The following is a 230686-nucleotide window of genomic DNA, read 5'->3' as shown; positions in this document are numbered from 1 at the left end:
CTGCGGCTTTACATGTCCATGTCGGTCGACGGGTACATCACCGGGCCGGACGACCGGCCGGGCCAGGAACTCGGCCGTAACGGAGGGCGGCTGTTCAACTGGCTCGACGACCGGATGTCCGAGGGGATCAACGGACAGGTGTACGCCGAGGCCGCGTCGACCGGCGCAGTGATATCCGGACGCCGCATGTTCGAGCTGGCCAAGCGATGGCACGGCGACCACCACGACGGCGTGCCGATCCACGTGCTCACCCACACCATCGACCCGGCCGACGAGCCACCGGGCAGCGCCAAGTTCTACACCGACGTCAACGCGTGTGCCGCCGAGGCCCGAGAAGCAGCGGGACATCGAGCCGTGCTGGTCCATGGCGCGGGTGCGGCGCAGGCGTTGCTGGCAGCAGGCCAGCTCGACGAACTCGAACTGCATCTCGTCCCTGTGCTGCTGGGTGACGGACGGCGGCTGTTCGAGCCGATCGGACTCGGCCACGTCGAACTGGAGCTCGTCCGCCGGCTCGAAGGCCGCGACGCCACCCATCTGCGTTACCGCATAGTCCATCGAGAAGGGAAGCAGCCATGACTGCCGCATCGCTGACGATCGACGCTCTCGACGCCCACGTTCCCGTGGGCACATGGACCATCGATCCGGCGCATAGTTCCATCGGGTTTTTTGTTCGCCACCTGATGGGCAAGGTCCGCGGAACCTTCGAGGAATTCACCGGTCACATGGGGATCGCCGAACAGCCAACCGACTGCTCCACCACCGCGACGATCTCCATGAGCTCGGTGAACACCGCGAACCGCATGCGCGACGACGACCTCCGGTCGGCCAACTTCTTCGACGTCGACCAGCATCCAGACATGACCTTCGAGAGCACCGGCTTCACCGTGCACGACGGGGGGCTCGAACTGCCGGGAAGGCTGACGATCCGCGGCATCACGCGCGACGTCGCCATGGAAGTCGAGTTCCTCGGCCTCGACGAGACCGGATTGCAGGGCGAGCAACGGATCGGGATCTCGGCAACCACGACGATCCGGCGATCGGACTACGGCGTTGGCGCAGCGGCCGGCTAAGGCCAGAAGATCGTCGTCGGCGACAAGATCACCATCCAGCTGGACATCCAGGCCACGCTCGAATCCTGACCCTGACAGCGCGGTCGCTCGCCACCGCGACTGCTCTCCCAGTCATGGACGGGTACTCGGCCGTTCTCTCACGCGCTATCGGCAGAAGAGGGCGTTCGAGCTGCGGCGCGGACGCCGATGCCATCGTGTGGTCGGTCCGGCCGACCGGGAGTGCGCAACGGTCGGCGAACCATTGATAGGCGCCGTGCCGTCGGGTGTCCATCGAGGCCCCCATCTGCTCGGCCAGGCCAGACGTTCCCGTGGATGCTTGGGAATCGCATGCCCAGCAAGAAAGCACGAGATGTGTGTCTTGTTTGGCATCTAGCTGCGGTTATACGTGCCGCTGGACGTAGGACCCCTCGGAGACAGCTGGCGGCTGGACGCCTTTACCGGATCCGGGACCGGTGTTCACCTGGTTCGGTCAGGCTGTGCGCGCTCATCACGACAGCCGACATTGAAGCCCGGCGCGCGGGTGGCCGGCACCTTCTCAGGTGGGGTGGACGGCCTTGCGCAAGCAGGTCAACGATTCCTGCATCAGGGCATCGAATTCTGCGGTGGTGTCTTCGGTCCAGTCGTCGTAAGCGGCTGTGAACACCGTGACCGCTGCCTGTGCGGCGAACGCCGCCGTCCTGCTCGACTCGCGATGGGTGTCCAGGGCTTGGTCGCCTTACCTACCGGTCACCCCGCCCGAAATCAGCTGCGCGAACTGCGGCGGTAGGCACACGGGCGCCTGGTCGAGAAGTTCCCTGTCGGTGTCCGGCGACTTGTGGTGCGTCGCTGAGCTCGAACCGTGCTGGAGCTGTTCGGGAACGGCCCGTCCAGCGCCGCCCGGCTGCTGGGTGACATCGGTGATGTCGGCCGGTTCGCCGACAAGGGGCGGTTCACGTCCTGGAACGGAACCGCACCGTTGGAGGCGTCGTCTGGTGATCGTCGTCGGCACCGGCTGTCGCGGGCGGGAAACCGCAGGATCAATCGGGTGTTGCACGTGATGGCCATCGTCCAGCTCCGTCATGACACACCCGGCCGTGCCTACTACCGGCGGAGATTGGCGGAGGGCAAGACGAGCAGGGAAGCGATGCGGTGTCTGAAACGCCGTCTGTCCGATGTCGTCTACCGCCGGATGGTCCGCGACGCGGAGCGCTTGGCGGCGGGCTCGGGAGGACATTCGGGGGCGGCTCCTGACTCCAGCGCGGCTGACCTGAACCCCGTGGTCAGCACTTCGGAACAGTCACTTCCCGAGCCTGCCCATTACAAGGATAGGGCAGCGGCTTCCTCGTCTGCTTGACACAGAGGGGAGCCATGAGCGGATGTTCGCGGACCATCGAATCGGCCAGCTCATCGCAGGTGGCGTGCTAGCCGGTAGTGACTCCGACCGTACCAAGGTCCAGTCCTGGACGACGGGAAGTGGCGCCCTGAGTGTCACCATCTGAGCACGGCCATCGGAGCGAACACGAACCCGGCCACTACAGCTGCCAGCCAACCGAACGCGAACACCGGCCACGGATCTACGCTCTTCGAGAACAGCACGATGAAAGTGATTCGCTGGAACAAGATCACGTACACCTGCGCCACCAACGCCAGCACGACACCACCGACAAGGGTCACGCTCATGTCGACCCTGGTAGCGAACGCGCCTGTCACGAACCAGGCGGCAAAAGGCACTACGAGGACCAGCAGACCCGTCAGCCAGGTGATGGGACCCGGTGCTGCCCAGGTGGACCGGCCGATCGAGGACGGGGTCGACCAGCTCTGCACCGACCGGAGATCAGCGACATAGCGAGCCCGGAACGGCAGGCCGGACTGATCCCGGATGGACAAGGACCATATTCTGCGGACGAGGTAGAAGGAGGGACCGATCTGCTGGGCGAGTTTGAGGTTGATCAGGAGCAGATCGTGTCGTGCCGTGCGCGTCGCGCCGGAGTCGGACTCATCGTCTCCGAGGCTGCGCAGACCTTCTCCGGCCGACCAGGACCGGTCCCGAATGACGGTCATCGCTGGGTTGGTCTCCAGGGCTGCCAGCAGACTTGTGCCTCGGGGATCACCTAATGCGACCAGCGTTCTGGCTGCTCGCCAGCACGCGTCTGCAGCTGCTCTGTCCGGCTGGTCACTTCCGACTCCGGTGGCCTGGTCCACCAGCGCCTCGAAACCCCTGGCATCGCCAAGTTCGGCCAGGACTCCGGCTGCCCGCCGTCGATCTTCGATATCCACGGTGGCATCAACGGTCAGGGTGTGCAGGGCCTGAACGCCGCGCGGATCGTTCAGGCCAACGAGCGTTCTGGCTGCCGCGAGCCGATCGGCGGCCGGTACGTTCTCGGTCTGCGTGACAAGCGCGTCAGCGCCACGGGTGTCTCCTAATTTGGCCAAAGTTTTGGCCGCCGCGAGCCGGTCACGGTGGGTCACGCCCGGATCGGACGTGTGCGCCAGCAACGCCTCAGTGCCACGAGAATCACCACGACGGGCCAGCGTCGCCGCGGCTGCCACGCGGTCCGCCCAGCACAAGGTCAGGTCGTGAGTGCCGGCCAGCAACACCTCGGCGCCCTGGGTGCTGTCCACCTGGACCAGCAAGCTCATCGCTTCGCTGCGGAAGACGTCCTCTGTCGCCGGATCGGTAGCTTGAGCCGTGAGTAATTCAGCGAACCGAGGAACTGGATGCTCACGTAGCCGCATGCCGATCCGTATCGCCCACACCACATCCCTACGGTCGATGCGACCGGCGATCGCGTCGTCCACCACCGCAGACAGCATCTTCTCGCCGCTCGGTTCGCCCAGCCGGGTGAGCGTCAGCATGGCAAGGACACGGTCGATGAGATCAGCTGTGCGCCCACCCGCCAGCGCCGTGAGCTTCCGCGTTGCCGCTGCGACGACCGTCTGGTCCACCGCAGTGCGATCGTCTCTGAGGTCGGCGACGAACACGCAGCCGAACAGGTCTCGTGCCGCCAAGCCGCGCAACGTGGCCGGCAAGTCGTCCCGGTCGTGCCAGGCGGCCACCAGAAACCGGGCGTACGAATCGCCTTGGGGTTTGTCCCATGACTTGCGCATGCTCCACCGGTGTTCCCTGGTCTGCCGGGTGAAGTCGTGAAACGCGTCGGCGCTGCGCTGCGAATCGGCAACGGTGTACCGGGCAGCGAGGAACTCGGTGACAGTGTGGTGCAAGAAGACGAAGTCGTCGGCCCGTTCGATGAACACACCGCTACGGCGCAACAGATCCCGGAGAAACGACTGCCACACCGCCTCGGGCACGTTGCCCGGTCTGCTGCCCGCGGTCCGCTCGGCAAGTAGCTCCGGTGCCGTCCGGATGGCACCTTCCAGCAGGACCGCCGCAAGCCACCCGATGTCGTCGAGCGAACGTGCCAGGATCGCGTCAGCGGCGGCGACAGCGACGCCACCGTAGCGATCCAGCGCGATGTTCGTTTGGACGGCGAGACCTCCGGGATTCCGGTCACCGTCGCGGAATTCATACGGCTGGTTGGTGAGCAGATCCACGTAGTCGGCGAATGCCTCCGACCTGCCCGGCGGCAGGGGGCGCCGGGGATCCCTGGCATAGAGCTGGCACAGGATCGTCGCCATCAGTGGATTGCGGGCTTGCACGGACAGGCTCGCCCGCTGGACCTCGGCCACGAAGTGTCCGGCGGCCGCGGCCGGGTCGGTGAGGCTCAGCGCCGCGAACCACGCCTGCGCGAAACCGGGCAGCTGGGCAGCGGTGAACGGCAGCAACTCGTAGGTGTGGGGGCGCCAGTCGGCGTGCTGGTTCAGTTCGTCGTCTGGCAGGTCACGGGTGGCGACCACGAATCGGTAGATCGGTCCCGCTGCACCCGCTACCTTGTCGATGACCGCGCGTCGTCGTGCCGGGTCGATCACTTCGTCCAGCCCGTCGACCAGCACCAGCCATCGCACCCCTGGCAGTGGTTCCCGCGCGAAGAAGCCGGCTTCCAGGGGATCCTTCCGTCCGATCACCCCACCGAGATCGACATTCGCCGATGCTGCGATCGCCTCTGCAATCCTTGGCGTGGCCGCGATGTCGGCGGCCAGCACCCGGACCGGCAGTTCGCGGCCGGTCCGGCCATCGTCCCATTGCCGAGCAGCGCTGATCAGGGCGCTTCGCAGCAAGCAGGACTTGCCGCTACCCGGGCCACCGGTCACTAGGCAGTCCTGGTCGCCGTCCAGGACCACGTCTGCAGGCAACCTTCCCTCGCCGGCGGCCCGTCGTTCGGTCTGCTGGTGGACGTACACCGTGGTCAGGGGTGGCGCCGGCACGTGAGGCACGGCACCGGGGTAGGGATGCGACTGCGCTGCCCGCACCGCGTCGTCCAGGTAGGCCCGCAACGGTGCCGCCGAGGAGCCGCCGTGGTCGAGAGGGTCCAGGACAGTGCCGGTCAAGTCAGCCAGCAGCGGAGTCAGGTTTTCCACTCTGGCAACCCACACCGAGTCTCTGGCCCATCCGTCGGCGCTGTTGTAGCGACCCGACACGATGCCGACGACTGCGTCATCGCCCTGCCTGCGTACCGGGGCACCGCTCATGCCCAGCAGCAACGCCGGCGCCTCCACCCTGGCCAGCGGCACGCTGTCGCGGAGAGTGGCGCCTGCCCAGCGGCCTGCCGTTTCCATGAAACGGTAGTTGTAGTCGTAGTGCGGGTCATCCAACTGGCCCGTTCCGGTGATCACGATGCGCAGGCCCAGCGGCCTGCCGTCGGTCGCCACCAGTGACACGCTGCCGTCCAGTGGCTCGGCAACGGTCAGGACAGCCAGGTCGTGCAACGGGTCCACGTTGGCGACCCGCGCCGAGCGGGCTGTGCCGCCGCCCAGCGGGTCCACCAGGACGTCGTCCCCCGGTGCGCCGCTGCCCATGCTGCGCAGAACGTGCCACGCCGTGCCCAGCACGCCGGGCGAAACCTGAAAGCACGTCCCGACTGGCGCTCCTTCGGCTGTCAGCACTCGGCCAAGATAGGCGGGAATACGCGGATCCGGCGGCATGAGGTTACTTCGCCTGGCTGGGTTCGTAGGTCAGTTTCACTTTCAGTGTGGCGTCGACCGACCCGCCCGCAACGATTACGTTGCCTTTGGCCGAGAAACCGAGGCCGAACTCGATTTCCAGCTTGGCGGGCTGCGCTGCCTCGGCTGCCAGTTTCCCCAGGACCTCGACCGCCGAGGCGGCCGCGCCGACGATCACCTCGTGCGCCCGGCCGAAGGCGTCCACCGCCTTGGCGCCCGCATCGCCCAACCTCGATGTCGGCTCGGTTCCGGCCACCGGGACAGTCGCTACCAGCACCTCGACGCCACCGAACCGCATCGGCAGTACCTGACCAGCCACTAGAACTCCCTCCTCCGGTCCATCTCACACCGTCGTACCTTGTGCCATCGCTGTTACCCAACGAGTCCAACGAGACCAGACCGCAACAGACAGATGGCATCCGCTATTCGGCATGAGCGCGCGCTGGGCCTGCGGTGCGCTTTTGTCGTGACCGTTGGCTACAGTGCAGGTCATGGCCGACGGTCTGCATCGTGTCCTGGTCGGGATGGCTGCGAACCCGGCTGCCCCGCTTGATGTTCTGGTGCGGCTGACGGCTGTTCGAGCCGCGGCGGTGGAGATCGCGTGGCGGCAGCGGGATCTGCCGGACACCGTGGTGGAACGGCTGCTGGACATCGGTGACCCGACCATCGCGCTGGCCTTGGATTCGCCAAGCCAATCCGAGACGACCCGGCAGCGGATCGCGGCGTACCCGGATGTCGAGGTCCGGTGTGCGCGCAGCAGGTTCGTCGAACGCTCCATCCGGGCCGGCACTCGGGTCATGCCCGATGACCTCGCCGGATACGCGGGTCCGTCCGGACTGGCCGGGCTTGCGCATCACGAGGACCCCGTGCTGCGCGCGGCGGTCGCCGGGACGTGGGACGCCATGCCGGTCGCGTTGCGGCGGGAACTGCTCGCCGATCCTGATCCGCGTGTCCGCAAGGCCGCGGCGGGCTTTCCGCACCCGCCTGCCCCCGCCGATATGCACGCCGGGCTGCTGGCCGACGACGCCACCCGTGGCGAGGTGGCGTCCTACGCCACGTTGACGGCACAGGCGGTGCGGGAGTGTTCGGCGGGCGACGAGGAGTTGCGCGCCGAAGTGGCGATCAACCCGACCCTTCCGGCCGAGGCCCGCGACCGGCTGGCGGAAGACCCGAGCCCGTATGTGCGCTCACATGTCCTCCTCCGCGAAGACCTGCCGGAGGACCGCCGCAGACGGCTGCACGCGGGATTGCTCGCCGAACGGGAGGACGCGTTCGGCGAGGTCACGATCGCCTTGACGGTGCTCGACCACGTCGAGCCCTCCTGGCTGCCCGCCTGGCCGCTCGCCGAGCGCATCACTTACCTCGACTCGCCGATCCCGTGCTTCCGGCGGTGCGCCGCGAGGTCTGCGGACCTGCCCGCGGACGTGGTGCGACGGCTCCACACTCACGAGGACGTCGAGGTGCGACGGATCGTGGCACGCCGCGCCGACACACCGGGAGATGTGCTCGAACGCCTGGTCAGCGAACACGGCGAGAGTCCCAAGGAGCGGCCGGGTCACACGGAGCACCCGAACTTCCCGGCGGAGGCTTTCGCCGGACTGGCGAAAGCCGATGACCCTCGTCAACGCGTACTCGCCACGGAAGATCCCGAATTGCCGGCTGACGTGATCGCGGCCTTGGCGCGGGACACCGAGGCGTTCGTGCGCGCTGCCGCCGCCCGTCATCGGCGCATCCCCGTGCCATTGCTGGAGATCCTGCTGACCGACGACTCTCTCGATGTCGTCAAGGCAGCTGGTGGGAACCCGGCGCTTCCGGCCGACCGCATGCGCGCACTGCTCGACCGAGCCGGCCTGTAGCGCCGGGATCCCCGCCTGGCTCGATGGATCGTCGTCTGCGCCGTACATGCCCGCTATTCGGCACGTGCGCGCGTCGCGGGTTTCGCTGTCCTGGTCCGCAGCAGCTGGTGTCGAACGTGGGATGGTCGGCACTTTGGCTGTCCGGGGAATACAGCGGAGGGTCGAAGGCGTGCATTCGGCGCCGAAGCTGGTTGTTCGCCTGCCTGGGCTGTGCTGGATCGCTCGGCGTGACGCGCGAGGGGCGGCACGGTCATGGCCGTCACCGCAATCGAGACCGCCGCCACCGGAGTCGGACTCCGGGTGCGGTGACCAGTGCAGCGGCCGCATACCCTCCGGCCGTCAGGGCCAGCAGCGACACGGCGTTGAGCCGTCCGTCGCGCACGTCGAGGTCAAGCCAGAGCAGATCCAGCAGATGCCACATCGCCACCACGGGAACGGGAGCGAGCAGGGCGACCAGCCACGCCCGTTCCATCCTTGCCGCCCACAGCAGCGGCCAGGCCGCCAACGCCCCGGCCGGCAACCCCAAGACCACGATGCTCAAGGCCCCCAGTTCGGCGCGTGACAGGGCCGCATCCAAGGAGGCCGTCTTCATCACCGTCAGCCAGACCAGCCCCAACCCTCCGCCCACCACCGCGGCCGACCCACACCGCCGGGCTCGCCGTTGCCTGCTTGGCCGGGGCCCCGCCGGCACGCCATGGTGATCATCCACGCCGAGCACGGTAGGCCGTTCCCGGCCTGCTGCACTATGAGTAGGACTACCCGATCTCTCCCGGACCGGTCTCCGGACGCGACCGTCCGCCACCGGAAATGCTCGATCAGCGGCATGATCGAATGTCGACGGCGTTGGTGTCGCCCCCCTGTCAGCGTCAGGCAGCCGCGCGTGATGATCGGCGCCGAGAACCCGGATGCCCCTGTCGCCCAGTGGACCGAGCGCCCGGTTGATCCGGCCGCGCGGTTCAGGGACATTCGCTTGCAGCGGTCGACTCAGTGCGGATCCGGCAAGCAAGATCGCGAAGCCGACGGCGGCCGGTTTCTTGTCGGCGCGTAGGCCGCGCCATGCGCTGCCCGGGTGCTGGTAAGCCGACATGTCAGAAGCAGCTGAATGCCCAGCCGCTTACGTCGGATTCGTCGAGTTCAATGCGCAGGCGACAGCGAGACTATGTGGGCGGTGAGGGCGACGAAGGCGACAGATGCTATCGGGCTTCTCGACCTGGTTCACGATCAGTCCACGCCTGGCTCGCCGTCTCCCGGTCCCTTGTCACAAAAGGGGAACCGGCGCCGGCGAGCCGGAAATGGTCGGATTCACGCTACCGGAGATCCGACGCCTGCTCACCAAACTGGTCCTGCGTGTCACCGACGCTGCCGACCACGTCTGGGCCTGGTCGCGCCTCCGGCTCCGACGACAACACCAAGCCCGGCTTGGCCACTACAAACGTCGGGGCCAATCCCTCATCTGACTGCCGTTGCAGTACTGACCCCTTATCGGATGTTGCCGGCACGCAGCCAGGTGATGTAATCGGCAGCTGCGCGTTCGGTGTCGTACTTGGGCTGGTAGCCGGTGTCGGCCCGAATACGGCTGATGTCGAGATAGTTCCGCGGATGAACGCTTCCACTGGGCAGGCCCAACTCGGCATCGGGAACGACGGTCTTGATCGCCGCGATGACCTCGGCGTTGGTCGTCGCTTGCCCGGAGGCGACGTTGTACGTGCGGTGGTTGAGGTGCTCCGCCAGTTGCAGAAGAGCGATGGCACGCCCGGTGTCCTTGACGTAACACAGATCCAACGCGTCTTCGGCATGGACCGGCCTGACGATTCCGGACAGGTCCGGTGTGGTTCCCCTGGCGGCGGCATGAATGAGCGCGGGTGCGGGGAAGAAGGGATCGTCGTGGCCGAGAGGACCCCATGTGGCTGAGATCCGGCAATTGATGATCTCGATCCCGCTCGCCTCGGACAGTTGCTCGCCCAGGAGTTCATTGATCTTCTTGTAGCGTGGAATCGGGTGCGGAGCCGACAGCGGCATGGGCATGTCTTCGCGCAGCGCCCCGTCGGCGGCGACTCCGCTGTAGACGCCGATCGTGCTGGCGAGCCCCACGCGCTTCACGCCCCAATCCTGGGCGACCTGAACCACGTTGAGCAGGCCATCGAGCGCCTTTCGGGCGGCGTCGACGGCGGCTTCGGGCGAGGCGAAACGGTCGTAGCCGGCCAGATGCACGATGCCGGAGATCTTGTGGCGGGTACCGATGTCACGCAGCGATGCAAGATCGGCGACGTCGCCGCGTTCTGCCTGTACTGGCAAGTCGCCCAGGTGAGCGGGAACGTCCCCGGAGCGACGCTGCACGAGGAGGCTCTCCTCGCCCAGGTCGTGGAGTGCGCGAACGGTGTGCGAACCGATGAAGCCGGAGCCGCCAGTCACGAGGATCATGTGAACCTATCCGTTGTAGGACTGATTATCAGTTAAGCTGACGATCAGTGTAGCGACACTTTTTGGGGCGCGTCGAGCAGGAAGGGTCCAGTACTGCAACGGCACTCGGGTGGCGTGTGGTGGATCATCCTGGTGGTGGTCGATGTGGTGATGGATCAGCTGGACCGGGTGCATGAGCGGATCGCGGGTCGGTTCACGCGTTCGGAACCGAGGGCCGGGCGCGGGGCTGGAGTGCAAGAACGGCTGGACGCTGGCCGAGCGGGCCGGTGAGGTGTCCCCGGATGGCATGCAGCGGTTGCTGTGCTGGGCGGATTGGGACATCGACGGGGTCCGCGATGATGTGCGGGACTACGTGGTCGAGCATCTCGGTGAGCCGGGCGGGGTGCTGATCGTGGACGACATCGGGTTCTTGAAGAAAGGTGTGCGGTCGGCGGGGGTGTAGCGGCAGTACTGGGGCTACATCCGAGCGCGCGCACACCTGGGCCCGACGGCAGCGACGCGGTGAAGGAGATCCTGGGCTCGGTCACGGGCGTCGCGATCGGCGTGGCTGAGCTGCGCAACCGCTATGGGACAGGGCACGGTGTGGCTGGACCCCGTACGGGGCTGAGCACCCGGCACGCGTACCTCGCGGTGAACGCCGCCTTCACCTGGTGCCGGCTGATGCTCGACACCCCCGCAGACGAGAACGAAGGTGCTCGCACCGCAGGGGACGAGCACACGTCGATTTCGACCGGGCCGACCTCACTGTCGACCACGAACCCACCGTCGCGTCCTCGACCTCTGCTACGGGTTGGCGTGCCGGCCGGCCGCCGCAGCCGATCGCCAGGGTGAGATGGGCGCCGGTCGGACAGTCCCCGGTGGCTTCGGTGGCCGCGGCCCTGGGCGGCGAGACCGACGGGTGCCAGGCTCATCGGGTTCGGTGGTTTCGTACTACGGGAGCTGCCACGACCGTGCGAGTCGGCAGCCGCCCGAGCTGGTCCACCTCACCCGCGGCCACACCTGTCGCACTTCGATCAGGCGGCCGCCGCCGGGCTCGAAAACCCGCGGCGATCCGAGCCTCGGCTTCGGGCAGGCCGCGACGGTGTGATCGTCCGTGGTCCCGGCTGTCAGTTGCCCCGACCTCGTGGGTCTGGCGAAGCGGGTTCGCTCGGCTGCAGTCAACGAAAGCTGGGGGACGTCGGGGCCCGCGCCTGTCAATGTCCGGGGCCGCGCGGGGTCGGCGTGGCGCTGAACTGGCCCTGCCAGCTGGCCTGCGCGCCGGAATCGCCGATGCGGTAGACGTCGTAGAACGCCGCTCCCGCGGCCACGACCGCCAGGACCGAGAGCGCCACGGTTACCGCGGTCGACGCCGGAGCCAGGAACGTGCGGCGACGTGTGGCGACCGCGGTCGAGCCGGTGCCGGACGCAGTCGAACTCGTGTCGGCCGCCTGCGACGCGAGGCTTTCGCGGCGTCGCCACCACACCAGCAGGGCGAGGACGGCGACGGGGATCGCGACCCAGAGGGCGGTGTCGCCGAGTTCGGTGTGGGTGCGCACGGCCGGGGTCGAGGTGACTCGACGTTCGAGCCATTCGCCGGCGTCGGTGGTGATCGGCACGAGAACCACGACGAGGGCGGCCAGGATCGCGTTCGGGCCGGCCAGTTTGGCGCGTGCGGCGGGCCAGAGGGCGCTGAGCACCAGCAGCAGCGCGGCCAGCGGGAGCAGGACGACGATGGCGTGCACGAGCAGGACGTGGGCGGGCAGGCCGTTGACGGTGGTCATGGTGTCCTTTGTGGAGTGCGAGTGGCGGAAGCTCGGGCGGGTCGGGCTCACGGGGCGCGGGCGAGGGCCGCGACTTCGTAGCCGGGCGCGAGCGCGGTGACCCAGCGGACGACGTTGCCGCCGCGGGCGAACGCCGCGGTGGCGAAGACGTCAGCCCACAGCAGGGTCGGGCCGGTGACCGTCACCGACAACAGGTTGCTGGTGTGACGGCCGGTGTGCGGGTCGACGATGTGGTCGCCGCGGGCGGCCGTACCGGACGTCGCGAGGCCGCCGGTGCGCAGGTCGAGGACGGCGAGGAAGGCGGCCGGGTCGCCGGGATCTTCGACGCCGACCCGCCAGGCCGGGGCGCGGGTGGTGTGGACGCGGGCGGTGATGTCGCCGCCGGCGTTGAGGTAGTGGTCGTAGCCGCGCAGCCGGTCCAGGTGGGCGGCGGCGTTCCCGACGGCCCAGCCTTTCACGAGCCCGGAGGGGTCGAAGCCGCCGGGCAGCCGCCACGGGTCGAAGTAGCCGTCGGTGCGTTCGCGAGCTTCTTCGCACAGCGCAAAGACTTCGGTGACCCACGGGTGCCACTGGTCGCGGGGCAGTTCGTCGCGGCGGATCGCGGTGACCTGGCTGTCGGGCCGGTAGGTGCTGAACAGTTCGTCGGCCGTGCGCAGGTGCCCGAATACCGCGGCGACGGCCGGTTCGATCGCGGGGTCGGTGTCGACGCGGTGGCCGCGCAGGTGGAGGCTGACCTGGGTGCCCATGACGGCCCGGGTCCAGGACCGGCGTGGCCGGGGCGCGGTGCTCACCCGTGGGCCGCGTCGATCGCGGACTGCAGGGACTGCTGGTAGCCCTCGGAGGTGTAGGTGGCGCCGCTGACGGTGTCGATCTGCGCGCTCTGGGCCTGGAGTGTCTCCTGGTTCAGTTCCGGGACGGCGGCGGAGTTGATCCGGACGTCGCGGCCGCTTTCCTGGGGGTATTCGACGGCCTGGGCGTCGGTGATCTTGCCGCCGGCCACGGTGATCTGCACCTGGACCGGCCCGTAGCGGGTGTCCGCGGCGCCGCCGGTGAACGTGCCGCCGCCGGTCGAACCTGGTGTGGCGGGGCTCGTGGTGCGGGCCGGCTGGGTGCCGAGGGGGCGGCCGACGGCGACCGGGGTCGAATCGGTGCTGGTGCGGTAGCTGAACAGCAGCACCACGACCGAGACGGTCGCGGCGAAGGTGATGGCGATCCTGCGCATCGGAAGTCCTTTCCTACCAGCCGAATCGTTCGGAGTGGACGCGGTCGGCGGGGACGCCGGCGCGGCGTGCCGTGTCGATCACTGCTTCGGTCCAGGCGTCCGGGCCGCAGACGTAGACGTCGTGCTCGGCGATGTCGGGGACCAGGTGCCGCAGCACCTGCTCGTCGGGGACGGGGGCGTAGTTCGCCGGGAGCCACGACGCGCGGTCGCGGGAGCGGCGGCCGAGCAGGTAATGGATCCGGAGCCCGCGGCGCGCGGTGAGCTCGTCCAGTTCGCGCCGGAACAGCAGGTCGGCGTGCCGCCCGGCGCGGTGGAACAGCACGGCTTCCCCGGGTAGGTAAGGCAGGTCCGCGAGCAGCGCGCGCAGTGGTGCGATCCCGATACCGGACGCGAACATCGCCACCTTGCGTCCTTTTCGGACGGTCCCGGTGAGCCGGCCGTAAGGCCCTTCGAACAGGGCGCGGGTGCCCGGCCGCAGCCGGGCCAGTCGGCGGCTGCCCGGGCCGAGGTCCTTGGCCGTGATCCGGAGCCGGTTGCCGTGGGTGTCCGGGACGGCCGAGAGGGAGAACGGCTTGCCGCGCGTCCAGCCCGGGCCGGAACGGAACCGCCAGACGAAGAACTGCCCCGCTTCGACGGGAAGCCGGTCGAGCCGGCGGCCGTGCAGGTACACCGAGACGACGCCGGGAGCCTCCCGCACGACCTGCTCGACGACGAGGTGGTGGCGCGCGTTGAGCCACACCGGCAGCCCGAGCCGGAACACCAGCACCGCGCCCGCGGCGGCCGCGTAGGCGGTCCACCAGAACGCCGTCGCGACGGGGGAGGCGGTGAAGTCGGCGCCGGTCCACAGCTGGTGCGGCAGCGCGAGGCCGGCGCCGAGGTAGGCGTAGAGGTGCAGCAGGTGCCAGGACTCGTACCGCAGCCGCCGCCGGGCCGCGCGCACCGACGTCACCGCGACCATGACCAGCGCGAGTGTCCCCGCGGTGGCCAGGAGCATGCCGGCGTAGGTGGTCACGAGCGTCCAAACCTCGCCGAGCAGGCCGGAGCGGTCGGTGGCGGCGTAGCCGAGGCTGATCAGCACGATGTGCGCGGCCAGCAGCGTGATCGAGGTGAACCCGGTCAGCCGGTGGCGGCGGGCCAGCTCGTCCTGGCCGTAGCTGCGTTCCACCCAGGGGATCCGCGCCATCAGCAGCAGTTGCAGCAGCAGGAGATCCGCCGACACCAACCCGGTCAGGCGCCCGGCCGAGGTGAAGAAGTCCGAGCCGAGGTCCTGCAGCCCGCGGCCGGACACCCAGAGTGCGACCACGAACAGGACGCTCGACCAGGTGGCCAGGCCCGCGGCGTCCCGCCACCACGCGCGGACCGGACGCCGGAGCGTGCTGCCGGGTGGTGCGAGGGTGGTCATCGGGCGCTCCTGGATGTGGTGATCCTCGGGGACCACCTTTCCGGCGCGCGGTTAACCGTCGACGTGACGAGGGTGAGAATCCGGTAAGAGAAGCTCGGCGCCGACGGTGAACCCGACCACGGCCCCGCCGCCGGGCCGCGGCTCGGCGAACACGCCGCCGTCGTGGGCCAGCGCGATTTCGCGGACGATCGCCAGCCCCAGACCGGAGCCGGGCAGGCCGCGGGCGCCGTCGGCGCGGTGGAACCGGTCGAAAACCCGCGCCGCGTCCTCGTCACCGATGCCCGGGCCGCGGTCGAGGACCTGCACCCGGCCGTCGCGCACCACGACGTCGATCGCGCCTTCGGGCGCGAACTTCACGGCGTTCTCCAGCAAGTTCGACACCGCGCGTTCCAGCGCCTTGGCCTGGCCGGTGAGCGCGGTGGCGTCGGTCTCGACGGTGATGGCGCGGCCCGAGCGGTGCCGGACACGCCCGGCGGCGCGCTCGACGACCTCGCCCAGCTCGACCGGCGCGGGCTCCTCGGTCTCGTAGCGCCGGGTCGCCAGTTCGACCAGCTCGTCGATCAGGTGGGTCAGTTCACGGGCTTCGCCGTCGACGTCGTCGAGCAGCCGGGCCCGGTCGCCGGGGGCGAGCTCGGCGAAGCGCCGCAGGACGCTGGCGTTGGTGCGCAGGCTGGTCAGCGGCGTGCGTAGCTCGTGCGCGGCGTCTTGGACGAGGCGTTCCTGGTCGGCGCGGGCGTCGGCGAGACGGCCGAGCATCCGGTCGAACGACGTCGCGAGCCGCCCGACCTCGTCGCGTCCGCCGGCCGGGACGGCGACGTCGGCGAGGCGGCCGTCGCTGACCTGCTCGGTGGCCTGGGTGAGCCGGACCAGGCGGCGGGTGATCTGGCGGGCGAGCAGCCAGCCGGCCAGTGCCGCCGCGGCGAGGACGAGGGCGCTGACGGCGGTGATGCGCGCGGCCAGGCCGTGGAGCACGTTGCGGGATTCGTCGACGTCGATGCCGAGCTGGAGCGCCCCGCGGCCGCCGCCGAGGGCCACGGTGATGACCCGGTAGTCGTCCGGCGGGACGGTGAAGTCCTGGTAGCGGCGGTCACCGAAGGAGCCGGTCGCGGCGAGGGCCCGGTCTTCGTCGCCAACCGCGAGGCGGACGGGGCGGCCGCCGACGGGCCGGATTGTGCCGTCCGGGGCGATCGCCTGGGCGACCATGGGCTGGGCTTCGTCGTGGTCGTCGTCATCGGGCCCGCGGGTGACCGGGCTGGGCGCGAGCACCTGCGTCGCTCCGGCGGCGACTTCGGCCGACGTCGTCAGCAGGGAGCGGTCGAGTTCGGCGCTGATCCGCTGCGACGCGGCCTGGTAGCTGAAGACGCCGACCAGGATCGCCGCCGCGGCCCCGACGCCGGCGAAGGCGATCGCGAGCTTGCTGCGCAGGTTCATGCCGGGCGCACCGAATAGCCGACGCCGCGGACGGTGTGGATCAGTTCGGTCGCGCCGGCCTGGTCGAGCTTGCGGCGCAGGTAGCCGATGTAGACGGCGAGGTTCTTGGATTCCGAGCCGAATTCGTAGCCCCAGATCCGCTGGTAGATCGTGGTGCGGTCGAGCACGATCCCGGCGTTGCGCACCAGCAGCTCGAGGAGGTCGAACTCGGTTTTGGACAGGGTGATCTCGGTGCTGCGCCACCAGACGCGCCGGGCGGCGGGGTCGACGGCGAGTTCGCCGAGGCGCAGGGTCCGCAGGGGTGCGGTCCCGGCGTCGGCGGTGGTGCGGCGCAGCAGCGCGCGGAGGCGGGCGAGGAGTTCGTCGAGTTCGAAGGGTTTGGGCAGGTAGTCGTCGGCGCCGGCGTCGAGTCCGGCGACCCGGTCGGCGGTTTCGACGCGGGCGGTGAGCATGAGGATCGGTGTCCGGTCGCTTTCGGCGCGCAGGACGCGGCAGACGCCGAGGCCGTCGACGCCGGGCATCATGACGTCGAGGATCAGCACGTCGAAGTCGTCTTTCCGCGCGGTGGCCAGCGCGCTGACGCCGTCGGTGACCTCGGTGACGTGGTAGCCCTCGAGGTCGAGGGCGCGCACGAGGGACTCCCGGATGGCGCGGTCGTCGTCGGCGAGCAGGACACGGTGCGGCATGGCGCCATCATGCCTGCGTCCGCCGATCGCGTCCTGTTGCGGCGTCCAGGCTGATGTCGTCCCACCGCAATTCTCCTGGCATGTTTCGCCTATACCCGAGTTGTGGTTGACCGTGACATCGATGGTGATCCGACCTTCGAAGTCAGCGGCTCTCAGATGTACCACTACTTCCCCGACAAGAACGACCTCCTCCAGGCGGTCATCGTCTACCAGGCCGACTCCATCGTCAGTCGCAACAGGCGCGCGCTCAGCGGCTCGCACGGAGTCGAAGCCTGGCGGAACATGGTGATCAGCGCCGCGAGGATCCCTTCGTGCCGATGGGGAGCTGCAGTCCGACATCGACCCGGACGACCTCGCCATCACTCTGCTCGCCACGCTCGAAGGCGGATTTCTGCTCGCCCAGGTACTCGGGAACAGTCGCCCCTTCGAAACTGCGATCGATACCCTCCTCGCCCTTGCCATCCAGACTTGAGCCCGTACCCGGCCGGCGCCCAGCTTCGAGCCCGACGAGTACTACCCGTGACCTACGCACCTTGCGAGATCCATGCCAGTACGACTCGCGACCGAACAGACCCGTCCTTCGGCGCCGGGCAGGGATGCTTCGCGATTGTGTGAAGCTCAGCGAGGTGTGGCTGTCGTCCGGCACCTCGCGGCATAGCCGGACGAACTCAAGTTTTCGTGCACTGGCGACGTCCTTTGGATCAGCAGCGTGCGCCACTCGTGACGGTTGCGAAACCCACCGCCCGTGTGGTGGGCGTGAAGGCGCTGCCAGGCTGGGGAAGCGATGCCTGCGAACGGCGTTCTGACCGTGCGGCCGACCGGCGGGCGTGCTCGCGCGGGTTGCCCGTCAGTCTCGTCTTCACTGCCCTCTTTTCGCGATTCCCTGTGAGAAGATGATCCACAGGGGAGTCGAAGTCTCGGGTTTTGCGCAGAACCGGCGTGCGAGAATCCGGGTACGTTCGGCCGGGTACGAGGAGTGCGGGCTGAGGGGAGCGACCTCTTCCTCACACCGGAGCCGGTGTCGCGGCGATGGGATTCGCGAGCGGGCGCACCACATGCCCGTCCGCGGTCGCTCGGGTGACCGGATGGGAGAAGGTGGCTGCGTGGCGACAGGTGTCGACTTCTGATGGGCGGCTCGCCTTCGCGCCAGGAGCCGGATCTGCGCATCAACGTCCTGGGCTCGCTGGAGTGCTGGTCCGGCACGCGCCGGATCCACCTCGGCGGGGCCGTCCAGGAGCGCGTGATGGTCGCCCTGCTGCTCGAGTCCGGGCAGGTCCTCAGCATCTCCCAGCTGGTCGACTCCGTCTGGGACGACGACCCGCCCGCCACCGCGACGCACCAGGTGCGCAAGGCCGTCGCCCGGCTGCGCCAGGTCATCCCGGCCGGCGGCGAGGTCATCGTGACCGAGGGCCCGGGCTACCGCGCCGTCCTGCCCGCGGAGCAGGTCGACCTGAACGTCTTCCTGAACCTGCTGGAGAAGGCCCGGCGGGCGTCGTCGGACCGCAATTGGGACGAAGCCGCCACGCACCTGCAGGGCGCGCTCGCGCTGCGGCGCGGGTCCGTGCTCGCCGGCAGCGGCGGGCCCGCGATCAAGGCCGCGGACGTCGCGCTGCAGGAACGGTACCTGGACGCCGTCGAGCAGCTGACCGACCTGCGCCTCTCGCGCGGTGAGTCCCGGGAGCTGGTCAGCGAGCTGCGGGAGCACGTCGCGGCCCACCCGCTGCGGGAGAAGCTGCGGGCTCAGCTGATGCTCGCTCTGTACCGCTCGGGCCGGCAGGCGGACGCGCTGGAGGAGTACCGGAAGGTCGGCGCGCTGCTGTCGGAGGAGCTGGGGATCTACCCGGGCAGCGACCTGTCGGACCTGTACGAACGCCTGCTGCGCAACGATCCCGCCCTCGTACCACCCCGGGAAGCGCCCGAGCCCGCGCGGGCCGCGGAGCCGCCGGCCGCCACCGTCGCCCGGACACTGCCGTACGACCTCGCGGACTTCACCGGCCGCAAGCCCGAGCTGGACGGCCTGCTGAGCCGGCTCGACGCGCCCGCCGACCGCGGGCCTCGGATCCTCGCGATCGACGGGATGGGCGGCGTCGGGAAGACGTCACTGGCCGTGCGCGCCGCGCACCTGCTCGCCGAGCGTTATCCGGACGGGCAGCTGTACGTCAACCTCCGCGGGTACACCTCCGGCGGGCAGCCGCTGTCGCCCCGCGCCGCCGCGGAGGCGCTGCTGGGCATGCTCGGCGTGGAGGCCGACCAGCTGCCCGAGGACGCCGACGCCCGGGCCATGCTCTGGCGCACGATGACCGCCGAGAGCCGGCTGATCGTCCTGCTGGACAACGCTTTCGACGTCGCCCAGGTCTGGCCGCTGCTGCCGCTCGGCCCCGACTCGCTGGTGCTCGTCACGAGCCGGACGCGGCTGATCGACCTGGACGGCGCGCACTGGCTCTCGCTCGGGACGATGACCACCGAGGACGGCGTCGCGATGGCCGCCCGGGTGCTGGGCACCCGGCGTGTGGAGGCCGAGGCCGAAGCGGCGGCCGAGCTCGTCGCCCTGTGCGGGCACCTGCCGCTGGCGATGCGGATCGCGCTGAGCCGCCTCGGCAACCGCCCGCGGTGGCCGATCGGCTACCTCGTGGACCGGATGAGCGACGAGTCGCGCCGCCTGGACGAGCTCAAGTCCGGTGAACGCGGGGTCGACCTGACACTGCGGATCTCCTACGAAGGGCTCGGGCCGCGCCACCGCACCGCGTTCCGCATGCTGGGGGTGCACCCTGGGCGTGACATCGATGTCTTTTCCTCGGCGGCGCTGCTGGGCCTGTCCCCGCACACGGCGGAGGCCGTGCTGGAGGTGCTGCTGGACGCGCACATGCTGCAGCAGCACGAGATCGGCTACTACACGTTCCACGACCTGGTGCGCAGCTTCGTCAACCAGCTCAACCAGACCGAGTGCGCGGGAGACGACGCCGGTCAAGTCGCGGCCGGCTACGAGCGGCTGCTCGACTACTTCGTCGACGTCACCGATCACGTCTGCGACCTGCTGTTCCCCGGCCGCGCGCGGTTGCCGGCCGGGCCAGGGGAAAGCGATCCCGCGCTGCCCCACCTGCCGACCCGCGAGGCGGCGCGCAAGTGGCTCGACCGGGAGCAGTCGACCCTGCAGGAGGCCGTCGCGCTCGCGCACGCCCACGGGTTCGACCGGCACGTCGCCCGGCTCGCCCGCAACGTCGTCTTCCAGCTGGACGCGGACGGGCTGTTCGCGGAGTTCGTCGAGATGGCGCAGGTGTCGGTGGTCTCGTCGCGCCGGCTCGGCGACGCCGAACTGCTGCGCCTGAGCCTGTCGAACTCCGCGGTGGCGAACTGGAAGCTCGGCAAGTTCGCCGAAGGGATCGACGCGGCGTCGGAGGCGCTGGCCATCGCGTCGGACCTGGGCGACCGGCGTGGCGTCGCGAAGGACACCGGCATGCTCGGCCTGCTGCTGTGCACCTGCGGCCGGTACGACGAGGCGCTCCCGCTATTGCAGGAGTCCATCCGGATCAAGCGGGAGCTCGGCGCCGGCCGGGCCGAGGCGGAGTCGCTGGTCAACCTCAGTTCCCTCTACGAACAATGGGGCCGTTACGCCGAAGCGGTCGACACGGCGAAGCGGGCCCTGGCGCTGAACCGGGAGCTCGGCGCCCGGGAGAACGAGCTCGTCGCGCTCATCGACCTGTCACTGGCCCACCTCGGGACGGGCGCGGTCGAGGAGGCCGACGAGCAGCTGCGGGTCGCTCGCGAGCTGGGGGAGGACTTCGGCGCGCCCGGCGACGTCGCGCTGGTGTACGCGCTGTCGGCGCTGACCGGGCACCGGCTCGGCCGGATCGAGGAGGCCCGGCGGTTCGTCGGCCTCGGGCTGGCGCACCACAAAGCGCACTGGACGCCGATCCGGCGGGTCGTCATCGACAACCTGATCGGCCGCCTGCGCCGGCTCGAAGGCGACTACGCCGAGGCGCTCGTGCTGCACGAGCGTGCCCACGCGCTGGCCGCCGGCATCGGCTACCGGATCGAAGAGGCCCGCGCGCTGGTCGGCCTGTCCGACGTCCACGCCGCGCGAGGCGCCGCGGACCAGGCCCGGGACTGCCTCGAGCGGGCCGCCGAGATCTTCCGGACCGCCGGGGTCCCGCCCAGAGCCCGCTCCTGAGGCCGGCGCGCGCCGGCGGGAACGAATCGGTAACCGGCGCGGGCAGTGTGGCAGGAGCTACATCCATGTCACGAGGTGTCGTGGCCGCGGGACGACGTCGGCGGACCGCAGGTCACCGAAGTGCGGGGAGTCGCGATGAGACGGCGGTGGGTGGACGGCCGGGCCGGTGCTGCGGGCCCTGACGAGGACGTGGGCCCATGAGCCCGGCCGCGCGGTTGCTGCTGTGCTTCCCGTCGCTCGCGTTCGCACGGAAGGCCGTGCGCAGCGGTCTCGACCTCCGGCTCGTCGTCGACGCCGGTCAGCGCGCCCTGTTCGCTCCCTTCGCCGCCGACCGGCTGACGCTGGTGGACGCGCGGGACGAGACCGCCGTGGCCGGCGCCGTCGCCCAGGTCGTCCTGCGGTGCGGCATCACCCACGTGCTGGACGGCGAGGGGTTCCCGGCCACCCGCGTGTGCCCCGAGTTCGCCGAGGCCCCGCACGTCTTGGCCGACGACCGGCGGCTGGAAGAGGTGCTCGCGCCCAGCCGGCACCCGATGGTGCGGACCCGGGTGGTCGCCACCGCGGGCGCCGTGCCCGGGGTGGTCGCGGAGATCGGCCTGCCCGCGGTGCTCCGCTCGGGCGACGACGAGACCGTCGTGCGGTCCGGGGCGGCGCTGGCCGAGTGGGCGCGTCGCCACGAGCACCGCCCCGGGCCGTTCGCCGCGGGGGAGTTCGTGCCCGGCCCCGAGGTCGTGGTGACGACGTTGACGCACGACGGGATGCACCGCGTCGTGGGCGTCACCGCTCAGCGGGCCGTGGCGCACGGCGTGCGGTACCTCTTCCCGGCGACGGTCGGCGAAGCCGAGGCGAGGGAGGTCCGGGCCACCGTCACGGCGATGCTGGACCTGGTGGGCTACGAGTTCGGGCCCGCCGAGACATCGGTCGTGCTGTCCGGGCGCGGCCCGCGGATCGTGCGCGCGCGCCCGGGCTTCGGGTCCCGCGGGATCGCCCGGCTGATCGAGGTGACGACCGGGTTCGACGTGCAGACCGAGCTGTGCCGCGCGCTGGCCGGGGTGCCGGTCCGCCCACCGGCGCCGAGGTGGTTCGCGGGCGCGGAGTTCCCCCGCCCGCCGAGCACCGGAGTGCGCGTGCTCGCCGAGGGGGCGACGCCCGAGATCGTCGAAGAGCGTCTCGACGCTGCCCGCCGCCGGACACTGACCTGCGGCGATACCACGGTTCCCGCCTGCTATGTCCGGAATACCGGGGCGGGGGAGGTGAGCGGTATCGAGGACGGACGGAATCGGGAACCGGAGCTGTGATCGTCATTCTTGTCGATGGCTCGTGAACGGCTTGTGGATGACAAGAGGGAGTGGTGACCATGCGGAACGGATCGGATGACGCGACGTCGGGGGACATCAAGGCGCGGGGGGCGCGGACGGCTTTCGCGGTGCTCGCCGTCGTCGCGGCGGGTTTCGGCGTGAGCCAGGCGGTTCCGGGAGGTGCGTCCGTCGCGGCCGGTGCACACCCTGGTGTGCACTCCGGGGCCCACGCGCCAGCCGGTAGCGGTTCCGGCGAGGGCCCGAACCACTAAATCCCGGTGGCCGCGCGCACGGCGGAGAACCGGTCGAGCGCGAAACAATTCCGAATTTCCCAATTTCCTAATTACCGGTGCAGGTGAGCTGTGTCCGGTGCGGGTGTTTCTTCCGGCCGAGGAGAACGACGGTGGACGACCAAGTGACCGCGATTCGGTGCTCGCGAACGGGTGCAGTCCCGAGGGGTCGGGAAAGCGTTTTCCCGGGGGCCCGCCGATGACGACGATCGACGAACCCACGACACCCCCGGCCGCCGTTCGCGACCTGCGCGCCCTCGTCGGCGACCTGAACACCGCTCGGCGGCGCGCCGAGGACGGCCCGTCCCCGGACGCGACCCGCATCCAGCGCGCCAAGGGCAAGCTGACCGTGCGGGACCGGCTGGCGCTGCTGTTCGACGCCGGTTCGTTCCACGAGATCGAGCGCTTCCGGCACCACCGCTCGTCCGGGTTCGGGCTCGAGCACCGCCGTCCCGCGACCGACGGCGTCGTCACCGGCTGGGGGACGGTCTTCGGCCGCACGGTCTTCGCCTACGCCCACGACTTCCGGATCTTCGGCGGCTCGCTGGGGGAGGCGCACGCGGCGAAGATCCAGAAGCTGATGGACATGGCCGGTGCGGCGGGCGCCCCGCTGGTCTCGTTGTCCGACGGCGCCGGCGCCCGCATCCAGGAAGGCGTCACGGCGCTGGCCGGGTACGGCGGGATCTTCGAGCGCAACGTCCGGTTCTCCGGGGTGATCCCGCAGATCAGCGTGATGCTCGGCCCGTGCGCCGGCGGCGCGACCTACTCGCCGGCGTTGACGGACTTCGTGTTCATGGTGCGCGGCATCGCGCAGATGTACATCACCGGCCCGGACGTCGTCCGCTCGGTGACCGGCGAGGAGATCACCCACGAGCAGCTCGGCGGGGCCGCGGTGCACGCGACCGTGTCCGGCGCGAGCGGGTTCGTCCACGACACCGAGGAAGAGTGCCTCGAAGACGTCCGGTACCTGATCTCGCTGCTGCCGGCCAACAACCGCGAGCTGGCTCCGTCGGTCGAGCCGTCCGACGCGCCGGACCGGCGCTGTGAGCGGCTGCTGGACCTCGTGCCCGCCGACGTCGCGCAGGCCTACGACATGCGCGCGGTCGTCGAAGAGGTCGTGGACGACGGCGAGCTGTTCGAGGTGCACGCGTCCTGGGCGCGCAACGTCATCTGCGGGCTGGCCCGGCTGGACGGGCACGTGGTCGGCGTCGTCGCCAACCAGCCCGCCGTGCTGGCCGGCGTGCTGGACATCCCGGCGTCGGAGAAGGCCGCGCGGTTCGTGCAGATGTGCGACGCCTTCAGCATCCCGCTCGTCACCCTGGTCGACGTCCCGGGGTTCCTGCCCGGCAGTGACCAGGAGCACGGCGGCATCATCCGGCACGGCGCGAAGCTGCTCTACGCCTACTGCAACGCCTCGGTGCCCCGCGTCCAGGTCGTCCTGCGCAAGGCGTACGGCGGGGCCTACATCGTGATGGACTCCCGCTCGATCGGCTGTGACCTGTCCTTCGCCTGGCCCACCAACGAAATCGCGGTGATGGGCGCCGAGGGCGCGGCGAACGTGGTGTTCCGCAAGGAGATCAACGCGGCGCTGGACCCGGACGCGGTGCGGGCGAAGCTGATCGAGGAGTACCGGACGAACCTGATGCACGGCTACTACGCGGCCGAGCGCGGGCTCGTCGACGACGTGATCGACCCGGCCGACACCCGGCGGATCCTGATCGACGCGCTGGGGACGCTGCGCTCGAAACACGCGCAGCTGCCGCAGCGCAAGCACGGGAACCCGCCGACGTGACCCCGCCGGTGGTGATCACGCGGGGCGCGCCCGACGACGCGGAGCTGGCGGCGCTGCTCGCGGTGATCACGTCGCTGCGCCGGGAACCGCCCCCGTTCCCGGCACGGGCCGCCGCGGCCTGGGGACCCGACGACCGCGTCTACCGGCCGCCGGGCATGTGGAGCTCGGGACGAGCACCCCGCCGCCCCGTTCAGCGCCGGTAGCCCGGCCGAGGAGACCGAGGAGATTCCCATGCTGGAACTCAGCTTGCTCGGACCCCTGCGCGTGGAAAGCCCGCGCGGGGAGGTCCGCACGACGTCCACCAAGATCAGGCAGGTCCTCGCCCTGCTGGCGCTCGAGAGCCCGAGCGCCGTCGGCATCGACCGCATCATCCACGAGCTCTGGCCGCAGCGGCCGCCGAAGTCGGCCGTGGGGACCATCCAGACCTACGTCTACCACCTGCGCAAGCAGCTGGCCGAGCACGTCGGCTGCGGCACCAAGGTCCTCGCCACGGTCACCAACGGCTACCTGCTGTCGGTCGACCCGGACGCCATCGACGCCCGCCGTTTCGAGCAGGTCGTGCGGGAGGGCCGCGTGGTGCTGGACGCCGGCCACGCCGCCGAAGCCTCCCGCAAGATGGAGGAGGCCCTCGCCATGTGGCACGGCGCCGCGCTCGCCGACGTGCGGCAGGGTCCGTCGCTGGACGCCGAGGCCGTCCGGCTGGAGGGCCTGCGCGAAGCCGCGCTGGAGCTGCGCGTCCAGGCCGACCTCGAGCAGGAGCACCTGCCCGAGGTGATCCCGGAGCTGCAGGCCCTGATCCGCCGCTACCCGCTGCGCGAGCGCTTCCACCACCAGCTCGTCTCCGCGCTCAACCGGGCCGGCCGCCGCGCCGACGCGCTCAGCGCGTACCGGCACACCTGCCGCGTGCTGAACGAGGAGCTCGGCCTCGACCCGTCGGACGAGCTGCGCCGGCTGCACCAGATCGTGCTGACCGGCCAGACCCGCACCCCCGCGCTGGAGGGCCGATGACCACCGCGACCGTCGACACCGCGAGCGTCGACCACGTCCTGAGCACCACCCGCGCGGTCCGCCGCAAGCTCGACCTCGACCGCCCGGTCGAGCCGCACGTGCTGGCGACCTGCCTGCGGCTGAGCACCTACGCGCCGTCGCCGGGCAACCAGCAGTCCTGGCGCTGGCTGGTCGTCCGGGACGCCGGCCGGCGCGCGCGGCTGGGCGGGCTGTTCCGCGACGTCGGCCGCGAGTACCTGGCCGGGGTCCGCGCCCAGCTCGGCGCGGCGGCCGCGGTGCCGGCCGTGCGCCGGATGGTCGGCTCGGTGCAGCACCTGATCGACGTGATCGACCGCGTCCCGGTGTTCGTCGTGCCGTGCGTGCAGGGGCCGCGGCCGTCGGGGCACGTCGAGGCGACGTCGTTCTACGGCGGCATCTACCCCGCGGTGTGGAGCTTCCAGCTCGCGCTGCGATCACGCGGCCTCGGCACCGTGCTGACGACGTTGCACCTGCGGCGCGAAGCCGAAGCCGCGGAGATCCTCGGCCTGCCGGCGGACGTCGCCCAGGTCGGCCTGCTGCCCGTCGCGTACACGACCACGACGGACTTCCGGCGCCCGGCCCGTCAGCCCTTGGAGTCGGTCGCGTTCCTCGACACCTGGGGAAACCCGCTGTCCTGAAGAGATCCGGAGGAGTCATGCCGGTCGCCCACCGCACGAGCGTCGCGCTCTTCCCCGGCCAGGGAACCCAGGCCAAGGGGATGGGAGCGGGCCTGTTCGACCGCTACCCCGAGCACGTCGCCCTCGCCGGCGACGTCCTCGGTTACGACATCACCCGGCTGTGCCTCGAAGACCCCGACGGCCGCCTCGACGACACCCGCTACACCCAGCCCGCGCTCTACGTCGTCAACGCTCTGTCCTATTGGGACGGTCTCGACCGCGGCGAACCGGCGGCCGACGTCCTGCTCGGGCACAGCCTCGGCGAGTACAACGCGCTGCTCGCCGCGGGCGCGTTCGACTTCGAGACGGGCCTGAAGCTCGTCGCCCAGCGGGCGGCGCTGATGGCCACCGAACGCGACGGCGCGATGCTGGCCGTCGTCGGGCCGTCCGAAGCGGAACTCGCCGCGCTCCTCGCCGAGCAAAAACTGTCCACTTTGGACGTGGCGAATCGCAACACCCCGGCGCAGAACGTTCTGTCCGGACCGGCGGCGGACATCGACCGGGCGCGCGAAACGCTTTCGGGGAGGGGCATCAGGGTCGCCGCGCTGCGCGTCTCGGCCGCCTTCCACTCGCGGTACATGCGCGCCGCGCGGGACGAGTTCGCCGCCTTCCTGCGCGGGTTCCGGTTCGCGCCGCTGACCGGGACCGTGATCGCCAACGTGACCGCGCGCCCGTACCGCGACGGCGACATCGCCCGGACGCTCGGCGACCAGATCGCCGGGACCGTGCGCTGGGCCGACAGCGTCCGCGCGGTGCTGCGCCGGCGCCCGGCGGAGAACTTCCGCGAAATCGGCGGGGAAGGAGTGCTGACCCGGATGGTCCGGCAGATCGACACACCCGTGGCAGCGCCGGAGAAACCGCGCCGCGTGTTCACCGTGGCCTACGCCGGGGGCGACGAAAACGCCTACCGCGCCCTGGCCGAGCACACCCGCGACCTGGACGTCGTGGCGCTCGAACGGCCGGGCCGCGGCCGGCGGGTGGCGCAGCCTCTGCTGGCCGACGCCGGCGCCGTCGTCGCCGACCTGATGGACCAGCTGCGGGACCACGTCGGCGAGCCGTACGCGATCTACGGCCACAGCCTCGGCGCGCGGCTGGCGTTCCGGCTCTGCCGCCGGCTGCGGGCCGAAGGCCTGCCCGCGCCGGTGCGCCTCGTCGTCTCCGGCGAATGCGGGCCGGCCGTGCCGAGCCGCGAGCGGGACACCTGGCGCCTCACCGGCGACGCGTTCTGGGCGCACCTCGACCAGCTGGGCGGCGTCCCGGCGCAGCTGCGGCAGTTCGAGGACCTGATGGCGCACTACGAGCGCGTGCTGCGCGCGGACTTCACCGTCCTCGGCCGGTACGTCCACGACGACGAGCCGCCGCTGGACGTGCCGATCACCGTGGTCACCGGCGACCGCGAGCCGTTCAGCGACGCCGAGATCAGCGCGTGGCAGCGCGAAACCACCGAGCCGCTGGAGCGCCACCGGCTGCCCGGCGACCACTTCTTCATCCGCGAGCACTGGGCCGGACTGGCCGGACTGATCGAGGGAGCACCCCATGCCTGACGCGACGTTGACCGCCGAGCTGCAGAGCTACCTGGAGGACGAGGCGCTGTTCCGGTTCGGCGACGAGATCACCGGGGACACCGATCTCTTCAAGGCCGGGGTGCTCGACTCGTTCGGCTACATCTCGCTGATGAACCACGTCCACGAGCGCTACGGCGTCGAACTGGGCGAGGACATGCTCGACTCGGTGCTCGTGTCGCTGCGCGCGATCGTCGAGTTCGTCGAGGCGAGCGCCGTCCCGAGCGCGGACGGCCGGTAACCGGCATGTGCGGAATCGCCGGCGTCTACGGCAGTGGGCGTCCGCCCGGGGACGACCGGGACCTGATCGCGGGCCTGCTGCGTCAGATCGAGCACCGCGGCCCGGACGAGGCCGGCTGCTACCTCGACGACAAGCTCGTGATGGGCACGGTCCGGCTCAGCATCATCGACCTCGCGAGCGGCTCCCAGCCCGTCGGCAGCGCCGACGGCCGCTGGTGGCTCTGCTACAACGGCGAGCTCTACAACTACCGCGAACTCCGCCGCGAGCTGCAGCGGCTCGGCGCGCGGTTCCGCACCGACTCCGACACCGAGGTCGTGCTGCAGGCCTGGCTCACGTGGGGTCGCGACTGCCTGTCGCGCTTCAACGGCGCCTTCGCGTTCGCCGTCTACGACTCCCTGGCCGACGAGCTCACGCTGGTCCGCGACCGGTACGGCAAGCGCCCGCTGTTCGTGGCGCGTCACGACGGCGCGTGGCTGTTCGCCTCCGAGATGAAGGCCTTCCTGGCCTACCCCGGCTTCCGGTTCTCCTTCGACCCCGAGCACCTGGCGTCGATCTTCGCCACCTGGACGCCGCTGCCCGCGCAGAGCGGCTACCGCGACATCGAGCAGGTGCCGATGGGGGAGTACCTGTGCCTGCGCGGCGACGACGTCGAACGCGGCCGCTGGGCCACCCTCGATCTGGAGCCCGGCCCGGCGCCGGAGTCGGAAGACGACGCGATCGAGCGGGTCCGCGCCGAGCTGGCGGCCGCCGTCGACGTCCGGCTGCGCAGCGACGTCGAGGTCGGCGTCTACGTCTCGGGCGGGCTCGACTCCTCGATCATCGCGCACCTCGCCGCGGGCCGGCAGGCCGCGCCGCTGCGCACGTTCTCCCTGGAGTTCGAGGACGCCGTCGTCGACGAGTCCGCCGAGCAGGCCGCCGTCACCGGCGAGCTGGGCACCCGCCACCACGCCGTGCGCGTCCGCGACCAGGACGTCGTCCAGGCGTTCCCGGCCGCGGTGAAGCACGCCGAGGTGCCCGCGTTCCGCACCGCGTTCGTCCCGATGTACCTGCTCGCCGAGCAGGTGAAGGCGGCCGGGATCAAGGTGGTGCTCAGCGGCGAGGGCGCGGACGAGGCGTTCCTCGGCTACGGCATCTTCAAGGACGCGCTGCTGCTGGACGCGTGGCACGACCTCGACGAGCGGACCCGGCTCGACCGGATCGCGCGGATCTACCCGTACCTGCCGCACTTTTCCGGCGAGGGCGCGCCGAAGCGGATGCTGGGCCTGTACCGGCAGTTCACCGAGGAGCACCTGCCCGGGCTGTTCTCCCACCAGATGCGCTTCCAGAACGGCCGCTTCGCCGCCCGTCTGCTGCGTGACGCGGGCGCGCCGTTCGACGCGGCCCAGCGGCTGGTCGCCGACGAGCCGGGCTACGCGGATCTCGGCGCGGTGCAGAAGGCGCAGTGGCTGGAGTTCCGCACACTGCTGGCCGGTTACCTGCTCTCCACCCAGGGCGACCGGATGACGCTCGGGCACGGCGTCGAGAACCGCTGCCCGTTCCTCGACCCGGCGGTCGTGCGGCTGGCCGCGTCGGTCAACCACCGCTTCGGCGACCCGTTCGACGAGAAGTACCTCCTCAAGCGGGCCTACGCCGACGTGCTGCCGGAACGGGTCGTCGCCAAGGGCAAGTTCCCCTACCGCGCCACGGACAGCGCCGCCTTCGTGCGCGCGTGGCCGGACTACCGCGACACCCTGACCGACCAGGCCACGCTCGACGCGATCGGCGTCCTCGACACGCGGTTCGCCCGCGCGCTCGTCGACCGGGTCTTCGACGGCCCCGCCGAACGCATCGGCACCAAGGAGAACCAGGCGTTCACCCTGCTGGCGTCGCTGTTCTGGCTGCACCACTGGTTCGTCCGCGGGCAGGCCCTGGATCGCGGGCCGCTGCGCGCCGGACTGCGCGTGGTCGACCGCCGTACCAGCGTTCTGCCGGCCTGACCGGCACGGAAGACGAGGATTCCCATGGCACACAGTTCCGTTGGTTCCCACGACATCGCCGTCGTCGGCCAGGCGTTGCGGCTGCCGGGCGCCCGCACGAGCGACGAGTTCTGGGCGAACCTCGCGGAAGGGCGCTCGCTGATCAGCGAGGTGCCCGAGCAGCGCTGGCGCGCCGCCGACCACGCGGGCGACCCGCGCCGCGACGGCGACAAGACCAGCAGCGTCTGGGGCGGGTTCATCACCGACGCCGAGTGCTTCGACGCCGACTTCTTCCAGGTGTCCCCGCGCGAGGCCCGGCTGATGGACCCCCAGCAGCGGATGGCGCTGGAGCTGAGCTGGCACGCCGTCGAGGACGCCGGCTACCGCGCCGACCGGCTCGCCGGCTCGCGCACCGGTGTCTTCATGGGCGTGTGCCACTGGGACTACGCCGAGCTGATCGAGCAGGAGCTCGACACGATCGACGCGTACTACCCGACCGGCGCGGCGTACGCGGTGATCGCCAACCGCGTCTCGCACCACTTCGACTTCCGCGGCCCGAGCGTCGTCAACGACACCGCCTGCGCGAGCTCCCTGGTGTCGGTGCAGCAGGCGGTGCAGGCGCTGACGTCGGGCGACTGCGACCAGGCGCTCGCCGGCGGCGTCAACCTGATCTGGTCGCCGCGGCACTTCATCGCGTTCAGCAAGGCGGGCATGCTCTCCCCGGCCGGCCGCGCCAAGGCGTTCGACGCCGGCGCGAACGGCTACGTGCGCGGCGAGGGCGGCGGCGTCCTGCTGCTGAAGCGCGCCGAGGACGCGCTTCGCGACGGCGACGCCGTGCACGCGATCATCAAGGGCGTCGGGACCAACCACGGCGGCCGGACCAGCTCGCTGACGGTGACCAACCCGGACGCGCAGGCGCGGCTGATCGCCGACACCTACCGCCGTGCCGGGATCGAGCCGGCGTCGGTGAGCTACGTCGAGGCGCACGGCACGGGCACGCCCGTCGGTGACCCGATCGAGGTACGCGGCCTGAAGAAAGCGTTTGCGGAACTGGGCGACACGAGTTCCGGCCAGCACTGCGGCATCGGCTCGGTCAAGACGAACATCGGGCACCTCGAAGGCGCCGCGGGCGTCGCCGGGATCCTCAAGGTGATCGCCGCGATGCGGCACCGGGCCCTGCCCGCGACGGTCGGCTTCGAACGGCTGAACCCGCTGATCACGCTGACGGGCAGCCCGTTCCGCGTCGTCGACGAGCTGTCGGAGTGGACAGCGCCCGACGGCTCGCCGTTGCGGGCCGGGGTCAGTTCGTTCGGCTTCGCCGGGACGAACGCCCACGCGCTGCTGGAGTCGCCGTCCCCGGTCGAGCCGTCCGGACCGTCCGAAGAGGACGAATGGCTGCCGGTGTCGGCGATGGACGACGAGCGGCTGCGCGAGACGTGCGCCGGACTCGCGGTGTGGGCCCGGACCCGGCTGGCGTCGGGTGACGTCATAGCGGTCGCCGACATCGCCCACACCCTCCGGCACGGCCGGGTGCCGATGCCCGCGCGTGTGGTGTTCCGCGCCCGCGACCTCGAAACCTGGGCGGGGCAGCTGGAGAGCGTCGCGGCGGGTTCGTCGCCGGACGACTGCGTGGCCGGTGGTTCCGCCGCCGAGCTGACCGGCGGCCTCGACGAGGCCGACGTGACCGAGCTGGCGGCCGCCTGGCTCGCGCAGGGCCGGCTGGAGAAGTTCGCCCGCGCCTGGGCGCACGGCCTGCCGGTCGACTGGTCGGCGTGGCCCGCGACCGGCCGCCGGGTGCACCTGCCGGGCTACGCCTTCGCGCGCACGCCGTTCTGGTTCCGCCCGCTGGAAGCGGGCCACCCGTCGCTGGGCGAAGGCGTCGAGGAGGACGGCGGGTGGACGTACCCGCTGACGTTCCACGCCGGGCAGGACGTCATCCGCGACCACGTGGTCAACGGGGTTCCGGTGGTGCCGGGCGTGGCCGTCCTCGGGCTGGTCCTGGCCGCTTCGCCGGTCGAGGTCCCCAGCGTGCGCAACGTGGGCTGGATCCGTCCGCTGACGGTGCCGGGTCCTCGCCTGGACGTCCGGCTGCGGCTGGTGCCCGCCGGCGACGGCTTCGACTTCGCGGTGCTCGACGAGGCGGGGGAGCGGTACGTCTCCGGCCGCCTCGTCCCGGGGACCCCCGGCGGCTCTGCTGCCGGTGACCTGGCCGCCCGGTTCCCCGCGGACCTGGCCGTCGACGGCGGTTACTCGGCGTTGCGCGCGAGCGGCGTCGAGCACGGCCCGGCACTGCGCGGCCTCGAGTCGGTGTCCCGTGGTGCCGATGGCGTTCTGGCCCGGATCCGGGTACCGGCCCAGGCGGCGCCGGGCTGGCTGCTGCACCCCGTGGTGCTGGACAGCGCCCTGCAGGCGGTCCTGGCGCTGGGGTCTTCGGACTGGCGCACCCCGGTGGCGGCCAGCGTGCCGTTCGCGCTGACGGAGCTGACGCTGCTCGGTCCGGTCGGCCGCGTCACGCAAGCGGTCCTGCGCGGCACGGAGTCCAAAGTGGACGTCGACCTGTACGGCGAGGACGGCGTGTTGTGCGCCCGCCTCCGCGGCTACACGCCCCGCTCCCTGGCCGCCTCGACGGCCCCCGCCACTCCGGCTCATTCGGTCGCTCCGGCCGCCGAAGGCGACCTCATCGAGGTGCGCCAGGCGTGGCACCCCGCGCAGGCGGTCGAGACCGGCCGGACTGGGCCGCTCGTGGTGCTCAACGCACTGCTCACCGACAGCCCCGAAACGGCGCAGCGCCTGGACGCGGAGATCCTCCCGCTGACCGGTGCCACGTCGTCCCGCACTGGCGCGCAAACCGCCGCCGAGGCCGCGCAAGCCGCGTTCGACTCCTGCTACCAGCACCTCCGCGACCTCTTGGACCGGCCCGGCAGCGCCACCCGGACCGTGCTCGTCGTCGCGCCCGGCTCGCCCGATGATCCCGTGTACGCCCCGCTCGGTGCGGTCTTGAAGTCACTGCACAAGGAGAACCCCGCCGTCCGCGGCAAGCTCGTGCTCGTCGACGGGCCCGCCGACGCCGCGCGGTTCGAAACGATCGTCCGCACCGAGGCCGCGACTCCCGACATCGAGGTCGCTTACGACCGCGCCGGCCGGCGGCTGGTGCGGGAAACCGTCGAACTGGCCGCCACCGACGGCGAATCGCTGCTGCGCGAGCAAGGCGTCTACTGGATCACCGGCGGCGCGGGCGGCGTCGGGACACTGCTCGCCGATCACCTGCGCGAACGCTACAACGCGACCGTCGTGCTCAGCGGCCGCCGCGCGCGGCCCGAACTGCGCGGCTACCACCAGGTCGACGTCACCGACGCCGCCGACGTGCGCCGGGCCGCCGCGGCGATCAACGACCGGCACGGCCGGATCGACGGCGTCTTCCACGCCGCCGGCGTCCTCGCCGACGGCTACCTCGTCGCCACGCCACTCGAAGCCACCGCGCCGGTGCTCGCGCCCAAGCTCGCCGGGACCGCGCACCTCGACGCCGTCTGCCGCGAGCACGGTGTCGGCTTCCTGACTCTCTTCGGCTCGGTCGCCGGCGCCTTCGGCAGCGCGGCCCAGACGGCCTACGGCGCGGCGAACGCCTTCCTCGACGCCTTCGCCGCCCGAGCCGACGGCTACGCGGTCCGCGTCGTCGACTGGCCGTTGTGGGCCGAGGGCGGCATGAGCGTCGACAAAGCGACCGAGGCGTACCTGCGGAAGACGACCGGCACCGTCCCGCTGCCGACCGCCGCCGGGCTGGCCGCGCTGGAGCGCGCACTGCAGGTCGACGCCCCGCCGCAGCGCGCCGTCCTCCACGGCGAAGCCGGCAAGCTCCGCCGGTACGCGGGCCTGACCCGCGACATGCCCGTCACCAAGCCGGCGACGACGTCGAAGGTGGACGACCGCACCCTGACCGCGAAGACCGAGGACCACCTCCGCCGGCTCTTCGCCGAGCTGACCGGCCGAGAACCGGACCACATCCGGGCCGACCAGAAGCTGGAGCGCTACGGCATCGACTCGCTCATCGTCGTCGACGTCACCAGCCGCCTCGAAGACGACTTCGGCTCGCTGCCCAAGACGCTCTTCTTCGAGTACGTCGACCTCCGCGGCGTCGCCGGCTACCTGATCGACGAGCACCGCGACCGCCTCCAGGAAATGTTCGGCAGCCCGGAGCCGGAGACCCCGGAGCCGGAGACCCCGGCGGTCGTCGAGAAGTCCGAGGCACCGGCGCTCGCGCGCGTCGTCGAACGACCCCGCGAAGACACCCACGACATCGCGGTGATCGGCATGGCCGGTCGCTACCCGGGCGCCGACACCCTGGCCGAGTTCTGGGACCTGCTCAGCGAAGGACGGCACAGCTTCGAACCCGTCCCGGCCGACCGCTGGCGCCACAGTGACCTCTACTTCGACGAGCGCGACGTCCCCGGCAAGACCGTCGTGAAGGCCGGGACGTTCCTGCGGGACATCGACGCCTTCGACCCCCGTTACTTCTCGATCTCCCAGCGGCAAGCCGAACTGCTGTCCCCGGAAGTCCGGCTGCTGCTGCAGTCGGGCGTCACCGCGCTGGAGGACGCCGGCTACTCCCGCGAGACGATCCAGCGCCGCTACGAGGGTGACGTCGGCGTGCTCGTCGGCTCGATGAACAACAGCTACTCGCTCTACGGCTTCGAAAACCTGCTCACCCGGGGCACCACCACCAGCGGCAGCGAGCTCGGCGTCTTCGCCAACATGCTGTCCTACTTCTACGGCTTCACCGGCCCGTCGATGTTCCTCGACACGATGTGCGCGTCGTCGTCGACCTGCGTGCACCAGGCCGTGCGGATGCTGCGCGCGGGCGACTGCCGGATGGCCGTCGTCGGCGGCGTCAACCTGATGCTGCATCCCTACGACCTGATCGCGACGTCGCAGGCGCACTTCACCAGCAAGTCCGCCGACCTCCTGCGCAGCTACGGCATCGGCACCGACGGCACCGTCCTCGGCGAAGGCGTCGGGATGGTCGTCCTCAAGCCGCTCTCGGCCGCGGTCACCGACGGCGACCACGTCTACGGCGTCATCCGCGGCAGCGGCATGACCAACGCGGGCGTGCGCAACGGCTTCACCGTGCCCAGCCCGGCCCAGCAGGGTCGCGCCATCGAGAAGGCCCTGGACGACGCGGGTGTCGACGCCCGCACGATCAGCTACCTCGAAGGCCACGGCTCGGCGACGTCGCTGGGCGATCCGATCGAGATCCGCGGCGCGACGAGCGCGTTCCGCCGCGACACCGCCGACCGCGGGTTCTGCGCGCTGGGCTCGGTCAAGTCGAACGTCGCGCACCTGCTGTCCGGCTCGGGGATCGCCGGTCTGACGAAGGTGCTGCTGCAGCTGAAGCACCGCACGATCGTCGAGTCGCTGCACTCGGAGACGCTCAGCCCGGCGATCGACTTCGCCGACACGCCGTTCGTCGTCCAGCGTGAGCGCGCGGAGTGGCCGCGCCCGGTCCTGAACGGACAGCCGGTGCCGCGCCGCGCGGGCGTCACGTCGATCGGCGCCGGCGGCGCGAACGTGCACCTCGTCGTCGAGGAGCACGACGGCGTGGCCACGGTGCCGGACACGGGCCGGCCGCGGCTGCTGGTGTTCTCCGCGACCACTCCGCAGGCCTTGGGGCGGGTGCTCCGCGACGCGCACGCCTACGTCCGCGCCGAGCGCCCCGGCCTGGACGCGCTCGCGTTCACCCTGCAGACGGGCAAGAACGAGCTGCCGTGCCGCCTCGCGTTCGTCGCCGAGGACGCGGAGACGCGCCTCGCCGAACTGTCCGAAGTGGACTGGAGCGGCACCGCGCCGGCGGGCGTCCGGTTCACCCCCAGCACGATGGGCGTGTCCGAGACCCCGGACCCGGACGTCGTGACGCGCGCGCTCGCCGACGCCGACCTGCCGGTGCTGGCCGAAGCCTGGGCCGCCGGCGCGGACGTCGACTGGGACGTCCTCTGGCTCGCGCGTCCGGCCAAGCTGTCGCTGCCCGCGTACCCGTTCGACAAGGTGCGCTGCTGGTACCCGGCCTTCGACGACGCGCCGAGCGTCCTGAACCCGCTCGCCTTCGCGCGGCGGGAGCACCCGTGGGTCGGGGTGAACCGGTCCGACCTGAGCGGCATCCGCTACCGGCTCGCGCTGCGCGGCGACGAACTCCTCGACTACACGTACTCGGTCCGGCGCGACCGCCGGTACGCCACCGTCGCGCTGCTGGACGGCGTGCTCGCCTTCGCCGAGGTGGCCGGTCTCGACGGCGAGTGGGCCGTCCGTGACGCACGCTGGGGCGAGCTGCCCGCGCCGTCGGCCGAGGAGCAGCTCGACTGGCGGCTGGGCACCGGACACCGCGTGGAACTGCGCACTTCGGCCGGGGTGTCGGTGTTCGGCGCCGACCTCGTCCCCGCCCCGGAACCCGAGGACGAGGCCCCGGTGACCGCGCCTCTTTCGCTTGACCAGGACGCCTTCTACGCGCGGCTCGCCGAACTCGGTGTCGATCCCCGGCCGTACGCGAAGGCGGTCGAGGGGGTCGCCGAGATCGACGGCCGGCTGCTGGTGCGCGTCGCCGAGCCCGCGACCTGCCAGGACCCGGGGAAGCGGCGGGTCCGCGTCCCGGCCTGGGTGTTCGCCGGGCTCGTCCAGGGCGTGCAGCACCTGTCCGCCGACGCCGACGTCACCATCCGGCGCCTCGGCTCGCTGACCGGCCGGAACCTCGACCGCACCCGCGCGGTGCTGCTGGAGCGCACCGGGGACGCCGTCTTCGACGTCCGCCTGCTCGACGAGGACGGCCGCGTACTGGGCCGCCTCAGCGGCGCCGACTTCGGCACCGGCGCGGACGCCCCGGTCGCCGGCCGGACGGGCCTGACCGGCACGGTCCGCCAGACCGTCGCCGAGCTGCTCAAGGCGGACCCGGCCGAGATCGACCTCGACACGCACTTCCCGGCGTTCGGCTTCGAGTCGATCACGCTCGCCGCGCTGGCCACCGAGCTGGGCGGCCGGCTCGGGATCGACCTGCGCCCGTCGGTGTTCTTCGAGTTCCCCAACATCCGCGGTCTCGTCGAGGCGCTGGCCGAGCAGGTCGAGGAACCGGCGGTGTTCACGGCCGCCGCCCCCGCCACGACAGCGGCACCCGCGCCGGCCGCCTCGCCGATCGCACCCGAGCCCGGCGACGGCGTGGCGATCATCGGGGTCGCCGGCCGTTTCCCCGGCGCCGACGACCCCGACACCTTCTGGGAGCGGCTGCGTGCCGGCACCGACCTGGTCTCGCACTACCCGGGCGACCGCTTCGACGACCGCTACGCCGAAGTCGTCGCCAACGCGGACTTCCCGAAGTTCGCCGGCCTCCTCGACGGCGTCGACCGGTTCGACGCGGACTTCTTCGCCGTCTCACGGCTGGAAGCCGAGCTGATGGACCCGCAGCAGCGCCTCGCACTGGAAACCGTCTGGACCGCTCTCGAAGACGGCGGCTACCCGCCGGTCCGGCTGCCCGGCGACACCGGCGTCTTCCTCGGCGTCTCCGGCCACGACTACCACCACCTGCTCAACGCCGGCGGCGTCGCGCCCGAGGGTTACACCGCCACCGGCAACTCGCACGCCGTGCTCGCCAACCGCGTCTCGTTCCTGCTCGACGTCCACGGCCCGAGCGAGCCGATCGACACCGCCTGCTCCAGCTCGCTCGTCGCCGTGCACCGCGCGGTGGAGAGCCTGCGGTCCGGACGCTGCGAGATGGCCATCGCGGGTGGCGTGAACCTCCTGCTGAGCGTGGACACGTTCGCCGCGACGCAGACCGCCGGGATGCTCAGCCCCGACGGCCGCTGCAAGACCTTCTCGGCCGGCGCCGACGGTTACGTCCGTTCGGAAGCCGCCGCGGCGGTCCTGCTGAAGCCGCTGTCCGCCGCGCTGCGCGACGGCGACGTCGTCCACGGCGTGCTCCTCGGCAGCGCGGAGAACCACGGCGGCCGTGCCGCGTCGCTCACGGCGCCGAACGCCGCCGCGCAGGCCGCGGTCGTCCAGGCGGCGATGCGGGGCGTCGACCCCGACAGCGTCGGTTACGTCGAGGCGCACGGCACCGGCACCGCGCTGGGCGACCCCGTCGAGGTCGACGCCCTCACCCGGGCCTACCGGAACCTCGGGGCCTCGCCCGGCCGGACCCGCGCCCTGGGCTCGGTGAAGGCGAACATGGGCCACGCGGAAGCGGCGGCCGGCCTGGCGGGCCTGCTGAAGGTGCTTCAGCAGATGCGGCACCGCGAGCTGCTGCCCGTGCTGCACTGCGCCGAGCTGAACCCGCACCTCGCGCCCGACGGCTTCGAGGTGGTGCGCGAGCTGCGCCGCTGGGAACCGGTGACCGACGGCGCCGGCCACGAGCTGCCGCTGCGCGCCGGGGTCAGCAGCTTCGGCTTCGGCGGCGTCAACGCGCACGTCGTCGTGGAGGAACCGCCTTCGCGCCCGCAGCCGGCTCCGGAGTCCGGTCCCCAGGCGATCGTGGTGTCCGCCCGGGACGCCGACCGGTTGCGGGAGCGCGTGAGTGCCCTGCGCGACTTCGTGGTCAGCCACGACCTCTCCCTGGCGGACCTGGCCTTCACGCTGCAGGTGGGCCGGGAGGAGATGGAACACCGGCTGGGCTTCGCCGCCTCGAGCGTCGAAGAGGTCGTCGCCGGGTTCGACGCGTTCCTCGCCGGACGGCCCGGGCCGCACACCGGCACCCTGCGCCGGGCGCGTGGGGCCGCGGTGCGCCGGGACCGCACGGCGGACCCGGAGGTCACGGGCGCCGGCCTCGACCGCGTCACCGCGTTGTGGTGCGAAGGCCGGACGGTCGTCTGGGAGGACCTGCACCCGGCCGGACGCCGGATCCTGCGGCTGCCGACCTACCCGTTCGCGCGTGAGCGCTATTGGGTGCCCGAGGCGGCCGCGCCGCCCGCCGCTTTCGACGTCGACGCGCGCGCCGCGTTGCTGGAAGCCGTGCTGGCCGACCAGGAGAGCCCCGATGTGCTCGATACCCCGCGTCTCGTGACGGGAGCGACCTCATGACCCTGCGCGTGCCCACCTGGCGCCGCGAACCGGCCGGCCCGACCACGCTGCCCGCCGGCGCGCGACGGCTCGTCATGACGTGCGACCTGCCCGGTCGGCTGCCGGGCGTGTCGATCGCCGCGGTGGAGACCGGCGGTGACGACGCCGCGACCGCGTACGAGCGGGCGTCGATCCGGCTGTTCGGCGAGCTGAAACGGCTGCTGTCCACAGGGGACGGACGACCGTGCGTCGTCCAGGTCGCCTGCCGCGCGGGGTCGGTGTTCCCGGGCCTGATCGGGCTGCTGCGCACCGCCGCCCAGGAGGAGCCGGCGCTGCGGGTGCAGCTGGTCGAGTTCACCGGCGAGCCGGCGGACCTCGATGCCGCGCTTTCCGGCCCGGGGGAGCACGTGCGGTTCACCGCCGAGGGCCGCTTCGTCGCGGACTGGGAGTCCGCCGCGCCGGGTACCGGACGCGCCTGGAAGCCCGGTGGGGTCTACCTGATGACCGGCGGCGCGGGCGGCATCGGCCGGCTGCTCGCCGCGGACCTCCCGCCGGACGCCACGCTGGTCCGATGTGGACGGTCGCCGGCCGGGCCGGGGGAGTACCGCGAGGTGGACGTCACGGACGCGGCCGCGGTGCGCGCGCTGGTCGAGGAGGTCGTGCGGACGTACGGGCGGCTCGACGGCGTCCTCCACGCGGCGGGCGTGCTGCGTGACGGCTACCTGATCCAGGGCTCCTACCAGGACTTCCAGGCGGTGCTGGCGCCGAAGGTCGCGGGCCTGGTCTCCCTGGACGAGGCCACACACGACCTGCCGCTGGACTTCTTCGCGGCGTTCTCCGCGGCGGCCGGGACGCTCGGCAACGCCGGCCAGGCCGGCTACGCGGCCGCCAACGGCTTCCTCGACGCCTACCTCGCGCAGCGCAGCGGGCCCGGCGTCGGCGTCTCGCTGGGCTGGCCGCTGTGGCGCGACGGCGGAATGCGCGTGCCGCAGGAGGAACTGCCCGAGCTGGCCGAACGCTTCGGCCCACCGCTGGAGACCGGGGCCGCGCTCACCGCCCTGCACGGAGCGCTCGCGCTCGGTGCCGCCCACGTCGTGATCACCGGGGAAGGGAACCACATGACCGGCCAGGACGACCTCCGAGCCCGCGTCCTCACGCGGCTGAAGGACCTGATCGCCGAGACGATGCGCCTCGACGCGACCCGCCTGGACGCCGAAGCGCCACTGGACGGCTACGGCATCGACTCCCTCACGGTGACCCGGTTGAACCGCCGCTTCACCGAGTGGTTCGGCGCGCTGCCGAAGACGCTGCTGTACCAGTACCCGACCCTCGCGGCGCTGGCCGGCCACCTGGCGGAGCGCCACCCGGAGGGCTGCACCCGCTGGCTCGACGACGCCCCCGCCCCCGCCCCCGCGCCCACCGCCCCCGCGCCCACCGCCGCCGCGCCCACCGCCCCGGCGAGCGAGACCGGCGAGCGGGTTCCGGCGGGTGCTCTGCCGCGGCTTGTCGTGAGTGGTAATGCGGGTTCTAACCCTCATCACCACTCACGACCGGCCGCCGGCGAACCCATCGCCGTCATCGGGATCAGCGGCCGCTATCCGGACGCCCCCACGCTCGACGCCTTCTGGCAGAACCTCCGCGCGGGCCGCGACAGCGTGCGCGAGATCGAGCGCTGGCCCCTCGACGGCTTCTTCCAGCCCGACCAGCAGCGCGCCGTCGAAGAGGGCGCCAGCTACAGCAAGTGGGGCGGCTTCCTCGACGGCTTCGCCCGCTTCGACGCGGCCTTCTTCGGCATCGCCCCGCGCGACGCCGCCGACATCGACCCCCAGGAACGGCTCTTCCTCGAAACCGTCTGGTCCGCGCTCGAAGACGCCGCCTACACCCGGGAACGGCTCGCCGACCAGCACCAGGGCCGCGTCGGCGTCTTCGCCGGCGTCACCAAGACCGGCTTCGACCGCAACCACCCGCCCGCGGTGAGCGGGCCCCGCCGCGCGCCGCGGACGTCGTTCGCCTCCCTCGCCAACCGCGTCTCCTACCTGCTGGACCTGCGCGGCCCGAGCCTGCCCGTCGACACGATGTGCTCGGCCTCGCTCACCGCGATCCACCAGGCCTGCGAGCAGCTGCGCCACGGCGCGTGCGAGCTCGCCATCGCCGGCGGCGTGAACCTGTACCTGCACCCGTCGACCTACGTCGAGCTGTCCCGCGCGCGGATGCTCGCCGCCGACGGCCGCTGCCGCAGCTTCGGCGACGGCGGCGAGGGCTTCGTCCCCGGCGAAGGTGTCGGCGCGGTCCTGCTCAAGCCCCTGGCCGCGGCCGAAGCCGACGGCGACCCGATCCACGCCGTCATCGTCGGCTCGGCCGTCAACCACGGCGGCCGTACCAACGGCTACACCGTCCCGAACCCGCGTGCGCAGGCCGCCGTCGTCCGCGAGGCCCTCGACAACGCCGGGCTGACGTCGGCCGACGTCGGCTACGTCGAGGCCCACGGCACCGGCACCCGCCTCGGCGACCCCGTCGAGGTCGACGGCCTGACCCAGGCCTTCGCGGACACGCCGGCGGACTGCGCGCTCGGCTCGGTCAAGTCCAACATCGGCCACCTGGAGGCGGCGGCCGGCATCGCCGGGCTGACGAAGGTGGTGCTGCAGCTGGAACACGGCGAGCTGGCGCCCACCCTGCACGCCGAGCGGACCAACCCGGACATCGACTTCGCCGCGACGCCGTTCACGCTGACCCGCGAAGGCGGCGCCTGGCCCTCGACCGGCCGCCGCGTCGCCGGGATCTCCTCGTTCGGCGCGGGTGGCGCGAACGCGCACGTGCTCGTCGCCGAGTACCAGCGCGCCGCGACGCCGACGCCGCCGCGCCACCCGGTGCTGCTCCCGCTGTCCGCGCGGACCGACGCCGACCTGCGCGCCCGCGCCGCCGCCCTGGCCGCCTGGCTCGACACGCGGGAGACGCCGGATCTCGCCGCCATCGCGGCGACCCTCCAGACCGGCCGCGAGGCCATGGACGAGCGTCTCTGCTTCGTGGCGCGCAGCGCGGCGGAGTGGCGCGAGCAGCTGGGCGCGTACCTGTCCGAGGTCGCCGACGGACCGTGGTGGCGCGGAAAGGTCCAGGCGAGCAAGGAAACCCTGGCCGCGCTGACCCGCAAGCCCGAGGTGCGCGCGCTCGTCGGGAAGTGGGTCGCCGACGGCGCCTGGGGCGAGCTGGCCGCGTTCTGGACCAAGGGCACGCCCCTCGACTGGTCCGAAGTGGACAGTGCGTCGACCCGGGTGCACCTGCCCGGCTACCCCTTCGCCGGGCCGGAGTTCTGGTTCGAGCCCACCGGGATCGAGCCTCCGCGCGAGGAGCACGCCGACGCGCAAGACGTCCTGCTGGCCGAACTCGCGGACATCCTGCAGATGCCGGCCGCCGACATCGAGCGGCACCGGCCCTTCGCCGACTACGGCCTCGACTCGATCCTCGGCGTCAGCCTCGTGCACCGGCTCAACGAGACCCTCGGCACCGAGCTCGACACCACGGACCTGTTCGACCACGGCACGGCCGACCGTCTCGGCGCGTTCCTGGCCGGCGCCCGGCCCGTGTCCAAGCCCGCTGCCTCCGCGAAGGCCGACGACGCGATCGCCATCGTCGGCCTGGCCGCGCGCTACGGCGACGCGGAAACGCCCGAGGCGCTGTGGGCGCACCTCACCGCGGGCACCGACCTCGTCGAGCCCGTCACGCGCTGGCCCCTCGCCGGCGACGTCACCTGCCGCACCGGCAGCTTCCTGCGCGACATCGACCACTTCGACCCGGCCTTCTTCGGCATCTCCGGCGTCGAGGCGACGGCGATGGACCCGCAGCAGCGGATCTTCCTCGAACAGTGCTGGAACGCCCTCGAAGACGCCGGCTACACGGGGGAGCGGCGGCTCGGCGGCCGCACCGGCGTGTACGTCGGGTGCTACGCCGGGGACTACGGCGAGCACCTCGACCGGACGGCCCCGGCGCAGGCGCTGTGGGGCACGATGGGCTCGGTCGTCGCGTCGCGGATCGCGTACCTGCTCGACTTCACCGGCCCGGCGCTCACCGTCGACACGTCGTGCTCCAGCTCGCTCGTCGCACTGGACCTGGCGTGCCGCGACCTGAAGGCGGGCACGGCCGACGTCGCGATCGCCGGCGGCGTGTTCGTGCAGACGACACCGCGGCTGTACGCGTCGGCGACGCGCGCCGGCATGCTCTCGCCGTCGGGCCGCTGCCGCAGCTTCGACGCCGGCGCCGACGGGTTCGTCCCGGGCGAAGGCGCGGGCGCGCTCGTGCTCAAGCGGCTGGCCGACGCCGAACGCGACGGCGACCACATCCACGCGATCGTCCGCGCGTCGGGCGTCAACCAGGACGGCACGACCAACGGCATCACCGCTCCGAGCGCGGCCTCCCAGGAACGGCTGCTGCGTGAAGTCCACGCGGGTCTCGACGGTGTCCAGCTCGTCGAGGCGCACGGCACCGGCACCCAGCTGGGCGACCCGATCGAGTTCCGCGCGCTGTCCCGCGTGTTCGCCGACGCGTCGCCGGGCAGCATCGCGCTCGGCTCGATCAAGACGAACATCGGGCACACCCAGTTCGCCGCGGGCGTCGCCGGTGTGGTGAAAGCGGTGCTGTCCCTGCGCCACCGGACGATCCCGGCGTCCCTGCACTTCGACGCGGCCAACGCGCGGATTCCCTTGACGGGCAGCGCTTTCACGATCCCGACCGCTACGGCGTCGTGGCCTGCGCCTGCGCACGGCCCGCGACGGGCGGCGGTCAGTTCCTTCGGCGCGAGCGGCACCAACGCCCACGTCGTGCTCGAGGAGTACCCGCGGACGCCGTCCGCCGACGTGCCGGGGGAGCAGGCGTTCCTGCTGTCCGCGCGCTCGCCGGAGGCTCTCCGATCGGTGGCCGAACGGCTCGTCGCGCACCTGGAGCGTGAGACGTGCCTGGCCGCGGCGGAGCTGGCGTACAGCCTCGCCGCCGGGCGCGCCGCCCTGCCGCACCGGCTCGCGGTCGTCGCCGACGGGACCGCGGCGCTCGCGGACCGCCTGCGCGCCTGGCTGTCCGGCACGGCCACCGACGTGCTCACCGGCGAGGTCCCCGCCGACGCCCAGCCGGGCGCGGTGAGCCCGTCGACGGCCCGCGACCTGGCGGGAGCCTTCGTCCGCGGGGCGATCGCCCAGGTCGCCGAGGCCTTCCCGGCAGCCGCGCGCCGCGTGGTCCCGGCGCCGACGTACCCGTACGAGCGTCAGAGCTACTGGCCGGCGGCCGTTCCGTCCGAGGGTCTGCCGCGGCTTGTCGTGAGTGGTAATGCGGGTTCTAACCCTCATTACCACTCACGACCCTCAGCGGACCTCACGCCTTCCGCGTACCGGGTCCGGCTCACCGGGGAGGAGTTCTTCCTCGCCGACCACCACGTCAACGGCCAGGCCGTCCTGCCCGCCGTCCTCTCCCTGGAGTTCGCGCGGCGCGCCGTGACGCCGGGCACCGCGTTCACCCCGGCCGGCCTGCGTGATCTCGTCTGGAGCGCGCCCTTCCCGGTGGACGCCACCGGCGCCGACCTGACCGTCGAGCGCGAAGGTGCCGCCTTCCGCATCCGGCGTGACGCGACCGACGTTCACGCCCAGGGCCGGTACGCCGAGCCGGAAACCGCTGACACGGTGCCGCTCGACGCGGTGCGCGAGCGGTGCACCGCCCGGTCGCTCACCGCGGCGCAGTGCCGCGCGGCGCTCGACGCCGTCGGCATCCGCCACGGCGCCCGGCTGCGGGCCCTGGACCGGCTCGCCATCGGCGACGGCGAGGTACTGGCCAAGCTCGTCGTGCCCGCCGCCGCCCGCGGCGCGGACCTCGCCGTGCACCCGGCGCTGCTCGACAGCGCCGTGCAGGCGGTCGTCGGCCTGTTCGGCGACCCGGCCGGCACACTCGCCGAACGCGACGGCCGGCCCGCGCTGCCGTTCGCGGTCGACGCCGTCGACATCCTGACGCCCACCGCCGAGACGATGTGGGCGCACGTCCGCCGCGCCACCGACAGCACCGAAGTGACCACAGTGGACATCGACGTCTGCGACGACGCCGGCCGCGTCGCGGTCCGCCTGCGCGGGCTGGCCTTCCGCCGCGTCGCGGAGACGTCGTCGCTGCGCACGGCGCTGCTCGCCCCGGTGTGGGACGCGGTGTCCGGTGCCGGAGAGCCCGCGGTCGGCTCCCGCCCGGTCCTCGCCGGCGGCGACGCGGCCGAGCGGGCGGCGTTCCTGGCCGCGTTCCCCGGGGCCACCCTGCTCGACGGAGACCTCCCCGCCGACGTCGACCACGTCTTCTGGCTGCCGTCCGGCGACGGCGTCCTGAGCGTCTTCCGGCTGGTCAAGGCCCTCCTGAACGACGGCGCGGACGGTCGTGAGATCGGCTTCACCGCCGTCACCCGGCAGGCGTGCCGGGTGCCCGGCGACCGGACCCTCGACGCCACGCACGCCGGCGTGCACGGCCTGCTCGGCTCCGTCGCGAAGGAGTACCCGCACTGGCAGGTGCGGATCGTCGACGTCGCCGCGGACGAGCCGGTGCCGTGGGACGCGGTGGCGAACCCGCCAGCCGGCCCGCACGGCGTCGTCGCCGCCCGGCGGCACGGCGAGTGGTTCCGGCCGCGGCTCCTGGAGGTCGCCGACACGCCGTCCGACACGCCGTCGGCGCCCGGTGGGGTCGTCGTCGCGATCGGCGGCGCGGGCGGCATCGGCACCGTGTGGACCGAGCACCTGCTGCGCCGCCACGGCACCCAGGTCGTCTGGATCGGCCGCCGTCCGCTCGACGCGGAGATCGCCGCGAACCAGGAGCGGCTCGCCGCGTTCGGGCCGAAGCCGGACTACGTCCGCGCCGACGCGTCCGATGTGGACGATCTGCGCCGGGCCTGCGCGACGATCGTCGAGCGGCACGGGCCGGTGCACGCGGTGCTGCACACCGCGATCGTGCTGGGCGACCAGAGCGTGGCGCGGATGACCGAGGAGCGCTTCCGCACGACCTACGCGGCCAAGGCGGACATCGCCGTCAACCTGGCCGAGGTCTTCGCGGACCAGCCCCTGGAGTTCGTCGCCTTCTTCTCGTCGATGCAGGCGTTCTTCACCGCGCCCGGCCAGGCCAACTACGCGGCGGGCTGCACGTTCGCCGACGCGTACGCCGACCAGCTCGGCGAGCGGCTCGGCTGCCCGGTGAAGGTGATGAACTGGGGTTACTGGGGTGGCGTCGGCATCGTCGCCGAAGACGGCTACCGGCAGCGGATGGCGCGCCTTGGCCTCGGCTCGATCGAGCCGGCGGAGGGCATGGCCGCGTTCGACCGCCTGCTGACCTCGCCGTTCGACCGGCTGGCGCTGCTGAAGGCCGCCGACGCCCGCAGCATCGCCGCGTTCTACGAGGACAGCGCCCTGAGGGCGTTGCCCGCCGGGTCTTCCGCCCCGGTCGCCGACCTGCTCGCGGCGCGACCCGACCGGAGTGCCGACATCGAGCGCGTGCGTGTCGCCGCCGACGGGCACGGGCGGTCGATGGAGGCCGCGCTCGTCCGGCTCACCTGGGCGCTCCTGCGCGAGCTGGGCCTGTTCGCCCGCCCGGGCACGGCCGCCGAGCTGCTCGCGGCCGGCGGGATCGAGCCGCGGTACGAACGCTGGCTGTCGCACACCCTCGACGTCTTCGTCCGCACCGGCCTGCTGCGCTCGGCCGACTGCCGCTACGAAGCCGTTTCCCCGTCGCCGGTGGACCTCGCCGAGGCGTGGCGCCGCTGGGACGCCGACCGGGCGCCGTGGCTGGCGAGCGAGGGCAAGCGTCCGCAGGCGGTGCTGGTCGACACGACCGTGCGCGCCCTGCCCGACATCCTGACCGGCCGCCGTCCCGCGACCGACGTCATGTTCCCGAAGTCCTCCCTCGAACTGGTCGAGGCCGTCTACCGGAACAACCCGGTGGCGGACTACTTCAACGACGTCCTCGCGGACACGCTGGTCGAGCACGTCCGCGCCCGGGTGGCGGCGGATCCCGCGGCGCGGCTGCGGATCCTGGAGATCGGCGCGGGTACCGGCGGCACGAGCGCGGTCCTGTTCCGGCGGCTGGCGCCGTGGCGGGACAACATCGAAACGTATTGCTACACCGACCTTTCCAAGGCGTTCCTGCTGCACGCGCGCCGGGCTTACGGCGACATCGCGCCGTACCTGGACCCGCGGATCGTCGACATCGAGAAGCCCTTGGACGAGGGGTTCGGCGGCTTCGACGTCGCGGTCGCGACGAACGTGCTGCACGCGACGCGCAACATCCGCGCCACGCTGACCAACACGAAGGCCGCCTTGCGCGCGAACGGCGTCCTGCTGCTGAACGAGCTGAGCGACAACGTGTTCTTCAGCCACCTCACGTTCGGCCTGCTGGACGGCTGGTGGCGCTACGACGACCCGGCGCTGCGCATCTCCGGCTCGCCCGGCCTGACCCCGCGCGACTGGGTGCGGGCCCTGACGGAGACGGGCTTCCGGCCGGCGTTCATCGCCGCGGAAGGTGCCGACGACCTGGGCCAGCAGGTGTTCGTGGCCGAGAGCGATGGTGTGGTCCGGCAGCCGGTCCCGGCTGGTGGGCCTGCCTTCTCGCAGGTCGCCGACGAACCCGTCCCGGTCGCCGTCACGCCTGCTCCTGCTCCCGCTCCTGTCCCGGCGAGCCCGGATCGGGAGACCGAGCTGCTGGAGCGGGCGCGTGACCACTTCCGCGCGCTCGTCGCGGACGTGCTGCAACTGCCGGTCGCTTCGGTGCGCGCCGACGTGACGTTCGACCGGTACGGCATCGACTCGATCCTCGTGGTCCAGCTGACCGAAGCGGTGCGCAAGGACCTCGACAACGTCGGCAGCACGCTGTTCTTCGAGGTCCGCACGATCGACGGGCTCGCTCGGCACTTCGCCGAGACCCAGCCGGACGCGCTCGCCGCGCTGGTCGGCTTCGCCGCGACGCAGGAGCCCGAGGTGCCGGAAGCCGCCGTCACGCGGGTCGTGGAACCCGTGCCGGACCCGGTCGTCGAATCCGTGCCCCCGGCCCGTGCGGACGAAGAGATCCCCATCGCCATCATCGGGATGGCCGGGCGCTACCCGGGCGCACGGGACCTCGCCGAGTTCTGGACCAACCTCCTGGCCGGCACCGACTCCGTCACCGAGATCCCCGGCGACCGCTGGGACCACGACCGCTACTACGACCCGCGCCGCGGCGCCCCCGGCAAGACCTACGCCAAGTGGGGCGGCTTCCTCGACGGCGTCGACGAGTTCGACCCCCTGTTCTTCGGCATCTCGCCGGGTGCCGCGTCCACAATGGACCCTCAGGAACGGCTGTTCCTGGAGTCCGCCTGCGAAACGCTGCAGGACGCCGGGCACACGCGTGACTCGCTGCGGGCCGCCGCTCGGGCGCGTGTCGGCGAAGACGCCGGTGACGTCGGGGTGTTCGCCGGGGCGATGTACACCGAGTACCAGCTCTACGGCGCCGAACAAGCGGTGCGCGGGGAACCGGTCGTGGTGCCGGGGAGTCTCGCGTCGATCGCGAACCGCGTCTCGTACTTCTTCGACGCGAGCGGCCCGAGCATTGCCGTCGACACCATGTGCGCGTCCGCGCTGTCCGCGATCCACCTCGCCTGCGCCGCGCTGCGGCGCGGGGAGTGCGGTGCGGCGCTGGCCGGCGGCGTCAACCTGTCGCTGCACCCGAGCAAGTACCTGATGATCGGGCAGACCCAGTTCGCCGCGAGCGACGGCCGGTGCCGCAGCTTCGGCGAAGGCGGCGACGGCTATGTGCCCGGCGAGGGCGTCGGCACCGTGCTGCTGCGCCCGCTCGCCGACGCGGAGGCCGACGGCGACCGCATCCTCGGCGTCATCCGGGGCAGCGCCGTCAACCACGGCGGCCACACCCACGGCTTCACGGTGCCGAACCCGCGGGCGCAGGGCGCGGTGATCCGGCAGGTCTACCGGAAGTCCGGGGTGGACCCGCGGCGCGTCGGCTACGTCGAGGCGCACGGCACCGGCACCCCGCTCGGCGACCCGATCGAGATCGCCGGCCTGACGTCGGCGTTCGGCGAGTTCACCGACGCCCGGCAGTTCTGCGCGCTCGGCTCGGTCAAGTCGAACATCGGCCACCTGGAAGCGGCGGCCGGGATCGCCGGGCTGAGCAAGGTGCTGCTGCAGATGCGGCACGGCACGTTCGCGCCGTCGCTGCACGCCGGGCAGGTCAACCCGGAGATCGACTTCAGCGCCACGCCGTTCGTGCTGCAGCGCGACGCCGCGCCGTGGCCCCGCGACGGCGGTGTGCCGCGCGCCGGGGTGGTCTCGGCGTTCGGCGCCGGCGGCGCGAACGCCCACCTGCTCGTGGAGGAGTACATCGTGCCCGAACGCGCGCAACAACCGGCCGCGGCGCAGGCCGTGGTGCTGTCGGCGCTGGACGAGGACCGGCTGCGCGAGTCCGCGGCCCGCCTGCGCGACGACCTGAGCACGCGGACCGACGCCGACCTGGCCGGCATCGCCTACACCCTCCAGGTCGGCCGCGAGCCGATGCCGGCCCGCTTCGCCACGGTGGCCGGCTCGACCGAGGCCCTTGCGGCCGCACTGGACGCCTACGTCCGCGGTGCGGAGCTGCCCCCGGACACGTTCGCGGGCACCGGGCTCTCGGGCACGCTGGCGGCACTGGCCGCGGACGACGACTTCCAGGAGACCCTGGTCCGCTGGGGCGCGCGCGGCAAGCTGGCCCCGCTCGCCGAGGCCTGGGCAAGCGGCGTCGAGGTGGACTGGTCCCGCCTGCACACCGGCGGCCCGCGCCCGCGCCGGGTGGGCTTGCCGGCGTACCCGTTCGCCCGGGAGCGGTACTGGTACACGGATGTGGTGCCGGGGAGCCAGAAGCGCGCCGGCGCCGCGCCCGGTAGCTCGACGACGGTTGCGGCATCGGCCGGGCCCGCGAGTTCCGCGAAGCAGACTGAGCCCGGTGGCCCCGCGGCGGTTGCGACCCAAGCCGCGTTTCCCTCGCCTGCCGCAGCGGAGGTGCCGGTTCTGCCTGCGGCCACGGCGCCGGCAAGGCCGACCGCGCCTGCGGTGACCTCGGTTCCCGCGGTGCGCGAAGCTACCGCACCCGTGCCTGCCGCTCCGGCACCGCCCGCCACGGCGCAGGTCTCCGGTGCCGCCGCGGTTGCCGACCTTCCCGCCGGGGACCTCACCGTCTGCCCGGTCTGGGAGCCGCACCGGCCCGCCGAGGTCTCCTCCGGCGGCGCCGTGCTCGCGATCGGGCTGTCCGCCGCCGACGTCGAGGCGATCCGGGCCGCCGGGACCGAAGTGCTCACCGAGGACGACGGCGTGATCGGCCGGGTCGTCGTGGAGGTCCCGACCCGGACCCGCACCACCGTGGCCGAGCGCGTCGACGAACACCGTACGGCGACCCGGCAGCTGTTCCGCGTCCTCAACCAGTTGCAAGCCCGCCACGGTGACCGCGACTTCGAGCTGACCCTCGTCACCCACGACGCCTTCACCCGGGACCCGGCCCAGGCCGGCCTGCACGGGCTCGTCGGCGGGCTCGCCAAGGAGCAGCCGCGGTGGCGCGTCAGGGCCGTCGACCTCGCGGCGGACGAGCCGTTCCCGGCGGCGGAGGTGTTCGGGCTGCCCGCCGACCGCCGCGCCCATCCCTTCCGGCGCACCGGTGGCCAGTGGCTGCGTCGCCGGCTGGTGCCGGTCGAGCAGGCCGCCACGACCGCCGCGTTCCGCCGCGGCGGGGTGTACGTCCTCACCGGTGGCGCCGGGGACCTCGGCGTCGTGCTCAGCGAGTACCTGGCCCGCACCTACGACGCCCGGCTCGTCTGGGTCGGCCGTCGTCCCGAGGACGACGGGATCCGCGCTCGGCGCCAGGGGAGCAACGCGGAGTACCTGCGGGCCGACGTCGCCGATCCGGCCGCGCTGCGCGACGTCCGTGCCGAAGTCCTCCGTCGCCACGGCCGGATCGACGGCGTCGTCCACCTGGCCATGACGTTCAGCCACACCCCGCTGGCGCAGCTGAGCGAGCCGGCTCTCGAAGCGACGCTCAAGTCCAAAGTGGACCCGTGCGTGCACTTCGCCGACGTCTTCGCCGGGGACGACCTCGATTTCGTGCTGCTGGTGTCGTCGCTGGTCAGCTTCATCCGCAACGCCGAGCAGGCGCACTACGCCGCGGCCTGCGCCTACGTGGACGCGGCCGCCGACGGCCTGCGCGACGCCCTCGGCTGCCGCGTGAAGACCGTCAACTGGGGCTACTGGGGCAACGTCACCGACGACCTCCTCGACGGCATGGCCGCCCTCGGCCTCGCCCCGATCGAGCCCGCCGCCGCGATGGCCGCCGTCGAGGGGCTGCTCGCCGGGCCGCTCGACCAGATCGGGTTCCTGCGGCTCGGCCGGCCGCTGCCGGTCGAAGGGGTGCTCACCGGCGAGACCGCCGTGGTGCGGCTCCCGGCGGCGGCGACACCGGCCGAACCGGTCACGCCGGAGCTGCCCGCCGCGCTCGCCACCTACCAGGCCGGCCCGGTGCCCGCCGAGATCGACGCCGCCCTGGCCCGCTGGGTCGCCGCCGAACTGCGGGAGGCCGGGCTCACCGGCGCCGGCGAGCGGTTCGCCGCCTGGCTGCCGCCGATGCTGCGGGTGCTGACCGGCCACGGCCTGATCGACGCCGGCCAGTGGATCCCGGGACCGGACGCCGCGACCTGCCGCGCCGGGTGGCGGCGTGACGCGGAACGCTGGGCCGCGGCCAACCCCGACCTGCGCACGCCCCTCGACCTGCTCGGCCGGACCGTCCCCGCCCTGCCCGCCGTGCTGCGCGGTGACGTCCTCGCCACCGACGTCCTCTTCCCCAACGGCTCCTTCGCGCTGGTCGAGGGCGTCTACCGGGACAACCGCGTCGCCGATCACTTCAACGCCGTGCTGGCCGAACACGTCGCCGGCTTCCTGCGGGCGCGCCTCGCCGCCGAGCCCGGTGCGCGGCTGCGCGTCCTCGAGGTCGGCGCGGGCACCGGCGGCACCACGCGGGTGGTCCTCGACCGGCTCACCCGCGCCGGGCTGCCGCTCGCCGAGTACTGCTTCACCGACGTCTCGCGCGCGTTCCTGCACCGCGCCGAAGACGCCTTCGACCACGACTTCCTGACCTACCAGGTCTTCGACGTCGCCGAGCCGCCGCACGGGCAGGGCCTCGACACCGGCGCGTTCGACGTCGTCATCGCGGCCAACGTCCTGCACACCACCGCCGACGTCCGCGCGACGCTGCGCAGCGTGAAGGCCCTGCTGCGCGGCAACGGGCTGCTGGCGCTCAACGAGATCAGCGGCTTCTACCTCGTCAACCACCTGACGTTCGGCCTGCTCGACGGCTGGTGGACGCACACCGACGCCGAGCTGCGCGTGCCCGGCAGCCCGGCGTTGTCCCCGGCGGGCTGGGCCGCGGTGCTGGCGCAGGAGGGCTTCACCGGCGTCACGAACCCGGCGTCCGACGCCGAGCCGCTCGGGCAGCAGATCGTCGTCGCCCACAGCGACGGCGTCGCCCGCGGGCCGCGCGTGGTCGAGGCACCTGCGCCGACGGAAGAACCGGCGCCCGTAGGGGAAACCACGTCGATCGCCGCCGTGGTCCTCGAGAAGCTCGCCGACGCGCTGCGGATGGCCGAGAGCGCGATCGACCCGGCGCGGGCGTTCGCCGACTACGGCCTCGACTCGATCGTCGGCGCGGGGTTCGTCCAGCAGCTCAACGAGTCCCTCGGCCTCGACCTGCTCACCACGGTGATCTTCGACCACCGCAGCGTCGAGCTGCTCGCCGCGCACATCGCCGAAACCCACCAACCGACCGTGCCCGCCGCGGCACCGGAACCGGAAGCGCCGGAGACAGACCCGATCGCCATCGTCGGCATCAGCGGCCGGTTCGCGCAGTCACCCGACCTCGACGCGCTCTGGCAGCACCTCGCCGACGGCGACGACCTGGTCGGCCCGATCGAGCGCTGGGACGTCTCCGGTCCCGAGTGGACGGACGTCGCCTGCCGGGAAGGCAGCTTCCTCGACGGCATCGACGAGTTCGACGCGCGCTTCTTCAAGATGTCCGGGCGTGAGGCCGCCTACACCGATCCCCAGCAGCGGCTGTTCCTCGAAGAGGCGTGGACAGCGCTGGAGAACGCCGGGTACGTCGGCACCGCGCTCGACGACAAGCGCGCGGGCGTCTACGTCGGCTGCACCGGTGGCGACTACACCGCCTGGTTCGACGAGCGCCCGCCCGCACAGGCGGCCTGGGGCAACGCGCCCTCGATCGTGCCCGCCCGGGTCGCCTACCACCTGAACCTGCGCGGGCCCGCGATCGCCGTCGACACGGCCTGCTCCAGCTCGATGGTCGCCATCCACCTCGCCTGCCAGGGGCTGTGGAGCGGCGAGACGGACCTCGCGGTCGCCGGCGGTGTCGCCGTGCAGACCACGCCGAAGACCTACCTGACGGCCGGCCGCGCGGGGATGCTGTCCCCGACGGGCCGCTGCCACACCTTCGACGCGGCCGCCGACGGGTTCGTCCCCGGTGAGGGCGTCGGCGTCGTCGTGCTCCGGCGGCTCTCCGACGCGCTCGCCGACGGCGACCACGTCCACGCCGTCATCCGCGGCTCCGGCATCAACCAGGACGGTGCGACCAACGGGATCACCGCCCCCAGCGCGGCGTCGCAGGAACGGCTCATCCGCGAGGTCCACGAGCGCTTCGGCGTCGACCCGGCCGAGATCGGCCTGGTCGAGGCACACGGCACCGGCACCAAACTGGGTGACCCGATCGAGACCGCGGCGCTGGTCCGCGCGTTCGGCACCGCCGAAGGTTCGCGTGGCTGCGCTCTCGGCACGGTGAAGACGAACATCGGCCACACCATGTCCGCGGCGGGCGTCGCGGGGCTGCTCAAGATCGTCCTCGCCATGCGGCACCGGACGCTCCCGCCGTCGTTGCACCACGCCGAGACCAACCCGGCGATCCGCCTCGGCGGCAGCCCGTTCCACGTCACCACCGAGCTGACGCCGTGGGAGCCGAACGGCCGGGGCAAGCTGGTCGCCGCGACGAGTTCGTTCGGCTTCAGCGGCACCAACGCGCACCTCGTCGTCGAAGAGCCGCCCGCGATCGCGCCGCGCGACGACGACGGCCGCGAGCGGCTGTTCCTGCTGTCCGCGCCCCGCCCCGAAGCGCTTCGGCAACTGGTCGAGGGCCTGGCCGGGCACCTGACCGCGCACCCGGACGCGGTGCTCGCCGACGTCGGCTACACCCTCGCGCACGGCCGGGCCCACTTCGCCCAGCGCGTCGCCTTCGCGGCCGCCGATCGTGAGACTTTGCTGCGGCAGCTGGAAAACTGGCTGGCCGACGGGACCGTCCCCGCGGCCGCCGAGCTGGAGCAGATCCGGGCGCGGTGGAGCGAAGGCGGGAAGCTCGACGCCGAGTTCACGGGCCGCCGGACGCCGTTGCCGACCTACCCGTTCCAGCGCCGCGCGGCCTGGGCCGGCGGCGGGACGCCGGAGAGCGCCCTGCCCGCCGGACCGACGGCCCACGAGCCGATCGCGGTCGTCGGGCTGGCCGCGCGGTTCGCGGACAGCCCGGATGCCGAAAGCCTGTGGGCCCACCTCGCCGCCGGCGACGACCTGGTCGGCGACGTCGCCCGCTGGGACCTCGCCGGGAAGCTGGGCCCGAAGGCCGGGCGCCAGTACGGCAGCTTCCTCGACGACCCGGCCCGGTTCGACGCGCTGTTCTTCAGCGTCTCCGGCACCGAGGCGGTGCACACCGACCCGCAGCAGCGCGTCTTCCTCGAAGAGTGCTGGCACGCCCTGGAAGACGCCGGGTACGCGGGGGAACGGCTCACCGACCGCGCGTGCGGCGTCTACGTCGGCGCCTACCCGGGCGACTACCACCAGCTGATCAGCGGCGAGAAGCCCCCGCAGACCATGTGGGGCAACATGGCCTCGGTCATCGCGTCGCGGATCTCCTACCTGCTCGACCTGTCCGGGCCCGCGATCGCCGTCGACTCGGCGTGCTCCAGCTCGCTCGTCGCCATCCACCTGGCGTGCGACAGCCTGCGGCTCGGCACGGTGTCGATGGCCCTGGCCGGCGGCGTGTTCGTCCAGGCGACGCCGCGGCTCTACGAGTACTCGTCCACGGCGAAGATGCTGTCGCCGACCGGGCGGTGCCGCACCTTCGACGCGTCGGCCGACGGCATGGTGCCCGGCGAGGGCGCCGGGGTCCTGGTGCTCAAGCGGCTGTCCGACGCGGTCCGCGACGGCGACCACGTCTACGGCGTCATCAGCGCCTCCGGCGTCAACCAGGACGGCGCCACCAACGGCATCACCGCGCCGAGTGCCCAGGCCCAGGAGGACCTGGTCCGCCAGGTCCACCGCGACGCGGGCGTGCGCCCGGGCGGCGTCCAGCTGATCGAGGCCCACGGCACCGGCACCCCGCTCGGCGACCCGATCGAGTTCGGCGCCCTCGCCGAGGCGTTCACCGGCGCGCCCACGGGTGGGTGCGCGCTCGGGTCGATCAAGACGAACGTCGGGCACACGCAGTTCACCGCGGGCGTCGCCGGCACGATCAAGGCGCTGCTCGCGCTGCACCACCGGCAGGTGCCGCCGTCACTGCACTTCGACCGGGCCAACCCGGCGATTCCCCTGGCGAACAGCGCTTTCTACGTGCCTACCGCGGTGCGCGAGTGGCCGTCGCCGGAGTCCGGGCCGCGTCGTGCGGGCGTGAGCTCGTTCGGCGCCAGCGGGACCAACGCGCACCTCGTCGTCGAGGAGGCGTCGGGGGCCGATGTGACGCACGCGGCGCGGGACGAGTGGCTGGTCGTGTTGTCCGCTCAGGACGAGACGGCGTTGCGCAGTCACGTCGAGCGCGTGCTCGCCCACGCCGAATCGCACGACGTCGACCTCGGCGACGCCGCTTACACCCTCGCCGTCGGCCGCCGGCCGGAGAACCTGCGGTGGGCCTGCGTCGCGCCGGACCGGGCCGCGTGGCTCGACGCCATGCGGGCCTGGCTGCGCGACGGGCGGGCGGACTCGGTCGTCACCGGCTCGGTGCCCGACGACCTGCCCGATATGTCCTCAGTGGACGGTCTGGCGCTGACCGAGGTGGCCGCGCGGTACGTACGGGGCGAGATCCCGTCGTTGGGCGGGTTGTTCGGTGACGGGTTCCGGGTGGTGCCGCTGCCCGGCTACCCGTTCGGCGGGGAGCGGTACTGGATCGACGCGCCGCCGGCCACGACTGTCCACAAGGGATACGACGGCTACGTCGTCGAGCTGACCGGGCGCGAGTTCTTCCTGGACCACCACCGGGTGTCCGGGACGCCGGTGCTGCCGGGGGTCGCGTACCTGGAGCTGGCGCGGGCCGCCGCGGAGGCCGAAGGGTTCGGCCGGACCGGGGTGACGGTGCGCAACGTCGTCTGGACGCGCCCGGCGCGGATCACGGGCCCGACGACCGCCGGGGTCGCGCTGGACGAGCAGGACGGCGGTTTCGCCTACCGGATCACGACGACCACCGGCGGCGAGACGCAGACGCATGGTCAGGGGCGCGTCGAGCCGACCGTCGCGGCGCCGCCGCCGAAGGTGGACATCGCCGCGCTGCGGGCGAAGTGCACCCGCCGCACGCTCGATCGCGCTGCCTGCTACGCCCTGTACGAGGGCACGGAGATGGGCCTCGGCCCGGCGATGCGCGGCATCGAGCAGCTGGAGATCGGCGACGGCCTGATCGTCGCCCGCCTCCGCCGTCCCGCCGCGGCCGGGGACGGCTTCACCGTCAACCCGGCGATGCTCGACTCCGCGTTGCAGTCGACGCTCGGCCTCGCCCTGGCGGAGGGCGCGGACGAGGTGTCGGCCGCGCTGCCGTTCGCGCTGACGGAGGTCCGCGTGCACGCCGCGACGCCGATGGCGGGATGGGCGGTGATCCGCCCGTCGGCCAACGACCGCCCGGGCACCGTCCGGCGGCTGGACATCGACCTGTGCGACGAGACGGGCGAGGTCTGCGTGCGGCTGCTCGGCTTCACGTTCCGCGAGCTGCCCGCGCCGGAGAAGCAGGAGCCCGCACCCGTCGATGACCAGGTGACCCCGGCCGGACCCACCGCCGAGGCGGGCGAGCTGGTGCTGGCCCGCCCCACCTGGCACCCGGCCGCGCCCGTCGCCGGCGCGCCGCGGTTCGTCCGGCACGAGGTGCTGCTCGCCGGGCTCGACCCGGTCGACCTCACCGACCTCGACGCCACCTGCACGGTCCTGCCCGACGGCCCCGACCTCGCCACCGCGTTCACCCGGCGGGCCGAGCAACTGCTCACGCACCTCCAGGACGCCGTCGTGGCGAGCCGGGAGGGACGGGTGCTGCTGCAGGTCGTCGTGCCGGCGGGGTCACCCGATCTCGCGCTGGCCGGGCTGCTGCGGACCGCCCGCTACGAGCACCCGAAGCTGGTCACCCAGCTCGTGGTCGCCGGGCCGACAGGGCTCGCCGACCGTCTTCGCCGGGAAGCCGGGGCCGACGACGTCGTCGTCCGCGAGGTGGCCGGACGGCGTGAGGTCCCGCAGTGGACACCGCTCGCCGACGCCCCTGCGGTGCGGCCCTGGCGCGACGGCGGCGTCTACATGATCACGGGCGGCGCCGGTGGGCTCGGGCGAGTGTTCGCCCAGGAGATCGCCGCCGGTGTGGCCGACCCCACGATCATCCTTTGTGGACGTTCGGCGCACGGGCCCGGGAACTACCGGCAGCTGGACGTCACGGACCGGGCCGCCGTCGAGCGGTGTGTCCAGGACGTCGTCGCCGAACACGGGCGCCTCGACGGTGTCCTGCACAGCGCCGGCGTGCTGCGGGACGGCTACCTCGTGAAGAAGGACGTCGCCGACCTGCGGGCCGTCCTCGCCGCGAAGGTCGCGGGGTTCGTCAACCTCGACGAGGCCACCGCCGGGCTGGACCTCGACTTCTTCATCGGCTTCTCGTCACTGTCGGCGTCGGGGAACCCGGGCCAGGCCGACTACGCCGCGGCCAACGCCTTCCTCGACGAATACGCGGCGCTTCGCGAGAAGCGCGTCGCCGCGGGGGAGCGGCACGGGCGGACGCTCAGCGTCGGCTGGCCGCTGTGGGCCGACGGCGGGATGCGCGTCGACGCCGCGACCGAGCGGTCCATGCGGGACACCGTCGGCATCCTGCCGATGCCCGCTGCGGCCGGCGTCGAAGCCCTGCACCGGGCCTACGGCAGCGGCGAACCCCACGTCCTCGTGACGTACGGCGACCGGGCGCGGATCGGGGAAACCCTGCTGCGCCCCGAAACGGAGGTGACCACCATGCCCGACAGCCTGGTGACGCTGCTGGCCGACCGCGTGTCGCGCCTGCTCGACGTCCCCGCCGACGAGATCGAGGGCGGGGTCGACCTGAGCGAGTACGGCTTCGACTCGATCTCCCTCGTCGACTACGTCGGTCTGCTCAACGACGAGTTCGGCCTGACCCTCGTCCCGACCCTGCTCATCGAGTACCCGACCCTCGACGGCCTGGCCGGGTACCTGACGGAGAACCACGGCGACGTCTTCAGCACGACCCCGGCGCCGGAACCGACGCCCGAACCTGCGCCCGAACCGGAGCCCGTGCCCGCGCCGGAAGAGCGGCCGGACCTGCTCGCCGAGCTGACGGAACTGACGGCGAACGTCCTGCGCCTGCCGGTGGGGCGGATCGAGGGCGGCCGCGAGCTGAGCAAGTACGGCGTCGACTCCCTGTCGCTCACCGAGCTGATCTCGGAGATCAACGCGCGGTACGGCCTGGCGCTCGACCCGACGCTGCTGTTCGAGTACCCGACGCTCAACGGCCTGGCCGGTTACCTCCGGGAGCATCACGCCGACCGGGTCGCGCCCAGGTCCGAACCGAAGCCCGAGCCGGTCGCCGAGGCACCCGCGGCCCCGAAGACCGAGCCGCGGGAAGGCCCCGAACCGATCGCCGTGATCGGCATGAGCGGCCGGTTCCCGAAGGCCGGCGACATCGCCGAGTTCTGGCGCAACCTCGCCGAAGGCCGGGACTGCATCGGCGAAATCCCCGCCGACCGCTGGGACTGGCGGGAGTGCTTCGGCGACCCGATCACCGAACCCAACACCAGCAACGTGAAGTTCGGCGGGTTCATGGACGGCGTCGGTGACTTCGACCCGCTGTTCTTCGACATCTCGCCGCGCGAGGCCGAGCTGATGGACCCGCAGCAGCGGCTGATGCTGCTCTACGCCTGGAAGGCCCTCGAAGACGCCGGGTACGCGGCCGAATCCGTCGAAGGCAGTGACATGGCCATCGTCGTCGGCACCGCCAGCACCGGTTACCCGACGATGGTCGCGAAGTACTCGCCGGTCGTCGAACCGTACGACGCCACCGGCGCCGCGCCCTGCCTCGGGCCGAACCGGATGAGCTACTTCCTCGGCGTCCACGGCCCGAGCGAGCCCGTCGACACCGCCTGCTCCAGCGCGCTCATCGCCACCCACCGCGCGGTCGGCGCGCTGCAGGACGGCACGTCCGACATGGCCATCGTCGGCGGCGTCAACACCGTCCTCAGCAAGGACCTGCACATCAGCATGAGCAAGGCCGGCATGCTCGCCGAGGACGGCCGGAGCAAGACGTTCTCCGCCGACGCCAACGGGTACGCCCGCGGCGAGGGCGTCGGGATGCTGGTCCTGAAGCGGCTTTCGGCGGCCGAGCGGGACGGCGACCACGTCTACGGCCTGATCCGCGGCACCGCCGAAAACCACGGCGGCCGCGCGAACTCGCTGACCGCGCCGAACCCGAAGGCGCAGGCGGCGGTCATCCGCACGGCCCACCGCAAGGCCGGCGTCGACCCGCGCACCGTCGGCTACATCGAGGCGCACGGCACCGGCACGAAGCTCGGCGATCCCGTCGAGATCAACGGCCTGAAAGAGGCCTTCCGCGACCTCTACGACGGCGCGGACGTCGCGGGCGCGCACTGCGGCATCGGCTCGGTGAAGACCAACATCGGGCACCTCGAGGTCGCCGCCGGTGTCGCGGGCATGATCAAGGTGCTGCTGCAGATGAAGCACCGCACCCTGGTGCGGAGCCTGCACTGCGACACCGTGAACCCGTACGTCAAGCTCGACGGGACGCCGTTCTACCTGGTCCGCGAGCAGCAGCCGTGGCCGGCGCCGGTCGACGACGCCGGGGCCGAGCTGCCGCGACGCGCCGGGGTCAGCTCCTTCGCCTTCGGCGGTGCCAACGCGCACATCGTGCTCGAGGAGTACGTCCCGGCGCCCGTGGACCAGACGCCCGCGGAGCCGCTGCCGATCGTGCTGTCGGCGACCCACCCCGAGGTGTTGCGCACCCTGGCCGAGAACTGGGTCAAGGCCTTGAGGGACGGCACCTACACCGACGCCGACCTCACCTCGATCGCTTACACGTCGCAGATCGGGCGCACGCCGCACGCCGAGCGGCTCGGCTGCGTCGCGGCCACCGTCGAGGACCTCGCGACCGGGCTGGAGTCCTGGCTGCGCGGCGAGCCGGACGGCTCGATCGTCACCGGCCGCGTCACCCGCGACGACGTCCCGGCGGCACCCGAGAGCACCGACGCGACGGCCGCGATCAGGGCCTGGGTGCGCGGCGCCGACGTCGACTGGAGCCGGTGGCACCCGGACGCGCCGCGGCGGATCCCGCTGCCGACCTACCCGTTCCGGCTGAAGCGCTACTGGCTCGACACGAGCACCCCGGTGGGGGCAGGTACCCCGAAGTTGCACCCGCTCGTGCACACCAACACCTCGGACCTGACCGGCCCGCGCTACACCACCCGTCTCACCGGCCGTGAGTTCTTCCTCGCCGGCCACAAGGTCCGCGGTGTCCCGGTGCTGCCGGGCGCGGCCTACCTGGAGATGGCCCGGGCCGCGGCGGACCTGGCGGGCGGCGACCGGCCGGTCGTCAGCGCCACCTGGGACCGGCCGCTGCCGGTCGAGCGCGCCACGGACGTCCACATCGGACTGTCGGCCGACGGCGGTGCCCTGTCCTACCGGGTCTTCACCACCGGCCCCGACGGCGAGCCCGTCGTCCACGGCCACGGGGAGCTGACCGCGGCTGACGGCGAAACGCCGGAGCGGCACGACATCCCGGCGCTGCTCGAAGAAACCGGCGGCCGGGTGCTCGACGCCGACGAGTGCTACGCGCGGTTCGAGCGGCTCGACCTCGGGTATGGTCCCGCGCTGCGGACGATCGAGCGGCTGCACAGCGGCTCGCGGCTCGCGGTGGCGCGGCTCCGGCTGCCCGCCGAGGCCGGCGCGGAGACGTTCGTGCTGCACCCGAGCCTGCTCGACGCGGCGTTCCAGGCCACCTTGGGCCTGTTCGCCGCCGACGGCGCCGAAGCGGTACCCGCCACGCTGCCGCGGTCGGTCGACGCGGTCCGCGTGCTGCGGCCGCTGCCCGCCTCGGCGTGGGCGGTCGTCCGGTTCAGCGAGGGCGGGGCGGTGCCCGGCGAATACGTCCTCGACGTCGACCTGTGCGACGACGACGGCGAGATCTGCGCCCGCCTGCGCGGCTTCCGCGTCCGGTCCCTCGATCCCGAGCCGGTCGATCCCGGCGACGAGTTCCTGGCCCAGCTGATCGAGGCGGCCGGTGACGGCGCGATCAGCCTGGCCGACTTCGAACGGAGCCTGACGTGAAAGCGGTGATCTTCCCCGGCCAGGGCGCCCAGGTGAAGGGCATGGGCCGCGAGCTGTTCGACGCCTACCCGGAGCAGGCCGACCAGGCCTCGGACCTGCTCGGCTACTCGATCCGCGAGCTGTGCCTCGACGATCCCCGGCGCGAGCTGAACCGCACGGAGTTCACCCAGCCCGCGCTGTTCGTGGTCGGCGCGCTGGCCCACCGGCGGTGGCGCGAGCAGCATCCCGAAGCGCCCGCGTTCTACGCCGGGCACAGCCTCGGCGAGTACTGCGCGCTGCACGCCGCCGGCGCGTTCGACTTCGCGACGGGCCTGCGGCTCGTCCGGCGCCGGGGCGAGCTGATGGCCCGCGCCGAGGGCGGCGGCATGATCGCCGTCACCGGCCTCGACCGCGACCAGGTCACGGCGCTGGTGCGCGAAGGCGAGTTCTGCACCCTGTCGGTGGCGAACGACAACTCGCCTCAGCAGTGCGTCGTCTCGGGCGACGCCGAGTCGATCGACGAGCTGGGCGCGTTCCTGCAGGACCGGGGCGTCCGCTGGGTCCGGCTGCGCGTGTCCGGCGGCTTCCACTCCGCGCTGATGCGGCCGGCCCAGCAGGAGTTCCGGCGCTTCCTCGACGCCTTCGACCTCGGCACGCCGGACGTGCCGGTGATCGCCAACGCCACGGCGCGGCCCTACTCGGCCGGCACCACCGCCGGGGTGCTCACCGACCAGATCGTGCAGCCGGTGCGCTGGACCGAAACCGTGCGGCACCTGCTCGACGCGGGCGTCACGGACTTCGTCGAGCTGGGCGGCACGGTGCTGACCAAGCTCGTCGAGCAGACGCGGGCCGCGTCCCGGGCGCCGGTGCTCCGGCCCCAGGACCTCGGCAGCGCCGCTTTCCGTGAGCGACACGGCCTTCGCTTCGCCTACGTCGCCGGCGGGATGTACCGCGGGATCGCGTCACCGGAACTGGTCATCCGGCTGGGCCGCGCGGGGATGCTCGGCTTCCTCGGCACCGGCGGCAGTGAGCCGGCCGAGATCGAGCGCGGGATCAAGGAGATCCAGGCCGCCCTGGCCGAGGACCAGCCCTACGGCGTCAACTTCATCGCGAACCACGACGATCCCGCCGCCGAGGAGGGCGTGGTCGACGTCCTGCTGCGGCACGGCGTCCGGCTGGTCGAGGCGTCGGCGTTCATCCAGATGACGCCCGCGCTCGTGCGCTACCGCGTCACGGGCCTGCGCCGCGGGCCCGGCGGCGAGCCGGTGTGCGAGCACCGCGTACTGGCGAAGGTGTCCCGGCCCGAGGTCGCGGCGGCTTTCCTGGCGCCGCCGCCGGCCGCGGTCCTGGACCGGCTTCGCAAGGACGGCGTGATCACCGCCGAGCAGGCCGAGCTGGCCCGGCGCGTACCGATGAGCCACGACGTCACCGTCGAGGCCGACTCCGGCGGGCACACCGACGGCGGCATCCCGACGGTGCTGCTGCCCTCGCTGCTCGAACTGCGCCGCCGCGCGCAGGCCGAGCACGGCTACGCCGAGCCGGTCTGCATGGGCCTGGCCGGCGGGATCGGCACGCCCGCCGCCGTCGCGGCCGCGTTCGTGCTCGGCGCCGACTACGTCCTCACCGGCTCGGTCAACCAGTGCACCGCCGAGGCCGCGACCAGCGACGTCGTCAAGGACATGCTGCAGGACATCGACGTGCAGGACACCGACTACGCGCCGGCCGGTGACATGTTCGAGCTCGGCAGCCGGGTCCAGGTGCTGCGCAAGGGCGTGTTCTTCCCGTCGCGGGGCAACAAGCTCCACGCGCTCTACAGCCACCACGACGGCATCGACGACCTGCCCGCGAAGACCCGGGCGCAGCTGGAGCGCACCTACTTCCGCAAGCCCCTGGACGACGTCTGGGCCGACGTCGTGGCGCACCTGCGCGCGAGCGGCCGCGCGGAGCTGGTGGAGCGCGCCGAAAAGCAGCCGAAGCAGAAGATGGCGCTGATCTTCCGGCGCTACTTCGGTTACAGCGCGCGGATCGCGCTGGAAGGCGGCCGCGAAGACAAGGTCAACTACCAGGTCCACACCGGACCGGCCCTGGGTTCCTTCAACCAGTGGGTGAAGGGCACCCCGCACGAGTCCTGGCGGAACCGGCACGTCGACGAGATCGGCCTGCTGCTGCTGGACGGCGCCGCCCAGCACCTCGCGGCGTTCTCACGAGTAGCGAAAGGACAGACGACATGATCACGGAGTTCGACACCTGGGGCGTCCACGAACAGCAGTTCTGGCTGCGCGGCACCACCGCGGACCAGCCGGTCGCCTTCGACGCCGAAAGCGGCATGTGGAACGTCTACGGCCACGCCGAGGCGTCGAAGGTGCTGAGCAACCCGAAGCTGTTCTCCTCCAACATGATGCGGCTGATGGCCGCGGAGATCGGCGCCGACATCGAGGAGGCGTCGGCCGGGGAGCTGCTCTACCTCGACCCGCCGCGCCACACCCGGCTGCGCCGGCTCGTCAACCACGCCTTCACCCCCAAGGTCCTCGCCGACCTCGAACCGCGGATCGCCGGCCTGACCCACGACCTGCTCGACGAGGCGAAGGTGACCGACCGGCTGGAGCTGGTCAGCGCGCTGGCCTACCCGCTGCCGGTCATCGTGATCGCCGAGCTGCTCGGCATCCCGGCGAGCGACCGTGACCTGTTCCGCCGCTGGGCCGAGTCGCTGATCCCGTCGACGTCCACCGAGGACGTCTCGATCGTCGGCCGGTTCGAGGGCCAGGAAGAGGTCACCGAGACGACCCTGCAGCAGCGCAAGGAGTTCGGCGAGTACCTGGCCGAGCACATCGAGGACCGCCGCAAGCACCCGCGCGAGGACCTGCTCAGCGGGCTGGTGCACGCCGAGGTCGAGGGGGAGCAGCTCAGCGACAAGGAGATCGCGACGCTGGCCGACGTCCTGCTGCTGGCCGGGCACGTGACCACGACGATGCTGCTCGGCAACACGATCCTCTGCCTGGACGCGCACCCGGACGAGTTCGCCCGCGTCCGCGCGGACCGCTCGCGCCTGCCCGACGTGATGGAGGAGTCGCTGCGCTACCTCCCGCCGTTCGCCGTGACGTCCCGGGCGACCACGGCCGAGGCCGAGGTCGGCGGCGTGACGATCCCGGCCGACCAGCTCGTGATGGTCTGGCTCGGCGCCGCCAACCGCGACCCGCTGGTCTTCGACGACCCCACGGAGTTCCGCCCGGGCCGCGATCCGAACCCGCACCTGACGTTCTCGCGCGGCATCCACTACTGCATCGGGGCCGGCCTGGCCCGGCTCGAGGGCCGGATCGCGCTGGACATCCTGTTCGACCGGTTCCCGAAGATCACCACGATCCCCGACGAGCCGCCGCGGTTCATCCGCAGCTCGCAGATGCTCAACGCCTTCACGCTGCCCCTCGCCGTCTCGTCGTGACCGGCGATTTGTCCGGATTACCGCCAGGGGCACGTCCGCGGGACCGGAGCGGGAACGGCATTCGTGACCATCGATAGCGCGACGAACGCGAACGGAGCCTGACATGAGCCACCGCGTCGGTTCGGTGACCGAGCTGTACGAGCTGGTCAGCCGGGGAGAGATCGACAAGGCCGAGGCGATGCGCCTGGCCAAGCAGCTGAAGACGGCCAAGCGCGCCGAGCCCGCCGAGCCCGCCGGGCAGCCGGCCGGGGTCGACCGGGACGTGCTGCGGGACCGGGTCTGCGACGTGCTCGCGGACAAGGTCCGGCAGCTGCTGAAGGTGAGCGCCGACGACCTGGACGTCGACGTCGAGCTGAGCGAGTACGGCCTCGACTCGGTCGTCATCAGCCACCTCGTGAGCATGGTCAACGACGCGCTGGGCCTCGACCTCAAGCCCACGGTGGTGTTCGAGCACCCCACCCTGCGCGCGCTGGCCGGCCACATCGCCGTCGACCACGAGACGGGTCTCGCGGACCGCCTCGGCCTGCGTCCCGCGGCTGTCGTGCAGGCGCCCAAGGCGGTCGCGCGGCCCCGTCCGGTCCCGGTCGAACGGCCGCGCACCGGGGACCCGGTCGCGATCATCGGGATGAGCGGCCGCTTCCCGCAGGCCGACGACCTCGACGCGTTCTGGCGCAACCTCTCCGAGGGGCGCGACTGCGTCAGCGAGGTGCCCGCCGACCGCTGGGACTGGCGCGAGCTGTACGGCGACCCGTTCGACGAGGCCGGCCGCACCACCGTCAAGTGGGGCGGGTTCATCGACGGCGTCGCCGACTTCGACCCCGAGTTCTTCGGCATCGCGCCCCGCGAAGCGGCGCTGATGGACCCCCAGCACCGGCTGCTGATGCTGCACACGTGGAAGGCCCTGGAGGACGCCGGGTACGCGGCGGACGCCCTGGCCGGCACCGATCTCGGCATCATCGTGGGCACCGCGACCACCGGGTACCACCGCCTGATCGACGCGCACGCCCGTGGCGGCGACGGCGTCGCGGCCACCGCCACGGTGCCGTCCATCGGCCCGAACCGGATGAGCTTCTTCCTCGACGTCCACGGCCCGAGCGAGCCGGTCGAGACGGCCTGCTCCAGCTCCCTGGTCGCGCTGCACCGCGCGGTGTCCGCCCTGGACCGGGAGGAGTGCTCGCTCGCCGTCGCGGGCGGCGTCAACACCGTGCTCGTCCCGGACGGCCATATCAGCTTCGGCCGCGCCGGCATGCTCAGCGAGGACGGCCGGAGCAAGACGTTCTCCGCCGACGCCGACGGCTACGCCCGCGGTGAGGGCGTCGGCATGCTGGTGCTGAAGAAGCTCTCGGCGGCCGAGCGCGACGGCGACCACATCCACGGCGTCATCCGCGCGACGGCCGTCAACCACGGCGGCCGGGCCAACTCGCTGACCGCGCCGAACCCCAGGGCCCAGGCGTCGGTGATCCGCGACGCCCACCGCCGCGCCGGCGTCGACCCGCGCACCATCGGCTACATCGAGGTGCACGGCACGGGCACGAAGCTCGGCGACCCCGTCGAGGTCAACGGCCTCAAAGACGCCTTCCGTGAGCTCTACGACGGCGCCGACGTCACCGGCGCCCACTGCGGGATCGGCTCGGTCAAGACCAACATCGGGCACACCGAGCTGTCCGCCGGGGTCGCCGGCGTGCTCAAGGTGCTGCTGCAGCTGCGTCACCGCACGCTGGTCGAGAGCCTGCACTGCGACACGGTGAACCCGTACGTCGAGCTGGCCGGCAGCCCGTTCTTCCTGGTGCGCGAACGGCAGCCCTGGGCCGCGCCGGTCGACGCCGACGGCGCCGAGCTGCCGCGCCGGGCCGGCGTCAGCTCGTTCGGCTTCGGCGGCGCGAACGCGCACGTCGTGCTGGAGGAGTACCGCCCGCCCGCGCCGGCCGGTGCGGCGGCGGGACCGTTCGCCATCGTGCTGTCGGCCCGCGAACCCGAGACGCTGGTGACCCGCGCGCGGCAGCTGCTCGCCTGGACCGACGGCCGCGGCGACGACGACCTGGCGAGCGTGGCCTACACCCTGCAGGTCGGCCGGGTCGCGATGCCGGAGCGGCTGGCGTTCACCGTCGAGACGCTCGACGACCTGCGCGACGCGCTGCGGGCGTTCGTCGCCGGGGAGCCGCGCGGCGATCTGCATCGCGGCCGGCCGCAGCCGAACGCCGTGTGGCGCGTGCTCGCCGGCGACGAGGACATCGCCGCCGCGATGGACACCTGGGTCGCCAAGGGCAAGCTGCCGCGCCTGCTGGAGCTGTGGGCCGCCGGGTTCGACTTCGACTGGCGGCGCCTGCACGGCGACACCCCGCCGCGTCGCCTCCCGCTGCCGACGTACCCGTTCAACCTGCGCCGCTTCTGGATCGCCGACCGAGCCGACCGAGCCGTCCGCGCCCCCCGAGACGCCCGCAACCCCGCCCCGCCACGCGAGCGTGTCCTGGACGGCAGCGAGTACTACCTGCGCGACCACTGCCTGCGTGGCGTCCCGGTGCTGCCCGCCGTCGCCTACCTGGAACTGGCGCGCGACGCGCTCGGTGCCGAGACCGGTGTCCGGATCAGCGACGTCCGCTGGCTGCGGCCGATCGAGGTCACCGAGCCGCGCCGCGTCGAGGTCCGGCTCGACCCGGCGGATCAGGCCGGGCGCCGCGCGTTCGAGGTGCACGTCGACGGCGATGCGGCGGTCTACGCCCAAGGCACCGGCGAGATCGCCGCCCTGACCCCGGAAACCCTTGCGGTGGAACAACTCCGTGACGGCTGCACACACAGCCTGGACGCGGCCGGGTTCTACCGGACCTACGAGCGCATCGGGATGGACTACGGCCCCGCGCTGCGCGCCGTCCGTTCCCTGCACTACGACGACGGCATCGCGGTGGCCCGGCTGAGCCTGCCGCGCGAGGCCGAGTCGCCGCTCGTGCTCAACCCCAGCCTGCTCGACGGCGCGCTCCAGGCCGTCCTGGGCGTCTGGCTGGGCGAGAACGACGGCACGGCGGCCCAGCTCGCGCTGCCGTTCGCCGTGCGGGAGGTCCAGGTGCACGCCCCGACCCCCGCGGACGGCTGGGTCGTCATCCGCAGTCACCCCGACGACCGCGGCGGCGACGTCCGCCGGCTGGACGTCGACGTGTGCGACGCCGAAGGCCGTATCTGTGTCCGCCTGCTGGGCTTCAGCACGCGAACCCTGCCGCCGGCCGCGAACACGGAAACCCGCCTGATGACGCCGGTGTGGGACGCGGTGGCCGTCGACCCGGCCCCGCTCTGGCCCGCCGCCGATGCCCGCGTCGCCCTCGTCGGCGGGACGCCGGACGACCAGGCCGAGTTCCGCCGCCGCTACCCGGACACCACCGTGCTGGACGCCGGCGAGTCACCCGCGGGGTTCGACCACGTCGTGCTGCTGGCGCCTGAAGTCCGGACGGCGTTCCGGCTGGTCAAGGCGGCCACCGGCGAGATCGGCTGGACCGTCGTCACCCGGCAGGCCCGGCTGCTGCCCGGCGACACCCACGTCGACCCGGACGCCGCCGGCCTGCACGGCCTCTTCGGGTCGCTGGCCCAGGAGTACCCGCACTGGCCCGTCCGCGTCGTGGACGTCCCCGACGGCGCCCCCGTGCCCTGGGACGACGTCCTGACCCTGCCGCCGGAGCCGCAGGGCGCGCTGCTGGCACGGCGCGACGGCGAGTGGTACCGGCAGCGCCTGCTGGAGCTGGCGGCGCCCGTCCCGGCCGGGCCCGCGCACGCGAACCTGCAGCCCGACGACGTCGTCGTGGCCATCGGCGGCGCCGGCGGCATCGGCACCGTCTGGACCGAGCACCTGCTGCGCCGCCACAAGGTGCGCGTCGTGTGGATCGGCCGGCGCCCCTTGGACGCCGGCATCGAAGCCCGCCGCAGCGCACTCGCGGCCCACGGTCCCAAACCGGACTACATCCAGGCCGACGCCACCGACCCGGCGGCGTTGCGCCGCGCCCGCGACGAGATCGTCCGCCGCCACGGCCCGGTCCGCGGCGTGCTGCACTCCGCCATCGTGCTCGGTGACCAGAGCCTGGCCCGGATGGACGAAGAGCGCTTCGCCGCCACCTACGCGGCCAAGGCCGACGTCGCCGTCACCATCGCCGACGCCTTCGCCGGCGAGCCCCTCGACTTCGTCGTGTTCTTCTCGTCGCTCCAGTCCTTCCTCACCTCGCCCGGTCAAGCCAACTACGCCGCCGGCTGCACCTTCGCCGACGCCTACGCCGAGCACCTCGGCACCCGGCTCGACTGCCCGGTGAAGGTCGTCAACTGGGGTTACTGGGGCGGGGTCGGCGTGGTCGCCGACGACGCGCACCGCGAGCGGATGGCCCGATCCGGCGTGGCGTCGATCGAACCGGCCGAAGGCATGGCCACCTACGACACGCTCCTGGGCTCCCGGCACTCGCAGCTGGCGTTGCTGAAGGCGACCTACGCGCTCGACGACGACGTGGTCGAGCAGCTCGAAGCCCGGACCCCGGCCCTGATCGCGTCCCTGCGTGACGGCCGTCCGGACCGCACCGACGAGGTCGCCCGGCTCCGCGAGAAGATCGACGGCCACAACGAGAAACTGGACGCCGCCCTGGTGCCGGTCCTGTGGACCGTGCTGCGTTCCCTCGGCCTGTTCGAGGACGGCCGCGCGGCCACCGCCGGGGAATGGCGGACCCGCGGTGGGATCGCCGACGAGTACGACCGCTGGTTCCGGCACACTCTCGACGTCCTGACCGGTACCGGCCACCTGCGCCACGACGACGGCCGCTACTCGGCTGACCCGGCCGCGCAGACCGATATCGCCGAATGGGACCGGCACCGCAACGGCTGGCTGGCCGAGGCGTCCACCCGGGCTCAGACGACGCTCGTCGACACCGCGCTGGGCGCGCTGGCCGACATCCTCACCGGCCGCCGCCCGGCCACCGACGTGCTGTTCCCGGCGTCGTCGATGGACCTCGTCGAGGGCGTCTACAAGGCCAACCCGGTCGCCGACCACTTCAACGAGGTCCTGGCCGAGACGCTCGTCGGGTACGTGCGCCGCCGTGTCGCCGACGATCCCGGGGCGAAGCTGCGCGTCCTGGAGATCGGCGCCGGGACCGGGGGCACCACCGAAACCGTCTTCCGGCACCTGAAGCCGTGGGCCGACCACATCGAGACCTACTGCTACACCGACATCTCCAAGGCCTTCCTGCTGCACGCCCGGCGCGAGTTCGGCACACCCTTCCTCGACACGCGGCTGTTCGACGTCGAGGCGCCCCTGGCAGGACAGCCGATCCCGGCCGGCGGCTTCGACGTCGCCATCGCCACCAACGTCCTGCACGCCACCCGCGACATCCGCACCACCTTGCGCAACACCAAGGCGACCTTGCGCGCCCACGGGATCCTGCTGCTCAACGAACTCAGTGGCGGCAGCCTGTTCAGCCACCTCACCTTCGGCCTCCTCGACGGCTGGTGGCGCTACGACGACCCCGCGCCGCGCGTGCCCGGCACGCCCACGCTGGCCCCCGCCACCTGGCAGCGGCTGCTGACCGAAACGGGCTTCCGCGGCGCGTTCCCCGCCGCCGACGGGGCCGACGACCTAGGCCAGCAGGTGATCGTCGCCGAGAGCGACGGCACCGTCCGTCAACCGCGGCAGGCTATCCAGCCCGCGGCGAAGTCCACTGTGGACAAAGCCGGGGAGAACGGCGCCGGCCGCGTCGCCGAGCTGATGGCCGAAGTGCTGGAGATCGACGCCGGACAGCTCGACCCGGACGTGCCCCTGCGGCGCTACGGCTTCGACTCGATCTTCATGGCCCAGTTCCTGTCGTCGGTGAAGAAGCACCTCGACGACACGATGACCCTGGACGTCATCGCCGAATGCGAAACGCTCAACGACATCATCGCCCGCGTCGGCACGTCGGCGAAGCCCGCCGAGACGGCGGACGCCCCCGAGCTGATCCGGATGAACCGCGGCGGCGAAGGCCGGCCGGTCTTCTGGATCCACCACGGCAACGGGGGAGTGGAGTCCTACCGGCCCCTGGCCGAGCACAGCGGCCGGCCGTTCTACGGCATCCAGCCGAAGGGCTGGCTCGGCGACGGCGAGATCCTCAGCGGCCAGGTGCCGATGGCCGAGCACTACGCGGCCCTCATCCGCGCGGTGCAACCGGACGGGCCCTACGACGTCGGCGGGTTCTCCCTGGGCGGCCTGCTGGCCTACGAGGTCGTCCGCCAGCTCCAGCTGCAGGGCGCCGAAGTGAACACCCTCGTCATGCTCGACACCTTGGACGCCGCCGCGACCAACCGCGTCAACACGATCATGCAGGGCGGCCGGACCGAGCCGGACGTGATCGCCAAGGTCTGCGCGTTCCGCGCGGTCAACCTCGTGCTCGGCAACAACCGCCTGGACGCGAACGACGGATCCACCCCGATCCTGCACCGGGACGAGGTGGATCCCGGCCTGGACTACCCGGAGTTCCTCGGCTCGCTGCTCAAGGCCGCGCTGGCCGCCGGGATCACCAAGACCGAGGCGCAGCTGCGCACCCAGGTCACCCAGCTGGCGCGCTTCTTCGAGGTGCTGCACACCGGCGACCACGTCGTCGACCCGCTCCCGCGGCGGGACGCGGTGCGCTGCTACTACGTCCGCAACCGCGGTGGCCGGTTCTTCGGCGACTTCGAGGAGTACATGGTGCTCTTCGCCAACCCGGACCTGCCCGGCCTGGACGGCGTCGAGTACTGGCGCGAGTGGGAGGAGCGGATCGACGACTTCTTCGTCACCGAGGTCGCGACCACCAACCACACCGACGTGATGACGGCGCCCGAGTCGCTGGAGAAGGTGCTGCGGCTGTGCGACACCCTCTACGGAAAGGAAGCCTGACGTGCTCACCGAATTCGACGAGTGGGGGGTCGACGAGCGCCAGTACTGGCTGCGCGGCGTCGAACCCGAAAAGGCCGTCGCCTACGACGCCGAGACGCGGATGTGGCACGTCTACGGCCACCCCGAGAACGTTCAGCTGCTGAGCAAGCCGAAGGTGTTCTCCTCGAACCTGCAGCGGGTGATGGGCGCCGAGATCGGCGGCGACAACCCGGAAGAGACCTACGACGAGCTGCTGTACATGGACCCGCCGGACCACACCCGGCTGCGCAAGCTCGTCAGCCACGCGTTCACGGCCAAGGTCGTCGCCGACCTGGAGCCGAAGATCGCGGCCCTGACGAACGAACTGCTCGACGAGGTGAAGTCGTCGGACCGGCTCGAGCTGGTCGGCGAGCTGGCCTACCCGCTGCCGGTCACCGTGATCTGCGAGCTGCTCGGCATCCCGGCCGGCGACCGCGACCTGTTCCGCAAGCAGGCCGAGTCGCTGATGCCGTCCACTTCGGACGACGTCCAGCTGGTCGGCCGCTTCGAAGGCCAGGAAGAGGTCACGAAGACGGTCATCCAGCGGCACCGGGAGTTCGCCGAGTACCTGCAGCAGTTCATCGACGACCGGCGGAAGAAGCCCCGCGAAGACCTGCTGAGCGGGCTCGTGCACGCCGAGGTCGACGGGGAACGCCTGACCGGCAAGGAAGTCGCGAGCCTCGTCGACACGCTGCTGCTCGCCGGGCATCTCAACACCACGATGATGCTCAGCAACACCATCCTGTGCCTGGACGCGCACCCGGAGGAGTTCCGGCGCACCCGCGAGGACCGCTCCCGGCTGCCGGGCGTGGTCGAGGAGTCGCTGCGCTACCTGCCGCCGTTCTCGGTGACCTCCCGGGTGACCGCGGCCGAGACGGAGCTCGGCGGCGAGACGATCCCGGCCGACCAGCTGGTGATGGTGTGGATGGCCACGGCCAACCGCGACCCCCGCGTGTTCGACGCGCCGGCGGAGTTCCGCCCGGAGCGCCACCCCAACCCGCACCTGACGTTCTCGCGCGGCATCCACTTCTGCGTGGGTGCCGGGCTGGGCCGGCTGGAGGGGCGCGTCGCGCTGAACACCCTGCTGGACCGCTTCCCGCACCTGGCCACGATTCCCGATGAGCCGCCGCGGTTCATCCGCACCGACCAGATGTTCAACGCGCACACGCTGCCGCTCGCCGTCTCGACTTGAGCGGCCCCTTCGACGGGAGGAGTCACGCAACTTCCGAGAACTTCCAGTCACTGCTCGTGTATCCGACCGCACCCCACGTCAAGGAGAGCTTCATGACCACCGAGTCGCTGCCCAAGCCCGAAGAAGTCGGCACCTTCTACGACGCGACCAACGACCTGATGACCCAGTTCCTGGGTGGCAGCACGCACTACGGCTACTGGACCGGCCCGGACGACACCAGCACGTTCGAGCAGGCGGCGGACCGGCTGACCGACATCCTGACCGGCAAGCTCGGCGCGACGGCGGGGGACCGCATCCTCGACGTCGGCTGCGGCCAGGGCAACCCGGGCGTGCGCACGGCGATCCGCACCGGCGCGGACCTGACCGGCATCTCGATCAGCGCCCGGGACGTCGAGGTCTCGAACGCCCGCGCCGCGCGTGAGGGCGTCGCCGACCGGGTGCGCTTCCAGCGTGCCGACGCCATGGAGCTGCCCTTCGAGGACGATTCCTTCGACCACGTCTTCGCGCTCGAGTCGATCGTCTGCGTGCCGGACCGCGTCCAGGCGCTCAAGCAGATCGCGCGGGTGATCAAGCCGGGCGGGTTCGTCGCGCTCACCGACTTCAGCGACCGGGACGCCGCGGCCAACGCGCAGAAGAAGAAGGACCTGGAAGAGGTCGGCGAGTCGTGGCACACCGCGCCGCTGGTCACCGAGGCGGACTACGAGACGTTCGCCGCCGCGGCCGGCCTGGAGGTCGTCGAGGTCACCGACATCACCCTCAACACCAAGTACACCGAGGAGCGGTTCTACGGGCCGCTGCGCGAGTACGCCGAGAACAACGACGTGCCGCCGGAGATCACGCAGGTGCTGGAGATCGCGCCCAGCCCGGAAGAGCTGAAGGCGATGAGCGACGGCGCCCCCTCGGTCGGCGTGCTCCTGATCGTCCTGCGCAACCCCGCCTAGGACGCTGTCCGGCTGGAGGCCGGTTTCCGGCCTCCAGCCGGTCCCGCGGCCAGACCACAGAAAGGAAGGCACATGTCCGAAGACCGCGCCGCCCGCGCTGTCGCCGACACCCAGGAGGTGTCCGCGCCGCCGGCCCCGGACCCCCGGCGCTGGGTGCTGCTGGCCGTGGTGGTCACCGCGCAGCTGCTGGTGGTGCTGGACGCCACGGTGATCAACATCGCGCTGCCGTCCGCGCAGAACGCGCTGCACATCTCCGACGCGGACCGGCAGTGGGTCATCACCGCGTACACCCTCACCTTCGGCGGGCTGCTGCTGCTCGGCGGGCGCGTCGCGGACTACGCGGGCCGCAAGCGCGTGTTCCTGATCGGCCTGGCCGGTTTCGCCGTGGCGTCCGCGCTGAGCGGCGCGGCCACGACCGGCTGGATGCTGTTCGTCGGCCGCGGGCTGCAGGGGGTGTTCGGCGCGCTGCTGGCTCCCGCCGCGCTGTCCCTGATCACGGTCACCTTCACCGAAATGGGGGAGCGGGCCAAGGCGTTCGGCATCTTCGGCGCGGTCAGCGGCGCCGGTGCCGCGGTCGGCGCGCTCGTCGGCGGCGTGCTCACCGAGTACGCCAGCTGGCGCTGGTGCCTGTTCTTCAACATCCCGGTGGTGGCGATCGCGTTCGCCTTCGCGGTGCCGAACATGCGGGAGAGCAAGATCGAGGGCCGCGCGCGGTACGACGTCGCGGGCGCGCTGCTGGGCACGGTCGGCCTGATCGCGCTGGTCTACGGCTTCACCACGGCGGCCGGTGAAGGCTGGGGCTCCGGCCTGACGCTCGGCCTGATCGCGTTCGCGCTGGTGCTGCTGGCCGCGTTCGTCGTCGTCGAGGCGAAGGTGCGCGCCCCGCTGCTGCCACTGCGGGTCGTGCTCGACCGCGACCGCGGCACCGCCTACCTGACGTCGGTCCTGCTCGGCGTCGGCAGCATGGGCATGTTCCTGTTCATGATGTACTACGTCCAGCAGACGCTGGGGTATTCGGCGCTGCAGGCCGGGATCGTCTTCCTGCCGTTCCCGATCTGCGTGGTCCTGACCGCGACCTACACCGCGAAACTCCTGCCACGGTTCGGGGCGCGGGCGTTGATGACGCTGGGCGCGGCGCTGGCCGCGGTGGCCGTGCTGGCGCTGACCCTGCTGGAGCCGGACTCGTCGTACTTCGGCCTGATCCTGCCGGTGCTGGTCGTGATGAGCGTCGGCATGGGGCTGGTGTACACGCCGATGAACAACGTCGCGCTGAGCGGGATCGACTACGCCGACGCGGGTGTCGCGAGCGCGCTGGTGAACACGTCGCAGCAGATCGGCGGTTCGCTGGGCACGGCCCTGCTCAACACGATCTTCACGACGTCGGTCGCGTCCTACCTCGCCACCACACCGGGCGACGCGGTGGAGGCCACGATGCACGGTTACCACGTGGCGTTCGCGGTCAGCGCGGTGCTGCTGGTGGCGAGCGCGGTGCTGGTCTGCGCGTTCGTCCGGGCGCTGCCGAAGACGCCGCGCGCCGCCGCCTGAGCCCGACCCGCCGGTGACGGTCCACAGTGGACTGTCACCGGCGGGTTCGGCCGGCCGAACCCGCTGCCGCGCTGACCGCGGCGTTCCGCTCATCGAGTACTGAGCGACGTCCGGCATTTCTCCGGAGGGAGCCGTCCGCGGAACGCAGGCCGGCGTCAGTGCTCGTTACCCTCGGCGCCGCCGGAATCGGGCACTGGGTCGATGCCCTCGTCATCGGAGCACGCGATGGGGTGAAATCGCAGTCTCCGTCGCACTGTTCAGAGGGTAACGGTGCCAGACCATCACGACGGTGTTGTCTTCTGGAACTCGTTCAGCGACAGCAAGCATCTGTGCATTCTCCACTCGTCACAGACCGACCACCCGAACCAATGGCAGGGTCGAACGGTTCAACCGCACCCTGTTCGACGAATGGGCCTTCACCCGCCCCTACCTCAGCAAGGCCCAACGGCGAGCCGCGTTGCCCGGCCGGCTCCGCCACCACGACCGTCGCCCCGGACACACCGCGATCGGCGACCCACCCCTTCCACGTTCCCGACCTCCCCGGACATCACATCGAGCGGGCTCGCTCGAACGTCGTGACCATGATCCCCTCGCCCACCGTGAGCGCGTCGATGAGCCGCCAGCGCGACATGTCGCTGGTCCGTTCGATCAGCCGCCGCCCGGTGCCGAGGACGACGGGGAACATCATGAGGTGCAGCTCATCGACGAGGTCGTGCTCCACCAGGTCCTGGACGAGCTGGATGCTGCCCGGCACCTGGATCTCGCCGTCGAACCGCTCCTTGAGCGTCGTGACCTCGGCGATCACGTCACCCGCCAGCACCGTGGTGTTGTTCCACGCCGGATCCGTGAGCGTGCTCGACACGACGTACTTGGGCATGCTGTTGTACTTGTCGCCCAGCTCGTCGTCGACGTGCGGCCAAGCCCCGGCGAACGACTCGTAGGTGCGACGCCCGATCAGCAGCGCGTCGGCGCCCAGCGCCTCCTCGACCTTGAAGCGCTCACCGTCGTCCCCCCGGTCGAAGGCGAACGTCCAGTCCTTGTGCACGAAGCCCTCACCGGCCGGGGCCTCGACGACCCCGTCCAGCGAGACGAACTCCGTGACGACGATCTTCCCCATCCCGACTCCCTCCCACGCCGCTAATGTTCAGTGGTCCTGGACGAACTGCCGGATCGCCGGGGCGAGCACGTCGGCAGCAGCCGTGTGGTTCTCTCCCGGCACGACCTGTAGCGTCGCCTTCGGCAGCACCTCCGCGGCCGCCCGCGCACCCGTGATCAGGAACGGGAACGTGCCATTGCCGTGCACGACCATGGTGGGCACGGCGATCCCCACCCACCGGTCGGTCGGCAGTGGCCGGCCCTGCATCACATCGCACACGACCCGCCCGTCGTAGGCGATGGTCGGCGCGACCGCCTCCAGGACGGGCCAGTACTCGCTCTGGCGCATGTCGGCGACGAACTCGGGAGGCATGCCGACCGCTGCCGTCATGAACAACTCGACCGCGTCGCCTGGCCGCCCGGCGGCGCAGGCCGCCTCCAGCTGCTCGACGTAGTCGGTTGGCAGGGGCGAGCGGGCGTCGTCGACCACGAACGGCGGCTCGAACGCGACGAGGTGGGTGACCGGCAGCCCGGCCGCGACAGCGTCCATGCACAGGATCGAGCCGGACGACCAGCCGAAGAGCACTGCGGTTCCGCCGGCCTCCGCGATGATCGCGGCGAGGTCGTCGATCTCGCGCTCGACGGCGTAGGGCAGCGTGTCGGTGCTACGTCCCCGGCCGCGCCGATCGTAGGTGTACACGCGGAAGGTCTCGCTCAGCGCCTCGGCAAGCGAGACGGTATCCGGGCTGACCGCCGGGTAGGCCGTAGCGCCGTCCACGAGGATCACCGGCCGGCCACTGCCCCGGACCTCGAAGTGGATTGTCGTGCCGTCCTTGCTTTGCACTGTTCCCATGGCTCTTCTCCGTGTTCGCAGGTTCGACCAGAACAAGACCGTACAGTACCCAAACAGGAACGAGACTGTCTAGTACACTGTGGGCAGCCGGGAGGAGGACCATGGATCAACTGGCACCGGGCGCCGGGATCGACAGCGAACTCGAGACGAGCCTGGAGGAGGGCCGCACGGCCCGTAAGCGACGCGCGATCCTCGCCGAAGCGGCGGGGGTGTTCCTGCAGCATGGCTACCTGGGCGCGAGCATGGACGAGGTGGCCGCGCGGGCACGGGTCTCCAAGCAGACGGTCTACAGGCAGTTCGCCGACAAGGAGCACCTGTTCGCAGAAGTCATCCTCGGCAGCAACGCGCAGCTCGGCGCCCGCCTCGCCACGCTCTACGGAGCGCTGGACGAGGCGACGGATGCCGCGACGGCGCTGCGCGATCTCGCGCGCCGGTTCGCCGCCGACATCTGCGAACCCCAGGTGATCCAGCTCCGCCGGCTCGTTCTGGCCGAGGCCGACCGGTTCCCCGCCATCTCCGGCAAGTGGTTCGAGCACGGCTTCCAGCGCTCGCTGGTGCTGCTCGGTGAGGCGCTGTCCCGGATGGCCGACCGCGGTCTGCTGCGCGAGCTCGCCGACCCGACCCTCGCCGCGTACCACTTCGCCGGCCTTGTCATGTACAAGCCGATGAACCAGCTGATGTTCGCCGGCACCGAGGCCCGGCCGGACGACGGTGAGTTGACGAGGATCGCCGACCGGGCGGCGGAGGTGTTCTTCACGGCCTACGGCCTTGCTTGAGCTGATCGACCAGGCGCAGGACGTTTCCTGAGTCGTTCAGCCACGACTGTGCGATGGCTTCGAGGAATTCTATGGCGAGCTCGGGGAAACGGTGGACCACCGCGACCCCGAGGTGTGGCAGCGCTGCAATCCGTCGTGAAATCGTCCATCGACGAATCACGACGATGGAACTGCCGTTCCGGATTCTCGACCCGGGCACCACAGACGCGCTGAAGCGCGTCTGCACCGAGCCGCCCCCGGCGGCCCCGGCCCCACCGGTGGGCGACTTGGTGTGCGCACCACCAAGTTGAGAAAGGCTAGGTGGGAGCGTCTGACTCGTCAGACGGACTCGTTCCGGGCGCTGCCTTTACCTGTGTGGACCGGTCAAGCCTGAGCTGCATCGGCGGATGAAGGGCCTCAGCGATCCGGGGTACGTCCTCCGGCCGTGCCTTTGCGGTGAGCGTTCCGGCTGTCAACCACCTGAACAGCGGGCGCGTCATAGTTCGACCAAGCTGGCAGAGCGCACGCCAAAGCCTGGTCGGTGTTTCCACCGGACAAGCTAAGGGGCCCGATTCGTCCTTGGCGCGGTCTTTTGGTTGGACGCTGTCTCTGGGAGGGGGCTTCTGATCCAGACGTCATACCTGCCGCGGGCGGGACGTTACCAGTTTGGTGCGCCTCATGTGGCATCTCCATGGCGTGTACACCATGCAGGGGGTGACCTCATCGGCCGTGACTTCGAAGTCCGGGTAGACGGGCAAGGAGCTACGGGCGGCCATCCGCCGCGCCAAGGACGACGACCTACGCAACGGGGCAGCTTCGTGCCGTATGCCGGGCCGATCCACTTCGGGTGGCGCAAGCGGCACTTCCGTCCGCAACCATTCCTCTTCCGCGCCGCCGGACAGAAGCAAGACGGTTCCTGGAAGGAGAATTGTTGTCCGAGTTCATTTCCATTGATATCGACGAGCTGACGATCGCCGAAATCGAGACCGCCGAAGGCGTCATCGATGCGTCCACCGAGTCGGTGGCCAGCGCCGCCGCGGCGCCAGGATCGACGTCGAGGTCCGGCTGGGCCTGGTGGAGCGCGTCGATGGTCTCGTCGATCCGGTGTGGGGCGAAGCAGGTGCTGAGCCAGTCTGGTGCTACGTGGGTCATGCGTGACAGCAGCCGGAGCCGTCCGGCGGTGGCGGTGCGACACCAGTGCGTGTGACGTGAGCTGCTGGGCAGCACGCCCGGAAACCTGCTCGTGTTTCGCCGTCGGCACGGTGGTTGCTCTGCGGCGACGCGTTCGAGAGCCCGGCGCCTTCGGCGCGGCCGGCTCGCTGGGTGCGTTCGGCGACATCCCGAAGCTGCGGGATTCGACGATCGGGCTCGGCTGCCCTCAAGATTCTTCCATTGGAAGAATCTTGAGGGTAAGTTCGCGGAATGAGCGGACAACCTCCCGGTGCGCGGGGCGGAGCGGGTCTCGATCCCGGGACCGGACAGCCTGGGCAGACGGCGTTGCGGCTGGTGTGGTCCACCCCGCTGTACCTCCGGTCGACGGTGGCGTTGTTCCTGGCCGGGCTGGGGTTTTCCGCCGCGGCCCCGCAGATCGCGTCGTTCCTGGTCGGCGAGTTGCACGCGTCGCTGACGGTGGCGGGGTTGTACTACCTGACCAACCTCACCGCGCCGGTGGCGGGCTACCTGGTCGGCGCCCGCTCCGACCGCACCGGTTCACGGCTGGGGCTGTTCAGGCTGTGCGCGGTTGTCGGGTTCGCCGGGTGGAGCGCGATCGCCCTCGCGCCTCGGCTGTGGGTCCCGTTCGTGGTGAGCGCGGTCGTGCTCGGCTTCGCCGGTGCCGCGACGTCACAGCTGTTCGCCGCCATCCACGATCAAGCGACGCTGCGCCCGAGACCGGCCAACGACGGGGTCGTGGCGATCGTGCGGATGGCGCTCACCGCGGGCTGGGTCGTGGGGCCGGTGGCGGGGTCGTTCCTGGCGGCCGTCGCCGGTTCCCGCGTGATGCTGTTGGCAACCGCCGTCGCGACCCTGGCCCAGCTGGTGCCGTTGGGCGCGCTGCGCGATCCGGGTCCGGCCGGCCCCGCCTCGGCGTCGTCCCGGGCGCACCGGCCCGGCGTCCGCGTGATGCTGCCGCTGCTCGCGTTCACGGCGCTCTACATCTGCGTCTACGCCGGCGAGTCGGTCAAGTACGCCTTCCTGCCGATCTACATGAACGACCGGCTGGGGTTCAGCCCGGCGCTCAGCGGCGCGATCATCGGCATCCAGCCCTTGGTGGAGCTGGTCCTCATGCCCATCGCGGTGATCGTCGCCCGCAGGACGGGTGAGGTTCGCCTGATGGTGCTGGCCGCCGGGTTCGGGGTGAGCGCGAACCTCTGCTTCGCGCTGACCGGCACCGCGGCCGGGTTGTTCGCCGGGCAGATCCTGATGGGCGGGGTCTGGGGGGTGTTCGCGACCTTGGGCATCATCGTCGCGCAGCGGCTGCTGCCGCAGGCGGTGGCCACCGCCTCGGCGATCTTCCTGAGTTCCACCGCGCTCAGCTCCGCGCTGGGCGGTCTGGCCGGCGGTCTGGGCGCGGCCTGGATCGGGCTACCGCTGGTGTTCCTGGTCCCCGCCGGGTTCGGGCTGGCCGCCGTGCTCGGTCTCGCCGTCATGACGCGGGCGCGCTGACCCCAGTACGAGCCGTTCCAGCAGGCTCAGCACGCGGTGCACGTCGACCGCTTCGGGGTCGAGCAGCCATTGCACCTGCAGGCCGTCGGACGCGGCCACCAGCAGGGCCGCCGCGTCGTCGGCGTCCACATCGGAGCCGGTGCTCTGTCCCTCGCGCACCATCTCGGCCAGCTGCGCGCGCACGCGCCGGAACCGCTGCCACACGAAGTCCCGCACAGCGGGGTGCCGGTCGGGTCGCAGGGCGTCGGTCGTCAACGTCGCGTACAGCTCGACCAGGCCCGGGACCTCGCGGTTGCGCAACGCGCTGCGTTTCATCACCGCGGTCGCCGAGTCGCCGTCCTGGCTCGGCAGTGCTTTGCCGTCTTCCTCGTCGTCGGCGGCCTCGTGTGCCTGGTAGACGGCGATCAGCAGGTCATCCCGCGACGGGAAGTAGTACCGCAGCGCGGCGTGGGAAACCCCGATCGACTCCCCGATCGAGCGCAGGGAGGTGTCCACGCCGTGCTGGGCGAACAGCTCGATCGCCTTCGCCAGGACCTGCTCGCGCCGTTCTTCGGCTTTGCGATAGGACCGTGCTCGCCCAGGCTGGTCTCCGGCACCGTCCTCGTCACGCATGACCGGATGGTAGTTCCAGGTCCCGCGCCCTTCTACGTGGCCGGTACTCCTCGACGCGGGCAGCAAGCAGAGCTTCGCCTTCTACGCCGGCCGCAGGGGAAGGCTTTCGCGAGTGAACGCCGGGCTCCAGCGCCATCGACCGGGACGGCCCTCGCCGGTCATCCGAGCGGCGAGGGCCGTGCCCGGCCTGGTCGCTCAGATGACCGCCAGCGCCTCGATCTCCGCACGGAACTTCGGGTTGATCAGCGCGCCCACCTGGAACAGCGAGGAGGCAGGCGGGTTGTCCGTATCGACGAACTGGTCGCGAACGGTGCGGTAGACGGCAGCGTCGGCGATGTCGGTGAGGAACACGGTCAGCTTGACCACGTCCTTCATTTCCGCGCCCGCGGCAACGAGCGCGTTGGAGACATTGGTGAACACCTGCCGCAACTGCGCCTCGACGTCCTCGCCCACGAACTCACCGGCGGCGTTCAGCGGCACCTGTCCGGACACGATGACCTGACGTCCGGAGAACGCAACGGCGTGACTGAGCCCCGGCAGCGCGGGCAGACCCGCCGGTTGCGCGAAGTACAGGCGCTTGCGGCCGCTGCGGTGCACCCGCACGTCGTGCGGGGCCCAGCATTGCCGAAAGAATTCACTCGGTGTGCTGAGCTCGCCGATCAGGTCGCTCAACGCCATGTCGTGCGGATTGCGGCCGGCCTCGTGGCGCAGCATCGCGGCGGTTCCCGCGCGGCGCTTTCCCAGTCGAGGAAACGTCGCCGGAGTCCGGGTGGAGAAAGACGAAGCGGTCAGATTGACCGGTCTGCGCGGGTCCGCGAGCGCCGGAGCGAACAGGATACGGGCCAGGCGGTTCATCGCGACGACGTCGTGGCGTCCATTGCGGATCAACGCGGGCGAGCCGACAATGGGGTCGAGCACCTGGTGCACCGCCGGGCGCACGGGCGGTGACGTGGTGCGCCGGCGTGGCACCGGCCCGGCGGACCGCGCGAGAGTGACCAGGTGCTCGCGCTCGACCTCGTCGAGTTGCAACGCGCGGGCCAGCGCGTCGAGCACGCTGTCCGAGGTGCCGGAAAGGTTGCCGCGTTCCGGCCGGACGCAGTAGGCGACCGAAATGCCGGAGAGCATCGCGACCTCTTCGCGACGCAGCCCCTTCACCCGCCGGTTGCCGCCGTATGCGGGCAGGCCTGCCTGGTCGGGGGTGATGCGCGCGCGCCGGCTTTCGAGGAATTAGTGCTTGTCGCGGACGCCGTCGCCCGAGCCGAGGCGGTGATCTCATCCTTTGTGGACGGTCGAAAGGCCCTCGTGACCTGGGCGGCTGCCGGTCAACCGTCCTCCGTGGTGCGTTTGACCCGGTGGGAACGAACACCTGCGCGGGTCGCGCAGCGAGGGCTGCAGTAGCGCTGGTGAATGTCCCCGCGGTCCGAGAACACTTTGCGGCACACGTGCTCGACGCAGGAGAGAAACCGCGAGGCCGGTTGCGCCAGGTCCACGGTGGGGCCGCAGAGTCATGCGCTTTCACAGCCAGAGCTGTAATGAATGCGATCAATCTCGTTGCCTGCGCAGGGATGAGACGAGGCTGGAGACGCTGTGGTCGGTGACTCCGGCTCGCAGGTCGAGCCATTGCCGGCCGCGCAGTGCGACTGGTACGCCGGTGGCCGGGTCTGCGCCAGACAGGATGACAGGGACGACGGGGGAAGTGTTGCCGGCGAGCCGGCCCGTGCAGGTGCAAGACATCGATGACCTTCGTCCCAAGTGAATCCCATGCGGAGGTGGCGCGGCTGTTGAGCAGGTTCGCAGCCCAGTGGAGTGCGTGCGGACCACGTCCGGTTCGAGTCCGCGGCGGTGGGCTCCGACGACGTTGCCGGACCAGAGGATGAGCGCGGCCGGCGTCAGGCCGATGGTCCACTGCCGACCGTCCACGCGCGAATGGGGATTCGTGGTGGAGCCGTGAGACTCAGGAAATGCCGCGGAAGAAGGTGCGGATGTCGTCCGCGAGCAGCTCCGGCTCCTCCATCGCGGGGAAGTGACCTCCCTCGGTGAACTCGCTCCAGTGGCCGATCGCTTTCCACGGGTCCATCGCGCGGCGCACGAGAGGGTGGCTGTCGAACACGGCCCATCCGGACGGCACACCGGAGGCCATGACCAAGTCGAGTCCGGAGTGCTCGGACTCGTAGTAGAACTGGGCGCTCGACGCGCCGCTGCGGGTGAACCAGTACAGGCTGATGTTCGTGAGGAGCTGGTCGCGGTCGACCGACTCGTCCGGCGTCCGGTAGACGCCGCCGGTCCTGGTTTTGAACTTCTCGGCGATCCACGCGAGCTGGGCGACCGGCGAGTCGGTGAGCGCCGCGCCGATCGTGTCGGGACGGTGGTCCTGCATCAGGAGGTACCCGTGATCGGCCGCGTCCTCGGTGCGCACTGCCTCGATCTGGGCGATTTCGTCATCGGACAGGCCCTCGGGGAAGGGGAACTTGACGCCTAGCAACCCGAGCAGCCGGGGGTCGCAGCCGATGTGCGTGCCGATGACACGCTCCGGGTGGATCGCCGCGAGGCGACCGGTGGTGCCCGCACCGACGTCGGTGCCGTGGGCCGCGAACCTCTCGTAGCCGAGACGCGTCATGATCTCGGCGTAGGCGTCCGTCGTGCGCGCCAGCTCCCAGCCGGTCCCTGCCAGCGGGGTGGAAAACCCGAAGCCGGGCAGCGACGGGATGACGACATGGAACTCGCCGGTCAGCAGCGGGATGAGTCGCAGGTAGTCGACGAACGATCCCGGCCAGCCGTGGTTCAGGACCAGCGGGGTGGCCCGTGGGTTCGCCGATCGAACGTGGACGACGTGGAACGTCTGGCCGTCGACGACCGTCGTGAACTGTTCGAGCTCGTTGAGCCTCTCCTCCTGCGCACGCCAGTCGAATCCGTCGCACCAGTACTCGGCGAGCTCCTTCAGGTACACCAGCGGGATGCCACGGCTGAAGTCGGTGCGATCGTCCCGGCCCGGCGTGGGGATCGGCCAGCGGGTGTGTGCCAGCCGGTTGCGCAGGTCGTCGACGTCCGTCTGCGGGATGTCGATGCGGAACGGCGTGAGCGTGTTGTTCTCGGTCATGACACCGACGTTCGCAGACAATGCGGCAGGTTGGCTTCCGCTATTGCTGGCATGATCGCGAACATGCTGGAGACCTCGGCGCGTCTGCTCGAACTGCTGTCGTTGCTGCAGCTCAAGCGTGACTGGACGAGCGCCGAGCTCGCCGGCCGGCTCGACGTGAGCACCCGGACCGTGCGCGCCGACATCGGCAAGCTGCGGTCGCTCGGGTATCCCGTGGACGCGCGCCGCGGCGTCGCGGGCGGGTACCGGCTGGCCGCCGGGACGGCGATGCCCCCGCTGCTGCTCGACGACGACGAGGCCGTCGCCGTCGCGGTCGGACTGGGTGCGGTCGCGGCCCAGAGGCTGGGGGTCGAAGAGACATCGCTCACCGCGCTCGCGAAGCTGGAGCAGGTGCTGCCCTCGCGTCTGCGACGGCGGGTGGAGGCGGTACGCGAGGCGACGAGCGTTGTTCCCGGGGCTGGGCCGCCGCTCGATCTCTCGGTTCTCGGCGCGGTCGCCGCCGCGATCCGCGGCCACGAACGGCTCCGGTTCGGGTACACGAAGCGCGGGGGCGAGGAAGAGGCGCGCCACACCGAACCGCAACGGCTGGTGAACTGGGAAGCGCTCTGGTACCTGCTCGCGTGGGATCTCGACCGTGACGACTGGCGGGTCTTCCGGGTCGACCGCATGGTTCCGCACGCACCGACGGGTGCGCGGTTCCGGCCGCGCGTGATCCCGCAGGACAATGTCGTCGAGTTCGTCGTCGGACGCATCAGCAAGGGAGCCTGGAAGTACCGCGCCCGCGTACTGATGCGTGCTCCCGCCGCCGAGATCGCCGCGAAGATCCACATCCCGGTCGACGTCGAGGTGGTCGACGAGTCCACGTGCCGAGTCGAGGTGGGTTCCGACGACCCGGACCGGCTCGCGTTGTGGATGACACAGCTCGACGTCGACATCGAGGTGATCGACGGGGACGAGCTCGCGGTGGCGTTCGATCGCCTCGCGACGAGGTTGCGCCGCGCGGCGGGCGACGGACCTCGCGATGGTTCCCGGTGATCGATTCCTTGCCGGCGCCCGGCGCCCACTCGTCCGGATCGACCGCCGGCGGGCAGCCGGCATCAGAGCTGATCTCGTCCGTCGGCCTCGTAGCTGACCGACGTTCTGGTCTCCGTGATCGGCGACCAGAACCCCGGCTACCGTCTGGTCGACGTCGTACCGCGGGACGACCTGTGGCACTCGTGCCACTACAACCTCCGGCGTGTTCTCCAGCTCATCGCCCATGCCGGCGACGCCGAGGTCTTCTACGACGCGGCCCGCGGGACGGGACGACGTCGCGTCGAGCCGCAGCTGCCGTTCGGCGACGTGCTGCGGTCCTTCCGGCTCGGCGGTCGCCTGGTCTGGCTGGCCCTGACCGATCAGGCGCGGGCCACCGGGGACGTGAACAGCGAGGCGATGCTCGACCTCACGACCCGGGTGTGGGAGGTCGTCGACGCGATCTCGGATGCTCTGGTACTCGGCGATGCGCTTGCCGAACCGCCTGCGCTCCTTGACGTACGCCGTCGCGTGGTCGAGTGCGCGCGATCCGGGCGCGTCAGTGCAGCTCGTTCGCCGTGAGGAGGCGGATCTCGGCGCGTAGCCAGGTGGCGGGGTCGGCCGGCGCGGTGCCCCACGCCCGGACCGCCTCGGCGCAGCGGGTCAGGCCCGTGCGGGTCAGGGCGGCGGCGATCGGGGTGGCCCTGGCCGGGAACGTGGGCGGCAGGCGGTTCAGGCCGCGGTGCGCGGCTTCGGCGAGCAGGGCCAGCGCGCCCTCGATCGCGGCGGCCGGTGGAGGTGGCCGGACGGGACCCGCGGCCGGAGGGACGGTGCCGGTCGCGGGCGCCAGGTCGGGCACCACCACCCCGGCCGCGGTGCGCACGGCGAACGGCTCGACGACCAGCCCGCCGCCCGCTCGCCGGATGGCGCCGGACACCTCGAGCGGGTCGCCTGCCAACGCCTCGGCCAGCGCGTCGAGGGCGCCGGGTGCGGCCGCGCGGTGGGTGAGGCTGACCGTGGCCTCCGCGCCGCCGGGGTCCACGACGACCGCGTCCAGGCGCTGGGCGCCCGCGAGGTAGCGGACCTGCCGCACCCGGGCTATCGGCACCACCCGGACCAGCTCGGCCGCGACCCGCGGCCGGACCACCCTCGGTGGCAGGCCGGTCAGCTGGGCCAGCGCCTCGGTGACCGGCGGACGCAGCGCGGGCGGCAGCCCGGCCCACGACTCGCCCACCGGGCTGACCGTGGTGCGGGCCAGCCGGCCCGCCCCGAACCGCACCACCCGGCCCGCGCTGCGCACCGCCGCCTCGCTGACCACGTTGCCCGCGGCGAGCGCCGCCAGCGTCGTGCCCGCGAGCCGGCGGGACCGCATCGGCCCCGTGCCCGCCGGCCAGCGGTGCCGCACCACCAGCACCGTCTCCGTGCCGGGGTGGGCGAGGAACACCTCAGCGGTGTCGGCATCGTCTTCGTGGTCCACGCGGCAGCCCAGCGCCACCAGGCGCACCTGCCGCAGCGGGGTCTCCGCGGGCTCGTCGGTGCCCAGCACCCGCGCGGGTGCTCGCGCACCGGAGTGGTGGCGGGCGTGCAGTTCCGCGATCAGTTCCGCGACCCGCACCGGTTCGTGCCGGGCGGATCGTGTGCCGTAGGCGGTCAGCTGCTCGACCAGCTCCGCCAGCGCCGCGGCGGGCCAGCGCAGGTTCGCCCGCTCGCACTCGGCTTGCTCGCGGCGCAGCGCGGCGACCAGAACCTCGTCGGCCGGCACGACCCCGGTGCGCAGCAGCTCGCCGGCGGCCGCCGCGACCGCGGCCATCGCGCCGGTCGCCGCCCCGGCCGCGGGCCGGTCCACCCGGCCGGCGAGCTCGACGGTCACGTCGGGATCCGCGGGTGCCAGCACGTCCGCCTGCCGGAACGCCCAGACGGCGACCACGACGAGGACGTCCCTGGCTTCCGCGCGGGCGTCACAGTCGACAAAACCCAGCTCGCCGGGTACCAGGAAGCGCACCGTGGCCGCCGGCGTCTCCACCGTCATGGCCGGCCTGCGCACCCGCGCGGTGAGCCCGCCGCCCACCGCGCGCCGGGCCGCGGTGAGGGTGCGGGCCCCGAAGCGGGCGGTCAGCTCCTCGTCGGTCACCGCCCCCGGCCACCCCGCCGGGACCTCTCCGGCCGGTGCCGCCGCCGGGGCGGCGTGATCGCGCTGGTAGGCGAGCACGGCGCCGAGGCGGTGCCGGCACATCCCCGGCGCGCCGCACGTGCAGCTCGCCGCGTCCAGCCCCCGGCCGGGCGGCAGCACCACCCGCGTGCCGTCGGCGAACACCGCCTCGACCGTGCCGTCCCCGGCCGACGTGACCGGCGGGACGCCGTCGAGGTCCCGGGTCGCGCGTTTGACCAGGCCCCGGTTTGCGAGGGCGGCGAGCGCGTCGGTGGTCAGCGCGAGCAGGTCCGCCCTCACCGGCCGATCCTGTCCGCCACGAACTCGGCGAGGTGGCCCGGGGTCATCGCACCCACGTGCGCCCCCACGTCGGCGAGCCGCCGGCCGAGCGCCCGGTCGTAGTCGGGGTTCGCGGTCTCGTCGAGGGCGGCGAGGCACAGCACGTGCGTGCCCTGCCCGACCAGTCCGTGCACGGTGCGCACCAGCGCCCCCTCGTCCCCGCCTTCGTAGAAGTCGGACACGATCGCGACGATCGCCCGCCTCGGCGCGTCCACCAGGCCGGCGCCGTAGCGGACCGCGCGCGCGATATCCGTGCCGCCACCGAGCTGCACCTTCATCAGCAGCTCCACCGGGTCGGTGACCTCCGAGGTCAGGTCGACGACGTTCGTGTCGAACGCGACGAGGTGGGTGCGCAGGCCGGGCACGCCCCACAGGCAGGCGGCGGTCACCGCGGAGTGGATCACCGAGCCCACCATCGAGCCGGACTGGTCCACCAGCAGCACCAGCTGCCACGGCTGGGTGTGCCGCCGCCCGCGCGAGGTGAACCGCGGCTTCTCGATCAGCAGGCGCTTCGAATCGGGCTGGTAGTGCGCGAGGTTGGCCCGCACGGTGCCCCGGAAGTCGAAGTCGCGGGCCTGCCGGAAGTTGCTCGGCCGGCGCAGCCGCGTGCCGGTCAGGCCGTGCTTCACCTCGGTCGCGAGCCGTGCCATCAGCTCGCGGACCACCTCCGTGACGATGCGCCGCGCCAGCGCGAGCACCTCCGGGTTCATCAGGTGCTTGGTGCGCAGCACGGCCCGCAGCAGCGCCGGGTTCGGCTCGACCCGGGCCAGCACCTCCGGGTCGGTGACGATCTCGTGGATGTCGTAGCGCTCGACCGCGTCGCGCTCCAGCCGCTCGACGGTCTCCTGGGGGAACAGGCGGTGCACGTCGTCGAGCCAGTCGACCGCCGTGAGGTTCGAGTCCCCGCTCCCGCCGCCGCGCACCCCGCGCTCGGCGAGGTCCGGATCGCGGCCGTACAGCCACGACAGCGCGGCGTCCATGGCCGCGGTCTCGCCGTCGAGCCCGGTCATGCCCGCCGCCGGTGCGCCGAGCACCAGCCGCCAGCGCTCCAGGTCGCTGCTCGGTCCGTCGTTCACAGGTCCGCCAATCCCGCCCGCGTGAGCATCTCGTCGATCGCCTCCTCGATGGCCGCGCCCTCGGCCACCAGTACCGGGTCGGCCCGCACCCGCAACAGCCCGCGCCCCGACCCCTCACCGCCGTGCCGCGCGACGAGCGCGGTCGCGAACCGCTCCCGTTCGGCGGGCGGGAAGAACTCGAACGCCTGCCGCAGCGCGGGCAGCGCGATCAGGAAGTCGTGGGCGGTCAACGTGCTCACGACTTCGTCGAGCACCGCGGTGAGCCCGCCGTCGTCGAGCACCTCCTCCCGCGCCACCGCGAACAGGCCGGCGAGCCAGTCGCCGAGCACCGCGGGTGCCCGGGGCACGGCGTCGCTCGGCACCACCGCCGCGCCCAGCGCCCAGCACAGGCCGAGCCCGGCGCCGCGCAGGTCCGGCGGCACGTCCCGGCTCGCGACGAGCCGGCCGCCGACGCCGATCGCGATGTCCGCGTCGAGGCCGAGCGCGGCGCCGCCGTCCCGGACCGCGTCCCGGACCGCCGCGAGCGCCCGCAACCGGGCCGGCTCGGCGGGGACGTCCCCGCCGCGGATGCCCTCGGCCAGCCACAGCGTCTGCGTGGCCGCGGTGGTGACCACCGTGCCCAGCAACGCGCTGCCCGCGGTGCCGAGCAGCCGGTCGTGGCGCCACAGCCCGAGCGCCACCCGCAGCGCGGCACCGAGCGGCCCCAGTTCCCGCGCCGCTGCCACCCCGGCCGCGACCCGGGTGGTCAGGTCACCGGCGAGGTCGGCGAGCCCGCACAGGGCGGCGTCGTACAGCAGCCCCGCGAGCGAACCCACCTCGTTGCGCCGGTCGGCTCGGCCGGCGAGCGTGGCGGTGGCGGCGTCGGCCGGGGTGCCGCCCCGGGCCGCCGCCTCGATCAGCGCGGACTCGCGCCGGTCGGAGGCGGTGAGCTGCCAGCGTTCGGCGGCCGTCGCGTCCCGGCCCGCAGACGGGCCCGACTTCCGTTCCACACCGGGGACCCCGAGCACGCGCAGCCGGTGCAGGACGCGGCTGCGCCGCAGGTCGGTCGCGTCGGTGAGGTCCAGCCGGACGTCCCGGGTGCCGTCGAGCCCGAGCGCGGCCAGCTCCGCGGCGACCGCGCCGACCAGCGGCGGTGCCGGGGTGTCCGGGTGCAGGCGGCCGGTGCGGTCGCCGGTGAGCGCGGCGACCATCTCCACGACCACCGGGTGCGCGCCGGGCGACAGCGGGCCGCGGGCCGACCACGGCAGCGGCTGGTCCAGCGCGTCCGACACGAGCGCGCTCACCAGGCCGTCCAGCACGTCGGTGCGGGCCGGGTGCGGGTGCCCACGCAGCGCCGCGAGCCCCTCGCCCAGCGCGTTCGCCGAGATCAGGTCGGCGGTGGACACCGGTTGCCTGCGGGCCCGCAGCCGTGTCACCACGTCGGCCACCAGCCCGGTCGCGGCCTCCTGCGGCCCGGCCTCCCAGAGCCGCTGGTAGTAGCCGGGGGAGGGCATGCCGGAGGCGTAGCCGGTGAACGCGTCGAGCCTGCGGTTCGAGTACGGCACCAGGTAGCTGCCGGCCTCCGTACCCGCCGGCACGTCCGGGACCGGCGGCCAGTCCGGGTTCGCGGTGGTGCCGCCGGCGTCCGCGAGCCTGGCCACCAGCGCCGGGCGGTGGAACCCGCCGACCACCACCACGACCGGCCCCTCGTCCCGCGCGGCCGCCGCGGCGACCCACCGCGCCATGTACTCCTCGCGTGCGGTGTCCTCCGCCCCCGCGTCCGCCTCGCCGCGAACGAGGTCGAAGTACGCGGCGAGCCGCTCCGCCAGCCCCTCGTGCGGGTGCGCCTCGACCAGGTGGTCCCACAGCACGTCGACGTTGTCCACCGACAGCGCGCGGCACAGCCGTTCCGTGGCGTCGGTGTAGCGGCGTTCCGCGTCGGCGTAGACGTTTTCCGTGTCGGTCGCCCGCCAGCCGGGCAGGTCGATGAACCGCACCTGCGCGCCCACGGCCCGGCCTTCGGTGAGCGCGATCCACTCGGGGGAGTAGTCGCAGAACGGGGCCCACGACAGCCGGGTGCGGGCGGCGTCGCGCACGTAACTGAAGATCGCGAGCGGCGGGGTGTGCCCGAGCAGCAGCTCACCGATGCGGCCGGTGAAGTCGGCCGGTCCCTCGACCAGCACGTGCGCGGGCCGGTGCGCGGCGATCGTCTCGCGCACCAGCCGCGCGCACGCCGGGCTGTGGTGGCGGACCCCGATGACGTGAACGGCGCCCCCGTGTACCGGTGCCGCCATCAGCCCGGCAGCCGCAGCCGGGCGCCGTGCAGCTCCGCCCACGCGGGCGAGCCCTTGCGCCGCGCGGCGTCGTGCTCGAGGTAGCGGCGCAGCTTCGCGAGGTCGTCCGGGCTGTCCTTCGCGGCCGTCCCGGCCAGGCATTCGACGACGTCCTCGCCGGTCCCCGCCTCGCCGCGCAGGTACCAGCCGCGCAGGCCGACGGCGTGCGCGACCGACACCGCCTCCGCCGTGCTGAGCACCGTGGACAGCCGTTCCCCGCCACCACCTCCGGTGCCCGCGCGCAACTCCCGGAACGTGGTGACCAGCACCTCGAGGACGTCGCGACGCTGCGCCACCGGCACCCCGGAACGGCGCAGCAGCTCCGCCGACTCGGTCGCCACCAGCGCCAGTTCGGTGTCCAGGTCGGGGATCGGGAACACGGTCTCGAAGTTGAACCGGCGCTTGAGCGCCGCGCTCATCTCGTTGACCCCGCGGTCGCGGGTGTTGGCGGTGGCGATCACGTTGAACCCGTCGGTGGCGAACACCATCGCGTCCCGCCCGGTCAGCTCGGGGATCGCCAGGACCCGGTCGGACAGCGGGGAGAGCAGCGAGTCCTGCACCTCCAGCGGGCAGCGGGTGATCTCCTCGAACCGGACGACCTTGCCCTCGGCCATGCCGCGCAGCAGCGGCGCGGGGACCAGCGACCGCGTCGACGGGCCCTCCGCGACGAGCATCGCGTAGTTCCACGAATAGCGGATCTGGTCCTCGGTGGTGGCCGCGCCGCCTTGGATGGTCAGGGTCGACACGCCGCTCACCGCGGTCGCGATCAGCTCCGACAGCAACGACTTGGCGGTGCCGGGCTCGCCGACCAGCAGCAGCCCGCGGCTGGTGGCGAGGGTGACCAGGGCCCGGTCCACGAGGGACGGGTCGCCGACGAACTTCTTGCGCACCCCCAGTTTCGCGTCGCCGACGACGAACCGGCGGGCCGCGTCGAGGCTGAGGGTCCACCCCGGCGGGCGGGGCGCGGTGTCCTGCTCGCGCAGGCGGACCAGCTCGTCGGCGAACCGGACCTCCGCGGGCGGGCGCTGCAGCTCCTGCCCGGCGGTCACGGGGCGCCCACCAGTTCGGTCAGGTCGGCCAGCAGCTCACTCGCCGACACCGCGTCGAGCGTGCCGAGCGGCGTGTCCTCCCGGCCCCACCAGCCGTCGTGATCGGGCGACAGGAACACGCGCCGGATCTCCTGGTTCTCGCCGAGCATGGTGGGCTCGCCCGCGACGATGCCCTCCTCCAGCTCGAGCACCCCGAACCAGCCGCCCGCGAGCGGTTTGACCACCCCGGCCTCCACTCCGCCGTCGTGCGGCGCGGTGCGTTCCCAGCCGCGCTTGGTGAGACCGAGGACCCGGCTCACGCTCACCGAAACCTTGCCGAACCGCGCCAGGGTGAGCGCGGTGCGTTCCTCGTCGGTCAGCGCGAGAACCTGCCGGCCGAGTTGCGGGAACGGTTGCAGGATCTCGTAGTCGGCGAACACCTCCGACCACGCGGTGAGCGCGTCCCCGAGGTGCAGCGGATGGGCGACGCCGACGGTGGTGCCCGCGGCCGGGGTGTAGGTCTCGTCGTCGGCGTCGGCGAGCGTGCGGTCCTCGGCCAGCCGGAACGCGCCGGCCAAGGAGTCCTGCTCGTCGTAGACGGCCCACACGAGTCTGCGCACGACGTGCCGGAGCAGCGGGTGCCCGGAGAAGTAGCGCGCGAAGTCTTCGTGGCTCCACCGGCGTCCCGCGACCATGGCCCGCTCCAACCGCGTGATCTGGTCGCTCGCCAGGGTGCGGACGTCCTTCTTCAGCGCGGAGAACCGCTGGTAGGCGGCGGTTGCGAGGTCCGGGTCGTCCTTCGCGCCGGGCTTGGGCAGCGACTTGCGGCGGGTGCCGTCCTCGTCGGAGACGGTCGGGCGCAGCGCCTCGTCGAAGCCGACGACGAACCGGCGCGGGCCGTAGTCGAGGACCATCGTGCCGTCCTCCGCGAGCCCGAGGTCGGGCACCAGCCGGTCGGCGAGCTGCTCGGCGGTGAGCCCGAGCTTGGCCGCCACCAGTTCGATCTTCTCCCCGGCGCGCTGCTTGAGCCCGGAGAACTTGACCTTCTGCGCGATGCCGTTGAGGTGCATCAGCGCGACGTCGGTGCCGATCTCGGCCAGCACGTCCAGCCCGGTGACGGCGCGGGCGTGCCCGCCCTCGCCCGGCCAGGCACGGATGACGGGCGACAGCCGCCGCACGGTCTCGTCGTCGCCGACGGCGGCCAGCGCGGTCAGCGCCCAGCCGTCCTTGGCCGGCAGGCCCGCCTTGCGCCACGCTTCGAACACCGCCCACCCGAATTCGGCGAGCGAGCCCGGGTCGCACACCTCGGCAACCTGCGCGATACCGCCGTACGGCTCGTCGGGGGTCCCGAGCACGAACATGGTCAGCAGGTCGGCGGTCGACGCCTTGGGCAGCGCGACGTCGGCACCCCGCAGCCGGATCTGCGGCAGCGCGGCGGGATCGGCCCACGCGCCGGGCGCCGGCATCTTCTTCGGCAACAGCTCCAGCGGGTCGGCGGCGAGGACGCGCGCCACCCCGTCGCCCGCCTCGGCGCCGGCCAGCCGGCCGGCCTCGGCGACGACGGTGCCGGTGCCCTCGTGCGCGGCGAGCGTGCGGAGCATGGCCTCCGCCGCGTCCCGCGCCTTGCCAGCGCGGCCGAGCGCGGCGGGCACCAGGTAGGGCAAGGTCGCCAGGCCGTGCCGCAGGAGCCACGCCCGGACCACCGGCCGGGCCGGCTTGCGGCGGGCCATCGCCGTGGCCATGGTCGCGGCGACCTCGGTGTCCAGGACGGGCAGCAGCGCCTTGAAGTCGTCTTGCCCGTTGTTCATGGCGGCCACGGTGACGACCACCGGGACCGCGGCGGTCCCGAACCGGGCCAGCAGAGCCGGACCCCACACATCGAGGTTGTAGAGCCGCTTCGGCTGCCAGGCCGTGAGCGCGGGCAGTGCCAGTTCCTCCGGCGCGTGCAGCAGTATCGAGGGCAGCATCCAGTCGCTGCCGCGGTGCTTCTCCAGCTCCTCTGCCCAATCGGTGCCGGGACGGGTGTGGCGGCCGGAGGAGTCGCGCGTCCCCCGCGCGAGAACCTGAGCCCGTTCCCCGTCTTCCCACACGACACGCGTCGGCGCGGCCACGGCCAGGTCGGTCAGCACCACCGGCGGCGCGGTGTCGCGCGGACGGGTCCAGGGCGGACTGACCAGCACCGGCGGCAGCAGTTCGGCCGGCGCGTCGGGCAGCCGGACGACACCTTCCTGGGTGGCCAACGCGGCCTGCCTCGCCGCTTCCGGCAGCGTCGGCACGACGTCGATGAGCAGCTCGGGGCGCGCCATCAGGTGGGCCCGCAGCAGCTCGGCGGCCACCTCGCCGCTCTCGCCGCCCTCGGCGGCCGCCTCGGCCAGCAGCCGGGTGGCGCGAACCGGGTAGCGCAGCACGGCCTCCTGCAGCGCGGCACGGAACGGTGCCTTCGCCGCGTGGGCGGCCAGCCCGCGGAACGCGTCGTCGGTCGGCATCACGACGATCGCCGCGAGCAGGCGCTTGAGCATGTCGTTGTCGGCTTTCGCGGTCCACCGCACGAGTACCGGCGCGGCGGCGGGGCCGATCGTGCGCACGATCGTCGGCAGCGTCCTGGACTGACGGTGCAGGCCGTAGGCGTCGCCGAGCTCTTCCAGCTGCTCCGCGCTGTGCACGGCGCACAGGTACATCCACCCCGCGAGGTGCCCGTGGTCGTCGACCTCGGCGGGCAGCTCGTCCACCCACGCCCGCTCGGTGGGCGCCAGGAACGCCGCGACCAGCCGGGTGCCGGGGCTCTTCCGGAAGCCGCCGAGCACCTCGACGACCCGCGCGTACTCGGCGTCGTCCGCCGCCGCGACCGCCGCGCGGACCTCCCCGAGCACCTCGGGGCCCGCCCAGCGCCACGGCAGGTGCTCGCCCTCGGCCAGGTGACGCACCGCGTTCGCTGCCTGCCGGCCGCCGAGGCCCTGAGGGGTGAGGGTGGCCAGCCGCATCGCCGCTTCGGCCGCGAACAACAGCCCGTGCTCGGCGAGCCAGTACGGCCCGAACCGGCCGAGGTCGTCCCGGTCGTAGTAGGTCACGGAGGCGCTGAGGACGGTGAGCACCGCCGCGGCGCCCAGCGGGTCCGCGGTACCGCCGAGGTGCGCACGCGCGGCGGCGGCGACCGGCTCGTCGGTGTCCGGTGCGTCGAGCACTTCGTCGATCTCGTGCCGGTACGCGGCCAGCAGCTTGCCGGCCGCCGCGTGCGCGTCGGGGGAGGGGCGGTACCGGGGCTTGCCCAGGTCCCGGCGGGCGTAGGCCATCCGCACCACGCCCGCCGGTGGGTCGAAGGTGTCTTCGTCGACCACGGTCTTGGCGGTCTTCTCGGTCTTCGCGACGGGCGTGCTCTGGACGGCCGGCTCATGGACGGACGGTGCCTCGGTGGCCACCGCGCCCGTGTCGGTGTAGCCCTTCTTGACCTTCTCGTCGACCTGTTTGGCGAGGAACGCGGCCGCGTCGGGGGCCGAGCCGAACCCCTTGCGCTTGGACTGCCCGCCGGTCCCGATCCGCCCCCACGTCACGACCACGTCGGTGCCCTGCACCACCCCCTCCCAGAACTTCGCCGAGCCACCGCCGATGTACTCAAGACGCCGCACGTTCCACTCTTCCCTGCCGTACTTCTCCGACCGTGTGCCCAAGCTAGCCGGACCCACCGACAGTCCGGAGTGGATCGCGCGGATCGGGGTCCGCGAAGGTGCTTGGTGAAGATCACGACGGGGGGCGTTCCGACGGTGGCCGCCAAGACGTTCGACCAGCGCCGGCCGTCGGCCGGACGCTCGCGGAGATCACCGTGAATCCCGCACAGGGGCTGATCACTGACCCGAGACGACCGGCCCGACGGCAGCAAGTGGAACCGTTGGCACCGCACGACAGTTCCGGTGAAGGCGCGTGGTCGAGGTGGGGTCACGTTGGACGGATGCACGTGTTCTGCGGGCATGACGGTGAGCTGGGGAATGTTCGCTCGAACAGCGCAGTCGAGATGTCGTCGAAGCTACGGCGTATAACGCTCTATTCGTCGACGCTTGTGACTTCGCGAGATTGAACCTGTGACCTCTCATTGACGGCGGGAGCTGTTCTTGCCGGTGTGGGCGACTTTCGACACCGACGGCAGCGGCTACCTCTCGCGCGACGAGATCTCGGCCACCACCCGGCAGTACTTCACCAGCACCGATGCCGAGGCGCCGGGCAACAGCCTGTAGGGCCCGCTCGTCTGATGAACTGAGGCAGCGAGATACGTGTCTTCCGTGTGGCCGTCCCCGGCGGTCCCGATTCGTGCTTCCACAGGCACCTGCACGAACTGGCCCAGCGCCGCCCCAGCCCTGGCGAGGTGACCTTGAAGACGCGCCCGGCGTCGCGGCGCACGTCCTCGGGCTTCGATCCACACCCGAGCCGGCCGGCACCGGCGAGGCGGAACGGGCTTTCGCTTCGGCGCGGCCGTACCTCCCGGTACCGCCGTCGCGCCGGACCTGTCGGCGGTGAGGTTCCTGACGCTGGAAGCCGTTGTTCCGCTGCCGGCTCTCGTCGAGCGGAGTGCCGCTGAAGGCAAGGCCCGGCTGACGGTCTCCGTGATCGCAGCGAACCTGGTACGCCGGCGTTCCGGGTGAGATAGCGTCGCGGCATGATCGACACTCGACGACCTGGTGGTCGGCCTGCCGGCGGTACGGCGATCGCCGCGCTGGTACTGGCTCTGGTGTGTGCTTTGTGGACGTTGTGGGGGATCGGGCAGAACCTGTATCTGCTCATCGCGGTTCCCGACCGGGAGTTCGATTGGGCGTTGGTCGTGTACGCGTTCTTCTGCGCCGTCGAGCTGGTCGTGCTGGGGCTGGGGGCCGGATTGCTGGTGGCGCGCCGGGGTGCGGGACGGTGGCTGGTGCTGGTCGGCGGGGTGCTGGTCGCGGTCCAAGCGGCGGTGAGCGTGCTGATCTTCTTCATGCTCAACGGCGGTTTCGACTGGTATGCGAGGGGCGCGGTCACGTTCCTCGTGTTCGGGCCGGTGATGGTGCTCCCGGCGGTTACTGCCGCGGTGCTGGCCGCGCTGCCGAGCACCGGCCTGTGGTGCGCGAGTCGTTCCCTCCCGGTCCCGCACCCGGCGACGGCGCCGCAGCAGCGGGTGTGGTGATCCCTCGCGATGCGACTACGGGGTCGCGCCGGTGGTGATCACGCTGTTGCGGGGCCGGGGCCGCTGGAGGTCTGTGAACGGCGCGGATCGTCGCGGTCCGGCCGGCCTGACCGCGAGCGTGTCGCTCCGTGTTCAGAGATCGCGAGAGCCGGGTATTCGCGGCTCTGAGTCTCCTCCGTGCTTGGCGGGATTCGTCGATGGCGTCGGTTCAGCGGCGAGCCGGCGTCATCGTCGTGTCTTCCGCGGCTGTTGCGGCGGGTGACCGGGTGAGTCGGCGAACGGCGGTCTCGACGTCCGGCATGATCTTGATGTCGCGGTCCAGTTGCAGCAGGGTCAGCGGGCGCAGCACCACGTACTGGCTGGTGGCCACCAGCATCTGCCGGCCGGTGATCCGCCGCCCGGCGGCCAGCAACTGGCAGCCGACCCGTGAGGCAAAGCCGGCGCTGCATACGGCGGACTGAGAAGCTTCTGGTTCCGGAGAGTGGCACTTCAGCGCGGGACAAGGCATCGGTGCAGCCGGCTGCGGAGGCGATACCTCCGGCCGGGCCGACCCGCAAGCCGGGCCGTATTCCACAGTGGACTCCTCGACGGGACCGAGACGATCGTGCTGCGGGAAACGGAAGGTGGTCGCTTCTGTTGTCGGTCGTGGTGTGATGGTGGGCCACGAGTTCAGATCCTCGCCGGCCGGCGGAAGCGGCTGCCGTGGAAGACCAGTGGCGGGGTGGTGGTCACCGTCTTCAGCCGGTGGATGCGCAGCAGGGCGATCAGGTGGTCGCCCTGCTGGGACCTCCTCGTGCAGCGAGCACTCCAGCCAGGCGCTCGCGCCGGTGGTGAAGACGCTGTCGTCCGGGCCTGCTTCAACGCCTCCTCGATCGCCGTCCGAGCGCTCACCCAGGCCGCGGCGAAGGAGCTGGCGCCGCAGGGCATCACGGTGAACGCCTGCTGCCCGGGCGTCGTGGACACCGACATGGGGATCACGGTCGATCGCGAGATGGCTCGGCACACCGGCGCCGAGCCGGGTGCGACCTACGCCCAGTACGTTGACGGGATCGCGCTCGGCCGCGCCGAGACGCCCGACGACGTCGCCGGGTTCGTCTCGTACCTCGCCGGTCCGGACGCGAAGTACCTGACCGGGCAGGCGCCCCTGATCGACGGAGGACTGGTTTACCGATGAACGACAAGCCGCAGCTGCGGCAGGTGCAGCACCCGGTCGCCGACGTCGGGGCGGCGGTCGAGTTCTACGCCGCCGCCTTCGGCTTCACCGAGAAGTTCACCGACGGCGACCGGTACGCGGCGCTCGACGCCGGTGGCATCACGCTGGCCCTCGCCGGGCCGGCGGAAGACGTCACCGGCGGCGTGCCCGCGGCGTCGATCAAGGTGCCCGACGTCGCGGCGGCCGTCGACGCCGTGGTGCGCGCCGGTGGTGTGGTCGTGCGCCCGGCCGAGCGCGGGCCCCACGAAACCCGCGCCGTAGTGCGGGATCCGTGGGGTAACGCGCTCATCGTGTACGGCCCGGCCTGATCGTCAGAAGACGACGACCGGCTTGACGACGACGCCGGACTCGGAGTCGGCGAACGCCGTGTTGATGTCGTCGAGCTTGTAGGTGCGGATCAGCTTGTCGAGCGGGTTCCCACAGCTTGACGAGCGTCGGGATGAACCGCTGCGGGACGGAGCTGCCCTGGATGATCGTCTTGAACGTCCAGCCCTTCACCAGGGACGCTCCGATCTCGAACCGCAGTTCACACCGGCGCCGCCGGTGATCGTCGACAAGGCCTCGGCGAGATCGTCCCTGCCGCTGTTGATCGTGTGGGTCGCGCCCAGCTCGCGAGCCAGCTCCAGGCGGTTGTCGTGCAGGTCGACGGCGACGGTGGTGGTGCAGCCCGCGACACGGGCGGCCATGATCGCCGTCAGGCCGACCGCGCCCGAACCCGTCACGGCGATCGACGACCCGGCGGGCGGGCGCAGCTCGTTGAGCACCGACCCGGCGCCCGTCTGCATGCCGCAGCCGAGCGGAGCCAGCACCTCGAGCGGAACCTCCGGGTCGACGCGGATGACGCTGTTCTCGGCGACGTTCGCGTAGGTGCCGAACGCGGACTGGCCGAAGAAGTGGGACGACACGGCGGATCCGTCTTCGGCGCTCAACGCGGTCGTCCCGTCGGTGCGGCGGCCACCGAAGTCCTCGGCGAACAGTGGTCATCGGTCCTCGATTCTCTTCGGGTCCTTCACAACCAGGTGGGCAGCGCGGGGCGGTCGTCGCGGCGCAGCCGGCCGGTGAGCCAGCCGGCCGGCTCGGCGGCCGGTGCCTCGATCGCCGGGCCGCCCCCGCCCAGCTGCCACGTGGTGCCGCGATCCGCCGGGGCGAGCGTCGCCGCGGGGCAACCGTCCTTTCGGGACAGCGCCGCGGTGACGTCGTCGAGCAGCAGGTCGACGACTCCGGGCGGAAGCTCGACCTCGGCCCCGAGGTCGACGGCGTGCAGCCGGACTTCGCGGATGCGCATCCACGGGATCTCCGCGGCCGGGATCGCACGTCGGCCCGCCGGATCGAAGCGGGCAGCACGTTCATCAACACCCACTCGTTCGACTCACTGGACCTGCGGATGCCGTTCGGCGGCATCAAGCAGAGCGGCATCGGCCGCGAATTCGGCACCGCAGGGCTCTCGGCGTACGTCGAGGAGCACTCGATCCGCCGCCTGAAGTGACATCGGCGGTGCCGGAGGGGGCATCACCTCCTCCGGCACCGTGCGCGGGAATGAGATCCGGTCTCGAAGTGTTGATCATGGGCATGTCCGACGAAACCGCAGAACTCAGTCCCACGGAGTGGGTGCAGGACCAGACCAAGACGATCCTGGAGACCGGGACCACCGAGGGGATCGAGGTGCTCGGGTCGCCGGTCGTGCTGCTGACGCTGCGCGGCGCGAAGTCCGGCAAGCTGCGCTACACCCCGGTGATGCGGGTGGAGCACGCCGGGAGCTACGCGGTGGTGGCGTCCAAGGGCGGCGCTCCGGAGCACCCGGTCTGGTACTACAACATCAAGGCGCACCCGGAGTTCCCGCTGCAGGACGGGACCGTGACGAAGACCTACACGGCGCGCGAGGTCGAGGGGGCTGAGCGGGCCGAGTGGTGGGAGCGCTCGGTCGCGGCCTACCCGTCGTACGCCGAATACCAGACGAAGACCGACCGGCAGATCCCGGTGTTCGTGCTCGACCCGAAGTAACAGCGTGCTCGCTGAAGGGGGTGCGGCCGCCGGCCGCACCCCCTTCTTTTCCGGCCGTCGTCACGCGGCCGGGTCGACCAGCAGGCCCTGCTGATCCGGGAGGACATCGGCGACGCGGAGGGCCGGGCGTCGGCACTGGTCGTCTTCGACGAGCTGGCCCACCCGAAGGTGGCCGAGGTGCGTGCCCGGCCGGTACTGACGGGCCGCCTTAGCGGTTTCCCGGCCTGGTCACCAGGAGTTTCAGCGTGGGCTGAATCGTTCGCCCGCACGATGACCCGGCTGCGACGATTCCGCTCGCAAGAGCCGAGGCCGTGACGCTCGCGGCTTCGGCTCACTCACGCGCGGATGGCGCGACCCCAGGGAGCTCAACGTGCGACTACGTCGGTTGGCGTGCGCGGCGACGATCACCGCGCTGGTGGCGTCGATGGCCACGATCCTGGTCCTGGACGGCGGGAGTCCGCCGCCGCCGGCACCGGTCACCCAGGCGCCCGACCAGGCTTCGGCGAAGCTGGCGGCGTTCCGGCAGGGTACCCGGGTCGAGGTGCTCGACCAGCGGACCCCGACCCGGGCGGTCTTCGCGAATCCCGCGGGTGAGATGACGGCCGAGCTCACGGCCGTCCCCACCCGGGTGCGCCGGGGCGACTCCTGGGTGCCGGTCGACGTGACGATGCAGCGCCGGGCCGACGGCACCGTCGGCCCCGAAGCCGCGGTGGGCGAGCTGACCCTGTCCGGTGGCGGCCCGGCGGGTGCGCTGCTGACCCTGCGGCGCGACGGGCACTTCCTGGAGCTGACCTGGCCGGGCCCGCTCCCCGCGCCGCGGCTCTCGGCGGCCACGGCGACCTATCCCGAGGTTCTGCCGGGGGTGGACCTCGTGCTGATCGCCGGCCCGAACGGCTACCAGCAGCAGCTGGTGGTCAAGACCGCCGAAGCGGCGAAGAACCCCGCGCTCGCGTCGATCCGGCTGGCGGTGCGCACCGACGGCCTGACCCTGAAGGTCGACGGCGCCGGCTCGGTGCACGCGGCCGCCGCGGGTGGTGGTGACGTCTTCGCCGCGCCGCCGTCGACCATGTGGGACGCGAAGGGCAAGACCGCGAAGGTCGCGGTGTCCGCAGAGGACGGCGCGCTCACCCTGTCCCCGGACCGGGCGGCGCTCACCGGTGCCGGCGTCGCCTACCCGGTGACGATCGACCCGAACATGGTGACGTTCGACAAGAACGCGTGGGCCACCGTGCTGTCCGGCAAGAGTTACCAGTCCTACTGGTGGACGAGCGGGTCGCCGCCGTGGGCCCAGGTCGGCCAGTGCTACGAAGACGGCTGGTGCGAGGGGATCGGCGAGGCGCAGACCTACTTCCAGTACGACACCGGGTTCCTGGCCGGCAAGACGATCACCCAGGCGAGCCTCGACACCACGGTCGTCTTCAGCCCCAACTGTTCCGGCCGGACCCACCGGCTGCACCTGGCCGACGGGCAGATCAGCCCGGAGACGACCTGGAACGTCCGGCCGGGCAGCCGGTGGTACCGGGAGTTCACCGCGCCCGGCGTGTACAACCCGGGCGGCTGCGGTGACTTCAAGACGGTGGGCGTCGACGTCGCCGACATGATCGACACCGGCGGCGTCACGACCTTCTTCCTGACGGCCGCGGACTCCGGCGACCAGATCGCCTGGCGCAAGTACGACCCGGGGGCGACCAAGGTCGTGGTGACGTACAACCAGGTACCCGACGCGCCGTCCGACCTGGCCACCGACCCGCCGCTGCCCGCGCCGTGCAAGTGGTGCGGTGGCGCGCGCTACCTGGCCGGCGACGACCTCCGGCTGATCGCCCGGCTGTCGGACCCCGACCAGGACCTGGTCGAGCCGCAGTGGGACATCTGGCGTGACGGCGTCCTGGAACGCCGCCTGGGCAACGGTTTCCAGAGCTCCGGGGCCTTCCACGACACGGTCGTCGACCTGAAGGGACTGCGGGACGGCACCGGCGTCGACTGGGTGGTGCGGGGCAGTGACGGCAAGGCGTCCGGCCCGGAAACGCACGGGACCGGGGCGTTCTACGTCGACCGCGTGGGGTTCACCGACCAGCAGGTACCGAACGTCTCGGCCGTGCTCTACCAGCCGGACAACCGCTGGCACGGCGGGACCGGGGTGCCGGACACCTTCACCTTCACCGCCAACAATGTCGGCGACGTCGACCACTACCTCTACGGCTGGCAGGATCCGCCGGCCACGCCGGTGGACGCCCAGTCGCTCGGCGGCCCGGCCAGTGTCCGGCTGACGCCGCCCGGCGACGGGCCCCGCGAGCTGTTCGTGCAGAGCGTCGACCGCGGCGGGCACCGCAGCAAGTCCCAGGTGCACCGCTTCTACGTCCGGCCGGGCAACGGCCCGCTGGCCCAGTGGTCCTTCGAAGGCAACGCGAAGGACAGCGCGCACCTCGGCGACCACCACGGCACGCTGGCCGGTGCCGCGACTTATACCTCGGGCGGCGCCGCGGGTTCGGCGGTGCACCTCGACGGCGTGGCCGCGCAGGTGTCGGCGCCGAACGCGGTCCGCACCGACACGAGCTTCTCGGTGGCCACCTGGCTGAAGCTCGACCAGCTCCCCGCGGCCGGCACCGGCTTCACCGCGGTGTCCCAGGACGGCGGCCGGCTCAGCGGGTTCCTGCTCGGCTACCGCGACGAAGGCGGCGGCAAGTGGGAGTTCACACTGCCCGCCGCGGACACCGCGCAACGCCCGGCGGGGGAGAGCGTCCGCGCGAACGTGGCGGCGTCCGTGGGCACGTGGACCCACGTGGCCGCCACCTACGACTCCCAGGCCAAGCAGATCCGCCTGTACGTCAACGGGGTGCTCGCCGGGACACAGGCCCGGACGAGCGGGTTCAACGCGACCGGGCCGCTGGCGATCGGCCGCGGCAAGTGGGCCGGCGCCCCGGCCGACTTCTGGCCGGGCTCGGTCGACGAAACGCAGCTCTACGACCGGGTGCTGAGCGCCCCCGAGATCGCGGCCCAGGTGGGGGCCAGCGGAGTGCAGGTCGCGCACTGGAAGTTCGAGGAACGCGGCGGCAGCACGGCCGTCAACGCGGTCGAGGGCGCGCCCGACGGCGTCCTGGACAACGGCGCGGCCTTCGTCGCCAACGGCGCCGTGGGCGGCGGGATCAAGCTCGACGGCGTCGACGACTCGGTGTCGGCCGCGGGCCCGGTCGTGCGCACGGACCAGAGTTTCTCGGTGGCCGTGCAGGTGAAGCTCGACCGGGCGGACGCGGGCACCTACACCGTGCTCAGCCAGGACGGCGAGCGGATCTGCGGGTTCTGCCTGCAGTACCAGGGAAACCGGTGGCAGTTCATCTTCCCGGGGTCCGACGCGGACAGCCCGGCCGAGTACTTCTGGGTGGCCGGGGCGTCGCCGCCGAAGGCCGGTGAGTGGACGGCTCTCGTCGGCACCTACGACGCGTCGACCCGCAAGATCCGGCTGTACGTGGACGGCGCCCTCGCCGGGGAGTCGACCCGCACGACGGCGTGGCAGGCGCTGCGGTCGTTCCGGATCGGCCGGGCGATGATCCGGGCCGAGCAGCGGCAGGCGTTCCCCGGCACCCTCGACGAGGTCCGGGTGTACAACCGGGCGATCGGCGAGGACGAGGTGCGCGGGATCGTCAGCCGCGACAACGTCACGGCGGGCACCTGGCGGCTGGACGGGACCGCCGTGGACGCGAACGGGAAACTTCCCGGTGTCCTCAACGGCGGCCCGGACTGGTCGGCGGGACAGACCAACTCGCCGGACCCGGCCGACCTCGCGGTGCAGCTGAACGGGACCGGGGCGCACATCAGCACGCCCACCGCCGTGCACACCGACCAGAGCTTCTCGGTCGCGGCGTGGGCCCGGGCCGACAAGACCGGTGCGCCCGCGACGATCCTGTCGCAGGACGGCACGATGGTCAGCGGCTTCGCGCTGCAGGCGACCGCCGACCGCTGGGCGTTCACCGCGATGCCCTCGGACGGCACCGCCGCGGGCGATCAGGCCCTCGGGGGCACCGTCCAAGCCGGGGTGTGGACGCACCTGGCCGGCGTCTACAGCAAGGACCGCAAGCAGCTCGACCTGTACGTCAACGGGGTGCTCGCGGGCTCGGCGGCGCACACGACCGCGTTCGACGCCACCGGCGGGTTCCAGATCGGCCGGGGCAAGCGCGCCGGGGCGAACGCCGACTTCTTCGCGGGCGCGGTCGACGACGTGTCGGTCTACAGCCGCGCGTTGTTCGCCGGTGAGGTCGCCACCATGGCGGGGCAGGACCTGAGCCTCGGCCACAACTGGACGATGGACGAAGGCAGCGGCACGACGACCGGGGACGCCGTCGGCCCCCGGCAGGCGACGCTGCGCAACGGCGCCACGTTCACCGCGGGCCGGATCGGCAACGCCGTCAAGCTCGACGGCGTCGACGACGTGGTGACCACCACCGGGGTGGACGTCCGGACCGACGGCAGCTTCACGGTGTCGGCCTGGGTGAACCTCGAAGGCACCACCTGCGACTTCGCCACCGAGACCAGCTGTTTCACCAGCGCGGTGTCGCTGGACGCCGGAGACGGCAAGCCGTTCGGCAAGTTCCGGCTGGGCTACGTCGAGGACACCGCCGGGCACGACGGCAACTGGACGTTCGAGATGCCCGAACGCGACGGCACCGTCACCAAGGCGGCGGTCGCGGCCGAGCCGGGGGAGCTGTGCCGGCCGGGGGAGCAGTGCAAGTGGGTGCACCTGACCGGCGTCTACGACGTCGGGGCCCGCGCGATCTGGGTGTACGTCAACGGGAACCGCAAGGACGACGGCACCCTGCTCACCAGCTGGCCGGGCACCGGCGGCCTGCAGATCGGCGGCGGCAAGGCGATCGGCGAGCAGCCCAAGTCGTGGCGTGGTGGCGTGGACGACGTCCGGATCTACAGCGGCGCGCTGACCGCCGACCGGGTGTCGGCGCTGGTGCGGTCCTACCCGTTGCCCGGCGGCCCGGCCACGCTGCCGGTCGCCGACGCGGGGGCGTGGAAGTTCGACGAGAACACCGGCACCACCGTGGCCGACTCCAGCGGCCGGGCCAAGACCGCGACGCTGAAGGGCGGCGCCGGGTGGTTCGCCGGCCGGATCGACAGCACCGGGTGGTTCGACGGCACGAGCGGGTACGCCGAGACCGCCGGCCCGGTCGTGGACACCAAGGGCAGCTTCTCCGTCGCCGGCTGGGCGTTCCTCACCGACGGCGCCCGCAACGCGACCGTGCTGGGGCAGGACGCGAACCAGGTGAGCGCGTTCCAGGTGCGCTACGACGCGGCGACGAAGAAGTGGGCCGCCGTCGTCGCCCTCGCCGACCAGGCGAACGCGGGCTCCGTCGTGCTCGTCTCCAGCGAACAGGCGCAGCTCAACGACTGGGCGCACCTGGCGCTCGTCTACGACGTCCGGCTCGCGCAGCTGCGGCTCTACGTCAACGGGGCGCTGTCCGCGGTCCAGGTGGGGGTCACGGTCCAGGACGCCACCGGCAGGTTCGCGGTCGGCCGGGCCCGGGTGAACGGCACCACCGCGGACTACTTCCCGCGGGGCGTCGACGACGTGCGCGCCTACGGCCGGGCCCTGACGGACGGCGAGGTCCGCCGGGTCCACGACGAGGCCCCCGCGGCCGTCCACGGCTTCTGGCGGTTCGACGACGGCACCGCGCGGGACTACTCGTGGCGGCAGAACCCGACGACGCTGTCGAGCGCCGGAACGTCGTTCGCCCCCGGCGTCTTCGGCAAGGCGCTGGAGCTGGACGGGGTCGGCGGGGCCGCCAGGTCCACGAACGTCGGAGTCCCCATGCGGGACAGCTTCACGGTCTCGGCCTGGGCCAAGCTGACGCGCACCGACAAGGTGGCGACCGTGCTCGCGCAGGACGGCGTCCGCCGCAGCGGGTTCGCCCTGCAGTACCGGCCCGAGGTCGACCGGTGGATGTTCGGCGCCGCCACCAGCGACACGGACACCGCACCGCTGGTCTACGCCAACTCCCTGCAACCGCCGACGGTCGGCGCCTGGACGCACCTGAGCGGCGTCTACGACTACGCCGCCCGCCAGCTGCGGCTCTACGTCAACGGCCAGCTCGTCGGGACGAAGGACAACGTGCTGCTGTGGGTCGCGGGCGGCGGGCTCACCATCGGCCGCGGCCGGGACAAGGGCGCGACGACGGAGTACTTCCCCGGCCTGATCGACGAGGTCACGACGGACAAGGGCGTTCGCCCGGCCGACAGCATCCGGCTGGCCGGGACCTTCCAGCCACCCTCCGGCGGGCAGCTGGGCCGGTTCGTGAACGACGCCGGTGAGCGCTACACCGCCAGGTCCGCCACCGGGTCCGACGCGCCGTTCGCCGGCGCGCCGGCGGGCTTCCGGTTCGACCGCCCGCTCGGGGTGGCGCTCGGCGGCCCCGGAGCGGACACCGTGCCGCTCTACACCTGCCGGGGCCCGGCCGGGCCGTTCACCTCGGCCGAGCCGGGGTGCGAAGGACAGCCGAAGATCGGCACCCTCGGCTGGGCCTACGCCACCCCGCCGGCCGACGTGGCGACGGTGCCGCTGCGGCGCTGCCTGGACGGGGCCGCCCGGTTCGACTCCACCGACGTCGCCTGCGAGGGGCGCGCCACGGACCGGGTGCTCGGCCACGTCGCCGCCTACACGCCGCTGACCCGGTACTTCCACGACCTGTCGGGCCAGCACTACACCAGCAGCCTCGGTGCTCCGCCGGGCTTCCGCTACGGCCGCTCCCTCGGACTGCTGGCGACGACCGACCAGCCGGGCACCGAGCCCCTGCTGTCCTGCACGGACACCGCGGGCCAGTTCGTGACGCAGGACCCGGGCTGCGAGGGCAAGGGGACCGGCGTCCCGGTGGGCCGCGTCTTCACCCAGCCGCCGCCTGGACTGGCCGGCAGGCCGCTCTACAAGTGCGCGGTGGCCGGCGGGATCCGCTTCACGTCCGTCGTCGCGAACTGCGAAGGCCAGACCGTGCTGGGACAGCTCGGGTACGCGCTGACCACGCTGCCCGGCCCGTCGGCACCCTGACCGCCACCCGACCGAACCCAAAGGGGAACTCTGTGCGCAGGACCTGGTTACGTCGCGGGCTCACCCGCGGTCTGGCGGCGGTGCTGTTCGTGACACTGGCGCCGGCCGCCGGCGTGCCCGGGGTGGCCGCGGCCGCGGGCGGGGGCCCGTCGGTCGAGCTGCCCGGCACGGCCTCCACGCCGGTGACCGCGGACGCCGTCGGGACCCGGCCCACGGACCAGGCGACCGCGGACGCGTTGCTCGGCAACCAGCCCGCCAAGCCCGCACAGGAGGGCGCGGGGACACCGACGGCCACCTCGCTGGCGCCGTCGGCCACCTGGGAGGTCGCCCCGCACACCGGGGACTTCAGCTGGTCCTACCCGCTTCGGGTGCCGCCGGCGCCGGGCGGGCTGGCGCCCTCTCTCGCGCTGTCGTACCAGTCGTCCACTGTGGACGGCCGGACGAGCGCGACCAACAACCAGCCCTCCTGGGTCGGTGAGGGCTGGGACCTCTCCCCGGGGTTCGTCGAGCGGTCCTACGGCGGCTGCGCCGACGACACCGAGGGCGACGTCAAGCCGCCCGCGGTCGGTGACCTCTGCTGGCGCAGCGACAACGCCACGGCCGCCTACAGCGGTGGCGGCGGGATGCTCATCCGCGACGACGACACCGGCGACTGGCGCACCAGAGGCGATGACGGTTCCCGCGTCGAACGCCTCGACGGCGCCGGGAACTCCGACGACAACGGCGAGTTCTGGAAGATCACCGCGCTGGACGGCACGCAGTACTTCTTCGGTTCGCAGCCGGACGCCAAGTCCACCTGGACCGTCCCGGTGTTCGGCGACGACGCGGGCGAGCCCTGCCACGGCGGATCGTTCGCCACGTCGCAGTGCGCGCAGGCGTGGCGCTGGAACCTGGACAAGATCGTCGACCGCAACGGCAACGTGGTGCGGTACTTCTACGAACCGGAGGCCAACTCCTACGGCCTGAACGGCAAGGACACCGCGGTGTCCTACATCCGCGGCGGCACGCTGGCGCGCGTCGACTACGGCCTGCGGGAGGACTCCGCCGTCGCGCCGAGCGGCCGGGTCGTGTTCGCCACGGCCGACCGCTGCGTCCCCGGCAGCACCTGTTCCCGCGACGACAAGAACAACTGGCCGGACGTGTTCTGGGACGGCGAGTGCGCCACCCCGACCTGCAAGGACCAGCACGCGCCGTCGTTCTACTCGACCAAGCGCCTGTCCACGATCACCACCCAGGTCCTCGGCGGCACCGTGCCCGTCGACGTGGACCGCTGGACACTCGACCAGCAGTACCCCGACCCGGGTGACGGCGAGAAGGCCGTGCTGTGGCTCAAGGCGATCACGCACACCGGACTGGTCGGTGGCCAGAGCACCCTGCCCCCGGTCACCTTCGAGGGCACCAAGTTCGCCAACCGCGTCGACACGATCGAGGACGGCATCTCCCCGCTGGTCCGCTACCGGCTCACCGGTGTCGTCTCCGAGGCCGGCGGGGTGACCTCGGTGACCTACAGCCCGGAATGCGCGGCGGGCGGGCCCCTGCCGGACAAGGAGCATCCGGAGACGAACACGTTGCGCTGCTTCCCGGTGCGCTGGGCGAAGCGCAACTACGAGGAGCGTACGGACTTCTTCCACAAGTACGTGGTCACCGAGGTGACGCAGTCCGACCGGCTCTCCAGCAGCACCCAGCAGTCCACCCGGTACGAGTACCTCGACGGCGCGGCCTGGCACTGGGACACCTCCGAATTCGGCAAGGAGGACAAGAAGACCTGGAACGAGTTCCGCGGCTTCGGCCGGGTCAGGACCCGGTCCGGCTCGCCGAGCGACCCGGCCGGCCCGGTGAGCATGACCGAGCAGCGGTTCTACCGCGGCATGGACGGCGATCGGAAACCCGGCGGCGGTACCCGGGGGGCCAAGGTGAAGGACTCGGAGGGCGTCGAGCGCGACGACAAGGACTGGCTGCGCGGCTTCGGTTTCGAGGCCTCGAGCTTCGAGCGGGCGGTGCCGTCGGACCAGCCCGACCCGCCGAGGCTGACCAAGACGATCACCGACCCGGACTGGAAGGGCCCGACCGCGACCCGCGGTGAGTACCAGGCCTACATCGTCTTCGCCGGCACCCAGCGGCTCTTCACCGCACTCGCCTCCGGCGGCACGCTCACCACGAAAACCGTGACCACGTACGACGACCACGGCCTGCCGCTGAAGTCCGCCGACCTCGGTGACGTGACCAGGACCGACGACGACCAGTGCACCACCACCGAGTACGAGCGCAAGCCGGCCAAGTGGCTGATGAACCTGCCGTCCCGGGTACAGGTCGATGCCGTCGGCTGTGGACAGACCGCGCAGTACCCGCGGGACGCCGTCTCGGACGTCGTCACCACCTACGACGGCAACGGCAACGCGACGTCGGTCAAGACCGCCAAGGAGCGCCCGGCCACCGGCCCCGTTTACGTCACGACCACGAACGAATACGACGTGCACGGCCGCGTGATCGCGGCCACGGATGGCCTGGGCGACAAGACGAAGACCGCCTACACACCCGCCGTGGGCGGCCCGGTCACGCAGGTCGCGTCCACCAGCCCCGGCATCGCCGCCGCACCGGCCGGGCTGGTGACCACCAAGGCACTGCACCCGGCCTGGGGCCTGCCGGCCCTGGTCACCGACCCCAACCTCCGCAAGACCGAGACCACCTACGACCCACTCGGCCGTCAGGCCGGGGTCTGGTTGCCCCAGCGGGCCAGGGCCGGCAACCCGAAGCCCAGCTACGCCTTCACCTACCAGATCCGCAACGACGCGCTGACCGCGGTGACCACGACCAAGATCGGGCCGAAGGGCAACGAGATCAGCGGCGTCGCACTGCTCGACGGGTTGCTGCGGCCACGGCAGGCGCAGGCGCCGGCCCAGGGCGGCGGCCGGTTGCTGACCGACACCCGGTACGACTCGCAGGGCCGGGTCTGGAAGACGACCCAGCCGTACTTCCAGGACGGCCCGGTGGACACGACCCTGTGGATCGCCGCCGACGCCGCGGTGCCCGGCCTGACTCGCACCGAGTACGACGGCATCGGCCGCACCGTGGCGTCGATCTACTACGGCGGAGCCACCGAACGCCGGCGCACCACGAAGAAGTACGGCGGCGACCGGGTCGACACGGTTCCCCCGGCCGGCGGAACCGCCACGACGTCGATCAACGACGCCCGCGGCCGCACGATCGAGCTGCGGCACTACACCACGCCCGCGCCGTCCGCCTCCTACGAGACGACGCGCTACACCTATCACCCGTCCGGGCCGCTGGCCACCCTCACCAGTCCCGCCGGTGCCGTCTGGCGGTACACCTACGACCTGCTCGGCCGTCAGGTCCGCGCCGAAGACCCGGACGTCGGGGCCACGACGAAGACCTACGACGACGCCGACCAGCTCACCACGACCCGGGACGCCCTGGGTGTCACGATCGCGCACGCGTACGACAGCCTCGGCCGGGAGACCGGCACGTTCCTCGACCGGATCGGCGGGACGAAGCTCACCGAGATGACGTACGACACCGTCAAACTGGGCAAGGGCCGGATCGCGTCGGCCACGCGATGGGTCGGCGGCCGGGCCTACCGCAACGATGTGCTCGGCTACCACCCGTCGTACCGGCCCACCGGCACCTCGGTGACCATTCCGGCGGAGGAAGGACTGCTCGCGGGCACCTACAACAGCTACGTGGGTTACAACCCGGACGGCAGTGTGTCCAGCGAGACCTATCCGGCCGTGCGGGACCTGCCTTCCGAGACCGCCACCTACTCCTACAACGACCTCGGCCTGCCGAGCACGAGCACGGGCGAGGCCGGCGGGGCCACCGTCGAGCACGTCAGCGCGACCAGCTACACCCGGTACGGCGAGGTGCAACGGATGCAGCTGGGCTCGGGCACCGGCCACGTCTGGCTGTCGTCCTACTACGACAGCAACACCCGCAGGCTCACCAGGTCCATTGTGGACGCCGAGGTGCCGTCGCCGATGCAGTCCGACGTCCGGTACACCTACAGCCCGGCGGGATCCATCACCTCGGTCGCCGACAAGTCCGCGGCGGCCGACATCCAGTGCTTCCGCCAGGACCAGCTCCAACGACTCACCGAGGCGTGGACGCCCGCCGCGCAGACCTGGTCGGAAACCGCGGGCTGTCAGGGCGAGCCGTCCGTCGCCGGCCTCAGCGGCCCGGCACCGTACTGGCATTCCTACAGCTACGACGCGGCCGGGGACCGGCGTGCGGAGGTCCAGCACACGGCGTCGGGCACCACCACCCGCGACTACACCTACGAGACGCCGGACCACGCCCACGCGCTCAGTTCCGTGGCCACCCGCGGACCGGGCGTCGCCGGGGTCGAGCAGTTCGGCTACGACGCGGTCGGGAACACGAAGAGCCGCAAGACCGCCGGCGCGGAGACGACGATGACGTGGGACGAGGAAGGCCACTTGGCCGCCTCCACCGCCGCCGACGGCAAGCAGACGTCGTTCGGCTACGACGCCGGTGACGGCCGGCTCATCCGGCGCGACCCCGACGCGACCACCCTCTACCTGGGCAACCAGGAGGTGCGGGTGAACCGCAGCGGCGGCAACCCGATCGTGACGCGGTACTACACGTTCGGCGGCAAGACCATCGCGACGCGCGTGGACACGGGCCCGCTGACCTGGCTGGCCGCGGACCACCAGGGCACCGGGCAGATCGCGATCGACTCGGGCCAGAACGTCACCCGCCGCCGTCAGCTGCCGTTCGGCGGCCCGCGCGGTACGTCGTCGGCGTGGCCCGGAGATCGCGGATTCGTCGGTGGCACCACCGATGCGAGCACCGGGCTGACCCATCTCGGCGCCCGCGAGTACGACCCGTCGACCGGCCGTTTCGCCTCGGTCGACCCGGTGCTGGCCATGGCCGACCCGCAGCAGATGAACGGCTACGCCTACGGCGGCAACAGTCCGGTCACCTACAGCGACCCGAGCGGGCTGACCCGGACCATGTGCCCGGACGGCGAGTGCGCCGGTGGCGGCTGGGCCCCCAACACGAGCCCGGCCAGCACCTACAACCCGCCGGTGAGCTGGATCCCGCCGTCGATCGCCGCCCCGGCCAACCCCGGCCTGACCCTGCCCAAGAACAAGCTGTTCATCGGGCCGATCGCCAAGGACAAGGGTCCCCGGCCGACGATCGGCTGCACCCCGGGCAAGGCGTGCGGCGTGATCCCGAGCTGGCAGCTCACACCCGACTCGTGCAAGAGCAAGGGCGGCTTGTTCGACACGTCCGGCATCAGCGCGGCGTGCGGAGCCGACAAGGCCGTGCAGGCCGAGGCCAAGAAGGCGGCGACGCCTCCCGGGCACGGCCCCGACATCAACCTGATCGAGGAGTTCTTCCGTCCCATCCGCGAGGCGTACGAGTGGAAGGAGGAGATGAAGGAGAAGTTCTTCGACCACTTCACGATCGCCGACTGCTTCACCGGAGCCGCCGGCGCGGCCGCGGTCGCCTCGGTCGAGGTGTGCCACGGAATCGACAAGTACGGCGACGGCGTCTCGGCGTCCGGAAAGATCGCCATGTCGCCGTCCGTCGGCGTCAGAGCCACTTACGGCTTGAAGATCGCCGAGGGGACGGTCGAAGATCTCGGCGGCACGGGCTGGGCCGTCAGCATTCCGCTCGGCGCCGGGAGCATAGATTTCGGCGCGGGGGACAGCGGGAAGTGGTGGGGTGGCGTGGGTGTGGGCATCGGCACCATGCCGATGTTCGGGAAGCTGGGCGGGCTGGACGCCAGCGCGGGTCTCGAGTACGCCGACTCGTGGCGGCTCAGCGACAGCCGCAAGCCCAAGTAACACCTCGGCTCGAGCACGACGGGCGGGGACCGGGCCACGTGCCCGGTCCCCGCCGGTCAGTCGAGGCCTTCGATGATGCGGAAGTCGCGCTCGACGCCGTCGGCGAGTGCGGTCAGCGCCTCCTGGTAGGCCGCGCTCGCGCGGGCGGCGACGGCCTGGTCGAAGCTGTCGAACTCGATCAGGATGGTGCGCTGGGCGATTCCGGCTTCGTGGGCGAAGACCCGGCCGTCGCGGGCGAGCACCCGCCCGCCCGCGGCCTTGACGGCTGGGCCGGCCAGTTTGTTGTACGCAGCCAGCTTCTCGGGGTCCGAAATGGTGCGGTAGACGCTGACCCAGTAGCCCTTGGGCATGGAACCTCCAGTGTTGGATGAGTGCATCTGACTTACGGGGTGGTCTCGGACGAGCGCCGGCGGGCGAGGGCGAGGCCGGCCAGCGTCGTGATCATCATGGCGCCGATGCCGACCAGCGCCGCGGTGGTGTAGGCGCTGTCGTCGGGGAAGAGGCGGTCCGTGGCGGTGCCCGCGGCGAGGATCAGGCCGCCGATGGCGCTGCCCAGGGAGTACCCGACGCTGCGGACGACGTAGTTGAAGCTCATGGCGCTCGACGTCTCGCTCTTGGGGGTGACGGCCAGGATGACGCCGGGCATGGCGGCCGAGAAGCTGCCGACGCCGAAGCCCAGCACGCCCATGGCTGCGAGCAGTTCGGCCACGGTGGACCGGGCGGTGGCGAACAGGACGAACCCGCCGCCGACGATGGCGGCGCTGACGGCCAGGAGCAGAGGGCCGTCGATCCGCTTCCGGACCCGCGGCGTGAGCTTGCCGGCGACGAACCCCAGCACGGAGAACGGGATGAGGACCAGCCCCGCCACGAAGGTGGTCAGCCCGAAGCCGTAGCCGGCGCTGTGCGGCGTCTGCGCGTAGCGGGTGATGAGCGTGAGCAGGAGGTACATGCCGCTGCCGCCGACGAACATGGCGATGTTCGCCCCGGCGACCGCCGGGTGCCGTACCGCCCGGACGTCGATCAGGGGCGTCTTGGTTCGCAGTTCGGAGACGGCCCAGACGCCGAGCAGGAGCACAGCGGCGACGGCAAGGGTCACCGCCACGGCGAGGTGCCGGCTCCACAGGCTCCGCTCGCCGGCCAGGAACAGGACGAGGAACAGCCCGCCCGCCAGGACGAGCGCACCGGCCACGTTCACGCGAGCGGAGCGGCCTGCGGGAGCGGCGGGCATGGAGCGCCACGCGGTCACGAAGGCGATGGCGGTGACGAGCAGGCCGAGGCCGTAGGCGGCCCGCAGTCCGCCGAACTCGGCGAGCAGCGCGGCCAGCGGGTAGCCGACGCCGGCGCCGATGATGGAGACCACCGAGATCAGGGCGATCGTGGGCGCGCTGCGCTCCTCGGGAAGGTGGTCGCGGGCCACGCCCATCATCAGCGCCGTGAGACCGAGGCCGGCGCCTTGGGCCGCTCGGCCCACGAGCAGCCAGGCGAACGGCGGCGGCAGCACGGTGAGCGCGCTGCCGGCGACGACGATCGCCAGCGTGGCGAGAATCGTGGCCCGCCGGTGCGGCCCGGCTCCGAGCCGGCCGAGGACGGGTGTGGCGACGGCGCCGCTGAGCAGGGCGATGGTCAGCGTCCACTGCGCGCTGTCGAGGGAGACGTGGAACGTGGTCGCCACGCTGGTGATGAGCGGCGTCCCGAGGCTGGCGACCGCCGCCACGACCAGGGCGATGAACATCAGGGCGGGGACCAGCAGACGTGCCTCGGAACGTATCGTCTCGGCCTCGGTCACCGGTCCGCCCCTTCTCGGGCGTGGCTTTCGAGCTCCGCCAGGTGCCGCAGCGCCGGGAGGGCAGCGGCCAGGGCCTCGACCTCGTCACCGGTGAGTTCGCCGATCAACCGCGCGTACGCGTCGACGCCCGCCTGGCGTCGCGTCCGGACGTACGAGGCGCCGGCCTCGGTCAGGCACACCAGCGTGACCCGCTTGTCGGACGGATCGCCTTTCCGTTCGACCAGCCCGGCTTCCTCCATCACCCGGACCAGGACGGTCATCGCGGGCTGGGTGACGCCCTCGGCCGCCGCCAGATCGGTGATCCGCCGCGGACCGGTCTTGTCCAGGGTGGCCAAGGTGGCGGCGGACGTCAGGCTCATGTCGCGGGGAAGACGTCTCACGGCCCTGGTGGCCAGCCCGTAGAGGGCGGACCCGATGGCATCGGAAGCGCCGCGCGCGGCGTCTCGGCGACTCATGCCCGAAGCATAGCAGCTTTATATTAATCCTTTATGCATCTCCTGATCGGGGTTCGCCGATGCTTAACTCCGGTGGTGCCTGCAGGTCGTGGGCGCGGAACAGGACGGCGTGCTCGACGCCCATGGCCTTGCCGCTCATCGCGGTGAACTTCGGGATGAAGTCCTCCGGGGCCGGGTGGTCCGGGAGTGCGGCCAGGTACGCGGCGTGCGCTTCGAGCGAGGCGATGCCGCGGCGCAGCGGCTCACCCGTGACCTCGACGCCGTGGGTCGCGAAACCGGCCAGCCCGGGAAGGATCAACCAGCGCACCGAGTGCGGTTCGAGATCCTCGTCGTCGACCTGCTCCGGGAAGACCCACCGGTTGCCCGCGTCGCGCACCGCGTCGAGCGTCGCGAGTCCGGCCGCGCGGTGGTCGGCCTGGTCGAAGCCGAAGGGCGTCTCGATCTCGTAGCCGGTGCCGAGGACGACGTCGGGCTTGAACCGGCGGATCTCCCGGCAGATGTCCCGGCGCAGGTCGAGGCCGTAGACGAGCACGCCGTCCGGGTGTTCGAGGATGGTCAGGTGAGTGACGCCGACGGCGGCGCAGGCGGCCTGCTGCTCGGCGACACGCAGGCGTGCGGTCTCTTCGGGAGGGTTCGGCATGCCGGCTTCGCCGCGGGTGAGCAGGAGGTAGCCGACCTCGATGCCGCGCGCGGTCCAGCGAGCGACGGCCGCGGACGCGCCGTACTCCATGTCGTCAGGGTGCGCGACGACGCAGAGCACGCGGTGGAAGGACTCCTCGGGAAGCGCAGGCACTGTCATGGCGCCAACCTTCCACACCTCGGAACCGGCCGCCGGTTCTTTCGGAGGTGCCGATGAACGGCTGCCACGGGCGGCTGGGAGCTCCACCTCGACAACTGGCTCCCCGACGACGCGGCCGCACGCTGGGAAAGGACCTGACCGCTCAGGCGTGCTCCGGGACAGCCGAGCATTGGCAGGCCACCTTCGACCGCTACCTGACGGCGCTGGTCCGCGTCTGCCTCCGAGCGCGAGAGACGCTTCGCGAGAAGGGCGTCACCCGCAGTGACTTCGTGGTGCTGTTCCTCGACGAGGAACAGCACGACACGGTGATCAGGCGCGTCCTGACCGCCGGCGAGGTGCGCCGTCACTTCCCGGCCTGCACGCGCGGTCGGTCGCGCTGGCCGGCGTCGCCGCACTCCCACCCCCCGAACGCGCCGCGTACCTGGCTCCTCTGCTGGGAAACTCCGAGGGCGACGTCCGGTCCGAAGGCGCCGAATCGGCTCTGCGTGACCTCGGTCCCGCAGCCTTCCCGGGCCTGCGATGTCGCTGTCCCGCCTCGGTCGCCTCGACCTCGTTCTCGACCGGGCCGAAAGCCTCCCCTCGGAAGTGGTGGTCAGTGCCGTCGTCGCGCCGCCGCGGGATTGCCACCCCCTGGCGGATTTCATCGAGCGGCGCCCGGCGTACCTGCCTGCGCTGGGCCAGTATTTCGCGCCTGGTAACGGCTTTTGCGATATAGCAGCGCACGAGGTGGGCACCGCGGTGACCGGCTTGAATTCGCCACACCTCATCATCCGCCGGCACGCCGTGGCCGCTCTCGGTCGGCGACGGCTCGGCAAGGACGTCGGCCGACGGGTGTTGCCACTGCTCTGCCGCACGATTCGCCAAGATCCGGATGCCGTCGTACGTCGCCTGGCGATTCTGTCGCTGCTGGCGTGGCGGATCGATTCCCGCCACCTGTAACCAGACATCAGGTCGAATGCGTCGATGTGGCCGGCCCGAAGTCGCTGAGATAGATCCGCCACGTGTCGACGTCGGCGTGCTCGGCGGCGACCGGCGAATGGCCGGGCAGCTCCCGCCAGAGGTAGGGCACCGGGAACGACTGACATCCATCGGCAGAACGCGAGCGGCGGGGCCTTGATCGACTGTCGACGGATTGTCGACGGATTGTCGACGGCCGATGCGACGGTGTTCGAGCCAAGAGGGCTGGGAGAGATTCGGGGAGGCTCGTCCGGGGATTGGGGTGACGCGTCGCGACCCGGATCGGCGTGCGGGGCCGCGGTCGTCGATCGGCCGCGCCACGGGGCCTGCGAGATCCGTCAGTGGCAACCGCTGTGAGCGGTCTTGGCGCTTTTACTGATGAAACAGGGGGCAGTCAATGGGGAGACCATTTCTGCCGGCACCGGCGGAGCTTGCCCGCGATGTGCTGGACGAGCACGGCTACGTAGTTCTGCGGGATGTCGGCGGACAGGATTCCGCGGCCGAAGTGCTGGGGCGAATCGGCGAGCTCATTCCGCAGTACAGCGGTTCGCCCACCCACGAAGTCACCTATCGGGCGGGTAACGACGGGCGCTCGTATTCACAGAGTGCGAACACCATTCTGGCGCACACGGAGGCGCCCGGGTGGGACCCGAGTCCTGCCTACCTGGCGCTGTACTGCCACCGGCAGGCTCGCTGCGGTGGTGGCCACACGGACCTGCTCGATGTGGAGACGCTGCTGCCCATGCTCACCGAGGAGGAAGCGGCCCTGCTGGTCGAGCCCGAACTCGTGTTCCCGGCGGCGGACGGGAGGCGGCTGCGCACCACGATGCTCGGCTCGGCGGCCGGCGGCCGGCGGCTGCTGAGGTTCAGCTTCAACCTGCTGACCGCGGGCGACTACGATCCGCCTCTTGCTGCGGCTCCCGTCGAGGGCGAGCTGCCGCTGGGGCCGGCCGGGCGGGCGCTGGCCCATCGGGTCAGTGACCTTTTCGCGGAATTCCGGACTCGCATTCTCGTTCCGGACGATGGTTTGCTCGTCTGGGACAACCAGCGAATGCTGCACGCGCGGTCGAGTTATCAGGACAAGCGGCGCCATCTGACCCGGTTCTGGGTCTCGGACCGGAGGGTGGCGTGATGGAAGAAAACCTCCTGCACATTCCGGGGCTGCCGTCGTTCGACCCGGAAAACAACGTCGAAAGCGCCGTCATAGGTCGCCTCGCCGGCAATTGGCGGCGCCGGGCGACGGTGAAGCGGGACGAGCCGGACCTCGACGACTTGTTCGACGTCGGCCGCCCGGACTACCCGGAGCACCTCGTCCCCTTCCGCGACCATCCGACCTGGCTGGGGCTTCCCGACCATGTCCGTTCGCGTCTGCTGAGCTGGGCGTGGATCGCCTACAACCGGCACACGGTGCTGGCCGAGCAGCGGGTGGCGAACCCGGCTTTCGCGCTGGTGATGGAGGGTGAGTTCCCGGGCCTCGGTGGTCCGACCATGGAGATCGCGCTCGCTCAGGCGATGGTGGACGAGCAGTACCACACCCTGATGCACATCGGTGCCAGTGCGGTGACCCGGCGAAAGCGGCAAGCCGCGCTGCCCGACGCCTGGCTTCCGGACTCGCACACCGCCGTCGTGCACCAGGCGTTGCGCGATCGAGCCGAAGAACGGTGGCAGCGCAGTCTGACGACACTGGCCTTCGCCACGGTCTCGGAGATCTCGATCAACGCCTACCTGGACCTGCTGGCCGCGGACCCGGACATCCAGGTCGTCAACTCCACGACGGCGACACTGCACAATCGGGACGAGTACTGCCACGCCTCGATTTCCGACGAACTCGGAAAAGTCATCTACGAGGTGCTCGACCCGGATCGCAAGCGGTTCTTCCTGGACATGCTGGTCGCGGGATTGGAGGCGTTCGTGGCTACCGACTACTCCACGTGGGAACGCATCCTAGAGATCGAGCAAGTCCCCGGCCGGCAACGAATGATAGCGGAGACCAGGGCCGACACCTCCCGTGCTCGGCTGGTGCGCGACTACACCGGCCTGCATTCGCTGATGTCCGAAATGGACGTACTCGGCCAGGTCGACTTCGACTGGGGCAAAGCGGAAGTGAACAAGTGATGGCCACTCCGGTCGTCGAGGCCGTGGCGCTGCGCACGGTCTCCGGGCGCCGGCTGCGTGAGCTGGTGCTCGATCGCACCCGTGACGCCGGACTCGCCCACGAGGTCGACGTCGTCTCACAGGTGTTGCCGTTCAAGGTCAGCTCGTACGTCGTCGACCAGCTCATCGACTGGGACCGCGCACCGTCGGACGGGATGTACCGACTGGTCTTCCCGCACCGGGACATGCTCGAGGCGGCGGATTTCGCAGCCGTCGAGTCGGCGATGCGCACGGAGAGCCGGGCGGGTCTGCGGGCCGTGGCCGACAGTGTCCGGGACCGGCTCAACCCGCACCCTGGTGATCAGATCACCCTGAACGTGCCCGGTGAAGACGGTCAGAGCTGGGGGCTCCAGCACAAGTACCGTGAGACGCTGCTGGTCTTTCCGCGCCACGGGCAGACGTGCCACAGCTACTGTGGCTACTGCTTCCGATGGGCCCAGTTCGTCGACCGGCCGGACCTGCGCCAGGCGGTTTCCGGGCCGGAGGTGATGACCGACTACCTGCGCGGGCATCCGGAGATCGTCGACGTGCTGCTGACCGGCGGAGATCCGCTGGTGATGCGCACCGAGCTGATTCGTCAGTACCTGGAGCCGTTGCTGCGGCCGGAACACGACCACGTACAGACGGTTCGCATCGGTACCAAGGCGGTTTCGTTCTGGCCGCACCGTTTGCTGGCCGGCGGGGACGCCGATGAGCTGTTGCGGCTGCTCGAACGGATGGTGCTGGCGGGGAAGCACGTGGCGTTGATGCTGCACCTGTCGCACCCGGCGGAGCTGTCGACCGAGGCGGCGCGCGATGCCCTGCGCAGGTTGTCCGCCACCGGGGCGGTGCTGCGCTCGCAGGCCCCGGTTGTCCGGCACGTCAACGACGACGCGCACACGTGGGCACAGCTGTGGCAAAGCCAGGTCCGCCACGGTGTGGTGCCCTACTACATGTTCGTCGAGCGGGATACCGGCGCGAGACGGTACTTCGGGTTGCCGATCGCCCGCGCCCTCGAAACGTACCAGGGTGCGGTGCGGGCGCTGTCCGGTCTGGGCCGCACCGCCCGCGGCCCGGTGATGTCGACGTCCCCGGGCAAGGTCGCCGTGGACGGGATCACTCAGCTGCACGAAGGACCCGCCTTCGCACTGCGATTCCTTCAGGCACGTGACCCGGACCTGGTCGGCCGTCCCTTTCACGCGGTGTTCGACCCCCGTGCGCAATGGTGGGACGAACTGACCCCCTATGCGACGCAGGACGCCGAGTTCTTCGCCGGTGGCATCCGATGAGGCTGCGGACGCACTTGGTGCGCATGGTGGACAAGGACGTGTGGCGGTGTGCGCGGGAGGAGATTCCGGCGCACCAGGCCGTACTGGTGGAACTGTCCGCCGACGGGTGCTCCGGCTGGGGCGAGGCATCGGTGTTCATGACGGCCGACTACAACTCCACCGCCGAAGTACTTCTTCGACGGATGAAGGATGTGCGGCCGCTGTTGCGCGACGCGGACCCGACGGCGCCGGCGCAGACCTGGGACCGGCTGCGGCCGATCCTGGCGGACTGTCCGTTCGCCCTGGGGGCGTTGGACATCGCCGGGCACGACCTGGCCGCCCGCCTGTCCGGTGCGCCGCTGTACGACCACCTGGGGTTGCCCGACCCGACGGGGAGATCCTCGAGCTACAGCATCGGTCTCGACACCGTCACGGCGATGGTCGACAAGCTCCGTCGCGTTCCGGGGTGGCGGCTGTACAAGGTGAAACTGGCACGGGCCGGCGACATCGACGTGTTGCGAGCACTGCGTGAGCACACCGATGCGCCGTTCTGGGTGGACGGCAATGCGTGCTGGCGGCCCGAGGAGCTGTTCGACGTCCTCGACCTCCTGCCGGAGCTGGGCGTGGTGGCGCTGGAACAACCCTTCGGCACGAACGAGGTCGCTGCCCACCGCCGGTTGCGGGCCGCTGGCGTCCTGCCCGTCTTCGCCGACGAGTCGGTGACCACCCCGGACCAGGTCGCGTCGGCCGTCGGGGTCTTCGACGGCGTGAACATCAAGGTCCTCAAAGCCGGTGGCATCACCCCGGCCCTGGAGATGGTGCGCCTCTGCCGGGAGTCGGGTCTCGGCAGCATGCTCGGCTGCCTGCCCGAGTCCTCGGCGGGCGCCAGTGCGGCCGCGCACCTGGCCGGGCTGACCGACCACGTGGACTTGGACACCATCGCGCTCTTGGCCACCGACACCGGTCATGGCGCGCTGCTGGACGACGCCGGCCGTATCCGCCTGGCATCCGGCCCGGGTACCGGATTTGTCCCGGACTGGGAATCCCCGGCCCACATCGAACCGGCAGGGAGCCTGCTTTGACCACGATCGACGCCCGCCGGTGGCACGATCCGGCCGAGATCACGCAGGTGGCCACCACTGCCCTCGCGGCGCACGGCGTCGCCGAGGCGCGCGAGGTGGCCGAGGTACTCGTCGAGACCTCGTTGCTGGGCGTGCACACCCATGGCGTCCGGCTGCTGGGCTCCTATTTGGACGAACTCCGGCGTTCGGTGGCCACCGCGACACCCGAAATCGTCATCGTCAAGGACACCGGACCGGTGGTGCAGGTCGACGCCGGTGACGCGCTCGGCGTCGTCGCCGCGCTGCACGGCGCCCGGCTCGCGGTGCAGCGGGCCAAGACGCACGGTATCGGGCTGATCGGCGTCCGTCGTTCCAACCACTTCGGCGCGGCCGGCTGCTACGCGCGCCGGATCGCCGCGCACGGCCTGGTCGGATTGGTGACCACTTCGGCGGCGGCGCGGGTCGCGCCGTTCAACGGCGTCGATCCGTTGCTGGGCACCAACCCGGTCGCCCTGGCCTACGGTGACCGGTTCTGCTTGGACATGGCGACCAGTCAGGTGTGCTTCGGCGAGATCAAGGAACGCGGCCGTGCGGACCGGGCGCTGGAACCGGGCTGGGCCGTGGACGTCGACGGCGTCGGCACCCTCGACGCCTCGCGGGCACGCGGACTCGCACCGCTGGGCGGCTACAAAGGCCAAGGGCTGGGGATGGCCGTCACCTTGCTGACCGCGGTGCTGGTCGGGGGTCCCTTGGACTTCGAAATGGCCCACGTCGGCACGGCGCGGCACGGCCGCGGTGTGGCCCACCTGCTCCTGGCGATCGACCCGGAGGTGCTCGGCGGTGCCGAAGCCGCCACGGCGGCGCTGGCCCGGTTGCTGGACGCCACGCAGGGCAGCCGCGCCGCCGATCCGGCGCGGCCCGTGCTCGTTCCCGGCGATCCGCAGCACCGGAACCGGGAGCGCCAGCTGGCGCAGGGCATCGAGCTCGACGCGGCGACCATCGCCTTGCTTGACACACTGGAACGGGACCCGCGATGATCCTCGTCCTGCTCAGCCCGCGTCAGCGCGGTCTTGATCTCACCGATGTCGCCGGCTGCGCCGTTGTGACGGGCGGGCCGGTGCCTTCCGGCGCGGGATCGGTCACGGTGGTCGGCGAGTACACCACCGAGGCCGTGGTCGCGGCCGGACTGGAAGTCGCGCGTCGGAATCCGATCAGCCGGGTGGTGTCCTTCGCCGAGGCCGACGTGCTGGCCGCGGCGCGACTGCGTGACCTGCTCGACCTGCCCGGGCAACGAGGACCGAGTGCGGCGGCGTACCGGGACAAGGCGCTGATGCGCGAGCACCTGGCCGACGCCGGCCTGCCAGGGCCGCACTGGCAGCGCGTGGAGACCGCCGCGGAGGTCCGCGGCTTCGCCTCTCGATTCGCCCTTCCTCTCGTGGTGAAGCCGCGGTCGTCCTCCGGCAGTGTCGGGGTTCGGGTGCTGCACACCGAGTCCGATCTCGCCGGGTTGCCGGCGACACTGCCCGATCATCTGGCCGAGCAGTTCGTACCCGGCGACGTCGTTCACGTGGACGGCCTGGTGGTGGACGGGCGCAGGGTGTTCGCCCTCCCGGCCGCCTACACCGAACTGGGATGTCTGGCGCACTTGCAGGACAGTGGCAGCGGAAGCCATCTGCTGGCCGGCGACCACCCGTGGCGCGCCGCCCTGCGCGAGGAGCTGTGGCAGGTGGTCGACGCCTTGCCGTCGGCCGGAAGTCTCCTTCTGCACGCGGAGTTCTTCGTCGCCGAGGGCCGGCGACCGGTGCTCTGCGAGATCGCCTCGCGGTTGCCCGGCCACCCGATCCCGCCGATGCTCGACCGAGCCCTGAACTGCGATCTGCGCCGCACGTGGCTGCGGGTGGCCGCCGGGCTGCCCGTCGACGTGGACGCGATCAGCCGGGCGGCGCAAGCCGCGTTGCCGGTGGCGAACTACGGGCTGCCACCCCGGCGTGGCCGGCTGGTCGAGCTGCCGTCGGGCCCGCCCGAAGGCACCGAGGACTGGCTGCACGACCTGGATGTGCTCGCCCGCCCGGGGCAGTTCTGGGACGAGGCGGACTACGAGAGCCGCAAGTCCGGGGACTTCGTGCTCAGCTGGACGGTGACGGCGCCGGACGAACGGAAGCTGTGCGACCGCCTTCGGCTGTCGGCCGATCTCTTGCAGGCCAGGACAGTCTGGCGGGCCGAGCGGAGCGAGGCGGCGTGCGACCGGTGAAGTGGATCCTTGCCGAACCATCCGAAGTGGACAGTGAGACGTGGGTCGATCCGTTCGGCCGCACGCCGGTGTGGTCGTCGGCCGGGTTCCGCCGGGTGGCCGGGCAGCTGCCCCTGCACGAGGTGCTGAACCTGGTCGCCATCCGTGCCGGCCGCCCGGTGCTCTCGGCTCCGTTGCTGCGCTCGCCGGAGCCGGGCGGGCTGCGGTTCTACGACGTGCCGGCGATGATCGGTGACGAACGTGCCTTCGGTGATCACGATCGGCTGGCCGCCGATCTCGCCGATCGCTTCCGAGCGCTGGACCTGGAAGCCGCCCGGACGAAGGCCTACCCGAGCGTCGCACTGGGCACGTACGGCGCCCACCACGGGGTGGTGGTGGATCCGGCACTCGGTCCGGACGAGCGGATCGAGGTGTGCCGCGGGTTGCCCGGTGCGGTGGCCGACGCCGCGGCGGAGCTGGGGTGCGCCAGTCACGGCCTGCTGTACCTGACGGACGAGTTCCTCGACCGGCTCCGGCCGGCGCTCTCCCCGCAGCACCAGATCGCGGTGCTGGGCGCGGAAAGCGTGCTGGAGTGCGAAGGAACCGGCTGGGAGGACTACGTCGCCTCGCTGTCGTCCCGGCGACGCGGCCGGGTACTGAAGGAGCGTCGTGACTACCTCGCCGGCCCGGACCGCAGCCACATCGCCACCGGGCCGGACGCCATCGGGTCCGACCTGGTGGACCTGCGGTGCAATCTGCGCACCCGTTACGGCTTGCCCGCCGAGCGAGAGCGCACCGTCCTGGAGTTCGAGGCGCTGGCCCGGTGGTGCGGACCGGAGCTGGTGGTGATCAGGTCGCTGCGGCAGGACGAGCCGGTCGGCTTCGTGATCTGCCTGCGCCGCGACGAGACGCTCTACGCGAGAACGGCGGGCTTCGACTACGACCGGCTCGGGCCGAAGGACTTCTGCTACTTCAACGTCGTCTACTACGACGCTCTGGAATGGGGTCTCCCTCGCGGCGTACGGCGGTTCGAGCTGGGCTTGGCCGGCTATCCGGCCAAGCGCACGCGGGGCTGCCACTTCGAGCGCCGGCACGGCGTGTTCCGGCTGCCGGACGACGAGTCGTTGCGCTCCGCGCTCGCGCTGCAGGACCGGGGCGAGCGGGCGCGGTTGACGCACGAGTGCGGAATTTGAGAGGGAGGCACCGATGAACGTGACCGACGGCCCGGTGTGGCTGGACGGCCGGCTCGTGGACAGCGGCGACGCCGTTGTGCACCTGATGAATCCCTCGACGCACTACGGGTGGGGGGCGTACGAAGGGATCAGGTTCTACCCCGGCCGTTCCGGGCCGCTGGTGTTCCGCCTGCGTGAGCACGTGAACCGGCTGTTCACGTCGGCGCAAGCCCTCGGCATGCGGATTCCGTTCACCGGCCGCGAGATCGTGGCCGCCTGCGCCGAGCTGGTCGAGCGTTCCGGACTGTCATCGGGCTACTTGCGGCCGCTGGTCTTCCTGCGACCGGGCGTCATGTCCGTCGCGGCCCAGCTGGACCAGGTTCAGGTGGCGATCGGCTGCTGGGAGTGGGCCGGGTACTTGCCGGAGGCCGGCGGCGGTATCCGGGTGCGCGTCAGCGGCTGGGTTCGCAGCGGCCCGGCCCAGCTGCCACCGAGCGTGAAGTCCACGGGGGGCTACCTGAACCCGTCGCTCGCCCGGCTCGAGGCGGTGCGTGGCGGCGACCACGAGGCGATTCTGCTCAACCAGGCCGGCCGGGTGGCCGAGGCGTCGGCGGCGAACGTGTTCGCGGTCGTCGACGGCACGCTCGTCACGCCGCCCGCCGAGGAGGGCATTCTGCCCGGCATCACGCGCGACGCGGTGCTGACGCTGGCGGACGACCTCGGCATACCCACCAGGGAGCGGCCGCTCGCCCGCATCGAGCTGCGCACCGCGGCGGAGGTGCTGCTGGCCGGTACGGCCATGGAAGTGGTCGCGGTGACGCGTCTGGACGGAATGCCGGTCGGCGACGAGCGGCCCGGGCCGGTGTTCGGTGCCCTGCGAAGCGCGTTCGACCAGGCGGTCTCGGGTCGGCTGCCGGCACACCGCGACTGGGTGACCGCTCCGGCCGATGTCCTCGAAGCCGCACCCGGTGCGCCGTGATCACCCGCCGGTTGTACGACAGCTACGCGCCGCGTACGCGCGCCGGACGGCTGCTGGCCTGCGCGGCCGCCGGGGACTCGACGGGCAGCGGGCTGTTCCTGGCGCTCGCGCCGGTCTTCGTCGTCACGTACCTGGGCGTCGACCCGGTGCGAATCGGTGTGGTGCTGGGTGCGGCGAACCTGCTCGGGCTGGCGTCCCCGGTGCTCGCCGGCGCCCTGGCCGACCGATTCGGCGCCGACCGCGTCTGGTCGGTGCTGCTGCTGGCGAGAGCGATCGGCTACAGCGGGTTCGTGTTCGTGTCGTCCTTTTCCGCCTACGCGGTGCTGACCTGCGCGGTGTGCGTGCTGGATCGGGCGGCCCCGGCGGTCCAGCAGGCGTTCGTGGTGCAGGTCGAGGCGGCCGACGAACGCACCAGATCGATGGCGGTCCTGCGGACCGTGCGCAATGCCGGGATGAGCCTCGGGCTGCTGGGCTCCGGGGTGCTGATCGCGATGGGCGCGGAGTGGTCGTTCCGGCTCGGGTTCGCGGTGAACGCCTTGTCGTACGTCGGTTTGCTCGTCGTGGTGCGGGTACTGGGGAGGGATCTCCCGCGGCCCGCGCCGTCAGCCGAGCCGAGGCAACGGTCCAAGGTGGACGGTCGATACGTGCTGATGTCCATCGGCAACGCCGTGCTCTCACTCCATGATTCGGTGCTGTTCACGCTGATCCCCCTCTGGCTGGTGACCAGGACGCAGGCGCCGCCCGCGCTGATCGGCCCGTTGCTGGCGTCGAACACGGTGCTGACGGTGCTGCTGCAAGTGCCGCTGTCGCGGTGGTGCGCGGGCCCGGCCGCGGCTCGCCGCACGGTGGTTCGTGCCCTCGCTCCGCTCGCCGGTTCGTGCCTGTTGTTCCTGGCCGCCGAGCCGGCGGGCCCGGCGGGCGCGATCGGGCTGGCCGTCGCCGCGGTCATGGTGCTGACCGTGGGGGAGAACATGCACTCCGCCGCGGCGTTCGAACTGTCCCATCGGCTGGCGCCCGACCGTGCGATGGGTGCCTACCTGGGTGTTTTCAACGTCGGCAACGCGGCGCAGTTGTCGTTCGGGCCGCCCTTCATGACGGCCGTAGTGCTACGCGGTCCGTTGGGGTGGGCGAGCTTGGCCGTGGCGTTCGCGGTAGGTGGCGTGCTGATGGTGGCCGGTGGCAGAAGCCGTGCCCTGGTGAAGAGGTAGGTGAGGACGTGGCGGATTCCGAACACGTACTGGTGGTCGGCGGCGGGCTGGAAATCCCCCGGCTGCTGCGGGAGCACCGGCCGGGCACGAGGACGTCCGTGCTGTGCCAGCTGCCCCTGTTGCCGAAGCTTCAGCAGCCCGGTGCGCACGAGCGGGTGCTGGCTCTGGGCGCGCGCTGTTCGGCCCGTGAGTGGGTCGAAGCGGCCCAGCTGGTCGACAAAGCCGATCCGATCACCAGAGTCGTGACGTTCGGGGAACGTGACCAGGACATGGCGGCCGCGGTCGGTGTCGCGCTCGGACTGCCCGGGCACGACCCGGCCACCGTGGCCGCCGTGCACAACAAGGACCGGATGCGCCGCACGCTGAGGTCGGCCGGTGTCGAATACGTCCTGGCCCGCGTCGTGAACAGCAGTGAGGAACTGCGGGGCTGGCTCGTGGACCACCCGGGTTCGTGGGTGGTGAAACCGCTCGACGGCTCCGGCAGTGCGGGTGTCGGCGTGATCACCGATCCGGACCGGTCGGCCGCGGCCTATCGGCGCTGTGTCGGTTCGACGCACACCGGCCGGAGTGGCTCCGCGAGCGTGCTCGTGGAGGAGTTCCTCCACGGGGTCCAGATCAGCGTCGAATCCTTCTCCGAGCACGGGGAGCACCTCGTGGTGGCGGTGACCCGGAAATTCTCGGATCCCGCGACCCTGGTGGAGCTCGGCCACGTGCTGCCGGCGGATCTGCCCGAGGCCGTGCTCGCCGCGGCCGCCGACCACACGCGCCGGGTTCTCACCGCGCTGGGGGTGCGGGACGGACCGTGTCACACGGAACTGGTGCTCACCGAGGTGGGCCCCCGCACCATCGAGACCCACCTGCGGCTCGCCGGCGATGAGATCCCTTACCTGGTGCGCGATGCGACCGGCGTGGACCTGGTCGACCTGGCGGTCCGGCACACCTTCGGCGAACCGGTGCTGCCGGACGCGCGCCGGCGGCTGAGCGAGCCCCACGGGCCGGTACAGGCCATCTGGTTCGGTACCGCCCCGTGCACCGGGACCCTGACGCGCGTGGACGGTCTCGACGAGGCTCGGGCGAACGGTTCGCACGTCCAGCTGGCCGTGGCGGTCGGCGACGAAGTACGTCGTCTCAGTGACTCGGCCTCCCGGCCGCTCTGGGCCCGGGCCGACGGCCCGGATGCCGAGGCTGCCGTGCGCAGGGCACGTGAGGCCGTCGCCCGTTGCGCGCTGGTGGTGTCCGTGTCCGCGGGTCTTGCCGACGACGTCGGGGCCGGCACCTGATTCGAGCCTTGCCGGTGGTAGCGCCCGGCCGAGAAGAACGGAGATGCGATGAAGCTCGTCTTGGCGGCCGTCGCGATGCTCGTGACAGGGCTGATTCCACCGGCATCGGTCGCGGTGGCGGTAGCACCCGCGACGCCGCGGGTGCTGTTCGACCACCCCTGTGAAGACCATCCGGACTACGAGTGCGGCACGATCTCGGTGCCGATGGACTACGACCGGCCGTCGGGCGCCCGGCTGACCGTCAAAGTGTCGAAACTGAAGGCGACGGGGCCGGCGGCCCAACGGCAGGGCGTCCTGGTCTACAACCCCGGCGGGCCCGGCAGCAGTGGCCTGTACCGGGCGGCGATCCTCCCGGACTCGGTGCGGCGGGTCTACGACTACATCGGCTTCGATCCGCGTGGTGTCGGCGGCAGCAGTCCGATCAGCTGCGTGGACGGGCCGGCGTTCTTCGCCCAGCCCGTTTCCGACCCCGACCCCGGCGGCCCGGCGGACAAAGCGCGTGCTGCCGCCCGTGCGCGGCAGTACGCGACCGGCTGCGCCCGGCGATCGGGGGCCGAGCTGCCGCACCTGACGACGACCGACACCGCCCGCGACATCGACGAGATCCGCAAAGCACTGGGAGAGCAGCGGATTTCCTACTACGGATCCTCCTACGGCACCTATCTCGGCCTGGTCTACGGGCAGCTGTTCCCCGGCCGGGTGCGCCGCATGGTCCTCGACAGCGTGGCCGACGCCGACCCGGCCGACGTCTGGTACCGCGGCAACCTGGATCAGGACGTGGCGTTGCAGGCCAGAGCGGAGCAGTGGTTCGACTGGATCGCGCGCCACGACGACGTCTTCCACCTCGGCGTCACCCGGCAGGCGGTCGAGGTCGCGGGCGGGAAGGCCCGCGCCCGGCTCGCCCACGCGGCGATCGGCGTGCTCGGTCCGGGCGAGCTGGACGCCGTGATCCTCAACTCCGCCTACTTCGACACCAATTGGGTGAGCAACGCCCGCGCGCTGAGCGACTACGCGACCAGGTCCGATCCGGCCGCGCTGGTGGAGCTGGCCCGGCTGGCCGAGCCGACGTCCGCTGCGGCCGAGAACGCCACCGCGGCCTACACCGCGATCAGCTGCAACGAGGGCGTGTGGCCGCGGGACTGGACCCGCTGGGATCGCGACAGCACGGCTTACGCGGCCAAAGCGCCGCTCGAGACCTGGGCGAACACGTGGTCCGGCCTGCCCTGCGCGTACTGGCCCGTGCCGAACAGACAGCCCATGGCCATCGACGGCCGCGGGCTGCCACCCGTGTTGATGCTGCAGGCCACAATGGACGGTGCCACGCCGTTCGAAGGCGCCGTCCGTACGCACGACATGGTGCCGTCCTCCCGGATGATCATCGAGAGCGGCGGCGGCTCGCACGGCCTGTACAACCGTCCGCAGGTTCGCAACGCCTGCGTCGACGGCTACGCGACCGACTACCTGCTGACCGCGGCGATGCCCGCCGCGGACGTCGTGTGCCCAGCCCATCCAGAGCCCACGCCCTGACGGCCGACTTCAGTGAGATATGGACAACTCAGGTGAACAAGTCGAACGAAAGAACGAGTCTGATCTCCCAGACACGCGTCGGCGAGGACGCCGATGGCTGGCACCGCGCGGTGCTCGATGATGTCGAGTCCCGCCTGGCCGATCCGGAGTTTCCGTGTGTGTTCTCCAGGAACGCCTTCAAAAAACGCTTGGTGAAATTCATCTTCGTCGAACACCGCGGGAGAAGGGAAATCCGGAGCTTGGGGGAGGGTCTGCGGGACTACGTGGAACTGTCCCGGGCGTGGGACGGCAGGTTGGACACCGCGTACCCCTTGGTCGTGGCGTTCTCGCGCGAGGCCGTCGCCGCGCGGACCGTCGACGACTACCACACCTTCGGCTGGAAGATCCTTCAAGAACTGCACGAGATCGATCCCGCGCCCTGGCCGGACGACATCGGCCGAGATCCGCGTTCCGGTGCCTGGTCCATGTGCTTCGACGGAATGCCGCTCTTCTGCAACATGAGCAGTCCTGCGCACCGGGTCCGTCGAAGCCGCAATCTCGGCGGGCACTTCATCCTCGTCATCAACCCGCGAGAACGGTTCGACATCTTCGCCGGTGACACGCCGAGCGGCCGCAAGGTCCGCTCGAACATCCGCGACCGAATCGGCCGTTACGACGGTATCCCGCATTCCTGGCAGCTGGGTTCCTATGGGGCCGGCGCACTCGAATGGTGTCAGTACGGTCTCGTGGAAGACAACATCGAGAGAGTGGACAAGTGCCCCTTCGAGTTTGGCGGAGGTGCTCGTCCGGCGGATGTGATCAAGAAATCAGAGGGGGATCTGTCCATGATCGAGATCATTGTGTCCCAGGGGCGGATAGGCGACCGTGCGCCGGGGATGCTGGAGGGCGCGGAGCGCACCGCGCACGCGCTGGAGCAGCGCTACGACGCCAAAGGGCAGTACGTCGGCCGGCCCGGCGCTCCGGTGGACGACGACTGGAGCGTCAGCCTGCCCGCCGCCGGGGAAACCCTCACCGCGCTGGGACAGGCGGTGTCGGCGAGCATCACGGCCGACCACCGCACGGTGATGGTCGCCAACACCTGCGCGGCCAGCCTCGCCAGCTTGCCCGTGGTGGCGCGAGAACACCCGGACTGCCTCGTGTTGTGGATCGACGCGCACGGGGACTTCAACACCCCGGAGACCACCGGGTCGGGTTACCTCGGCGGTATGGCGCTGTCGGGTGCGTGCGGCTTGTGGGACAGCGGGCACGGCGCCGGGCTCGACCCCCGTCAGGTCATCCTCATCGGAGCACGTGACATCGATCCGGCCGAGCGCGTGCTGCTGGACGAGGCCGGCGTCCGGATCATCCCGCCGGCGGAAGCCACCGCGCGACGGGTGGCGCAGGCCGTCAACGGATCACGGGTATGGGTGCACATCGACTGGGACGTGCTCGAACCGGGCTACGTCCCGGCCGACTACCAGGTGCCGGACGGGCTGCTGCCGAACCAGATCCGGGCGATACTCGAGTCCATCCCCGCGTCCGACGTCCTGGGTATCGAACTGGCCGAGTTCACCGCCACACCTGGCGAGGGCACCGACGGCGGTGCGGTCGACTCCATCATGGACATGGTCGCGCCCGTCTTCGAGACCGTTGCGGATCGATGAAACCGGGGCGGCGTCACGGCCGGGAGGCGAGTCGGGTGACAACGTCCCCCCTGTGGCAGTTCACCAAGATGCATGGTTGCGGCAACGACTTCGTCGTGCTTGATCTGCGGGACACGGCGTCGCCTTCGCCCGACCTCTGCCGGGCGTTGGCGGACCGCCACCGAGGCGTCGGGTGTGACCTGATCCTCGGGGTGAGACCACCACGCAGCGCGCAGGCGGTCGCGTCCTTCGAGATCTGGACCGCGGACGGCTCGCGCTCGATGCAGTGCGGCAACGGCGCGCGCTGTGTCGCCGCCTGGCTGCTTCGCGCCGGTCTGGCGCGAGGGCCCCGGTTCGCGCTCGACAGCCCGAGCGGCACGCACTCGGTGGAGGTACTGGGAGACAGTGCCTTCAGCATCGGCTTGGGCGTGCCGCGGTTCTCCCCCGAGCAGATCCCGCTGTTCGGTTTCGAGAGCCAGGAAGACCTCTACGAGACGGCGTTGGAAGACGGGACACTCGTCCGCTTCGCCGCCGTGTCCACCGGCAACCCGCACGTCGTGATCGAGGTCGACGACATCGACGCCGCGCCGGTGTCGCGGATCGGTCCGGCCGTGCGGGCCTCGTCGATCTTCCCGCCCACCGTCAACGTGGGTTTCACCCAGGTCGTGTCGCGTGACCGGATCAGGCTGCGCGTCCACGAGTACGGCGCGGGCGAGACCCTCGCCTGCGGCAGCGGGGCGTGCGCCGCGGCGGCTGTGCTGATGCGTCGGGGACGCGTCGACCGCAGCGTCACGGTCTCCGTGCCCGGCGGCGAACTCCAGATCAGCTGGCCGGACGACGGCGAGCGGATCGTCCTGGCCGGTCCGGCCACAACCGTCTACGAAGGAAAGTTTCGTCATGCCTCTTTACAACAGCATTCTTGACGTAGTCGGCCGCACGCCCATCGTACGGCTGAACCGGCTCGCGCCCGAGCACGTCACGGTGTACGTCAAGGTGGAGTCGTTCAACCCCGGTGGCTCGGTCAAGGACCGCCTGGCCCTCGCCGTGGTCCTCGACGCCGAGGCCAGAGGACAACTCAAGCCGGGCGACACGATCGTGGAGTGCACTTCCGGCAACGTCGGCATCGCGCTGGCGATGGTGGCTGCGGCGCGTGGCTACCGGTTCGTGGCGGTGATGGGGGACACCTATTCGGTGGAGCGACGCAAGCTCATCCGCGCCTACGGCGGCAAGGTCATCTTGTTCCCCGGCGACCTCGGCAGCCTGGGCGGCAACCGCATCGCGGACGAGCTGGCCGGGAAACACGGGTGGTTCCGGGCCCGCCAGTTCGAGAACCCCGCGAACCCCGCGTACCACCGGGAGACCACGGCCGCGGAGATCCTCGGTGACTTCGCCGGGAAGCGGCTGGACTACTTCGTCACCGGTTTCGGCACCAGCGGCACCGTCACCGGAGTCGGCCAGATGCTCAAGCTCGCTCGTCCCGAAGTGCGCATCGTGGTGCTCGAACCGGCCAAAGCGGCGCTGCTGGCCGGTCAGGCGTGGAACCTGCACCAGCTGCAGGGGTTGGCCCCGAACTTCGAACCCGGTGTCCTGGACCGCAGTGTGATCGACGAACTCGTGACCGTCGACGACGAGCGAGCCCGGGACACCGCGCGGCGCCTCGCCGCCGAAGAGGGGATCTTCGCGGGCATGTCCGCGGGCGCCACCGTCGCGACGGCGCTGAGTGTGGCGCAGAACGCGCCGGCGGGCTCGGTGCTGCTCGCGATGCTGCCGGACACCGGCGAACGCTATCTGTCCGGTTTCTGGTTCGAAGGGATATCCGAGGGTTCGGACGACGAATGGCTGGCCGCCCTCGATCGCTGATTCCCGACCAATCCGCCCTTGAGGTTCCACCGACCCGACCGGATCTGAGCTATGAGGGAATTCATTCCGCCCGCGACGCGCTTCGTCCGCGTGCCGGACGGCTTCAGGATGAAACGCGGTGGCGTGCTGCACGGCGCGCGTATCGCCTACGAGACCTTCGGGCGCCTCAACGCGGAACGGGACAACGCCGTGCTGATCCTCACGGGTCTCTCGCCCGACGCGCACGCCGCGTCCCAGCCGGATGATCCCGGCCCCGGCTGGTGGGAGGCGATGCTGGGGCCGGGCAAACCGATCGACACCGATCACTGGTACGTGATCTGCGTGAACTCGCTGGGCAGTTGCAAGGGCTCCACCGGGCCGTCCTCGCCCGACCCGGCCACGGGCGAGCCCTATCGGCTGGACTTCCCCGCACTGTCCATCGAGGACATCGCCGACGCCGCGGCTTTCACCGCGCGTGCGCTGGGTTTCGAGCGGCTGGCGTGCGTCATCGGTGCCTCGATGGGCGGGATGAGCGCACTGGCCCTGCTGGCACGTCACCCGGACCTGGCTCGCAGCCACGTCAACATCTCCGGAGCGGTGCACTCCCTGCCGTTCTCGATCGCGATCCGTTCCCTGCAGCGCGAGGCGATCAGGTCCGATCCACAGTGGAACCGCGGTCGTTATGCGGCGGAGTGCTATCCCGAGCGCGGCATGATCACCGCCCGGAAGATCGGAATGACCACCTACCGATCGGCCCAGGAGTGGGACTGCCGCTTCGGCCGTGCGAAGCCGGACCCGGCCACCGGGGTGGATCACCACTCGTTCGGCCCGGAGTTCACCGTGGAGGTGTACCTGGAGCACCACGCGCGCCGGTTCGTGCACCGGTTCGATCCCAACAGCTACCTCTACCTCAGCCGCAGCATGGACTGGTTCGACCTCGGCGAGCCGTGCGGCGGCGACACCGCCGAGGCGCTGTCCCGGCTGCGCGTCGAGAAGGCTCTGGTGATGGGCGCGCAGACCGACATCCTGTTCCCGTTGCGGCAACAGCGGCAGATCGCCGACGGCCTGCGCGCCGGTGGGGCCGAGGTGGAGTTCCTGTCGCTGGAGTCCGACAAGGGGCACGACGCGTTCCTCGTGGACATCGACCGCGTCGGACCGCCCGTGGCGAAGTTCCTGTCCACCCTTTGACCACCGGTCCAGTTCCTGGGCCTTCGTGACATTTCCTTCGAGACATTGCCGGAACGACGAGAGAGCGAGACCGATTTGACAACCCCGTCGAAGATAGCCTTGGTCACCGGTGCCAACCGCGGCATCGGGCTCGAGATCACGCGCCAGCTCGCCGGCAAGGGCGTCCGGGTGGTGCTCAGCGGTCGCGACCGCACGGCAGTCACGGAGGCTGCGGCGGGCCTGCGCAGTACCGGTCTGGACGTCGAAGGCCTCCAGCTCGACGTGACGGACTCGCGGAGCATCGCCACCGCCGCCGCGGAGCTGGACACCCGGTACGGCCGGCTCGACATCCTGGTCAACAACGCGGCCGTCCGGATCGAGGAGTACGGCAAGCAGCCGTCGGAGCAGTCGCTGCCCGAATGGCGCGAAACGTTCGACACCAACGTGTTCGGCCTGGTCGAGGTGACCCTCGCGTTCTTGCCGATGATCCGCAGGTCGCCGGCGGGACGGATCGTCAACGTCTCGAGCCTGCTCGCTTCCCTCACCCTGCACAGCGATCCCGGCTCCTACACCTACAGCCCCACCTTCAAGTCGCTGCCGGCCTACAGCGCCACCAAGGGCGCGGTGAACTCGTGGACCGTGCACCTGGCCTACGAGCTGCGCGACACACCGATCAAGGTCAACTCGGCGCACCCCGGCTACACCAGGACCGGCATGAACGAGGGGGCGGGTGACCTCGAACCCCCGGCCGGTGCCGCCACCAGCGTCAGCCTGGCGTTGCTGGACGACCACGGTCCCACGGGCAGTTATGTGCACGCGGGCGAGGTTCTGCCGTGGTGACCTATCCGCGGGCCGCGAGCCCGGCTTCCCCGTCCCGCACCTCGAGCATGGGATTCGCGTCATGACCACCGTCGCCCTCGTGACCGACACCGTCAACCTCGCCATCGACCACGACATGCCACTCCTGCGGGAGGCCTGCACCACGATCGGGCTCACCACGGAGATATGCCAGTGGGAGGACGAGGAGGTCGACTGGTCCCGCTTCGACGCCGTTCTGCTGCGCTCGCCGTGGAACTACGTCGACCGGCTCTCCGAGTTCCTGGCCTGGTGTGAACGCGTCGACGCCTCGACGCTCCTGCTCAATCCACTGGCGGTCGCCCGGTGGGCGCTCGACAAGTCCTACCTGGCCGACCTCGCCGCCCTCGGCGTCCCCATCGTCCCGAGCAGGTTCGCCGGACCGAGCGAAGATCCCGCGTCCGTCGTGCGCGATTTCCTGGCCGAACACCCGGAGGCCACCGAGATCGTGGTCAAACCCGTTGTCGGGGCGTACTCGAGGGAGGTCCAGCGATTCACCCGGTCGATGGAGACCAAAGCCGCCGGCCACATGTCGCGGCTGTGCGAGGAAGGGGGGCAGGTCCTGCTGCAACCCTACTTCGGCTCGGTCGACAGCAACGGAGAAACCGACCTCGTCTACTTCGACAGGCGGTACAGCCACGCCATCCGCAAGAGCGCGATGCTGATGCCGGACGGAACGGTGAACGTGCCGACGCTCGAATTCCGCAAGGCGCGCGTCGCCGACGAGAGCGAACGCGTGGTTGCGTCGGCCGCACTCGATGCCACCGCGTCGCACCTGGGACTCGACCGGCCCCTGCTCTACGGCCGCGTCGACCTGATACGCGATGACAACGGCAAGCCGGTGGTACTGGAGCTGGACATTTGCGAACCGTCGCTGAACCTGCCCTTCGGTGAGGGCAGCGCCCTGCGGTTCGCCGAGGTCCTGGCCGAACGCGTCGGTGGCTCTTCGTCGCGAGGCGTCAGATGACAAGGCGTCGAGGACAGGAGCAGCGCATGCGCGTTCTTGCTTTCCTGGACGGGACCGTGGCCGAACCCGACGATCCGTGCGTCCGGGCCACCGACCTGGGGCTGCTGCGCGGCGACGGGGTGTTCGAGACGGTGCTGGTCGAGAACGGGGAGCCGAGGGAGCTGGGGCTCCACCTGGACCGGCTGGTCCGGTCGGCGTGGATGCTCGACCTGCCGGAACCGAGCGAGACGGACTGGAAGCGCGCCGTCCGGCAGGTCATCGACAACTGGCGCGGCGACGGCGAATTCGCGATGAAGCTGATCTACACGAGGGGATCGGATGCCGGGCATGGCTCGGCGCCGACCGCCTTCGCGCTCGGTCTGGAGATCACTCCGAAGATGATGAGCGAGCGGAGCGAAGGTATCGCCGCGGTGACCCTGGAGCGCGGCATCGAGCCGGGGCTGGCCGTGCGCGCGCCGTGGCTGCTGCTGGGCGCGAAGACGCTGTCGTACGCGGTGAACATGGCCGCGTTGCGCGAGGCGGACCGGCGCGGGGCGTCGGATGTGATCTTCACCGCCACCGACGGTTCGGTGCTCGAAGGCCCGACCGTGTCCGTGGTGATGGTGCGCGGCCGGACCCTCTACACCCCGCCCCCCATTCTCGGCATCCTGCCCGGGACCACGCAGGCCGCGGTCTACCGTGGGGCCGAGCGCGCCGGGTTCACCGCCAAGATCGAGATGCTGTCCGTGGACGACCTGTACGCGGGCGACGGCGTTTTCGTCGCCTCTTCGGTGCGCAAGCTGACCAGGGTGCACACGCTCGACGGCAAGGTGCTGCCCGACGCGAGCGAACTCCACCGTGAGCTGAGCGCGGCCTACGAAGCCGGCTACGCCTGAGCTCGCCGTTCACCCCGGCTTCGGGCAACCCCGATAGGACGTCTCAGCACGAGGAGGCTCTGAGTTCATGACCGTCCCTGCCCGGACAGCACTCTCGCCACGGGCGACGCTGCTGCGCCCTGGATTGATCTTGGCCGGCGTTCTCCTGATCGCCACGAACCTGCGGGCGGCGATCACCAGCCTCGGTCCGGTTCTGGGCATTGTCCAAGACGACCAGGGACTCTCGTCGGTGGCCGCGTCGGTGCTGGTCAGCGTGCCCCTGATCGCGTTCGCCACGTTCTCGCCGATCGCCCCGAAGGTAGCCGCCAAGGTCGGACTGGAACACGCGCTCGGCGCCGCGCTGCTCCTGCTCGCCGTCGGCATCGTGCTGCGCTCCACGCCGCCCCAGCCCCTGCTGTGGGCCGGTACCGCGCTGCTCGGCGTCGCGATCGCGACGGTGAACGTGCTGTTGCCCGCACTCGTCAAACGCGACTTCCCGGCCCGCATCGGACCGGTCACCGGCGTCTACACCGCGGCCCAGTCCGGCGTCGCCGCGATCGCCGCCGGAATCGCGGTCCCGCTCGCGGGTCAGCAATCCGGTGGATGGCGCCTCTCGCTCGGTGTCTGGGCCGGGCTCGCGGTCCTGGCGCTCGGCGTCTTCGCCCCTCGGCTGCGCCGGTTCACCCGAATCGTCACGCCGTCGGCCGGCCCCGGCGCGAGCGGGACGCGCTCCCCGTGGAGGAGTGCGCTCGCGTGGCAGGTCACGCTCTTCATGGGCCTGCAGTCACTGGCGTTCTACGTCCTGTTGACGTGGCTGCCCTCCATCGAGCGAGTCGTCGGCATCAGCTCGGCGGCCGCGGGCTTCCACCAGCTCCTGTTCAACCTGTCCGGGCTGCTCGGCAGTCTGCTCTGTTCCGCGCTCGTCCACCGGCTTCCCGACCAGCGCCCGATCGCCATCGGGGGGTCGCTGCTCCTGATGGGGGCCCTGACCGGGCTTCTGCTCGCGCCGGGAATCGCCGTGATCTGGGCCGTCATCGCCGGCTTCTCCATCGGCATCACCCTGACCCTGGCACTGTCCCTGTTCGGGCTGCGGACACGGCACTACGCCGAAGCCGGGGCGCTGTCGGGCATGGCCCAGGCCGCCGGCTACACCCTCGCCGCACTCGGCCCGATCGCCATCGGCGCCGTCCACGACGCCACCGCGTCATGGACCCCGGCACTCGCCATTCTGGTCGCGCTCGTGGTGGTCCAGACGGTGTTCGGTGCCCTTGCCTCCCGCCCGAAAACGCTTTGACCCACCTCGATGAGCCCCAGACGTCTTGGACGGCACTCCGCAGCAGGTGCCGACCACAAGACGCGAAGCGGTCAGGAGTTCAGTTCTTCGAGGAAGGCGGCGACTTCGGTGGCGAGCCGCTCCGGGCGTTCCCGTGTGACGAAATGGCCCTCGTCCTCGAAGAGCACCGCCTTGGCCCAAGGCACGCTGCGTGCGGCCCGCAACGTGGACTCGGGGGAGATGACGCCGTCGCGCATGCCGGCGAGGATCAGCACGGGAACGTCGACGGTCCGCAGGATCGCGGCGATGGTCTCCTCCCGGATCGCCGCCCGTTCCGGGGTGTCCGTCGCACCGCCGAGGATGCGGAACTGCCGCTCGATGACGGCGGGGTCGCGCCGGTTCTCCACCATCGCGCGGCGGCCCGGCGAGGAGGACCTGCTCGGTACCGACATGCCCGCGTCCAGCGCCATCACGCAGGAGCTGCTGGCTTGGAAACCCACCCACCCCGGCCTGATCGAGGACATCGGGCAGGGCCACTACTTCACGTGATCACCTGCGACAGCAGGTGTTCGGCGATTCACCGGTGAGGTGGTCCCGGCAGCCGCGCGACCAGCCGGGCGCCCGTCGCGCTGTCCGCCGCGTGCAGTGAGCCTCCGTGACGGGCCGCGATGTCGCGGGCGAGGGTGAGGCCGAGGCCTGAGCCGCCGGCGTCGCGGGCGCGGGCGTCGTCCAGCCGGGCGAAGCGCTCGAAGACGCGCTCTCGGTCCTCGGGCGGGATGCCGGGGCCGTCGTCGAGCACCTCCAGGACGACTTGGTGCGTCATGGCGGGCCTCAGAAGTGGTAGACGTCGACGACGTGGTGGATGTAGTCGTTCTTCAGCACCACGGTCTTGCGGCGGATCAGCGGCGCCGGGCCGGAGAAGTCGAGGGTGTAGAACGACGTCCCGTAGTACGGGTCGACCGTCTTGTAGCGGAAGTACATGGTGTGCCAGTTGAACCGGACGTCCACGAGGTCGCCGCGGCGTTCGATCAGCTCGACGTTGGTGATGTTGTGGCTGGTCCGCGGCTCCGGGATGGACGTCGCGCTGGAGCGTTCGGTGCGGATGCGGAACACCCGGTCCTCCAGGCCGCCCTTGTCCGGGTAGTAGATCAGCGAGACCGACGTCTGCGGGTCCTCGGTGAGCAGGTCGTCGTCACCCCAGGACGGCATCCAGTAGACGACGTCGTCGGCGTAGCACTCCAGCCACTTCTCGAACTCGCGGTCGTCGAGGTAGCGGGCCTCGCGGTAGAGGAACTGCTCGACGTCCCGCTGGGTGATCGTGGTTTCGGCGGTGGTCATCGGGTTTCCCCTCGCTCGGCGGCGATCGCGGCCTGCATGGTTTCCCGCCAGTAGCCGTGCTGGACGGGGTAGAGACCCTCGTCCTCGTTCTTCTTGCCGGCGGAGATGACGCCCTTCATGTCCAGGGCCTCGGCGACTTCGTCCGGTCCGGTCAGCCAGTGCTGCGCGCCGCGGCTCATGTCGTTCCAGGGTGCGGCGGTGGCGCGGAAGGTGAGCTGGCAGGACCGGAACTCCTCCAGGTCGTCCGGGGTGGCCATGCCGGAGGCGTTGAAGAAGTCCTCGTACTGCCGGATCCGCCACGCCCGCGCGTCGGCGCTCTCGCCCTTCGGCGCGATGCAGTAGATGGTGACCTCGGTCTTGTCCGGCGCGATCGGCCGGAAGTGCCGGATCTGCGTGGAGAACTGGTCCATCAGGTACACGTTCGGGTACAGGCAGAGGTTGCGGGAGCCGCGGACCATGAACTCGCCCTTGGCGTCGCCGAACTTCTCCTTCAGCTCGGCCATCCGGCTCCACAGTGGACGGTCCTGGGGGTTGCCCGCCCACGTCCACAGGCACAGGTGCCCGTTCGGGTAGGACCAGTAACCGCCGCCGGACTTGCCCCAGCTGCCCGCGTCCAGGGTCTTGGTGCTGTTCTTGGACTCGCCGGTGGCGCGGCGGGCGGTGGTGGCGGCGTAGTTCCAGTGGGTGGCGGTGACGTGGTAGCCGTCGGCGCCGTTCTCCGCCTGGACCTTCCAGTTGCCGTCGTAGGTGTAGCTCGACGCGCCGCGCAGCACCTCCAGGCCGTCCGGTGACTGGTCGACGAGCATGTCGATCACCTTCGTCGTGTCGCCGAGGTGTTCGGCCAGCGTCGTGACGTCCGGGTTGAGGCTGCCGAACAGGAAGCCGCGGTAGGACTCGAACCGCGCGACCCTGGTCATGTCGTGGGAGCCGTCGGTGTCGAACGAGTCCGGGTAGCCGGCGCCGTCGGGGTCCTTGACCTTGAGCAGCTTGCCGTCGTTGCGGAAGGTCCAGCCGTGGAACGGGCAGGTGAGCGTGGTGCGGTTGTCGGTCTTGCGGCGGCAGATCATCGCGCCGCGGTGGGCGCAGGCGTTGATCAGGCAGTGCAGCTCGCCGTGCTTGTCCCGGGTGATGACGACCGGCTGGCGGCCGATGTGGGTGGTGAAGTAGTCGCCGGGATTGGGCAGCTGGCTCTCGTGGGCGAGGTAGATCCAGTTGCCCTCGAAGATGTGCTTCAGCTCGAGTCCGAAGATCTCCTCGTCGGTGAAGATCCGCCGGTTGGCGCGGTAGACGCCCGCCTCGGGGTCCTCGACCACGGCGTCGTCGACGACGGCGGATGCGTGCTGCAGCAGCTCGGTCATGGGTCCTCCAGCGGCGCGGATCGGCCTCCGGCGACCGGTGCCGCCGTGGCATGACTTCGAACCATGACAGGCCGTGCCGCCGGTCACACCAGGCAAAACCCCAGTGCTGACTCAGGGTGTCATTGATAGATAGTGTTTATCAATCACGCGATATCAAGTCTTTGTCTTCGATGAGTGCGCTCCCTACGGTGGAGTGATCGGCGACGGAGGCACAGGAGGAGGTCCGCCATGGAACTACGGCACCTGCGCTACTTCACCGTCGTCGCCGAGACGTGCCACTTCGGCCGGGCGGCCGAACTGCTGCACGTCGCCCAGCCGGCCCTGTCGCACACCATCCGGCAGCTGGAGGACGAACTGGGCGTCACCCTCCTGGCCCGCACGACCCGGCAGGTCACCGTGACGCCGGCCGGCGAGTTCTTCCTCGCCGAGGCCCAGCGGGTGCTCGCGGCGGTCGGCAACGGCGTCCGCGGGGTCCGGCGCATCGGCGAGGGCAAGCTCGGCCTGGTCCGGGTCGGGTGCACCGGGACGGCCGCCTTCTCCCACCTCCCGCACCTGGCCCGGGCGCTCACGCAGCGCGTCCCGCAGGTGGAGCTGGAGGTCCGCGCCGACCTCCTCACCGCCGAGCAGTGCGAGCACCTGCGGTCCGGCACCCTGGGCATCGGGGTGCTGCGGCCGCCGGTCACCGGGGCCGACATCGACTTCCGGGTGATCGAGGTCGAACCGCTGATCCTCGCCGTGCCCGCCGACCACCGGCTGGCCGTCGAGCCCGTCGTCGCGGTGGCGGACCTGCGTGCCGAGCCGTTCGTCACCTACACCGGGCGCAACTCGGTCGTGCACGAGGCCGTCCGGCGCAGCTGCCGGGACGCCGGGTTCACCCCGCGCGAGCAGCACGAAGCCCCCGGCACCGCGACGCTGCTCGCCCTGGTCGCCGGTGGCCTCGGCGTCGGGGTCGTGCCCGCTTCCGCGCGATCGCTCCCGCTGGCCGGTGTCGTGTTCCGCGACCTCGCCGGCGCGGCGACCGTCGAGCTGGCCCTGGCCTGGCACCGCGAGACCCGTTCCCCGCTCGTCAGCACCGTCCTCGCGGCCCTCGAGGACGTCTTCCCGTCCGCACGACCACCCGCGGAGGTCACCTGATGAAGATCACCCGGGTCGAGGCGATCCCGTTCGCCATCCCGTACCGCAAGCCGCTGCGGTTCGCCTCCGGCGAGGTGCACGCCGCCGAGCACGTCCTCGTGCGGGTGCACACCGACGACGGCGTCACCGGGATCGCCGAAGCACCGCCGCGGCCGTTCACCTACGGCGAGACGCAGGCCGGCGTCGTCGCCGTGATCGAGACGATCTTCGCGCCGCAGCTGGTCGGGCTGAGCCTGCTCGACCGCGAGGTCGCCCACGCCCGGCTCGGCCGCACCGTCGGCAACCCGGCCGCCAAGTCCGCGGTCGACATGGCGATGTGGGACGCGCTCGGGCGCACCCTCGACGTCTCGGTGACGGAGCTGCTCGGCGGCTACACCGACCGCATGCGCGTGTCGCACATGCTCGGGTTCGACGAGCCCGCCGCGATGGTCGCCGAGGCACAGCGGATGCGCGACACCCACGGCATCACCACCTTCAAGGTCAAGGTCGGCCGCCACCCGGTGGCCCTCGACACCGCCGTGGTGCGCGCCCTGCGTGAGGCCTTCGGCGACGGCGTCGACCTCTACGTCGACGGCAACCGCGGCTGGACGGCAGCCGAATCCGCCCGCGCCATGCGGGAGATGGCCGACCTCGGGCTGTTGTTCGCCGAAGAGCTCTGCCCCGCCGACGACGTCCTCGGCCGGCGGTGGCTGGTGCGGCAGCTCGACGTGCCGTTCATCGCCGACGAATCCGCCGTCACGCCCGCCGACGTCACCCGTGAGGTCCTCGGCGGCTCGGCCACCGCGATCAGCATCAAGACCGCGCGCACCGGCTTCACCCGTTCGCAGCGCACCCACCACCTCGCCGAGGGCCTCGGCCTCGAAGTCGTGATGGGCAACCAGATCGACGGCCAGCTCGGCTCCCTGTGCACCGTCGCGTTCGGCGCCGCTTACCCGCTGACGTCCCGGCGGCCCGGCGAGCTGTCCAACTTCCTCGACATGAGCGACGACCTGCTCACCGAACCGCTGTGCATCACCGACGGCGAACTCACCGTCCGCCCCGGCGCGGGTCTCGGGGCCGACGTCGATCCCGGAAAGCTCCGGCGTTATCGCCAGGACTGCTGACCCACCACGAATCAAGGAGGATTCATGACCGCCATCCACGAGACCGCCACGGCCGCCGGTTCGGGTTCCCACGCGACGGAACGGTTCAAGTCCGACAAGCTCGCCGGCGTCGCCGGGACACCGAAGGAGCGCGTCAGCCTGCTGGCCCGCGAGGTGCTCGAAGCCGTCCACGGCACCATCCGCCGCCACAAGGTGACCTACGCCGAGTACAACGCGCTCAAGTCGTGGCTCATCAGCGTCGGCGAGACCGGCGAGTGGCCGCTGTTCCTGGACGTGTGGGTCGAGCACGTCGTCGAAGACGTCGCCACCGAACACCGCGAAGGCAACAAGGGCACCATCGAAGGCCCGTACTACGTCCCGGACGCGCCCGAGCAGGGCGCCCGCGGGTCCGTCCCGATGCGCGCGGACGAGCCGGGGACGCCGCTGACCTGGACCGGGCAGGTGACCTCGACCGGCGGCACGGTGCTGGCCGGAGCGAAGGTCGAGCTGTGGCACGCCGACGCGGACGGCTTCTACTCGCAGTTCGCCCCCGGCATCCCGGAGTGGAACCTGCGCGCGGCGTTCACCGCCGACGCCGACGGCAAGTTCGAGATCCGCACGGTCCGGCCGGCGCCGTACCAGATCCCCACCGACGGCGCGTGCGGCAACCTCATCTCCGCGGCGGGCTGGCACCCGTGGCGCCCGGCGCACCTGCACGTCAAGGTGTCCGCGCCGGGTCACGAACTGCTGACCGCCCAGCTCTACTTCCCGGGCGACGACCACAACGACGACGACATCGCCTCGGCGGTCAAGCCGGAACTGATGCTGTCACCGCGCCCGGCCGCCGACGGCGAAACCATCGAGTACGGCTTCGTCCTGGACCCCGAGCGGTCCTGACCCGTCCCCTGTCCGTCCACTGTGGAGAGACCGATGCTCTATCACGTTCGCATGGACGTACGCCTTCCACCGGACCTGGACCCGGCGGAACGCACCGCCGTGCTGGCGCGCGAAAAGGAGTACAGCCAGCGGCTGCAGCGCGCGGGGAAGTGGCCACAGCTGTGGCGGATCGCGGGCGAGTACGCCAACTTCTCGATCCTCGACGTCACCGACCACGACGAGCTGCACACCCTGCTGTCCGGACTGCCGCTGTTCCCGTACATGGACATCGAGGTCACCCCGCTGGCGAGGCACCCGTCGAAGATCGACAACGGGCCGGCCTGAACACAGCGGCCTTAGGGCTGCAGGGCAGCAGCACGGGCTAGGGCGACCACGCACCTCAGGCGTCTCGGATCGGGAACGCTCGGAGCGTGTCAGCCGCGGACGCGCTGGCGCAGGAAGAGCGCGGCCCGGTCGAGCGCTTCGCCGGCCTCGTCGAGCAGGCCGGTGAACGACTGGAACACGTGCGGGACCTTCGCGGTGATGTCGAGGACGACGTCGACCTCCGCGTCGGACGCGCGCAGGGCGAGCCGGCGGGCGTCGTCGAGGAGCATCTCGTTCGTGCCGACCTGCACCAGGATGGGCGGCAGGCCGGTCAGGTCGGCGGTCACGGCCGGGCTGAGCAACGGGTTTCGACGGTCCTGGTCCGCGACGTAGAAGCTGCTCATGCGGTCGAGACTCGCGCGGTCGAGCAGGGGATCCGCAGCCGCTTTGGTCACGATGCTCTCGCCGGTCCGAGTCGCGTCGAGGCCTGGTGAGAACGCGACGATCGCGGCCGGCATGGGGAGTCCGGCGTCGCGTGCGGCGAGTGCGCCCGTGATCGTCAGTCCGCCGCCGGCGGAGTCGCCGGCGAAGGCGATCGATCCGGGTGCGTGGCCTTGGTCGAGGAGTTCGCGGTAGGCCGTGACCACGTCCTGGACGTCCGCCGGGAACGGGTGCTCCGGCGCCAGCCGGTAGTCCAGGGAGAGGGCGGGGATCCCGGTTCTGACGACCAGGCCCGCGGTGAGGCCGAGCGCCGTGCGGGGCGAGCCGACGACGTGCGACCCGCCGTGCAGGTAGAGCAGGGTCCCGGAGGCGGGTTCGGTGTCCGGGCTGACGTGCAGCGCGGGGCGTCCGCCCAATGACGTCTCGCGCGTGTGGGTGCCCTCCGGTACCGGCAGCGGGTCCATCAGCTTCACGAAGTTTTCGCGGAGTTCGGCGACGGACTGCTCGGCCCCGACGCCGGTGCCGCGGAGCTGCGCGTCCAGGCGTTCACGCTGATCTGTGGACATCGTCCTGCCTTCCACTCCGGAGTTCTTGCCAGTACAGTATATGCCATGGCAGATAGTGCAGCGGCAGATCTGGTGGCCCTCGACACACTGTTCACTGACCTCGTCCGTGTGGAGACGCGGCTCTACAACGCGGTCACCGACCGCGTGAAGGCGGAGGCCGGTGTCGCGGGCGGGTACTTCGAGCTGCTGCGTCATGTCCGCGACCACCCGGACGCCCGCGTCGCGGATCTCGCCGCCGCCTTCGCGATCGGTGTCGGGACGACCAGCAAGATCGTCGACCGCTTGGAGAAGCAGGGCTGGCTGGAGCGCCGCCCGAATCCGGCCAACCGCCGCTCGTCCCTGCTCGCACTGACCCCGGCGGGCGAATCGGTGGTGTCCCGGGCGGAGCCTGTCTGGCGGGCGGCGATTCAGGAGATCCTCGGCGGCGCTGTCGCCGCTGATGAGCTGACAGCGCTTTCAGCGGTGCTCCACGCCGCGCGCTCGAACCTGGAACGACGTCAGCTGGGGCTCCCGGCCGGATGAGGTGACACGGTTCGACGTCCGCTGGGCCGGCGTCGAAGACCGGTGAGAGCGCCGGATCGCTGGGCGGTTACGCCTGCGGGTGCAGGACGATCCGTCCGAAGGGGCGGGTCTCGGCGAGCGCGTGATAAGCGGCTTGCACCGCGGCGAGCGGGTAGGCGGCGGCGATGGGCACGGCCAGTTCCCCCGAGGCGGCGAGATCGGCGAGACTTCGCAGGCCTAAACCGCCGCCGGCGTTGACCGTGCCGAGGGCCTTGACCCCTTTTTCCTTGGCGGCCTGGTAATCGACCACGGTGTTGATGCGCTGCCGGGACACCCCGAGCGCGAGAGCGAGGTCGACGTACCCTGACCCGAACGCGTCGATGAAGGCGTCGATCGGACGACCCTCGGCCGCCTCGCGGATCTGCTCGGTCACGTCGGCGCCGTAGGACACCGGGCGCACACCGAGTTCCCGCAGCCGCTCCGCGTTGCCCGGCCCCGCGATGCCGATCACCGTCGCACCATTTCGCCGGGCAAGCTGCGCGGCCGTGAGACCGACCCCGCCGGACGCGCCGGCTATGACGACGATCTCGCCCTCGCGGGGCTCGACGGCCTGGACGGCGGCCAGGCCGGCCATCGGTGTGACGTAAAGGGAACCGGCCACGTCCCACGAGAGCACCGCCGGTTTCGGGACCAGCTGCTCGACGGGGACGGCGGCGAATTCGGCGTGCGCCGACCAGTCCTGCGCCCAGCCGAGCACCTCGTCGCCGATCTTGACGTCGTGCACGTCCGCGCCGACGGCGGTGACGGTGCCGGCCAGGTCGCGGATCGGTACGTAGGTCGCTCCGCGCAGCGCGGACAGGGTGCCGGGGTTGACGCACGACGCTTGGATCCGCACCACCGCATGACCTGGAGTGGCTTCGGGGACGGGAACCTCGTCGATCCACAGCTGCTCGATGCCGTCGAATCGATCGTATCGGACGATGCGCATGGCCGGTCCTTTCGGGACGTCGGAGGTGTCGTTCACCGGCGCCGGATGAGCGGCAGCAGGATGTCGTCGACGAGGTGGTCGAGGAACGCGCCGTCGCAGGGTTTTCCGGCCACGACGAGCCGGTGGACGATGATGGCCGGGGCGATCTCCGTGAACAGTTCCGCCGCCCGCGGGGCCAGTTCTTCGCCGTGTTCGAGCGCGCCGCGGAAGGATTCACCGGCCATCGCGGCTTCGTCGCGGTGCAGGATGCGCCGCATCCCCGCGGCCAGGTCCGGATCGCTGCGCATCCCGGCGAAGAGCGCGCCGAGCAGGCCGACTTCCTGTTCGGCGATCTCGCTCGCGAGCCAGGCCGCCATCGTGGCCAGGCCGTCGCGAAGGTTGTCCGAGGTGACCTGGGGTGGTGTGGCGCCGGCCCGGTGCTCGACGGCTGCGACCACCAGCGCCGCTTTGTTCGGGTAGCGGCGGTAGATCGTCGCCTTGGAGACCCCGGCTTCGGCCGCGACCGCCTCGATCGACATCTGCTCGTACCCGGAGGCGGTCAGCATGCGCAGCGTCGCGTCGAGGATCGCCACGTCACGGCCGGCGTCACGCGGCCTGCCTCGGGGCGGTGGGGTGCTCATCGGGCTGCCTGTCTCCTGACTTTCGATACGGTACCGGTTCGTATTGAAAATCTACGGGCGAGGCTCGGTCCTGTCAAACCGGACAGCCGTTAGCCTGAATTCGAGCGGGAGGTGCGCGGTGGTGGATCGGCCGAGGAGCCGGCGTGGTGAAGGGGACCAGCTGAAGGCTGACGTCCTCGCCGCGGTGAACCGGCTGCTGGCCGAGTGGGGCAGCCACGAGAAGCTGACCATGCGCGCCGTCGCGAAAGAGGTCGGCGTGGCCGCGCCGAGCATCTACCTGCACTTCGCGGACAAGACCGAGCTGGTGTGGGCCGCGCTGGCCGACAAGTACGAGCAGCTCGCGCACGCGATGCGCGTCGCGGATGCCGCCGTGGCCGCCGGGGATCCGCGCGGCAAGCTGCTGGCCCAGGTGCGCGCCTACTGCCGGTTCGCCCGGGAGAACCCCGGCCACTACCGGCTGATGTACGACGTCCGGCAGCCCGCGCTCGAGCCCGGACGGGCCGGCCGGCACCCGGCGCGGGCCGTCTCGGGGCTGCTGCGCGCGGCGGTCAACGCGTGCCTGGACGCCGGGCACTCGCTGGCCCTGCCGCCGCGGCAGGCGGCCCACACGCTCTGGGCGGGGCTGCACGGGATGGTGTCCCTGCAGCTCAGCCTGGTCGCCTCGGCCGATCCGGGCACCCTGGACGGGATGGCCGAAGGCCTGGTCGACGCGCTCGTCGCGCGGGAGGCGGTCGCCGAGCCGGTCTGCCCGCCGGAGACCGCGATCGAGCGGCTGATGGCCGCGACCATCGTCGACGACTGATCCGTACTCTTCGTCCCGTTTCGGGCACGCTGTGTCATGGAACACAGTCCGAACGCTCTTGGCAGCGACCCTCGTCGGGCGTTAACTGAACTTAGTTAGGTTAGCGCTCGACGTTGTCGTCAGAGAGTGGGAAACCCATGAACATCACCGTGGACGAGGAGAAGTGCTGCGGCGCCGGCCAGTGCGTGCTGGCCGCCCCGGACGTGTTCGACCAGCGCGACGAGGACGGGATCGTCATCCTGCTCGACGCCACTCCGCCGCCGGAGCAGCACGCCGCGGTCCGCGAGGCCGCCGCGGTCTGCCCGGCCGTCGCGATCGACGTCCAGGAGTGAACGTCGTCATCGTCGGCGCCGCCGCCGCGGGCCTGGCGACCGCGGAAACCCTGCGGCAGGACGGGTTCGGCGGCACCGTCACCCTGATCGGCGACGAGGAACACCTCCCGTACGACCGGCCGCCGCTGTCGAAGCAGGTGCTCTCGGGCACCTGGTCGCACGAACGGCTCCGGCTGCGCGAGCAGGACGCCCTCGCCGCGTCGGGCATCGATCTGCGGCTCGGTACCCGCGCGGTCGCCGTCGACCCAGGCCGTCGCGAAGTCCGGTGCACCGACGGCGTTGTGGCCTACGACGAACTCGTCGTCGCGACCGGTGTCCGGCCGCGCCGCCTGCCCGGCAGCGACGGAGTGCCTGGAGTCCACGTCTTGCGCGACCTGGCCGACGGCCTCGCCCTGCGGGACGTGCTCGCCGGGAAACCGCGGCTCGTCGTGGTGGGCGCCGGGTTCCTCGGTGCCGAGGTCGCCGCGGTCGCCCGCCGGGCCGGCGCCGACGTCACGCTCGTGTCCGACCTGCCCGCCCCGCTGAGCGACGTGCTGGGCCCGGAGATCGGCGAGTTCCTGCTGGGCACGCACATCGACCAGGGTGTGCGGGTGCTGCGCGGCACGCGGGTCGAGCAGGTGCTGACCGAGGACGGCCGGGCGAGCGGCGTCCGGCTGGCCGACGGCCGGACCGTCGCCGCCGACGCCGTCCTGGTCGCGATCGGCTCGGTCCCGGCCACCGAATGGCTGGCCGGCAGCGGCATCCCGCTCGGCGACGGCGTCGTGTGCGACGAGTTCTGCCGCGCCGCCCCCGCACGTCTGGGCCGCCGGCGACGTCGCGTCGTGGTGGCACGCCGGGCTGGGGGAGCGGCTCCGCTTGGAGCACCGCACCAACGCCGCCGAGCAGGGCCGGGCGGTCGCCCGCAACATCCTCGCCGCGACGCCGGTGCCGTTCACACCGGTGCCCTACATCTGGTCCGACCAGTACGACCTGAAGATCCAGATCCACGGCACACCGCGGGGCTGCGACCGGATGACCGTCGTCGACGGCAGCCTCGCCGAGCGCAAGTTCGTCGCGCTCTACGGCGCCCACGGCGTGGTCCGCGCCGCGGTCGGCGTCGGCAGCCCGCGCGCCCTGCGTGCCGCCCGGGCGCACCTGAGCACGCCGACGCCGTGGGAAACCGTGACCGGACAAGGAGTTCCCGCATGAGTCAGCACCTGCGAGCCGGCGTTGTCGGGCTCGGCATGATCGGCGGCGGCGTCGCCGTCAGCCTCACCCGCCGCGGCCGGGTCCCGGTGGTCTACGACATCCGCGCCGACACCGCGGCCGCGTTTCCCGGGGCGGTGGCCTCCCCGGCCGAGGTCGCCGCCGCGTCCGACGTCGTCCTGGTCGCGGTCGTCGACGCCGACCAGGCCCGCGACGTCCTGACCGGCCTGCTCACCGCCGCGCGCCCGGGGCTGATCGTGGTGCTGCTGTCGACCGTCGCCGTCCCGGTCGTGCACGAACTCGCCGCGCTCTGCGCCGCCGCCGGAGCGTCCCTGCTGGACTGCGGCGTCACGCCGGGGGACAAGGCCGCCGAGAACGGGATGGTCGCCATCCTCGGCGGCGACGCCGACGTCGTCGCCCGCGCCCGGCCGGTGCTCGACGACTTCGCCAAGCGCGTCGTCCACTGTGGACCGCTCGGGGCCGGGATGGCGACGAAGATCGCCCGCAACGTCATCACCTACGGCAGCTGGACCGTCGTGCACGAAGCCGTGACGCTCGCGCGCGCCGCCGGGGTCGACCCGGCCACGCTCGTGGAGGTCATCGAGACCGCCGACCCCGGGGGAGCGACGCTGCTGTCGTGGCTGCGGGACCAGCTCGCCGAGCACCCGGCGAACCGCGAGGTGGTGCCGCAGGTGGTGAAGCTGCTCGACAAGGACCTCGCCGCGGCGCAGGAGCTCGCCGGCACGTTCGGCGTCGACGTGCCGCTGGTTTCCCTCGTTCGCGCGGCGGGTCCGCGCACCCTCGCCTACCCCGATCAGGAGGTGTCATGACCGACGACGACCGCCGCCGCCGCGGCCTGGAGATGATGGACGCCGTTTACGGCGCCGGCTTCAGCGAGACGCTGCCGGACGAGGCGTCCCCGATGCTGGCCGAGACGATCGACCACCTCTTCGGCGCCATCTGGGCCCGGCCCGGACTGTCCATTCGCGATCGCCGCCTGCTCGTCCTCGGCGCCACGGCCGCGCTGGGGCGCGCCGACCTCGTCGAGATCCAGGTCCGCGGCGCGCTCGCCAACGCCGAACTCACCGCCGAGCAACTGCGCGAAGCTGTTCTGCACCTGCACTTCTACGTGGGCTGGGGCAACGGCACCCAGTTCCACCGCGGCGTCGAAGCCGCCCTCGCCACGACCGGAACGGAGCCCGCGAAGTGACCACCGAACTGCCCGCCATGCCCACCACCCGCACCAGCCTGCTCGACCCGCCCGCCGAGTACCACCAGCTGCGCGAGGAGCAGCCGGTCACCCGCGTCCGGTTCCCCAACGGCCAGGCCGGCTGGCTCGTGACGCGGTTCGAGGAGGGCAGCGCTGTGTTCGCCGACCCGCGGATGAGCGCGCGGCGGCCCCGCCACGACGTCCCGCCCGACGACTCCGGCACTTCGGACGCCGACCACGGCGACGCGGGCCTCGACCCGACGTTCGTCATGATGGACGAGCCCGACCACGGCAAGTACCGGCGGCTGCTGACCGGGCGGTTCACCCCGAAGAGCGTGCAGAACACGCTGCAGCCCTACATCGACCGGATCGTCACCGAGCACCTCGACGCGCTCGCCGCCGGGCCGAAGCCGGCCGACCTGATCGAGGCCCTGGCGCTGCCGATCCCGTGCCTGGTCATCTGCGAGCTGCTCGGCGTGCCCTACGGCGATCGCGACGGCTTCCACCACGCCACCGAGGTGATGATGGACGTCAGCAAGACCCACGCCGAACGCGCGGCCGGCGCGAAGTGGCTGATGGGCTACATCACCGACCTCGTCGCCGCGATCCGCCGTGACCCCGCCGCCACCGGCCTGCTGGCCGACCTCGTGCGCACCGCCGACACCGGCGAGTCGATCCTGACCGACTCCGACGTCGTCAGCATCGGCGTGCTGCTGCTGTTCGCCGGGCACGACACGACGATGGCGATGATCGGTCTGTCCGCGCTGACCCTGCTGACCCATCCCGAGCAGCGCGCGCAGCTGGTCGACGACCCGGCCAAGGTGGGCCCGGCGGTCGAGGAACTGTTGCGGTACCTGACGATCGTCCAGTTCGGGCTCGGCCGCGTCGCGAAGGAGGACCTGGAACTCGGCGGTCAGCGGATCGCCGCCGGTGACCTGGTCGTCGTCGCGATGCCCGCTGCCAACCGCGACCCGCGCGCGTTCGACGCCCCCGACAGCCCGGACTTCGACCGCCGGATGACACGCCACCTCGCGTTCGGGTACGGCGTGCACCAGTGTCTTGGGCAGAACATCGCCCGCGCCGAGCTGAAGACGATCCTGCCGCAGCTGTTCCGGCGCTTCCCGGACCTGAAGCTCGCGGTCCCGGCGGCGGAGGTGCCGATGGACGTCTTCGGCACCAACTACGGCGTGCGGAGCCTGCCCGTCACCTGGTGACGCCCGCGCGGTAGGCGTCGGTCGTGCCGGCTTCGACGGTGCCCGGAAGGGCTCGTAGCGAGGCGAGCCGACCGGCGCCGAGGGCGTGGTGGTTCCCGGCAGCAGAGCGGCTGGAGCGACGAAGGTCTACAGCTTCTTGAGCCGCTTCCGGTTGGCCGCCAGGACTTCGTCCGACAGGTCCGGCGCGGCGTCGGCGATGGCGCGGGAGAGGGTCAGCGCGCCGACCATCTGGCTGAACAGCGCCACGGCGCGCTCGCGGGCCTCGGCGGGGGTGAGTTCGGTGCCGGACTGGCGGGCGCGTTCGAGCAGCATGTCGGTGATGGCGGCGAAGTAGCCGTCGAGCCCGCGCCGGTACTCGGCCTGGGCGGCGGCGCCGTGGCGGCCGGCGTCGGTGACGAGGGCGGCCGAGGCGCAGCCGGCCTCGGGGTGGTCGCGGTGCTCGGCGCTGACGTACCCGTCGACCATGTCGTGCAGGGCCGCGCGCGCCGAGCGGGGATGGGCGTCGCGGATGGCGTCGAGTGCTTCGAGTGAGTCGGTGAAGCCCTGGTGGAGGACTTCGAGGGCGAGGTCGTCCTTCGAGTCGAAGTGGTTGTAGAACCCGCCGTGCGTCATGCCGGCCGACTTCATCAGTTCCTCGATGCCGATGCCGTCGATGCCGCGCAGCCGGAACCCCTCGCCGGCCGCGTTGACGATCTTCTCGCGGTTGAGCTGCTTCTGCTCCTGCGTGATGCGAGGCACGTCGACCACCTTCCTGGCGGCCACACCGCCTCTTCCGATGATACTCATCATCAAATCGAGCGTCCACAGCGAAGCCTGGCTTGACAATTAATGATGACGATGGCAATCATAGTTATTGATGGCGGACGTCATCAAAGTCTGGAAGGGGTGGTCATGAACTTCGGCACCATCGGGGCCGGGACGGTCGCGCAGGCCATCGCTGGTCACCTCGTGGCGGCCGGCCACAAAGTGACCCTCGGCAACAGCCGCGGTCCGGACACGCTGCTCGACGTCGTGACCCGGCTGGGCCCGCTCGCGAGCGCGGGCACGGCCGCCGAGGCGGCCGCCGCCGACATGGTCTTCCTCGCGGTGATGTGGCCGCAGGTCGGCGACGCGCTGGCCGGGCTGCCCGCGTGGGACGGCCGCATCCTGGTCGACACCACCAACACCTTCGCCGACGTCGAGGTCGGGACGGCGAGTGAGTTCGTCGCGGACCGGGCGCCGGGCGCGCGCGTGGTCAAGGCGTTCAACACCCTCTACGCGCCGTACATCGCCGCCGATCCCCGGCACGCGGAAGGGCGGCAGCTGCTGTTCTACGCCGCGGACGACGACGCCGCCAAAGCGGACTTCCGCGAAGTCGCCGACGGCCTCGGCTTCGCCCCGGTCGACGCCGGATCGCTGCGCGAGGGTGGCCGGCTGATGCAGATCGGCGGCCCGCTCTCGGCACTGCACGCCCTGAAGCAGGACTGAAGCCATGAAGGCACTGGCCTACGAGAGAGCACACGCACTCGACGCGTTCGCCATCAACCTGGTCGAGGTCGCCGAACCCCGGTTACGCGACGGTGACCTGCTGGTCGAGGTCCACGCGATCGGCGTGAACCCGGGTGAAGCCGCGATCCGGCGGACGCGCAGCGCCGAGCCCGGTGGCCGGGTCATCCTGGGCTGGGAGTTCGCCGGGGTCGTCGCCGCGGTCGGGCCCGCGGCCGCGGGGTTCGCGGTCGGGGACCGGGTGCTGGGCACCGGCGACATCACCCGCGACGGCAGCTGGGCCGAGCGCGTCGCGGTCGACCACCGGGTGGTCGCCCGGATCCCGGACGGGCTCGCGTTCACCGACGCCGCGTCGCTGCCCGTCGGCGTCCTCACGGCCGGGGAATCGCTGTTCCGCGACCAGGACGCGCTGCCCGGCGGTGTCGGCCGGGTGCTCGTCATCGGCGGGGCCGGCGGCGTCGGGTCGATGGCCACGCAACTGCTCAAGGCCACCACATCGGCGTTCGTGATCGGTACGGCTTCGCGGCCCGAGTCGCGGACGTGGGCGACGGCGATGGGCGCCGACCTGGTCGTCGACCACCGCGGCGACCTGGCCGGACAGCTCCGCGCGGCGGGGATCGATCACGTCGACCTGGTGTTCTCGACGTCGGGCACCAGCGGTCACCTGGAGGCGATCGTCGAGGTGCTGCGGCCCTTCGGTCACCTGGCCGCCATCGACTTGACCGGCCCCTTCGACCTGGGGGCCTTCACAGGCAAGTCGCTTTCGCTGCACAGCGAGATGGTGTTCAGCAAGATCGTGGCCGGCGGTGACGTCGCCAGTCAGGGCCGGATCCTCGCCCGGGCGGTGGCCGACGTCGCGGCGGGCAGGCTGCGTCCGATCGTCACCACCACGCTCGAGGGCCTGACCGCCGACACCATGAAGACGGCGCACACGCTCGCCGAGAGCGGCCGGACCGTCGGGAAGACCGTGATCCAGATCGCCGGCTGACGCGTGAAGCCGCCCCCCAATGAAAGGAAGTCCCTGACGTGACCAAGGATCTGCTCGACGGTGAGTACGTCCCCAGCACCAACCCGATGACCCGCGACCAGGTCGAGCTCTACGAGCGCACCGACGGCCGCGAAGGCGCGACGATGGAGGGCGGCCCGGTGGTCGTGGTGACCATGCGCGGCGCCCGTTCGGGCAAGCTGCGCAAGGTCGCGCTGATGCGCATCGAGCGTGACGGCGTCTACGCCGTCGGCGCGTCGGCCGGCGGCCAGGCCCGCAACCCGAGCTGGTTCCACAACCTCGTCACGCACCCGACGGTCCAGCTGCAGGACGGTCCCGACCGCCGGCTGATGACCGCCCGGGTGGCCGAAGGCGCGGAGCGGGAGAGCTGGCTGACCCACGCCGACGAGCTTTACCCGTTCTTCGCCGGCCATCGCACCCGAGCCGTCGAGGCCGGCAACCGCGAGGTCCCGCTGATCCTGCTGGAACCCACCGAGAGCTGACCCGGACACCGGCATCAGCCGGACCTGACGTGCGTTGCGGTGAGGTCCCGGATCGTGACCACGCTCGGGTGCCAGGGCCGGGTGGCCGGGCCGGTGAGCACAAGCCGGCGTTCCAGGTGGGGCCGGAGCGGAATGTGGGTGAGGGTGCCGGAGAGCATACTCGCGGCCAGGGACGGCAGGATCGCGACGCCGAGGCCGGCCTCCACCATGGACAGCAACGTCATCAGCTCGCGGATGCGCCGGGCGGGCCGGTAGGGCAGGCCCGCCAGCGCGTGCAGGCGCTCGATCGGGGGTCCGAACCCGGATGTCGTGACCAGCAACGGGTCTTCCAGCAGTTCGGCCAGCTCGACGGCCTCCTCGCCGGCCAGCGGGTGGTCGCTGCGGACCACGGCTTCGTAGGCGTCGGTCGCCACGTGGAGCGCGCCGCGGGGGAGCGGGTCCGGGTCGATGAGGAACGCCGCGTCGACGGTGCCGCTTTCCAGCCACTGGCCGATCTCGTCGTCGACGGCCTCGAAGACGGTGACTTCGAGGTGCGGCAGGTGGTCGTGCCACAGCCGCAGCAGCTCCGGGAGCAGCCCGCGGGCGACGGTCGGGGGCACGGACAGGCTGATCGACGCGGCCGCGGCGGCGCTGGTGTGCGCCGCGGCGGCCGCGTCGAAGGCCCGGGCCGCGGACAGCGTGGCGCGCGCGTGCGGGAGCAGCACTTCGCCCAGCGGAGTGGGCCGCACCGGGGTGGCTCGCCGGATCAGCTCGCCGTGCACCGCCGCTTCGAGCGACGCGAGCGAGTGCGACACCGACGACTGGCTCAGGCCCAGCGCGGCGGCGGCCGCGCCGAAGCCCTCGTGGTCGGCGACGGCCACGAACACGGCCAGCTGGCGCAGGGTCACACTCATCGAATCCACCGATCGAGAGATGAACGTCATCGATTTGCTTCATCTTAGGCTCGTGGAGATGCTGGAAGTGCGCCCCGCCCCGGCTTTGAGGAGACCCCGTGGTGAACCAGCTCAAGACCGACGTCGAGCACGTCCTGGACAACCCGGTCTACTCGGCCCTGTCCGGCCCGGCGCAGGCGGAGCTCGCCGAACGGCGCGGACGCGTCCTGCGCTACCGGACGGACGTGTCGCCCTTCCTCGGACTCCCGGCCGACGCGACCGAGCGGGACTGGGCCGACGCCGCCCGCCTCGTGGGTCACGGCTCGGCCGCGTACGTCCACCATTCCGGGCCGGTGCCCGCGACCTGGACCGTCGCCGACCGGTTCGACGTCGTGCAGATGACCGCGCCGCCGGCGTTGACGGGCGCCCCGGACGCCCGGGCGGTCCGTCTCGGCGCGGCGGACGTCCCGGAGATGCTGGACCTCGCCGGCCGCACGAAGCCGGGTCCGTTCCTGCCGCGGACCATCGAAATGGGAACATACTTGGGAATCCGCCGCGACGGCGTGCTCGCCGCGATGGCGGGGGAGCGCATGCGGCCCGCCGGCTGGGTGGAGATCAGCGCCGTGTGCACGGCTCCGGACCACCGGGGCCAGGGGCTGGGCAGCAGCCTCGTGCGGGCGCTGATCGCCGGTATCGCCGGCCGGGAAGAGCGGGCCTTCCTGCACGTGGCGGCCACCAACACGAACGCGATCAGGTTGTACGAGACGCTGGGGTTCGCTGTCCGGCGCGAACTCTTCATGACGGTCCTGCGCCCGAGGTAGCGGCCGCGCCGCCGCAAGCGTCCGTGTCGTCAGGCTGATGCCGTGACCACGCGGCCGAGGTCCCAGGCCGACGTCACCTTCCGCGGCGCCGCCGGATCATCTCGGAGCGAGCAGTGCGTCCTCATGGTTCAGCGGGTCCCAAGGCGGTGGTCGGGACGAAGCCGTCGGGGCGTGGCTCCTTCAGCTCGATGAACACCGAGTGCGTCGGGGTGTCACCCACGTTCTCGCCTGAATGTTCCTGTTCGTCGAGCCACCGGACCGCCCCTGCCGGCAGATCGACGCCGACTTCCCGACCGCCGGCGTGGATCCGGCGGCGGAACGGGCTGAGGGTGACCATCACGCTGTCCGGGTGCCGGTGTGGTGCGGTCCGGTCGCCTGGCCCGTCGAGGTACTCGAGCACCCGGACGCGTTCGTTTTCGAAGGCGACTCGATACAGCTCGGGGTTCGTTTCCATGGGGTCGTCGGCCATGATTGCCTCCTTATGGCACTGGAGTACCATGATGGCATGGCGGTACCATATGAGTCCACCGGCCGTCGGCGGCAGAAGGGCCGGACCCGGGCCGCGCTGGTGGCGGCCGCGCACGAGTTGCTCGCGGCCGGCGAGTCGCCGGCCGTCGAGGACGCTGCCGCGATCGCGGGCATCTCGCGGACCACGGCGTACCGCTACTTCCCGAACCAGCGCGCTCTGTTGCTCGCCGCTTATCCGGAAATCGAGGACGGCGTCGGGCTGCTGCCGGTCGACGCGCCGGCTGACGCGGAGACGCGCCTGGAGCTGGTCATGCGGTCGTTCCTGGATTTTGTGGTGCGCTGGGAGCCGCAACTTCGGGCGCAGCTGCGGTTGTCCTTGGAGCCGGGAGCGGCTCAGCCGGTCCTGCGTGGCGGCCGGGCGATCCGCTGGATCGAGGAGGCGCTGGCGCCGCTGGCCGAGACCCATCCGCACGTCGACATCCGCGAAACCGCCGTCGCGATCCGATCGGCGACCGGCATCGAGTCGCTGGTGTGGCTCACCGACATCGGCGGGCTCGACCGCGCACGCGCCGCCGAGGTGCTGGCCGGTTCCGCGCGGGCGATCCTTCGAGCGGCCCTCGAGCCCACGGACTGAAGGACGTGACGTCCTCGGCGCTGCCTGGGGAGCGTTGCTACGGCCCGCGTTCGTGAGCTGCTGTGTCGACGAGCTGTCGACCGATTGTCGACCGCCTGCTTGATAGTGCCGACGTATGAATGAGCTGAAAGCAGCGTTGAGAAATGGTCCGGCCACCGCCGGAATGCGAAACACGCACCGGTCCGGCCGCCTGCTCATCCGGGAAGAGCCACCAGCGGGCCCGGCGGCCGGGACGGGCGACCTGCTCCGCGCGGCCCGTGCCGGGGATTCCGCGGCGTGGGAAGAGATCGTGCGCAGTTACGGCGGCCTCATGTGGGCCACCGCGCGTTCCTTCCGGCTGCAACCCGCCGACGCCGGCGACGCGGTGCAACTGACCTGGCTGCGGTTGATCGAGAACTGCGTCCGCATCGACAACCCGGAACGCCTTGGCGGCTGGCTGAAGACCACGGCACACCGGGAATGCCTGCGGATCTCCCGCCGGGACACGCACCTGGCGCACGGCGCCGAAGGGCCAGGCGATTCCGCCGATCCGGCCGACGACCTGGAAGAGCGGGTGATCGACGCCGTCACCGCTCAGGAGATCCGCGCGCTCGTGAAGGAACTGCCGCCGCGCTGGCGGACCTTGCTCCACGCGTTGTACACCGACGCCCCGCGGACGTACTCGGAAATCACCGACACCCTCGGCATCCCCATCGGCAGCATCGGCCCGACGCGCACGCGTGCCCTCAAGCAGCTCCGGTGCATGATCGAGGAACGCGGGCTCGACCTGGCCGGCGTTTCCTAACGGACGATGCTGCGGTCGTCCGCGGGCCGGCTCGCTTCCCGTTCGAGCTCGAGCCGACGCAGCAGCGGCCCGGTCATGACCGTCGTCACCAGCGTCATCACCACGAACGCCGCGAACAGGTCCGGGCCGATGATGCCCAGTGACAACCCCGCGGAGACCATCACGAGCTCCGTCAGGCCCCGGCAGTTGACCATGACGCCGAGGCCCGCGGACTCCCGCCAGCTCAGCCCGGTCAGCCGGGCGACCAGCGTCGTCGCCCCCAGCTTGCCGGCGACGGCCACGACGATCAGCAGCCCGCACATCAGGAAGTCCCGTGGGTTCCGCAGGAACGTGAGCTGCAGGCTGAAGCCGATCACCGCGAAGAACAGCGGAAGAACGAACGTGACTCCGCGTTCGACGGTGCGGCCGAGGTGCTGTGCGGTGACGTTGTCGCGCGGCATGGCCAGGCCGACCAGGAACGCCCCGAAGATCACGTGAACGCCGATCCAGTCGGTGATGTAGGCACCGGACACGGCGCAGAGCAGGACGACTGACGTCGAGCACCGGCGCAACGCCGTGTTCGTCCCGGCCAGCGCCAGTAAGTGCCGCAGAGCCGGGCGAACCACGAGCAAGGTCGCCGCCGCAAAGGCGATGAGCAGCCCGGCGGTCGGGATGGCGGTGGCCGCCGAATCACCGCGGGCCATCGCGACCACGACCACCAGCAGGCACCACGAGACGGCGTCGCCCGAACCCGCGGTCGCGAGGCCGAGCGTGCCGATCCTCGTCTTGATCAGATCGCGCTCGGCGAGGATCCGGACCAGTACGGGGAACGCCGTGACACTCAGCGAAGTGCCGATGAACAACACGAACGGCAGGAGGCCCACCCCGGCCGGGCGGTACGCCCCGGCCAGCCCGGCGCCGAGCAGCAGCCCGCAGACGAGCGGCACGCCCACCATGCCGATCCCCAGCGTGGCCACCCGGCGACCCGACCCGCGCAGCAGCCCGATGGGAAGATCGGCGCCGAGCAGGAACACGAAGCAGATGATCGCCAGCTGGGCGACCAGGCCGAGGTGCGGTATCAAGTCCGCCGGGAACACCGCGCGCTGCACCTCCGGTGCGATCTGGCCGAGCAGCGCGGGGCCTAGGAAGATCCCCGCCGCCATCTCGCCGATGACACGGGGCTGACGGCCGCGGGCCGCGACCCAGCCACCCAGGCGCCCGGCCACGACGATCACCGCGATCGCGACCAGGAAACCGACGACGCGGAACCAGCCGCCGTCCCCGAGCTTTCCGAGTTTCCCGATCTCGGGAACGGCGTGCGTCATGCCGACGGTGATCAGCGTCGAGATCACGGCGACGGCCGCGAGGGTACGGCGGGATTCGGGTGCCTTCATGGCTTGTTCGGCTCCTGGGTGGGTGAACGCGTGCGTGTCCACCGACCGCCGATCCGGCTGAGCGGCCACGGTGCGGTGACACCGGCCGGTCAACCGGATCGGCCGGCGGCTACTTCAACGACCGGTAGTCCTGCCCGGCGAAGATCGGGCTGTCGGAAAGGCGCGCGCCGCTTTCGTCGGCGACCTCCAGGTGGAAGGCCGTCGGCCCGGCGTAGGAGAAGTGCTTTCTGGGCACCTCCAGGTCGTGCGCCCGGTTCTTGTCGTAGGTGCTGTCATCGCAGAAGAAGCGCATGACGAACGCCATCCGGGTGTCGAGCGGGCCGTCTTCCAGCAGGACGCTCCGGTGGATGACGTCCTTGTCGAAGATCAGCGCGTCGCCGATCTCGAAGTCGTCTTCCACCGAGAAGTAGTCCAGAAGCCGCTTCATCGCCGGATCGTTCAGCGGGCCGTCCCGGAGCTGGACGAACTCCTCGAGCGTGATGTCGTCCTTGGCGTCGACGTGCTCCTTCAGCAGGCGGAACGACGCGGGATCCACGGCGGAGTACATGAAGTCGCCGGAGATCACGTTCTTGGGGACGTAGGCCATCCCGCCCCGCTGGCCGCTCGGGTCGATCGGCGCCAGCGGCGCCCAGATGGTGCAGCCGTAGTCGTCCGCGTGCTGGTAGCCGAAGCTCTGCGTGCCGATGTGCCAGGGGAAACCCTTGTCCTTCAGCTTCCGCAACTCGAACGAGAGCGCCTGCGCGAAGAACATGCCGCGCCCGGTCAGGCGGTTCATCGCGGCCCTGAAGGTTTCGTCGGTCAGCAGGGAGACGAGTTGCTCGTCCCCGTCGTACATGTCGAACGCCAGCCTGTTGAACCCGCTCTGGTACTTGTCGGTCGGGCGCGCCAGGATGTTTCCCATGGTGTGCCGCAGGTAATCCGTGAAGTCTTCGCCGTAGAACCCCCTCAACACGGTGAAGCCCCGGTCCCTGAATTCCCGGACCTGGTTCTCGTCCAGCTGAAATCGGTTGTCGAGCACTCTGCGTCTCCCATCGCGAGGCCTGTCCAACGCACTCATCACCATCAAGAGGATTTCGGCCGCCTCACCTGATACACGGCGCCGTGTATCAGCGGAGGCACCCGGCGTCCTCTTCAAGAGCGGCGACGGGATTCGGTCCGGCCATCGAGGGGAGACGGGACGTATGAGCATCTTGATCCTGCACACGGCGAACGCCAGCCGGCGCCGGCATCTCGGCCGTGCGGCGGAATACGCGAAGCAGCACGGTGAACGGCTGATCCTGATCGTGGAGAACCCCACGTGGGAGCGGGAGTTCGCCGACCGGGTGGTCGCCGCCGACACGTCGGACATCGCGAAGACCGTCGCGGCCGCACGTGCGCTCGTCGAAGACGAACCGGAACCGGTCCGCGGCGTGGTGACGTTCGTGGAGCACAGCGTGCCGGCCGCGGCCGCGGTGGCCGCGGACCTCGGGTTGCCGTTCATCGGCGAGCGAACCGCGCGGGTCGCGCGGGACAAGTACGCGATGCGCCAGGCGTTCGCGGCCGGGGACGTGCCCCAGCCGGCGTTCGGTCTGGCCGGCACCGTCGACGAAGCCTTCGCGACGGCCCGGCGCATCGGCTTCCCGCTGGTCATGAAGCCGTTGATCGGCGGCGGGAGCATGTACGTGCGCCGGGTCGACGACCTCGTGGAACTGGCCGAACACTTCGAACCGATCAGACGGGGCGCGTGGGACGCCTTCCGCTACGACCCGCTCCACGAGTCCGCGCTGGCGCGGTACCGGGGCTCGATCATGCTGGAGGCGTACCTGCCCGGCAGCGAGGTGAGCGTCGAATCCCTCGTCGTCGGCGGCGAAACACACGTGGTGGCCATCCACGACAAGCCGCTTCCGATGAACGGGCCGTACTTCGAAGAGGTTTACTACACCACGCCGAGCCGGCTTCCGGCCGAGGTCCAGGCCCGGATCCGGGAGATCACCGCCGCCGCGCACCGGGCCGTGGGCATCCGCATGGGCGCCACGCACACCGAATTCCGCATCCGGGACGGCGCGGACCCGATGATCCTGGAGACCGCCGCCCGGCTGGGCGGCGGCCCGGTCTACCAGTCGCTGTTGTCGAGCACCGGGGTGGACATGGTGGCGGGCCTGCTGGACCTGGCGTTGGGCAGACAGCCCGATCTCACCTCGAAACCGGAGCCGGAACCGACCGGCTTCTACCTGTTCTTCGCGGAGAAGGCCGGGCGGATCAAGAACATCCACGGTGTGGAGCAGGTGAACGCCGATCCGGACGTGCGAGAGCTCACCTTGTACCGCGCCGTCGGCGACGACGTCGAAGTCCCGCCGGACGCCGGGCAGGCCCACGGGCACGTCGTCTTCACCGCGGACACCGTGTCCGGCCTCGGCGATGTGTTCGACCGGCTCGTCAAGACCTTGCGGCTCGAGATCGGATAACCCCCTGACCTCGGACGGCCCCGGCGATCCCGTGGGCCGTCCGAGCCCGCGTCCGGAAGGGCGGTCCACGCGCGTGCGTTCGACGAAGCGCTTCATCGGCGTCACCAGGATCGCGACCAGCCTGGGGTACTACCTCACGATCCCGTTGCTGGGCGTGGTCGCGCTCCGGGCGGGCGCGATGAGCCCGATCGAGGTGGGCACGCTGGTGGCCGTGCACGCGGTCTTCCGGCGCGGCCTCGCCCTGCCCGTCGGCGTGCTCTGCGACCGGCGTGGCGCCGAGCGCGTGCTGGTGCTCGGGCTGGTGGCGGAGGCCGCCGGCTACGCGCTGCTGGCGTCGTCGATCACCTTCCCGATCTGGCTCGCGGCCTTGGTCGTCGACGGCGCCGGCGGGGCCGCGTACAACTCCGCCGGCCGCGTCGTGCTGGCCCGGGTGGCCAAGGACGACGGCAGCAGCGCGCGGTCCTTCGCCGGCTTCTACGTCGCGACGCAGGTCGGCGCGCTGGCGGGGCCTCTTGCCGGCGCTTTGGTCAGCGCCGGCGGGGCACCTCGCCTGGTACTCGTGTTGTCCGCGGTGGTCTACCTCGGCGCGGCGGCCGGAGCCCTTCTCCGATACCGCAAAGTGGAACGAACCCCGCCCGTCCGCCGGCAGGGAAGCTTGCGGACGGCGTTCGCCGAACCGTTGCGCCACAAGCTTTTCGTGGGGCACTGCGTGCTGACGGTCCCGATGTGGTTCGGTGTTTCCCTGTTCGTCTCGGCGGTGCCGCTGGAGGCCGAACACCGCGGGCTGCAGTACGTCGACGTGGGGTTGATCAACTCGATGAACGCTCTGGTGGTCGTCGCGCTCGGCCACGTGGCGGGCCGGCTGACGGAAGGCTGGGCGATGTCCCGGCGGTGGGTCCTGCTCGGCGGCGGGTCCCTGGTGATGGCGGCCGGCTGCCTGCTCTGCCTGCCGGCGGGCACACCCTGGTTCTACGCCGGGATGCTGGTGGTCACGGTGGGCGAGCTCGCCTTGATCGTGGCGGCCGACGTCGTCGCGTCCGAGCTGGCTCCGAACGGGGCGACCGGCGTTTACCTGGGCTACACGACCATGTCCTGGGGCCTCGGCGCGGTACTGGCGGGCCTGCTGTCCGGCTTCCTGCTGGACGGCTCGAGCACCGGCCGCCTCTGGTTCTGGCCCGCCGCGGCGGCGTTGCTGCTGACCGGCGCGACGGGGCTCGTCACCGTCGGACGCCGGCAGGCCCGGCGTCCGACGGTGATCGCCGCCACGGCTTGAGTGAGCGGATCGCGCCGAGGACTGCTGGAGGGCCGCGGGTCGGGCTTCGTTGATGAGAGTGAGCCGCTGTCCGCCTCCTGTGGGAGGAGGTTGGCGCCGTAGTCGTTGACGTCTCACCTCTCGGCGAAGCCGACGCGCCGTGCCAGACGACTTACCGGGACAGGATCAGCGAGGTCACAGACCACCTGACGCGCACCAGTACTGCTTCCTCCTTCAGACCCGCGGCTTCGAGCCGCGTGGTCAACCGTCCACACCACGCTCGGCGTACCGGGGGCGTTTAGCCGCGGCCTGCGCCACTACCCGGATGGTCGAATCGCTGCTGCTTCGGGCGGCGAGGCGGTGACCACCCCCGACTCATTCAGGGGCTTGACGTCCGTTGGCTAATTGCCTTAGCTTGACGGCGAACAGAGTTAGCCAACGTTGCGGAGAACGTCATGACCGAGTACCTGGACATCGCCGGCAACACCCTCGCCTACGACGTGACCGGGCAAGGACCTCTCGTCGTCCTGGCGCACGGCATCGGCGACAGCCGGCACTCCTACCGCTTCCTCGCCCCGGCCCTGGCCGCGCAGGGGTACCGGGTCGCCAACGTCGACGTCCGTGGTTGTGGTGACTCCAGCGTCGGCTGGGACGGGTACAGCCGGACCGACATCGCCGGTGACCTGGTCGCCGTCGTGCGTCATCTTGGTGGTCCGGCCGTGATCATCGGCCAGTCGATCAGCGGTGGCGCCGCCACCATCGCGGCCGCGACCGCGCCCGATCTCATCGCCGGCGTCATCGAACTGGCGCCGTTCACCCGCGCGCAGTCGTTCGACCTCGGTGGACTGGTGCGGGTGAAGCGGTTCCGGGCCGGCTATACGCAGATGGCGCAGGTCATGCTGCGCGGAAGGCTGGAGAGCTGGCTGAAGTACCTCGAAGTGGCGCTGCCGGTCAAGCCCGCCGACTGGGACGGCGAGTCGGCCCGTATCGCGGCGAAGCTGCGTGAGCCGGGCCGGATGAAGGTGCTGCAGGCCATGTGCAAGACCAGCCCGGCCGACGCCGGTGCGCAGCTGGCCAACGTCACGTGCCCGGTCCTGATCATCGAGGGCAGCGTCGACCCCGACTGGGCCGACCCCCGCGCCGAGGGCGAGAAGATCGTCGCCGACCTGCCGCGCGGTCTCGGTGAACTGGCGGTCATCGAGGGTGCCGGGCACTACCTGCACGTCCAGACGCCCGATCAGGTCGTCGCACTGGCCCAGCCGTTCCTGGACAAGACGCTGACCCGTGCCTAGGGCCGGGCTCACCCCGGCCTCGGTCACCGAAGCCGGGGCCGCGCTGGCCGACGAGGTCGGGTTCGCCCAGCTCAGCATGGGCCTGCTCGCCGAGCGGCTCGGGGTCCGGACGTCCTCGCTCTACAAGCACGTCGCCGGCCAGGCCGATCTCGTCCACCGCATCGCGGTCCAGGCCGGCAACGAGCTCGCCGACGCCATCCGCGACGCGATCCAGGGCCGGGCGGGCAGTGACGCCTTCACCGCCGGCGCGCAGGCGATGCGGACGTACGTGAAGCAGCACCCCGGCCGGTACGCGGCGGGCAACGCCGCCCGCTCGACCGGGCCCGACGACCCGCTCGTCGCGGTGGTCGACCGGGTGCTCGCCTCGTGGGCGGCCATGGTGCGCGGGTACGGGATCGGCTCCGGTCAGGAGATCCACGTCCTGCGGATGGTGCGCACCATGCTGCACGGGTTCGCGACGCTGGAAGCGGCCAACGGATTCCAGATCGACGTCGGTGTCGACGACAGCTTCACGTGGATGATCGACTTCATCGACCACGGTTTGCGCTCCCTGGACGGGGCCTGATTCCATGATCCTTCGTGAGGAGTTGCCAGGTCCGTGAACACCGCCGACGAAGCCGAGGACACCCGGACCGAGCGGCACGCGAGCTGGGCCGAGCTGTTCTTCGACCTGGTGGTCGTGGCCGGCGTGGCGGCCCTGGCCCACGTCCTCGGGTCCGAACCGGACGCCGCGGCGCTCGGTCTCTACACGCTGCTGTTCCTGGCCTTCTGGCTGTCGTGGACGACTTTCATGTTGTACAGCAACGTCGCGGCCGGGAAGACCCGCGTGATCCGGCTGATGATCGGGATGTTCGGCCTCGGGGTGATGGTCGCGTCCGTGCCGGGTGTGGCGCATGCGGTGCTCGGCCACGACGGCGACGCCCACCCGCCGATCGTCTTCGCGATCGCCTACATCGCCACACGCGTCTACGGGTCCCGGTCGTGGCGCCGGGGCGAAGTGCTGCTGGACTTCCCGGTCGTGCAGTACTCGGCCGGGCTGCTGCCGTGGATCGCGTCGATCTGGGTCGACGGGCGGTGGACGCTCGTGCTCTGGGCGGTGGGGATCGCTCTCGATCTGCTGCTGATCCTGGCCGTGTCCGGCGACAAGCTCCTCAAGCAAGCCCAGTCGGCACTCACCACGCGAGCAGGTACCCGGCATGGCGCGCGCCCCGAGGGGAAGCTGCCGGTGATCCACGGGGTGTCGGTCGATCCGGCGCACTTCTCCGAACGGCTCGGGCTCTTCATGATCATCGTGCTCGGTGAATCGGTGGTGCAGGTCATCGGCGCCGCGGCCGAGGCGCACTACGACGTCGGCGTGCTGGCCACCGGACTCGCGTCGTTCGTGTTGCTGGCCGGGATGTTCGGCTTGTCCGTCGTCTTCGGCTACGCCGGCTTGCCGCACCTGCGGGCCGGCCGGATCCCCGCCCGCGCGGCGCTCGGCCTGCACTGCCTGGTCACCGGCGTCGTCGCCACCGTGGCGGTGTCGCTCTCGTCGGTGATGAAGCACGGGTCCGATCCGTTGCCCGGGCAGGGACGCTGGTTGCTGTGCGGCGCCGTCGCGACCTACTTCGCCCTCGGTGTGATCACCGGTGTGGCCAGCCACAGCTCCGACATGCAGCGGACGATCTCGCGGATCATCACGGGCATCGTGGTCCCGCTCCTGCTCGGCCTGCTCGCCCACGGTATCGGCGGCCGGACGTTGGTGGCCTGCATGGCCTTGGTGGTGCTCGCCCACCTCTGGTTCGAACGGCGCCTGGCACCGGCCGAGGGCGGTGCCTGACAAGCAGAATCTAGGCAAGTTCCGGTGCTGCCGCCGGTAGCGTGCTCGGTGCTCGCCGCCCGGTTCGTTCGATGGGAGTGACCTTGACCGCCCTTTTCGCGGCCCCCCGGAAGGTCAGGGACACGGCGCCCTTCGCGCGGACGCCCGTGTTCGTCGTCGCGGGGCTGCTCGGGCTCCTGCTGATCGCCGTGGCGGGACGGTACGGCTACTTCGGGGACGAGCTCTACTTCCTCGCCGCCGGACGGCATCTGGCGTGGGGGTACGCCGATCAGCCGCCGCTCGTGCCGCTGCTGGCCCGGGCGATGGAGGCGATCGCGCCGGGCTCCGTGTTCGTCCTGCGGCTGCCGGCGATGGCCGTGATGGTCGTGTCCGTGGTGCTCACGGCGCTGATCGCCCGGGAGATGGGTGGCGGCCGCCGGGCGCAGGTGCTGGGCGCGGCGACGTTCGCGGTGTCCACGCAGTTCGTGGCGAGCGGCCACTACCTGGCGACGTCGACCTTCGATCCGTTCCTGTGGACGCTGCTGGTGTGGCTGCTCGTGCGCTGGGTCCGCACCCGGGCCGACGGCCTGCTGGTGTGGTCGGGCGTCGTCACCGCCATCGCGCTGAACACCAAGCTGCTGATCGGCGCGTTCTGGCTGGTCGCCGTGATCGCCGTGCTGGCGTGCGGTCCGCGCGAGCTGCTGCGGCGGCCCGCCCTGTGGCTCGGCGGGCTCATGGCGGTGGCCGCGGTCGCGCCGACGCTGGTCTGGCAGGCCACGCACGGCTGGCCCCAGCTGGCCATGAGCACGGCGATCTCGCAGGAGGTCGCGGCGATGCCGGGTGGCCGGGCGATGATCCTGCCGGTCATGCTCGCCCTGACCGGGCTCCCGGTCGCGGCGCTGCTCCTCGGGTACGGCGGCTGGCGGCTGCTGCGCGCACCCGAGCTGCGGGAATACCGGTTCCTCGGCTGGACGACGGCCGGGCTCACCGTGCTGTTCGTCGTCGTCGCCGGGCGGCAGTACTACGTCGCGGGCCTCTACGGCGTGTGCTGGGCGGCCGCGGCGGTCGAGCTCGAGCGCGGGCGGGCGGCGCGCTGGTGGCGGTGGGCCGCCACCTGGCCGGTGTACCTGCTCACGGTGCTGATCATGCTGCCGACGGCGTTGCCGATCTGGCCGCAGTCGTGGCTGCGGGACCACCCGCAGCTGCCGAAGTCGGTGTTCTCCGCCGAAGAAGTCGGCTGGCCGGAGGTGACGGCGTCGATCGCGAAGACCTACCACGCCCTGCCCGACCCGGCCCACACGGCGATCGTGACGCGGATGTACTGGCAGGCCGGTGCCGTCGACCACTACGGCCCGGCGCTGGGCCTGCCGGAGCCGGCGAGCCCGAACCGCGGCTACCACTCGCTGGTGACGCCGCCGGATTCGGCGACGAGCGTGCTCTACGCCGGCCCGGATCCGCTGGCGCTGCAAGGGCATTTCGCGAACGTCCGGCGCGTCGGCACGGTCGACGAGGGGCTCGGGATCGCGAACACGAGCCAGGGCCTGCCGTTGTGGCTGGCCACCGGCCGGGCCGAGAGCTGGGCGGCGTTGTGGCCGAAGCTGCGGGACTTCCACGTCTGATACCCGGGAAATCCCCAGTGTCACCGGTGTTAGCGTGCCGCCCGTCCGGGCACCGGCGAAAGGGGTCAGGTGGATACCACTGTGTCCTACCCGTTCAACCACGGCGACGGCTTGGCGCTCGACGACGCCTACGCCGAAGCGCGGGAACGGCCGGGGCTGACCCGGGTGCGGCTGCCCTTCGGCGAACCCGGCTGGCTCGTCACCCGCTACGCCGACGCGCGCCAGGTGCTGGGGGACCGCCGGTTCTCGACGCAGCTCGGCACGCAGCACGACTGGCCGCGCGTGATCCCGATGCGTGCCGAGATGGGCATCCTCGGCCTGGACGCACCCGACCACCCGCGGCTGCGGCGGCTCGTGGCGAAGGCCTTCACCGCCGCCCGCGTCGAACAGCTGCGGCCGTGGGTCCGGAACCTCGCACGCGAGCTGCTTTCCGGCCTCAAGGAGCAGGGCGGCACCGCGGACCTGGTGGAGCAGTTCGCGTTGCCGTTCTCCGTGCAGGTGATCTGCGAGCTGCTCGGCGTGCCCCCGCAGGACCGGCCGAAGTTCCGCGTCTGGACCGACTGGGTGTTCTCGACGACGCCGATCAGCCCCGAAGAGTTCATGGCCAACCACGCGGCCTTCCGCGGCTACATGGCGTCCCTCGTCGAGGCGCGCCGGGAAGAGCCGCGCGACGACCTGATCTCCGCCCTGATCCGCGCCCAGGACGACGAGGACCGGATCAGCGCGGACGAGCTGGTCGACCTCGGCAACTCGCTGCTGCTGGCCGGGCACGAGACGACCGCCGCGCAGGTCGGCAACTTCGTCGACGTCCTGCTGCACACCCCCGGCGGCTGGCAGCGGCTGCTCGACGACCCGGACCTGGTGCCGTCCGCGGTCGAGGAGCTGACCCGGTTCGTGCCGCTGATGTCCGGTTCGGTCTTCCCGCGGTACGCGGCCGAGGACATCGAGGTCGGCGGCACGCTCGTCCCGGCGGGCGAAGGGGTGCTGGTGTCGCTGGGGTCGGCCGACCGGGACCCCGCGCGGTTCGGCGAGCCCGACACGCTCGACCTCGGCCGCGAGCAGAACCCGCACCTCGGTTACAGCCACGGCGCGCACCACTGCTTCGGCGCGGCGCTGGCCCGCGTCGAACTGCAGGAGGCGTTGCGCGCGCTGCTGGACCTGATGCCCGCGTTGCGGGTCACGGGGGAGATCGCCTGGAAGCCTCAGGTCGCCGTGCGCGGTGTGAGCAAGTACGTCGTGGGTTGGTGATTCTCTAGGGATTCCCCCACCTCGTTCACGGTTAGCTCGCGGGGTCGGATCGCCGCATCGACGCCGGGAGCAGCATGACGCCCACGCACCGCCCTGCCGCACGCCCGGAACCCGTTGCGGTGGTGGGGATGGCGTGCCGGTTCCCCGGGGCCGACGGCCCAGCGGAGTACTGGGACCTGCTGCGTGACGGCGTGTCCGCGGTCGGGCCCGCACCCGGCGGCCGGCCGGACACCGGCCCGGCCGGCTACCTGCGCGACGTCGACCGCTTCGACGCCGCGCTGTTCGGGGTGTCGCCGCGCGAGGCACGCGAGATGGACCCGCAGCAGCGGCTGGTGCTGGAGCTGGCCTGGGCCGCGCTGGAGGACGCCCGGACCGCGCCGGATTCCCTGCGGGGCAGCGAAACCGGTGTGTTCGTCGGGGTGACCGCGGACGACTACGCGGCGCTGGCCCGCCGGTCCGGCGCGCGGATCGGGCACCACACGATGACCGGGGTGAACCGGGCCATCCTCGCCAACCGCGTCTCCTACGTCCTCGGCCTGTCGGGGCCGAGCATGTCGGTGGACACCGGGCAGTCGTCCGGCCTGGTCGCGGTGCACCTGGCCGGCGCCGCCCTGCGCTCCGGAGAGGCGGACCTGGCGCTGGCCGGCGGGGTCCAGCTGAACCTGGCCGAGGAGAGCACGGCCGCGCTCGCCGAGCTGGGCGCGCTGTCCCCGGACGGCGCCTGCTTCACCTTCGACGAACGCGCGAACGGCATCGTCCGCGGCGAGGGCGGCGGCATCGTCGTGCTGAAGACGCTCTCGCGCGCGTTGGCCGACGGCGATCGCGTGTACTGCGTCATCGAGGGCAGCGCGGTCAACAACGACGGCCCGAGCGCGGGGCTGACCGTCCCGAGCGCCGAGGCCCAGGAACGCGTGCTGCGGTCGGCGTGCCGCCGCGCGGCGGTGGACCCGGCCGACGTCCAGTACGTCGAGCTGCACGGCACCGGCACGGCGGTGGGGGACCCGATCGAGGCCGCCGCGCTGGGCGCGGTCTACGGCGCTGCGCGGACGTCGCCGCTGTGGGTCGGCTCCGCGAAGACCAACCTCGGACACCTCGAAGGCGCGGCGGGCGTCGCCGGGCTGCTCAAGGCCGTGCTGGCCGTGACGCACCGGGTCGTGCCGCCGAACCTCAACTTCGACCGGCCCAACCCGGCCATCCGGTTCGACGAGTGGCGGCTGCGGGTGGCGCGCGGGCTCGAGCCGTGGCCGGACGCCGAGCGCGCGCGGGCGGCGGTGTCGTCGTTCGGCATGGGCGGCACCAACTGCCACGTCGTGCTGGCCGAAGGCCCGGCGGCCCCGGCGGGCGGTGCGCCGCAGGACGGCCCGGTCGCGTGGGTGCTGTCCGGCCAGGGTGACGCCGCGCTGGCCGCGCAAGCGGGGCGGCTCGCCGAGCACGCCGAAGGCACCCGCCACGACGTCGGCTGGTCCCTGGCCACGACCCGCGCGGCGCTCCCGTCGCGCGCGGTGCTGGTCGGCTCGTCCTCGGCCGAGCTGCTCGGCGGCGCGCGAGCGCTGGCCGGCGGCGGCATCGCGCCCGGGCTGGTCCGCGGCGGCGCCGACCCCGGGATCACGGCGGGCGCGCGCGGCGGCGCGGTGTTCGTGTTCCCCGGCCAGGGTTCCCAGTGGGCCGGGATGGCCGACGAGCTGCTGGCGACGTCGCCGGTGTTCGCCGAGTCGCTGCGCGCCTGCGCGGACGCGCTCGCGCCGCACGTGGACTTTTCGCTGCTGGACGTGCTGAGCGAGGGTGAGGACTCGCCCAGCATGGCGCGGACCGAGGTCAACCAGCCGGTGCTGTGGGCGGTGATGGTCTCGCTGGCCGCGTTGTGGCGCTCGCTGGGCGTCGAACCGGCGGCGGTCGTCGGGCACTCGCAGGGTGAGATCGCCGCCGCGTGCGTCTCCGGCGCGTTGACGTTGGAAGAGGGCGCGCGAGTCATCTCCGTACGGGCCCGGGTCGCGGCGCGGGAGGTGCCCGCGGGCACCGGCATGGTGTCGGTGCGGCTGCCCGCGGACGTCGTCCGGGAGCGCCTCGGCCGCTGGGACGGCCGGCTGTCGGTGTCGGTCGTCAACGGGCCCGCGTGGGTCCTGGTCGCTGGCGACGACGAAGCGCTGGGCGAGCTGGTCGAGGACTGGGAAGAAGAGGCGCGCGTCCGGCGGATCGCCGCGGACTACGCGTCGCACTCGCCGTGGGTGGCGCCGATGGAGGCCGGGCTGCGCTCCGGCCTGACCGGTCTGCGCCCCGGCCCGGCCGCCGTCCCGTTCTACTCCACGGTGACGGCGGGACCGGTCGACGGCGACGCCCTCGACGCCGGGTACTGGTACCGCAACCTGCGCGAGACCGTCGACTTCCACGGCGCGACGAGCGCGCTGCTCGCCGCGGGCTTCACGGCGTTCGTCGAGGTCAGCCCGCACCCGATGCTGCTGGGCAGCGTGCGCGAGGCGATCGCCGCTTCGGGCGGCGGCGCGGTCGCTACCGGCACGCTGCGCCGCGGCGAAGGCGGGCTGACGCAGGCCCTGACGTCGCTGGCCGAACTGCACGTCCGCGGCGTCCCGGTCGACTGGTCCCGGCACTTCCCGGGCGCGGCCCGGGTGGACCTGCCGACGTACGCCTTCCAGCGCGAGCGGTTCTGGCTCGGCGACACCGGCTCGGTGGCCGCGCCCGCGGCGGGGCCGGTGGACCTGCACGCGCTGGTGCGCCAAGAGACCGCCGTCGTCCTGGGCGCGCACGACGTCGCGCAGGTGGAACCGTCCGCGTCGTTCAGCGAGCTGGGGTTCGACTCGGCGATGGTGGTGGAACTGGCCGGGCGCCTCGGTTCCGTCACCGCCGCGGCGGTGTTCGACCACCCGACACCCGCGCGGCTCGCGGATTTCCTGGCCGCCGAAGCCGAAACTGACCCCGCCGGACCCGAGCCTGCGCCGGATGTTTCCGGTGACGACCCGATCGCCATCGTCGGCATCGGCTGCCGCTTCCCCGGCGGCATCGACTCGCCGGAGACGTTCTGGTCGGTGCTGGCCGACGGCGCCGACGCGATCTCGCCCATGCCCGCCGACCGCGGCTGGAGCGCCGACGTGCTGGCCACCGCCCGCGGCGGCGGTTTCCTGCACGACGCGGGCGACTTCGACGCCGCGTTCTTCCGGATCTCCCCGCGCGAAGCGCTGGCCATGGAACCCCAGCAGCGGCTGCTGCTGGAGACCACGTGGGAAGCCCTGGAACGCGCGGCGATCGACCCGACGTCGCTGCGCGAGAGCGCCACCGGCGTGTTCCTCGGCGCGATGGCCCAGGACTACGGCGTCCGGCTGCACGAGAACACCGGCCGCGGCGAGGGGTACGCGCTGACCGGGACGTCGACGAGCGTGCTGTCCGGCCGGATCGCGTACCTGCTCGGCACCCGCGGCCCGGCGCTCACGGTGGACACCGCGTGCTCGTCGTCGCTGGTCGCGATGCACCTGGCGGCGCAGGCCCTGCGCAGCGGGGAGTGCACCCTGGCCGTGGCGGGTGGCGCGACGGTGATGGCGAACCCGGGGGTGTTCGCGGAGTTCGCGCGGCACGGCGGGCTCTCCCCGGACGGCCGGTGCCGCTCGTTCGCCGACGACGCCGACGGCACGGGCTGGGCCGAGGGCGTCGGCGTCCTGGTCCTGCAACGGCTTTCCGACGCGCGTCGCGAGGGGCATCCGGTGCTGGCGGTGCTGCGCGGCAGCGCGGTCAACTCCGACGGCGCGTCCAACGGCCTGACCGCCCCGAGCGGCGCGGCGCAGCGCGCGGTGATCCGGCAGGCCCTCGCCGCCGGCGGGCTGTCCCCGGCGGACGTCGACGCGGTGGAGGCGCACGGCACCGGCACCCCGCTGGGCGACCCGATCGAGGCCGAGGCCGTGCTGGCGACCTACGGCCGGGACCGCGGTGGCCGCGCGCCGGTGTGGCTGGGGTCGCTGAAGTCCAACCTCGGGCACACCCAGGCCGCGGCGGGCGTGGCCGGGGTGATCAAGATGATCCTCGCCATGCGGCACGGTGTGCTGCCGCTGACGCTGCACGCGAGCGTCCCGTCGACCCGCGTGGACTGGACGTCCGGCGCGGTGCGGCTGCTCACCGAGGAGGCGTCGTGGCCGGGGGAGGGCCGGCCGCGCCGGGCCGCCGTCTCGGCGTTCGGCATCTCCGGCACCAACGCGCACGTCGTCCTCGAACAGGCACCGCCGGTCGAGACGCCGGTGCCGGAGCCGACGGGGCTGCCGGTGCCCCTGGTCGTGTCGGCGCGGTCGCCCGAGGCGTTGAGCGAGCAGCTGTCCCGGCTGGAGTCCGTTGTGGACGCCGACCCGGGTTCGCTCGCGGTGTCGTTGCTGCGCACCCGCACGACGTGGGAGCACCGCGCCGTCGTGCTCGGTACTGGGGTCGAGCGAGGGGTCGCGGGTCCGTCAGGGGACATCGCCATCGTGTTCACCGGCCAGGGCGCCCAGCGCGTCGGGATGGGCCGCGAGCTGTACGCGGCCTTCCCGGTGTACGCGGCGGCCTTCGACGAAGTCTGCGCCGAACTGGACCGGCACGGCACCGGGACGCCCGTCGCGGAGGTCGTGTTCGGGTCCGAAGAACTGCACGAGACGAGGTACGCGCAGGCCGGGCTGTTCGCGCTCGAGGTCGCGCTGGTCCGGCTCCTCGCGTCGTTCGGCGTCCGGCCGTCGGTGGTCGCCGGGCACTCGGTCGGCGAGCTGACCGCCGCGTACGTCGCGGGTGTCTTCTCGCTGCCGGACGCGGCCCGGCTGGTGGCCGTGCGGGGCCGGTTGATGCAGGCGCTGCCGTCCGGTGGAGCGATGGTCGCGGTGGCGGCGTCCGAAGTGGACGTCCACAGTGTACTCGGCGACGGCGTCTGGCTGGCGGCGGTGAACGGGCCCGCGTCGGTGGTGCTGTCGGGTGCCGCGGAGCCGGTGGCGGCGGCCGCGGCGAAGCTCGCGGAGCGGGGCCACAAGACGACGTCCCTGACCGTCAGCCACGCGTTCCACAGTGGACTGATGGAGCCGATGCTCGCCGACTTCGCGGCCGTCGCGGCCGTGATCGACTACCGCACGCCGACGCTGCCCATCGTGACCGGCGCGGACGGCGACCCGGCGTCGGCGGACTACTGGGTCGAGCAGATCCGCCGTCCGGTGCGGTTCGGCGACGCCCTCGCCGAGCTAGGTGCGCGAGGAGTTTCGGCGGTGGTCGAAGCCGGGCCGGACGGTGTGCTGACCGCGATGGCCCAGACCGTCCTCGACGGCGGACCGGTCGCGGTCGCGCCGCTGCGCCGGGACCGGCCCGAGCCGGAGACGCTCCTGACGGCGCTCGCGCGGCTGTTCGTGCACGGCGTCGACGTCGACTGGACGCCGGTGCTGCCCGAGCGGGCGGCGCTGGTGCCGTTGCCGACGACCGCGTTCCGCCGTGAGCGGTACTGGCAGGAGTCGCCGCCCGCGGCCGCCGACGTCGCGGCCGTCGGCCAGACGCCCGTCGACCACCCCGTGCTGGGCGCGCTGGTGACCGACCCGGAGACCGGCCGGGCGGTGCTGACCGGCCGGTACCCGGCGACGCTCCCGGTGCGGCGGGTGGCCGGGACGGCGGTCGTCCCGGCGGCGGCGCTGCTCGAACTCGCGTTGTGGGCCGGACACCGGATCGGCGCGCCGGTGGTGCGCCGGCTGGTGGCCGGGACGCCGTTGACGCTGCCCGAGACGGGCGGCGTCCCGGTGCGGGTCGTCGTCGGCGCGGAGGCGGACGGCGAACGCGCGATCACGGTGCACGCCGAGCAGCACGGCACCTGGACCCGCCACGCGAGCGGGGTGCTGGCGGTGGCCGCCCCGGCTCCGGAACCCGCGGGTTACGCCGTCGACCCGGACCTGCTGGAGGCCGCGCTGCTCGCCGTCTCCGCGTCGGACGACGCGCTGGCGTGGACCGGGGTGACGCGGCACGCGGCGGCTGCCGGCCCGCTGGAGGCCCACCTCGTCCCGGCCGCCGAGGGCGAGTTTTCGCTGTCCGTTACGGACGCGGACGGCGTGGTGGTGCTGTCCGCGGAGTCCGTGACGCTCGGGCCGGTCGAGCTGCCCGTCACCGTCGCGAGCTGCTTCCACGCGCTGGAGTGGCGCGAAGTGACGGCCGAGCCGGGCCCGGTGTCGCACCGGGTCGTCCACGACGTCGACGACCTCGCGGCCGCCGACCGGCCGTCGTGGCTGGTGCTGCCGATCGACGCGACCGGCGCCGATCCCGCCCGGGCCCACGCCGTGGTCAGCCAGGTCTTGGCTCTGCTGCAGGCTTTCCTCGCTGAACCGTCCCGAGTGGACACCCGGTTGCTGGTCCGCGTCGGCGACGAGCCCGTCGCGGCGGCCGTCGGCGGCCTGGTGCGCGCGGCGCAGGCCGAGCACCCGGGCCGCATCGTGCTCGCCCACAGCGACCTCGCCCCGGCGGACCTCCTCGAAGCCGTCGGCGCGCTCGACGAGCCCGAGGTCGCCGTGCGCGACGGGCGCGTCCGGGTACCGCGGCTGACCCGGGTCACGCCCCCGGAACCGGTGCGGTGGGATCCCGCGGGCACCGTGCTGATCACCGGCGGCACCGGGGTGCTCGGCTCGCTGGTCGCGCGGCACGTCGTGGCGGAACGGGGCGTCCGGAGTGTGGTGCTCGCCTCGCGTCGCGGCCCGGACGCCGAGGGGGCGGCGGACCTGGCCGCCGAACTGCGGGCCCACGGCGCCCGCGTCGACGTCGTCGCCTGCGACGTCGCCGACCGCGACCAGGTCCGGGCCCTGCTCGACGGCATCCCCGATCTCACCGCCGTCGTGCACACGGCCGGGGTGCTGGCCGACGGCGTCCTCGCCGCGCAGGACGGGACGCGGCTGGCCGAGGTGTTCCGGCCCAAGGTCGACGCCGCCGTGCACCTCGACGAGCTGACCCGCGGCCACGACCTGGCCGCGTTCGTGCTGTTCTCCTCGGTGTCGGGGGTGTTCGGCGGCGCCGGGCAGGCGAACTACGCCGCGGCGAACGCGTTCCTCGACGCCCTCGCCGTCCGCCGCCGCGCGGCCGGACGGCCTGCGGTGTCGCTGGCCTGGGGCCCGTGGGCCGGCGACGACGGCATGGCCGCGCGCCTCGGCGCGGCCGACACGGCCCGCCTGGCCCGCGCCGGCCTCCGGCCGCTCGACCCGGCCCTGGGCATGGCGCTGCTGGACGCCGCGCTCGCGGACGAGCGTCCGGTGCTCGTCCCGGTCTCGCTGAAACTCGGCGACCAGATCGCCCCGGTGCTGCGCGAACTCGCCGGCCCCTCGTCGCGCGGTGGCGACGTCGATCTCGCGGCCCGGCTGGCCGGCCTCGACGACGCCGCCGGGCTGGCACTGCTGACCGAGCTGGTCCGCGCCGAAGCGGCCACCGTGCTGGGTGGCGGACCCGGTGTCGGCGCGCTGCAGGCGTTCCGGGACGCGGGGTTCGACTCCCTGATGGGCGTGGAACTGCGCAACCGCATCGCCGTCCGCACCGGTCTGGCCTTGCCCGCGACGGTGGTGTTCGACCACCCCAGCCCGGCCGCCCTCGCCGAGCAGCTGCACGCGGACCTGCTCGGCCGTGCCGCGCCCGCCGTGGCCGTCGCAGGTCCGGCGGACGACGACGATCCGGTCGTGATCGTCGGGATGGGCGTCCGGCTCCCGGGTGGGGTCACCACGCCGGAAGCGTTGTGGGACCTCGTTTCCGGTGAGGTCGACGCGATCTCGGAGTTCCCGGCCGACCGCGGCTGGGACGTCGAGGCGCTCTACGACCCGGACCCCGCCGCCGCGGGCAAGTCCTACACCCGGCACGGCGGCTTCCTGCACGACGCCGCGTTGTTCGATCCGGCGTTCTTCGGGATCTCGCCGCGTGAGGCCCTGGCCATGGACCCGCAGCAGCGGCTGCTGCTCCAGACGTCCTGGGAGGCCCTGGAGCGCGCGGGCATCGCGCCGACGTCCCTGCGCGGGCAGAACGCGGGGGTGTTCTTCGGGGCCTCGACGCAGCCGTACGGGGTCAGCGCGCGCGACGCCTCCGGCGAGACCGAGGGCTACGTCATGACCGGGTCCTCCGCCAGCGTCCTGTCCGGCCGGGTGTCCTATGTGCTCGGTGCGCGCGGGCCCGCCGTCACGGTCGACACCGCGTGCTCGTCGTCCCTGGTCGCCCTCCACCTGGCCGCGCAGTCGCTGCGGTCGGGGGAGTGCTCGCTCGCGCTCGCGGGCGGGGCGACCGTGCTGGCGACCCCGGACATCTTCGTCGAGTTCTCCCGGCTGCGCGGCCTCGCCGCGGACGGCCGGTGCCGGTCGTTCGCCGACGACGCCCAGGGCACCGGCTGGGCCGAAGGGGTCGGCGTCCTCGTGCTGCAGCGCCGGTCCGACGCCCTGCGCGACGGGCGTGAGGTGCTGGCCGTCGTGCGCGGGACGGCGGTCAACCAGGACGGCGCGTCCAACGGGCTGACCGCGCCGAACGGACCGTCGCAGCAAGCGGTGATCCGGCAGGCACTCGCGAACGCGGGGCTACGTCCGTCCGATGTGGACGCCGTGGAAGCGCACGGGACGGCGACGACGCTGGGCGATCCGATCGAGGCGCAGGCGCTCCTCGCGACGTACGGCCAGGACCGCTCGGAGCCGTTGTGGCTGGGGTCGTTGAAGTCCAACATCGGGCACGCCCAGGCCGCGGCCGGGGTGGCGGGCGTGCTGAAGATGGTCCTGGCCATGCGGTACGGCGTCCTGCCGCGGACGTTGCACGTCGACACACCGACGTCCGAAGTGGACTGGACGGCCGGTGCGGTCCGGCTGCTCACCGAGGCCCGGCCGTGGGACGTGGCCGACCGGCCGCGGCGGGCCGGAGTCTCGTCGTTCGGGGTGTCCGGGACCAACGCGCACGTCGTGCTGGAACAGGGACCCGCGCCGGTGCGCCCGAAGCCGTCCGCGGGGTTGGTGCCGCTCGTCGTCACCGGCCGGTCCGCGGCGGGCCTGGCCGACCAGGCCGCCCGCCTGGCCGAGTCGCTGCCTGCCGACGTCGGTGCGGCCGGACGTTCCCTGTTGTACTCTCGGGCCCACTGGGAGCACCGCGCCGTGGTTCTGGCCGCGGATCACGAGCAGGCCGTAGCCGGACTGCGCGCTGTAGCCGATGGTTCCGCGTCGCCCAACGTGCTGCGCGGGACGGCGGAACCCGGGCCCGTGGTGTGGGTCTTCCCCGGCCAGGGCGCGCAGTGGGCCGGCATGGGCCGGGAGCTGTGGGCGTCGAACCCGGTGTTCGCCGCCCGGATGGCCGAGTGCGAGGCCGCTCTCGCGTCCCATGTGGACTGGTCACTGTCCGAAGTGGTCCGTGGCGCCGGCGCGCTCGACGCGGTGGACGTCGTGCAGCCCGTGTCGTTCGCGGTGATGGTGTCGCTCGCCGCGGTGTGGGCGTCCCTGGGCCTGCGGCCGGACGCCGTCGTCGGGCACTCGCAGGGCGAGATCGCCGCGGCCTGCGTCGCCGGCGCGCTGTCCCTGACCGACGCGGCCCGGGTCGTCGCGGTGCGCAGCCGGATCATCGCGCGGCGGCTGGCCGGCCACGGCGGGATGCTGTCCGTCGCACTGGGTGAGGAGCGGATCCGGCTCGCCGACGGCGTCGAGATCGCGGCGGTGAACTCCCCGGACGCGGTCGTGCTGGGCGGGGATCCCGCGGCGCTGGACGAGCTGGCCGAGACCTACCGGGCTCAGGACGTCCGGGTGCGGCGGGTGCCGGTGGACTACGCGTCGCACACCGCGCACGTGGTCCGCGCCGAGGCCGAGCTGACCGCCGCACTGTCCGATGTGGACAGCGTGGCACCCGTGATCCCGTGGTACTCCACAGTGGACAGCGCGTGGACGACCGGTCCGCTGTCGCCGGACTACTGGTACCGCAACCTGCGTGGCACCGTCCGGTTCGCCGACGCCACGCGCGCGCTCGCCGACGCGGGCCACCGCGTGTTCGTCGAGACGAGCTCGCACCCGGTGCTGACGACGAGCGTGCAGGAGACCGTCGCGGACGCCGTCGTGTGCGGCACGCTGCGGCGGGACGAACCCGAGCAGGACCGGTTGCTGCGGTCGGCGGCGGAGCTGTTCGCGCACGGCGTTCCCTTGGACCCGGCGGCGTTGCTGGCGCCCGGGCCGGGCGCCGCGGTGCCGACCACGGCGTTCCAGGAGCAGCGCTACTGGCTGACGGCCGAGCGGGGCCCGGACCTGGAGCGGGTGGGGCACCCGCTGCTGACGGCCGCCCTGGACGATCCGGTGACCGGTGGCGTCGCGCTGACCGGACGCGTCTCGCTGCGGACGCACCCGTGGCTGGCGGACCACGCTGTGTCGGGTGTCGTGGTGGTGCCCGGGACGACGTTCGTGGAGCTGGCGGTGCGGGCCGGTGACCGGCTCGGGGTGCCGGTGGTGCGGGAACTGGTCGTCGAAGCGCCGATGGTGCTGCCGGAGACGGCGTCGGCCGAGCTGCGGGTGACCGTCGGCGCGGCGGACGGCGACACGCGGCCGGTCACCGTGCACTCCCGGGGCGGCGACGGCACCTGGACCTGCCACGCGACGGGCGTCTTGACGGCGGCTTCGACCTCGGCTGCCGCGGCGACCGAGTGGCCGCCCGCGGACGCCGAAGCCGTGGACGTCTCGGCGTTCTACGACCGGCTCGCGGAGCACGGTTACGGCTACGGCCCGGTGTTCCGCGGCCTGACCGCGGCGTGGCGCCGGGGTCCCGTGGTGTTCGCGGAGGTCGCGCTGCCCGACGGCACGGACGTGGCGGGCTACACGCTGCACCCGGCCCTGATGGACGCGGCGCTGCACGCGGCGATGCTGGACACGACCGAGGTGCGGCTGCCGTTCTCGTGGTCGCGGGTGGCGATCCACGCGACGGGAGCGACGGCGGCCCGCGTCACGCTGAGCCCGGCCGAAGGCGGCGTGGCGGCCGAGCTGACGGACGCGACGGGCACGCCGCTGCTGTCCGTGGGCGCGCTGACGACCCGGCCGGTCACGCCGGGCCAGCTGACGACGTCGGCGAGCGACGCGCTGTTCGCGCTCGCGTGGACGGAGCTGGCCCTGGACGCGGGGGAACCCGGTGCGGTGCGGGTTCTCGAGGGCGACGAGCCGTGGCTCGGCCTGGGCGACGCGGAAGCTCAGTGGTTCGTCCTGCCGGTCGACCCCGATCCCGCCGAAGCCGAGACCCGGCGCGTCCGGACCACCGTCGCCCGCGTGCTGCGCGTGCTGCAAGCCGTCCTGGCCGGCGCGGACCAGGCCGCGCGCCTCGCCGTGGTCACCTCCGGGGCCGTCGCGGCCGAGCCGGGCGAGAGCACCGATCCGGTGGCCGCCGCCGTCTGGGGCCTGGTGCGGGCCGCCCAGGCCGAACACCCCGGCCGCTTCCTGCTCGTCGACCAGGACGGCGAGGCCCCCGGCCACGGCGTGCTCGCCGCGCTCGCGACCCGCGACGAAACCCAGTGCGCCCTGCGCGGACCACGCGTCCTCGTCCCGCGGCTCGAGCGGGCCGCCGCCGGGACGAACACCTTCCCGGCCGGCGGCACCGCGCTCGTCACCGGCGGCGCCGGACTGCTCGGCTCGCTCGTCGCGCGCCGGCTCGTCACCGGCCACGGCGTCCGCCGCCTCGTCCTGGCGTCCCGGCGCGGTGGCGGGGACGACCTCGCCACCGAACTGCGGGAGCTCGGCGCCGACGTCCGCATCGAGGCCTGCGACGTCGGGGACCGCGACCAGGTCCGGGCCCTGCTCGACGGCATCCCCGATCTCACCGCCGTCGTCCACGCCGCCGGGGTGCTCGACGACGGCGTCGTCACCGCCCTCGACGGCGGCCGCCTCGAGCCCGTCTTCCGGCCCAAGACCGACGCCGCCGTCCACCTCGACGAACTGACCCGCGACCGCGACCTCGCCGCCTTCGTGCTGTTCTCCTCCGCTGCCGGTGTCCTGGGCAACGCCGGTCAAGCGAACTACGCCGCCGCCAACGCCTTCCTCGACGGTCTCGCCACCCGCCGCCGGGCCGCCGGCCGGCCGGCCGTTTCGCTCGCCTGGGGACTCTGGACCGAAGCCAGTGGCATGACCGCCGGCCTCCGGAACCGCGAAGGCCTCGGCACCGCGCAGGGCCTGGACCTGTTCGACCGCGCGCTGACCTCGGACCGGCCGGTGCTCGTCCCGATCGCCCTCGACCTGCCCGCGCTCCGGCGCCTGCCGGCCGTGCCGCCGCTGCTGCGCGGCCTCGCCGGGCCGGTTCGCCCGCAGGCACGCGCCGCCCGCGACGGCGGGTTCGCCGACCGGCTCGCCCGGCTGGCTCCCGCCGCCCGCCGCGCCGCGCTCGACGACCTCGTGTGCGCCGAGGCCTCGGCCGTGCTCGGCGGCCTCGACGTCGCGCCGGGCCGGGCGTTCCGCGACGCCGGGTTCGACTCGCTCACCGCCGTCGACCTGCGCAACCGGCTGGCCGCCGCGACCGGGCTCACCCTGCCCGCGACGCTCGTCTTCGACCACCCGAACCCGGCCGCGCTCGCCGCCCACCTGCACGGAGAGCTGTTCGGACTGGCACCCGCCGCCGCCGAGACCGCCGTCACGTCGGCCGAGCCGATCGCGATCGTCGGGATGGGCCTGCGGCTCCCCGGCGGCGTCGACAGCCCCGAAGCGCTCTGGGATCTGGTGCACGGCGGCGTCGACGCGGTGGCGGGCTTCCCGGCCGACCGCGGCTGGGACCTCGCCGCGCTCTACGACCCCGACCCGGACGCCGCGGGCACGTCTTACACGCGCTCCGGCGGGTTCCTGCACGACGCGGGCGTGTTCGACGCCGGGTTCTTCGGCATCTCGCCCCGCGAAGCCCTCGCCATGGATCCGCAGCAGCGGCTGCTGTTGCAGACGTCGTGGGAAGCCGTCGAACGCGCGGGCATCGCCCCGACGTCCCTGCGGGGACAGCGCGTCGGCGTCTTCACCGGCCTGATGTACCACGACTACGGCGTCGGCGCTCCTGCCGACCCGGAGCTGGAAGGCCTGCGGGGCACGGGATCGGCGGGCAGTGTCGCCGCCGGCCGGGTGTCCTATGTGCTCGGTCTGCAGGGCCCCGCGGTCACGGTGGACACCGCGTGCTCGTCGTCGCTGGTCGCGATCCACCTGGCGGCGCAGGCCCTGCGCGCCGGCGAGTGCTCGATGGCGCTGGCCGGCGGCGCGACCGTGCTGTCCAGTCCCGAGGTCTTCGTCGAGTTCTCCCGGCAGCGAGGCCTGTCCGCGGACGGCCGGTGCAAGTCCTTTTCGGACGACGCGGACGGTACCGGCTGGGCCGAAGGTGTCGGCGTGCTCGTGTTGCAACGGCTGTCCGACGCCGTCCGCGACGGCCGGGAGATCCTCGCTGTCGTCAAGGGCAGCGCGGTCAACCAGGACGGCGCCTCCAACGGCCTCACCGCCCCGAACGGCCCGGCCCAGCAGGCGGTGATCCGGCAGGCCCTCGCCGCCGCGGCCCTCGAACCGTCCGAAGTGGACGCCGTCGAGGCGCACGGCACCGGGACGGTCCTGGGCGACCCGATCGAGGCGCAGGCGGTGCTCGCGACCTACGGCCAGGACCGGGAAACGCCGTTGTGGCTGGGTTCGCTGAAGTCCAACATCGGCCACGCGCAGGCCGCGGCCGGCGTCGCGGGCGTGGTGAAGATGGTGCTGGCCATGCGTCACGGCGTCCTGCCGAAGACCCTTCACGCCGACACGCCGTCGTCCAAAGTGGACTGGAACGCCGGGGCCGTCCGGTTGCTCACCGAGCCCGCCGAGTGGCCCGCCGGTGACCGGCCGCGCCGCGCGGCCGTGTCGTCCTTCGGCGTCAGCGGCACCAACGCCCACCTCGTCCTGGAGCAGGGCCCCGCGCGCGAACCGGCCGAGCCCGCGCCGGTGACCGGTCCGCTGCCGCTGGTCGTGACCGCGCGCTCGGCGGCCGGGCTCGCGGCGCAAGCGGCCCGACTCGCCGGAGAAATTGACGATCTCGCCGGGACGGCGAACGCGCTGGTGCGGACCCGGGCGATCTGGGAGCACCGCGCCGTCGTCGCGGCGAGCGACCGGGAGACGGCGGTCGCGGGCCTCACCGCGCTGGCCGCGGGGACCTCCGCGACCGGCGTGGTCACCGGCGTCGCCGACCCGGCCGGGCCGGGCAAGCTCGTCTGGGTCTTCCCCGGCCAGGGCGCGCAGTGGGCCGGGATGGGCCGCGAGCTGTGGCGCACCGAACCGGTGTTCGCGGCGCGGATGGCGGAGTGCGAAGCGGCCCTCGCGCCGTGGGTGGACTGGTCGCTCGCCGACGTCGTGCACAGCGCCGCCGCGCTGGACGCCGTCGACGTCGTGCAGCCGGTGTCGTTCGCGGTGATGGTGTCGCTGGCGGCGTGGTGGGAGTCGGCAGGGCTGCGGCCCGACGCCGTGCTCGGCCACTCGCAGGGCGAGATCGCCGCCGCCTGCGTCGCGGGCGCCCTGACCCTGGCCGACGCCGCGCGCGTGGTCGCGGTGCGCAGCCGCGCGATCGCCACCGGCCTCGCCGGCTCCGGCGGGATGCTCTCGGTCGGCGTCGGCGCGGACCGCGCCCGGGCCGACCTCGCCCGGTGGCCCGGCGTCGAAACCGCCGCCGTCAACTCCCCGCACGCCGTCGTCCTCGCGGGCGAGAGTGCCGCGCTCGACGACGCCGAGGCGTTCTACCGTGAGCAGGACGTGCAGGTGCGCCGGATCCCGGTGGACTACGCCTCGCACACCGCGCGGGTCGAGGCGATCGAGGCCGAGCTGACCACCGCGCTGGCCGACGTGCGCACCGCGGCGCCGTCGGTGCCGTGGTTCTCCACAGCGGACCAGAACTGGGTCGAGACGCTCGACTCCGGCTACTGGTACCGCAACCTCCGTGCGACGGTCGGGTTCGCCGACGCGATCCGCACGCTGACCAGTGGCGGCCACCGCGTGTTCCTCGAAACGAGTTCGCACCCGGTCTTGACCACGAGCATCCAGGCCACTGTGGACGATCCGGCGGTGCTCGTGTGCGGCAGCCTGCGCCGCGACCAGCCCGAACGGGACCGGCTGCTGCGGACCGCGGCCGAGCTGTTCACCCGCGGCGTCGACGTCGGCTGGACGGCGTTCCTGCCGGAAGCCGAGCCGGTCGCGCTGCCGACCACGGCGTTCCTGGGCGAGCACTACTGGCTGCGGGCCGGACCGGCCACCGCGGACCCGGCCGGCGTCGGGCAGGAGGCCGTCGGCCACCCCGTGCTGGGCGCGGCCGTCGAGGACGCCGCGTCCGGCGGGATCGTGTTCACCGGCCGGATCTCCCGCGAGACGCACCCGTGGCTGAGCGACCACGCCGTGTCCGGGACCGTCCTGGTGCCGGGCGCGGCACTGGTCGAGCTCGCCATCCGCGCCGGGGACCGGGCGGGCACGCCCGTGCTGCGGGAACTCGTCGTCGAGACGCCTCTGGTCCTGCCCGAAACCGGGGCCGTCCCGGTGCAGGTCGTGGTGGGGGCACCCGACGGCGACGGCCGGTCCGTGAGCCTCTACTCCCGTGTGGACGGTGGCTGGGTCCGGAACGCCGAAGGCGTCCTCGCTGCCGACGACCCGACGAAGTCCACTGTGGACTTGTCGACCTGGCCGCCGCCGGGCGCGGTGGAAACGGACCTCGCCGGGTTCTACGACGTCCTGGCCGCCCGCGGGTACGAGTACGGCCCGGCGTTCCGGGGCGTCACCCGCGTGTGGCGGCGCGACGAGGACGTGTTCGCCGAGGTCACGCTGCCCGGCGGCGTCGACGCGACGGGCTTCGTGATCCACCCGGCCCTGGTCGACGCCGCCCTGCACCCGCTGATCCCGGCCGCGGGCGACGGCGTCGAGCTGCCGTTCGCGTGGACCGGCGTCACGCTGCACGCGACGGGTGCGACCGCGGCCCGGGTGCGGCTGCACCCGGCACCCGGCGGCACCGCGGTCGAGCTGGCCGACGAGACCGGCGCGCCCGTCCTGTCCGTCGCCGCGCTGGCGACCCGGCCCGTCCGCCCGGACCAGCTCGCCGCGGTGGGAACCGGCGGGGAAGCGCTGTTCGCCGTCGAGTGGACCGAGCTGCCGCCGGGCACCGACGTCGACCCGAGCGACGCCGAAGTCCTGCACGTGGACACGGGCGACCTCCACGCCGTCGTTGCCGGAGTGCTGCGCCGGGTCCAGGAGTTCGTCGCCGGGCCGGGGACGCGGCTCGTCGTGCACACCCGCCACGCCGTGTCGACCGGCCACCCCGAGCCCGTCGACCCGGTGGCCGCCGCCGTGTGGGGGCTCGTGCGGTCCGCGCAGACCGAACACCCGGACCGGCTCCTGCTCGTCGACGGCGAGCTGCCCGGCGGTCTTCCGGGGGCGCTCGCCGCCCGCGGCGAAGACCAGTGCGCCGTCCGCGACGGGCGCGTTCTGGTCCCGCGGCTCGTCCGGCCCGCTCAAGACGGACTGTCTCTTTCGGACGGTGCCGCGCCGTGGATCCTGCGGTCCGGCGACACGTTCGACGATCTCACACTGGAACCGTCCGAAATGGACCCACTGGAACCGGGCCAGGTCCGGGTGGCGGTCCGCGCGGCCGGGATCAACTTCCGTGACGTGCTCGCCGGGCTCGGCGTGCGGCTGAGTCTCCAGAGCGTCGCCGGTGAGGGCGCCGGGGTGGTCGTCGAGGTCGGTCCCGGTGTCACCGGGTTCGCGGTGGGCGACCGGGTCCTCGGGCTGGTCACCCGCGCGTTCCAACAGGTCGTGGCGGCGGACGCGCGGACGCTGGCGCCGATGCCGGACGGCTGGTCGTTCGAGCAGGCGGCGTCGATCCCGGTCGTGTTCCTCACGGCGTTCTACGGCCTCGCCGATCTGGCGGGCCTCCGCCCGGGCGAGAAGGTGCTGGTGCACGCGGCCGCGGGTGGCGTCGGCATGGCCGCGGTCCAGCTGGCGCGGCACTTCGGCGCCGAGGTCTACGCGACGGCGAGCCCCGGCAAGCACGGTGTGCTGCGGGAGCTGGGCATCCCGGACGACCACATCGCGAACTCGCGGACCCTGGAGTTCGCGGAGAAGTTCGGCCAGGTCGACGTCGTCCTGAACTCCCTGGCCGGGGAGTTCGTCGACGCGTCGCTGGGCCTGCTCGCCGAGGGCGGCCGGTTCCTCGAGATGGGCAAGACCGACATCCGCACCGGTATCGCGGGCTATCAGGCCTACGACCTCCACGAAGCCGGTCCGGACCGCATCGGCGAGCTGCTCCGCGAAGTCCTCGGCCTGTTCGCGTCCGGGGTGCTGCGGCCGATCCCGGTCACGCCGTGGGACGTCCGGCAGGCGCCGGCGGCGTTCCGCTTCATGGCCCAGGGCAGGCACATCGGCAAGAACGTCCTCACCACCCCGCGCTCGCTCGACCCGGCGGGCACGGTGCTGATCACCGGCGGCACCGGCCGGCTGGGCGCGCTGGTGGCGCGGCACCTCGTCGCCGGCCACGGCGTCCGAGACCTGCTGCTGGTGTCCCGGCGCGGCCCGGACGCCGACGGCGCGGCCGAACTGGCCGGCGAGCTGCGGGCGGCCGGCGCGCGGGCGCGGATCGTGGCCTGCGACGTCGGCGACCGGGAGCAGCTGCGCGCGCTGCTCGACGGCGTTGCGCTGACCGCGGTCGTCCACGCGGCCGGCGCCCTGGCCGACAGCGTCCTCGCCGCCCAGGACGAGGCCGGGCTGGCCACGGTGTTCCGGCCCAAGGCCGACGCCGCCGCCCACCTCGACGAGCTGACCCGCGGCCACGACCTGGCCGCGTTCGTGCTGTTCTCCTCGGCCGCGGGCGTGCTCGGCGGCGCCGGGCAGGCCGGCTACTCGGCGGCCAACGCGTTCCTCGACGGCCTCGCCGCGAGTCGGCGGGCCGCCGGCCGGCCCGCCGTGTCGCTGGCCTGGGGCCTGTGGGCCGACGCGAGCGGGCTGACGGCGCACCTCGGCACGGCCGACACGACGCGGATGGCCCGCACCGGCGTCGGCGCGTTGACCGCCGAACAGGGGCTGCGCCTGCTCGACGCGGCTCTCGCGTCGCCGCGCCCCACGACGGTCCCGATGGTCCTGGACCGCACCGCGCTCCGCGACCGGGCGCGCACCGCGACCGTGCCGCCGCTGCTGCGGGAGCTGGCCGGCCGGGGCCGCCGGACCGCGCGGACCACCGCTCGCGCCGGGACGTGGACCGCCCGCCTGAGCCGGCTGGACGGCCCGGCCCGGCTGGCCGCGCTGACCGACCTGGTCACCGCGGAAGCGGCCGTTGTGCTCGGCGGCGGGGTCGCGGTGGCGGGCGGACGGGCGTTCCGCGACGTCGGCTTCGACTCGCTGACGGCGGTCGAGCTGCGCAACCGGATCACCGCGGCCACCGGCGTCACCCTGCCCGCGACGGCCGTGTTCGACCACCCGACCCCGGCCGAACTGGCCGCCCACCTGCGCGACGCACTCCTCGGCGCCGAGGCCGCCCCGGCACCTACGGCGTCGGTGGCCACCGACGAGCCGATCGCCATCGTCGGCATCGGCGTCCGGCTCCCGGGCGGAGTGGACAGTCCCGAATCGTTGTGGGACCTGGTGTCCGACGGCGTCGACGCCATCTCGCCGTTCCCCGGCGACCGGGGCTGGGACGTCGGCGCGGGCTCGTCCTACGTCCGCGCCGGCGGCTTCCTGCACGACGCCGGCCAGTTCGATCCCGCCTTCTTCGGCATCTCACCGCGCGAAGCCCTGGCCATGGACCCGCAGCAGCGCCTCGTCCTGCGGACCGCCTGGGAGGCCCTCGAACGGGCGGGCATCGCGCCGACGTCCGTGCGGGGCGACGACGTCGGGGTGTTCCTCGGGGCCATGGCGCAGGACTACGGCACGCGGGTGCACGAGGCACCGGCCGAGACCGCGGGGTTCGCGCTCACCGGCTCGTCCTCGAGCGTGCTGTCGGGCCGGGTGTCCTATGTGCTCGGTGCGCGCGGACCGGCGGTCACCGTCGACACGGCGTGCTCGTCGTCGCTGGTGGCGATCCACCTCGCGGCGCAGTCGCTGCGATCGGGCGAGTGCTCGACCGCGCTCGCCGGCGGGGTCACGGTGATGGCGACCCCGGCCGCGTTCGTGGAGTTCGCCCGCCAGGGCGGCCTGTCCACCGACGGCCGGTGCCGGTCGTTCGCCGACGACGCGGACGGCACGGGCTGGGCCGAAGGTGTCGGTGTGCTTGTCCTGCAACGGCTTTCCGACGCGATCCGCGACGGCCGTGAGGTGCTGGCCGTGGTGCGCGGCACGGCGGTCAACCAGGACGGTGCGTCGAACGGCCTGACCGCCCCGAACGGCCCGGCGCAGCAGGCGGTGATCCGGCGGGCGCTGGCCAACGCCGGGGTCGCACCGTCCGAAGTGGACGCCGTCGAGGCCCACGGCACGGGCACGACCCTGGGTGATCCGATCGAAGTCCAGGCGCTCCAGGCCGTCTACGGGACCGAACGCGATCCGGACCGGCCGCTGCTGCTGGGGTCGCTGAAGTCCAACATCGGGCACGCGCAGGCCGCGGCGGGCGTCGCCGGGGTGATCAAGATGGTCCTGGCCCTGCGGCACGGCGAGCTGCCGCGCACCCTGCACGCCGGGACGCCGTCGTCCCGCGTGGACTGGTCGGCCGGCACGATCCGGCTGCTGGCCGAACCGCACGCCTGGCCGGCCGGTGACCGCCCGCGCCGCGCCGGCGTGTCGTCGTTCGGGGTCAGCGGCACCAACGCGCACCTCGTGCTCGAACAGGCCCCGGCGGCCGACGACCGGGAGCCGGCACCGGACGTCGTCGTCCCGCTGATCGTCTCGGCCCGCTCGGCGGAGGGATTGACGGCGCAGGCCGGTCGCCTCGCGGCCGCCCTGGCCGAGGGCGCGGCCTTGCCGGAGGTGGCCTGGTCACTGGTGCGGTCCCGGGCGGTCTGGGAACACCGGGCCGTGGTGACGGGCGACAGCCGCGACGACGTGATCGCGGCGTTGCGAGCCGTGGACAGCCGCGGCCCGGCCGACCCGGCGAGCGGCGTGGCGTTCGTGTTCGCCGGCCAGGGATCCCAGCGGCCGGGCATGGGCGCCGAGCTGTACGCGCAGTTCCCGGCGTACACGGAGGCGTTCGACGCGGTGTGCGCGGAGCTGGACCGCCGGCTGGCCGGGCACGTCGACCGGCCGGTGCGCGACGCGCTGGCGTCGAACCTCGTGCACGAGACGGTGTACGCGCAAGCGGGGCTGTTCGCGGTCGAGGTCGCGATGGCCCGGCTGCTGGAGTCGTTCGGGGTCCGTCCGAGGGTGGTGGCGGGGCACTCGCTGGGCGAGCTGTCGGCGGCGCACCTGGCGGGCGTGTTCACGCTCCCGGATGCGGCCCGCTTGGTGGCCGCGCGCGGCCGGCTGATGCAGGCCCTGCCGCCGGGCGGGGCGATGCTCGCGGTGACGTCGTCCGAAGCGGACGTCGAGCCCCTGCTCGGCGACGGCGTCTGGCTGGCCGCGGTCAACGGGCCCGCGTCGGTTGTGCTGTCGGGCGCGCAGGAGGCGCTCGACGCGGCGGCCGCGGAACTGGCGGCCCGCGGGTTCGAGACGTCGGTGCTGCCGGTGGGGCACGCGTTCCACAGTGGACTGATGGCCCCGGTGCTCGCGGAGTTCGCGGCGGAACTCGCGGAGGTGGAGTTCCACGAGCCGGTGCTGCCGCTGATCTCGACGGTGACCGGGGAGCAGGCCGACGTCGGCACGGCCGGGTACTGGGTGGACCAGATCCGCCGTCCGGTGCGCTTCGCGGCGGCGGCCGGGACGCTCCTGGCGCACGCCCCGGGCACCGTGGTGGAACTCGGCCCGGGCGGCGTCCTGACGGCGCTGATCCGGTCGCTGCCCGTGCCGTCGCCGGCCGACGTCGTCGCGCTCACCCGCCGCGACCGGCCGGAACGCGCCACCCTCACGGCCGCGCTGGCCACCCTCTTCACCCGCGGCGCCGACGTCGACTGGACGCCGCTCTTCCCGCCCGCCACCCGGCACGTGGTTCCGTTGCCCACCACCGCGTTCCAGGAGCAGCACTTCTGGCTGCGGCCCGGCCCGGCGATCGCCGACCCCGGCGACGCCGCCTTCTGGCAGGCGATCGAGCGGGAGGACCTGACCGCGCTCGGCGACGTGCTCCCCGCCGCGGCCCCGGAGTCGCTCGCCGCCGTCCTGCCGGACCTCGTGCGCTGGCGCCGCAAGCGGCAGGAAGAATCCGCCGTCGACGACTGGCGTTACCAGGTCACCTGGCAGCGGCTGCCGCGGTCCGAGGCGTCCCTCACCGGTCGCTGGTCGGTCTTGGGTGATGACGGCACCGTCACCGCCGCTCTGCGCGACCGCGGCGTGCTCGCCGAGCCCGCCGACCACGTCCTCCTGCTCTCCGACGGCCGCGCCGGCACCCTGCTGCCGCGGGTGCAGGACCTGCTGGCCACGACGTCCGCCCGGCTGTGGGTCGCCACCCGCGGCGCGGTCGGCGTCGGCGGCGGGGACGCGCCCGCCGATCCGCGCGCCGCCCAGGCGTGGGGGCTCGGCCGGACCGTCGCACTGGAGCACCCCGGCCGCTGGGGCGGCCTGCTCGACCTGCCCGCCGTCCTCGACGACACCGCCGTCCGCCGCGTGCTCGACGTCCTCGCCGGCGACGAGGACCAGGTCGCGATCCGGCCGTCCGGGGTCTTCGGCCGCCGGCTCGTCCGGGCCGGGACCAGCGCGGGCGGTCCGGAGTGGACACCGCGCGGCACCGTCCTGATCACCGGCGGCACCGGCGGGCTGGCCGCGCACCTGGCCCGCGACCTCGCGGAGCGCGGCGCCGAGCGCGTCGTCCTGGTGAGCCGCCAGGGCCCGGACGCCCCGCTGGCCCTCACCGGTGAGTTCGAGATCGTCGCGGCGGACGTCACCGACCGCGACGCGCTGACCGCCGTCCTGGCCGAGTACCCGCCGGACGCCGTCGTCCACGCCGCCGGGGTGTCCGGTGGCGCCGTGGCGGTCGAGGACGCCGACCCGGCGGGCTTCGAGCGGGTCCTCGCGGCGAAGGCGGAGGGCGCGCTGCTGCTCGACGAGCTGCTGGGCGACCGCCCGCTGGACGCGTTCGTGCTGTTCTCCTCGGTCGCCGCGACCTGGGGCGCCGCCGGTCAGGGCGCCTACGCGGCGGCCAACAGCACCCTGGACGCCCTCGCCGAGACCCGCCGGGCCCGCGGCCGCACCGCGGTCTCGATCGCCTGGGGTCCCTGGGACAGCGCCGGCATGAGCACCGAGGACGGCGCCCGCGCCCGGCTGGCCCGCGGGGCCGTCGCTCCGATGGCCCCGGCTTCGGCCTTGACAGCGTTGCGCGCGGTATTGCGGACGGGCGCGCCGACGGCGGTCGTGGCGTCGGTCGACTGGCCGCGGTTCGCCCCGGTCTTCACCGCGGCCCGCCCGAGCCCCCTCCTCACCGCCTTCGCCGAGCCGGCGCCGGTCACCGGCCCCGCCCGGCTCGCCGGCACCGACCTGGCCACCCTGACCGATCTGGTCCGCACCGAGGCACGCGCGGTGCTCGGCGGGGCCGGCGTCGCGGCCCGGCAGGCGTTCCGCGACGCCGGGTTCGACTCGCTGACCGCCGTCGAACTGCGGGACGTCCTCGCCGCCCGCACCGGCCTCGCGCTGCCCGCGACGACCGTCTTCGACCACCCCGACCCCGCGGCCCTCGCGGCCCACCTGCACGGTGAGCTGACCGGCGCGACGGCGGCCGCGACGGTGACCGCGCCCACCGCGGCCGGTGACGACCCGATCGTCGTCGTCGGCATCGGGCTGCGCCTGCCGGGCGCTGTGGACAGTCCGGAAGCTTTGTGGGACCTGGTTTCCGGTGGGGTCGACGCGATCTCGCCCTTCCCGGCCGACCGCGGCTGGAGCCCGGGTGGCGCCGGCGGGTTCGTGCACGACGCGGGCCTGTTCGACCCGGAGTTCTTCGGGATCTCGCCCCGCGAAGCCCTGGCCATGGACCCGCAGCAGCGGCTCGTCCTGCGGACGTCGTGGGAAGCCCTCGAACGGTCCGGCATCGCGCCGACGTCGCTGCGCGGCGAGCCCGTCGGGGTGTTCGTCGGGGCGTCGGCCCAGCAGTACGGTCCCGGCACGGACACCGACGGCTTCGGCCTGACCGGCTCGTCGTCGAGCGTGCTGTCGGGCCGGGTGTCCTATGTGCTCGGTGCGCGGGGTCCCGCGGTGACGGTCGACACGGCGTGTTCGTCGTCGCTGGTCGCGATCCACCTGGCCGCGCAGTCGCTGCGGACGGGGGAGTGCTCGCTGGCGCTGGCCGGCGGGGTCACGGTCATGGCGACGCCGGCCGCGTTCACCGAGTTCGCCCGGCAGGGCGGTCTCGCCGCCGACGGCCGGTGCAAGTCCTTCGCCGACGACGCGGACGGGACGTCCTGGGCCGAAGGCGCGGGAGTCGTGGTGCTGCAACGGCTGTCCGACGCGGTCCGCGACGGCCGTGAGGTGCTGGCGGTCGTGCGGGGGACGGCGGTCAACCAGGACGGTGCGTCGAACGGGCTCACCGCGCCGAGTGGTCCGGCGCAGCAGGCGGTGATCCGGCAGGCGCTGGCCAACGCCGGAGTGACACCGTCCGAAGTGGACGTCGTCGAGGCGCACGGCACCGGCACGACCCTGGGTGATCCGATCGAGGCGCAGGCGCTGCTGGCGACGTACGGCCAGGACCGGGACACGCCGCTGTGGCTGGGCTCCCTGAAGTCCAACATCGGGCACACCCAGGCCGCGGCGGGCGTCGCGGGGGTCGTCAAGATGATCATGGCGATGCGCCACGGCGAGCTGCCGAAGTCACTGCACGCGGGCGAGCCGTCGTCCCGGGTGGACTGGACGGCGGGGAACGTGCGGGTGCTGACGGAGGCCGAACCGTGGCCGCGGCCGGGCCGCCCGCGCCGCGCGGGTGTGTCGTCGTTCGGGGTGAGCGGCACCAACGCCCACCTCGTGCTGGAAGAGCCCCCGGTGACCGAGGCGGTCGCGCCGGCCGAGTCCCCGGGCGTGGTCCCGGTCGTCGTGTCGGCCCGCTCGGCCGCCGGACTGACCGCGCAGGCCGAGCGCGTGGCGTCCTATTTGGATGGTCAGGACAGCCTGACGGCGCCCGCGTGGTCGCTGCTGCGGTCCCGGGCGGTGTGGGAGCACCGCGCGGTCGTCCTCGCCGGCGACCGGGACCAGGCGGTCGACGGCTTGCGGCGCGGGCCTGTGCGCGGTGAGGCCGACCCGGCGCGCGACGGCGTCGCGTTCGTCTTCACCGGGCAGGGCGCGCAGCGGGCCGGGATGGGGCAGGAGCTGTACCAGGCGTTCCCCGCGTACGCGGACGCGTTCGACGAGGTGTGCGCGGAGTTCGACCGGTACCTGGACAAGCCGTTGCGCGAGGCGATCGCCTCGGACGCGGTGCACGAGACGGTGTACACGCAGGCGGGGTTGTTCGCGGTCGAGGTCGCGATGGTGCGGTTGCTGGAGTCGTTCGGGGTGCGGCCGAAGGTCGTGGCGGGGCATTCGCTGGGGGAGCTCACCGCGGCGTACGTCGCGGGTGTGTTCTCGCTGCCGGACGCCGTGATGCTGGTCGCCCACCGCGGCCGGCTGATGCAGGAGCTGCCGCCCGGCGGGGCGATGGTCGCCGTCGAAGCGTCCGAAGTGGACGTCCACTCCGTACTGGGCGACGGGGTCTGGCTCGCCGCCGTCAACGGGCCGCGCTCGGTCGTGCTGTCCGGCGACGCGGCCGCGGTGCACGCCGCCGCGGCGTCCCTGCCGGTCAAGACGACCCCGCTGCCGGTGGGCCACGCGTTCCACTCGGGACTGGTGGAGCCGATGCTGGCCGAGTTCGCGCAGGTGACGGGCCGCGTCGAGTACCACGAGCCGGCGGTGCCGGTGATCGCCGGCGACGTGACGTCCGCGCGGTACTGGGTGGACCAGGTCCGCAGTCCCGTCCGGTTCGCCGACGCGCTCGACGCGATCGCCGGCCACGCGGTGGCGGCCGTGCTGGAGGTCGGGCCGGACGGCGTGCTGACCGCGATGGCGCCCGAGACGCTCACCGCGGTCGCGCTGACCCGGCGTGACCGGCCGGAACCCGCCACCGCCCTCGCCGCGCTGGCCGCACTGTTCGTGCACGGCGCCGACGTCGACTGGACCCCGCTGTTCCCGCCCGCCACCCGGCGGACTGTGCCCGTGCCGACGACGGCGTTCCAGGAGAAGCGCTACTGGCTGGAGCCGGAGCCGACACTGACACGCGGGCCCGGCTCGCTGCGTTACCGCGTCGAGTGGGAAGCGTTGCCGGACAACGGAACGCAGATCGCGGGCCGCCGCTGGCTGGTGGCCGCGGCCGCCGATGACCTCGGCGTCGCCGCAGCGCTGCGGGCGCGGGGCGCGGACGTCGTCACGATCCCCTGGAGCGCCGACCGGGAGGCGGCGACCCGGCTCGTCGACGACGCCGGCCCCCTTGACGGCCTGATCCTGGTCACCGGCACCGCCGACGCCGTCACCGCGCTGCCCGGGCTGCAGGCGGCCCTCGCCGCGGCGGTCCCGGCCCCGGTCTGGGTGGTCACCGAAGGAGCCACGGCCACCCCGGACGCGGCCCAGGTCCAGGCCCTCGGCCGGACCGCCGCGCTGGAACACCCGGGCCGCTGGGGTGGTCTCGTGGACCTGTCCGGTCCCGACGCGGCCGACCGGCTGCCGGGCGTGCTGGACGGGACCGAGGACCAGGTCGCCGTCCGCGCGGACGGTATCTTCGGCCGGCGCCTGGTACCCGATGACGCGCCGGCGGCCGGGGACGGCTGGACCCCGCGCGGAACGGTGCTGGTCACCGGCGGTGGCGGTGCCCTCGCCCCGCACCTCACGCGCTGGCTGGCCGACGCCGGTGCCGACCACGTCGTGCTGCTCAGCCGCCGGGGCGGCGAGCCGGCGGACCTGCCGGGGTGCCGGGTGACGGCGGTGGCGTGCGACGTCACCGACCGGGCCGCGCTCGCCCGGGTGCTGGCCGAGTACCCGCCCGACGCCGTGCTGCACGCCGCCGGCGTCCCGGCCGGGCCGGCCGGGATCGACGACCTGACCCCGGCGAGCCTGGCCGACGCGCTCGCCGCCAAGGTGACCGGCGCCGTCCACCTCGACGACCTCCTGGCCGACCGGCCGCTGGACGCGTTCGTGCTGTTCTCCGCCGCCGCCGGGATCTGGGGCGCCGCCCGGCGCGGGGCCCACGCCGCGGCGGCCGGGTTCCTCGACGCACTCGCCGAGCGCCGCCACGCCCAGGGCCGCCCGGCCCTGTCGGTCGCCTGGGGCACCTGGGCCACCGAGGCGCTGACCGGCGAGACACGGCGGCAGCTCGAGCGCCAGAGTTTGTCCACAATGGATCCTGGCGCCGCGCTGACGGCGCTGAGCGCGGCGCTGCGGACCGGACGGCCCACCGCCGTCGTCACCGCGATGGACTGGGCCCGGTTCGGGTCGCTGTTCACCGCGTCCCGGCCGAGCCCGCTGCTGGCCGGGCTCTCCGGCACCGGAGCCGAAGAGTCCACAGTGGACGACTCCGCGTCGCAAGCGCTGCGGGAACGGCTGCGGCCCCTGGACCCGGCGGGCCGGCGCACGGCGCTCACCGAGCTGGTCCGGGCCGAGGCCGCCGCGGTGCTGGGCACCGACCCGGGCCCGGCGAAGCCGTTCCGCGAGGCCGGGTTCGACTCGCTGACCGCGGTCGAGCTGCGCCGGCGCCTGACCACGGCGACGGGCGTGGCCCTGCCCGCGACCGTCGTGTTCGACCACCCCACCGCGCGGGCCCTCGCCGAGCGGCTCGAGGAGCTGCTGGCCGCCCCGGCCGGCGATCTCCTGGCCGCCCTGGACTCGGTGCTGGACGCGCTCGACCCGGCCGCGCTCGACGACCGGATCACCGCGAAACTGCGCCGGCTCCTGGAACCGGTGCCCGTGCCGGCCCCGCAGCCACCGGCGGCGGACGACCTGGACGCCGTCACCGCCGACGGCCTGTTCGACTTCCTCGACCGCGAACTCGGCCCGTCATGACCGCGGCCGGCCCCCGAAACGGAAACCCGAGTGTGACCCGTGGACGTTGACGACAAGGTTCTCGACTACTTCAAGCGGACCGTGGCCGAGCTGCGCCAGGCCCGCGCCGAGCTCGACGAGCTGCGGGCCGCGAAGGCCGAGCCCATCGCGGTGGTCGGCATCGGCGTCCGGCTGCCGGGCGGCGTCACGAGCCCGGAAGCGCTGTGGCGCCTGCTCGCGGACGAGGTCGACGCCGTCTCGGGGTTCCCGGCCGACCGCGGCTGGGACGTCGAGGCCGTCTACGACCCGGATCCGGACGTCCCCGGCAAGTCGTACACCCGCTCCGGCGGGTTCCTGGCCGACGCGACCCGGTTCGACCCGGCGTTCTTCGGGATCTCGCCGCGTGAAGCGCTTTCCATGGACCCGCAGCAGCGGCTGCTGCTGCAGACGTCGTGGGAGGCCCTCGAACGCGCGGGCATCGCGCCGACGTCGTTGCGGGGCAGCCGGACCGGTGTGTTCTTCGGCGCGGCCGCCCAGGGTTACGGCGCGCAGCTGCGGGAATCGACCGGCGACGCGGCCGGGTACGCGCTGACCGGCTCGTCGTCGAGCGTTCTTTCCGGCCGGGTCGCCTACGTGCTGGGCCTGCGCGGCCCCGCGGTGACGCTGGACACGGCGTGCTCGTCGTCGCTGGTGGCCCTGCACCTGGCGGCGCAGTCGCTGCGGTCCGGCGAGTGCTCGGTGGCGCTGGCGGGCGGCGCCACGGTGATGGAGACGCCGAGCATCTTCGTCGAGTTCTCGCGCCAGCGCGGACTGTCCGCGGACGGCCGGTGCAAGTCCTATTCGGACACCGCCGACGGGACGGGCTGGGGCGAAGGCGTCGGGGTCCTTGCCCTGCAACGGCTTTCCGACGCGCGCCGCGAAGGCCGTGACGTGCTGGCGGTGCTGCGCGGCAGCGCGGTCAACGCCGACGGCGCGTCGAACGGGCTCACCGCACCGAACGGCCCGGCCCAGCAGGAGGTCATCCGCCAGGCGCTGGCCGGTGCGGGCCTGGAACCGTCCGATGTGGACGCCGTCGAAGGCCACGGCACCGGGACGACCCTGGGCGATCCGATCGAGGTCCAGGCGCTGCTGGCGACCTACGGCCAGGGCCGGGAAACGCCGCTGTGGCTCGGCTCGCTGAAGTCGAACGTCGGGCACACGCAGGCCGCGGCCGGCGTGTCCGGGGTCGTCAAGATGATCCTCGCGATGCGGCACGGCGTGCTGCCGCGCACCCTGCACGTGACGGAACCGTCGTCCCGCGTCGACTGGGCCGGCGGCGCGGTGCGGCTGCTGACCGAAGCGCGGTCGTGGCCGGAAACCGGCCGGCCGCGCCGGGCCGGGGTGTCGTCGTTCGGGGTGTCCGGGACCAACGCGCACGTCATCGTCGAGCAAGCTGCCGAGGACGAGCCGTCGCCCGGTGCGTCGTCCGGGATCGTGCCGCTGGTCGTGTCCGCGCGGTCGGCGGCGGGCCTGGCCGACCAGGCCGCCCGGCTGGCCGACGCCCTGGACCCGGAGGTGGATCTCGGCGCGGTGGCGGCGGCACTGGTGCGGTCGCGGGCGCTGTGGGAGCACCGGGCGGTCGTGTGGGCCGAGGACCCCGAGCAGGCGGTCGCGCGGCTGCGCGAGGTGACCAGCCGCGGACCGGCACCGGACGACGACGGTGTGGCGTTCCTCTTCACCGGGCAGGGTGCGCAGCGGCCCAGGATGGGTGCGGAGCTGGCCGCGGAGTTCCCGGTGTTCGCGACGGCGTTCGACGAGGTCTGCGCGGCGTTCGACCGGCACCTGGACCGGCCGCTGCGCGAGGCGATCGCGTCGGACGCGGTGCACGAGACGGTCTATACGCAGGCGGGGCTGTTCGCGGTCGAGGTCGCGATGGTCCGGTTGCTGGAGTCGTTCGGAGTACGGCCGAAGGTCGTCGCGGGACACTCCCTCGGCGAGATCACCGCGGCGTACGTGGCGGGCGTGTTCTCCCTCGACGACGCGGCGATGCTGGTCGCCGCGCGCGGTCGGTTGATGCAGGAGCTGCCGCCGGGCGGGGCGATGGTGGCGGTGGCGGCGTCCGAAGCAGACGTCGAGCCGGTGCTCGGCGACGGCGTGTGGCTGGCGGCGGTCAACGGGCCGGAGTCCGTGGTGCTGTCGGGGACCGCCGAGGCGATCGAAGCCGCGGCGGAGCGGCTGCCGTACCGGACGAAGCGGCTGACCGTCTCGCAGGCGTTCCACTCCGGACTGGTCGAGCCCGTGTTGGCGCCCTTCGCCGCGGTGGCCGCGCGCGTGACCTACCGCGAGCCGTCCGTCCCGCTGGTGTCCACTGTGTCCGGTGCGGTGGCCGGTGCCGAGATCCGCTCGGCGCAGTACTGGGTCGACCAGGTCCGGCGTCCGGTGCGGTTCGCGGACGCCGTGACGACGGTGCTGGCGACCACGCCGGCCGTGCTGCTCGAGGTCGGCCCGGACGCCGCGCTGACGGCGATGGTCCCCGACGGCGCGCCCGCGACGGTGCCGCTGGGCCGCCGCGGACGTCCCGAGCCGGACGTCTTCCGCGCCGCGCTGGCGACGGCGTTCGCCTGCGGCGCCGAAGTGGCGTGGGACCCGCTGCTGCCCGCGGCGCCCGCCCGTGTGTCGCTGCCGACCACGGTGTTCCGCCAGGACCGGTTCTGGCTGACGCCCGGCAGCGCGGTGGCCGACGCGGCCGGCCTCGGCCTCGACGCCGTGGCGCACCCGGTGCTCGGCGCGGCGGTGGAGGACCCGGCGACCGGCGCGGTGACCCTCACCGGCCGGCTGTCGTCCGACGTGCTGCCGGAAGCGGGCGCCGAAGCCTGGCTGGAGCTGGCGATCCAGGCCGGTGACCGGGTGGGTTCACCGGTCGTGCGCGAGCTGACGGCCGAACGACGGTTCGCGCTCACCCCGGGGACGCCGGTGCGGGTGCAGGTCGTGGCCGGCCCGGCGGAGTCCGGTGCACGACGGGTCGAAGTCCACGCGCGTCCCGACGGCGGTGGTGCGTGGGTGCGCTGCGCGACCGGGACCCTGACGACCGCGGCCCCGGTGCCGCCGTCTTTCGCTTGGCCGCCGCCGGGAGCGACGCGAACCGCCGACGGCCTGCTGCGCCGCGGCGAGGACATCTACGCCGAAGTCGAACTACCGTCCGAAGTGGACCCCACGACGTTCGCGATCCACCCGGCGCTGCTCACCGCGGCGCTGGCGGTGACGGGGGAGCAGCCCGCGGCCTGGGCCGGGGTGACGCTGAGCGCGGGCAACGCCGGGTCCGTCCGGGCCCGGCTGACCCCGGTCCCCGGCGGCTGGGCCCTGACCTTGCAGGACACGGCCGGGGCGCCGATCCTGTCGGCGGAATCGGTGACGACCGGGACGGTGCCCCTGGCACACGACGGCGCCGGGGACGCGCTGTTCGCGGTCGAGTGGCGGCCCCTGCCCGACGTCGTCTCCGGTGGTTCCGGCGAGGCCCTGGTCATCGACGGTGCGGCCGGCCTCGCCCAGGCCGTCGAGGCACCGTCCACTGTGGTCCTGCGAGTCGCCCCGGGGACGGGCGAGGAGACCGCTCGGGTGCGCGAGGTCCTCGCCGGAGTGCTGGCGACGCTGCAGGCCTTCCTCGCGGACCCGGCCTGGCGGGACAGCCGGTTGCTGGTCGTGATCCGCGACGCCGCCGACCCCGTCGCGACGGCGGTCGGGGGTCTCGTCCGCACCGCCCGGACCGAGCACCCGGGCCGCGTCCTGCTGGCGGACGTCCCCGGTGACACCGACTTGGCCGCCCTGGCCGCGACGCTGGTGTCCGCCGGCGAGGACGAGTGCCGGGTCGCCGACGGCGAGATCCGGGTGCCCCGGCTCGTCCGTGAGACCGGCGCCCCGGACCCCGGCGCGCGCCCGCTCGACCCGGCCGGCACGGTCCTCGTCACCGGCGGCACCGGCATGCTCGGCTCCGCCGTCGCGGAGTTCCTCGTGCGGGAGCTGGGCGTGCGCGGCCTCCTGCTCGCCTCCCGCCGCGGACCCGCCGCCGACGGGGCCGCCGACCTGGCCGGACGTCTCGAAGCCGCCGGTGCGCGGGTCGACGTCGTCGCCTGCGACACGGCCGACCGCGACCAGGTGCGCGACCTGCTCGCCCGGGTGCCGGCGGGGGCGCCGCTCACCGCCGTCGTGCACACGGCCGGGGTGATCGACGACGGCCTCCTCGGCACGCTCGACCCCGCGCGCCTCGACACCGTCCTGCGCCCCAAGGTCGACTCCGCCGTCCACCTGGACGACCTCACGCGCGAGGCCGGCCTCGCCGCGTTCGTGCTCTTCTCGTCCGCCGCCGGGGTGCTCGGCGGCGCCGGGCAGGGCAACTACGCCGCCGCAAACGCTTTCCTCGACGGTCTCGCGGCGCGCCGTCGCGCCGCCGGCCAAGCCGCCGTCGCCCTGGCCTGGGGCCTCTGGGCCGGCGACGGACAGATCTCCAGCGCCGCCGACGCCCAGCGGATGGCCCGCGCCGGCTTCGGCGCCCTCGACCCCGCGCGGGGTCTCGCCCTCCTCCGCATCGCGCTGACGTCGGCCCGGCCGGCCCTCGTGCCGATGGTCCTCGACGTGGCGGTCCTGCGGGACCGGGCGCGCGACCACGGCGTCCCGCCGTTGCTCAGCGAACTCACCGGGCCGGTCCGGCGGGCCGCCGCCACCGCCGGGAGCGGCCTGCTGAGCCGCCTGGCCGCGGCCGGGCCCGCCGACCGGATCGCGCAGCTCACCAGCCTCGTCCGCGCCGAAGCCGCCGTCGTCCTCGGCGGTGGCGACGGCGTCACCGCCACCCAGGCCTTCCGCGACGCGGGGTTCGACTCCCTCACCGCGCTCGAGCTCCGCAACAGGCTCGCGGACCTCACCGGGACGGCCCTGTCGTCCACTGTGGTCTTCGACCACCCCGACCCGCAGGCACTCGCCGAGTACCTCGCCGGCGCCCTCGCGCCGATCGCGGTGACGGCCGCCGTCGCGACGGCCGCCACGACTGACGACCCGGTGGTGATCGTCGGCGTCGGGCTGCGGCTGCCGGGCGGGGTGGACGGTCCGGAAGCCCTGTGGGACGTCGTTTCCGGCGGGGTCGACACGATCTCGCCGTTCCCCGCCGACCGCGGCTGGGACACCACCGGCCTCGACGGCGTCGCCCGCTTCGGCGGGTTCCTGCACGACGCGGGCCGCTTCGACCCCGCGTTCTTCGGCATCTCGCCCCGCGAAGCCGCCGCGATGGACCCGCAGCAGCGGCTCCTGCTCCAGACGTCGTGGGAAGCGCTGGAACGCGGCGGGATCGCCCCGACGTCGTTGCGCGGGCAGGACGTCGGCGTGTTCTTCGGCGCCTCCGCCCTCGGCTACGGGATGCAGGGCCAGGGTTTTGCCGACGAAGCCGCCGGGTTCGCCATGACGGGGTCGTCGGCGAGCATCATCTCGGGTCGCGTCTCGTACGTGCTCGGGGTGCGCGGCCCGGCCGTCACCGTGGACACCGCGTGTTCGTCGTCGCTGGTGGCGATGCACCTCGCGGCGCAGTCGCTGCGGTCCGGGGAGTGCTCGATGGCGCTCGCCGGGGGCGCGACGGTGATGGCGACCCCGGCGGCGTTCACCGAGTTCGCCCGCCAGGGCGGGCTCGCGGCCGACGGCCGGTGCAAGTCCTTTTCGGACGGAGCCGACGGCACGGGCTGGGGTGAGGGCGTCGGGGTCCTGGTGCTCCAGCGCCTCTCGGACGCCGTGCGCGACGGCCGGGAGGTCCTGGCCGTCGTCAAGGGCAGCGCGGTCAACCAGGACGGCGCGTCGAACGGCCTGACCGCCCCGAACGGACCCGCGCAGCAGGCGGTGATCCGGCAGGCACTGGCCAACGCCGGAGTGGCACCGTCCGAAGTGGACGTCGTCGAGGCGCACGGCACGGGCACCACACTGGGTGACCCGATCGAAGTCCACGCCCTCCAAGCGGCCTACGGTCAGGGCCGCGAGGCGCCGCTGTGGCTGGGTTCGCTGAAGTCCAACATCGGGCACGCGCAGGCCGCGGCCGGCGTCGCCGGGGTCGTCAAGATGGTCCTGGCCCTGCGCCACGACGTCCTGCCGCCGACACTGCACGCCACGCACCCGTCCACCCAGATCGACTGGAGCGCCGGGGCGGTCCGGCTGCTGACCGCGGCCGAGGACTGGCCGCGCGGGGACCGGCCGCGCCGGGCCGGGGTGTCGTCGTTCGGGGTGAGCGGGACCAACGCGCACCTGGTGCTGGAGGAAGCACCCATAGCGGCGGCCTCCCCGGTCGTGGCTGATCCTGGCGTCCTGCCCGTGGTCGTGTCGGCACGTTCGGCCCGCGGCCTCGCCGAGCAGACCGAGCGGGTGGCCGGTTTCCTCGAAAGCCAGGACACCCTCGCCGCGCCCGCGTGGTCGCTCCTGCGGTCACGGGCGTTGTGGGAACACCGCACCGTGGCACTGGCCGGGACCGCCCACGAGGCCGCGGACCTGCTGCGGAAGGGCGCGGTCCAGGGCGTTGTCGACCCGTCCCGTGACGGCGTCGCCCTGCTGTTCACCGGTCAGGGCGCGCAGCGCGTCGGGATGGGTGCGGAGCTGGCGGCGGAGTTCCCGGTGTTCGCGACGGCGTTCGACGAGGTGTGCGCGGCGTTCGACCGGCACCTGGACCGGCCGCTGCGCGAGGCGATCGCCTCGGACCTCGTGCACGAAACCGCTTACACGCAGGCCGGACTGTTCGCGGTCGAGGTCGCGATGGTGCGGTTGCTGGAGTCGTTCGGGGTGCGCCCGCGCGTGGTCGCGGGGCATTCGCTGGGGGAGATCACGGCGGCGTTCGTCGCGGGCGTGTTCTCGCTGCCGGACGCGGCGATGCTGGTGGCCGCGCGGGGCCGGTTGATGCAGGAGCTGCCGCCCGGCGGGGCGATGGTGGCGGTGGCGGCGTCCGAAGTGGACGTCGAGGCGGTGCTCGGCGACGGCGTGTGGCTGGCGGCGGTCAACGGGCCGCGGTCGGTGGTGCTCTCCGGCGACGCCGAGGCGGTGCACGCGGCCGCGGCGAGCCTGTCCTTCAAGACAACCCCGCTGACGGTGAGCCACGCGTTCCACTCCGGACTCCTGGACCCGATGCTCGCCGGGTACGCCGAGGTGGCGCGGCACGTCGACTACCGCGAGCCCACGCTGCCCGTTGTGTCCACTGTGTCCGGACGGACCGCGGGGGCGGAGCTGGGCTCGGCGGACTACTGGGTCGAGCAGGTGCGGCGCCCGGTGCGGTTCGCCGACGCCGTCCGGACCGTCCTGGACTTCTCGGTCGCGGCGGTGCTGGAAGTCGGGCCCGACGCGGCCCTCACCCCGGCCGTGCGTGAGATCGACGACGCTCCGGTCGCCGTCGCGCTGACGCGGCGGGACCGGCCCGAGGCCGGCGCGGCGCTGAAGGCGTTGGCCACGCTGTTCGCCCACGGCGTTCCGGTGGACTGGAGCGCGCTGTTCCCGGCCGGGCTCCCGGTCGTGCCGGTGCCGACCACGGCGTTCCAGAACCGCCACTACTGGCTCAAGACCGGCACCGCCGGCACCGGCGTCCTGCCGGTCGCCCACCCGCTGCTCGGCGCGGCGGTGGCCGACGCCGCGTCCGGCGGGGTCGTCCTGACCGGGCGGATCGCCCGCGAGACGCACCCGTGGCTGACCGACCACGAGGTGGCCGGCACGGTCGTGGTCCCCGGCACGGCGCTCGTCGAGCTGGCCGTGCAGGGCGGCGACCGCGTGGGCACGCCGGTGGTGCGCGAGCTGGTCGTCGAGGCCCCGCTGCGCCTGGACGACGAGCCGGTGCGCGTGCAGGTCGTCGTCGGCGCCGACGAGTCGGGCCGCCGCCCGGTCGGCGTCTACTCCCAAGTGGACGGTGCACAATGGACTCGGCACGCCGCGGGCTTCCTGGTCGCCGAGGAGCCGGCCGCGACCGGCCTGGGGGAGTGGCCGCCGAGCGGCGCCGAGCCCGTCGGCACGTCCGGGTTCTACGACACCCTCGCCGGCCGCGGCTACACCTACGGCCCGGCGTTCCGCGGGGTGACAGCGGCCTGGCGGCGCGGTGACGAACTCTTCGCCGAGGTGACGCTGCCCGAGGGTCTGGAAACCGCGGGGTTCGCGATCCACCCGGCGCTGTTCGACGCCGCCCTGCACCCGACCATCCTGGACGCGGGCGACGAGGTGTCGCTGCCGTTCGCCTGGACCGACGTCGTGGTGCACGCCACCGGCGCGACCACCCTCCGGGCCCGGCTGCGCCCCGTCGACGGCGGCCTGGCCGTCGACCTCGCCGACGGGGCCGGCGATCCGGTGCTGTCCGTCGGGTCCCTGACGACCCGGCCGGTGCCGCGCGACCGGCTCGCCCGCCCGGTCGACGACGCCCTCTTCCGGCTCCGGTGGACGCCCTTGACCGCGGAACCCGGCACGCCCGTCGCGCCGGGGACGGTGACCGGCGATCTCGGTCACCTGACCACGCGTCCCGAGTGGCTCGTCCTGCGTGCCGACGCCGGTGCGGGCAGCGACGAACCGCGGCGGGTGCGCGACGTCACCGGCCGGGTTCTGCGCACCCTGCAAAGCTTCCTCGGCGATCCGAAGTGGACCGGCTCGCGGCTCGTCGTCGTGACGTCCGGCGCGGTGGACCTCGGCGGCCCGCCGGACCCGGTCGCGGCGGCCGTCTGGGGACTGGTGCGCAGCGCCCAGACCGAGAACCCCGGCCGCCTGCTGCTGGTCGACGGTGACATCCCGGACGGCCTGCTCACGGCCTTGGCCGCGTCGGGTGAGGACCAGTGCGCGGTCCGCGACGGCCGGGGCTGGGTGCCGCGGCTGGCCCGGGCCACCGACGACGACCTCGTGCTGCCGGAGGACGGCCCGTGGGCGCTGCGGGCCGCGGGCGGCACCTTCGAGGGGCTCACGCTCGCACCGTCCGCAGTGGAACCCCTGGCCGCCGGGCAGGTGCGGGTCGACGTGCGCGCGGCCGGGGTGAACTTCCGCGACGTCCTGTCCGGGCTCGGTGTCGACGTCGGCGCCGCCGGGATGGGCGGCGAGTGCGCCGGCGTGGTCACCGAGGTCGGTCCGGGCGTGACCGGCCCGGCCGTCGGCGACCGCGTCATGGGCATGGTGCCGGGCAGCTTCGCCCCGCAGGTCGTGGCGGACGCCCGCACCCTGGCGCCGGTGCCCGCGGGCTGGTCGTTCGAGCGGGCCGCGTCGGTCCCGGTCGTGTTCATGACCGCCTGGTACGGCCTCGTCGACCTCGCCGGAGTGCGGCCCGGCGAGCGCGTGCTGGTGCACGCCGCGGCCGGGGGCGTCGGAATGGCGGCGGTGCAGCTGGCGTGGCACCTGGGCGCCGAGGTCTACGCGACGGCGAGCCCCGGCAAGCAGCACATCCTGCGGGAGATGGGGATTCCGGACGACCACATCGCGAATTCGCGGACCCTGGAGTTCGCGGAGAAGTTCGGCCAGGTCGACGTCGTCCTCAATTCGCTGGCCGGGGAGTTCGTCGACGCGTCGCTGGGCTTGCTGGCCGAGGGCGGCCGTTTCCTGGAGATGGGGAAGACGGACATCCGCACGGACGTCGACCGTTACCAGGCGTTCGACCTGCCGGAAGCGGGCCCGGAGCGGATCGGCGAGCTGCTGCGCGAGGTCCTGGAGCTGTTCGGGACCGGGGCCCTGCGACCGATCCCGCTCACGACGTGGGACGTCCGCCGCGCGCCCGAGGTGTTCCGGACGATGGCGCAGGGCAAGCACATCGGCAAGAACGTCCTGACCCTGCCGCGCACGCTCGATCCGGCGGGCACCGTCCTGATCACCGGCGGGACGGGCATGCTCGGCTCGCTCGTCGCGCGGCACCTGGTGGCCGAGCACGGTGTGCGTCACCTCGTGCTCGCGTCACGGCGTGGCGGCGACACCGAGACCGCGCGTGAGCTGCGGGAACGCGGTGCGCGCGTCGACGTCGTGGCGTGCGACACCAGTGACCGCGAGCAGGTCCGGGCCCTGCTGGACGGCCTCCCGCTCACCGGCGTCGTCCACGCCGCCGGGGTCCTCGACGACGGCGTGCTCGCGTCCCTGGACGACGAGCGGCTCGACCGGGTCTTCGCGCCCAAGATCGACGCCGCCGTGCACCTGGACGAGCTGACCCGCGACGCCGACCTCGCGTTGTTCGCGGTGTTCTCGTCGGTCGCGGGTGTGCTCGGCGCCGCGGGCCAGGCCAGCTACGCCGCGGCCAACGCGTTCCTCGACGCGCTGGCCGTCCGCCGTCCCGGTGCGGTGTCCCTGGCCTGGGGCCTGTGGGCCGGCGACACCGGGATGAACGCCGGGCTCGCCGACCAGGACCGCCGGCGCATGGCGCGAGCCGGGTTCGGCGCCCTCGACCCCGCCCGGGGCATGGCCTTGTTCGACCGGGCGCTGACGTCCGCGCGGCCCGCGCTGGTGCCGATGGCTGTCGACGTCCACGCGCTGCGGGACGTCCCGCCGATCCTGCGGGACCTCGCCGGCCGCACCCGACGCACCGCCCGACCCGCCGAAAACCGTTCTGCGGTGAGGGATCTGGCCACACTGACGGAGCTGGTGCGCGCCGAAGCCGCCGCCGTCCTGGGCGGCGACGAGCACACCATCGGGGCCGCGCAGGCGTTCCGCGACGTCGGGTTCGACTCCCTGACCGCCGTCGAACTGCGCAACCGGCTCACCACCGCGACCGGGATCGCGCTGTCCGCCACCGTCGTGTTCGACCACCCCAGCCCCCGCGCCCTGGCCGAGCACCTGCTCGGCGAGCGCGACCCCGCGGCCGCCGAACCCACGCGCGCGGTGCTCGACGACGACCCGGTCGTGGTCGTCGGTATGGGCGTGCGGCTCCCCGGTGACGTCGACAGCCCCGACGCGCTGTGGGATCTGGTGCGCGACGGCGTCGACGCGATCACCGGGTTCCCGGCCGACCGCGGCTGGGACCTCGACGCGCTGTACGACCCCGACCCGGACTCGTCGGGCACGTCCACCACGCGGTCCGGCGGGTTCCTCCACGACGCCGGCCGCTTCGACGCGGGGTTCTTCGGCATCACCCCGCGCGAGGCGCTCGCCATGGACCCGCAGCAGCGGCTCCTGCTCCGGACGTCGTGGGAGGCCCTGGAACGCGCGGGCATCGCGCCGACGTCCCTGCGCGGGCAGGCCGCGGGGGTGTTCTTCGGCGCCTCGGCGCAGCACTACGGCGCCGGCGCGGAGAACCCCGGCGTCGAGGGTTACGTCCTCACCGGATCGTCGTCGAGCGTGCTGTCCGGCCGGGTGTCCTACGTGCTCGGCGTGCGCGGACCGGCGGTCACGGTGGACACGGCGTGTTCGTCGTCGCTCGTGGCCCTGCACCTGGCCGCGCAGTCGCTGCGCAGCGGCGAGTGCTCCCTCGCGCTGGCGGGCGGCGCGTCCGTCATGGCGACGCCGGGGATGTTCGTCGAGTTCTCGCGCCAGCGCGGCCTGTCCGCGGACGGCCGGTGCAAGTCCTTCTCCGACCACGCCGACGGCACCGGCTGGAGCGAAGGTGTCGGAGTGCTGGTGCTGCAACGGCTTTCCGACGCGGTGCGCGAGGGCCGTGAGGTCCTGGCCGTCGTCCGGGGCACCGCCGTCAACCAGGACGGCGCGTCCAACGGCCTCACCGCGCCGAACGGGCCCGCCCAGCAGGAGGTGATCCGGCAGGCCCTCGCCAACGCCGGGCTGGCACCGTCCGATGTGGACGTCCTCGAAGGACACGGGACCGGAACGACCCTCGGTGACCCCATCGAAGTCCAGGCGCTGCAGGCGGTCTACGGCGTGGACCGGGATCCGGCGCGGCCGCTGCTGCTGGGGTCGCTGAAGTCCAACATCGGGCACGCGCAGGCCACGGCCGGGGTCGCCGGGGTCGTCAAGATGATCCTCGCGATGCGGCACGCGACGGCGCCGCGGACCCTGCACGCCGGCGAGCCGTCGTCGCGGGTGGACTGGTCGGCCGGCGGGATCCGGCTGCTCGCCGAGCCGGCGCCGTGGCCCGAGGCGGACCGGCCGCGGCGCGCGGCGGTGTCGTCGTTCGGGGTCAGCGGCACCAACGCGCACGTCGTCCTGGAGCAGGGGCCGCCGGTCGCCGAGGCTGACGTCCAGCTCACCGGGCCGGTGCCGGTGGTCGTGTCGGCGCGGACCGCCGACGCGCTTCTCGACCAAGCGACGCGGCTCGCGGCCTTCCTGGACGGTGGCCCGGACCTCGGCACCGTCGCGTGGACCCAGGCGCACGCGCGCGCCGCGTGGGAGCACCGCGCGGTGGTGTTCGCGTCGGACGTCACCGAGGCGGCGACGCGGCTGCGGGCGGCGCGGGCGTCCCGGGTCGCGTCCGGCAGCGGCGTCGCGCTGGTGTTCACCGGTCAGGGCGCGCAACGGGTCGGGATGGGCTTCGAGCTGGCGGCGGAGTTCCCGGTGTTCGCGACGGCGTTCGACGAGGTCTGCGCGGAGCTGGATCGGCATCTGGACCGGCCGCTGCGCGAGGCGATCGCGTCGGACGCGGTGCACGAGACGGTCTACACGCAGGCGGGGTTGTTCGCGGTCGAGGTCGCGATGGTCCGGCTCCTGGAGTCGTTCGGCGTGCACCCGCGCGTGGTCGCGGGGCACTCGCTGGGGGAGATCACCGCGGCGTACGTCGCGGGCGTGTTCTCACTGGCGGACGCGGCGATGCTGGTCGCGGCCCGGGGCCGGTTGATGCAGGAACTGCCGCCCGGCGGGGCGATGGTGGCGGTGGCGGCGTCCGAAGTGGACGTCGAACCGTTGCTGGGCAACGGGGTCTGGCTCGCCGCGGTGAACGGGCCCGAGGCGGTCGTGCTGTCGGGCGACGCCGACGCGGTGCACGCGGCCGCGGCCGCGCTGCCGGTCAAGACCACCGCCCTGCCGGTGAGCCACGCGTTCCACTCCGGACTCGTCGAGCCGATGCTGGCGGAGTTCGCCGAAGTGACCGCCCGCGTCGAGTACCACGAGCCGGTGGTACCGCTGGTGTCCACTGTGTCCGGTCAGCTCGCCGGGGCGGAGCTGAGTGCGGCGGACTACTGGGTCGAGCAGGTGCGACGTCCGGTGCGGTTCGCCGACGCGGCCCGCACCCTGACCGGCCAGAACGTGGCGGCCGTGCTCGAGGTGGGCCCGGACGGCGTCCTGACGGCGATGCTGCCCGAAGGCGGTGTGGCCTTCACCCGGCGCGACCGGCCGGAGGCCGAGACGGCCCTGGCCGCCCTGGCGCAGCTGTACACGCGAGGCGTCGACGTAGACTGGACGCCGTTGTTCCCCGAGGACGCGCGGCGGCTCGTGCCGGTGCCGACAACGGCGTTCCAGGACGAGCACTACTGGCTCAAGCCGGGCACGGGCCGCGCCGACGCGGCCGGGCTGGGCCAGGTCCCGGTGCGGCACGCGCTGCTGAGCGCCGTCGTGGAGGACCCGGTGGCGGGCGGCGTCGTCCTGACCGGCCGGGTGTCCCGCGAGGCGCCCGCGTGGCTGGCGGACCACGCGGTCGCGGGTTCGGTGCTGCTGCCCGGAACCGCGCTGCTGGAGCTGGCGATCCAGGGCGGCGACCGGGTCGGCACGCCCGTGGTGCGCGAGCTGGTGATCGAGGCGCCGCTGCGGCTCGACGCGGCCACCCGCGTGCAGGTCACGGTGGGTGCGGACGCGGACGGCCGCCGCGCGGTGGCCGTCCACTCCCGCCCGGCCACCGGACCCGGTGGCTGGACGCGCCACGCGGCCGGCTTCCTCGCCGCGGCCGGCCCGGCCGGCCAGGCGCTGACCGAATGGCCGCCGTCCGGCGCCGAAGTGCTGCCCATCGACGGCTTCTACACGCAGCTCGCCGAGCGCGGCTACGCCTACGGGCCCGCGTTCCAAGGCGTCACGACAGCCTGGCGGCGGCGCGGCGAACTGTTTGCCGAGGTCACCGCGCCCGGCGGCCTGGACGTCGCCGGATTCGCACTGCACCCGGCGTTGTTCGACGCCGCCCTGCACGTCACGGCGCTCGAAGCCGCCGACGGCGTCACGCTGCCCTTCGCCTGGACCGACGTCGCCGTGCACGCCACCGGCGCGACGTCGCTGCGCGTCCGGATCCGCCCGGCCGGCGACGGCCTGGCCCTCGACCTCGCCGACCCGGCGGGTGCGCCGGTCGCGTCCGTCGGCTCCCTCGTCACCCGCCCGATCCCGCGCGATCACTTGACCGCGCCGGTCGACGACGCCCTCTTCACCCTCACCTGGACCGAACTCCCGCACCACGAAGATCCGGCACCACAAGACTGCGTCGTGCTCCGGGTCGACACCGGCGGCCCGGGCGAGGAGCCCCGGCGCGTGCGCGACGTCGTCGGGAGCGTGCTGCGGTCCGTCCAGGAGTTCCTCGCCGACCCGGCCCAGGCCGGGACCCGGCTCGCCGTGGTCACCACCGGCGCCGTCGCCCCGGACGGCGGCACCCCCGACCCGGTCGGCGCGGCGGTCTGGGGCCTGGTCCGCAGCGCCCAGACCGAGAACCCGGGCCGGCTCCTGCTCGTGGACGGCGACGTCGCCGACGGCCTGTTCGCGACCCTCGCGGCCGCCGGTGAGGACCAGTGCGCCGTGCGCGACGGGCACCTCTGGGTGCCGCGCCTGACGCGCCCCGACGCCGGTCTCGTCCCGCCCGACGGGCCGTGGGTCCTCACCGCCACCGGCGGCGGCACCTTCGACGACCTCGCGCTCGTCCCCGCACCGCACGCCACGGAACCCCTCGAACCCGGCCAGGTCCGCCTCGCCATGCGCGCCGCCGGCCTCAACTTCCGCGACGTCCTGGCCGGCCTCGGCGTCGACGTCGGCGCGGCCGGGATGGGCGGCGAAGGTGCCGGCGTCGTGCTGGAGACCGGCCCGGGAGTGTCCACTGTGGACGTCGGTGATCGGGTCATGGGCATGGTGCCGCAGGGCTTCGGGCCCGTCGTGGTCGCCGACGCCCGCACCCTCGCCCCGGTGCCGGAAGGCTGGTCGTTCGAGCGCGCCGCGTCGGTGCCGGTCGTGTACCTGACGGCGTTCTACGGCCTCGTGGACCTGGCCGGGGTGCGGCCGGGCGAGCGCGTGCTGGTGCACGCCGCCGCCGGGGGCGTCGGGATGGCCGCGGTCCAGGTCGCGCGGCACCTCGGTGCCGAGGTCTACGCGACGGCGAGCCCCGGCAAGCAGCATGTCTTGCGGGAGATGGGGATTCCGGACGACCACATCGCGAATTCGCGGACCCTGGAGTTCGCGGAGAAGTTCGGCCAGGTCGACGTCGTGCTGAATTCGCTGGCCGGTGAGTTCGTCGACGCGTCGCTGGGGCTGTTGGCCGAGGGCGGCCGTTTCCTCGAGATGGGGAAGACGGACATCCGCACGGACGTCGAGCGCTACCAGGCGTTCGACCTGCCGGAAGCCGGTCCGGAGCGGATCGGCGAGCTGCTCCGGCACGTCCTGGACCTGTTCGACGCCGGAGAACTGCGGCCGATCCCGGTGAAGCCGTGGGACATCCGGCGGGCGCCGGACGCGTTCCGGTTCATGGCCCAGGGCAAGCACATCGGCAAGAACGTCCTGACGCTGCCGCGCACGCTCGATCCGGCGGGCACGGTTCTGATCACCGGCGGCACGGGCATGCTCGGCTCGCTCATGGCGCGGCACCTGGTGGCCGAACACGGTGTACGTCACCTGGTGCTCGCGTCACGGCGCGGTGGCGACACCGAAACTGCCCGTGACCTGCGGGAACGTGGCGTGAGCGTCGACGTCGTGGCGTGCGACCTGAGCGACCGGAACCAGGTCCGGACGCTCCTGGACGGCCTCTCGCTGACCGGCATCGTGCACGCGGCCGGGGTCCTCGACGACGGCGTGTTCTCGTCCCTGGACGACGAACGCCTGGACACGGTCTTCGCGCCGAAGGTCGACGCCGCCGTGCACCTGGACGAGCTGACGCGCGACGCCGACCTGGCGCTGTTCGCGATGTTCTCGTCCGTCGCGGGTGTGTTCGGTGCCGCGGGCCAGGCCGGCTACGCCGCCGCGAACGCCTTCCTCGACGCGCTGGCCGCCCGCCGCCCGGGCGCCGTTTCCCTGGCCTGGGGCCTGTGGGCCGGGGACGCCGGGATGACCGCGAGCGCCGACGCCGCCCGGCTCGCGCGCTCCGGCTTCGGCGCCCTCGAACCCGCCCGCGGCCTCGCGCTGTTCGACCGCGCGCTCGACGCGGCCCGGCCGTCGCTGGTCCCGATGGCCCTCGACGTCACCGCCCTGCGCGACGTCCCGCCGATCCTGCGGAAGCTCGCCGCCCCGGCCCGGCGGACCGCCCGCACCGACCGGCCCGGCACCGGCGCCCTCGGTGCCCGGCTGGCGCGCCTGGACGCCGCCGCGCAGCTCACCACCCTGACCGACCTGGTCTGCGCCGAAGCCGCCGCGGTCATCGGCGGCGGCGCCGGGATCGGCGGCACGCGGGCGTTCCGCGACGTCGGCTTCGACTCGCTGACCGCCGTCGAACTGCGCAACCGGCTCGCGACCGCCACCGGCCTCGCCCTGCCGGCCACGGCCGTGTTCGACCACCCCAGCCCGGCCGCGCTCGCCGCCCACCTGCACGCGCGGCTCCTCGGGATGGGCGCCGAGGCCGCGCCCGCCACCACAGCCGCGCCCGCCACCACGGCGGCGTCCGACGAACCGATCGCCGTCGTCGGCATCGGCCTCCGGCTCCCCGGCGGCATCGACCACCCGGACGCGCTGTGGGAGGCGCTGTCCGACGGCGTCGACGCGGTCTCGGCGTTCCCCGCCGACCGCGGCTGGGTCACCACCGGGCTCGACGGCACCGCCCGCGTCGGCGGCTTCCTGCACGACGCCGGCCGGTTCGACGCCGCCTTCTTCGGGATCTCCAGCCGGGAAGCCCTCGCGATGGACCCGCAGCAGCGGCTCGTGCTGCAGACGTCGTGGGAGGCCCTGGAACGCGCCGGGGTCGCGCCGACCGCGGTGCGCGGCCAGGAGGTCGGCGTGTTCTTCGGCGCGATGACCCAGGAGTACGGCACCCGCCCGGACGCGGCCGCCGACGTCACCGGCTACGGCCTGACCGGATCGTCGACCAGCGTCGTCTCGGGCCGGGTGTCCTACGTGCTCGGTGTCCAGGGCCCCTCGGTCACCGTCGACACGGCGTGCTCGTCGTCACTGGTCGCGCTGCACCTCGCGGCGCAGTCGCTGCGCGCGGGCGAGTGCACGATGGCCCTGGCGGGCGGCGCGACGGTCATGGCGACCCCGGCGGCGTTCGTCGAGTTCACCCGGCAACGCGGCCTCGCGGCGGACGGCCGGTGCAAGTCCTTTTCGGACGAAGCTGACGGCACAGGCTGGGGTGAAGGCGTCGGAGTCCTTTTATTGCAACGGCTTTCCGACGCCGTCAGGGACGGCCGGGAGGTCTTGGCTGTGGTGCGCGGTTCGGCCGTCAACTCCGACGGCGCGTCGAACGGACTCACCGCGCCGAACGGCCCGGCGCAGCAGGCGGTGATCCGGCGGGCACTCGCCGGGGCGGGCCTCGAAGCGTCCGAAGTGGACGCCGTGGAGGCACACGGCACCGGCACCGTCCTGGGCGACCCCATCGAAGCCCAGGCCTTGCTGGCCACCTACGGTCGCGACCGCGCACCGGACCGGCCGCTGTGGCTCGGCTCGGTCAAGTCCAACTTCGGGCACACCCAGGCCGCGGCCGGGGTCACCGGCGTGATCAAGATGATCCTGGCCATGCGGCACGCCCGGCTGCCGAAGACGCTGCACGCGGACACGCCGTCGTCGCGCGTGGACTGGACGTCCGGGGCGGTCCGGCTGCTCGCCGACGCCCGGCCGTGGCCCGAGACGGACCACCCGCGCCGGGCCGGGGTGTCGGCGTTCGGCATCTCCGGCACCAACGCGCACGTCGTCCTCGAACAGGCCCCCGAACGCGCGACCGCCCCGGCCGCGGGGGAGACCGGACCGGTGGTGCCGCTGGTGATCTCGGCCCGTTCGGCAGCGGGCCTGACCGCGCAGGCCGCCCGGCTGGCGGCCGCTCTCGACGACGACCTCGGCGCGGCGGGCTGGTCGCTGCTCGGCACCCGGGCCGTCTGGGAACACCGCGCCGTGATCCTGGCCGAGGACCGTGACCAGGCCCTTTCGGCTCTGGAAGACCTCGGCCGAGGCGTGCCCCGGGGTGAGGTGGATCCGGCGCTCGGCGGTGTGGGCTTCCTGTTCACCGGGCAGGGCGCGCAGCGCGCGGGTATGGGAAACGAGCTGTACGAAGCTTTCCCGGCGTACGCCGAGGCGTTCGACGAGGTCTGCGCGGAGCTGGACCGGCACCTCGACCGCCCGCTGCGCGAGGCGATCGCGTCGGAACTGGTGCACGAAACCGTCTACACCCAGGCGGGGTTGTTCGCGGTCGAGGTCGCGATGGTGCGGCTGCTCGCGTCGTTCGGCGTCCGGCCCAAGGTGCTCGCGGGCCACTCGCTGGGCGAGCTGAGCGCCGCCCACGTCGCCGGGGTGTTCTCCCTGGCCGACGCCGCGCTGCTGGTCACCGCGCGCGGCCGCCTGATGCAGGCGCTCCCCGCCGGCGGGCGCATGGTCGCCGTCGCCGCGGCCGAGACCGACGTCGAGCCGCTGCTGGGCGGCGGAGTGTGGCTCGCGGCCGTCAACGGCCCGCGGTCCGTGGTGCTCTCGGGCGAGGCGGCCGCTATCCAGGCCGCGGCGGAATCGTTGTCCGGACGGGGTTTCCGGACGACCGAGCTGACCGTCGCCCACGCGTTCCACTCCGGGCTCGTCGAGCCCATGCTGGCCGAATTCGCCGAAGCCGCCGCCCGCGTCGAGTACCACGAACCGCTCGTACCGGTCGTGTCCACTGTGTCCGGACAACTCGCCGGGGCGGAGCTGTGCTCGCCGCGGTACTGGGTGGACCAGGTGCGCCGGCCCGTGCGGTTCGGCGACGCGCTGCGCACCGTCGCCGGGCAGGCGGTGGCGGCCGTGCTGGAGGTCGGGCCGGACGCCGCGTTGACCGCGATGGCCGGCGAGCCCCTGGTCGCCGTCGCGCTGAGCCGCCGGGACCGGTCCGAGAAGGGCACCGCCCTCGCCGCGCTGGCCGAGCTGTTCACCCGCGGCGTCGACGTCGACTGGACACCGCTGTTCCCGGCCGGCGCGCGGCGGATCGTGCCGCTGCCGACCACGGCCTTCCAGGACCGCCACTTCTGGCTCGAGCAGCAGGCCGCGCCGGCCGACGTCTCGGCCGCCGGGCTGCGGCCCCTGACACATGCCCTGCTGGGCGCGGCGATCGACGACCCCGGCTCGGACACCGTCGTGCTGACCGGGCGGCTCTCCCACGACGCGCAGCCGTGGCTCGCCGACCACACCGTGGCGGGCACCGCCGTCGTCCCCGGCACCGCCCTGGTCGAGCTGGCGGTCCAGGCCGGCCGCCAGGCCGGGACCCCGGTGGTGCGGGAACTCGTCATCGAGGCCCCGCTGCCCCTGGACGGCGTCCGCCAGCTCCACGTCCTGGCCGGGCCCGGCCAGGACGGCCGCCGGCCCGTCGCCGTCCACTCCCGGCCGGCCGGCGAGACCTCCTGGACCCGGCACGCCTCCGGCTTCCTCGTCGCGGGGGAGCCGGCCCCGCAGGCCCCGGCGGACTGGCCCCCGGCCGGCGCCGACCAGCTCGACCTCGACGGCTTCTACGACGTCCTGGCCGCGCGCGGCTACGCCTACGGCCCGGCGTTCCGGGGCGTCACCGCGGCGTGGCGCCGGGACGACGAGCTGTTCGCCGAAGTCGCGCTGGGCGCGGGCGCAGGGGACTTCGCCGTGCACCCCGCGCTGTTCGACGCCGCCCTGCACGTCACGGCGCTCGAAGCCGGCGACGGCGTCGCGCTGCCGTTCGCGTGGCAGGACGTCGCTGTCCACGCCACCGGCGCGACCGCGGCCCGGGCGTGGATCCGCCCGGTGACCGGCGGCATCTCCCTGGAACTGGCCGACGCGACGGGAGCACCGGTGCTGTCCGTCGGCGCGCTGCTCAGCCGTCCGGTGTCCCCAGGAGGCCCGGCCGACGGCCGTCTCTTCGCCCTCGACTGGACCACCCTCCCGGCCGACGTCGCCGACGGCAGTCCGTTGTGGACGATCACCGGAGCGGACGACGACGAGCTGCCGCCGTGGGTCGCGCTGCACGTCGTGTCCGGCGACGCCCGGACCGCCGTGGGCACCGTGCTGGCGGCGATCCGGCGGTTCGTCTCCTCGCCGAGCCGCCTCGTGGTGGTCACCGGCGCCGACGGGCCGGTGGCGTCGGCCGTCGGCGGGCTCGTGCGCAGCGCGCAGGCCGAGCACCCCGGACGGTTCGTGCTGGCCGCCGGTGACGTCCACAGTGGACACTTGGCGGTGGCCGACGCCCGTGGCGAGGCCGAGTTCCGGGTGCGCGACGGCCGGATCGAAGTGCCGCGGCTCGTCCGGGAACCGGTCCGCGACGCCGTCGCCTTCGACCCCGCCGGGACCGTGCTGATCACCGGCGGCACGGGCATGCTCGGCGCCCTCGTCGCCCGGCACCTGACCGGCACCCACGGCGTCCGCAGCCTGCTGCTCGCGTCCCGTCGCGGACCCGACGCCGACGGCGCCCGCGAGCTGGCCGGCGAACTGCGTGGCCGGGGGGTACGCGTCGACGTCGTCGCCTGCGACACCGCCGACCGCGACCAGGTCGCCGCGCTCCTGACCCGCGTGCCGGACGACGCCCCGCTGATCGGCGTCGTCCACGCCGCGGGCGTGCTGGACGACGGCGTCGTGACGGCCCTCGACGCGACGCGGGTGGACCGCGTGTTCCGGCCCAAGGCCGACGCCGCCGCGCACCTCGACGAGCTCACCGGCGACCTGGCCTTCTTCGTGCTCTTCTCTTCGGTGGCCGGCGTGCTCGGTGGCGCCGGGCAGGCGAACTACGCCGCCGCCAACGGCTTCCTCGACGGCCTGGCCGCGCGCCGCCGGGCGGCCGGCCGCCCCGCCGTGTCGCTGGCGTGGGGCCTGTGGGCGGGCGAACGCGGGCTGAACGCCGGAGCCGACACCGCCCGGCTGGCCCGCCTCGGGTTCGGCGCGCTCGATGCCGCGGCGGGGATGGCGTTGTTCGACGCGGCGCTCGCCTCGCCCCGGCCGGTGCTGGTGCCGATGGCCCTCGACCTCGCCGCCGTCCGCGAAGCGGGGCCGGTCCCGCCGGTGCTGCGGTCCCTGGCCGGGCGGGCCCGGGCCGCCGCGGCCCCGGTCACACCCGCGTCCGGGTTCGAGCGGGACCAGCTGGTCGAGCTGGTGTGCGCGGAGGCCTCGGTCGTCCTCGGCGGCGACGCGGTCGCCCCGGCGCGGGCGTTCCGCGACGTCGGCGTCGACTCCCTGGCCGCGGTCGAGCTGCGCAACCGGCTGGCCGCCGCGACCGGCCTGGACCTGCCGCCGACGGTCGTGTTCGACCACCCGACCCCGGCGCTGCTGGCCGGGTACCTGCACGGCGAGGCGGCGGGTGACGCGCCCGCCGAGGTCGTGCCCGCGGCGGCCGTCGACGACCCGGTCGTCATCGTCGGCATGGGCGTGCGCCTGCCCGGCGGCGTCGACAGCCCGGAAGCGTTGTGGGACCTGGTGTCCGGTGGGGTCGACGCCGTGACGCCGTTCCCGGCCGGCCGCGGCTGGGACGTGGCCGGGCTGTACGACCCGGACCCGGACAAGGTGGGCAAGTCCTACACGCGCTCGGGCGGGTTCCTGCACGACGCGGGTGTGTTCGACCCCGACTTCTTCGGGATCTCCCGCCGCGAGGCCCTGGCCATGGACCCGCAGCAGCGGCTGCTGCTGCAGACGTCGTGGGAGGCGCTGGAACGCGCGGGTGTCGCCCCGGATTCCCTGCGCGGACAACGCGTCGGCGTCTTCACCGGGCTGATGTACCACGACTACGCGACCGCCGACGAAGGCCTGGAAGGCATGCTCGGCGCCGGCTCCGCGGGTAGCGTCGCCGCGGGCCGGGTGTCCTATGTGCTCGGTGTGCAGGGCCCGGCCGTCACCGTCGACACGGCGTGTTCGTCGTCGCTGGTCGCGATCCACCTGGCCGCGCAGTCGCTGCGGTCGGGCGAGTGCACGATGGCGCTGGCCGGCGGCGCGACGGTGATGGCGACGCCCGGTGTGTTCGTCGAGTTCTCCCGGCAGCGCGGCCTCGCCGCGGACGGCCGCTGCAAGTCCTTTTCGGACGATGCGGACGGCACGGGCTGGGGTGAAGGCGTCGGCGTAGTGGTGCTGCAACGGCTGTCCGACGCGGTCCGCGAAGGCCGTGAGGTGCTGGCGGTCGTGCGGGGGACGGCGGTCAACCAGGACGGTGCGTCGAACGGGCTCACCGCGCCAAGTGGTCCCGCGCAGCAGGCGGTGATCCGGCAGGCGCTGGCCAACGCCGGAGTGACACCGTCCGAAGTGGACGCCGTCGAGGCGCACGGCACCGGTACGCGGCTCGGCGATCCGATCGAGGCTCAAGCGCTGCTGGCGACGTACGGCCAGGACCGCGGAACGCCGTTGTGGCTGGGGTCGCTGAAGTCGAACATCGGTCACGCCCAGGCCGCGTCCGGCGTGGCCGGGGTGATGAAGATGGTCCTCGCCATGCGGCACGGTGTGCTGCCGCCGACGCTGCACGCGGGCACGCCCTCGACCCGGGTGGACTGGACGTCCGGTGCCGTCCGGCTGCTCACCGAAGCTGTTGACTGGCCTCGCGGGGACCGGCCGCGCCGGGCCGGGGTGTCGTCGTTCGGCGTCAGCGGGACCAACGCGCACCTCGTCCTGGAAGAGGGCGTCCCGGCGGCGGCCGCACCGCCCGCGGCCGGGGGAGTGGTGCCGGTCGTCGTGTCGGCCCGGTCGGCCGACGGGCTCACCGAGCAGGCCGAACGCCTGGCCGCGACCCTCGAAGACGCGCCCGACCTGGGTGCGGTGGCGTGGTCGCTGCTGCGGTCGCGCGCGGTGTGGGAGCACCGCGCGGTCGTGCTGGCCGACCGCGGGACCGACGTGGCCGCGGCCCTGCGCGGCGGGACGGTGGTCCGCGGCGAAGCCGACCCGGCGCGTCACGGCGTCGCGCTGGTGTTCACCGGTCAGGGTGCGCAGCGGATCGGGATGGGTGCGGAGCTGGCGGCGGAGTTCCCGGTGTTCGCGACGGCCTTCGACGAGGTGTGCGCGGAGTTCGATCGGCACTTGGACCGGCCGCTGCGCGAAGTGATCGCGTCGGACCTGGTGCACGAGACCTGCTACACGCAGGCGGGGTTGTTCGCGGTCGAGGTCGCGATGGTGCGACTGCTGGAGTCGTTCGGGCTGAAGCCACGGGTGGTCGCCGGGCACTCGCTCGGCGAGATCACCGCGGCCCACGTCGCGGGCGTGTTCTCCTTGCCGGACGCGGCGATGCTCGTCGCCGCTCGCGGACGGCTGATGCAGGCGCTGCCCGCCGGTGGCGCGATGGTGGCCGTCGAAGCGTCCGAAGTGGACGTCCACTCCGTACTGGGCGACGGCGTCTGGCTCGCCGCGGTGAACGGCCCGCAGTCCGTGGTGCTGTCCGGGACCGCCGAAGCCATCGAGGCCGCGGCGGAGCGGCTGCCGTACCGGGTGAAGCGGCTGACCGTCTCGCAGGCGTTCCACTCCGGACTGGTCGAGCCGATGCTGGCGGAGTTCGCCGAGGTGGCTACCCGGGTCGAGTACCACGAGCCGGTGGTGCCGCTGGTGTCCACTGTGTCCGGTGCGGTCGCCGGGGCGGAGCTGTGCTCGGCGGGCTACTGGGTCGACCAGGTACGACGGCCGGTGCGCTTCGCCGACGCCGTCACGACGCTGCTGGACCGGTTCGTGGCGGCCGTGCTGGAAGTCGGCCCCGACGCCGCGCTGACGCCCCTGATCGACGCGGCCGGACCGGCGGTGGCCGCCCTTTCCCGCCGTGGCCGGGGCGAGGTCACGACGTTCCTCGCCGGGCTGGCCGAGGCCTTCGCGCACGGCGCCGACGTCGACTGGACGCCGCTCTTCCCGCCGGGCTACCGGGCCAACGTTCCCTTGCCGGTCACGGCGTTCCGGCGCGAACACTTCTGGCTCGCCCGGCCCGCCGCGACCGCGGACCCGGCCGGGCTCGGGCAGGACAAGCTCGCGCACCCGATGCTGCGCGCCGCCGTCGACGATCCCGAGTCCGGCGGCCTCGTCCTGACCGGCCGGCTCTCGCACACCGCGCTGCCGTGGCTGGCCGACCACACCGTGGGCGGCGTCACCCTGCTCCCCGGCACCGCGCTCGTCGAACTCGCCGTCCAGGCCGGCGACCGGCTCGGCCTGCCCGTGCTGCGGGAACTCGTGATCGAAACGCCGCTGCCGGTGACCGACGGCGCCGAGCCGCAGCTGCGGGTGGTCGCCGGGCCGGACGACGACGGCCGCCGCACCGTCGGCGTGTACTCCCGCCGGGGCGACGGCCCGTGGACGCGGCACGCGAGCGGCGTGCTGGCCGCCGACGTCCCGGCCCCGCCGGCCGACGTGGCCGAGTGGCCGCCGCCCGGCGCGGAACCCGTGGACGTCGAAGGCTGCTACGACGACCTGGCCGATCGCGGCTTGGGGTACGGCCCGCTCTTCCGCTGCCTCACCGCCGCCTGGCGCCGCGGCGACGACCTGTACGCCGAGATCGAGCTGCCCGAAGGTGCCGACATCGCCGGGTACACGATCCACCCGGCGTTGTTCGACGCCGCCCTGCACCCGGCCGCGCCGGCCGCCGGCACCGCGGCGCTGCCGTTCGCCTGGCGCGACGTCGTGGTCCACGCCGACGGCGCGTCGGCGGCCCGCGTCCACCTCCGGCCCGACGGCACCGGCGGGCTGGCGATCGCCCTGACCGACCCGACCGGCGTACCCGTGCTTTCGGTGGGCTCCTTGGTGACTCGCCCCGCTCCCGTCCAGCTCGAGGCCCAGGACGACGCTCTGTACACAGTGGACTGGCGGTCCGTGACCCCGTCCGACGCCCCGGCGGTCCCGGCCGTGATCATCACCGACGCGGCAGGACTGGCCGCGGCCTCAGCCGGTACGCAGGTGCTGCTCTTCGTCGAAACCGCCGGTGCCCGGGAAGCCGTCACCGGCGTGCTCGACGTGCTGCAGGCCTTCCTCGCCGACCCGCGTCGAAAGGAAGCAAGGCTCGTCGTCCTCACCCGGGACGCGCTCGCCGACCCGGCCGCGGCCGCCGTCTGGGGCCTGGTCCGCGCGGCGCAGGCCGAGCACCCGGGCCGGTTCGCGCTCGTCGACCTCGGCGACGCACCCGCGCCCGGCACGTCCTGGCGCGATCCCGCCGGACCGGCGGAGAACCAGTGCGCGCTCCGCGACGGCCAGGTCCGGGTGCCCCGGCTGGTCCGCGCCCGGCGCGACACCGGGTCGAGCGCGCTCCACCCGGCGGGCACCGTGCTGATCACCGGCGGCACCGGCACCCTCGGCTCGCTCGTCGCCCGGCACGTCGTCGCCGAGCACGGGGTGCGCAGCCTGCTCCTCGCCTCCCGCCGCGGCGAGACCGCGCCCGGCGTCGCCGAACTGTGCGACGACCTGCGCGGCCTGGGCGCGCGGGTCGAGGTGGCCGCCGCCGACCTCGGCGACCGCGAGCAGGTCCGCGCCCTGCTCGCCCGCGTGCCCGCCGACGCGCCGCTGACCGCCGTGGTCCACGCCGCGGGCGTGCTGGACGACGGCGTCGTCACCGCCCTCGACGCCGCCCGCGTCGAGACTGTGTTCCGGCCCAAGGTCGACGCCGCCGTGCACCTCGACGAGCTGACCCGCGACGCCGACCTCCGGGCGTTCGTGCTCTTCTCGTCGCTGTCCGGCGTGCTCGGCGGCGCGGGCCAGGGCAACTACGCCGCGGCCAACGCGTTCCTCGACGCCCTCGCCGTCCGCCGCCGGGCGGCCGGGCGGCCCGCGCAGTCACTCGCGTGGGGCCTGTGGAGCGACGGCTTGGGCGCGGCCGCCGACGGCGCGCGGCTGGCCCGCGCCGGCATCCGGGCCCTCGACCCCGGGCACGGGATGCGGCTGTTCGACGCCGCGCTCGCCTCGGCCACCACCGTGCTGGTCCCGGCCGAGTTCGATGTCCCCGCACTGCGCGAGCACGCCCGCACCGGCGACGTCCCGGCGCTGCTGAACGACCTGGTCGGGCCGGTGCGCCGCCGGGCCGGCCGGGAACCGCGCGTCACGAACGCCGACGCGGCCGCGCTGCTCACCCTCGTCCGCACCGAGGCCGCCGCCGTGCTCGGCGCGGGCACCACCGTCGGCGCCACCCGGCCCTTCCGCGACGCCGGCTTCGACTCGCTGACCGCCGTCGAACTGCGCAACCGGCTCACCGCCGCGACCGGCGTCACGCTGCCCGCCACCGTCGTCTTCGACTTCCCGAGCCCGGCCGAACTGGCCGGGCACCTGCGCGACACCCTCCTGGGCGGGACCACGACCGCGGCACCGGCCACCGTGGTGGCCACCGACGACCCGATCGCCGTCGTCGGCATGGGTCTGCGCCTGCCCGGCGGCGTGCGCACCCCGGACGAGCTGTGGGCGCTGCTCGACGGCGGGGTCGACGCCGTGACGCCGTTCCCCGCCGACCGCGGCTGGGACGTCGAGGCGCTCTACGACCCCGACCCGGACGCCGCGGGCAAGTCCTACACCCGCCACGGCGGCTTCCTGCACGACGCGGCGCTGTTCGACCCGGGCTTCTTCGGGATCTCCCGCCGCGAGGCCCTCGCCATGGACCCCCAGCAGCGGCTGCTGCTGCAGACGTCGTGGGAGGCCCTCGAACGCGCCGGGATCGCCCCGGATTCGGTGCGGGGCCAGGACATCGGCGTGTTCACCGGCCTGATGTACCACGACTACGGCACCGGCGCGCACGACAGCGGCCTCGAAGGGATGCTGGGCACCGGCGCCGCCGGCAGCGTCGCGGCCGGGCGCGTCTCGTACGTCCTCGGCCTGCGCGGACCCGCCGTCACGGTCGACACCGCGTGCTCGTCGTCGCTGGTCACCATCCACCTGGCCGCGCAGTCGCTGCGGTCGGGGGAGTGCTCGATGGCCCTGGCGGGCGGGGCCACGGTGATGGCGACCCCGGGCGTCTTCGTCGAGTTCTCGCGCCAGCGCGGCTTGGCCGCCGACGGCCGCTGCAAGTCCTTTTCGGACGAAGCCGACGGAACCGGCTGGGCCGAAGGCGTCGGAGTCGTGGTGCTGCAACGGCTTTCCGACGCCCTGCGCGAAGGCCGTGAGGTCCTGGCCGTCGTACGCGGGACGGCCGTCAACCAGGACGGCGCGTCCAACGGGCTCACCGCACCGAACGGACCCGCACAGCAGGCCGTGATCCGGCGGGCCCTGGCCAACGCGGGCCTGCGACCGTCCGATGTGGACGCCGTCGAGGCGCACGGCACCGGGACGTCCCTCGGTGATCCGATCGAGGCGCAGGCGCTCCTCGCGACGTACGGTCAGGACCGCTCGGAACCGTTGTGGCTGGGGTCGCTGAAGTCCAACATCGGGCACACCCAGGCCGCGGCCGGCGTCGCGGGCGTGCTCAAGATGATCCTGGCCATGCGCCACGGAGTCCTGCCCCGGACGCTGTACGCCGACGCGCCGACGTCCGAAGTGGACTGGACGACCGGCGCGGTCCGGCTGCTCACCGAGGCCCGGCCCTGGCCGGAAGGCGACCGGCCCCGCCGCGCCGGGGTGTCGTCGTTCGGCGTCAGCGGCACCAACGCCCACCTCGTCCTGGAGCAGGGACCCGCGCCCGTGCGCCCGGAGCCGGCCGACGGGCTGGTGCCGCTCGTGGTCTCGGCCCGTTCGGCGACCGGGCTGGCCGAGCAGGCCGCACGGCTGGCATCGGTCGTCGGAGAAGCGGCCGGTGTCGGCTGGTCGCTGGTCCGCTCCCGCGCCACCTGGGAGCACCGCGCCGTCGTCCTCTCCGACGAGCCCGCCGACGCCCTGCGCCGCATCACCGAGGACCGCGCCGACGTCGTGACCGGCGTCGCCGGGCCGGGCGGCCCGCTGACCTGGGTGTTCCCCGGCCAAGGCGCGCAGTGGACCGGGATGGGCCGGGAACTGTGGGCGGCGAACCCGGTCTTCGCGGCCCGGATGGAAGCGTGCGCGGCCGCCCTGGCACCGCACGTGGACTGGTCCCTGGCCGACGTGGTGCGCGAAGGCCGGCCCCTCGACGCCGTGGACGTCGTCCAGCCGGTGTCGTTCGCGGTCATGGTGTCGCTCGCCGCGGTGTGGGAGTCGCTGGGCGTGCGGCCGGACGCCGTCGTCGGGCACTCCCAGGGCGAGATCGCTGCGGCGTGTGTCGCCGGAGCGCTGTCCCTCGAAGACGCCGCCCGCGTGGTCGCCGTCCGCAGCCGGATCATCGGCCGGCGGCTGGCCGGCCACGGCGGGATGCTGTCCGTCGCGGTCGGTGCCGACGAGGTCGCGCTCGTCGACGGCGTCGAGATCGCGGCCGTGAACTCGCCGTCCGCCGTCGTGCTCGCCGGCGTCCCGGAGGCGCTCGACGACCTCGAAGAGCTGTACCGCGCCAAGGACATCCGCGTCCGCCGCGTGCCGGTGGACTACGCCTCGCACACCGCCCAGGTCGAAGGGATCGAGGCCGACCTGCGTGCCGCCCTCGGCGACGTCCCGAGCGAGGTCCCGGCCGTCCCGTGGTACTCCACTGTGGACAGTGCGTGGATCACCGCGCCGCTGCCGCCGGACTACTGGTTCCGCAACCTGCGCGGCACCGTCCGCTTCGCCGACGCGATCCGCACACTGGCCGGCGAAGGCCACCGCGTGTTCCTCGAGACCAGTTCGCACCCGGTGCTCGGCCCGGCCGTGCGCGAGACCCTCGACGACGACGCCGTGCTGGTCGCCGGGACCCTGCGCCGCGACCGGCCCGAATGGCCGCGGTTGCTCAAGTCCGCGGCCGAGCTGTTCGTCCACGGCGTCGACGTCGACTGGACCGGCGCCTTCCCCGCCGGGCACACCGGCATCGTCCCGCTGCCGACCACGGTCTTCCAGGAGGAACGCTTCTGGCTCACGCCGCGCCCGGCCACCGCGGCGGGCTCCGACGGCGACTTCTGGGACGCCGTCGCGCAGGACGACCTCGCCACCCTCGGCGACACCCTCTCCGGCACCGACCAGGACGCCCTGCGCGCCCTGGTGCCCGGCCTGACACGCTGGCGCGCCACCCGCCGCGACGCCGCCACGGCCGCCTCGTGGCGCTACCGCGTCGAGTGGGTGCGCGTCCCCGAACCGGCCGGCACCGGACGCTGGCTCGTGGACGGCGACGACCCCGTGCTCGCCGGTCTGCCGGGCGCCGGGACCGGCCCGGCCGACGGCGTCGTCGTCTTCGCCGCGGACGCGCGGACCGCGTTGCCGCGCATCCAGGCCGCGCTCGCCGCGGACACCGGCCGCGTCTGGGTGGTGACCCGCGGCGCCGTCGGCGTCGACAGCGCCCCCGACGACGCCGCGGCCGCCGAGGTCTGGGGCCTCGGCCGCACCGCCGCGCTGGAGCACCCCGGCCGCTGGGGCGGGCTGATCGACCTGCCCGCCGACGCCGACGAGACCACGGCCCGGCGGCTGCTCAGCGCGTTGCAAGGACCCGAGGACCAGGTCGCCGTGCGCGCGACCGGCCTGTACGCCCGCCGGCTCGTCCGTGCCGCCAATGCCGCAGGCCCGGGCTGGACGCCGCGCGGGACGGTCCTGGTGACCGGCGGCACCGGCGGCGTCGGCCGGCACGTCGTCCGCTGGCTCGCCGAAGCCGGGGCCGAGCACCTGGTGCTGCTGAGCCGCCGCGGCGCCGACGCGCCCGGCGCGGCGGACCTGGCCGCGCTCGACGTCCGCGTGACGCTGGTGGCCGGCGACGTGGCGGACCGCGAGACCGTGGCGCGGGTGCTGGCGGAGTACCCGCCGGACGCCGTCGTGCACGCCGCCGGTGTCCCGGGCGGCGCGGTGGCCGTCGCCGACTGCACGCCGGAAGACCTCGACGAGGTCCGCGCGAAGGTCGTCGGGGCGCGTCACCTGGACGAGCTGACGGGCGACCTGGACGCGTTCGTGCTGTTCTCCTCGGCCGCCGCGACCTGGGGTGCCGCCGGGCAGGGCGCCTACGCCGCCGCGAACAGCCACCTCGACGCCCTGGCCGAGATCCGCCACGCCCGGGGCCAGGCCGCGCTGTCGGTCGCCTGGGGGGCCTGGGCCGGCGGCATGGCCGAGGAGGCCGGTGCCGGGTTCGCCCGCCGCGCGGTGCTCACCATGGCCCCGGACCTCGCCCTCTCGGCGCTGCGGGCCGCCCTGCGTGACGGCCGCCCGGCCGCCGTCGTCGCGGCGGTGGACTGGCCGCGGTTCGCGCCGCTGTTCACCGCGGCCCGCCCGAGCCCGCTGCTCGACGGCATCCCCGAAGCCACCGCCGCTGCCGCCGCACCGGACGTCCCCGACGTCACCGCGGCCGAAACCCTGCGGGCACGCCTGCGCGGCCTCGATCGCCCGGCCCGGCTCGGCCACCTCACCGGCGTGGTCCAGGCCCAGGCCACCGCGGTGCTGGGCGAGCAGGACGAGGTCCCGGCGGCTCGCGCCTTCCGCGACGCCGGGTTCGACTCGCTCACGGCGATGGAACTGCGCACCCGGCTGGCCACCGCGACCGGGCTCGCGTTGCCGGTCACCGTCGTGTTCGACCACCCGGATCCGGCCGCGCTCGCCGCGCACCTGCACGACGAGCTGTTCGGCGCCGCGGTGGCTCCGGCGGCACCGGTGGCCGCGGTCATCGCCGACGACCCGATCGTGATCGTCGGCATGGGCGTGCACCTGCCCGGCGGCGTCGACGGCCCGGAAGCGTTGTGGGACCTGCTGTCCGCGGGCACCGACGCGGTCACCGAGTTCCCCGCGGGCCGCGGCTGGGACGCCGGCGCCGTCTACGACCCCACGCCCGGCACCCCGGGGAAGACCTACAGCCTGGCCGGGGCGTTCCTGCACGACGCCGGGCTGTTCGACCCGGAGTTCTTCGGGATCTCGCCGCGTGAAGCACTGGCGATGGACCCGCAGCAGCGGCTGCTGCTGCAGACGTCGTGGGAGGCCCTGGAACGCTCGGGGGTCGCCCCGACGTCGTTGCGCGGGCAGGACGTCGGCGTGTACTTCGGCGCGGCGGTCCTCGGCTACGGCGCCGGCCCGGCGTCGGACGACCTCGCCGGCTACGCGCTGACCGGCTCGTCGGCGAGCGTGCTGTCCGGCCGGGTGTCCTACACGCTCGGCCTGCGCGGCCCCTCGGTCACGCTCGACACGGCATGCTCGTCGTCGCTGGTGGCGATCCACCTGGCCGCGCAGGCGCTGCGGTCGGGGGAGTGCTCGATGGCGCTGGCCGGCGGTGCGACGGTGATGGCGACGCCCGCCGCGTTCGTCGAGTTCGCCCGCCAGCGCGGCCTCGCGGCCGACGGCCGCTGCAAGTCCTTTTCGGACGATGCCGACGGCACGGGCTGGGGTGAGGGCGTCGGAGTGCTGGTGCTGCAACGGCTTTCCGACGCGGTCCGCGACGGCCGGGAGGTCTTGGCCGTGGTGCGCGGGTCGGCGGTCAACTCCGATGGCGCGTCGAACGGCCTGACCGCGCCGAACGGCCCGGCGCAGCAGGCGGTGATCCGGCAGGCCCTCGCCGACGCCCGGGTGGCACCGTCCGAAGTGGACGCCGTGGAGGCGCACGGCACCGGGACGACCCTGGGTGACCCGATCGAGGCGCAGGCGCTGCTGGCGACCTACGGCCGCGACCGGGAGCGGCCGCTGCTGCTCGGGTCGCTGAAGTCGAACGTCGGGCACACGCAGTCCGCGGCCGGGGTCGCCGGGGTGATCAAGATGGTCCTGGCGCTGCGCCACGGCATGCTGCCGAAGACCCTGCACGCGGACCGGCCGTCGGCGAAGGTGGACTGGACGTCCGGTGCGATCCGGCTGCTCACCGCACCGGCGCCGTGGCCGGAAGCCGGCCGGCCGCGTCGCGCCGGGGTGTCCGCCTTCGGCGTCAGCGGGACCAACGCCCACGTCGTCCTGGAGCAGGCCCCGGCCGCCGCCCGGCCCGAGCCGCCCGTCGCGGCGGGCGCGGTGCCGCTGGTGGTGTCGGCCCGCACGGCCGCCGGGCTGGCCGAGCAGGCCGGGAAGCTCGCCGCCGCCGTCGCCGGGCTGCCGGCGGCGAGCGTGGCCCGCTCCCTGCTGACCGGCCGGGCGCGGTGGGACCACCGCGCCGTCGTCCTCGCCGAAACCCCGCAGCAGGCGGCCGACGGCCTGGAAGCGATCGCCGCCGGGGCGGGCCTGCACGGGGTCGCCGGGCCGCGCGCGCTCGACGTCGCGCTCGTGTTCACCGGCCAGGGCGCGCAACGGCCCGGCATGGGCCGCGAGCTGTACGAGGCGTTCCCGGTGTACGCCGAGGCCTTCGACGAGGTCTGCGCCGAGTTCGACGGCTACCTCGAGCGGCCGCTGCGCGCGGCGATCGCGTCGGAACTGGTGCACGAGACCGCTTACACACAGGCCGCGTTGTTCGCGATGGAGGTCGCGCTGGTGCGGCTGCTGGCGTCGTTCGGTGTCCGCCCGGCGGTGGTGGCTGGGCATTCGCTGGGCGAGCTGACCGCGGCGTACGTCGCGGGCGTGTTCTCGTTGCCCGACGCGGCGAAACTGGTCGCGACGCGGGGCCGCCTCATGCAGGCCCTGCCCGCCGGCGGGGCGATGGTCGCGGTGGCGGCCTCCGAAACGGCCGTCCGGCCGGTCCTCGGCGACGGCGTCTGGCTGGCCGCGGTCAACGGCCCCGAGGCCGTCGTGCTCTCCGGGGAAGCGGCGGCCGTGCACGCGGCCGCGGCGTCACTCGGCGTCCGCACCACCACCCTCGACGTCGACCGGGCGTTCCACTCCGGGCTGGTCGAGCCGGTGCTCGCGGAGTTCGCCGAGGTCGCCGGGACCGTGACGTACGCCCCGCCGTCGATCCCGCTGATCTCCGCGGTGACCGGCGTCGAGTCCACTGTGGACACGGCGGAGTACTGGGTGGGTCAGGTGCGCAGCCCGGTCCGGTTCGCCGACGTGACCCGCGT

The 230686-nt window shown here is 72.7% G+C and carries 124 protein-coding genes and 23 pseudogenes (1 of these 147 cut by a window edge); 106 read left to right on the top strand and 41 right to left on the bottom strand.

The window, feature by feature from the left end; all coding sequences use genetic code 11:
• The first annotated feature begins 12 nt into the window (after positions 1-12).
• From OG439_RS20015 to OG439_RS20005, 3 genes are all read left to right on the top strand, one after another.
• On the top strand, positions 13-576 hold the full coding sequence (locus tag OG439_RS20015; protein WP_326950881.1) for a dihydrofolate reductase family protein: 564 nt from the start codon (positions 13-15) through the stop codon (positions 574-576).
• Positions 573-1070: a YceI family protein gene (locus OG439_RS20010; RefSeq protein ID WP_326950880.1), complete on the top strand. Its 498-nt coding sequence runs from the start codon at positions 573-575 to the stop codon at positions 1068-1070. Before OG439_RS20015 ends, OG439_RS20010 begins: the two co-directional genes overlap by 4 nt.
• Before the next feature lie 838 nt (positions 1071-1908).
• Positions 1909-2403, top strand: coding sequence for a transposase (locus OG439_RS20005; RefSeq protein WP_326950879.1), 495 nt, complete (start codon positions 1909-1911; stop codon positions 2401-2403).
• A gap of 134 nt (positions 2404-2537) precedes the next feature.
• Here the strand turns inward: OG439_RS20005 and OG439_RS20000 are convergent, their stop codons facing one another.
• Both OG439_RS20000 and OG439_RS19995 read right to left on the bottom strand, forming a co-directional pair.
• Complete coding sequence (locus tag OG439_RS20000; RefSeq protein ID WP_326950878.1) at positions 2538-6050, bottom strand: trypsin-like peptidase domain-containing protein; 3513 nt, start codon at positions 6048-6050, stop codon at positions 2538-2540.
• A 43-nt stretch (positions 6051-6093) separates the two neighbouring features.
• Positions 6094-6426, bottom strand: coding sequence for a CU044_2847 family protein (locus OG439_RS19995; protein ID WP_326950877.1), 333 nt, complete (start codon positions 6424-6426; stop codon positions 6094-6096).
• Between the two features lie 172 nt (positions 6427-6598).
• Here OG439_RS19995 and OG439_RS19990 point away from each other — a divergent pair, with 172 nt between their 5' ends.
• Entirely contained in the window at positions 6599-7963 is a 1365-nt protein-coding gene (locus tag OG439_RS19990) for a hypothetical protein (protein WP_326950876.1), read from the top strand.
• Between the two features lie 259 nt (positions 7964-8222).
• On the opposite strand, the gene OG439_RS19985 is transcribed toward OG439_RS19990, so the two are convergent.
• Positions 8223-8579: a hypothetical protein gene (locus OG439_RS19985; RefSeq protein WP_326950875.1), complete on the bottom strand. Its 357-nt coding sequence runs from the start codon at positions 8577-8579 to the stop codon at positions 8223-8225.
• A gap of 264 nt (positions 8580-8843) precedes the next feature.
• Here OG439_RS19985 and OG439_RS19980 point away from each other — a divergent pair, with 264 nt between their 5' ends.
• Complete coding sequence (locus tag OG439_RS19980) at positions 8844-9011, top strand: hypothetical protein (protein ID WP_326950874.1); 168 nt, start codon at positions 8844-8846, stop codon at positions 9009-9011.
• Positions 9012-9442: 431 nt separating this feature from the next.
• Here OG439_RS19980 and OG439_RS19975 read toward each other — a convergent pair whose 3' ends face one another.
• Positions 9443-10384: an NAD-dependent epimerase/dehydratase family protein gene (locus tag OG439_RS19975; protein WP_326950873.1), complete on the bottom strand. Its 942-nt coding sequence runs from the start codon at positions 10382-10384 to the stop codon at positions 9443-9445.
• A 132-nt stretch (positions 10385-10516) separates the two neighbouring features.
• Between OG439_RS19975 and OG439_RS19970 the strand changes: the two are divergent.
• Both OG439_RS19970 and OG439_RS19965 read left to right on the top strand, forming a co-directional pair.
• Positions 10517-10823, top strand: a pseudogene (locus tag OG439_RS19970) (transposase); the annotation flags it as partial.
• A gap of 11 nt (positions 10824-10834) precedes the next feature.
• Positions 10835-11215 (top strand): abortive infection family protein, encoded by a 381-nt coding sequence (locus OG439_RS19965; protein WP_326951576.1) that lies wholly within the window; start codon positions 10835-10837, stop codon positions 11213-11215.
• A 362-nt stretch (positions 11216-11577) separates the two neighbouring features.
• Here the strand turns inward: OG439_RS19965 and OG439_RS19960 are convergent, their stop codons facing one another.
• Genes OG439_RS19960 through OG439_RS19935 form a run of 6 tightly spaced genes read right to left on the bottom strand, consistent with a single transcriptional unit; the run spans position 11578 to position 16885 of the window.
• A complete protein-coding gene (locus tag OG439_RS19960; protein ID WP_326950872.1) occupies positions 11578-12144 on the bottom strand; it encodes a hypothetical protein in 567 nt (188 codons plus the stop codon).
• A 47-nt stretch (positions 12145-12191) separates the two neighbouring features.
• On the bottom strand, positions 12192-12890 hold the full coding sequence (locus OG439_RS19955; RefSeq protein ID WP_326950871.1) for an FAD:protein FMN transferase: 699 nt from the start codon (positions 12888-12890) through the stop codon (positions 12192-12194).
• 41 nt (positions 12891-12931) lie between these two features.
• Positions 12932-13366, bottom strand: a complete 435-nt coding sequence (locus OG439_RS19950) for an FMN-binding protein (protein WP_326950870.1) — start codon at positions 13364-13366, stop codon at positions 12932-12934.
• A gap of 13 nt (positions 13367-13379) precedes the next feature.
• Positions 13380-14768, bottom strand: coding sequence for a ferredoxin reductase family protein (locus tag OG439_RS19945; RefSeq protein WP_326950869.1), 1389 nt, complete (start codon positions 14766-14768; stop codon positions 13380-13382).
• A 51-nt stretch (positions 14769-14819) separates the two neighbouring features.
• Entirely contained in the window at positions 14820-16199 is a 1380-nt protein-coding gene (locus OG439_RS19940) for a HAMP domain-containing sensor histidine kinase (protein ID WP_326950868.1), read from the bottom strand.
• Complete coding sequence (locus OG439_RS19935) at positions 16196-16885, bottom strand: response regulator transcription factor (protein WP_326950867.1); 690 nt, start codon at positions 16883-16885, stop codon at positions 16196-16198. Before OG439_RS19935 ends, OG439_RS19940 begins: the two co-directional genes overlap by 4 nt.
• Before the next feature lie 325 nt (positions 16886-17210).
• On the opposite strand from OG439_RS19935, the gene OG439_RS50400 reads away from it, so the two are divergent.
• From OG439_RS50400 to OG439_RS19850, 18 genes are all read left to right on the top strand, one after another.
• A complete protein-coding gene (locus tag OG439_RS50400) occupies positions 17211-17357 on the top strand; it encodes a hypothetical protein (RefSeq protein WP_442792341.1) in 147 nt (48 codons plus the stop codon).
• Between the two features lie 654 nt (positions 17358-18011).
• A complete protein-coding gene (locus OG439_RS19930; RefSeq protein WP_326950866.1) occupies positions 18012-21053 on the top strand; it encodes an AfsR/SARP family transcriptional regulator in 3042 nt (1013 codons plus the stop codon).
• A gap of 197 nt (positions 21054-21250) precedes the next feature.
• Entirely contained in the window at positions 21251-22351 is a 1101-nt protein-coding gene (locus OG439_RS19925; RefSeq protein ID WP_326950865.1) for a hypothetical protein, read from the top strand.
• 489 nt (positions 22352-22840) lie between these two features.
• Positions 22841-24433, top strand: a complete 1593-nt coding sequence (locus tag OG439_RS19920; RefSeq protein WP_326950864.1) for an acyl-CoA carboxylase subunit beta — start codon at positions 22841-22843, stop codon at positions 24431-24433.
• Positions 24430-24636 carry an acyl-CoA carboxylase epsilon subunit gene (locus OG439_RS19915; protein WP_326950862.1) on the top strand — a complete coding sequence of 69 codons (207 nt, stop codon included), beginning with the start codon at positions 24430-24432 and terminating at the stop codon, positions 24634-24636. The genes OG439_RS19920 and OG439_RS19915 overlap by 4 nt, the downstream gene beginning before the upstream one ends.
• A 28-nt stretch (positions 24637-24664) precedes the next feature.
• Entirely contained in the window at positions 24665-25441 is a 777-nt protein-coding gene (locus OG439_RS19910; protein WP_326950861.1) for an AfsR/SARP family transcriptional regulator, read from the top strand.
• A complete protein-coding gene (locus OG439_RS19905; protein WP_326950860.1) occupies positions 25438-26097 on the top strand; it encodes a nitroreductase family protein in 660 nt (219 codons plus the stop codon). The genes OG439_RS19910 and OG439_RS19905 overlap by 4 nt, the downstream gene beginning before the upstream one ends.
• Positions 26098-26114: 17 nt before the next feature.
• Positions 26115-27680 (top strand): ACP S-malonyltransferase, encoded by a 1566-nt coding sequence (gene fabD, locus OG439_RS19900; protein ID WP_326950859.1) that lies wholly within the window; start codon positions 26115-26117, stop codon positions 27678-27680.
• Positions 27673-27939, top strand: coding sequence for an acyl carrier protein (locus OG439_RS19895; RefSeq protein ID WP_247051087.1), 267 nt, complete (start codon positions 27673-27675; stop codon positions 27937-27939). The genes fabD (OG439_RS19900) and OG439_RS19895 overlap by 8 nt, the downstream gene beginning before the upstream one ends.
• A gap of 5 nt (positions 27940-27944) precedes the next feature.
• Complete coding sequence (asnB, locus tag OG439_RS19890; RefSeq protein ID WP_326950858.1) at positions 27945-29915, top strand: asparagine synthase (glutamine-hydrolyzing); 1971 nt, start codon at positions 27945-27947, stop codon at positions 29913-29915.
• 24 nt (positions 29916-29939) lie between these two features.
• A complete protein-coding gene (locus OG439_RS19885) occupies positions 29940-38942 on the top strand; it encodes an SDR family NAD(P)-dependent oxidoreductase (RefSeq protein ID WP_326950857.1) in 9003 nt (3000 codons plus the stop codon).
• On the top strand, positions 38939-61546 hold the full coding sequence (locus OG439_RS19880; RefSeq protein ID WP_326950856.1) for an SDR family NAD(P)-dependent oxidoreductase: 22608 nt from the start codon (positions 38939-38941) through the stop codon (positions 61544-61546). The genes OG439_RS19885 and OG439_RS19880 overlap by 4 nt, the downstream gene beginning before the upstream one ends.
• Positions 61543-63756 carry an ACP S-malonyltransferase gene (fabD, locus tag OG439_RS19875; RefSeq protein WP_326950855.1) on the top strand — a complete coding sequence of 738 codons (2214 nt, stop codon included), beginning with the start codon at positions 61543-61545 and terminating at the stop codon, positions 63754-63756. Before OG439_RS19880 ends, fabD (OG439_RS19875) begins: the two co-directional genes overlap by 4 nt.
• Complete coding sequence (locus OG439_RS19870; protein WP_247051091.1) at positions 63753-64964, top strand: cytochrome P450; 1212 nt, start codon at positions 63753-63755, stop codon at positions 64962-64964. Before fabD (OG439_RS19875) ends, OG439_RS19870 begins: the two co-directional genes overlap by 4 nt.
• A gap of 103 nt (positions 64965-65067) precedes the next feature.
• Positions 65068-71832 (top strand): SDR family NAD(P)-dependent oxidoreductase, encoded by a 6765-nt coding sequence (locus OG439_RS19865; RefSeq protein ID WP_326950854.1) that lies wholly within the window; start codon positions 65068-65070, stop codon positions 71830-71832.
• Between the two features lies 1 nt (position 71833).
• Complete coding sequence (locus OG439_RS19860; protein ID WP_326950853.1) at positions 71834-73042, top strand: cytochrome P450; 1209 nt, start codon at positions 71834-71836, stop codon at positions 73040-73042.
• A 92-nt stretch (positions 73043-73134) separates the two neighbouring features.
• A complete protein-coding gene (locus tag OG439_RS19855; protein ID WP_326950852.1) occupies positions 73135-73983 on the top strand; it encodes an SAM-dependent methyltransferase in 849 nt (282 codons plus the stop codon).
• Between the two features lie 72 nt (positions 73984-74055).
• The gene (locus OG439_RS19850; RefSeq protein ID WP_326950851.1) at positions 74056-75528 is read left to right on the top strand and encodes an MFS transporter; all 1473 of its coding nucleotides are present in this window, start codon (positions 74056-74058) and stop codon (positions 75526-75528) included.
• A gap of 547 nt (positions 75529-76075) precedes the next feature.
• On the opposite strand, the gene OG439_RS19840 is transcribed toward OG439_RS19850, so the two are convergent.
• Both OG439_RS19840 and OG439_RS19835 read right to left on the bottom strand, forming a co-directional pair.
• On the bottom strand, positions 76076-76645 hold the full coding sequence (locus tag OG439_RS19840; protein ID WP_326950850.1) for a dihydrofolate reductase family protein: 570 nt from the start codon (positions 76643-76645) through the stop codon (positions 76076-76078).
• 27 nt (positions 76646-76672) lie between these two features.
• Positions 76673-77512, bottom strand: a complete 840-nt coding sequence (locus tag OG439_RS19835; protein ID WP_326950849.1) for an alpha/beta fold hydrolase — start codon at positions 77510-77512, stop codon at positions 76673-76675.
• Positions 77513-77577: 65 nt separating this feature from the next.
• On the opposite strand from OG439_RS19835, the gene OG439_RS19830 reads away from it, so the two are divergent.
• The 3 genes from OG439_RS19830 to OG439_RS19820 all read left to right on the top strand — a co-directional run bounded on the left by OG439_RS19830 (position 77578) and on the right by OG439_RS19820 (position 80895).
• Positions 77578-78252 carry a TetR/AcrR family transcriptional regulator gene (locus OG439_RS19830; RefSeq protein ID WP_326950848.1) on the top strand — a complete coding sequence of 225 codons (675 nt, stop codon included), beginning with the start codon at positions 77578-77580 and terminating at the stop codon, positions 78250-78252.
• Between the two features lie 910 nt (positions 78253-79162).
• Positions 79163-79438 (top strand): hypothetical protein, encoded by a 276-nt coding sequence (locus OG439_RS19825; protein WP_326950847.1) that lies wholly within the window; start codon positions 79163-79165, stop codon positions 79436-79438.
• Positions 79439-79653: 215 nt separating this feature from the next.
• Positions 79654-80895, top strand: a complete 1242-nt coding sequence (locus OG439_RS19820; protein ID WP_326950846.1) for an MFS transporter — start codon at positions 79654-79656, stop codon at positions 80893-80895.
• Here the strand turns inward: OG439_RS19820 and OG439_RS19815 are convergent.
• The 4 genes from OG439_RS19815 to OG439_RS19800 form a co-directional block, all read right to left on the bottom strand.
• Complete coding sequence (locus OG439_RS19815) at positions 80815-81507, bottom strand: TetR/AcrR family transcriptional regulator (RefSeq protein ID WP_326950845.1); 693 nt, start codon at positions 81505-81507, stop codon at positions 80815-80817. The genes OG439_RS19820 and OG439_RS19815 overlap by 81 nt on opposite strands.
• Before the next feature lie 195 nt (positions 81508-81702).
• Positions 81703-82662: a Rid family hydrolase gene (locus tag OG439_RS19810; RefSeq protein WP_442792313.1), complete on the bottom strand. Its 960-nt coding sequence runs from the start codon at positions 82660-82662 to the stop codon at positions 81703-81705.
• A gap of 167 nt (positions 82663-82829) precedes the next feature.
• Positions 82830-82997, bottom strand: coding sequence for a CGNR zinc finger domain-containing protein (locus tag OG439_RS19805; protein ID WP_326950844.1), 168 nt, complete (start codon positions 82995-82997; stop codon positions 82830-82832).
• Between the two features lie 464 nt (positions 82998-83461).
• The gene (locus tag OG439_RS19800; protein WP_326950843.1) at positions 83462-84604 is read right to left on the bottom strand and encodes an epoxide hydrolase family protein; all 1143 of its coding nucleotides are present in this window, start codon (positions 84602-84604) and stop codon (positions 83462-83464) included.
• 63 nt (positions 84605-84667) lie between these two features.
• Between OG439_RS19800 and OG439_RS19795 the strand changes: the two genes are divergently transcribed.
• Positions 84668-85639: a helix-turn-helix transcriptional regulator gene (locus OG439_RS19795; RefSeq protein WP_326950842.1), complete on the top strand. Its 972-nt coding sequence runs from the start codon at positions 84668-84670 to the stop codon at positions 85637-85639.
• A gap of 114 nt (positions 85640-85753) precedes the next feature.
• The gene (locus tag OG439_RS19790) at positions 85754-86197 is read left to right on the top strand and encodes a hypothetical protein (RefSeq protein WP_326950841.1); all 444 of its coding nucleotides are present in this window, start codon (positions 85754-85756) and stop codon (positions 86195-86197) included.
• Here the strand turns inward: OG439_RS19790 and OG439_RS19785 are convergent.
• Genes OG439_RS19785 through OG439_RS19765 form a run of 5 tightly spaced genes read right to left on the bottom strand, consistent with a single transcriptional unit; the run spans position 86175 to position 96142 of the window.
• Entirely contained in the window at positions 86175-88064 is a 1890-nt protein-coding gene (locus tag OG439_RS19785) for a hypothetical protein (protein WP_326950840.1), read from the bottom strand. The genes OG439_RS19790 and OG439_RS19785 overlap by 23 nt on opposite strands.
• Complete coding sequence (locus OG439_RS19780; RefSeq protein ID WP_326950839.1) at positions 88061-89179, bottom strand: VWA domain-containing protein; 1119 nt, start codon at positions 89177-89179, stop codon at positions 88061-88063. Before OG439_RS19780 ends, OG439_RS19785 begins: the two co-directional genes overlap by 4 nt.
• On the bottom strand, positions 89176-91452 hold the full coding sequence (locus OG439_RS19775) for a DUF5682 family protein (RefSeq protein ID WP_326950838.1): 2277 nt from the start codon (positions 91450-91452) through the stop codon (positions 89176-89178). Before OG439_RS19775 ends, OG439_RS19780 begins: the two co-directional genes overlap by 4 nt.
• The gene (locus tag OG439_RS19770; RefSeq protein WP_326950837.1) at positions 91452-92540 is read right to left on the bottom strand and encodes an ATP-binding protein; all 1089 of its coding nucleotides are present in this window, start codon (positions 92538-92540) and stop codon (positions 91452-91454) included. Before OG439_RS19770 ends, OG439_RS19775 begins: the two co-directional genes overlap by 1 nt.
• A complete protein-coding gene (locus OG439_RS19765; protein ID WP_326950836.1) occupies positions 92537-96142 on the bottom strand; it encodes a DUF4132 domain-containing protein in 3606 nt (1201 codons plus the stop codon). The genes OG439_RS19770 and OG439_RS19765 overlap by 4 nt, the downstream gene beginning before the upstream one ends.
• 480 nt (positions 96143-96622) lie before the next feature.
• Between OG439_RS19765 and OG439_RS19760 the strand changes: the two genes are divergently transcribed.
• Both OG439_RS19760 and OG439_RS19755 read left to right on the top strand, forming a co-directional pair.
• On the top strand, positions 96623-96745 hold the full coding sequence (locus OG439_RS19760) for a hypothetical protein (RefSeq protein WP_326950835.1): 123 nt from the start codon (positions 96623-96625) through the stop codon (positions 96743-96745).
• Positions 96746-97164: 419 nt separating this feature from the next.
• Entirely contained in the window at positions 97165-97665 is a 501-nt protein-coding gene (locus tag OG439_RS19755) for a hypothetical protein (protein WP_326950834.1), read from the top strand.
• Between the two features lie 208 nt (positions 97666-97873).
• On the opposite strand, the gene OG439_RS19750 is transcribed toward OG439_RS19755, so the two are convergent.
• Positions 97874-98077 (bottom strand): hypothetical protein, encoded by a 204-nt coding sequence (locus OG439_RS19750; protein ID WP_326950833.1) that lies wholly within the window; start codon positions 98075-98077, stop codon positions 97874-97876.
• A gap of 381 nt (positions 98078-98458) precedes the next feature.
• Here OG439_RS19750 and OG439_RS19745 point away from each other — a divergent pair, with 381 nt between their 5' ends.
• On the top strand, positions 98459-98839 hold the full coding sequence (locus OG439_RS19745; RefSeq protein WP_326950832.1) for an SDR family oxidoreductase: 381 nt from the start codon (positions 98459-98461) through the stop codon (positions 98837-98839).
• Complete coding sequence (locus tag OG439_RS19740; protein WP_326950831.1) at positions 98836-99186, top strand: VOC family protein; 351 nt, start codon at positions 98836-98838, stop codon at positions 99184-99186. Before OG439_RS19745 ends, OG439_RS19740 begins: the two co-directional genes overlap by 4 nt.
• Positions 99187-99372: 186 nt before the next feature.
• Here OG439_RS19740 and OG439_RS19735 read toward each other — a convergent pair whose 3' ends face one another.
• Positions 99373-99783: a zinc-binding dehydrogenase gene (locus OG439_RS19735; RefSeq protein WP_326950830.1), complete on the bottom strand. Its 411-nt coding sequence runs from the start codon at positions 99781-99783 to the stop codon at positions 99373-99375.
• 104 nt (positions 99784-99887) lie between these two features.
• On the bottom strand, positions 99888-100163 hold the full coding sequence (locus OG439_RS19730) for a hypothetical protein (RefSeq protein ID WP_326950829.1): 276 nt from the start codon (positions 100161-100163) through the stop codon (positions 99888-99890).
• On the opposite strand from OG439_RS19730, the gene OG439_RS19725 reads away from it, so the two are divergent.
• The 4 genes from OG439_RS19725 to OG439_RS19710 all read left to right on the top strand — a co-directional run bounded on the left by OG439_RS19725 (position 100137) and on the right by OG439_RS19710 (position 113743).
• Positions 100137-100364 (top strand): aldehyde dehydrogenase family protein, encoded by a 228-nt coding sequence (locus OG439_RS19725; RefSeq protein ID WP_326950828.1) that lies wholly within the window; start codon positions 100137-100139, stop codon positions 100362-100364. The two genes, OG439_RS19730 and OG439_RS19725, sit on opposite strands and share 27 nt — an antisense overlap.
• A gap of 83 nt (positions 100365-100447) precedes the next feature.
• Entirely contained in the window at positions 100448-100879 is a 432-nt protein-coding gene (locus OG439_RS19720; protein WP_326950827.1) for a nitroreductase family deazaflavin-dependent oxidoreductase, read from the top strand.
• 424 nt (positions 100880-101303) lie between these two features.
• The gene (locus OG439_RS19715) at positions 101304-107918 is read left to right on the top strand and encodes a LamG domain-containing protein (RefSeq protein WP_326950826.1); all 6615 of its coding nucleotides are present in this window, start codon (positions 101304-101306) and stop codon (positions 107916-107918) included.
• A 32-nt stretch (positions 107919-107950) separates the two neighbouring features.
• Positions 107951-113743 carry an RHS repeat-associated core domain-containing protein gene (locus OG439_RS19710; protein WP_326950825.1) on the top strand — a complete coding sequence of 1931 codons (5793 nt, stop codon included), beginning with the start codon at positions 107951-107953 and terminating at the stop codon, positions 113741-113743.
• A 56-nt stretch (positions 113744-113799) separates the two neighbouring features.
• Here OG439_RS19710 and OG439_RS19705 read toward each other — a convergent pair whose 3' ends face one another.
• From OG439_RS19705 to OG439_RS19690, 4 genes are read right to left on the bottom strand one after another with little or no spacing between them, the layout of a single operon-like run.
• The gene (locus tag OG439_RS19705) at positions 113800-114093 is read right to left on the bottom strand and encodes a DUF1330 domain-containing protein (protein ID WP_326950824.1); all 294 of its coding nucleotides are present in this window, start codon (positions 114091-114093) and stop codon (positions 113800-113802) included.
• Between the two features lie 32 nt (positions 114094-114125).
• Positions 114126-115475, bottom strand: coding sequence for an MFS transporter (locus OG439_RS19700; protein WP_326950823.1), 1350 nt, complete (start codon positions 115473-115475; stop codon positions 114126-114128).
• A 50-nt stretch (positions 115476-115525) separates the two neighbouring features.
• A complete protein-coding gene (locus tag OG439_RS19695) occupies positions 115526-115984 on the bottom strand; it encodes a MarR family winged helix-turn-helix transcriptional regulator (protein ID WP_326950822.1) in 459 nt (152 codons plus the stop codon).
• A gap of 31 nt (positions 115985-116015) precedes the next feature.
• Positions 116016-116783, bottom strand: a complete 768-nt coding sequence (locus OG439_RS19690; RefSeq protein ID WP_326950821.1) for a PIG-L deacetylase family protein — start codon at positions 116781-116783, stop codon at positions 116016-116018.
• Positions 116784-117302: 519 nt separating this feature from the next.
• Between OG439_RS19690 and OG439_RS19685 the strand changes: the two genes are divergently transcribed.
• Positions 117303-117722 carry a HEAT repeat domain-containing protein gene (locus tag OG439_RS19685; RefSeq protein ID WP_326950820.1) on the top strand — a complete coding sequence of 140 codons (420 nt, stop codon included), beginning with the start codon at positions 117303-117305 and terminating at the stop codon, positions 117720-117722.
• A 7-nt stretch (positions 117723-117729) separates the two neighbouring features.
• On the opposite strand, the gene OG439_RS19680 is transcribed toward OG439_RS19685, so the two are convergent.
• A complete protein-coding gene (locus OG439_RS19680; protein ID WP_326950819.1) occupies positions 117730-117852 on the bottom strand; it encodes a hypothetical protein in 123 nt (40 codons plus the stop codon).
• A gap of 285 nt (positions 117853-118137) precedes the next feature.
• Here OG439_RS19680 and OG439_RS19675 point away from each other — a divergent pair, with 285 nt between their 5' ends.
• From OG439_RS19675 to OG439_RS19585, 19 genes are all read left to right on the top strand, one after another.
• Entirely contained in the window at positions 118138-118872 is a 735-nt protein-coding gene (locus OG439_RS19675; RefSeq protein WP_326950818.1) for a TauD/TfdA family dioxygenase, read from the top strand.
• On the top strand, positions 118872-119855 hold the full coding sequence (locus tag OG439_RS19670; protein WP_326950817.1) for an AurF N-oxygenase family protein: 984 nt from the start codon (positions 118872-118874) through the stop codon (positions 119853-119855). Before OG439_RS19675 ends, OG439_RS19670 begins: the two co-directional genes overlap by 1 nt.
• Positions 119855-121162: a KamA family radical SAM protein gene (locus tag OG439_RS19665; protein ID WP_326950816.1), complete on the top strand. Its 1308-nt coding sequence runs from the start codon at positions 119855-119857 to the stop codon at positions 121160-121162. Before OG439_RS19670 ends, OG439_RS19665 begins: the two co-directional genes overlap by 1 nt.
• On the top strand, positions 121159-122223 hold the full coding sequence (locus tag OG439_RS19660; RefSeq protein ID WP_326950815.1) for a mandelate racemase/muconate lactonizing enzyme family protein: 1065 nt from the start codon (positions 121159-121161) through the stop codon (positions 122221-122223). Before OG439_RS19665 ends, OG439_RS19660 begins: the two co-directional genes overlap by 4 nt.
• The gene (locus OG439_RS19655; RefSeq protein ID WP_326950814.1) at positions 122220-123239 is read left to right on the top strand and encodes an Ldh family oxidoreductase; all 1020 of its coding nucleotides are present in this window, start codon (positions 122220-122222) and stop codon (positions 123237-123239) included. Before OG439_RS19660 ends, OG439_RS19655 begins: the two co-directional genes overlap by 4 nt.
• The gene (locus tag OG439_RS19650) at positions 123236-124453 is read left to right on the top strand and encodes an ATP-grasp domain-containing protein (protein WP_326950813.1); all 1218 of its coding nucleotides are present in this window, start codon (positions 123236-123238) and stop codon (positions 124451-124453) included. Before OG439_RS19655 ends, OG439_RS19650 begins: the two co-directional genes overlap by 4 nt.
• A 26-nt stretch (positions 124454-124479) precedes the next feature.
• Positions 124480-125625 (top strand): GNAT family N-acetyltransferase, encoded by a 1146-nt coding sequence (locus OG439_RS19645; protein WP_326950812.1) that lies wholly within the window; start codon positions 124480-124482, stop codon positions 125623-125625.
• Positions 125626-125638: 13 nt separating this feature from the next.
• The gene (locus OG439_RS19640) at positions 125639-126583 is read left to right on the top strand and encodes a branched-chain amino acid transaminase (protein WP_326950811.1); all 945 of its coding nucleotides are present in this window, start codon (positions 125639-125641) and stop codon (positions 126581-126583) included.
• Positions 126580-127791, top strand: a complete 1212-nt coding sequence (locus OG439_RS19635; protein WP_326950810.1) for an MFS transporter — start codon at positions 126580-126582, stop codon at positions 127789-127791. The genes OG439_RS19640 and OG439_RS19635 overlap by 4 nt, the downstream gene beginning before the upstream one ends.
• Positions 127707-129071 (top strand): ATP-grasp domain-containing protein, encoded by a 1365-nt coding sequence (locus OG439_RS19630; RefSeq protein WP_326950809.1) that lies wholly within the window; start codon positions 127707-127709, stop codon positions 129069-129071. Before OG439_RS19635 ends, OG439_RS19630 begins: the two co-directional genes overlap by 85 nt.
• Positions 129072-129119: 48 nt before the next feature.
• The gene (locus OG439_RS19625; RefSeq protein WP_326950808.1) at positions 129120-130598 is read left to right on the top strand and encodes an alpha/beta hydrolase; all 1479 of its coding nucleotides are present in this window, start codon (positions 129120-129122) and stop codon (positions 130596-130598) included.
• Between the two features lie 32 nt (positions 130599-130630).
• A complete protein-coding gene (locus tag OG439_RS19620) occupies positions 130631-132241 on the top strand; it encodes a YqcI/YcgG family protein (RefSeq protein WP_326950807.1) in 1611 nt (536 codons plus the stop codon).
• Positions 132242-132276: 35 nt separating this feature from the next.
• A complete protein-coding gene (gene dapF / locus OG439_RS19615) occupies positions 132277-133143 on the top strand; it encodes a diaminopimelate epimerase (protein ID WP_326950806.1) in 867 nt (288 codons plus the stop codon).
• Positions 133118-134080: a cysteine synthase A gene (gene cysK / locus OG439_RS19610; RefSeq protein WP_326950805.1), complete on the top strand. Its 963-nt coding sequence runs from the start codon at positions 133118-133120 to the stop codon at positions 134078-134080. Before dapF ends, cysK begins: the two co-directional genes overlap by 26 nt.
• 51 nt (positions 134081-134131) lie before the next feature.
• Complete coding sequence (gene metX / locus OG439_RS19605) at positions 134132-135247, top strand: homoserine O-acetyltransferase MetX (RefSeq protein WP_326950804.1); 1116 nt, start codon at positions 134132-134134, stop codon at positions 135245-135247.
• A 99-nt stretch (positions 135248-135346) separates the two neighbouring features.
• Positions 135347-136066, top strand: a complete 720-nt coding sequence (locus tag OG439_RS19600) for an SDR family oxidoreductase (RefSeq protein ID WP_326950803.1) — start codon at positions 135347-135349, stop codon at positions 136064-136066.
• Between the two features lie 61 nt (positions 136067-136127).
• Complete coding sequence (locus OG439_RS19595; protein WP_326950802.1) at positions 136128-137048, top strand: ATP-grasp domain-containing protein; 921 nt, start codon at positions 136128-136130, stop codon at positions 137046-137048.
• Between the two features lie 26 nt (positions 137049-137074).
• The gene (locus OG439_RS19590) at positions 137075-137923 is read left to right on the top strand and encodes an aminodeoxychorismate lyase (RefSeq protein ID WP_326950801.1); all 849 of its coding nucleotides are present in this window, start codon (positions 137075-137077) and stop codon (positions 137921-137923) included.
• 67 nt (positions 137924-137990) lie between these two features.
• Positions 137991-139196 carry an MFS transporter gene (locus OG439_RS19585; protein ID WP_326950800.1) on the top strand — a complete coding sequence of 402 codons (1206 nt, stop codon included), beginning with the start codon at positions 137991-137993 and terminating at the stop codon, positions 139194-139196.
• Between the two features lie 71 nt (positions 139197-139267).
• On the opposite strand, the gene OG439_RS19580 is transcribed toward OG439_RS19585, so the two are convergent.
• From OG439_RS19580 to benA, 4 genes are all read right to left on the bottom strand, one after another.
• Positions 139268-139627: an alpha/beta fold hydrolase gene (locus OG439_RS19580; protein WP_326950799.1), complete on the bottom strand. Its 360-nt coding sequence runs from the start codon at positions 139625-139627 to the stop codon at positions 139268-139270.
• A gap of 125 nt (positions 139628-139752) precedes the next feature.
• Entirely contained in the window at positions 139753-139998 is a 246-nt protein-coding gene (locus OG439_RS19575) for an ATP-binding protein (protein WP_442788196.1), read from the bottom strand.
• A gap of 8 nt (positions 139999-140006) precedes the next feature.
• Positions 140007-140513, bottom strand: a complete 507-nt coding sequence (gene benB / locus OG439_RS19570; protein WP_326950798.1) for a benzoate 1,2-dioxygenase small subunit — start codon at positions 140511-140513, stop codon at positions 140007-140009.
• On the bottom strand, positions 140510-141871 hold the full coding sequence (gene benA, locus OG439_RS19565; protein ID WP_326950797.1) for a benzoate 1,2-dioxygenase large subunit: 1362 nt from the start codon (positions 141869-141871) through the stop codon (positions 140510-140512). Before benA ends, benB begins: the two co-directional genes overlap by 4 nt.
• 228 nt (positions 141872-142099) lie before the next feature.
• Between benA and OG439_RS19560 the strand changes: the two genes are divergently transcribed.
• From OG439_RS19560 to catC, 4 genes are read left to right on the top strand one after another with little or no spacing between them, the layout of a single operon-like run.
• Complete coding sequence (locus tag OG439_RS19560; protein WP_326950796.1) at positions 142100-143005, top strand: LysR substrate-binding domain-containing protein; 906 nt, start codon at positions 142100-142102, stop codon at positions 143003-143005.
• Positions 143005-144108, top strand: coding sequence for a mandelate racemase/muconate lactonizing enzyme family protein (locus tag OG439_RS19555; RefSeq protein ID WP_326950795.1), 1104 nt, complete (start codon positions 143005-143007; stop codon positions 144106-144108). Before OG439_RS19560 ends, OG439_RS19555 begins: the two co-directional genes overlap by 1 nt.
• 24 nt (positions 144109-144132) lie before the next feature.
• Positions 144133-144984, top strand: a complete 852-nt coding sequence (gene catA, locus OG439_RS19550) for a catechol 1,2-dioxygenase (protein ID WP_326950794.1) — start codon at positions 144133-144135, stop codon at positions 144982-144984.
• 33 nt (positions 144985-145017) lie between these two features.
• Complete coding sequence (catC, locus tag OG439_RS19545) at positions 145018-145308, top strand: muconolactone Delta-isomerase (RefSeq protein ID WP_326950793.1); 291 nt, start codon at positions 145018-145020, stop codon at positions 145306-145308.
• 89 nt (positions 145309-145397) lie between these two features.
• On the opposite strand, the gene OG439_RS19540 is transcribed toward catC, so the two are convergent.
• Entirely contained in the window at positions 145398-146294 is an 897-nt protein-coding gene (locus OG439_RS19540; RefSeq protein WP_326950792.1) for an alpha/beta hydrolase, read from the bottom strand.
• Positions 146295-146339: 45 nt separating this feature from the next.
• On the opposite strand from OG439_RS19540, the gene OG439_RS19535 reads away from it, so the two are divergent.
• On the top strand, positions 146340-146816 hold the full coding sequence (locus OG439_RS19535; protein ID WP_326950791.1) for a MarR family winged helix-turn-helix transcriptional regulator: 477 nt from the start codon (positions 146340-146342) through the stop codon (positions 146814-146816).
• Positions 146817-146883: 67 nt separating this feature from the next.
• Here the strand turns inward: OG439_RS19535 and OG439_RS19530 are convergent, their stop codons facing one another.
• A complete protein-coding gene (locus OG439_RS19530; RefSeq protein WP_326950790.1) occupies positions 146884-147783 on the bottom strand; it encodes an NADP-dependent oxidoreductase in 900 nt (299 codons plus the stop codon).
• A gap of 32 nt (positions 147784-147815) precedes the next feature.
• Complete coding sequence (locus OG439_RS19525; RefSeq protein WP_326950789.1) at positions 147816-148403, bottom strand: TetR/AcrR family transcriptional regulator; 588 nt, start codon at positions 148401-148403, stop codon at positions 147816-147818.
• Between the two features lie 121 nt (positions 148404-148524).
• On the opposite strand from OG439_RS19525, the gene OG439_RS19520 reads away from it, so the two are divergent.
• The 7 genes and pseudogenes from OG439_RS19520 to OG439_RS19490 all read left to right on the top strand — a co-directional run bounded on the left by OG439_RS19520 (position 148525) and on the right by OG439_RS19490 (position 153146).
• Positions 148525-149205 carry a TetR/AcrR family transcriptional regulator gene (locus OG439_RS19520; RefSeq protein ID WP_326950788.1) on the top strand — a complete coding sequence of 227 codons (681 nt, stop codon included), beginning with the start codon at positions 148525-148527 and terminating at the stop codon, positions 149203-149205.
• Positions 149206-149342: 137 nt separating this feature from the next.
• Positions 149343-149537, top strand: coding sequence for a ferredoxin (locus OG439_RS19515; RefSeq protein WP_326950787.1), 195 nt, complete (start codon positions 149343-149345; stop codon positions 149535-149537).
• Positions 149534-150262, top strand: a pseudogene (locus OG439_RS19510) (NAD(P)/FAD-dependent oxidoreductase); the annotation flags it as partial. The gene OG439_RS19515 and the pseudogene OG439_RS19510, both read left to right, overlap by 4 nt.
• Positions 150263-150392: 130 nt before the next feature.
• Positions 150393-150725 carry an oxidoreductase C-terminal domain-containing protein gene (locus tag OG439_RS19505; protein WP_326951574.1) on the top strand — a complete coding sequence of 111 codons (333 nt, stop codon included), beginning with the start codon at positions 150393-150395 and terminating at the stop codon, positions 150723-150725.
• Entirely contained in the window at positions 150722-151552 is an 831-nt protein-coding gene (locus OG439_RS19500; RefSeq protein ID WP_326951573.1) for an NAD(P)-dependent oxidoreductase, read from the top strand. The genes OG439_RS19505 and OG439_RS19500 overlap by 4 nt, the downstream gene beginning before the upstream one ends.
• Positions 151549-151932, top strand: a complete 384-nt coding sequence (locus tag OG439_RS19495) for a carboxymuconolactone decarboxylase family protein (RefSeq protein WP_326950786.1) — start codon at positions 151549-151551, stop codon at positions 151930-151932. Before OG439_RS19500 ends, OG439_RS19495 begins: the two co-directional genes overlap by 4 nt.
• Positions 151929-153146 carry a cytochrome P450 gene (locus OG439_RS19490; protein WP_326950785.1) on the top strand — a complete coding sequence of 406 codons (1218 nt, stop codon included), beginning with the start codon at positions 151929-151931 and terminating at the stop codon, positions 153144-153146. Before OG439_RS19495 ends, OG439_RS19490 begins: the two co-directional genes overlap by 4 nt.
• Positions 153147-153272: 126 nt before the next feature.
• Here the strand turns inward: OG439_RS19490 and OG439_RS19485 are convergent, their stop codons facing one another.
• Positions 153273-153884 (bottom strand): TetR/AcrR family transcriptional regulator, encoded by a 612-nt coding sequence (locus OG439_RS19485; RefSeq protein ID WP_326950784.1) that lies wholly within the window; start codon positions 153882-153884, stop codon positions 153273-153275.
• Between the two features lie 153 nt (positions 153885-154037).
• Between OG439_RS19485 and OG439_RS19480 the strand changes: the two genes are divergently transcribed.
• Genes OG439_RS19480 through OG439_RS19470 form a run of 3 tightly spaced genes read left to right on the top strand, consistent with a single transcriptional unit; the run spans position 154038 to position 156119 of the window.
• On the top strand, positions 154038-154613 hold the full coding sequence (locus OG439_RS19480) for an NADPH-dependent F420 reductase (RefSeq protein ID WP_326950783.1): 576 nt from the start codon (positions 154038-154040) through the stop codon (positions 154611-154613).
• A 4-nt stretch (positions 154614-154617) separates the two neighbouring features.
• A complete protein-coding gene (locus tag OG439_RS19475; RefSeq protein ID WP_326950782.1) occupies positions 154618-155619 on the top strand; it encodes a zinc-binding alcohol dehydrogenase family protein in 1002 nt (333 codons plus the stop codon).
• A 38-nt stretch (positions 155620-155657) separates the two neighbouring features.
• Complete coding sequence (locus OG439_RS19470; RefSeq protein WP_326950781.1) at positions 155658-156119, top strand: nitroreductase/quinone reductase family protein; 462 nt, start codon at positions 155658-155660, stop codon at positions 156117-156119.
• A gap of 14 nt (positions 156120-156133) precedes the next feature.
• On the opposite strand, the gene OG439_RS19465 is transcribed toward OG439_RS19470, so the two are convergent.
• On the bottom strand, positions 156134-157012 hold the full coding sequence (locus tag OG439_RS19465; protein ID WP_326950780.1) for a LysR family transcriptional regulator: 879 nt from the start codon (positions 157010-157012) through the stop codon (positions 156134-156136).
• A 98-nt stretch (positions 157013-157110) separates the two neighbouring features.
• On the opposite strand from OG439_RS19465, the gene OG439_RS19460 reads away from it, so the two are divergent.
• Complete coding sequence (locus OG439_RS19460; RefSeq protein ID WP_326950779.1) at positions 157111-157812, top strand: GNAT family N-acetyltransferase; 702 nt, start codon at positions 157111-157113, stop codon at positions 157810-157812.
• Between the two features lie 121 nt (positions 157813-157933).
• Here OG439_RS19460 and OG439_RS19455 read toward each other — a convergent pair whose 3' ends face one another.
• Positions 157934-158281: a cytoplasmic protein gene (locus tag OG439_RS19455; RefSeq protein WP_326950778.1), complete on the bottom strand. Its 348-nt coding sequence runs from the start codon at positions 158279-158281 to the stop codon at positions 157934-157936.
• 36 nt (positions 158282-158317) lie between these two features.
• Here OG439_RS19455 and OG439_RS19450 point away from each other — a divergent pair, with 36 nt between their 5' ends.
• Positions 158318-158914: a TetR/AcrR family transcriptional regulator gene (locus OG439_RS19450; protein ID WP_326950777.1), complete on the top strand. Its 597-nt coding sequence runs from the start codon at positions 158318-158320 to the stop codon at positions 158912-158914.
• A 115-nt stretch (positions 158915-159029) separates the two neighbouring features.
• Positions 159030-159698 carry an RNA polymerase sigma factor gene (locus OG439_RS19445; RefSeq protein ID WP_326950775.1) on the top strand — a complete coding sequence of 223 codons (669 nt, stop codon included), beginning with the start codon at positions 159030-159032 and terminating at the stop codon, positions 159696-159698.
• Here the strand turns inward: OG439_RS19445 and OG439_RS19440 are convergent.
• Both OG439_RS19440 and OG439_RS19435 read right to left on the bottom strand, forming a co-directional pair.
• Positions 159695-161071: a cation:proton antiporter gene (locus OG439_RS19440; protein WP_326950774.1), complete on the bottom strand. Its 1377-nt coding sequence runs from the start codon at positions 161069-161071 to the stop codon at positions 159695-159697. The two genes, OG439_RS19445 and OG439_RS19440, sit on opposite strands and share 4 nt — an antisense overlap.
• A 109-nt stretch (positions 161072-161180) precedes the next feature.
• Entirely contained in the window at positions 161181-161972 is a 792-nt protein-coding gene (locus OG439_RS19435; RefSeq protein ID WP_326950773.1) for a hypothetical protein, read from the bottom strand.
• A 280-nt stretch (positions 161973-162252) separates the two neighbouring features.
• Between OG439_RS19435 and OG439_RS19430 the strand changes: the two genes are divergently transcribed.
• The 30 genes and pseudogenes from OG439_RS19430 to OG439_RS19390 all read left to right on the top strand — a co-directional run.
• The gene (locus tag OG439_RS19430) at positions 162253-163515 is read left to right on the top strand and encodes an ATP-grasp domain-containing protein (RefSeq protein ID WP_326950772.1); all 1263 of its coding nucleotides are present in this window, start codon (positions 162253-162255) and stop codon (positions 163513-163515) included.
• Between the two features lie 73 nt (positions 163516-163588).
• Complete coding sequence (locus OG439_RS19425; protein ID WP_326950771.1) at positions 163589-164788, top strand: MFS transporter; 1200 nt, start codon at positions 163589-163591, stop codon at positions 164786-164788.
• Between the two features lie 434 nt (positions 164789-165222).
• A complete protein-coding gene (locus tag OG439_RS19420; protein WP_326950770.1) occupies positions 165223-166059 on the top strand; it encodes an alpha/beta fold hydrolase in 837 nt (278 codons plus the stop codon).
• The gene (locus OG439_RS19415; protein WP_326950769.1) at positions 166052-166624 is read left to right on the top strand and encodes a TetR/AcrR family transcriptional regulator; all 573 of its coding nucleotides are present in this window, start codon (positions 166052-166054) and stop codon (positions 166622-166624) included. The genes OG439_RS19420 and OG439_RS19415 overlap by 8 nt, the downstream gene beginning before the upstream one ends.
• A gap of 33 nt (positions 166625-166657) precedes the next feature.
• Positions 166658-167878 carry a low temperature requirement protein A gene (locus OG439_RS19410; protein ID WP_326950768.1) on the top strand — a complete coding sequence of 407 codons (1221 nt, stop codon included), beginning with the start codon at positions 166658-166660 and terminating at the stop codon, positions 167876-167878.
• A gap of 83 nt (positions 167879-167961) precedes the next feature.
• A complete protein-coding gene (locus OG439_RS19405) occupies positions 167962-169476 on the top strand; it encodes an ArnT family glycosyltransferase (protein ID WP_326950767.1) in 1515 nt (504 codons plus the stop codon).
• Between the two features lie 69 nt (positions 169477-169545).
• A complete protein-coding gene (locus OG439_RS19400; RefSeq protein ID WP_326950766.1) occupies positions 169546-170724 on the top strand; it encodes a cytochrome P450 in 1179 nt (392 codons plus the stop codon).
• 119 nt (positions 170725-170843) lie between these two features.
• A pseudogene (locus tag OG439_RS50395) lies at positions 170844-171518 on the top strand (polyketide synthase); the annotation flags it as partial.
• Positions 171507-171890: pseudogene (locus OG439_RS50390) on the top strand (polyketide synthase); the annotation flags it as partial. The pseudogenes OG439_RS50395 and OG439_RS50390, both read left to right, overlap by 12 nt.
• A pseudogene (locus tag OG439_RS50385) lies at positions 171864-172151 on the top strand (ketoacyl-synthetase C-terminal extension domain-containing protein); the annotation flags it as partial. The pseudogenes OG439_RS50390 and OG439_RS50385, both read left to right, overlap by 27 nt.
• 75 nt (positions 172152-172226) lie before the next feature.
• Positions 172227-173297: pseudogene (locus OG439_RS50380) on the top strand (acyltransferase domain-containing protein); the annotation flags it as partial.
• Between the two features lie 51 nt (positions 173298-173348).
• Positions 173349-173621 (top strand): annotated as a pseudogene (locus OG439_RS50375) (acyl carrier protein); the annotation flags it as partial.
• A gap of 9 nt (positions 173622-173630) precedes the next feature.
• Positions 173631-174404: pseudogene (locus tag OG439_RS50370) on the top strand (polyketide synthase); the annotation flags it as partial.
• 30 nt (positions 174405-174434) lie between these two features.
• Positions 174435-174779 (top strand): annotated as a pseudogene (locus OG439_RS50365) (polyketide synthase); the annotation flags it as partial.
• Positions 174756-175067, top strand: a pseudogene (locus OG439_RS50360) (ketoacyl-synthetase C-terminal extension domain-containing protein); the annotation flags it as partial. The pseudogenes OG439_RS50365 and OG439_RS50360, both read left to right, overlap by 24 nt.
• Positions 175056-176084: pseudogene (locus OG439_RS50355) on the top strand (acyltransferase domain-containing protein); the annotation flags it as partial. The pseudogenes OG439_RS50360 and OG439_RS50355, both read left to right, overlap by 12 nt.
• Positions 176082-176507 (top strand): annotated as a pseudogene (locus OG439_RS50350) (hypothetical protein); the annotation flags it as partial. The pseudogenes OG439_RS50355 and OG439_RS50350, both read left to right, overlap by 3 nt.
• A 3-nt stretch (positions 176508-176510) precedes the next feature.
• Positions 176511-177812 (top strand): annotated as a pseudogene (locus tag OG439_RS50345) (beta-ketoacyl reductase); the annotation flags it as partial.
• A 24-nt stretch (positions 177813-177836) separates the two neighbouring features.
• A pseudogene (locus OG439_RS50340) lies at positions 177837-178283 on the top strand (beta-ketoacyl reductase); the annotation flags it as partial.
• Positions 178257-179102: pseudogene (locus tag OG439_RS50335) on the top strand (beta-ketoacyl synthase N-terminal-like domain-containing protein); the annotation flags it as partial. The pseudogenes OG439_RS50340 and OG439_RS50335, both read left to right, overlap by 27 nt.
• Positions 179091-179471: pseudogene (locus OG439_RS50330) on the top strand (hypothetical protein); the annotation flags it as partial. The pseudogenes OG439_RS50335 and OG439_RS50330, both read left to right, overlap by 12 nt.
• Positions 179448-179729: pseudogene (locus tag OG439_RS50325) on the top strand (ketoacyl-synthetase C-terminal extension domain-containing protein); the annotation flags it as partial. The pseudogenes OG439_RS50330 and OG439_RS50325, both read left to right, overlap by 24 nt.
• 81 nt (positions 179730-179810) lie before the next feature.
• Positions 179811-180824 (top strand): annotated as a pseudogene (locus OG439_RS50320) (acyltransferase domain-containing protein); the annotation flags it as partial.
• A 57-nt stretch (positions 180825-180881) separates the two neighbouring features.
• A pseudogene (locus OG439_RS50315) lies at positions 180882-181244 on the top strand (polyketide synthase dehydratase domain-containing protein); the annotation flags it as partial.
• A pseudogene (locus OG439_RS50310) lies at positions 181245-191648 on the top strand (SDR family NAD(P)-dependent oxidoreductase); the annotation flags it as partial.
• A gap of 51 nt (positions 191649-191699) precedes the next feature.
• Positions 191700-191897: pseudogene (locus OG439_RS50305) on the top strand (hypothetical protein); the annotation flags it as partial.
• A pseudogene (locus tag OG439_RS50300) lies at positions 191883-195809 on the top strand (type I polyketide synthase); the annotation flags it as partial. The pseudogenes OG439_RS50305 and OG439_RS50300, both read left to right, overlap by 15 nt.
• Before the next feature lie 3 nt (positions 195810-195812).
• Positions 195813-196979: pseudogene (locus OG439_RS50295) on the top strand (beta-ketoacyl reductase); the annotation flags it as partial.
• A 69-nt stretch (positions 196980-197048) separates the two neighbouring features.
• A complete protein-coding gene (locus OG439_RS50290) occupies positions 197049-197711 on the top strand; it encodes a beta-ketoacyl reductase (RefSeq protein WP_442792340.1) in 663 nt (220 codons plus the stop codon).
• Between the two features lie 39 nt (positions 197712-197750).
• Positions 197751-230686: the 5' portion of an SDR family NAD(P)-dependent oxidoreductase gene (locus OG439_RS19390; RefSeq protein WP_326950764.1), read on the top strand. 2782 nt of this gene lie beyond the right edge of the window; only the first 32936 of its 35718 coding nucleotides appear in the window; it begins with the start codon at positions 197751-197753; the stop codon falls past the right edge of the window.

Origin of the sequence: Amycolatopsis sp. NBC_01307 (assembly GCF_035975215.1) — a bacterium.
Lineage (GTDB): Bacteria > Actinomycetota > Actinomycetes > Mycobacteriales > Pseudonocardiaceae > Amycolatopsis.
The sequence above is the reverse complement of the archived record's forward strand: the minus strand, read 5'-3'. Positions and strand labels throughout refer to the sequence as shown.

What these genes read in the sequence shown, in the direction of transcription:
- OG439_RS20015 (WP_326950881.1), top strand. Translation starts at nt 13, where the DNA reads ATGTCCATGTCGGTCGACGGGTACATCACCGGGCCGGACGACCGGCCG.
- OG439_RS20010 (WP_326950880.1), top strand. Translation starts at nt 573, where the DNA reads ATGACTGCCGCATCGCTGACGATCGACGCTCTCGACGCCCACGTTCCC.
- OG439_RS19990 (WP_326950876.1), top strand. Translation starts at nt 6,599, where the DNA reads ATGGCCGACGGTCTGCATCGTGTCCTGGTCGGGATGGCTGCGAACCCG.
- OG439_RS19975 (WP_326950873.1), bottom strand. Translation starts at nt 10,384, where the DNA reads ATGATCCTCGTGACTGGCGGCTCCGGCTTCATCGGTTCGCACACCGTT.
- OG439_RS19960 (WP_326950872.1), bottom strand. Translation starts at nt 12,144, where the DNA reads ATGACCACCGTCAACGGCCTGCCCGCCCACGTCCTGCTCGTGCACGCC.
- OG439_RS19955 (WP_326950871.1), bottom strand. Translation starts at nt 12,890, where the DNA reads ATGGGCACCCAGGTCAGCCTCCACCTGCGCGGCCACCGCGTCGACACC.
- OG439_RS19950 (WP_326950870.1), bottom strand. Translation starts at nt 13,366, where the DNA reads ATGCGCAGGATCGCCATCACCTTCGCCGCGACCGTCTCGGTCGTGGTG.
- OG439_RS19945 (WP_326950869.1), bottom strand. Translation starts at nt 14,768, where the DNA reads ATGACCACCCTCGCACCACCCGGCAGCACGCTCCGGCGTCCGGTCCGC.
- OG439_RS19940 (WP_326950868.1), bottom strand. Translation starts at nt 16,199, where the DNA reads ATGAACCTGCGCAGCAAGCTCGCGATCGCCTTCGCCGGCGTCGGGGCC.
- OG439_RS19935 (WP_326950867.1), bottom strand. Translation starts at nt 16,885, where the DNA reads ATGCCGCACCGTGTCCTGCTCGCCGACGACGACCGCGCCATCCGGGAG.
- OG439_RS19930 (WP_326950866.1), top strand. Translation starts at nt 18,012, where the DNA reads ATGGGCGGCTCGCCTTCGCGCCAGGAGCCGGATCTGCGCATCAACGTC.
- OG439_RS19925 (WP_326950865.1), top strand. Translation starts at nt 21,251, where the DNA reads ATGAGCCCGGCCGCGCGGTTGCTGCTGTGCTTCCCGTCGCTCGCGTTC.
- OG439_RS19920 (WP_326950864.1), top strand. Translation starts at nt 22,841, where the DNA reads ATGACGACGATCGACGAACCCACGACACCCCCGGCCGCCGTTCGCGAC.
- OG439_RS19910 (WP_326950861.1), top strand. Translation starts at nt 24,665, where the DNA reads ATGCTGGAACTCAGCTTGCTCGGACCCCTGCGCGTGGAAAGCCCGCGC.
- OG439_RS19905 (WP_326950860.1), top strand. Translation starts at nt 25,438, where the DNA reads ATGACCACCGCGACCGTCGACACCGCGAGCGTCGACCACGTCCTGAGC.
- fabD (WP_326950859.1), top strand. Translation starts at nt 26,115, where the DNA reads ATGCCGGTCGCCCACCGCACGAGCGTCGCGCTCTTCCCCGGCCAGGGA.
- OG439_RS19895 (WP_247051087.1), top strand. Translation starts at nt 27,673, where the DNA reads ATGCCTGACGCGACGTTGACCGCCGAGCTGCAGAGCTACCTGGAGGAC.
- asnB (WP_326950858.1), top strand. Translation starts at nt 27,945, where the DNA reads ATGTGCGGAATCGCCGGCGTCTACGGCAGTGGGCGTCCGCCCGGGGAC.
- OG439_RS19885 (WP_326950857.1), top strand. Translation starts at nt 29,940, where the DNA reads ATGGCACACAGTTCCGTTGGTTCCCACGACATCGCCGTCGTCGGCCAG.
- OG439_RS19880 (WP_326950856.1), top strand. Translation starts at nt 38,939, where the DNA reads ATGACCCTGCGCGTGCCCACCTGGCGCCGCGAACCGGCCGGCCCGACC.
- OG439_RS19870 (WP_247051091.1), top strand. Translation starts at nt 63,753, where the DNA reads ATGATCACGGAGTTCGACACCTGGGGCGTCCACGAACAGCAGTTCTGG.
- OG439_RS19865 (WP_326950854.1), top strand. Translation starts at nt 65,068, where the DNA reads ATGAGCCACCGCGTCGGTTCGGTGACCGAGCTGTACGAGCTGGTCAGC.
- OG439_RS19855 (WP_326950852.1), top strand. Translation starts at nt 73,135, where the DNA reads ATGACCACCGAGTCGCTGCCCAAGCCCGAAGAAGTCGGCACCTTCTAC.
- OG439_RS19850 (WP_326950851.1), top strand. Translation starts at nt 74,056, where the DNA reads ATGTCCGAAGACCGCGCCGCCCGCGCTGTCGCCGACACCCAGGAGGTG.
- OG439_RS19840 (WP_326950850.1), bottom strand. Translation starts at nt 76,645, where the DNA reads ATGGGGAAGATCGTCGTCACGGAGTTCGTCTCGCTGGACGGGGTCGTC.
- OG439_RS19830 (WP_326950848.1), top strand. Translation starts at nt 77,578, where the DNA reads ATGGATCAACTGGCACCGGGCGCCGGGATCGACAGCGAACTCGAGACG.
- OG439_RS19820 (WP_326950846.1), top strand. Translation starts at nt 79,654, where the DNA reads ATGAGCGGACAACCTCCCGGTGCGCGGGGCGGAGCGGGTCTCGATCCC.
- OG439_RS19815 (WP_326950845.1), bottom strand. Translation starts at nt 81,507, where the DNA reads ATGCGTGACGAGGACGGTGCCGGAGACCAGCCTGGGCGAGCACGGTCC.
- OG439_RS19800 (WP_326950843.1), bottom strand. Translation starts at nt 84,604, where the DNA reads ATGACCGAGAACAACACGCTCACGCCGTTCCGCATCGACATCCCGCAG.
- OG439_RS19795 (WP_326950842.1), top strand. Translation starts at nt 84,668, where the DNA reads ATGCTGGAGACCTCGGCGCGTCTGCTCGAACTGCTGTCGTTGCTGCAG.
- OG439_RS19775 (WP_326950838.1), bottom strand. Translation starts at nt 91,452, where the DNA reads ATGGCGGCACCGGTACACGGGGGCGCCGTTCACGTCATCGGGGTCCGC.
- OG439_RS19755 (WP_326950834.1), top strand. Translation starts at nt 97,165, where the DNA reads ATGATCGACACTCGACGACCTGGTGGTCGGCCTGCCGGCGGTACGGCG.
- OG439_RS19740 (WP_326950831.1), top strand. Translation starts at nt 98,836, where the DNA reads ATGAACGACAAGCCGCAGCTGCGGCAGGTGCAGCACCCGGTCGCCGAC.
- OG439_RS19730 (WP_326950829.1), bottom strand. Translation starts at nt 100,163, where the DNA reads ATGCGCATCCGCGAAGTCCGGCTGCACGCCGTCGACCTCGGGGCCGAG.
- OG439_RS19720 (WP_326950827.1), top strand. Translation starts at nt 100,448, where the DNA reads ATGTCCGACGAAACCGCAGAACTCAGTCCCACGGAGTGGGTGCAGGAC.
- OG439_RS19715 (WP_326950826.1), top strand. Translation starts at nt 101,304, where the DNA reads ATGGCCACGATCCTGGTCCTGGACGGCGGGAGTCCGCCGCCGCCGGCA.
- OG439_RS19705 (WP_326950824.1), bottom strand. Translation starts at nt 114,093, where the DNA reads ATGCCCAAGGGCTACTGGGTCAGCGTCTACCGCACCATTTCGGACCCC.
- OG439_RS19700 (WP_326950823.1), bottom strand. Translation starts at nt 115,475, where the DNA reads ATGTTCATCGCCCTGGTCGTGGCGGCGGTCGCCAGCCTCGGGACGCCG.
- OG439_RS19695 (WP_326950822.1), bottom strand. Translation starts at nt 115,984, where the DNA reads ATGAGTCGCCGAGACGCCGCGCGCGGCGCTTCCGATGCCATCGGGTCC.
- OG439_RS19690 (WP_326950821.1), bottom strand. Translation starts at nt 116,783, where the DNA reads ATGACAGTGCCTGCGCTTCCCGAGGAGTCCTTCCACCGCGTGCTCTGC.
- OG439_RS19685 (WP_326950820.1), top strand. Translation starts at nt 117,303, where the DNA reads ATGTCGCTGTCCCGCCTCGGTCGCCTCGACCTCGTTCTCGACCGGGCC.
- OG439_RS19675 (WP_326950818.1), top strand. Translation starts at nt 118,138, where the DNA reads ATGGGGAGACCATTTCTGCCGGCACCGGCGGAGCTTGCCCGCGATGTG.
- OG439_RS19670 (WP_326950817.1), top strand. Translation starts at nt 118,872, where the DNA reads ATGGAAGAAAACCTCCTGCACATTCCGGGGCTGCCGTCGTTCGACCCG.
- OG439_RS19665 (WP_326950816.1), top strand. Translation starts at nt 119,855, where the DNA reads ATGGCCACTCCGGTCGTCGAGGCCGTGGCGCTGCGCACGGTCTCCGGG.
- OG439_RS19660 (WP_326950815.1), top strand. Translation starts at nt 121,159, where the DNA reads ATGAGGCTGCGGACGCACTTGGTGCGCATGGTGGACAAGGACGTGTGG.
- OG439_RS19650 (WP_326950813.1), top strand. Translation starts at nt 123,236, where the DNA reads ATGATCCTCGTCCTGCTCAGCCCGCGTCAGCGCGGTCTTGATCTCACC.
- OG439_RS19640 (WP_326950811.1), top strand. Translation starts at nt 125,639, where the DNA reads ATGAACGTGACCGACGGCCCGGTGTGGCTGGACGGCCGGCTCGTGGAC.
- OG439_RS19625 (WP_326950808.1), top strand. Translation starts at nt 129,120, where the DNA reads ATGAAGCTCGTCTTGGCGGCCGTCGCGATGCTCGTGACAGGGCTGATT.
- cysK (WP_326950805.1), top strand. Translation starts at nt 133,118, where the DNA reads ATGCCTCTTTACAACAGCATTCTTGACGTAGTCGGCCGCACGCCCATC.
- metX (WP_326950804.1), top strand. Translation starts at nt 134,132, where the DNA reads ATGAGGGAATTCATTCCGCCCGCGACGCGCTTCGTCCGCGTGCCGGAC.
- OG439_RS19595 (WP_326950802.1), top strand. Translation starts at nt 136,128, where the DNA reads ATGACCACCGTCGCCCTCGTGACCGACACCGTCAACCTCGCCATCGAC.
- OG439_RS19590 (WP_326950801.1), top strand. Translation starts at nt 137,075, where the DNA reads ATGCGCGTTCTTGCTTTCCTGGACGGGACCGTGGCCGAACCCGACGAT.
- OG439_RS19585 (WP_326950800.1), top strand. Translation starts at nt 137,991, where the DNA reads ATGACCGTCCCTGCCCGGACAGCACTCTCGCCACGGGCGACGCTGCTG.
- OG439_RS19580 (WP_326950799.1), bottom strand. Translation starts at nt 139,627, where the DNA reads ATGTCGGTACCGAGCAGGTCCTCCTCGCCGGGCCGCCGCGCGATGGTG.
- OG439_RS19575 (WP_442788196.1), bottom strand. Translation starts at nt 139,998, where the DNA reads ATGACGCACCAAGTCGTCCTGGAGGTGCTCGACGACGGCCCCGGCATC.
- benB (WP_326950798.1), bottom strand. Translation starts at nt 140,513, where the DNA reads ATGACCACCGCCGAAACCACGATCACCCAGCGGGACGTCGAGCAGTTC.
- benA (WP_326950797.1), bottom strand. Translation starts at nt 141,871, where the DNA reads ATGACCGAGCTGCTGCAGCACGCATCCGCCGTCGTCGACGACGCCGTG.
- OG439_RS19560 (WP_326950796.1), top strand. Translation starts at nt 142,100, where the DNA reads ATGGAACTACGGCACCTGCGCTACTTCACCGTCGTCGCCGAGACGTGC.
- OG439_RS19555 (WP_326950795.1), top strand. Translation starts at nt 143,005, where the DNA reads ATGAAGATCACCCGGGTCGAGGCGATCCCGTTCGCCATCCCGTACCGC.
- catA (WP_326950794.1), top strand. Translation starts at nt 144,133, where the DNA reads ATGACCGCCATCCACGAGACCGCCACGGCCGCCGGTTCGGGTTCCCAC.
- catC (WP_326950793.1), top strand. Translation starts at nt 145,018, where the DNA reads ATGCTCTATCACGTTCGCATGGACGTACGCCTTCCACCGGACCTGGAC.
- OG439_RS19540 (WP_326950792.1), bottom strand. Translation starts at nt 146,294, where the DNA reads ATGTCCACAGATCAGCGTGAACGCCTGGACGCGCAGCTCCGCGGCACC.
- OG439_RS19535 (WP_326950791.1), top strand. Translation starts at nt 146,340, where the DNA reads ATGGCAGATAGTGCAGCGGCAGATCTGGTGGCCCTCGACACACTGTTC.
- OG439_RS19530 (WP_326950790.1), bottom strand. Translation starts at nt 147,783, where the DNA reads ATGCGCATCGTCCGATACGATCGATTCGACGGCATCGAGCAGCTGTGG.
- OG439_RS19525 (WP_326950789.1), bottom strand. Translation starts at nt 148,403, where the DNA reads ATGAGCACCCCACCGCCCCGAGGCAGGCCGCGTGACGCCGGCCGTGAC.
- OG439_RS19515 (WP_326950787.1), top strand. Translation starts at nt 149,343, where the DNA reads ATGAACATCACCGTGGACGAGGAGAAGTGCTGCGGCGCCGGCCAGTGC.
- OG439_RS19500 (WP_326951573.1), top strand. Translation starts at nt 150,722, where the DNA reads ATGAGTCAGCACCTGCGAGCCGGCGTTGTCGGGCTCGGCATGATCGGC.
- OG439_RS19495 (WP_326950786.1), top strand. Translation starts at nt 151,549, where the DNA reads ATGACCGACGACGACCGCCGCCGCCGCGGCCTGGAGATGATGGACGCC.
- OG439_RS19480 (WP_326950783.1), top strand. Translation starts at nt 154,038, where the DNA reads ATGAACTTCGGCACCATCGGGGCCGGGACGGTCGCGCAGGCCATCGCT.
- OG439_RS19475 (WP_326950782.1), top strand. Translation starts at nt 154,618, where the DNA reads ATGAAGGCACTGGCCTACGAGAGAGCACACGCACTCGACGCGTTCGCC.
- OG439_RS19465 (WP_326950780.1), bottom strand. Translation starts at nt 157,012, where the DNA reads ATGAGTGTGACCCTGCGCCAGCTGGCCGTGTTCGTGGCCGTCGCCGAC.
- OG439_RS19455 (WP_326950778.1), bottom strand. Translation starts at nt 158,281, where the DNA reads ATGGCCGACGACCCCATGGAAACGAACCCCGAGCTGTATCGAGTCGCC.
- OG439_RS19450 (WP_326950777.1), top strand. Translation starts at nt 158,318, where the DNA reads ATGGCGGTACCATATGAGTCCACCGGCCGTCGGCGGCAGAAGGGCCGG.
- OG439_RS19445 (WP_326950775.1), top strand. Translation starts at nt 159,030, where the DNA reads ATGAATGAGCTGAAAGCAGCGTTGAGAAATGGTCCGGCCACCGCCGGA.
- OG439_RS19440 (WP_326950774.1), bottom strand. Translation starts at nt 161,071, where the DNA reads ATGAAGGCACCCGAATCCCGCCGTACCCTCGCGGCCGTCGCCGTGATC.
- OG439_RS19435 (WP_326950773.1), bottom strand. Translation starts at nt 161,972, where the DNA reads ATGGGAAACATCCTGGCGCGCCCGACCGACAAGTACCAGAGCGGGTTC.
- OG439_RS19430 (WP_326950772.1), top strand. Translation starts at nt 162,253, where the DNA reads ATGAGCATCTTGATCCTGCACACGGCGAACGCCAGCCGGCGCCGGCAT.
- OG439_RS19420 (WP_326950770.1), top strand. Translation starts at nt 165,223, where the DNA reads ATGACCGAGTACCTGGACATCGCCGGCAACACCCTCGCCTACGACGTG.
- OG439_RS50290 (WP_442792340.1), top strand. Translation starts at nt 197,049, where the DNA reads ATGGATCCTGGCGCCGCGCTGACGGCGCTGAGCGCGGCGCTGCGGACC.